This is a genomic window from Amycolatopsis taiwanensis DSM 45107, from assembly GCF_000519205.1.
Taxonomy (GTDB): domain Bacteria; phylum Actinomycetota; class Actinomycetes; order Mycobacteriales; family Pseudonocardiaceae; genus Amycolatopsis_E; species Amycolatopsis_E taiwanensis.
The window spans coordinates 1-198,609 of the sequence record NZ_JAFB01000023.1; the positions used below are offsets into that span (position 1 = coordinate 1).

A 198,609-nucleotide genomic window follows, 5' to 3' on the forward strand; every position below is an offset into this window, starting at 1 on the left:
CGGACATAGCGTTGCGAGACCTGGGCCAGATCAGCGATGTCGGGCACCGGCCAGCCCTGGGCGGAGGCCAGCACGACCATCGCCCGCCGCAGACGCACCCGGTCTTTCGCGGTCCGGTTGACCCGCTGCAACCGCTGTCCCTCAGCCATCGACAGCGGCCTCACAAACACTCCCGGTGGTCGAGCCACGATCATCCTTCCCGGTCCCGCCATCACGTTCGGGACCAGGATGGGACACCACTCCGGAAAGATCAATTACGACACCAACCAACATTGACGAGGCACTAGGGTCGAGGACATGCCGACCGTGGAAGCCCCGATCGTCGCCGTCACCGTGTATCCCCAGCAGGCCCGGGTGACCCGCCGGTGCCGGGCGCGCCTCGATGCCGGCCCGCGGCTCACCTTCGCCGGGTTGCCGCTCGCGCTCGACCCGGGTTCGGTGCGTGTGACCGGCACCGGACCGGCGCTGATCACAGGGGTCGACGTCCGCACCGAGCGGCACCCCGAGCCGGCCGACGCGGCGTTGCGCGCGTTGGTCGAGCAGCGACGTGCCGATCAAGCGACGATCGACGCCGTCTCGGACGACGAAGCGGCCGCGGCGATGAAGGTGGAGCTGCTGACGTCGACCGCGAAGCGCAGCGGCGGCAGCTTCGCGAAGGCATTGGCCGCTGGAACCGTTGAGCCGGACCGCGTCTCAACAGTTACCGAAGCGCTGGGCAGCCGGCTTGCCGAGGCGTTGAAGGCCCGTCGCCGGCTCACCGACCAGCTCACCCAGCTGCGCGACGACCTCGCCGCGCTCGACCGCCGGATCGCGGCGCACAGTGCACAGTCCGAAAAGGACAGTACGAGCGTGGTGGTCGAACTCGAAATCACTGAGCCGGAGGGTGAAGCTAAGCTTGAACTGTCCTATGTGGTTCCGAGTGCGAGCTGGGAACCGGGCTACGACATCCGGGTCCACGGCACCGACGTCGCCGTGACCTCCTACGGCCTGGTCAGCCAGCACACCGGTGAGGACTGGCCGGAGTGCGAGCTGGCGCTGTCCACCGCGCGGCCGGCGAACACCGTCGTGGTGCCCGAGCTGCGGCCCTGGTATCTGGACCGGGTGCAGCCGGTCCAGGCCAGGGGGAGGGTCGCGTTCAACGCGGCTGCTCTGGGCGGAGCACCCGACGGCGCTCGCGCGGAGCGGCTGGCCGCCCCCGCACCCGCAATGGCACCGAGGTTCGCCGAGCTGGAGCAGGGCACGACGGCGGTCACCTACCGGCCGTCGCGGCCGGTCGCGGTGCCCTCGGGTGCGCAGGGCCACCGCACGACGCTCGCGCGGCTCGACCTGACCGCCGAACTCGGGTACGTCACCGCCCCGGTGCTGGCGCAGGAGGCTTACCTGCGCGCCAAGGTGGTCAACACCTCCGAGCACGCGCTGCGGCCAGGGCGCGCGTCGGTGTTCCACGACGCGGAGTTCGTCGGCACCACGCGCGTGGAGGCTTGGGCGCCGGGCGAGGATCTCGAACTCGCGCTCGGTGTCGACGACCGGATCCGGGTCGAGCGCGAGCTGGTCCGCCGCACCGCGAGCAAGGCGACGCTGTCCGGGCAAAAACGCCGTGAGGCCGAGTACCGGATCACCGTGACGAACCACAGCCCGCGCGACGCCGTGGTGAGCGTTCTCGACCAGGCCCCGGTCTCCCGCGACGACACGATCACCGTGCGGGATGTACGGACCAGCCCGGAGCCCGCCGAGGCGTCGGAGCTGGGCGAGTTCACCTGGCGGCTGGCGCTGCCGCCCGGCGGGAAAGGGGAGGTGACCCTGTCGTTCCGCGTCGACGTCACGAAGGGCGTAGAACTCAGCGGCTGGCGCGAATGAGTTCGCGGTGTGGCGGCCACGGTCACGGCCGACAGCGACAATGAGCGCACACGCGATCATTGTCGCTGAACTGTCCGCACGGCCAGACGTCGCCGCCGCGCGGGCCGCAGAGGTTGCCGACTGGTTGCTTGACCGCGGGATTATCGAGCCGAACAGGCAGCGAGACACGTTGCGGCGGCCGAGCGAGTACAACGCGGGTCCCTTCGTTTCTCACGTGGCGCCCGGCTTCCAGGCTCGCGGGTACAGAGCCGGCGGTGGCCTGCAACGAGTGCGGCAGCACGAACCTGGCTGGTGACTGGCGTGGTGACTTTGGAGTCCACGTTGCCAACCTGGCGGTGCAGTTCAACAACTGGCCGCCGCTGACCGACCAGTTTGTCGGAGAACTCAGGGAGCGCCTTGGCCCCCGCCCCCGGTTGATCTATCGGCACATCTGAACTACCCCACCTGGACAGTCCCGTATGGACGCGGCGCGAACCCGGAATTCGCCTCGCTGAACCGAGAACTCGGGTGCTGGAAGCCGGAACTCGCTCGCCCCGACCGGGGACACGCGGTCCTCAGCGGAGATCGAGTCGGAAGACGGCTACCTGGTCCACGTGCCGTTCGATCTCGTCGAGCGAGGCGTCGAGTTCGAACGGCAGCAGCGGGTCGCGGTACCCGGCCTGAGGCAGATAGATCGCCAGCGCGGCCGCCGCCTCGCGCCCGTCCACCAGGACCGGCCGGCGCTCGGTGTCGCAGGCGTCCGGCCCGTCGCGCTCCACCCGGCACTGCCCAGCCGCGAGCAGGTTGCGGACCCAGTCCCGCGCTCGGGTCGCCGAACACACATACAGCCGTCCGTCGATCGCGGTGACGTTGACCGGAAACGGCCGGGACGCGCCGCTGCGGCGCCCCACCACGTTGATCACCCTCGCCACCGGCCGACGATCCTGGTACGGCTCGGGGTCGCGCGCGAAGCTGCTCCACCATCGTCCGATTCATCTCGCGCTGGCCTCGCTGGTCCGCTGCGACGGTGGTCGTACGGTCCTGATTCGTCATCCCATACCCCTAAAACGGTCCGCTGGTCCATTTCCGCCGGGTACGATACGGTCCGGCGGACCATTTTGGCAAGGGAGGCACGATGACACAGCGAGCCGACGTGCTCCGCAATCACGCCGCGGTCCTCGCGGCCGCTGAGACGTTGTTGCACCGTGACGACCTCGACCGAATCACCCTCGCCCGCATCGCCGAGGCCGCGGGCGTTGGCAAAGCCACCGTGCTGCGACACTTCGGCGACGTGGGCGGTGTCGTCGAAGCCGTGCTCGCGCCCAAGGTCACTGCCTTGCAGGACGCCGTGTCCGCTGGGGATCCGCCGCTCGGACTGGATGGCTCGCCCCGCGAAGCCCTTCATGCCTTCCTGGACGCCCTGTTCGACTTCGTTCTCGACAACCGCACTCTCATCCGTGCGCTGGAAAACCGTCGCCCGAACGCCTACTACGCCAACCCCGCGAGCCGGTTCTGGATCGGCGAACTAAGCCGTCGCATCCGCCGAGCCGTCCCGTCGGCTGATGCGGACTATCTGGCGCATGTCGTGTTCACCGCGCTGCGGGCCGACATCATCGACTACCTCCGTTCCGAGCAGCAGATGCCTACGGAACGAATTCGTGCTGGTCTGCACACGATCGTGAGTGGACAGTAGGTCGCCTGGTCCAGGTCTGTGGCACTCCGTGCCATCGAGCGAGCCGATCAGTGGCCGTCCGGGTGGCGCCGGAGTGCCGCGCTCACCTGCCGGACCACTTCGTGCAGCGGTGCGGCCGTGGTCATGACCGTGACGACGGTTTCCGGTTCCGGCGCCGGCTTGCCCTGGTCGCGGAAGGCGTCGGTGACGAGTGCGAAAGCCTGGCTGCCGGTGGCGGTGATGTCGTCTTTTCCGCCGCTGTGCAGCCACTTTCGCAGCACGTGGTTGTTGGCCGCGGCGATCGCGGCCGCGGCGACGGCGGCGCGAGCGTCCGCGAGCGGGTCACCGAGGTGTGCGAATCGCTGCTGGAGGTAGCGGGCGAGCACACGCTGGTACCGGTCGACCGTGGCCACCTCCTTGTCGCGCAGTGAGGGGACGGTCCGGGTGAGGGTGAACCGTTTGAGCGAGATTTCGCGGTCGGCGACGTAGTAGTCGAGCACGAGCCGGACCGCGTCGCAGGCCACTTCGACCGGGTCCCGTGCCGGATCGGCCTCCTCGAAGACCGTTTCCATCTGGGCGACGATCTCGTCGTGGTTGGCGAAGATCACGTCCTCTTTCGCGCGGAAGTACCGGAAGAAGGTGCGTCTGCCGACCCCGGCGGCCGCGGCGATCTCGTCGACGGTGGTCGCCTCGTAGCCGTTGGTCAGGAACAGGTCGATGGCCGCGGCGGTGAGCGCGCGCCGGAGTTGACGGCGCCCGGCGGGTGTCGCGCCCACCCGTGTGGCCGGTGTGTTGCCTGGCGAGTCCGTCATACCGGCAACGTAACAGGTTCTCTTGTCAATGGCACGGAGTGCCGTTAGACTCGGCTGCGCTTTGGGTCCGGGGCGAGCAAGGTCGGCAGGCAGGTCAGGCACGGGAGGCGTCGAATGACAACGGTCGAGCAGCAGTTTCATGCCTTCCAGCCCGGCTTGGGCGAATCCGGGCTGCCGTCCATGGACCGGGCCGGAGACGAGCGGCTCGCCTTCTATCGCAGGCTCTTCGGCTGGCCGGTGAAGCCGCATCGGGACGGCTCGGTGGCGCTCGTCCTGGAAAACGGCCTGTGCGCGGTGGTGATTCCCAAGCTCACGTCGGATCGGGTGATCCGCAATCTCGACAAGGCCGAATGCCATGGGCCGGTGCTCGACCTGCCCACTCCGCGGGGAGCCCGGCTGGTCATCCTCGCCGAGGCAGACGGGATCGTGCCGCCGGCCAACCTGCTCCCCAAGGGGGTCGAGCTGCTCCATTCCGGTGCGGTGGTGCCGCTGCCGTCGGCGCAAAACTTCCTGACCGGATGGTTCAGGCCGCCGGATCCGCACCAGCGGTGGCTGCCCAGCCTGGGTGCGGTTCTGGCGATCGTGCAAACCTGCTTCTGGTAACACCCGGCCTCTTCGGTCTCCAATCGCCGGATTTCCGGCCGGCAGCTGCGTAGAGTGCGCAACGTTGTCACACCCGCTGTGCAACTGTCCGCACTTGTCGAAGACGAACAGACCAAGCGGGAACTCGAAGCGTGGCGCGCCGTGCTGCCGAAGCTGCCCTGACTATCGGCGAGAGCACCGTTCAGGACAGCCCGGCGCTTTCGGAAGCGCTGTCGTAGTCGTTACGTGATGGTGCTGCATGATTTCCACCTGGCCGCCGAGTACAAGGCGGAGGTCACCCAGTAGCACTCGCGCCGACGGGGGTGCCTGTCCGAGTCCGCTAACCTGTCGTGCATGCCAGCAGCACGTCGCAAACCCGTCGCGCGGAACCACGCCGAGGGGCCCTGGCTGATGCTGATCTACCGGGTGCCCAGCGAGTCCTCCCGTGCGCGCGTCGCCGTCTGGCGCGAGCTGAAGCGGTTGGGCGGGTTGTATGTGCAGCAGGCCGTCTGCGTGCTGCCGGACCGGGCGGACCTGCGCGCGAGCATCGACAAGGTACGCAAGCGCATCGACGAACTGGGTGGCTCAAGCATCTTCCTCACCCTGCACGACGTCGAACCCGAAACCCGGGACCAGTTCGTCGAGGGTTTCCGCGGACAGTCCGAAAAGGAATACGCGGAGATCATCGAGGAGTGCGAGACGAAGTTCGTCAAGGAGATCGAGTTCGAGCGCTTCCGGAACAACTACACCTTCGAAGAGGCCGAGGAGATCCGGCAGGATTTGGAGAAGCTTCGGCGGTGGCTGGACAAGGTCGAGGCCCGCGACTGGATGAAGGCGCAGGGCCGCGACCTCGCCCACCAGAAGGTCGCCGAATGTGAGCAGTTGCTCGAACAGTTCGAGGCCGACGTCTACGAGCGTGTCGTGAACGAAGCGGACTGAGGGGAACCCGGTTCAGCGCTTGGCTTTCGACCGCACGTCGATCACCAGGCTGATCGAGAACGCGGCGACGACGAGCACACCGCCGAGCACGGCCAGTCCGTTGTCACCGAAGAGCCCGGTGCCGGTCGCGGCCAGCAGTACCGCGAGAGCGAGCACGACCGCGACGGCGATCTTCCAGTCGTCGCCGATGATGAAGTCGTACCAGAACTTGCCGAACGATTTCACGAACTTCATGGCGCGATCTCACCTTCGAGGGTGGCGGGGGTGGTGCGGGATGTGCGCAGCACCGCGACGAAGATCTGGCTGAGCAGGAACCAGGCGACGAGCAGGCCGAGAATGGCGAGGTTCGCACCGGGCCATGCCAGGCTCCGGTGCCCGGCGCGGAAGATGCCGACGCCCTCGACCGCCCAGTAGGTGCCGAAGGACGCGAGCATCAGCCCGACAGCGTATTTGAGCATGTTCTCGTTGATCATCGAGAGTGGCCGCTTGAGCGCCAGTGCCAGGGCCAGCACGATGACCACCGCGGCGACCGCGCCGAGGCTCGCGGCGGGAATGTTGCCGGCGTTGAGGCCGAAGGTGATCACGATGAACACCACTTCCATGCCTTCGAGGAAGACCCCCTTGAACGACACCATGAACGAGAACATGTCGAACCCGTCACTCCGGCGGCCCGCGGCCTTGGCCGCCTCGACCTCTTCGGCGAAGATCGCGTCCTCGTCGTGAATCGACTTGCGCCCGGAGGCACGCAGGATCGCCTTGCGCAGCCACTGCAGGCCGAAGATCAGGAGCAGGCCACCGATCGCGAGCTGGAGCGCGGATTCCGGCAGCCAGGTGGTCAGTGCGTAGCCCGCCGCCGCGGTGGCCACGGCGAGCACGCCGATCGCGGCGGCGGTGCCGGTCAGGGCCGAGCGCCAACTGCGGGTGAATCCCATCGCCATCACGATGGTGGTCGCTTCCACCATCTCCACGAAGCAGGCGACGAACGTCGCGATGACCAAACCCCAGGTGGCTGCGTTCACATGGCCCTCCCATCCGGTAGCCCATGTATCACTTGTTACGGCTGAACGCTAGTTACATCCATCCGGCGTTGTCAACGAGCGGCTCTCACCCGCGTCATGAGTGGCGAGACGTTCGGGCGCCGATCAGCTGACGGGGTGACACCTGCGTAACGGCTCCGGGCTGTGCTTGCCGAAACGGCCATTTGTTCGCGAGAAAGGAGACTGCGAATGCGACTCGCTGCCGTCGTGCGCCCGTCAATATTTCGCCTGGTTTCCTACGCCTCGATCGTGAGCGCCTTCCTGATGGCGTCGTCGTCGGTGACCACATCCGGCGGGCGGGCGAACGCCGCGCCGGATTGCTCGAGGCCGCTCGTCGTCGGCGTTCACGGGGTGGGGGAAGGGCCCGACGAGTACGGTTCGGGAAACCCTTCGGCTCCGTTGAACGACACGATAAAGCGGCTTCGCAAATTGCAGACGGCGCGCAAAAGCCCCGAAGCCGAAGCGCTTTTTCTGCGCTACCCGACGATTAGTGCGCACACGTTGGCTGATCTCGGCTTCTGGGGAAACGGCAGTTTCTTCGCCGCGGTCAAGAACGCCTCCCGTGGTCTGGATCGCGAGGTTTCCCGAGCCCGCAAGGCCTGTCCGGACCGCCGGATCGCGCTGGTCGGGTACTCGCTGGGGGCATGGATCATCGACGACTACCTCGCCGGCCAGGACACCGCGGCCCAGCAGCGCGCGATTTCCGCGGTGGTCCTCTACGGCGACCCGGAATGGCCGATTCCGTCGCCGGGTGGCCTGGCCCGTGAGTTCGGCCACGTGCACATCAGTCCGTACAAACCGCAGTGGCTCCGGGAACGCTTCTTGAGCATGTGCCTTCCGCACGATGTCGTGTGCAACGCCGGCCACGACACGGCGGGGGCTCGCGTGCAGCAGTTGGCGGCCTGCGTCGCCGGACTTCCGGGCTGTGCGCACCGGCGCTACCAACTGGACGGCGTCACTCGTCGCGGCGCTCAAGCCCTGTTCGGCTGGACCGGTGGTGGCGGCCCGCAAAAGTAGGAAGCCGCGCGCATGCCGCCTACCCCGCGCCGAGCCGGCCGCGGTTGCTATAGTCGGCGGCTGGTTGACAGAACTTCCCAAGGGGGCTTTGCGCTCGATGGTGGCTGAGGACGACATCTCCGGGTGATCCCGGTCCCGGCCAGCGGTGTCCGCGTCTTTCGGCGGCACCGCTTCTGGTCGCGTCCTGCTGACCCCGTCGTCCGCCGGGCGGCTGCCGCCGCCCGCCTCACGCACTTGAGAGCTTCCTCATGTCCAAGTCCTATATCGTCTGTTCCGCGCTGTCCTTTTCCTGGCCGGACGGGACCGAAGTCTTCGCGGAGCTGAGCTTCACCGCCGGTGCCGGCCGCACCGGACTCGTCGCGCCCAACGGAGCGGGCAAGAGCACGCTCCTCAAGCTGATCGCGGGCGAACTCCAGCCGCAGCAAGGTTCCGTCACCGTCGACGGCGACCTCGGCTACCTGCCTCAGGCCCTGCCCTTGACCGGCGAGCTCACCGTGGCGGAGGTGCTGGAGATCGAGCCGGTCGTCCGGGCGCTGGCCGCGATCGAGTCCGGCGACGCCAGCGAGGAGCACTTCACGGTCGTCGGTTCGAACTGGGATATCGAAGAGCGGGCCCGTGCCCAGCTGGACCGGCTCGGACTCGGCGACGTCGCACTGGACCGGCCGCTGGCCACGCTCAGCGGCGGCCAGGTGGTCACCCTCGGCCTGGCCGCCCAGCTGCTCACGGAACCCGACGTGCTGCTCCTGGACGAGCCCACCAACAACCTGGACCGTGCCGCGCGGCGGCGCCTGCATTCCGTGCTGGGCGAGTGGAACGGCTGCCTGCTGCTGGTCAGTCACGACCGGGCTTTGCTCGACCGGATGGACCGCATCGCCGAACTCGACCACGGGGAGATCCGCTTCTACGGCGGGAACTTCTCCGACTACGAGGCCGCGAAGGAAGCGGCGCGTGAGGTGGCCGAGAAGAACCTTCGCGGCGCGGAGCAGGATCTCAAGCGCGAGAAACGAGAACTGCAGCAGGCCCGCGAGCGGGCCGCGCGCCGCGCGAGCACCGGCGCCCGCACCAACACCGACATACCCAGGATCATCCGTGGCGGGCTGAAGCGGCGCGCGCAGGAATCCGCGGGGAAGGCCAACGACATGCATTCCCAGCGTGTCGAAAGTGCCAAAGCCCGGCGCGACGAGGCGGACCGGGCGCTGCGCGAAGCCGACACGATCGCACTGTCCCTTCCGGACACCACCGTCCCGGTCGGCCGCACCGTCTTCCACGGCGAGCGGATGCAGGTGCGCTTCGGCGAAAGCGCGCTGTTCGCGGGGGACGGAGTGAGCCTGACGATCCGTGGCCCCGAGCGGATCGCGCTTACCGGCTCCAACGGCGCCGGTAAGTCCACCCTGCTGCGCATCGTCGGCGGCTTGCTCGAACCCAGCACTGGGGTCATGAACCGCGCCGACGGGCGTGTCGCTTACCTGTCGCAGCGGCTGGACCTGCTCGACCTCGACCGCAGCACGGCGGAAAACCTGCGTGCGTTCGCGCCGCGACTGTCGCCTTCGGACACCATGAACCGGTTGGCCCGCTTCCTTTTCCGTGGCGAACGCGCCAACCTGCCGGTCGGGGTGCTCTCCGGTGGCGAGCGGCTGCGGGCGACGCTGCTGTGCGTCCTGTCGGCCGAGCCCGCACCGCACCTGCTGCTTCTCGACGAGCCCAGCAACAACCTCGACCTGGCCAGCCTCCGGCAACTGACCGATGCGCTCAACGCCTACCGTGGCGCGTTCATCGTGGTCAGCCACGACGAAGTGTTCTCGAGCGAGATCGGCGTGAACCGGTGGCTGAGCCTGAGCGAGGGCGAACTGGTCGAGACGGGACCGCCGGACGGACCGCGAACCGGTGGCCGGTTCTCCGGTGGGCCGTCGTGACCACCCGAGATCAACATGTCCCGCGGCGTGGGACGGTCTGCGGCCCGCATGCCGGCCGTGCCATCATCACGGTGAGTTTCCATCGGACGTCCTTCCTCAGGAGCGAGTGTTCATGACCCCGCGCACCCCCACGCCGATCGTGGACGCGCTCCGAGAAACACGTCCGGGAAACGCGCGACCGGCACCGTGCCTGGAAGCGACAGAGGTAGCGAGCGCGGTTCAAGCCCGCCGGCGTGTGAGACTTAGGAAGGATGCTTGATGACGAGCACACCCGCTTCGTGGTCGTTCGAGACCCGCCAGATCCATGCCGGGGCCCAGCCCGACCCGGCCACCGGCGCCCGGGCCACGCCGATCTACCAGACGACGTCCTATGTGTTCCGGGACACCCAGCACGGCGCCGACCTGTTCAGCCTCGCCGAGCCGGGTCACATCTACACGCGGATCAACAACCCGACCCAGGACGTCCTCGAACAGCGGGTCGCCGCGATCGAAGGCGGGGTCGCCGCGGTCGCGTTCGCCTCGGGGCAGGCCGGGGTGACCGCCACGATCCTGAATCTCGCGGGCGCCGGCGACCACCTCGTCTCCAGTGCTTCGCTCTACGGCGGCACGTACAACCTGCTCCGCTACACGCTGCCGAAGCTGGGCATCGAGGTGTCGTTCGTCGACGATCCGGACGACCTTGACCAGTGGCGGGCCGCGGCCCGGCCGAACACCAAGCTGTTCTTCGGCGAATCGCTCGGCAATCCGCGGGCCAACGTGCTCGACATCGCGGCGGTCGCGGACCTGGCGCACGAGGTCGGCGTGCCGCTCGTGGTGGACAACACCGTGCCGTCGCCCTACCTGCTGCGGCCGATCGAGCACGGCGCGGACATCGTCGTGCACTCGGCGACGAAGTACCTCGGCGGGCACGGCACGGCGGTCGCCGGCGTCGTGGTGGACGGTGGCACGTTCGACTTCGGCGCCCACCAGGAGCGGTTCCCGGACTTCTCCGAGCCGGACCCGAGCTACCACGGGCTCCGGTACTGGGAGGCACTCGGCCCGGGCGCGTTCGCGGCGAAGCTGCGGGTGCAACTGCTGCGCGACACCGGCGCCGCCATCGCTCCCTTGACGAGTTTCCTGGTGCTCCAAGGCATCGAGACGCTGTCGCTGCGGATGGAGCGGCACGTGGCCAACGCGCAGGCACTCGCGGAATGGCTGGAATCCCGCGACGAGGTGGAGACGGTCTACTACGCGGGCCTGCCGTCGAGCCGCTGGTACGACGCGGCACGGAAGTACCTTCCGCGTGGTGCCGGCGCCGTGGTGTCGTTCGACCTGCACGGCGGCGTCGAAGCGGGCCGCGCGTTCGTGGACGGCACGGAGCTGTTCAGCCAGTTGGTTAACATCGGCGATGTGCGAAGCCTGATCGTCCACCCGGCCAGTACCACCCATGGGCAGCTCACCGCGGAGGAACAGATCGTCGCCGGGGTCACCCCGGGTCTCGTCCGGCTGTCGGTGGGCCTGGAAGGCATCGAAGATCTCAAGGCCGATCTGGAGGCCGGCTTCCGGGCGGCCAAGGACAAGGTGTGACCTCGCCGGGGGACGCTGTCCCTCCCGCCACCGGCGCCTGGCGGGAGGGGGATCCGCCCGGCCGGCGCCGGTGGTTCACCGCACCGGGCCGGTTCGCGCTGGAGCAGGGCGGGTCGCTGCCCGGCTACCGGCTCGCCTACGAGACCTGGGGGAAACTCGCTCCCGATGGCTCCAACGCGGTGCTGGTCCTGCACGCGCTGACCGGCGACAGCCACGTCGCCGGGCCGGCGATGCCGGGACATCCGACCGCCGGCTGGTGGGACGACCTGGTCGGCCCCGGCCGGGCGCTCGATCCCGCGGAGGCGTTCATCGTGGCGCCGAACGCGCTCGGCGGCTGCCAGGGCAGCACGGGACCGGCTTCGCTCGCCCCGGACGGCGTGCCGTGGGGAAGCCGTTTCCCGACGGTGACGATCCGCGATCAGGTGGTGGCCGAGGCGGCGCTGGCCGACGAACTCGGCGTGCCGTCGTGGGCGCTCGTGCTCGGCGGGTCGATGGGCGGCATGCGGGCCCTGGAGTGGGCGGTGACCTACCCGGCCCGGGTGCGCCGCCTGCTGCTGCTGGCCACGAACGCGGCGGCGAGCGCCGACCAGATCGCGTGGACGTCGGTGCAGATCGCCGCGATCCGCGCAGACGAGGGCTGGCGCGGCGGCGACTACTACGTGGCCGGCCCCGGCAGCGGCCCGCACCGCGGCCTCGGCGTGGCGCGGCGCATCGCGCACGCCACCTACCGCAGCGCGACGGAGTTCGACGCGCGGTTCGGCCGTGCCGCACAACCGGGGGAGGACCCGTACGACGGCGGACGCTTCGCCGTCGAGTCCTACCTCGACCACCACGCCGGCAAGCTCACCCGCCGCTTCGACGCCGGCAGCTACGTCGCGCTGTCCGAGGCGATGAACCTGCACGACGTCGGCCGCGGCCGGGGTGGCGTGGCACGCGCGCTGGCGCGGGTCACCGCGGCCACGATGGTCGCGGGCGTCGACACCGACCGCCTGTTCCCGCTGGAGCAACAGGCGGTGCTCGCGTCCGGAGTGCCCGGTGCCGGTGACGTGAGAGTGATCTCCTCGGCGAGCGGGCACGATGGCTTCCTGATCGAGACCGGGCAGGTCGGCAAGCTGATCACGGAGCTGCTCTCTCCGTGAAACACGGCGCATACCCGGCTTTGCCGCCACCGTGGGGAAAAGGTGGCAGCCGGCCGGCCACGTAGACCTCCTTGATCTGCCGCAGGTAACGCGTGATCTCGGTGACGCGCTTCATATCGCGTTGCCCGTTTCAGCGACTAGCATTCCCGAAGCGTCGCGTGCCGGTGGCGGACGGATCGCCAGGCATGGAGGCGTCGGAGCGAAAGGTGGCATTGCCATCTTGCCAACTCAGGCAACAATTTCAGAACGCATCACGGTTTATCCGGCCGACGGCCGTTTCACCGGTCCCCGGCCATCGATACTCGTCCTCCCCGGCGGCCGTTATCGGGAACTTCCACCGCACGAGGGTGCGGGCTACGCCCGCTGGCTCTCCAGTATCGGGCTGCACGCCTTCGTACTCGAATATCGGCTGCTGCCCGATCGGTTTCCCGCACCGTTGCAGGACGCCCGGGCCGGACTGGACTACATCAACAGCGGTGCCCACGGGCTCGAGACCGGCCGGGTCGGCGTCATCGGTTCCAGCGCCGGCGGGCACCTGGCGGGCCTTCTCATGACCGGTACGGTCCTGTCGATAGAGGACGGCGTTGCCGACCCGCCGCGTCCGGACTTCGCGATCCTGGCCTACGCCCTGGCCGACCTGGATCTGCTTCCACCGGAGGCGGTCGAAGGACTGCTGGGAGAGCTGAGTTCCATCAAGGACGAACTGTCGCCCGCCAAGCACGTGGACTCGACGGTGTGCCCGACGTTCGTGTGGGCGACCGCCCAGGACCCGCCGGGCCGCCCCAACGCCCTGGAATGGGCACGAGTCCTCGCCGAAGCGGAGGTCCCGGTGGAACTCCACATCTACCCGCGCGGCGGGCACGGCATCGGTCTGGCCGACGGCGTCGAGTACGGCGGCCAGAGCCACATCTTCATCGCCCACAATGCTCACACGGCGACCTGGACGGACGCGTGCAAGGCGTGGCTGCACGAGGAAGGCGTCCTCGAACCGCTTTAGCGGGTCCGAACTTCCGTGGGGCGTCAGGTGATTTCGAGGTTGGCCATCATGCCCATGTCTTCGTGTTCGGCGTTGTGACAGTGGAAGAGATAGCGGCCGCGGTAGCCGTCGAAGCGGGTGATGATCTCCGCGGATTCCCCCGGCCGCAACGAGATGGTGTCCTTGAGGCCCGCATCGTGGGGCAGCGGCGGCCGGCCGCCGCGCGCGAGCACTGCGAAGCCGACCAGATGCAGGTGGACCGGATGGTGGACGTCGGCGACCAACCGCCAGACTTCGACATCGCCGAGCCGGACGGTGACATCGGAGCGGGCGGGGTCGAACGGTAGCCCGCCGATCAGCCAACCGTGTTCGCCGTGCATCTGCCCGGCGCGGAAGGAGAATTCGCGCACCCTGACGGCGTCCGACCGGTGCCAGGACGGCAGATCGTTCGAGAGGGTGCGTGGGATACGGCTGTCGTCGGTGGCGTTGCGTACGACCCGGAATGCCATCACGTCGCGGGTACCCCCGGAACCCAGCCGGTTGACGACCCTGACGCGGCTGCCGATCGGGACACCCGAGAAGTCGACGATCACGTCGTAGCGTTCGGCCGGCGCGAGCGGCAGAAGTTGGTGGGTCACCGGCGTCGCGAGCAGTCCCTGGTCGGCGCCGATCTGGACGAGATCCAGCCGGCGTCCGTCGTCGGTGACCGCTTCGAGTTCGTAGTGGCGGGCGTTCGAGGCGTTCAGGATGCGCAACCGGTACCGGGCGGCGTCGACCTCGTGCACTGGCCACGGGGCGCCGTTGACCAGGATCACGTCGCCGAGGACTCCGGCGAGATAGGGTTCGCGGACGCCCGGCCGCTCCCGCAGGGTGGGGTCGACGGAGGGATAGTCGAGGCCGCCGTCGGCGGCGAACGCCCGGTCCGCGATCGCGATGGGCAGTTCGCGCGGTCCCGCGGGCAGGCCGAGCGAGTCCTCGGCATCGTCGCGGATGATGTGCAGCCCGGCCAGGCCGCGCCAGATCGCGGGCGCGGTGAAGTCCATCCGGTGGTCGTGGTACCACAGCATCGTCGGCCGCTGGTCCAGCGGAAACGTGTAGTCCCGCGTCAGCTTGGTCAGCACCGCCCGCGGATCGTGCATGCCGTGCTCAGCGCCGTGGGCGCCGTGGGTGGCGTCCGGCCAGCTCCCGGGCAGGATGAGGTCGGTCGGGTACCCGTCGGAATCCGCCGGGGTCCGGCCGCCGTGCAGGTGCACGGCGGTTGGCACGGGCAGCTCGTTGCGATGCGTCACGGTGATCGGCCGGCCGCGGCGCGACTCGATCGTCGGCCCCGGGAAGGTGCCCTCGTACGTCCACAGGGGCGTCCTGACACCGGGCAGGATCTCCGCACTCGCTTCGCGCTGGGTTATCTCGTAGTGGTCGACACCGCCCTTCGTGCTGACGGGCTTGAGCACGGCGGGAATCGGCAGCGGGACCTGGAAGGGCGGCGGTAGCGGCACGGCGCTGCGCAGTTCGGCGCCGGTGATCGGCGGGCGGCGGGACAGCGCGGCCGAGGCCGACAGCCCGGTGGCCGCCATCAGCCCGAGCGCCCCGCCGATGCCCAGAATCTGGCGCCTGGTCATGGCCCGGGCACGGCCGGATCGGTCGTCATGATCCTCACGCATCGCCGGCCTCCGGTCGGTGCGGGGCCGCCAGGGTCTGCACCTGCTTGCGCTGGGGTTGCGGTCGCCGTTGGAGGGGCCGCCACCACACGTCGATGAACTGCACGACGAGCGCGGCGATGGTGATCACTCCGAGCGGGAGATGTAGCCACAGTGCGCCCTCCAGGCCGGCGAAGTACTGCACCGTCTCGGCCGTCACCACGGCGAACGTGGCGAGGAAGACCCAGACCTGACGCAGCCGGACCCAGACCACGATCGCCGCGATCAGCTGTATGTAGCCGATAGAGGTGACGACGTTGGCGCCGGCCGCATGCCAGCGCAAGCCGTCGTAGTCACCGCTCAGGAACACTCCGGCGAACACCGGCTGACCGAAGATCGCGACCACGTGCGCGCTGATGACGGCCCGCAGTACCCACCCACTGGGCCTCGTCCGATGCGCGGCCTCGGTTCGGGCCGGCATGGCCGCGGTGTCGGCCGCGGTAACCATGAGACTCCCCCTCGCTCTCTGTTCTCAATCCCGGAGCTATCACCCGACGTTATGATTCGCGAGTTATCTTGTCCAAGACGAATATTGCTATGACGTTATGCCTTGGGAGGTATGACGACAGTGCCGCCGCGGTCAAGGGCAGGTACGAAAACGAGGAGAGGGCCATGGACCTGAACACGCTCAAGCAGTTCCTCGTGGTGGCGCGACTGGAACACCTCAGCCGTGCGGCCGACGAACTTCACGTCGCCCAGCCGTCGCTGAGCCGCACCATCGCCCGGTTGGAAAGCGAACTCGGCACACCACTGTTCGATCGGTCCGGCAGGCTCCGGCTCAACGATGCCGGGAAACTCTTCCGCGGTTATGTCGAACGCGCCCTGGGTGAACTCGACGCGGGGCGACGAGCCGTCGCCGAGACCACCAGCGACGGTTTCGGCACCGTGAGACTGGCGTCGGAAACCTTTCTCGGCCTCACCGGACTGCTCGCGGCGTTCAAGCGAGCCCATCCCGCTGTCGAGGTCGAACTTCACCAAATGCCGGCCGAGGACATGGCCCGCCGCCTGCGAGCCCAGGACATCGACCTGTGTGTCGCCGCGCAGCCGATCCCCGCCGAGGGCTTGGCCGCGGTTCAACTGCTCGACGAGGCGGTATGGCTGGCCACGCCGCTCGACCACCCGCTGGCTGGCCGTACTTCGGTGAGCGTCGACGAACTCGCCGACCAGCCCTTCATCACCACCCGCAAGGGAAACTGGCCACGCCGGCTGCTCGATCGGCTCTTCGCCGCAAGAGACCTCACCCCGAAGATCGTGTGCGAAGGCGACGAACCCGCCGCCATCGCCGACCTGATCAGCACAGGACTCGGCGTCAGTCTCCTGCCCGCCATCGCCCGGCGCTTCGCCACGCAGATCCCCGTCGCCTGGATCGCCGTCGACAGCCCCGACTGCCGTCGCACGCTCACCCTGTTCTGGGGCGCCGACAGCCATCTCTCCACCGCCGCTCGCCTGATGCGCACCACGATCACCGGCTGGAACTGGAACAGCGGCGAATCTCGACAGAACGGCGGATGATCAGCCTGCTGTCTGGACCAAAGCCGCTGTGCCCTGACATTTCAGGCGGCTGCGTCGTCGGACTCTTGGGAACCACCCGACCGTCGCCAGGAGAGCCGGTTGCGGTCATAGTTTGAACGGAGGATGCGATGACAACGAACGAGTCCGAAGTCAGGGCGCTCTTGGACGGTCGAGTCGAGGCGTGCCGGACAAAGAACATCGATCGACTCATGTCACATTATTCTGCCGACATCGTTTATTACGATGCCGTCCCCCCTCTCCAGTTCGTGGGAAGCGAAGAAGTCCGCGGCAACTTTTCCCGGTGGTTCGACGGGTATGACGGCCCCATCGGACTGGAAACGCACGACCTGACCATTACGACAAGCGGCGACGTCGCGTTCGCCAACATGCTTCACCTGAACTCCGGAACGCGAAAGAACGGTTCCCACAGTGCGATATGGGTGCGGTCGACCGTGTGCTGCCGGCGGTCCAGCGGCAAGTGGCTGATCATGCACGAACACATCTCGGTGCCGATCAACCCGGAGAACCGGCAAGCCTGGCTTCCGCCGGTTCACCAGGCCGATGGTCGGTCGGGCCCCGCCGAGAAACAGTGACGGACCCGAACGCACCGTCACCATTTCAGTTCAGCAAGGAAATCGGCTTCCATCGGCTGGGACTTCTTGACCGGTCCGCAAGCCCGGCGCTTCACTTGGCGGGATGACCTGATTTGTTCGGGTTTGCTTTGGACGAACCGGGGAGGACCGATGTCCGTTACGGATGAGTTGCTCGCCGCCAACGCCGAGTACGCGGAGACCTTCTCCGGGCCGCTTCCGATGCCACCCGCCCGTCACGTCGCCGTGGTGGCATGTATGGATGCCCGGCTCAACGTGTACGGGGCGCTTGGCCTCCACGAAGGCGAAGTCCACGTCATTCGCAACGCCGGGGGAGTGGTGAGTGAGGACGTCATCCGTTCGCTCGCGATCAGCCAGCGGCTGCTCGGCACGCGGGAGATCGTCCTCATTCACCACACCGACTGCGGCATGCTCACCTTCACCGACGACGAGTTCAGACAGGCGATCCAGGACGACACCGGGATCAAGCCGCCGTGGGCCGCCGAAGCGTTTCCAGACCCCGAGACCGACGTCCGGCAGTCCATCGCCCGCGTCAAGGCCAGCCCGTTCCTCCCGTACAAGGACGCCGTCCGCGGTTTCGTGTTCGACGTGGCGACCGGAAGGCTCGCCGAGGTCTCGTGAATCGCCGCCGATGCTGCCTTCCGCTCAGCTGCCGGCCAGCCCGCGCGCGCGGAGCACGGAGGTCTCGAGCGGACGGAAGATCAGCAGGTCGATGCCGATGCCGACGAACAGGATCAGGAAGATCGCGGCGAGGACGGTAGGCATGTCGTTGAAGCTGCGGCCCTGGTCGAGATAGGCGCCGAGACCGAGGCCGAGCTGCGGGGAGACGGCGATCAGCTCGGCCGCCATCAGCGACCGCCACGAGAACGCCCAGCCCTGCTTGAGCCCGGCGAGGTAACCGGGCAGTGCCGCGGGCAGCAGGATGTGCCGGGCGGTGGCGAGCCGGCCGGCGCCCAGCGCGCGGCCGACCCGAAGCAGGCTCGGCTGGACCTGGTCGATGCCGGCGACCAGCCCGTTGGCGATGGAGGGCACCGACCCGAGCAGCACCACGAAGTAGATCGCGGTGTTGTCGATACCGAACCACAGCACGGCGGCCGGCACCCAGGCCACCGACGGCAGGCTCTGCAACCCGGACAGCAGCGGGCCGATCGCGGACCTGATCACGGTGACCCGGGCGACGAGCAGGCCGAGCGGGGTGCCGATGGCGACCCCGGCGAGGAACCCGAGCACGGCCCGGTGCACCGAGGTCCAGACGGTGCCGAACACCGACCCGTCGGTCACCGTGCCCCAGAACGTGTTCCACACGGCCAGTGGCGCGGGCAGCTTGTACTCGGGCCAGAACGCCGCGGCCCACAGCGCCTGCCAGAGCGCGACGATGAGCACGATCGCGACGGCCGGTGGCAGCACGCCGCGCAGGAGCCGGCGCGAAGTGGTCCGGGCGGGTGCCGGCGTGTCCAGCACGTCCAGTCCGGCCCCCACGGCATCCAGCTCGGCTCCGCTGCTTTCGTCGGGGCGGCCCAGCCCCGGACGGGTGTCGCGTGTGTTCATCGCGTCGTCCTCACTGGCCGCCGAGCCCGGCCGCGTCGATCGCCGGCTTGTGCTGGTCGCTCAACACCTTGTTGAGCAGGTCCAGGTCGAGGAATCCGTTGAGGTTCGCCGCGGTCCTGACGACTCCCGCGGTCACCGAGTCCTGCGCGAGTTGCGGGTAGGCCGCGCTGTCCGGGTCGGGGCCGAGGGTGATCTCGCTGAACGCCCGGTCGAGCACGGCTGGGGAGAGCCGGTCGTGGGTCAGCTCGGCGATGCCGTCGTTGACCGCGGTCCTGGCGTCGGCCGGGTTCGCCGCCGCCCAGTCGGTCGCGGCCAGGACGGCCTTGAGCACGGCCGTCACGGTCGCGGGGTGCTGCTGGAGGAACTCGGTACGCACGACCACGACCGTGGTCGGGAACTTTCCGTCCGGCCACCGGGATTTCTCGTCGAGCAGGACGTTCGCGCCGGCGTCGAGGACGAGTTGCGAGGCCCACGGTTCGGGCAGCCACCCGCCGTCGATGTCGCCGTTGCGGAAGGCGTCGAACGCCTGCGGGTTGTCCAGGTTGGCGACCGTGACCTGGCCCGACAGGCCGGTGGTGGAGAGCCACTTCTTCAGCGCGACGTCCTGAGTGTTGCCTTTGGACGGTGTGGCGAGGGTCTTGCCCTTGAGCTGGGCCGGGGTGGTGATGTCCGGCTTGACGACCAGTTCGGCTCCGCCGGACACGGCGCCGGAGACCACCTGGATCGTGCCACCCGACTTCGTGAAGGCGTTGATCGCCGGGCCCGGGCCGATGAAGCCGATGTCGAGCGACCCGCCCAGCAGGGCGTTCGCCTCGTCCGTGCCCGAGTTGAAAGTCTGCGCGGTCAGCTTGGTGGAGCCCAGTTCCCGGGCGAAGAAGTCCTTGTGCACACCGATGATCGCCGGGGCGTGGGTGACGTTGGGAAAGTAGCCGAGCCGCACTTCGGTCGCCGCCCCCTCATCCTGCGCGTGAGTGGACTGACCCGCCGTGTTGCCGGCACGGGAGCAACCGGCGAAAACGGCGGTCAGGGCGAGCGCGGCCACTGCGACGGAGAGGAGACGGCGGTATCGAGATGACATGGGTGACCCTTTCCAGGGAAGGGAGATGGCGAGAGTTTCGCATTCCCTTTCCACGCGTTCCACCGCATCCGAGTGCTGGGACACCCCTTGACATTCACCGCCTCTGCCCGGTGTGTCCCCGGTCCAGGCGACCATGTTCCCGGTTCAGGCAGGCGAGTTCTGGCTTGGAGCGACAGGACGACGGTTCACCGAGATCGAGGCCGAATCACTCCGCCAACGCAAACCGACGAGCCCGTTTCGCAGCCTGCTCCGAAGAAGCCGGGCGAAGTGCCGCCGCCGAGCACTACGGCACCGGCCGTGGAAAATGATGAACTCGTCGAAGACATGGACGCCGGGCCGGGCGGCGACCGACACCGCGGCGTCACGGACTGCCCTGAGATCCGCCACCGTATCGGGTGGCATCACGATGGTGGCGGGGTGGCCGTCGAACTGGGCGTCACCGGCGACGTGATCGCCGTGAGCGTGTGTGTGGGCGACGACGAGTTCGTATGCGTAACGACGGTTCGAGGCCAGCCACTCGCCGAGCAGCGTGTCGACAGTCGCCCGCAGCGGAAACCGATCCGGGTCGGCGGTTGCCCCGGTGTCGAGCAGCAGGGCGCGCTCGTTTCCGAAGAACAGGTACAGGAAGGGTGCTTCGAAATGGACCGCCTTGTTCTGGCACAGCACGAACGTGTGTGGGTCGTAGGCGTGGACCTGGATCGGCGGGTCGGTGTTACGCCGGGCTGACGGCGAACCATGGATCCACCGGATGCCCAGGTCACCGGGACGAGGCGCGTCGGACATGAAATCGATTTCCATGTTTTCCTTCCGTTGCCGTCGCGCGGTTGACGACGATGTCGCCGGGCGCCGGGCGGGACTGGCTAAGCTGACGCCGTGACGGCAGGCGAGAGGCGGCGAGGGTGACCATCTGGGCCGACGTGATCAACTACGTACGCATCCGGTACGAGGTGCTGGAGGAGCGGGACGACTGGCTGCGCTTCCGGCTGGGTACCGAGGACGGCCGCACGCAGCAGGTCGCGGTGCACCACCTGCCCGACCACGATGGTGCGGAGTGGGCGGAGATCTCGTCGCCGGTCGGCTGGGCCGACAAGATCGACCTGCGGCGGTTGCTCGAGCTCACCGGCGGGGCGAGCGGCGGCGGTGCGGTCGTGGTCGACGGCGTCGCGCTGATCAGGCACACGGTGCAGCTGACCGCTTCGCATGCTCAGGACGGATTCGAACGCGCCCTCGCGTCGACCGCCGCAGCGGCCGACGCGTTCGAGCGGGAACTCGCCGGCACCGACGAGTTCTGAGCAGACACCGCGACGTGATCACGAAGGGGCCGCCGGGGCGTCTTCGGTGAGGTTGCGGACGCTGCGGCTGCACAGCGCGGCGACGGTGGCGGCCACGATGAGTGCCGCGCCGATGTTCAAGGTTGTCGAGACGTCCAGCATCGTGGCGACGGGGCCGATCGCGATCTCCCCGATCGGCATCGCGACCAGGGAACCGATCGCGTCGTACGAGTAGACCTTCGCCAGCTTGTCCTCGGGAATGTGGTGCTGCAGCGACACATCCCACGCGATGGCGAACTGTTCCAGCGCGACGCCCGTGGTGAACATCGCGGCGATCAACACGACCATCGTGGGCGCCTCGGCCATCGCGATCAACGGCAACGCCACGGCGACGGTGAACGCGACACCGAAGCACAGCGCGCGCCGGGGTCGCCAACGCGACGCGAGCACACCGCCGACGGCCGCGCCCACGGTCTGGGCGGCGAGCACCAAACCCCAGGCGGTGCGGCCGAAGGTGCGGTCGGCGATGCTCGGCCCGAGGACCTGGACGCACCCGGTCTCGACCGCGTTGACGACCATGAACTGCAGCACGACGACCCACACCCAGGGGCGGCTGACGAATTCCCGCCAGCCGTCCCGCAGGGCGGTCAGGGTCGGGGTGGACGGCCCGCTGCGTGCCGTCGTGCGGTTTCCCGGCCGGATTCGGTGGTAGCACGCGGTGGCCAGCGCGAAGGCGCCGCTGGTCAACACGATCGCCCAACCGGAGCCCACCAGTGCGCTCAGCAGCCCGCCGAGCGGCGCCCCGGCGACGCTCGCCATGTTCGTGCCCAGCCGGGCCACCGCGTTCGCCGGGCGAAGCAGGCCCGCCGGCACGGTTTGCGGGGTCAGCGCGGACGCGGCGGGCAAGGATGCCGCCGAGACCGCGCCGTTGACGACGTTCATCGCGACGAGCAGCGGGACCGAGGCGAACCCGGCGAGCACGGAAACCGCGATGGCGACCTGGCTGGCCGCCGCGGCCGCGCTCGCGCCCTGCAGGATCACCGGGCGGGGCAGCCGGTCGGCGAGCACACCGCCGAACAACAGCAACACCACCATCGCGGCGGAGCGGGCGCCGACCACGATGCCGAGGTCAACCAGTGAACCGGTGAGATCCAGCACCGCGAACGCGAGCGCGACGGGCGCGACGGCGTTGCCCAGATAGCTTGCCACCCGGCCGGCCGCCAGCCAGCGGAACTCCCGGTGCCGCAGCGGGGCCAGCAGACCGGTTCGTGCCGGTAGCTCGCCGGTGTCCGCGGTCATCGCCGCGAATCCAGCTGAAACAGGGAGATCGTGGCGCTCACCCGGACCGTGCCCGGGGTTCGCGGCGGCTTGGCGCCCTCGTGCAGCAGCTCGCTCACCTGCCGGACGTGGTGCAGGGCGGCCTGCCAGGCTTCGGGGCTCACCCACACCTCGGCGTCCGTCATGGCTCCCGGGGCACCGAGCTGCCGCAGTGCGGTGCGCCTGCGGAGTTCGTCGCCGAGGGCCGCGGCCAGCATGACGTGGTCCTCGCCGTCACCGGTGATGCGTTCACCGCTGTCCGGGTCGTGGCGGTACCGCTTGGCCTGTCCGCCGCGGATCGAGACCTCCTCGGCGATCCGCAACAAGCCCGCCTCGTGGAGCTTGCGCAGGTGGTAGCTGACGTTGGCCTGGGTTTCCCCGAGTTCGCGAGCCGCCTCCGCGGCGCTCATCGCCGCTCCGGTCAACAGCGACAGGATCCGCAGCCGCAGCGGGTGCGCGATGGCCCGCAGGCCGCGTAGCCGCTCATCGTGGTTCGTCACGGCGGCGATTCTGCGGCAAGATCGATCCGACTGTCAAATAGTTCTTTGGGGGTTCTGCTGCTCCACTACCGCCTTCAAAGCCACCGCGCCTGCGTGGTACTCGGCTTCCAGGGCCGTGCGGTGCTCGGCGAGAAGGGTTTGCGCCATCGCTCCGCTGAAGACCTCTTCGTCGACCAGCCGGGTCCCGTCGCCCTCCGGGACGACGGTGAAGCTGTGGCGGCCGAAGAAGATCCCGGGGTCACCCCCTTCCCAGGCCAGCGTCAGCGGCTCGGTCACTTCGGTGACGGTGACGTCGAACTCCCGCTCGGTGGGTGTGCCCTGGTTGGTTCGCCAGCGGAGGACGGCACCCGGTGCCAGGTGGCCAGCGGGTGGACCGTCGAGCAATTCCAGCGTGGGGTGCCACCGGCGGTAGCGGGGCACATCGATCAACACGCGCCAGACCTGTTCAGGAGTCGCGGCGATGGCGGCTGCGACGCGTATCCGCAAGCTGTTTTCCTGCATGGTCGTTCAGGATAATGGCGCGCGGCCGGGGAACGCGCCCGAATAAACTGGCTCCATCGCTGGGATCAAGGGACAAGTGCAGAAGCGCGGCGAGCAGCGCCGGCGCTTGATCATCGATGCGGCCATCGACCTGTTCGGCCGGCAGGGCTACCGGGGCACCGGCCTGGCGGCGATCGCCCAGCGGGCAGGTATCACGCCGTCCGCGGTCATTCACCACTTCGGCAGCAAGGAAGGGCTCCTGCGCGCGGTCCTGGACGAGCACGATGCCCGCTCCGCCGAACGGCTGTCGCAGTACGTCGGCAAGGGTGTCCGCGGGCTGATCGACGCCTTGCTGGACAACGCCGAACACATGCGGCGCCATATCCATCTCGCCACGCTGCACGCGACCTTGCAGGCGGAGCACCTCGCGGCCGACCCCGGCAACGAAGTTCGTGACCGCTTCCTCCAGCGCAGCCGGCAGCTCCGTCGCGCCATGGCGAACATCCTGCGCACCGCCATCCGCACCGGCGAACTCGCCAACTGCCCCGACCCGGAGGCCGTGGCCGCCGAGATCCTCGCCTTCCAGGAGGGTGCGCTGATCCTGTGGCGCCTGGACCCCGGCGACATCGATCTGCGTGCCCTCTATCAAACCCATCTCGGCCGGCTGATCATCGATGCCCGCAACTGAGTTCGAAAATTGTTGGCATCTTCGATTGGCCGGCCGGGCGCCGGTGACATTCCGGTCACGATAAACAATGCGGTGGACGGACCTACTGTCGATGTTGGACGGTCGATACGAAGGATGTCCGCGCGGGTGCGGAAGGTTTCGGGTTCGCGGGAAATCGGTGAACCCGGGAGTGCTGCGGGATCTTCGTAACCGTGGAATCATGAAGGAAAGGCCCACCGAGGGCTGATTGGTGACGATAAATTGTGGACTGATTACGCTGTGCTGCGGTTCACTATTCGTCCGGAGTAAAGATATCGGTCCGGGAGGTGGAAATCGGATGACGACCGCGAAGGAGCGTCCCGACACGCTGCACGAGTTCGGCTTGGACGTCCAGAACAAGGGGTCGCTCGGGCGGGTGCTCGCGACCGGCAACATCCGGCAGGCCGAGGAGGTCGACGGGCGCATGCGGGCCGAAGTCCGGATCCCGCCCGACGAACTCGCCTGGGATCCGTCGATTCTCGTGATGCCCCGCGGCGGTGACCTCGAACTGACGCTCGTCAATGACGACACGAACACGCACTGCGCGCACTTGCCGAGCAACGGTGACAACAAGTGGATGTGGCTGCCGGTCTATTCGCGAGGAACGGTCACCCTCAATCTCGACGGTCCGGGCTACTACTGGTTCAGCTCCAACATCGGCAACGACGAGGGCCGCGGCCTGATCGGCGCCATCGTCGTGCGCGGCGACGCGCCCAGCCAGGCGCGCCTCGACCGGCCGGACCAGCCGCGCCCGTAGCCGGACCGGCACCGCATCTCAGCCGGCCAGGCATTGAGCGCGGTTCAAGCCCGCCGGCGTGTGAGGCAACAGAGACGCGCGACCGGCACCGCATCTCAGGCGGCCAGAGGCATTGAGCGCGGTTCAAGCCCGCCGGCGTGTGAGGCAAGAGAGAGGAGCAGCGGCAGATGACGGAATATGTACAGGCGCGCCCCATCAACTTCTCGGAGCTGAGCGCCGCGGTGGGAAGCGCGCCCGCGGTGGCCGAGAGCGTCACGTATGACCGCATCCTGCGGGCTCGCGCGGAGCCGCACAACTGGCTCACTTACTACGGCGCCTACGACGGGCAGCGGTACAGCACGCTCGATCAGATCAACACGGAGAACGCCAAGCGTCTCGTACCGGCCTGGGTGTTCCAGTTCGGCGCCTCGGGCCTGCACGCGGGGCCCTCGACGTACGCGTTCGAGGCCGCCCCGGTCGCGGTGGACGGCGTCATGTACGTCTCGGGCTGGGACGGCTGGGTCTGGGCCATCGACGCCAGGACCGGGCAGAACCTGTGGATCTACAAGCACGCGATCCCGTTCGACACGTCGCTGTGCTGCGGCAACGTGAACCGTGGGGTCGCGGTCGCGCAGGGCAAGGTCTTCGTCGTCACCTTGAACGCCCACGTGCTCGCGCTCGACGCCACGACGGGACGGGCCGTCTGGGACACCACCTATGGTGACGTGCGCGCCGGCGAGAGCGCCACGGTCGCGCCCCTGATCGTCAAGGACATGGTCATCGTCGGCAGCTCCGGCGGGGAGTTCGGGGTGCGCGGGCACCTCGACGCGTTCAAGCTCGAAACCGGCGAGCGCGTCTGGCGCACCTACATGGTGCCGAAGCCGGGCGAGCCGGGCTCGGAGACTTGGCCCTCCGACGGCGAGGCATGGGCGCGGGGTGGCGGCAACTGCTGGATCACGAGCACGTTCGACCCGGAGACGAACCTGCTGTACTGCGGTACCGGGAACCCGGGGCCCGACTTCGACGGCGAGGTGCGCCCTGGCGACAACCTCTACACGGACAGCGTGGTCGCCATCGACGTCGACACCGGCGAAATGCGGTGGCACTACCAGTGCACGCCCCACGACCTGTGGGACTACGACTCCACCATGGAGTGCATCCTGTTCGATCAGGGTGACCAGAAGCTGTTGGCCCACTTCGACAAGAACGGGTACTGCTTCATCCTTGACCGGACGAACGGTGCGTTGGTCCGCGTGTTCCCGTTCGGCGAACGCATCACGTGGGGCGAGATCACCCCGGACGGCAAGGTCACGCCGAAGGTCTACCCCGACAAGGAAGGCGAGCCGGTCCACTTCTGGCCGGGGCCCGCCGGGGCGAAGGAATGGTGCCACGCGGCCTACAACCCGCGGACGGAGCTGTTCTACGTACCGGTGCAGGACGTCGGGGCAGAGGTCACGCGGCGGCGCCGGCAGTTCAAGGAGAGCATCCCCTACTGGGGCGCCAGCGTGAACGTGGACGTCGAGGACGTGCGCGGATTCCTGAAGGCGTTCGACGTCACCGGCAAGGAGGCGTGGCGCTGGGAAAGCAACTGGCCGATCTCGTCGTCGGTGCTGACTACGGCTGGTGACCTCACCTTCGTGGGTGAGCCCTCCGGCGAGTTCAACGCGTTCAACGCGCGAACCGGCGAGCTGTTGTGGCAGTTCCAGACGGGAAGCGGGAACCACAGCAACCCGACGACCTACACCGTCGACGGGCGGCAGTACATCGCCGTACCGGTCGGATGGGGCTCGTGGGTCGAAGGGTTCGCGCCCGGCATGCTGGGCGGCCAGCACGGCGACGCGCTGTTCGCCTTCGCCCTTCCGGAGTAGCTCCGACCACGGGGACCGGCAGAGAGGAGGTGACAGTCGTGGACGATGTCGCCGTTCGGTCTCTTCCTGCTGAATGGGAGCGCCCCGAGTTCGAGGAAATCGAGTGCGCGCCCGAGGTGACGATGTACGTTGCCCGGCTCGAGGACTAGTGCCTTCTCTCCGGCGCCGAGCGGGGGCGCGCGCTCCTCTCGGCGCCGGTGCAAGCGGCCGTGGAGCTGGGAAGCGGATGGCTGGGAGATACGGGTACAGAACCGCGGCGACGCTGCTCGGTACCGACGCGTTCGTCGCCGCCCTGCGAGCCCGGTCGCGGCGTTATCACGACCGGCATCCGTTTCATGTCCGTATGAACAACGGACAGCTCAGCCGTCGCCAGATCCGGGGCTGGGTGGCCAACCGCTTCTACTATCAGGAAAACCTCCCGCGCAAGGACGCGGCCGTCCTGGCCAACTGTCCCGACCGCGAGGTACGCCGGCGGTGGATCGGCCGCATCCTCGACCACGACGGCACCACCGGCGCCGAGGGCGGGATCGAAGCCTGGTTGCGCCTGGGCGAGGCGGTGGGGTTGACGCGTGCGGAAGTTCTCGACGAACGGCATGTCGTCCCGGGCGTGCGGTTCGCCGTCGATGCGTACGTGATGTTCGCCCGCACCCGGCCGTGGGTGGAGGCCGTCGCGTCCTCGTTGACGGAACTGTTCGCGCCGGAGGCGATGTCCGAACGCATCGCCGCGTTCGAGCGTTTCTACCCATGGGTCGACGCCGAAGCCCTGTCGTACTTCCGGTCGCGATTGGACCAGGCTCCGCGGGACGCCGAATACGCCCTGGAGGTGGTGACGGGGCAATGCCGGTCGATGGAGGAGCAGGAGCGCGCCGTCGCGGCCTTGTCGTTCAAGTGTGACGTGCTCTGGAGCATGCTGGACGCCATCGACCGCGCCTATCCGGAATGAGCGCCGTGTCCGCGGATGAAGTGAGTTTGGACCAAGCGGTGCCCTGGTCGGGGCATCCCGGCCTCGCGTCGCATGTCCGGTTGAGATTCGATCGGGCCCGGGCGCGTCACATCCTGCTGGGGCCGGAGTCGGTCGTGGTGCTGAACCGGACCGGCGCGGACGTGCTGGGCCTGTGCGACGGCCGGCGGACGGTCGGCGACATCGTGGCGGAATTGCGGGAACGATACAATCGGGTGGTCGACGACGAGGTGCGGCAGTTTCTCGCCGGCCTCGCCGGCAAGCGGTACGTGGAGATCAGCCATGGATAAACCCTTCGGGTTGCTGGCGGAACTCACCTACGGTTGCCCACTGTCCTGTGTGTACTGTTCCAACCCGCTCAACCTCGCCGGCTACCGGGACGAACTGTCCACAGCGGACTGGGAGCGGGTCCTGGGCGAGGCGCACGAACTGGGTGTGTGGCAGCTTCACCTGTCGGGCGGTGAACCGCTCCTGCGCCGCGACCTGGTGACGATTGTGCGTCGTGCCAACGAACTCGGCATGTACTCCAATCTCGTCACCAGCGCGCTGGGCCTTTCCCGGCGCCGGGCCGAGCAGCTGAAGGCCGCCGGTCTCGACCATGTCCAGATCAGCATCCAGTCCGACGAGCCGACGGTCTCCGACCGGATCGCGGGCACCCGGTCCTTCGCGCGCAAGATCGAGGCGGCTCGGCTGGTGAAGGAACTGGACTGGACGTTCACCCTCAACGTCGTCCTGCACCGGTACAACATCGACCGGGTGGCGGAAATACTGGGGCTCGCCGAAGACCTGCAGGCCGACCGCGTGGAACTGGCCAACACCCAGTACTACGGCTGGGCGTGGCTCAACCGCGACGCGCTGTTGCCCGGCAAGGACCAGCTCGACCGGGCGGAGTCCGTCGTGCGCGCGGCCCGCGCCCGTCTGTCGGACCGGATGGAGATCGTCTACATTCTCCCGGACTATTACGGCAAGTATCCCAAGCCTTGCATGGGCGGCTGGGGGAGGCGACAGCTCACCGTGACGCCCACCGGCGACGTTCTGCCTTGTCCCGCGGCGCACACCCTTCCGCTGCCGCGGGCGAACGTGCGCACGGAATCCTTGGCCCGGATCTGGACGGAATCGGCGATCTTCCAGCGGTTCCGCGGCACGGACTGGATGCCAGAGCCCTGCCGGAGTTGCCCGCGCCGCGAAATCGACTTCGGCGGGTGCCGCTGCCAGGCGTTCCACCTGACCGGCGACGCCGCCCGAACCGATCCGGTGTGTCACCTTTCGCCCGACCACGACCTGGTGGCCGAGGTGGTTCGGGCGGCCAACGAGGCGGGCAGTCCGCGCGAACGACAGCTCGTTCCCCGGCCTCACCGGTGAAGATCGTGATCTTTGTTACAATTCTTGTATAATCCGCGTAAACTACGCTCTGGTATTTCTGGTCTTACCCAGTGTAGGTGTTGGTTGTGGCCATGTCGGGCCCTCTGCTGGTGAATTTTTCTCGATGTCGCCAAACACTTGAGTGCACATCACGAAAGAATTAAGCTCGGCCGGAGCCGACGGGTTGATTAGGCCAAACGGACTACTGGAATAGTCCAGTAGGGCGTTTGGTGTTCGTCGCGCGAAATTGTCTTCCAGGAAGAGAGAGGAAGTCTCGTCATGTGGGTGCCGCGCGGTTGGAGTCCCTGCTCAGGGCGGGGAGCGCGCTGAGCGGTGGACACGGCACGCCTCAAGCGGAGCTGGAACCACGTGCTCAGATACGGTGGTCAGGTCCCGCTGTTCTTCTATTCCACCCTGTTTCTGACCCACCCGCCACTACGCGAAATGTTTCCGGCCGGCATGTCGGCCCAGCGGGACAAGCTCGTCGGCGCGCTCGGCCAGGTCGTGGCGAAGGTCGACGATTTGGAGCAGGCAATTCCGTTCCTGCGGCAACTCGGCCGGGACCACCGGAAATTCGCGGTGACCCCGGAGCATTATCCGGCGGTGGGTCAGGCGCTGATCGCCACGTTGTCGCATTTCCTCGGCGACGAATGGACGCCGGAACTGGAGGCCGATTGGACGGCGGCCTACGGCCTGGTGTCCGACGTGATGATCAAGGCGGCGCAGGAGAGCACACAGTCCACGCCCCCGTGGTGGAACGCCGAGGTCGTCCGGCACGAGCGGCGGACCGCGGAGGTCGCGGTGCTCACCCTGCGCACCGACCGGCCGATCAGCTACCTGCCAGGGCAGAGCGTGTCCGTGGAAACCCACCTGCGGCCACGGATGTGGCGCTACTACTCGCCCGCGAACACCGCCCGCGACGACGGGATCGTCGAACTGCACGTCCGGATGATCGACGGCGGGGCGGTCAGCTCCGCGCTGGTCCAGGCCGTCGCGGTCGGTGACGTGCTCCGCCTCGGCGCGCCGGTCGGCGACCAGTTGACCCTGAACCACAAGCAGGACATCGTGCTCATCGCCGGCGGTACCGGTCTGGCCCCGCTGAAGGCGTTGCTGGGCCAGGTGGCGGAGGAAGGCGTGAACCGGTACGTCCACCTGTTCGTCGGCGCGCGCGGCGCCAACGAGTTGTACGACATGCCCTCCCTCCACGCCTTCGCGCGGGCGCTCCCCCGGCTGCGCGTGATCCCGGCGGTTTCCGAGGATCACCGCTTCACCGGTCCGCGCGGTCCCGTCGGCGAAGTCGCGCTGAACCACGGGCCATGGCCCGACCAGGAGATCTACGTCTGTGGTTCACCGGTGATGGTGGCGGACACCCGGGAAATGTTGGCTGCGGCCGGCATCGGCGCCGATCGCGTCCATTTCGAGGAGTTCTCCGGCTACGGAGGCTTGAGGGAGAACGTGGTCAGCGTTCTGAAGAGGGGATAAGGACTACCCAGCATGACACTGCAGGCCAACGACCAACGGACGCCCGGGTTCCGGCGGGTCCTCACTCCGGAACAGGTCCGCAGCATCACCTTCAGCAAGTCACCGCTCGGCCGGCGCGGTGTCGACCCCAGCGAGGTCGAACTGTTCCAGCGCCGGCTCGCCGAGGAGATCGCGGCCGGGGAGGCCGAGAACGCGCGGCTGCGCGCCGAGGTCGAGCGGCTGCGCGACTGGTACCGCCAGCGTGGCGAGAACGTCGACCAGGCGGCCCCGAAGCGGCAGCACGTGGACGTCACCGCGGTGAACATGCTGTCCGAAGCGCAGGTGCAGGCCGAGGCCTACATCGCACAGGCCGAGGCGCATTGCCGTCGCCTCACCGGCGACGCCCGCCGCCAGGCCGGCGCCCTGCTGGAGGAGGCGCGGCAACGAGCCGAAGCGGCGGCGCAGGAGGCGGTGCAGACCTACCGCGCTGAGGCCGGTACCGACCACGCCGCGAGCGTCGAGGAGTTCGAGCGGCGCATGGCCTGGCTGCGTGCGTTCTGTCACGCGGTGCAGGTTCAGCTTCACGCCGCCTCGGACGCCTTCGCGCAGGAGGTCGACAAGCTCGCGCGCATGCCCGAAGAGTTCAACCAACAATGGAAAGGCGGATATGACCAGCATCTATGAGGAGATCGGCGGTCAGGAGGCCCTGGTTACGGTCGTCGACGACTTCTACGACCGCGTGTTGGCCGACCCCGGCCTGGCGGGTTACTTCACCGGTTCGAACATGAGCAGACTCAAGGGCAGGCAGGTGGAGTTCTTCGCCGCCGCGCTCGGTGGCCCCGACCATTACGGTGGCCAGAGCATGAAGGACGTCCACCGTGGCATGGGCATCGACCAGCCGGCCTTCGACCGGGTCGCCGAACTGCTGTCCGACTCGCTGCTCGACGCGGGCGTTACGGACCAGACGGTGAAGGAGATCATCGGAGCCATCGCCCCGTTGTCGAAGGACATCGTCGCCCTCGGCGGCTGAAACCTCCTCCCGTGCCCGGCATGGCGTGCGCGCCGTGCCGGGCTTTGTGTTGCCCGGCGAACGGCCCCCTGCCCCGGGCGAGGCCTGGGCTGCTTCTCGAGATCGGTTCAGAGATCGGTTCCGAGATCAGATCGATTCGCTGAATTCTGTTGGTAGGTACAGGATTGAGACGGGTACAAGTTCGGGGTGTGTACGGGAAGCCCGGGAGACGGACGAGGTGGAGACTCTCCTATGGCGACCCAGCAAGCCAAGCCGCGTCCCACCACACCACGGGACCGGTTCACCGGGAAGGGAGCAGGGCGTGAACTCGAACACTGCACAGGTGTCGGAGCCGATCGGTGATGCGTCGGAAACGGACAGACCAATTCCAGCGCAACGCCTGGACTCACCCAGTGGTGTGATTTCCGGTTCGGTTGTCGAGGACGTCGATGACGGCGTCGTGATCCTGGGCTACAACTGAGTCTTCCGGTCCGGCCAGCAGGTCGCTCGCGACTCGGTGGATCTTCGCCAGCGCACGGAGAAGCTGCTGGCGTCCGGTTCGGGGTCCGCCGTGACGTTCTCCTCCAGCTCACGCCGTTCCGTCTCGATCGGCTCCTGCAACGCCCGGCCGGCATCGGTGGAGCCAGAGACGGACCGGGCGGCTGTCCTGCTCGTCACGGGCGTGGGTCAGCGAAACGGGTCACTCATGCACGATCCCCGGGTCGGTGTGGTTCGGTGTCAGCGGTGGACGACGGGTTCGGCGGCCTGGGGCGCGGGGATGGTGGGCTCGTCGGTCTTCGGGCCGGGGATCGTGTCGATGCCCTCCATGCCCTTGGTGAAGTCGACCGGCTGGTCGTCCATGAACGCCCGCGGGTCGAAGGTTTCGTCGACCATGACGCCGTGCACGCGACGTCGCTGCATACCGAAGTTGCCGGCGTCGTAGAGCGGCAGCAACGCGGACTCGCGCAGCAAGCGATCGAACCTGTTCTTCCGGTCGACCGAGTTGACGCCGACCACCTGCATGCACTTGTACACGCAGTCGAGCATCATCTCCGTGCAGTGCACCTTGCACATCGCCCCGAGCATCTCGCCGTGGTATCCGTGCTGGTCCAGGTAGTGCGCCGCCTTCCAGCAGAAGTATCGCGCGGCCTCGATCTTCGCGGCGACGTCGCCGAGGACGTAGCCCGGGTACTGGTAGTTGATGATCGGCGACGGCCCGCCCGCGGTGTAGGTCTTGGCCCACCGCAGGGCCTCCTCGTAGGCGGTCCTGGCGACCGCCACCGCCCCGATGCCGGCCACCGGTCCCGACCATGCGAAGTTGCGGTTGATCACCAGGTCGCCGTTGCCCCTGGTGCCCTCGATGAGGTTGCTCGCCGGGACGCGTGCGTTGTCGAAGACGATCTCGCAGTTGGGTGCGCTGCGCTGGGCCGAGGTGCTGATCGACTGGTAGGTGATCCCGGGCGTGCCGCGCTCGATCATGATCGCGGACAGGCCCGCGGTCCCGCCGATGCCGGTGTCGGTGCGCACGATCACCAGGTTCAGGTTGGCGCCCTGGTTGTCCCAGCCGCCGACGTTGCACGGCCAGTACTTACGGCCATTGATCACGTATTCCTCACCATCGAGCCGCGCGGTGACGCGCATTCCGGCGCCGTTGATCGCGGGCGCGTCGAAATTCGCGGTGCCACCCGGTGTGCCCGGCGGCTCACTCGCCGCGTACCCGACGATGAATTCGCCGCTGGTGTCCGCGGTGGCGGTGCCGATGAATCGTTTCTTCTGCTCCTCGGTCCCGTAGTACCAGACCGGCAACAACCCGAGTCCGTTCACCAGCACGGTGGTGCCGAACCCGGGGTCCACGGCCTGGATCTCCTCGGCGGCGAGCACGAAGTCCACGTTCGACAGTCCGCCGCCGCCGTATTCGGTGGGCAGCATGGAGAACGCGATCCCCTGGCGACACGCCTCGCGGTAGGCGTCCTTGGTGAGCTGGAACCCCTTCAGCGGGTCCGGCTCGGCGTCGATCCGGTCCGTGAGCGGGGCGAGGTGCTGCTCGGCGAAAGCGCGCGCCGACAACTGAATCTCGCGCTGTTTCTCGGTCAGCGTGAAGTCGATAGCCATTTCGTAACACCAACTCGATCCGGCGCCGCCGCGAATGAAGATTTTAATTCGGCGGGCACGCCGGGTAGGGGAGAGTCTCTCTGAGAACCACACCCTACCTCCGTGGGCGGCGGCCCGCCAGGTGGCCCGAAATCGCTGTACGAATACGCGGACGGCCGGTCATGAAAAAGATTCGGCAATTGCCTGGCGCAATCGAAATCGCCACCCGGCCTCACCCCTGGGTGCCATCGGGCGGATCGTCCGGCTGACCGGCCCGATGCCGGCCCCGCCGCCCGAGCTTGAGGCCACGCTGGAAGTTGCTCAGCCTGCCCCGGACACCGGCCGCGTCCCGCGCCGGGCGGTCGCGCCCCGCGTCCGGCGCGGGGAAGATCGTGCTGGTCGCCGGCGCGATCGCGCCGGGCATGAGCTGCTCTCCCTGGCGACGGCGCGGCAGGCCGGCTTCGGTGAAGCTTGTCGGTCCGCTCCGCGACACGGCCTCGACCACGCGCCAGCCCGCGTCGGCCGCGGAGTCCCAGGCGCCGGTCGCACTCGCTGCCGGCTGGCCGGCCCCGGCTGGTGAATCGGATGCCGCCGATGGGCTGCGAAACCACGCGGAGACCATCTCGTCGAAGATCGGCGTGGACTCCAGCGTCACGTCGGAGGGCGGCTCGCCGTGCCACCACTCGGTGAGCTTGTCGGTGTTGGTCGACTCGAAAAGATGGCCGGCCTCGGGTTCGGCGAGTGGCTCGGACTCGGCCGGGGAAGCGAGTGCCTCCGACTCGACCGCGGGTGCAAGTGGTTCGGATCCGGCCGGGGACGCAAGTGGTTCGGATTCGGCCGGGGAGGCGAGCGGTTCCGGCCACAGCGAACCGGAGTGAGGGTCCTGACGCCAGTCACCGAGAACACCGGGATCGCCGGCGGGCTCGGCGGGACCTGCGGTTTCCTCCGGCAGGGGCGGTATTGCCGCGGGAGCGGGGGTGAGGAGCGGGATGGGCACGGTCTCGCGCAGGTCCGTGACGAGGTCGGCGGGAACGGTTACGGCGACCCCGACGCCCACGCCGTCTCGGCCGTGGTGGACGGTGACGCCCACGCCGTGCCGCCCTGCCAGACGCCCGGCGACGAGCAGGCCCACCGGCGACGAGGGCGCCGTGCCAGGAGCGGACCGCCCGGCCAGCCGGGCGGTCGCCAGGGCGATCTGGGCATCGGTCATGCCGACGCCCAGATCCTCGATGCCGACCAGCAGTCCACCGCCTTCGGTGACGCTGGTTTCGAGTGCCACCTGGGTTTCCGCGCCCGAGAAGGTGACCGCGTTGTCCAGCAGTTCCGCGAGCAGGCGGGTCAGGTCTCCGGCCGCGCGCCCGGCGATGCGGGCCGACGGCGGCGTCTGGACGGCGACGCGCTCGTGCTGCCCGATCTCGGACACCGCGGCGAGCAGCACTTCACCGAAGGCCACCGGATCGACCTGGCTTTCCGCCTCGCTGCGGGAAAGTGCGACGAGGTTGTCGTTGTTGCGTCGCATCTTGCCGGCGAGCCGTTCGAACTGGAACAGCGTCGTCACCCGCCCGGTGCTCGCCAGCTCGTTGTTCAGCTGTTGGACGAGTTCGAGCTGGAGTCGCGCCAAGCGCTGGTTCCGCCGGGCCAGTGCAACGACCAGTTCGCGGTAGGACACACGGTCTTCGCCGCCGTCTTCGTGGGGTTCCTGCGGCGCGAACTCATGGGGTGGCTCGGCGTCGGGAACGTACACGCACTCCTCCAATTCGACCGCATGAGTTCCCCCGAACCGTACCCAGCACCGTAAGCGATGCCCGGGTCTCTCGTGCGCACGGGTAGTCGCTGTGGGCCGTGTTCCCAGTTCAGGCAGGCGTGTGCCCGCTTCGGGTCACCGGGTCATGGTCAAGGCCCACTTGACGGTCGACATTGCGGGCAGCCACCGGTTCGCCGGGCGGGGCGGAACGAGCCATGTGAGCCGGCCGCGCGGTGTTTCCGAGGGCGGCAGCGGAATCGCCGACGGCGTCTGCAACAGCACCCCACCGAGCCGTGAGACCGTTGCGGTGTCCAGCACCTCGTCCGCGTCGGCGAGGAAGATGTGGCTCGGTTGCGGCCAGGGCATCGCGATCACCGGGCCTTCCACCCCCACGTCACGCAGGGTGAGCAGCATCCGCTCGCCGGCCTCGCCGGGCACCTTGAGGCCGCAGAAACCCGACGTGGTGGACAAAAAGATCGTCCGGCGGTCGGCGTACACCGGCCAGCCCAGGGACAGCAGCATGGCCAGGGCCGCCCGGGGGGTGCTCAGTTCCACGCCGGCCACCCTCATGCCACCGCTGGTGTCCACAAAGGATGGACGGGTCCGGGCATGGCAGTACCTCCAGGGCGGGCCACCGTAGCGGTTGTGCGGAACGATCGAGCTACGATGCGTGGCGGTTGTGGGAGTCGACCTCGGCAACGGTTTCGGAGGACTATACGGGCGAGTTGCCGGTACTGAAAGCACGAGTTTTTCGCGTGGTGGTCCTCTTACAAGCCCGGCTGTTCGACGTATCTCCGCGCGGGTCACTCGCGGTGAGGCCGGGCCTCATCCGGCCATGGCCGGGCGTGGGAGGTCAGGCCGATCATGCCGGAAACCAGCCGCAGTTGCTCGACCGTGCGGATGTCGGCGTCGGCCAGCCGCGGCGAGCAGACCACGACGGCGATCGCCTGAGCCCGGGAGAGCGCGACGTTCAGCCGGTTGCGGGAGAGCAGGAAGTCGAGCCCGCGCGGCAGGTCGACCGCCGACGACGAGGTCATGGTCACGATCACCACCGCCGCTTCCTGCCCCTGGAACCTGTCGACCGTGCCGACCCGCACCCCGCCGAACCCGGCTCGCGACAACGCCCCGGCCACCACGCGGGCCTGCAGGTTGTAGGGCGCCACGACCAGGATGTCGCCGTCACCGAGCGGGCGCGTGCGGTGCTCGTCCGTCCACAAGCGACCGTGGAGGTCCGCCACGATCCGGGTCACGGCCTCGGCCTCCTCGACCGAGCGCGTGGTGTTGCCGTGGTGGTCGACCTCGGCGCGGTACAGGCCCGCGGGAACACCGTCGACCCCGCGCCGGCCGGCGGACGGATGCGCGTGCAGGCGCCCGGCGTAGGACAGCCGCGACACCGGTTCGCACACCGCGGGGTGCATCCGCCGGGTCTGGTCGAGGAAGTAGCCCAGCCCCGGGTCGATGATGTCGGCATCGCCGATCAGATGGCCCAATGCGGACGCCGCCGAGCCCGCCGGGTGAGTGCCCTGCACGACCTGGGGAAGCTGCTGCGGATCGCCCAGCAGCACCACGTTCCGCGCGCACAGTGACACGGCGAGGGCGTCGGCCAGCGCGAACTGGCCGGCCTCGTCGATGATCAGCACGTCGAACGGGTCGGCGCGCATGGCGGCGCCCGAGAACGTCCACGCCGTCCCGCCGACCAGGTGCCCGGTGTCGTGCTCTTCGCGCCACTTCACCAGCGCGGGGTTGGTTTTCGGTTGCTCCCACGGGAACTTCTCGTCCGGCGTGTTCCGGGCCCGCTTGGCGCACGGCAGGTCCGGGGCGCCCTTCATGGCGGACGCCAGCACGTTCTCGATCGCCTTGTGGCTGGTGGAGGTCACCGCGACCGTCTTGCCCGCGCGCACGAGGTGAGCGATCAGCTTCCCGGCGAGGTAGGTCTTGCCCGCACCGGGTGGTCCCTGGACCGCCAGCGTCGACCCGTCAAGCGCGTCGACCGTCTCGATCACGGTGCGCACCAGGTCGTCACCGGGCTCGGGCAGCGCACGCCCACCGCGCAACCGGGGCGCCGACCGGCGGAGCAGGTCGACGCCGGGGTGGCCGGGAAGCACCGGGAGCGAGCCGGCGACGAGCCCGGCCAACTCGGCGACGGCCTCGTCTTTCGGCGACGGCCGGACGGGACTGCCGGGCAGCACGGCGTCGGGCCGGTCGTTGCTCTCCTCACCAGGACGGCAACTCTCTTCGAGGACCAGTTCGACGGCGGACGCGCTGAGCACCTTCGCGTCGCGCGCACTGTCGCCATAGCGGAGGCGCACGTTGTCGCCGGGAGCGAACGGGTGCGGCCGTTCGGGGTCGCAGGTGATGACCAGTTTCCGTTTCGCCGTGCGGACTCGGCCGGCCGGCGGCACCCAGGCCTCCGGCCGCGCGGACACGGGCACGGCGCAGGCCGTGTCCACCTCGAGGTCGCCCAGCGGGGCGGCGAGTTGCCGGAAATACTCCCACCACGCCGGATTCGTCTCCCGGCGGTGGTAGCCGACCGACGCCGCGAGCAGCGCGCGGGCGCTCTCGTCCGCGGTGAAGTCGCCGGAATCTTCGGGCAACCCGTCCAGCAGCGCGTCCACGAGTTCGGCCAGCCGCGCGGCGCGTTCGGCCCGGCGTTCGCTCGCGAGGTCCTCCTCAGTGGTGCGCAGCAGCGCGTCCACCGGGGATTCCGCGCCGGGCAGGGCCGGTTCGATCCCCGTGTCGGCCCGGACCTTGTGCAGGAACTCGAACAACCGCAGCGTCGAGACACAGTCGTACTCGTTGTAGTCGCTGATGCCGCGCAGTACTTCCGCCGCGCGCTCGGACTCGCCGTCACGGGAAAGCGCGAGGTATTCCTCGTACGCCTCGATGCTCGACACCGCGGTCTTGACGTCACCTTCGCGAGCGTCCGGCATGTACAGCGGCTCAAGGTACTTGATGGAGTAGGACCGCTGCGAAATCCGCAATGCCTTACGCACCACGGCATACAGGTCCACCAGCGCGCCGGTGCGGAGCAACTGGTCGACGGCTTCCTCCCGGGTCGCGTGAACGGCCGCGAGCCGCTTGATCGCCGTGGCCTCGTACGGTGCGTAGTGGTAGATGTGCGACCCGGGGTGCTCGGCGATGCGGGCGCACACGAAGTCGACGAAGCCTTCGAACGCCCGCTTCTCCTCGGCCCGGTTGTGCGCCCAGAAGGCGGTGAAGCGCTGCGACCCGTCCGCGGTGACCGCGCCGAACAGGTACTCCAGCCCGGTGTCGGACGGAGCCGCTGCAGAGAAGGGGGTCAGGGGGCTTGCCCCCGATCGGGGGTGTGAGGGCGGAGCCCCCACAAAGAACGGATCGCCTTCCATGTCGAAGAACACGTCGCCGGGCGCGGGTGGCGGCAGCGTGGCCAGCGCCGCCGGATCGATGACCTCGTAGGCGATTCGGCCGGTGGTGTCCTGGCGGACCTGGATGGCCGCCTGCGCGCGCAAGGTGGTGAAGGAGGTCGCCGACAGCCCGGCCGGCCGGTCCTCCGGCCGCGCGGCGGCCAGCGCGTCGATGGTGGGCAGCCCCGCCTCGATCAGCTTGCGGCGCTGGTCTCCGCGCATGCCGGCGACGAGGGAGAGGTCGCGTGCGGCTTCCCGCTCGTCGGCGCAGTGCCGGGCGAACCGGCAGCTGGTGCAGGCCGGGCGCTCGTCGGCCCAGGACCGGGCGGGCAGCCGGGCCGGCCGGTCGCGCAACCGGTCGCGCAAGCGGTCCAGTACCGGCAGGAAGTCGTCGACCCGAAGCGTGCTCGTGCTGCCGTCACCGAGCAACAGGTGCATGTGCGGCCCGGCCGGCCAGCCCCCGCGGCGCAACGCATCGGCGTACGCGGCCAGTTGCACGACAGCGGAAGGCTTCGGGTGCCGGGCCAGCTTCGTGTCGTACACCTCGTAACGGCCTTCGCTGTCCCGTATGAGGAAATCGGCGCGACCGGAGAACTCCTCGTCGTGGAACACCGCCTGGTAGATCACCGGCGCGCCGGAGGCCAGCGCCTCCTTGGTCTCCTTCGCCGCGATGGCCGGGTCCCGCTCGCCGATCTCGACGACCCGGCGGGTCTCGCTGCGGAAGCGGGCAAGCGTCGTTTCCTCGTGTTTGCGGCCGTGCGTGGCGGCGAGCTGGTCGGCGCTCGCAGCCACGCACGGTGTCCCCGGCAGGCCCGCGGCCATGGCTTGGTTGAGGATGCTGCGGTGCTCACACTCGAGGAGGTCGGCGAGGTCGGACGGGGTGTACACCGCGGCGAGTCTGGCACGGACCCCGCGCCCGGCCCTGGAAACACGCCGGTCTCAGGAGGATCTGACCGCGGTCCGATCCTCCTGAGACCGCCGGCCGCGCCGGGTCGCGCGCGCGATCGGGCGGATGAGCAGCGCGGCCGCGGCGGCCGCGGCGACCCCCTCGGCGATCGCGGCGATGCTTTTCTCCGGAAACCAGATCGGCTCGTACATGTCCGGCAGGGGACCGATCGGGCCGAGTTCCACGTAGACGTTGACGATCACGGCCGCGACCGCGGTCGCGGCGACCAGGAACGCGGCCGCGGCGACGATGCGGTGCGACGTGGCCAGGACGCCGAACGCCACCAGCAGGGCAACGGTCGATTCGATCCGGAAGACCGTGCCCTCGGTCAGCACGCCGCTGATGCGGTCGTAGTCCCGGGCGAGTACAAAGTGGACGATCGCGTCGGTGACCAGGCCGGCGGCGCACAGGAACCGCAGAGCGAGGTTGAGCTGCCGGAGAGTCCGGTGGACGGAGGGGTTGCGCGAGACCGTTGGGTCAGTCATTTCGTGATACCCGCCAGCAGGTTGTCGGTCGTGTCGAATATTTCCAGCCGCACTATCTCGGCGAGTGGCACCGAGGTGCTGGTCGTGATGTCGGCGTCGGTGTAGTAGCCGGTGGTCCACCAGCCGGTGGTCTGCTGGGTCCCGTCGCGGGTGAACACGACGAGACGGCACTGCTTGCTCGACGGCGGGGCGCCCAGGTGCAGCCGGACCTGCGTGCCCCACGGCTGCTCGGTCAGGTCCGCGGTGACGGTGAACCCTGGCATCGCACCGAAGGTGTGGGACCAGTTCGCCGTGGCCACGGCGGGAGGCGCGGCCACGGCGGGCGGGCCGGCCGCGACGGGGGGTGTGGACCTGCTCTGCCCGGTTACGTAACCGGCCGCGCCACTGGCGGCGAGCAAGGCCAGCATGCCGCCCACGGCGGCGAACCGTAGCCGGCGGCCCCGGCGCGCCGGGGCCGGGATACCAGCCGTGTCCGGTGGCTGCCCGGCGTGCGACTCCCGGACTCCGTCCGGGGGCAGGCCCGCGGCTCCCGGTGGTGATTCCCGGTTCCCGTCCGGGGGCTCGCCCCCGGACGCCTTGGCCGGCTCGTGGTCCTCGTCCGGGGGCGAGCCACCAGCCCGGTGCAGCAGGCCGGGCAGGGGAGCGAGCAGGATCACCTCGTCGCGGCAGTCTGCGCAGGTCCGGTAGTGCCGCTCGAGCTCCAGCGCGTCGGCAGGGTCCAGCGCGCCGAGCAGGTGGGCCGCGATGGAGGTGGTATGCCGGCATTTCATTGGCTTGTCACTCCTCGCTGTTCCAATGCCTGACGCAACGCCTTGAGCGCGTAAAAGCTACGTGACTTGACCGTGCCCACCGGGATGCCCAGCAGGCCTGCGGTTTCCGCGACGCTCCGGCGGCGGTAGAAGAGCTCGAAGATCACCACTCGGTGTTCCTCGCGCAGTTCCTGCAGCGCGTCGGCGATCTGCCACGTCTGCAGGACACGGTCGATGTCGTCGTTGAGGTTGGGGAAATCCTGCTCGACGATCGGGACCTCGGCGGGCCTGGCCTCGCGCCGCCGATGCCCCGATACGATCAGGTTGTGCGCGACGGTGTAGAGCCACGGTCCCGCCCGGTCCGGGTCCAGTACCCCGCGCTGTCGCCACGCTCGTAGCAGGGTTTCCTGCACGATGTCTTCTGCCGCCTGGTAATCGCCGGCGACGGCGTGGAGCACGTAACTCATCAACGGTGCCCGATATCGCCGGTAAAGGGCACGTATGACTTCGTCGTCATGCTCGCCCACGAGTTCCACACCGTTATTACGCCGCCCAGCCCCGTGAGGTTCATTCGCACCGGCGCGGATCCGGCGGTGAACCGAAGGCGGGGCAGCCGCGTAATACCAGGCGCCAAGCTGAGGAACAGGGGCATTGAAGGGAAGTCAATCATGGGGAACCCACTTCAAGTCCAACCGGGACAGCCGCGCCGGAGGCTGCTGCGCGCGCCGGTGGCGATGGCCGCGTTGGCTTTGCCGGTCGCCGCCGCGGTGCTCGCGGCCTGTAGCGGATCAGGCGGTTCGGGCGGCTACGGTTCTCCGGCGCAGCCGCAGTCCGGCGGTGGCGCGTCTTCCGGCGCGGTGACCGTGCACGACGTGAGCGGGCTGGGGCAGACGCTGGTGGACGGGTCGGGAAAGACCTTGTACTACGCGGATTTGGAAGAAACCGGCACGCTGCACTGCACGGGCGACTGCCTCGGCTTCTGGTTCCCGGTGACCACGCAGGACGCGTCGGCGCTGTCCGGGACACCGGGGCTCGCGACGATGCAACGTTCCGACAACGGGCAGCAACAGGTTACGTACCAAGGAAAGCCGCTCTACACCTTCCGTCTCGACAAGGGCCCTGGCGACGCGATGGGCAACAACTTCGGTGACGACTTCTCCGGGCAGCATTTCACCTGGCACGCGGCGACCGTGGGCGCTGCCGCGCAGCAGCCGGCACCGACGTCGCAAAGCAGCAGCGGCGGCGGTGACGGCGGCTACGGCTACTGATCATCTATCGTCCACAGTGGATGGTGTGGACGCCGCGGTGACTGACGCGCACCCTCCCGGTCGACCCCGCGCACAGAGCTTGCCGGGCGCGGCCGGGAGGCCGCGGATGCCGATCCTCCTCCCGGGCTGGACGGTGTTGACGAACTGCCCTCCGCTTGGGGGCTACCCGGGGCCGCCGGGGGATGCCCATAATGGCCAGGGTGAAGTCCGACCTGACCGGCGCCCGGGTGCTCACCGGTACGATCGTGGATCCGGCCGGGGTGATCAGGGCCAAACAGGTGCCGATCGAGCATGCGGGCGTCTTTCGAAACCAGGGCCTGGGTGCGTCACCGAGCTGGAACGTGTTCTGCATCGACAACACCGTGGCGTTCACGCCCCGGTTCGGGGTGGTGGGCGACCTGCGGCTGCGCGTGGACCCCGGCCCCGCACGCTCGCTGGGTGACGGTCTGTCCTGGGCGCCGGCCGGGTTCTTCACCCAGGACGGAGAACCGGCCCCGGTCTGCGCGCGCGGCCGGCTGCGCCAGACGGTGGAGGCGCTCGCCGGGCACGGGCTGAGCGCGCTGGTCGGTGGCGAACTGGAGTTCGTGCTCACGCGTGGTGACGGTGCGCGGTGGGAGTCGCGATGCTGGAACGCCTACGGGCTGGCCGCGACGCTGGACGCCGAGCCGTTCCTGCTGGATCTGGTGTCCGCAGCCGCGAAGATCGGGCTGCCGGTGGAACAGGTGCACGCCGAGTATGGCGATGGGCAGTTCGAGCTGTCCCTGTCGCCGGCCGACCCGGTGACGGCGGCGGACCACATCGTCCTGGCCCGGGTCCTGGCCGGCCGGGTGGCGCGCCGGCACGGCCTCGCGGTGTCGTTCTCGCCCCTGCCGTTCGCGGACGGCGCGGGAAACGGGGCGCACCTGCACGTTTCGCTGTCCCGGCGCGGCCTTCCCGTGCTCTCCGGCGGCGACGGCCCGCACGGGCTGACCGGCGACGGCGCGGCGATGATCGGCGGGATCGTGGCCGGGTTGCCCGATGTCGTGGGCGTGCTTGCCGGCTCCGTGCTGTCCGCGGCACGCCTGCGACCGCGGCGGTGGTCGGGTGCCTTCGCCTGCTGGGGGCTGGAGAACCGGGAGGCGGCGGTGCGGCTCTGCGCGGCGACCCGAGGCGCGGTGCACGGCGCCAGCGTCGAGGTCAAGTGCGTCGACCCGTCCGCGAATCCGTACCTCGCCACGTCGGTACTGCTCGGCTTGGCACTGGACGGCATTGTCCGTGGCGCCGACCTGCCACCCGAGGTCACCGTCGACCCGGCCGACCTCCCGGACGCCGTCCGCCTGCCGGCGGGTCAGGCCGCGGCGCTGGCCGCGCTGGAGTGTTCCCCGCTGGCCCGCGCTCTGCTGGGCGAGGAACTCCTGGAGGCGACCGGCGCTGTCCGGCACCACGAGGTGGACACCTACGGCAAGGTGGATCTTGCGGTGCTGGCGGAACGGTTCCGGTTCACGTGGTAGCGAGTAGTTCGCTGACCGAGTTCCTCGCGGCGGCTTCGCTGGTGGACCATCATGTGCACGGCGCGTTCACCACGGAGCTGAGCCGGGCCGAGTTCGAAGTGGCGTTGAACGAGGGTTCGCCGGATCCCGTTCCGGCCTGGATGACGCAGTTCGATTCACAGCTCGGGTTCGCGATCCGCCGCTGGTGCGCGCCGCTGCTGGACCTCCCCGCGCACGCCTCGGCCGCCGAGTACTGGCGCCGCCGGACGGAACTGGGCACGGCGGAGGTGACCGCCCGGTTCCTGCGCGCGGCCGGAGTCTCGGATTGGGTGCTGGATACCGGATACGCCGCCGGCACCGTGCTGGACGCGAGCGGCTTGGCGGCGGCGTCGGGCGGGCACGTGCACCCGGTCGTCCGGTTGGAGTCGCTCGCCGAAGGGCTGGCGGCGGAAGGGGTGCGCGACTACGTCGACGAGTTCGCCTCCCGTCTGTCCGGCAGGTTCGTCGCGGCCAAGAGCATCCTGGCCTACCGGTGCGGTTTCGACCTCGATCTCGGCCGGCCCGCCGACTCCGAGGTGGCCGAGGCGGCGCGCCGGTGGACCGGCGAAGCCGGCGACCGCCCGCGGTTGACCGACCCGGTGCTCATCCGCCACGGGCTGCACGCCGCGGCCGAGGCGGGCCTGCCGCTCCAGATCCACACCGGGTTCGGTGACCGGGACCTCGACCTGCACCGGTCGAACCCGTTGCTGCTGCTGGACTTCCTGCGCGACCCGCGGGTGTCGCGGGTGCCGGTCCTGCTGCTGCACTGCTACCCGTACCACCGCGAGGCGGGCTACCTGGCGCAGGCTTTCCCCAATGTGCATTTCGACGTGGGGCTCGCGGTGAACCATCTCGGGGTGCGCAGCGCCGAGCTCATCGCCGAATCGTTCGAATTGGCCCCGTTCGCCAAACAGCTCTACTCGTCGGACGCGTGGGGCCCGCCGGAGCTGCATTTCCTCGGGGCCACGCTGTGGCGCCGCGCGATCGGGCTGATCTTCGGCCGCTGGGTGGCCGATGGCGACTGGTCCCCGGCCGACGCGATCCGGGTGGCCGGCATGCTCGGCAGCGGGAACGCCCGGCGCGTCTATCGCCTTCCCACCGGTTGAACGGTGCTGCTCAGGCTCCGCACAGCTCCGCGAAGCGCGCCGCGCCGATGTTGCCCCCGGAGATGATCACGCCGACCCGGGGTGGAACCGGCCCTGCCCGACCGGCCAGCAGGGCGCCGATGCCGGTGGCACCGCTCGGCTCGACGACGATCTTCATCCGCTCGAAGGCCAGCCGCATCGCCGCACGGATCTCGTCGTCGGCGACCACGACGATCTCGTCGACCAGCCGCTGGTTGATCGAGAACGTCAACTCACCGGGGGTGTCCGCGGCCAGGCCGTCGGCGATCGTGCGCGGAATGGCGATGGACACGCGGTGTCCCGCCGCCAGCGACCGCCGCGTGTCATCGCCGGCCTCCGGCTCGACGCCGACCACGCGGACCGAGGGCCGCAGCCCCTTGGCCGCGGTGGCGCTGCCCGAGATCAAGCCGCCGCCCCCGACCGGGACGACCAGCGCGTCGAGCTCGCCGACCTCCTCGATCAGCTCCAGGGCCGCGGTGCCCTGCCCGGCGATGACGTGCGTATGCTCGTACGGCGGGATAAGGGCCAGACCGCGGTCGGCGGCCATGGCCTCGCCGATGGCCACCCGGTCGCCGGTGTACCGGTCGTAGGTGACGATTTCCGCGCCGTAGGCGGCGGTGGCGTCGCGTTTGGACACCGGGGTGTCCTCGGGCATGAGGATCACCGCCGTCGTCCCCAACTCCCGCGCGGCGAGTGCGACGGCCTGCGCGTGGTTACCCGAGGAGTACGCCGCGATTCCCTTGGCCAGCTGTTCGGGCGCGAGCCGGGAGATCGCGTTGTAGGCGCCCCGGAACTTGAACGCGCCCACGCGCTGGAAGTTCTCGCACTTGAGAAAGACTTCCGCGCCCACCAGTTCGTCCAGCGTGCGCGAGCGCAGCACCGGTGTGCGGTGGGCGACGCCGCTGAGCCGTGCGGCGGCGTCGCGGACATCGTCGAAGGTGACGGGCGGCGTGTCTGGCATGGTGGAACTCCTTCCCACCGGGAACGATAACGGACCACTTGGCCCAGGCTGGTCAACGGGCGGAACAGCCGCCGCCGACCTGAGCACGGTGCCGGTGGTGTCGCCTGCGGCGAACGGGAATCCTGACTGTCCGAAAAGGACGCTTACGGCACGCCGAGAGCGTCGGCGAGGGCGGGGAAGCTGGTCACCGAAATGTCGGCGGCCACGTCGGTGGCCCGGTCGGCCGCCCGGTCGGGGCCCTTCTCCCGGGGCCGCTCGACGAACGCGGTGCGCAGCCCGGCCGCGGCGGCGCCGTCGAGATCCCACTTGTGCGCGGCCACCATCAGCACCTGTTCCGGCGCGACGTCCAGGAGACCGGCGGCGGTGCGGTAGACCTGCGCGTCCGGCTTGTAGGTGCGGGCCAGCTCGGCCGACAGGATGCAGTCGAAGGGCAGCTTCGCGTCCTTCGCCAGGTGCGTAAGCAGAGCGAACCCGCCGTTGGACAGGGCCGCGACGACGTAGCGCCCCGCGAGCCTGGTCAACCCAGCCACGGAGTCGTCCCAGGCCGGCAACCGGTGCCAGGCACGCACGAGCCGGGCGCGGGCGGCCTCGTCCACCGCCTCCGCGACACCGTGCTGGCGCAGCAGGTCGTCGAGCGACTCCCGGTGCAGCGTGTCGAGGTAGGCCCAGTCCCGCTCGTGGTTCTGGACCCGGGCCATCGACGGGAGGTACCGGTCGCGCCACTCGCCGGCGAAGGCGCCGCCGTCGAGACCGAGGCCGAGTTCGGTGAAGATCTCCGCCGCCTGCCGGGCGACGCCGGTGTACCAGTCGACGGTGGTGCCGAAGATGTCGAAGGCCAGGACCCTGATCGAGGCCGGGTCGAATTCCTGTCCGCTCATGGGCACCTCATTCACTCGCTCGCCAGCGATGATCTTAGGCCCCGTAACGACGTCGCGCCGGGGGAGGATCAGATGAGCTCGTGCCGGAGGGCGTAGGCGACGGCGTGTGTCCGGTTCCGCAGCCCGAGCCGGGTCAGCAGGCCGTGCACGATGTTCTTGACCGTCCGCTCCGAGTAGGTCAGTCGCGTTGCGATCTCGGCGGTGTCGAGCCCATCAGCGAGTAGGCGGAGCACGTCCGTCTCGCGGCGGGACAGGCCGCTGAGGGTGAGGTCCCGCGGCGCCAGCGTTTCCGCGTGCAGGCGGGTCAGCCCGCGAAGCAGCGACCCGAGCTGGTCGGCTGGCAGGTCGCCGCGGCCGTGGTGCGCGTCGGCGATCGCGCGCAGCAGCCGGGCAGTGGTCACCTCGCCGCGCGGCACGAGCACGGCCAGGCCGTGCTCGATGGCCGGCCACAGGTGGGCCGGGCGGGGCCGGTCCGCGATCAGCACGAGCCGGGCCCGCCCGCCCGGCAGGCTGTCCAGGTCCGGCCCGGCGACCGCGACCACCACGTCGGCGTCTTCGGCGTCGTCGAGCAGTTCGATGCCCGGTCCGCCCTGGAGTTCGCGGATCAGCCCCGCACGGGTGAGTGGGTCGTCCGCCCGCACCGCGACCCGGACCACGGGGCGGCGCGTGCGCGCGGCACCGTCCAGCCGGGTGACATCGGGCAACATACTTCGCAGGAAACCGGATCTGGCCAGGAAAAACGAGGCGGAACCACGGGCAGGTTTTCACCGACCGAACTCCTGCCGGTTGAATAGGGCGCGGTGGACGAGGCATCGGCGTTCGGGAACCTTCTGCTCACCCATCGGCGGGCAGCGGGCATGACACAGGCGGATTTGGCGGAGATATCGGGGGTCAGCGTGCGCGCGCTACGCGACCTGGAGCGCGGTCGCGCCCGGGCCGCGCAGCGAAGATCGGCGGAGGCGCTGGCCGACGCGATGGGCCTGTCCGGTGGCGACCGCGAGTTCTTCCTGGTCACCGCCAAGGAAGGGCGCCGCCGCACCCCTCGCACCGAGCAGGCCACGGTGGTGTGCGCGCTGCCTCCGGCGGTGGCGCGCCTCCTCGGTCGGGAGCGCGAACTGCGCACACTCGCCGACGAGGTGGCCACGGGTGGCGTGATCTCCATCGTCGGGCACCCGGGCGTCGGCAAGACCGCGCTGGCCGTGGCGGCCGCGCACCAGTTGCGCCGCGACTTTCCGGACGGCTGTTTCGCGGTGGACCTGCGCGGGATGGACGACCAGCCGGTCACCCCGAGGGCGGCGCTGGAGCAGCTGCTGCGTGCCCTCGGCGTGCCGGCGCACCAGATCCCGGCCGGCGAGGCCGAGCAGTCCGCCCTGTTCCGGTCGCGGGTGACCGGCCGCCGGGTGCTGATCCTGCTGGACAACGCCGCCGACGAGGCGCAGGTCCGGCCGCTGCTGGCGAGCGGCCCGGAAGCGATGACGCTGATCACCTGCCGGCGCGCGCTCGCCGGGCTCGAGGCCGCGCGCTGGGTGTGGCTGGACCCACTGGCCGGCCAGGCCGCCGTCGACCTGCTGGCCAGCATCGTCGGCGCGGACCGGGTGGCGGCCGAGCCCGATGCCGCCGCGGAACTGGCTTCGCTCTGCGGAAACCTGCCCCTGGCGGTGCGGATCGCCGGGAACCGGCTGGCCACCCGGCCACACTGGTCGATCGCCTACCTGGCGGCCCAGCTGCGCAACGAGCGCACCCGGCTCTCCGCGCTGTCCGCCGGGGATCTGCAGGTGCGTTCGGCCTTCGAGATGTCCTACCGGCGGCTGTCCCCGGCGGCGCGGCTGGTGTTCCGGCGCCTGGCCGCGGTGCCCGGCCGCGACCTCGGCGCGGGCCTGGCCGCGGTGGCCACCACCATGACCGAGCCGGATGTGCTCATTTACCTGAACGAACTGGTCGACGTCAGCCTGCTCCAGACCGCGGTCGTCCCCGGACGCTTCCAGTTCCACGACCTGATCCGGCTCTTCGCCAGGGAACGCTGGGAGGCGGAGGAGAAACCGGACGAGCGGGCCCGGCTGTCCACCGCGGTGCAGGACCACCTGATCGGCACCGCGACCGCCGCCGGCCTGCTGTTCTATCCGGAAACGCTGGAGACCCGGCGGTTCGGCTCGCGGGACGAGGCCGCCGAATGGCTGGCCAGTGAAGGGGACAACTGGCTGGCCGCGCAGCGCGAGGCGGCCCGGCTCGGCCGGCACCGCGAGGTGCTCGATCTCGCCAAAGCGATGCACTGGTATTCCGACGGCCGCACCCAGGAACGTCCCTGGGATGAGGTCTTCGCGCACGGCGTCGCGGCGGCACGCGCGTTGGGGAGTCGAGCGGACGAGGCAAAGCTCCTCAACTTCCTCGCCTGGGCGCAGTATATCTGCCTCGGCGACCTTGAGGGCGGCCTCGCCACCCTGCGGCAGGCCCTGGCCGTGGCGATCGAGGCGGGGGACCGGGCCGAACAGGCGTGGGCAAACGGCTATCTCGGCGCCGTGCTGATGCGCCTGGGCCGGCCGGAAGAGGCCCTGGAGCGGGCACGGCGGTCGTTCGCGTTGTCGGTGGAGATCAGCTTCTGGATGGGCCAGGCCTCCATCCGCAACCTGCTGGGTATCATCCTGGGCCGGCTCGGCCGCCACGAGGAAGCGCTTTCCGTCCATCTGGCCGTCTTGTCGGACGCCGAGGCCCACCGGGACCGGGCCAACGCCGAGGCGCGACGGCTTCTGGCCTCCTACACCCAGCTTCAGATCGGCCGCGCCCGGTCGGGATTGGGGGAGTGGCGGCAGGCGGCGAATGCTTTCCGGGACGCCCGAATCTGGTTCCACGAGGCCGGTTTCGGGCTGGAAGAGGCCGACGCCGCGGTGCACGAAGGTATCGCGTGGCGTGAGGCCGGCACGTACGGCGAAGCGCGCGATTGCTTCCGCCTCGCCCTCGCGATCTATACCCGCCTGACGGCTCAACCTCAACGAGAGCGCGTGCTCGACGAGCTCGCGCTGGTGCCGGATGACTGATCGGGCAGTCCTGGGTGGCCGATCGGGCAACGGAGTGGCAACCGCGCCCACGGAACAGTTTGAATACCGCACACACTGTGACGATCATCGGGGGAAGTAAGTGACCCAGCCCGCTAAGCCGGCGGACGTCAGTGTCGATCCGTCGGCCGGGAAAAAACTCCAGACCATGCTCGCTGCCGAGATGCAGCAGGTCGAATCCTGGCTCGCCAAGGCGGGCGAGCTGTCCCAGCGCGCGCCACTGGGCCGAAACCCGGTGGGTGAGGCGATGGCGGCGAAGTTCGCCGACCGTGCGGGCGACGGCGGCAGCGCGCTCGCCGGTGTCCTCAAGCCGTACAAGCAGGTCCTGCAACAGGCGCATGACGCGGTCGTCGCAGCCATGGACATGTACCAGTCCACCGAGCACCATGCGGTCTCCTCCTTGAAGGCAGCGGCGGGAACCGAGGTATGACGGATCGGGCGTTGACCCAGAACCCGAACTGGGCCTCCTACAGTCACCAAGAGCTCTACGACGCGGTGCACGCCGACAACGACCCGGTACGGGCGGGCGCGATCGCCGGTGCCTGGACCGGACTGTCCGGCGAGATCACCGAACATGCCCAGCGCGTCTCGGACGCGATCAAAGCGACGGTGTCGTCGTGGCAGGGGCCCGCCGGGGAGGCGGCCCGCAATGCGCTCGGGGTCCTGCGCCAGTGGAGCGACCAGGCCGCGGAGACGGCAGGCGCGCTGGGCCAGCAGGTGGCCGACCAGAGCCAGATCATGGCGGACGCGCGGGCGGCGATGCCCGCCCCGGTCGTGTTCGACTGGAAGGCTGAGCTGGAACAGGGCTTCGCCAGCGGCGGCCTCTTGGGCTTCGCCGTCGCGGCAAGGGACGTGCGCGCCAAGAACGAGCAGGCCAACGCCGCGCACGAGCAGGCCATCGCGGTCATGTCGGCGATGGAGACCCAGTCCCGTCAGCTGGACGGCACCACCCCACAGTTCTCATTGCCGCCCAACCCGATTGGCACGGCGCAGGCGCGGACGCAGTCGCTGCTGCGCGGCCGGGTGAAGGAACACGACCAGGCCGCGCAGGAGCGTCGGCTGGCGTCCCCGGCGGAGCCCGGTATGCCGGCCGACACGGGCGGAGCCGTGCCGCAGCCGGCCGCGTTCGGCCCGGGAGCGCCGGGTGAGCCGGGCGTTCCAGCGTTCGACCAGGGCGGACCGGGTGTTCCGGGAGCGCCGGGTGCCCCGGCGGGCGGCCCGGGAGTTCCCGGCGGCATGCCCAACCTGGACGCCTATGCACCTGCCGCGGCCGGCCCCGGGGTAGGCGGTGTGCCCGGCGGTCCCGGCGGGGGTGTCCCGGGCTTTCCGGGCGGGCCGGGTGTCGGCGGCGAGATGCCGGACCTGCAGCCCTTCAAGCCTTCGACGGGCGAACTGCCGCTGGGCCCGCTGTCCGTGCCCGGGCCTTCGGACCACACCACGGCACAGGGCTTCCCCTCGCTGCCGCCCCTGCCCGACGGCACGCACCCCGGAGGCGCTCCACCCGACATCTTCCGGACGCCGCCTTCGGCACCTGGTCCGTCGAGTCCCCCCTTCGGGCCGGGACCGTTCACCGGCCCTGGCCCGGGCAGCGGCAATCCGTTCGTCCCACCGCCGTTCACCAATCCTGGGGGCGGTCCCAACCCGGGGCAGGCGGGCGGTCCGCGGACCGGGCCGGGTGCCGCGGGACTGCGCGGCGGCGCCGGCGGGTTCGGCGCGTCGGGTGAGTCGCTCGCGCGTGGTGCGGCCACCGGTTCGGCGGCGCCCGGCGGTGGAACGCAGGAAGGTTCGCCGGGCAACCGTGCGGGCGCGGCGGGAGCGGCCGGCCGCGCCGGCACGCCGGGCATGGCCGGCCCGGGGGCCGGCGCGCACGGCAAGCGCGAGGAGGACAAGGAACGCAAGTCTTCGCCGTACGTGCAGGGTGAGGACATCTTCCGCGCGCCGGGCGACGACCTGCCGCCGCCGGTGATCGGGGCCGGCCGGAAGAAGAAGACGGACAAGTCGTCGTGACCGGTCCCGACTTCGCACTGTCCACTGAGGAATTCGACATCCTCTGGGGCCAGCTGGGGTTCGACCGCATGCCCTATCCACTCGACGTGCCGCGCACCGGCCGGACGATGGAGGAGCGCGCCGAGCTGACCACCGAGGTCTATCGGGGCCTGAGGGAGCGTGGTCTGGCCACCGGTAACCGGATCGACCCCGACCTCGAGGCGTTGCTGCGCCTGCTGGCCTCCTACCACGTCGCGATCGACGCCGTCGGCCACCTCGGTCACCCGTTTCGAGCGCTGGTCGCGGCCGACCGGACAACCGGGGTGCTCGCGGTGCTGACCGGCGGCGAGCTGTGGCTGACCCAGATCCGGCGGACCGCGCTGGCCATGGCGATCGTCGGGGTGCTGCCCGAAGCCGCGGCCGGGCCCGGCCGCTCGATTTCGGTGCCGTACCAGGCGATCGCCGAGGCGGCCGACCCGCCGATGGACGCCTACGGCGATCCGATGGACGAGCACGAGGTGCTGACCGAGGCCGGGCTTTCCCCCAGCGATGCCGATTTACTGGTGGAACTGGCGGATCAGCGCCGGGCCGGTGGACAGTTCGGGGTGTCGGCGGGACCGCGGGAACGGATGTCGACGCTGGTCACCTGGTTCGACACCGACCGCGGCCGGTACCTGATGGTGAACGAGGACTCGTGGGTGAGCATCGGGCCCGCGGACAACGCGCGTATCGAACAGCGCGTCGCCTCCGTACTGTCCGAAGTGGATTAGAACGTATTCGAAAGCGTAAGGGGAGATTGGCGTGACCTCATTCGAGGTGGTGCCCGACGAGCTCACCACGCATGCGGGCCGGCTGGACGCACTGACCGACCGGCTGAGCACGACGCTGTCGGCGGCGAACACGGTCAGCATGGACACCCAGGCCTACGGCCTGCTGTGCGCGTTCCTGCCGCCGATCGTGAACCCGGTGGAACAGAAGGGAATGGACGCTATCCGTGCCGCCTCGGAAGGGGTGAGCACCACGGCCGACAACGTGCGCGCGGCGGCGGACGCCTACCGGGAGACCGAGCAGAGCAATACCGAGCCGCTGAACCAGCAGCATGACGACCTGACCTCCTTTTCGGTGCCGACGATAGCGAGTTCCTGATATGTCTGAACCATTTTCGGCCGGGTTGAGCGGGCTGAACGCCGACCCGGACGAGGTCGAGCGGCGGATCGGGCAGTGGGCGGCCGGATTCGCGGCCAAGGCCGAGCGTTACGAGGCGGCGCAGGCGCGCGTCGAGCAGCTGCGCAGCAGCGCGACCAGTCCGGACGGCGCGGTGCGGGTGACCGTGCGGTCGGACGGCAGCCTCACCGACGTGCAGTTCACCGAACGGATCCGGGCCCTTCCGCTGGCGGAGCTGTCCGCGGCGATCCTCACCACGATGCGCAGCGCGCAGGCGAAGGTCGTCGAGCAGGTCGGCGAGACGATGTCGGAGGAACTGGGCGACGAGGACGCGCAGACCCGTGCGGTGATGATGGACCAGTTGCGAGCCCGTTTCCCGGAACCAGACGGGGATGCGGGGGAGGAGCCGGTCTCTGACAAGTGGGACTACGACCGCCAGGAACCGCCGCCGCGGCCCCCGGCGCCCCCGGCGGCCCAGCCCCCGGCACCTCCGGTACCGCCGGCGCCTCCGTTCCAGCCCCCAGCACCGCCGTCGCCTCCGGCCCAGCCCCCGGCGCCGCCGCGGCGCCGGCCCCGGCCGGGCTCCGGCCACGATTCCGACGACGGTTTCGATGACGACTTCGACCCGCTGCGGGACTGACGTCCACTCCGGACACCCGGCATCAGGTCCCGAGATTTCCCATACGCAGTAAGGAAAACGGATGAGTAACCCGTTGGTCGCCCCGGTGCAGAGCTCGACCCAGACCTTCACCGGCGCGGGCCTGCTGGAGGACGTCGCCGGCACCGCCCAGGCGATCCAGTCCGGGGACTGGGCCGCCGGTGTGATGGGCGTGGTCGGCACCGCGATGGACGCGGTGGGTGCGGCGATGGACCCGTTCGGGGCGATCTTCTCCGCCGGGGTCGGCTGGCTGATGGAACATGTCGGGCCGTTGAAGGAGGCCCTGGACACCCTGGCCGGCAACCCGGACGAGATCGAGGCGCACGCGCAAACCTGGAAGAACATCAGTGAAGAGCTGGGTCAGATCAGCCAGGATCTGGCCCAGGCGGTCACCACCGACACCGCGGCGTGGAGCGGCCCGGGCGGTGACGCGTACCGTTCGCGCGGCGCGGACGTCGCCAATCTGATCGCCAGCGCGCAGAGCGCGGCCGACGGCGCTTCCAGTGGGGTGAGTACGGCGGGCGAGGTGGTTTCGGCCGTGCGCAGCACGGTGCGCGACATCATCGCCGAACTCGTCGGGCACCTGGTGAGCTGGGCCCTGCAGGTACTGGCCACCCTGGGGATCGGCCTGATCTGGGTGGTGCCGCAGGTGATCCGGGCGGTGGCCTCGACCGCGACGAAGATCGCCGGACTCACCCAGAAACTGGTGCAGGCGCTGAAAAAGCTCATCCCGCTGCTGTCGAAGCTGGGCCATTCCTTCGACAGTGCGGCCTCGGCGCTGAAGAACATCAAACCGTCGAAACTGGACACGCCGCGAGGCATCAAGGACAAGGGCGGTTCGTCTGGCGGCCCGGCGACCAGGGGCGGCCCGCCGGGCGGCAAACCCAAGGGCGGCAAGAACGAGGACACCGACGGCGACCCGGGCAGCCCCACGACGACGTCGAGCGCCGGCGGAAATCCGCCGCACTCTGGCGGTGGCACCCCGAACCCGCCCGGTGGCACGACGCCGTCGGGCGGCACGACGCCGTCGGGTGGCAACAGCAACATCCTGCACGGCCACACCCAGACGGTCGGGGCCGACGGCAAACCGGTGTACACCCCGACCACGTTCAAGCCGGACCAGGTTCAGGTCGTTCCGTTGAAGGACTCGAACGGCAACGTGATCGGAATCTCCTACCCGAGCAAGGCCGACGACCCGACCAAGGTGCCCAAATGGTCCGGCAAACCGAACCGCCACAGCGACAACACCTACATGCCCGACTACAAGCCCGGTACCAAAGTCGATTCGGCCAATTCCAAGCCGTCCCCGTGGGCGGGACAGGGCAACCCGTTCTACGCCCACGCGCATGCGGGCGCCAATTCGTTCTGGGTCAACGTGGACCGGCCCGGGGGTGGCACGGACAAGGTCAAGATCGACGGCGCGACCCACGGCCAGCTGGTGTCCGGTAACTCCCATTTCCAGCAGGCCTCCGGTGCCGACCCCAACCGGCCGCTGGTGTACATGTCCTGCAACTCGGCGCACCCGATGGGCAGTGCCGCCAACAACTCGGCGGCCGCGGTCCACGCGGGCGGGCACGACGGGACCGTCTACGCACCGACCGGAACCGGGACCCGCAAGACGCATGGCGACAACTCCTACTATGGGGTTCAGCCACCCCAGGACGGCAAGGGCAACGTCATCGGGACGGGAGAGTTCAAGCCGTTCCCGAAGCCGAGTAAATCCGGCACCCCCTGACGCGACGAGTAAGGAGTCTTCCCGGTGGGAGATCGCGACAACTGGGCCGTGCTGCTGGATCCGGCATGGCAGCCGCGCTTCGAGGGCGAGCAGCCGCCCACCCAGGCCCTGGTCGGCGGCTGGCCGCTGGACGAGCAGGGCAACCCCGGGCGGTTCGAGCCGAACCCGGAGTACGTGCCTTCTACTGCCTCGTCGCCCTCGGACCCGGCCGATGCGGTGATGCGGCTGATGATCGAGGGCAAGGCGCCGGCCGACGCGCTGGTGCCGACCGTGCGGGACGCCATGCTGGAGTTGGCGGTCAGCGAGGACGGCTACCCCTTGGTCGGCCCTGCCCCCGACGGCGCGCCATGCGTCGCGGTGGTGACCGCGCCGACGCACCGCGCACGCGTGGAAGCCGACAACTGGGCGCAGGTCACGGCCGAGCAGTTGCTGGACGCCTTGCCTCCGGACACCGACATCCTGCTCAACCCCGGCGGCCCGGCGTCGACCCGCCTGCTGGCCAGCGCGCTGCGCGACACCGAGCCTGCCTGAGCGTTCCCGGACGGCACATTCCGTCTCCACGAAGCCGACACGGATTTCGCTGGCCTGAGCGTGCTGGGCGCTTTTCGCAATATGCGGTCCTTCCGGAATGGTCGTGCTTGTTCCGCCGCGGGTCTGCGCGCCGGAAAGAGAAGGCGCGCTCTGTGGTGACCTTGGTTGCCGCGTCTTGACAGAAGGGGGTCGTGCGTACCCATTCCGGGAGGACATTCCGTTCGATATCGCGGCACCGGTCAGTTGTGGCGTGTCGATCGGCTGGGGTACCGCGGTGTCCGTGCGGAGGAGACCGGGGAACCGGATTGAGGCCGGGTCGAAGTCCTGCCCGCTCGCGGACCCTCCTTGCGCGCCATCGTCGCGGACGATCCTAAGACGGCGACGATCTTGAGACGCCGCGATCACCGCTGCATGTATAACGACCTATACAGCTCCGCATGCGCTGCCTGCTGTTCACGCGCTTCACCGGCTTCGAAACGAACGTGGCGCGGCGTGTGTTCGAGCCCGTCAAGCTGATCAGTGCCGTGCTCGTCGGTGCTTGTCTTCGGGTTAACCGGCGCCGCGATCGTGACGGCCGTCTGCCTGGTCTATCTCGTGCGGCCGAGCGCGCCCGGCCGCCGCGACCGCAGCGGAATCGCCGGTTTCACGTTTCTCGGCGCGTAGGCCGTGGGGGTGCTTGTGCTGCAGCTGCTGCGTCTTCAGTCCGGCTGAGTCCGCGTGAACTTCCCTTCCACGAGACGAAAGCGACCTGCACTCCCCGGCGCCGGATGGCGACGCTGGAGGCCAACCAGAGCATGGCCGCGGACACGTCGCAACGAAGCGGGAGAACATGAACTCGAAGACCCGGATCAGCCAGATTCTCGCCCTTTTCTCGGTGGCGTTCGTGGTCGCCGCGTGTGGGGGGAGCGGGCAAGCCGGCTCGTCGGACACGCCGGCCGGTCCGCCACAGCGGGGCGGCACCCTCACCGTGCTGGAGCTGGGCTCCTACAGCGGGGCGTGGCCGAGCGGTCTCGACCCGGCGACCAACACCACCGGTGGCGCGAACCTCAGCCAGATGAACGCGATCTTCGGCGGCTTGTTCGCGCTGGTCGCCGACGACGACGGCGGCAACGCGCGCGTGGAGCCGTCGCTGGCCAGCGGATATGAGCTCTCGCCGGATGGCAAGACGTTGCGGATCATCATCCGGGACGGGGTGAAGTTCAGCGACGGTACCCCGTTCGACGCCGAGGCCGTGGCCTTCAACTTCAGGCGGAACATCAAGTCCACCTGCACCTGCGCGCCGAAGTGGCCGCTGGTCGAGACGGACCCGATCACCACCGAAGGCAACACGGTGGTCGTGAAGTTCACCCGCCCGTACGCCGCGGTGATCAATGCGTTCGTGGTCTCGAACGTCAACTGGATCGCCTCACCCACGGCGCTGGAGAAGATGGGCGAGGAACAGTTCAAGATCTCGCCGGTGGGCGCCGGGCCGTTCACAGTGGAACGCGACGTGCTCAGCTCCGAGCTCGCCCTTTCGCGCAACCCCAACTACTTCAAGCAGGGACAGCCCTACCTGGACAAGCTGATCTTCAAGGCATCCGGCGGTGACCAGCCCGCGTACCAGGCGTTGCAGGCCGGGCAGGCGCAGGCGCAGGCGTACGAGGGGATGTCCACCGTCCCGCTGATCGACCAGGCACAGTCCAACAAGAACCTCACGGTGACCCTCCAACCGCCGACGTCGCCGTACGTCATCCAGCTCAACACCAAGACGGCCCCGTTCAACGATCAGCGGGCACGTGAGGCGATCTACTACGCGACCAACGCCGACGCGATCGCCAAGGGCCTGTTCAAGGACAGGTATCCGAACGCGCAGACGTTCATCGGACCCGGCGGCCTGTTCTACCAGCCCACGGTTCCCGGCTACCGCACCTACGACCTGGAGAAGGCCAAGGCCCTGGTGCAGGAGCTCGGCGGGCTCACCGTGGACCTCGGCACGCTGAAGAGCTACGTCGCCGACCAGGTGAACACGGCGCTGCAGAGCCAATGGGAAGCCGCGGGCATCAAGGTGAACATGCACTCCGACGAACTCAACGCCTTGATCGGGAACTTCAACTCCGGGAAATGGCAGGCGATGCTGCAGACCGCCGGCGCGTGGGATCCCGCGGCCGGGGTCGGGGTGAGCTTCAGGTTCTCCTCGACGGCCGCGTTCAGCGGCGTCGCCGATCCCCAGCTGGACGACCTGCTCAACCAGGCGGCGGCCTCACTCGACCCGGCGCAGCGGCAGTCGTTGTACGACCAGGCCGGAAAGCTCATCAGCGACAAGGCGTACGCGCCCTTCATGCTGGCCTTCGCGCCCGCGAACCTCGCGGTCAAGGGCGTGCACGGGCCCGGACTGACCACGAGGATTCCCCCGGTGCTGGTCAACACCGGCGTGCAGTGGGACTCGGTATGGATGAGCCAATGACCTTGAGCCAGGCGCCGGAGCGGACCAGCGTCTGGCTCAACCTCCTCCGCTCGCCGAGCCTGCGGCTGATCGGCAAGCGGTTGCTGATGGCGATTCCGATCGTGCTCGGGGTCAGCATCCTCACCTTTCTGGTGCTGAGCCTGATCCCGGGCAACGCGGCCCAGCTGCTGCTCGGGCCGGAGGCCACCCCGGACCAGATCGCCGCGCTCAACCACCAGATGGGCATGGACCAGCCGGCCGTGGTGCGGTACCTGAACTGGCTCGGCGGCGCCATCCACGGCGACCTGGGCAAGTCGCTGGTGAGCCAGCAGCCGGTGGCCGACGACCTGAGCTCACGGCTGGGGGTGAGCGGCGAACTGGTGGGCCTGGCGTTCGTGCTGTCGCTCGGCGCGGCGATCCCGGTCGCGCTGCTGGCCGCACGCCGCCCCAACCGGTGGGTGGACCGGGTCAGCATGGTGATCAGCATCAGCGGCCTGTCGGTGGCGAACTACGTGTTCGCGCTGCTGCTGATTCTGGTGTTCGCGGTCGAGGTTTCGGTGTTCCCGGCAATGGGGTTCGTCCCGATGTCGCAGGATGTGGGGGAGAACCTGCATTCGCTGTTCCTCCCAGGGGTGGCGATGGCGTTCCCGTTGTTCTGCCTCTACACCCGGTTCCTCCGCGGTGACCTGGTCGATCAGCTCCAGAGCGAGGACTACATCACCACCGCGCGGGCGAAGGGCATCGGGCCCTGGCAGGTGCTGCTGCGCCACGCCTTCCGCAACTCCTCGTTCGGCCTGCTCACGCTGGTCGGGCTCAACCTGGGCACGCTGATCGGCGGGACCGTGATCATCGAGCAGATCTTCGCGCTGCCCGGGGTCGGGCAGCTGCTGTTGCAGGCCATCAACACCCGCGACTACATCGTGGTCCAGGACTGCGTCGTGGTCTTCGCGATCGTCGCGGTGCTGGCCAACCTGCTGACCGACCTGCTTTACGCCGTGCTCGACCCGAGGATTCGCTATGGCAATGGTTGATGCCTCCGCGGTGTTGCTCACCGAGGAAGTGCCGCGTTCGGCGCGGAGCTGGTGGCGCCATCTCGAACTGGCGGTCCCGGTCACGTTGCTGGTGCTGACGGTTGGCGCGTGCTTTCTCTGGCCGGTGATCGCCTCGGTGCCGGCGCCGGTCGGGGGCGACGTGCTGAGCTCGGACCTGCCCCCGTTCTCGCCGGGGCACCTGCTGGGCACCGACCCGAACGGCAACGACGTGTGGTCGCGGATCCTCTACGGCGGCCGGAACTCGTTGGTCGTCGGTGTTTCGGTGAACCTGATCGGCCTGCTGATCGGCGGCACGCTCGGCGCGGTCAGCGCCTACGCGGGCGGCATCGTCGACACGATCGTCATGCGCGTGTTCGACGTGCTGATCGCGTTCCCGTCGCTGGTGCTGGTGCTGGCGGTGGCGCAGAGCCTCGGGCCGAGCCGGCTCAACACGATTCTCGCGCTGGCGTTCTTCTCGATCCCTTCCACCGCACGGATTTCCCGTTCGGCCACGCTGCGGTTGCGCGAGCAGCCGTTCATGGCGGCGGCGAAACTGTGCGGCACCAGCACGTGGCGCACGCTGTTCCGCCACATCGCACCGAACATCGCGCCCCAGCTGATCACGTTCTCCATGCTGGGCATGGGCATCGTCATCGTGATCGAGGGCGCGCTCAGCTTCCTCGGCCTCGGCATTCCGCCGCCCGCGCCGAGCTGGGGCAACATGATCGCGCAGGGGCAGCAGAGCCTGTCGGCGACGCCGCTGCTGGTGGTCTGGCCGTGCGTGGCGCTTTTCCTGACCGTGCTGGGCTTCAACCTGCTGGGGGAGACCTTGCGCAGTCGCTGGAGCGGCAGATGACGAGCCTGGTGCCGTTGCTGGAGGTGACCGAGCTGCGGGTGCGGTTCGACACCCACGGCCGGCGTGTGCAGGCGGTGAACGGCCTGAGTTACCGCCTGGACGCGGGCCGGACCCTGGCGATCATCGGTGAGTCCGGCTCGGGCAAGAGCGTCAGTTCGCGGGCGCTGATGGGCTTGCTGCCACCGGCCGCGCAGGTCAGCGGGTCGGCCCGGTTCTCCGGCGTTGAACTGCTCGGACTGTCCGAGCGGCAGATGCGACGGCATCGGGGCGCGGACATCGCGATGGTGTTCCAGGACCCGGCCCGGTCGCTGAACCCGACCATGCGGATCGGCACCCAGATCACCGAGGCGGTGCGCGCGCACACCGAGGTCACCAGGCAGGAGGCGCACAACCGGGCGGTGGAGCTGCTGCAGCTGGTCCGGCTGCCCGCGGCCGAGGCGCGGTTCCACGAGTACCCGCACCAGCTTTCCGGTGGGATGCGGCAGCGCGTGATGATCGCGATCGCGCTGGCCGCGAACCCGAAGCTGCTCATCGCCGATGAGGCGACCACGGCGCTGGACGTGACGACCCAGGCGCAGATCATGGAGCTGCTGGCCGAACTCCAGCAGCGCCTGGGCACCGCGATCATCCTGATCAGCCACGACCTTGGGCTCGCGGCGACCTACGCGCACGACGTGATCGTGATGTACGCGGGCCGCGCGGTGGAGTACGCGCCCGCGAGCAGGCTGTTCAGGCAGGTCCGGATGCCGTACACGCGGGCGTTGCTTGGTGCGATCCCGCGCCTGGACCGCCCCTCGCACGTCGAGTTGCCGGTCACCCCGGGCCAGCCGCCGGACCTGACCAGGCTGCCGCCCGGATGCCCGTTCGCGCCGCGCTGTGCCCACGCCACGGACACCTGCCGGGAGCAGGCGCCGCCGTTCGACGAGCACGAGGCCGGGCACTGGTGGGCATGCTGGCATCCCTGCGCCGGTGAAGCCCCGTCGATCGAGACAGCCGGAGCCGTACTCGCGGAGGACCAGTGACCGAGACCCTGCTCAGCGCGCGCAACATCGTGCAGGAGTTCACCGCCCGCGGCCGTGGCGGCGTCAAGGGTGGTGTCGTGCACGCCGTGTCCAATGTGTCCTTTGATATCCGCGCCGGGGAAACCCTTGGCGTGGTGGGTGAAACCGGCTCGGGAAAGTCCACTTTGGCGCGTTCGGTGATCCAGGCGCCGCCGCCGAAGTCCGGGGAGGTGCACTTCCAGGGCCGGGACCTGATGCGGTTGAAGCGGGGGCGGCTGAACGAGGCGCGGCGGCACATGCAGATGGTGTTCCAGGACCCGTTCGGCTCGCTCAACCCGCGCTGGCGCGTCTCGGAACTCGTGGCCGAGCCACTGGTCGGTTATGGCGTCGGAAACCGCGAGGCGCGGGTGAAGCAGCTGTTGGACCTGGTCGGGCTGAACCCGGACAGCTACGGCCGCCGCCGTCCGCACGAGCTATCCGGCGGGCAGTGCCAGCGGGTGGCGATCGCGCGGGCGATCGCGCTGGACCCGGCACTGGTGGTGTGCGACGAGGCGGTGTCCTCGCTCGACGTACTGATCCAGGCGCAGGTGCTGAACCTGTTCGAACGCCTGCGCCGCGAGCTCGGACTGTCCTATTTGTTCATTTCGCACGACCTGGCGCTGGTCAAGCAGGTCAGTGACCGGGTGGCGGTGATGCACCTCGGGCAGCTGTGCGAGATCGGGCCCGCCGATTCGCTCTACCGCGCGCCGCTGCACCCGTACACGGTCGCGCTGCTGGCATCGATCCCCGAACTCGAGCCGGGCGCGGCTCGCCGCCCGGTCACGATCAGGGGTGAGCCGCCCTCGCCCATCTCGCCGCCGAGCGGATGCCGCTTCCGTACGCGCTGCCCGCGGGCGCGGGACATCTGCGCCAGCGAGCGCCCGGCCATGCGGGAGCTCGCGCCCGACCACAGCGTTGCCTGCCATTTTCCGGAGGAACAGCCATGAGTGACGAGGAGTTGCTTGCCTACGCCCGCAAGGCGATCGAGCACGCCTACGACCAGGGATGGACCGACGGCCTGCCGATCGTGCCGGTGACCGCGCCGATGGTGCAGGAGTTCCTGGCCACCACGCCCCGGGCGGCCGGCGAGGTGGTGGCCTCGATCTCGCACCTGGACCGGGAATGCACGGTGGAGCAGGCCGCGGTCAACGCCGCGATGGCCGGGTGCCGGCCGGAGTACTTCCCGGTCGTGCTCGCCGCGTGGGACGCGCTCGCCCGGCAGCCGGTCTTCGCGCCCGCGTGGCAGAGCACGAGCGGTCCCGCTCCACTGATCGTCGTCAACGGCCCCGTCCGGCAGGAACTGGGCATCAACAGCAAGGGCGGGGTGCTCGGTCCCGGCTTCCGGGCCAACGCCACCATCGGCCGGGCCATCGGCCTGGCCGTGCGCAACGTGTTCGGGGTGCGCCCGCATGAGCTGGAGCAGGCCACGCAGGGCATCCCCGGCCGCTGGTCGCTGGTCATCGGGGAGAACGAGGAGGAAAGCCCGTGGGAGCCGCTGTCGGTGGAGCTGGGCCTGCCGCCCGGCACGGACGCGGTTTCCGCGCTGCTGCTGCGTACCTGCGAATTCGTCGACAACCGGCATACCAAGGACGCCGAGGAGGTGTTGTGGGACATCGCCGACACGATTTCCCGCACCGGCGCGGCGATCGGCCGCCATTCCTCGGCCGGGCTGGTGCTCAGCGTCGAGCACGCGCAGCAGTTCGCCGAAGCGGGCTTTGGCAAGACCGATGTGCAGCAATGGCTTTACGACCATTGCGTGCGCAGCCACGCCGACCTCGAACGCGCCGGCAAGGGGCTGGACGGACAGGAGGGGCCGGGCATCGACTCCTACGGGCTGCACATGGTGTCCTCACCCGAGCAGCTGCCGATCGTGGTCGCGGGCGCACGTAACGCCGCGATGTCCATGGTGGTGCGCCCGTTCGGCTTCGGTGGCTGGTCCCGCACCACGCATCCGATTCACCGGGAGGTTGGTGTTGGTGGAGATATCGCTTGAGGGCAAGGTCGCCGTCGTCACCGGCGCCGGCCCGAACATCGGCAGCGGCATCGCCCTGGCGCTGGCGCGCTACGGGGCCAAGGTGGCGTGCAACGACATCAATGCCGACGCCGCGCAGGCCGCCGTCGCCCGGATCGAGCGCAACGGCGGCACCGCCATCGCCATTCCCGGTGACGTCACCGACGAGGAGCAGGTCAAGGCATACCTGCGGAAGGTGATCGACACCTTCGGCCGGATCGACATCCTGATCAACAACGCGGCCCTGCTGGGCGGCAAGGGGGTGCTCGACGAGAGCACCGAGTTCTTCGCGAAGGCGGTCGGAGTCGCGGCCATGGGCAACTTTCTGAACACGAAGTACGTCGGGCGGTACATGGCCGAAAACGGCATCAGGGGCTCGATCGTCTCGATCTCGTCGTCCAACGGCTGGTCCGGGACGGCCGGGGTGATCGCCTACGCCTTCCACAAGGGCGGGGTCAACAACTTCGTGCGCGCGGCCGCGATGGATCTCGCGCCGTACGGGATCCGGGTCAACGGCTTCACGCCGACCGCACCGACCCCGGACAATCCGGATCTGATCGCCGAGCGTGGCCCGGGCGGGGTGCTGGACCGTCCGCGCGCCAACGGTTTGGGCGGCCCGACCGGTGACGAGTCGTGGCGGCGGCCGTCCCGGTGGGCGGGGTCCCGCGCGCCGATGGTGCCGATGGGCACCACGGGTACCCCGACCGACATCGGTCACTGCGTGGCCTGGCTGTGCTCGGACTATGCCCGCCTGATCACCGGGTGCGACCTGGTGGTGGACGGCGGCGCACGGGCGAAGAACTTCGCCTACGCCCCGGCCGCGCGCGAGGACCTGGCCGGCCCGCTGCCGCTGATCCCGCTGGACGTGACCGGAGAGCTGGACCGGGAAACCTTGTGACCCAACCCGGATTTCGCCCTCCCCAACCCAGATTTCACGCCCCCAACCGGGATTTCGCCCGCCTCAACCGGGATTTCACGCGCCCGGACCGGGGACACGCCGACGCCGGGCGTGTCCCCGGTTCAGGCCGGCGAGTTCCCGGTTCCGGCGGCTGAGTTCCTGCTTCAGTCGCGCGAGTTCTGGGTTCGGGCGGGCGAGTGGCGGGTTCGAGTCGGTGAGGTAGCTGTATAACGACCTATACGGTCCGGGTTTCAGAGCGCGGGCGGCCGGTGCTGGCGCCTGGTGACGAAGACTGCCGCCTCGGTACGCCGAGAGAAACCGAGCTTGTGCAGCAGTGAGGAAACGTAGTTCTTCACCGTCTTCTCGGCGAGGTCGAGCTCCTCGGCGATCTGGCGGTTCGTGCGACCGGTCGCGACGAGTTCGAGCACCCGCCGTTCCTGCGGGCTGAGCGAGGTGTAGCCGGGGTCGTGGAACCGGTTGAGCACGGTCTTCTTCAGCGCCGGGTCCATCAGGGACTTTCCGGCGGCGGCCGCGCGCACGGCATCGACGAGATTCGTTCCCGACACCTCCTTGAGCACGTATCCGGCGGCGCCGGCCAGAATCGCGTCGTAAAGCGCCTCGTCGTTGGTGTACGAGGCGAGCATCAGGCAGGCGGGTGGCGGGTCGAGCGCGGCGCGTACCTGTCGGCAGACGGTCAAGCCCTCGCCGTCGGGCAGGCGGACGTCGAGCATGGCGACGTCCGGGCGGATCGCGGGAATCCGGGTCAACGCCTCGGCCGCGGAACCGGCCTCGCCCACCACCGCGAGGTCGTGTTGCGCCTCCAGCAGCGTCTTGAGCCCGTGGCGGACGATTTCGTGGTCGTCGAGCAGGAACACGGAGACCGTCATCTGCTGCTCTCCCGGTACCAGGTGTCGCGACGCCAGAATACGCGCCCGCCGTCGTTTCGGGCCTCCGGAAACGGGAACGACACAGCGATGGGCCACCCCCGGGCCCCGAAATAGGCGCATGATGGAGGAAAGGAACTCGGGTAAGGGAGCCACCACATGCCGCCCTACCACGAAATGCAGCCGCTGCTGTGGCCGATCATCACGTTGCTGTGGCTGGCCGTGTCGATGTACTCGCGCGCGGCCCTGCGACGTCGGTGGCGCGCCCAGCCCGACCGGACTCGCCCATCCGTACGGCTCCCGCCCGATGCCCAGGACCGCCCGTCGCCGGAGAAGATTCTGCGGGCGCGGTGGGCAAAAGCCCGTGAGCGTTATGGACGGGTCGCGGCCGAATACGGCGCGTACGAATCGGATGCGTTGCAGGTGCTGCGCATGCCCGCGCTGGCCGATCCGGAGGTCCCGTCGACCGGCCGGTTCATCGACGCCTTCCACGAGGCCATGGCGCTGCACACCGAGACGTTCCCGCCGGAGCCGATGGCCAAGCAGTTCATCGCCGCGACCGAAACCGCCGTCCAGGCCTGGGACGCCGCTTGCGAGGCGGCGGAAAAGCTGCGGGCCTCCCGGTTCACGGCGGAGGAGCGAGCCCTGATCACCCAGGGCATCAAGCTGCTGGAGCTCGCTCAGGGCGGTGCCACCGCGGCCGAGCAGGAGGCCGCCTTCGGCGCGGCCCGGCAGGTGCTGACCCGGCTGGAACGCAGCGTCGGCACGCGGCTGGAGTGGCGGGTGCCGCGGCCCGCGCGCAAGCAGATCGACCACCGCGGAAGGCCGCTCCTGCCCTGACCGTCAGCTCGCCGAAGCAGCCCCACCGCCGCGGGTTGAGCCCGAGATCACTTCTCCACCTGGCGGTCCGGGATGATAGGAATGCGAAGGTGAGCGAGATCGAGAGCGCAGCCGACGAAGCCGTCGTCCTGACCAGCGAGCTGATCCGGATCGACACCACCAACACCGGGGATCCCGAGACACTGGTCGGCGAGCGTGCCGCCGCGGAGTACGTGGCCGAGAAGCTCACCGAGGTCGGGTACGAGATCAGCTACGTGGAGTCGGGCGGGCCGAACCGGCACAACGTCATCGCCCGCCTGCCCGGCGCCGACCCGACCCGGGGTGCGCTGCTCGTGCACGGCCACCTCGACGCGGTGCCGGCCGACCCCTCGGAATGGTCGGTGCACCCGTTCTCCGGCGCGGTCCAGGACGGCTACGTCTGGGGCCGGGGCGCGGTGGACATGAAGGACATGGTCGGGATGATGCTGGCGATCGCCCGGCACTACAAGCGCCACGGCATCGTCCCACCGCGGGACGTGATCTTCGCGTTCCTGGCCGACGAGGAGGCCGGCGGCCAGTTCGGCGCGCAGTGGCTGGTGCAGCACCGGCCCGAGCTGTTCGAGGGCGCTACCGAGGCCATCAGCGAGGTCGGCGGTTTTTCCGTGACGTTCAAAGACGGCGTCCGCGCGTACCTCATCGAGACCGCCGAAAAGGGCATCCGCTGGATGACGCTGCGGGTGCGCGGGCGAGCCGGCCACGGCTCGATGATCCACCGCGACAACGCGGTAACGAAGCTAGCGGACGCGGTCAGCCGGCTGGGCAACCACCGGTTCCCGCTGGTGCTCACGGATTCGGTGCGCGAGTTCCTGGCCGGCGTCACCGAGCTCACCGGGTGGGACTTCCCGGAGGACGACCTCGACGGCGCGGTCGCCAAGCTGGGCAACATCTCGCGGATGATCGGCGCGACCCTGCGGGACACCGCCAACCCCACGATGCTGACCGCGGGCTACAAGTCGAACGTGATCCCGTCGGTCGCCGAGGCCACTGTGGACTGCCGGATCCTGCCGGGCCGCCAGGAGGCCTTCGACCGGGAGCTCGACAAGATCCTCGGCCCGGACGTGGAACGGGAGTCGTTGGACCTGCCGCCGGTGGAAACGACCTTCGACGGCGCGCTCGTCGAGGCGATGACGGCGGCGGTCGTCGCGGAAGATCCGAGTGCGCGGACCCTGCCCTACATGATGTCCGGCGGGACCGACGCGAAGGCGTTCCAGTCACTGGGCATCCGCAACTTCGGGTTCGCGCCGCTGAAGCTGCCCGCGGACCTGGATTTCTCGGCGCTGTTCCACGGCGTCGACGAGCGCGTGCCGGTGGACGCGCTGCGCTTCGGGGTCCGGGTGCTCGACCGGTTCCTCAGGAATTCCTGAGGAACCTCGAGATCCTGAGGAACCGGTCGAGAGCCTGAGGAACCCTCGAGACCGGTTCCTTTCCGGCGTTGCCCGGTCCGCGATCTGGTCATGCCGGCGTGATGTGCCGAGCGGGAACAGGGCTCGAGTACACCACGCTGGTCGTGATGCCGCCGAGGGTGGCGAGGCGACCCGTGATCCGTTCGAGATCGTGCATCGAGCGCGCCAGGACCTTGAGGATGAAGCAGTCGGCGCCGGTTACATGGTGAGCCTCGACGATCTCGGGTGTCGTGCCGACGAGGTCGTGGAACGGCTTGTAGTTGCCGGATGGGTACGCGAGGCGGACGAATGCGGTGACGGAATAGCCGAGTGCTTCAGGATCGACAGTGATCGAGTAGCCCGTGATCACACCACCATCGGTCAACCGGCGCACACGCTCCGCGGTCGCGCTTGCCGAGAGATGGACCTGCCGCGCGAGCTGCGCGACGCTTGTCCGTCCGTCTCGCTGCAGGTGCTCGATGATCGCATGATCGGTGAGGTCAAGCTCCAGGCGCTGATTCGACGGCATACCCGGCAAGATACCGGGCGTTTGCCGGCACCTGGTCGCCAAGACCGTCGCTTGTGTGTTCCGCCCGCAAGGGCCTCGGTGATCAGATTGATAGGTGCAGATGACATTGACAGCGGCCGACTTTTTCGCCGCCAAGCTGGCTTTCCAGACCGACCCGTCCGACCTTGTCGCCGACCGGGCCAACGGCTCGGCACCGTTGGTGATCGACGTTCGATCCGGCGCGTCCTGGAGCCAGGGCAGAATCCCCGGGGCGGTGCATGTGCCCAACGCCGACCTCGCGGCGCGAGCCGAGGAGGTCGCGCCCGACAAGCACGCCCCGATCGTCGTCTACTGCTGGGGTCCGGGCTGCAACGGCAGCACACGAGGGGCGTTGACCCTGGCCCGCCTTGGCTATACGCAGGTGCGTGAGCTCATCGGAGGCTTCGAATACTGGGTGCGAGAAGGACTCGCCGTCGTCAGTGACAATGGTCGCTCACGGCAAGCTCCCGACCCGCTCACCGCACCGGTGGACACGAGCTCGTGAGCGGGCCGGTTCGCGGCTACCTTGGGGCGCAACGGGTCAGGAGGTCGCGTCGGCGCATGCCTGACGGGCGTTGGTCACCGCCGCGGCGTATTCGGGTCCATCCGCGCTGAATCTCGCCGACACGATGTCGATCGGCTTTCGGAGCGCCTCGGACAGCGGCTTCAGCGAGGGATCCGCCTCCGCTGCGGCGGCCGCCAGCTCGGCCGCCGCACCCCAGCGGCGCAAATCCGCGTAGTGGGCCGCGGGGTCGAGACTGTTGTCCGTGCGGGCGATGGCCGCACACGACGCCGCGACGTCGGCGTCGGTACCGGTGGGGGTGCCGGACGTGAGCGCCCAGGGGATCCCCACCGCGGCGGCTCCGAACACGAGCCCGGCCACCAGACCGGTGACGACCAGTGGCCAGCGAGAACTCATGCGCACACCCTTCCAACCGCGTTCTGGAGAATCGGACGGCCCCGGCGGATGTGCGGTTCCTTCCAACGTGGAGCTTACGAGGCCAGGTAGGTGACGGCGGCGGCGGGCTGGCGCCGGCGCCGCAACCAGATCCGGCGGGTGCCGTCGGAGTACAGGCGCACCGTCGACAGCTCCCAGCCGGCGAACTCGGCGTGGATCGACAGCTGGGTGGCGGCCGAGCGCCGGGATACGCCGGGCGGCAGCTGCAGCCGGCGGTACTCCCAGTCTTCGTCGACCACCGCCTCCGGGTGTTTCATGGCTGGATCACCTGAATCCCTTCTCCCGTTGCCGAGCCGACGAACACCCTCGAGGTCTGCTCGTCGACCGCGATCGAGTTGGGTTGGCGCACGGTGGGGAAGCGGTACTTCTCGACCGGTTCTCCGCCGCGGACGTCGAAGCCCACGACCTCGTTCCGTTCGGTGAGGGTCACCCAGGCCAGGCCGCGTTGGTTGTCGTAAGCGATGGCGTAGATCCCGCCGGGGACGGGGTAAAGCTGGCGGAGCAGCAGGGGAGCGGTGGAGAAGGCGAGCAGCGCGCCGCCGCGCGTGTCGGTCACCAGCACTCTCCCGTAGGAGTCGGCTACCGCGTTGGTCGCGCCGTCGCCCGCGCGCAGCCCTTCGCCGACCTTGCCGTCCGGCACGTCGACGGCGAACACGGCGGTACGCAAGCGGTCGAGCACCACGGTCTGGTTTCCGGACTGCACGATCTGGTCGGCGCTGTAGAGCTCGCCGGTGATCGTCTTGACCACGTTGCCGCCGGCGAGGACGTCGATCGCCTTACGGTCCCGCACCGCCACCAGCATGTCGGGGCCGTCGCCGGCCGCGTCCACCGGCTGGCCCGCCACGCTCAGGGCGTTGGCCTGGCCACCGGGCAGGTCGATCCACACGACCTCACCCCGGGTGGGGATGCTGGCGAGCAGCCCGCTGCCCAGGTCCCGTTCCGCCTGGCTGACGGTCAGCCGTTCCACCGGGCCGTCCACCGGAACCCGGACCGGGGTGGCGCCGAGATCATCCAGCCGGTACAGGGAGACCGCGTTATCGGCGGCCACGGCCAGTACCCGGTTTGCCGGGTCGCTCGCCATCGCCGTCACGTTCCCCGGTACCAGGACGGTGCCTGCCGGGCTCGCCTCGGGCACGGGCGACACCGGCGCGGTCGCCGCCACCGGGTTGTCGACGACCTGCAACTCGTCGCCCCCGCCGCCCTGGCCCGACGAGCAGGCCGCCACCAGCAGGACACAGCCGAGCATGACCCCACTCCCGGCGAACCTGCGCACACGACCTCCCGTCAGGATTCGTCTCCTCAGCATGCTCCACATTGCCCGCCACGTCACGTGCCTGTCACCTGCTTGTCATTTGGGCCACCGTTCGGGGTAGCCGAAGGTCGGGGCGCTGACGTCGTCCAGCGCCGATTTGATCGCCGTGGGCAGCGTGATCTCCTCCGCCGCCAGCGACCCGGCGAGCTGCGCGGCATCGCGCGCGCCGACCACCGGTGCCGCGACGCCGGGCCGGTCGCGTACCCAGGCGAGCGCGACGGCCAGGGGAGAGGTGCCAAGGCCGTCGGCGGCCGTGGCCACCGCCTCCACGATGCGGGCCGCGCGCTCGGTCCGGTGCTGCTCCACGTATCCCGCATAGGCGCGGGACGCGCCGCGCGAGTCCGCCGGGGTTCCGGTCCGGTACTTGCCGGTGAGCACGCCGCGGCCGAGCGGTGCCCACGGCAGCAGCCCGATCCCGTGGTGCGCGGCCGCCGGCACCACCTCGCGCTCGACGCCGCGTTCCACCAGCGAGTACTCGACCTGGGTGGACACCAGCGAACAGCTCCCGGCCGCGGTCGCCAGCTGCCAGCCGGCGTAGTTCGACACCCCGACATAGCGGACCTTGCCCGAGGTTACCGCGTAGTCGAGGGCGGAAAGCGTTTCTTCCAGCGGCACGCTTTCATCCCAGGCGTGCAGCTGCCACAGGTCGACGTGGTCGACGCCCAGGCGGCGCAGCGAGCCGTCGAGCGCGGTCAGCAGCGCGCCCCTGGACGCGCCGCCGCCGAACGGCCCGTCGCTGCGCCGGGCCACCGCCTTGGTGGCGAGCACGATCTCCTCGCGCGGCACCAGGTCCGGCAGCAGGGACCCGAGGATCCGTTCGGCCTCACCCTCGGCGTAGATGTCGGCGGTGTCCACCAACGTTCCGCCGGCGTCGACGAACGCGACGAGCTGGCTGGCGGCCTCGTCGGCGTCGGTGACCTCGCCCCAGGTCATGGTGCCGAGAGCCATCCGGGAGACTCGGAGTCCCGACCGGCCCAGGCGTCGCTTTTCCATGGACAGAGAGTAACCGCGCGGTGTTTTGTGAGGCCCGAGGGTGGCGCGAGGGGGCGCCGGCTCACCACCACCCTCGATCCGGACGCTGCGTGTCGCGGTTACCCTCCAGGCGTGGCAACCGTGATTCTCCTCCGGCACGGCCGGTCGACCGCGAACGGCTCGGGCGTGCTGGCCGGCCGCACACCGAAAGTGGGTCTGGATGAGACCGGCCGTGACCAGGCCGGGGCGCTGTGCCGGCGGCTGGCCGGCGTGCCGCTGGCCGAGGTGGTCTCCTCGCCGCTGCTGCGCTGCAAGCAGACCGTCGCGCCGCTGCTGGCCGAGCGTGGGCTGACCCGCACCGTGGACCCCCGGCTGTCCGAAGTGGACTATGGCGAGTGGACGGGCCGGGAGTTGAAGACCCTGGTCAAGGAGCCGCTGTGGCGGGTGGTCCAGGCTCATCCGTCGGCGGCGGTGTTCCCCGGCGGCGAGGGGCTGGCGGGGATGCAGGCGCGTGCGGTCACCGCGATCCGTGAACACGACGCGCGGATCACCGCGGAGTACGGCGAGGAGGCGGTGTGGCTGATCTGCAGTCACGGCGACGTGCTCAAGGCGATCCTCGCCGACGCGCTCGGCCAGCATCTGGACTCGTTTCAGCGGATCGTCGTCGACCCGGCGTCGGTCTCGGTCGTGCGGTACACCGAGACGCGCCCGTTCGTGGTGCGCATGAACGACCACGGTGGCGATTTCGCCGGGATAGTGCCCGAGAAGCCGAAGCGCGGTAGGAAGAAAGGGTCCTCCGACGCCGAGATCGGGGGCTCCACCGGACAAAGGGACCGTGTTTGATGACGCCGGACAATCCGTTCGCCACCGCAAGTGACCTGCCCTTCGGGCTGCCGCCGTTCGACCGCATCACCGACGAGCATTTCGCGCCGGCCTTCGAAGCGGGTCTGACCGAGCACGCGGCCGAGATCGAGGCGATCGCGGGCAACCCCGAGCCGGCCACGTTCGAGAACACGATCGTGGCGCTGGAGCGGTCCGGGCGGCTGCTGCACCGGGTGTCCATCGTGTTCTTCAACCTGACCTCTTCGGACACCAACCCGGTGCTGCAGCGGTTGCAGGCCGATATCGCGCCGCGCCTGGCCGTCCACTCCGACGCGATCCACCTGAATCCGGACCTGTTCGCCCGCGTGCGCGAGTTGTACGAGCGGCGCGAGTCGCTCGCCCTGGACCCGGAGTCGGCGTGGCTGCTGGAACGGGTGCACACCGACTTCCGGCGGGCGGGTGCCGGGCTGGCGGAACCCGACCAGCAGCGGCTGCGCCTGCTCAACGAGGAGTTGTCCGCCCTGAGCACCGAGTTCCAGGAGAACTTGTTGCGGGACACCAATGATCTCGCGGTTTTCGTGGACGACGCCGCCGAGTTGGCGGGGCTGTCGGCCGACGCGATCGCGGCCGCGGGTGAGGCCGCGAACGCGCGCGGCGAGCACGGCAAATATCTGCTGAACCTCAGCCTGCCCACTTCGCAGCCGCTGCTGGCATCGCTGGAGAACCGCGCGCTTCGCGAGCGGGTGTTCACCGCGTCTTCGGTGCGCGGCAACCGGGGCAACGACAGCGACAACAACGCGGTGCTGGCGCGGATCGCGGCGCTGCGGGCCGAGCGTGCGGCGTTACTGGGCTACCCACACCACGCGGCGTATGTGATCGCCGACCAGACAGCCGGTACTTCGGAGGCGGCCGTCGGGCTGCTGGAGCGACTCGCCCCGGCAGCCGTGGCCAACGCGCGGCGCGAAGCCGAGGAACTCCAGAGCCTTCTCGAACGGGACGTGCCCGGCGCGCGTCTGGAGCCCTGGGACTGGGCGTTCTACGCGGAGCGGGTGCGCAAGGCCCGCTACGACCTCGACGACGCCACGCTGCGGCCGTATTTCGAGCTGGACCGGGTCATCCGCGACGGCGTTTTCTACGCCGCGAACCGGCTTTACGGCCTGAGCTTCACCGAGCGCCACGACCTGCCGGTTTACCACCCGGACGTGCGGGTGTTCGAGGTGTCCGACGCCGACGGCAGTCCGCTCGGGCTGTTCCTGGGCGACTACTACACCCGTGACTCCAAGCGCGGCGGCGCGTGGATGAACACCTTCGTCGACGAGTCGGGCCTGCTCGGTGAGCGTCCCGTGGTGGTCAACAACCTCAACATCGCCAAGCCGCCGTCCGGCGAGCCGACGCTGCTGACGCTCGACGAGGTGACCACGGCGTTCCACGAGTTCGGCCATGCGCTGCACGGGCTGTTGTCGGCGGTGCGGTACCCGACGTTCTCCGGCACCAGCGTGCCGCGCGACTTCGTCGAGTATCCGTCGCAGGTCAACGAGATGTGGATGCTGTGGCCCGAGGTCCTGACGAACTACGCGCGCCACTACCGCACCGGCGAGCCGTTGCCGTCGCACCTGGTCGACCGGTTGCAGGAGGCGGCCCGGTACGGCGAGGGCTTCTCCACCACCGAGTACCTGGCCGCCGCGCTGCTGGACCAGGCCTGGCACGGGCTGTCCGCCGATGATCGCGTGGAAAATGTCGGCCGGTTCGAGGCGGCGGCGCTGGAGAAGGCCGGCGTTGCGTTGCCCACGGTGCCGCCGCGTTACCGCAGCACGTATTTCGCGCACGTGTTCAGCGGTGGTTACTCGGCGGGTTACTACTCCTACATCTGGAGTGAGGTGCTCGACGCCGACACCGTGGAATGGTTCAAGGAGAACGGCGGTCTCAAACGGGAGAACGGCGACCATTTCCGCCGTGAGCTGCTCAGCCGCGGCGGCAGCCTGGACTCGATGGCCGCGTACCGCTCCTTCCGCGGCCGCGACCCGGAGATCCAGCCGCTGCTGACCCGCCGCGGGCTCACGGTGGAGGAGCCGGCGTAGTACTCGGCCAAAAGCCGGGCGTCGCGGAGCCGGGAGCACAAGGTGTGGCCGGCTCCGCGACATCCGCTACCCGCACTGCCACGTAACCACTTCGAAAAGTTTCTAGTGGCAATGGTGGGGCCGGCTCGGTGGCCCGGTGCGGGTGGTGCCGAGGTCGTCGGAGTGCCCGGCTTCGAGCCGTGGCCACTGGCCGATCGGGCGTCCCGCCGGCCACCGGGACACCGGTGGCCAATCGGGCGAGCCGCCGTCGGTCCGCGTGTTCGAGCACCGTTGTGGCCGCCCGGGCGGCGAGTCCTCCCACGGCTCCTGGCGTCCGTACACGGTGAGGTCCATGAGCGCGTAGCTGTAGTCCAGTGCCTCCACACCGCGCCGGGTCGTCCAATAGGTTTCGAAGACGCGGTCACCCTCGCGTACGTAGCACACCAGGTGGAACAAGCCGATCTGGCGCCCGACCAGGAGCGCGTCGAGGGACGGTTGCGCCGAGTACCAGGGCATGTGCCAGCCCATGAAGTCGCGGTAGCGGACGCTCTCGTCGTACGAGAGTTCGGAATCCGCCGGGCCGACCGCCGTGTTGCGACCCTGGCAGAAGACCGCGTAGGTGATGTCGCGGGAGTGCAGGTAGGACAGTTCGGCGACCTGGCTGGTGTAGAACGTGCAGCCTTCACACTGCTCGGCCGCCGGACGGCCGGGGTTCCACATGAAGTAGTAGGCGATGAGCTGCCTACGCCCCTCGAACGCGTCGAGCAAGGTGAGCGGCCCGTTTGGCCCGATCAGCTCGAGGTCGGCGTCTACCTCGACCATGGGCAGGCGCCGCCGGGCCGCGGCGATCGCGTCGCCTTCCCGGGTGTGCGCCTTCTCCCGTGAACGCAGCTTGTCGAGTTCAGCCTGAAAGCTGGCGCGGTCGACAACGCGAGGCTGGGCACGTGCGGCCGAACTGTGAGAAGCGGAGGCGTCGAATCGGTTGTTCATGGTGACCACTTCAACTCGTTTGGGAAAATCGCAACGACAGATACGGCATTTCCGTGGCGTGAAAGGCGAAAAGTGGATTGCTGGACGGATTACCGCAGGTCCCGCTCGGCCGCCTCGGCAGCACGCTTGATCTTGGCCAGGCGGCGGTCCCAGTCGGCCGCGAGCGTGGCCATCCAGCGGGCCGTCATGTTCAGCGCCTCGGTACGCACCGTGTACCGGACCTCGCGCCCCACCTTGATGCCGTCGACCAGCCCTGCTGAGTCGAGGACGGCGAGGTGTTTGACCACCGCCTGGCGGGAGACCGGCAGCCGGTCGGCGAGTGTCGTCGCGGTGGCCTGGCCGTGTGCGGCGAGCAGGTCCAGCAGTTGACGGCGGGTCGGCTCGGCCAGGGCGGTGAGGACGCTGTCGACATCTGCCGGGTCGCGACGTTGGTCCATGACGTTGGGTTACTCAGCGCGGGCGGCGAGAGCCGCGATGCACTGCTCCCATCCGGTGACGTGGTCGCTGATCACGTTGCGGCGGTTGTCGTCGGAGGTCGGCAGGGTTGCGAACCCGCTCTCCACGACGCGTAACCGGGTGCCGTCGCCCTCGGGCGTCAGGGTGAACTCCACGAGGGTGGAGTTGTCCTCGCGTAGTTCTTCGCCGGGGAACGCACTTACCCACCGATACGCCAGGTAATTCGGCGGGTCGGCCTTCTCCACCCGCATCGGGAAGTCACCGTGCTCTGAGTGCCGGGCCACCAGGGTCTGACCTTCCGTGACCGTGGTGCCGCGAACGCGCTCGTCGTCGGTAACCCAGAACCCGGGCTCGGCCACCAGTGACCAGACCCGTTCCGGCGCTGCCGCGATCAGAATCTCGCGCTCGATGCGGTCGTCGGTCATGAGAGTCTCCTTCGCTTCCGCTCCAACTAAGTGCAACCCTAGGGTTGCATATATGTGGCGGCACGTGCAACCTATGGGTTGCACTTTTTGGTCGGAAGCTGCTCTTGGAGGGCTCAACGGGCTTGGCGGCGCTGCAGGGCGGTGACGGCGGCAAGCCATGCGGTGGCGACCGCGGCGAGCCCGAGCATCGCGAGCAGCAGGCTCGACGGTGACCGGTGCAGGTGATTCTCGGCCAGCGCAAGTAGAAACGGCAGCGCGAAGCCGAGGTAGCTCACCACCTGATACGTCGCGGTCGCCGTGCCCAGTGACCGGGGGTCGGCGATGTGCTGTACCTCTGCCAGCCCGGCGAACTGGGTGACGCCGTAGGCGACGCCCAGCACGAGTGACGCCAGCACGACCATCAGGGGTGACCGGGCGTGCGCCGCCCACGCCGCGCATCCGATGCCCAGCAACACCAGGGCCATCGAGGCGGGCAACAGCCGGACTCCGCGCGGGCGGCGGAGGAACGCTCTGGCCAATGGCTGGGCGGCGATGCCGGCGATGGCGGGCACGCCGGTCACGAACGCGCTGAACATCAGCGCTTGACCACCGACGCGGTCCACGACCAGCGCCGGCAGGTAGGCGAGCCCGATCGCCGCGGTCCCGAACACCCACGGCGCGAACGGCAGCACGACCAGCAGGAAATGCCGGCGGAGCCCGCGCGCTCCGGGGGCGGCGGCGACCGGTTTCGCGCTGGTGCGAGCGGGGTCCGGCGTTCGCCAGACCGCGGCGGTGGCGGTGGTCAGGACGACCAGGTGCCCAACGTAGGCAGTCACGGTGGGGGAGGGCAGCCATTGCGCGCACAGGCCCGCGACCAGTGGCCCGCCGGCGAACCCGGTGGTCATGGCGATCGTCGACCGGCGCGGGCCGGCCGAGGCGTCCCCGGACTCGGCCGACAGCTCCTTCAACCAGGCCGCCCCGGTGCCGAAGGCGAGGCCACTGGCGACTCCGGCCAAAAACCGCCCGGTGAACAGCAACTCAGGGTGCCGGCCGCCGGCCATGAGCAGGCAGGTGGCCACCAGCGAGGCCAGCAGCGCGGGCAGGACGACGCGTCGCCGCCCGATCCGGTCGGACAGGCGGCCGCCGGCCAGCAGCGCGGGCACCAGCCCGACCGCGTACAGGCCGAACATCGCGTCGAGGGCGGCCGGCGAGAGACCGAGCTGGGTGGAGTACAGCACGATGAGCGGGGCGAACTGGTTCGCGCCCCAGCCGACGGCCGCCAGTGCCGCTCCCGCGCCGAGCCAGGCTCGAACGGGAGCCGATGTTTGCGTAACGATCACGCCTGCCAGGGTGCGCTCGCCGCAAACCGCACGACAGTGTCTGATCTGACTACAAGCGTATAGTTTCGGACATGGCTGTGGTCGCTCTGGCGTTGTCCGACGGGGTGCCGCTGTACGAGCTGGCGGCGCCATGTGCTGTCTTCGGCACCAACCGCACCGGGATCACCGGCACGGACTGGTACGACTTCCGGGTCTGCGGGCCGGCCGGTGCGCGGGTGGACCGGTGGTTTCGCAGTGCGACGGAACACACCTACGCCGACCTGGTCACCGCCGACACCGTGGTCGTTCCCGCCTGCCACGACGGCGCCCTGTGCCCGCCGCCGGATCTGGTCGGCGCGGTCCGCGCGGCCTACGACCGCGGCGCCCGCGTGATGTCGATCTGCACCGGTGCGTTCGTGCTGGCCCAAGCCGGCTTGCTCGACGGCCGGCGGGCGGTGACCCACTGGCAGCATGCGGCCACCCTCGCCGAGCGATACCCCGCGGTCACCGTCGACCCCGATGTGCTCTACGTGGACGAAGGCCGGGTGCTCACCTCGGCGGGCAAGTCCGCCGGGACCGACCTGTGCCTGCACGTGGTGCGCCGCGACTACGGTGCCGCGGTCGCCAACGAGATCGCCCGCCGCCTGGTCACGCCGCCACACCGCGACGGCGGCCAGGCCCAGTACATAACGACGAAGGTGGCGAAGTCGTCGTCCGACAGTCTGGCCCCGGCGATGGACTGGGCGCTGAGCCATCTCGACGAGCCAATCACCGTCGACGACCTGGCGGCCCGGGCGCACCTGACCCCGCGCACGCTCAACCGCCACTTCCACGCGCGGATCGGCACCAACCCGTTGGCGTGGCTGCACGAGCAGCGCCTGCGCCGGGCGCAGGAACTGCTGGAACAGACTGACCACAGCGTCGAGTTCGTCGCCCGGCGATCCGGCTTCGCCACCGCCGCCACGCTGCGACGGCACTTCCGCCAAAGCGTGGGGGTCACGCCGGACGCCTACCGGAAAACCTTCACCCGCCAAGCCGCTGCCGGAACCCAGGCGTCCACAAAGGACGGATAACACAGGAAGGCCGGGTCCGCGGACCCGGCCCCCTTGACGGACGATTCGGTCAGGTCAGACCAGGCCGAGCTTGGTGACGGCGTCGCGCTCCTCGACGAGTTCGGCGACGGAGGCGTCGATCCGGGCACGGGAGAAATCGTCGATCTGAAGCCCCTGCACGATCTGGTAGGCGCCGTCGCGAGTGGTGACCGGGAACGAGGAGATCAGGCCCTCGGGCACGCCGTAGGAGCCGTCGGAGGGCACGGCCATGGAGGTCCAGTCGCCTTCCGGGGTGCCGTTGACCCAGGTGTGGATGTGGTCGATCGCCGCCGAGGCGGCGGAGGCCGCCGAGGACGCGCCGCGCGCCTCGATGATCGCCGCACCGCGCTTGGCCACGGTCGGGATGAACTCGTTCGCCAGCCACGCCTCGTCGTTGACCGCCTCGGCCGCGATGCGGCCACCGACCTCGGCGTGGAACAGATCCGGGTACTGGGTGGCGGAGTGGTTGCCCCAGATGGTCATCTTCCGGATCTCCGACACCGCCACGCCCAGCTTCCTGGCCAGCTGCGCGATGGCGCGGTTGTGGTCGAGGCGGGTCATCGCGGTGAACCGCTCGGCCGGCACGTCGGGCGCGTGCGACCGTGCGATGAGCGCGTTGGTGTTGGCCGGGTTGCCGACCACGAGAACCTTGATGTCGTCGGCGGCACCGGCGTTGATCGCCTCGCCCTGCGGCTTGAAGATCCCGCCGTTGGCCTCCAGCAGGTCACCGCGCTCCATGCCCTTGGTGCGCGGCCGGGCGCCGACCAGGAGGGCGACGTTGGCGCCCTCGAACGCCTGCTTCGGGTCGTCGAAGATGTCCGTGCCCGCCAGCAGCGGGAACGCCCCGTCCTCCAGCTCCATCGCGGTGCCCTCGGCCGCCTTGACCGCCTGCGGGATCTCCAGCAGCCGCAGCTTCACCGGGGTGTCCGGGCCGAGCAGCTGACCGGACGCGATGCGGAACAGCAGCGCGTAGCCGATCTGGCCGGCGGCGCCGGTGACGGTGACGTTGACGGGGGCTTGAGTCATCACGTACTCCTGCGGACGGTGTCTTTCGCTTGTGCCCGTGATGCTATCCGTCCTCAAGCGCCGTGGCCCGGTGCCTCTGCTCACTGTGACAGCGCCGACTCCCAGCGCGACTTCGATGGTGATGTGGAAGCAGCTAGCGGCCCGGCCGGGCGATGCTGATCATGGCCACGGCGGGCGGCGGCTCGGGTTGGCGCCGCCCGCCGTCGCCGTTGGCGGTCTCGATGCCGAGCGCCCTGCCCAGCGCGACGATCCACTCGTCGAGCCGGTCGAGGCTGGTCAGCACGGCGCGGATCTCCGAATCGTCCGACTTGCGGATGGCGGGGGCGCCGGGGTCGTGGTCCAGCCGGTTGCGGGCCGTGCCGGTCTCGATGGCTTCGGCGATGACGTCGATGTTGCCGGTGATCCGGTCGACGAACTCGGTGAGCCGGTCGTCGGCGGCGAGCAGGCCCGGTTCGGCGCGCGCGGCGAGGTTGCGGGCGCGGAAGGCTATCCCGTTCAGCGCGCTCAACACGTACGACGTGTAGTAGCGGCGGCTGACCACGTTCATCGGGTGGGTGAGCGGCTCGAGTGTGGTGCGCACCGTCTCCACCGCCCGGTCCAGCTCCCGCGAGAGTTCGATCACGTTGATGTTCTCCCGCCCGCTCATCAGGTCTTCGGCCCCGGTGACCAGGTCGCGTAGCGCTTCGAGCACCTCCTCCAGGTTGGTGCGCAACACGGTCCGCATGCGCACCGGCAGCACGGCCACGGCGGCGAGCAACCCGGCCGCCGCGCCGATGGCGGTTTCGGCCACCCGCACCCACAGCACCTCGAGGCTGAACGTGCCGAGCAGGCTGTAGAGCAGTCCGAGCAGACAGGTGATGAAGAACGACCCCACCACCTGCGACACCCGGATCGTGTAGACCATGCCGAACACGCACAGCATGAGTAGCACGACGATGGCCGTGGTGTGGCCGGCGGCGAGCAGTGCGAGCAGCATGCCGCCGAAGATCCCGACCATCGTGCCGGCCACCCGCCGGAATCCCTTGACCACGGTCGCGCCCGCGGTGGAGGTGTTGAGGAACACCACGAACACCGTGAGCACCGCCCAGTACCAGCGCTGGTGCGAGACGAGTTCGCCGCCGAGCACGGCGAGTCCAGCGGCGATCATGGCCTGCACCGCGCTGCGGGTCCGGTTGTCGAAGGTGAAGGCGGGCTCGGGTTCCGGTGCCGGCGGTTCCGGCAGCTCGGCCTCGGCCGAGTAGTCGTTTTCCGCGATCCGCTGCGCGTTGACGTCGGCGAGCGCGAGCTCGGCGATCGCCCGGCGGAGGTCGTCGCCCGGCGCGGGTTCGCCGAGCCGGCTTCCGGCCACCAGCATCCGGCTGAACTCCTCGGTCTCACTGATCACCGGCAGCGCCCGCGGATCGCTTTCGATCATCGCGTCGAACCGCAGCAGGCTCTCGACGAGCTCCTCGCGTACGCGCTCGGGCAGCTCCTCGAAGTTCGTGCGCCGGGTGGCGATGGACAGCCATTGCGCCGCCAGCTCCACCTCGATCGCGCGGCGCCGCAGCAGCTCGGCCGCCGGTGGGTCGAGCACGTCGGAGATCGCGTCCTCGATCATGAGGACCGCTTCGTGCAGACGGGAATCGGCGCGCCGCAACGCGGCCCGCCGCCGGTCTGTGCCGCCGCCGGCCAGGTAGGCGGCCGCCGCCCGGGCCACCGCGCCCAGCCGGGCGCGGAAAGCGCGGCGCACCCGAAGCAACTCGGCCGAGGGACGGCGGGGGAGGAACACGAACCGCACCAAGGCGTGCGACGCGACACCGATGGCCAGCGCCTCCAGTACCAGCGGCAGCTGGGCGGGCCTGACCTGCAGGAACATCGCGAGGAAGAACATGAAGAACGGCAGCGCGCCCAGCGCGCTCCCACGCGGCGCGAACCGTTGCGCATACACCGCGAGGAAGATCAGCACGATGAACAGGAAGTAGTTCAGTGGCGGCACGAGTGAGCCGAAGGCGGCGGCGGTGAGCGAGACCGCGCCCGCGGAGGTGGCCAGCACCAGGGTCACGGCCTGAGCGCCGCGGGTCCGGTCGTTGACCGTGAACGCCGACTGCATCGCCGCGACCCCGGCGACGGGGATCACCTGCAGCGGCCGGTGGAGCAGGTTGAGCACCACGGCTGACAGCGCGATGCTCAGCACCGCCCACACGGCCAGCCGCAGGCGCACCAGCCCGGGATCGGCGGCCACCAGCCGTTCGCGCGCCACTCTCAGCGTCTCGAGGTTCACCGGCACAGCAACTCCCACTGTGCCAGGGAAAGCCGGCCGCCGCCCGAGGACCGGATACAGAGCCGGTAGTGCCGGTAGGCCGCCGGCCGGGCGAGCGCGAACGGCCGGGTCTGGCGCGGCCAGCGGAAGGACTGGCCGTCGCGCTCGTCGAGGACGGTCCAGTCGTGGCCGTCGGGGGAGCCGTCGAGGGTCCACGCGGTGGGCCGGCCACGAGTGCCCGAGGTGAGCGTGTAGAGCTCCACCGGCCGGTCCGGTCCGTCCACTGTGTACTCGATGGCCGGGGTGCGCGAGCGGAAGGTGACCTGGGTGAGGCTGGTGTCGTCGAACAGTGCGGCCACGTCGGAGCCGTCGTCGGACCGGGCGTGCCCGCGCAGGTCGGTCAGTGGGTGCGGTCGCTGACCGGGCGCGGTCAGCGACGGCGGGGGAGTGCCCCAGTCCGACGGGGTCTCGGACAGGTCGAAGTCGAGGACCGCACCGGAGGTCAGCTCGTCGTGGGAGATCCACGCCCGGGTGTGCGGCCGGCCGTTGACCCGCAGCCCGCGCACGTAGGGCGCGTCCCGGGAGGCGGTGATCACCAGGTCATTACCGTTCTCCAGCCGGATCTTCGCGCGCCGGAACAGTGGCGCCCCGAGTACATACACCGGGCTGCCCACGGCCAGTGGATACAGGCCGAGCGCGGCGAAGAGGTACCAGGCCGACATCTCGCCGTTGTCCTCGTCTCCCGGGTAACCCTGGCCGATCTCGCTGCCGGTGTAGCCGCGGGTCAGCACCTCGCGCACCACGGCCTGCGCCTTCGCCGGCGCTTCGGCGTGCAGGTACATGAACGGGATGTGATGGGAGGGCTGGTTCGAGTGCGCGTACTGGCCCATCCGCAGGTCCCGGGCTTCGGTCATCTCGTGGATGATCCCACGGTAGGAACCGGTGTTCCGCCCGGTCTCCGCGGTCGCGAAGAATTTGTCCATTGTGGACTCCAGCGCGGCCGGCCCGCCGTGCAGGTCCGCCAGGCCCGCGCCGTCGTGAGGGACGGAGAAGGCGGTGTTCCACCCGTTGGTCTCGGTGTAGTCGAAACCCCATCTCGCCGGATCGTAGCGGTCCGGTTCCCACCGCCAGCCGCCGTCGCGGTGCCGCCCCTGGAAGAAGCCGATGCGGGCATCGAAATGATTCACGTAGTGCAGCGCCCTTTGCCGGAAGTAGCGGGCGTCGTCGGTGCGCCCGAGTTCTTCGGCGAGATTGGCGATACCGAAGTCGTTGATGCAGCCTTCCAAAGCCCACGACAGCCCTTCGTGCGTGGTCAACGGCGTGTAGCCGAGAAAGATCGACTCGTGCAGGCCCTTGCGGCCGACCGCGCGACTGCGCGGAGCGACGGTGGCGTTGCGCAGCGCGGCGTCGTAGGCGGCGTCGACGTCGAACCCGCGCACACCTTTGAGGTAGGCGTCGGCGAAGGCGACGTCGGAACTGGTGCCGGTCATCAGGTCGGCATAGCCGGGGGAGGACCACCGTGCGATCCACCCGCCTTCCCGGTACTGCTGGAGGAATCCCTCGATGAGCTCGCCGCAGCGTCGGGGTGCCAGCAGCGCGTACATCGGCCACGCGGTGCGGTAGGTGTCCCAGAACCCGTTGTTCACCGACATCGGGCCGGGCACGACCCTCGCTCCGGTGTGGGTGCGCGTGCTCGGCCACCACCGGCGGATCACCGGGCTGGCGTGGCGGCGACCGGACGGGGTCTCCTCGTGGCCGGAGTTCGGGTAGAGGAACAGGCGGTAGAGGCCGGAGTAGAAGGTGGTGAGCTGATCGTCGGTCGCGCCGTCCAACTCCACCCGGCCGAGCAGGTCCTGCCAGCGCGCGCGTGCCCGCTCCCGCACCTGCTCGAAGGTGGTGCCGGCGGGAATCTCCTGCCCGAGGTTGCGCCGCGCCTGGTCCAGGCTGATCAGTGAGGTGGCGATCCGCAGCACGACCGTCTCCGTGTCGAACGCGAGATGCCGGCGACCACGCTTCGCCGGCTGGTCGAAGGTCCCGTAAACGAACATCCGGCGCGCGCCCTTCGACAGCCCGCTGCGTACCGAGGTGTAGGCGGTGAAGGTGCCGCGGGCCGCGTTGATACGCAAGCCTTTTCCGCTGCGGATCCGTACCCAGCCGCCCGGGCCGGGGAAGGTGAACCGGAACAGCGCAGCGTGGTCGGTGGGTGCGAGATCGGTGGCGATGCCGTTGTCGAAGCGGACACCGTAGTGGTAGGGCCGGTCGATTTCGTTCTCATGGCCGAAGGCCAGCGCGCGGTCGGTCGGCGGGCCGATGCCGGGCCGTAGGTGGAAGGTGTGGCGGTCACCCATCCACGGGCTCGGCTGGTGGCTCAACGCGAAGGCCTCCAACGCCGGCCGGTTCCCTTCGTCGTTGCGGCGGTGGTACTCGTACAGCCAGGAGAGGCTGGACGCGTCGGTCACCGGGGTCCAGAAGTTGAAGCCGTTCGGTACCGCGGTCGCGGGAAACGTGTTCCCGCGAGAGAACTCTCCGCTGGAGTGGGTGCCGCGGGTCGTCCGTACCCAGTCCACCGCGTCACGTTGCTCGACGGTTCGCTCGGCGATCCGCACGTCGTCGATCCAGCCGGTCACCTCGCCGGGCCCGGGTGGCGGCGCGATGCTGAGCACGATCGCGGTGATGCGTCGGCCGGCGGCCGAGCCGAGCGGGCGCCGCACCAGGTTCCACTGGTCCGGGTAGAGCGTCTTCGACTCCGGCCATTCGCCCAGCGTCCCGCCGTCGTCGAACTCGGCATCGAGCGCGGCACAGGTGCTGCGGTAGCCGCCGTCCCACTCGGGAAAGATCACATAGGACAGTTCGGTGTGCGGGGTGACCGGGATGTCCACTTCGAACACCACACGGCGGAGCGTCGTGGTGGCCGCGTAGCGGAGGGCCTTCAACCCGGTGAACCCGGCGCCAGTCTTCGCCGTGGGGGAGCGCGCCGGACCGGCGCCCACCTGGGCGCCGGTCACCGGTGTCGGATCGCCCTCTTCGAACGAGGAGAAGAACCGGCTCACGATCACGGCACCACAGTAGTCGCTCTGGCGGACCAGAAACTGATAGTGTATAACAACCTATACGGAGTGCCGTATGTCAGGTGCGGGGTGTCCGAGTATCAGCTGCGCTGTTCTTACGGCTGATACGCGGTGGTGAGGAAGTCCAGGACGAGGGGGCTGGCCTGGGTACGGAACTCCTCGAAGTAGGCGTGCCGGGCTCCGTGGATCAGATGGAGTCGGGCGTTGGGGATGCGTTCGGTGAGCAGGTGTGCGTTGGCGGTGGGGTTGAGCTGGTCGTCGCTTCCGTGGACGACCAGGGTGGGTGCGCTGATGTCCGGCAGGATGTCCCAGGCGTCGTGCCGGTTGCTGGCCGCGAGGTGGTGGCGCCGGGCGTGGGCAGGCATACCGGGGTCGCCGAGGGTGTGGTGCGAGCCGAGATGCGAGGCGAGCCATTGGGGGTGTACATCAGCTCCAGCAGGGCCTGTCGCGCGGCTCCGGGCTGAGGTTGCGCCAGGGCTTGGCGGACGTCGTTTCCCCGTTCGACGCTGTGCGGGCCGCCGGGTGAGGTGCAGCCGAGAACCAGGGCCCCCACCCGGTGGGGGTGGCGGGCCGCGAGCTGCTGGGCCACCCGTCCGCCCATGGACGCGCCGTAGACGTCGGCCCGGTCGATGCCGAGTTCGTCGAGGACGGCGATGACGTCCTGGGCGAACAGTTCGGTGCTGTAGGGGGTGTCGGGCTTGTCGCTGTCGCCGGTGCCGCGGTAGTCGAGCGTGAGGGTGCTGCGAGCGGGATGGAAGTCGGCGCGAATCGCGTCCCACCAGTGGTGGTTGTTGGCCTGCCCCGCCAGCAGGACCAGCGGTGTCCCCTGGCCCTGGAGCTGGTAGGCGATGCGGGTTCCGTCCGGTGTCATCGCGTGCGGCATCGGTTTCCTCGCTCCCATGTGGGATCTATCCAGGCCTGAGTGGGCGGTGAAGCCGGGGCGGCCCTGCCTTCAGCAGTCGGTGAGGAAGCGGCGCAGGACGGCGGTGCCGAACCGCAAGCCCTCGACCGGGACCCGTTCGTCGACACCGTGCGCGAGTTCCCGGTACGGAAAGCCCTCCGGAAGCCAGAGCGGCGCGAAGCCGTAGCAGTCGATGCCCAGCCGGCTGAACGCCTTCGCGTCGGTGCCGCCGCCCATGCAGTAGGGCACCACGACGGCCTCGGGATCCTCGGCGCGCAGCGCGTCGGCCATGGCCGTGAACCACGGGGAGTCCACCGGTGCCTGCACGGGCGGCTGGTGGGCGACGAACTCCCGTTCCACGCCGGGGCCGAGCAGCGCGTCGATCTGCGCGAGCAACTCGTCCTCGGCGCCGGGCAGCACGCGCGTGTCGACCTGTGCTCGCGCGGTGCTCGGGATCACGTTCACCTTGTACCCGGCGTCGAGCATGGTCGGTGTGGTGCTGTTGCGTACCGTGTTCTCCGCCAGCGCGGCCGCCGGCCCCAGCCGCGCGAGCGTACCGTCCACATCGGACAGATCGACCGGGACGCGGAGGGCCGCGCCGGTCCGCACGAGGAAGGCCTCGACGGTCGGGGTCAGGTGTACCGGCCAGCGGTGGGTGGCGATCCGGTGCACCGCACCGACCAGTCGCACGACGGCGTTTTCGTCGTTGCGGCGGGAACCGTGCCCGGCCCGGCCCCGCGCGGTGAGCCGCAGGTGCGCCGTGCCGCGTTCCGCGGTGGCGATGGGGTAGAGGCGCACGGCCCGCCCGCCGGCCGCGGGTAAACCGCGCCCGCCGGCGCCAGAGGCTTTAACCCAGTAGCTGTAGCCGCCGGACTCGCTGATCGCCGCGGCGCAGCCGGCGAACTCCACGGCGTGCTCGGTGGCCAGCCAGTGCGCGCCGTACTCGCCGCGATCCTCTTCGTCGGCGACGAAAGCGAGCACGACGTCGCGCCGTGGCCGTAACCCGCCTGCGACGACGGCCAGGACCATCGCCACGAAATCCTTCATGTCGACCGCGCCGCGGCCCCACACGTATCCATCGCGGATCTCGCCGGAGAATGGTGATACAGACCACTCCGTGGCGTCGGCCGGCACCACATCGAGGTGGCCCTGCACCAGCAGCGCCGGCAGCGAGGGGTCGCGGCCGGGGATCCGGGCGAGCACGTTCGCACGGCGTGGCGCCGATTCGAGGATCTTCGCCTCGACCCCGGCCTCGGCCAGCACTCCGGCGACGAACTCGGCCGCTTCCCGCTCACCGGCGGACTCGCCGTTGCCCCGGTTCGTGGTGTCGAAGCGGATCAGTTCGGCGCACAAGCCGGCCGCGTCGGTGTGGTCCGCTGGTCGCTCAGCCATACTTCCCCTGTACCGCGCCCGCGGCGATCGCCGTGACCACCTTGAACGCCTTCATCGCCTCGGTCATATTTCCGGCGTCGAACCCGACACGGCGAACGCCGAGTTGCTCGACGGTGGGTACCACGGCCGCGGCCTCCGCGAGATGGCTCGCGTCGAACTCGACCTCGATCCGGTGCGGCCCCGGCTCCGGGTGCCCGCGTCCCGCGCGGTCCATGGCCGCTACCGCCGCCTCGGTGAGCGCCACCGCGGTGCGTTGCGGCGGCAAGCAGATCGCCGCATACCGGCTGACGCATTCCTTCACCGCGACCAGTTTGGCATCGGGCGCGTAGCCGGCGGCGTCTTGGCAGGTCTTGTCGTCGCCGGTCACCATCAGCACCGGTACGCCGTGCTCAGCGGCGAGCGCCGCGTTGAGCCGCCCTTCGCTCGCCGGAACGCCGTCCAGCCACACGCCGGTGATCTGGTTCTCCAGGTACGTGTGGGCCAACACGCCTTCGGCACCGGCACCGGCGTGGTAGCCGACGAACACCACGCCGTCCACCCCTGAGTCGATGCCCTGCATCATCGACAGCGGCTTGTGCCGGCCGGTGAGCATCCGCGCCCGGGTGTCCAGGTCTTCAAGGAGCAGGTTGCGCTGGGACGAGTGCGCTTCGTTGACCAGGATGTCGTCGGCGCCGCCCTGGCACAGGCCGGCGATCGTGGCGTTTACGTCCGTCGTGAACAGCCGGCGGAAACGCTGCCACTGCTCGGTTCCAGGCACGACGTCGTCGGTCCACGTGACGCCGGTGGCGCCCTCCATGTCGGCCGAGATGAGGATGCGCATGGGTCTGGACCTTACGGCACGAGCGCCATTGCAAGTGTATAACATCCTATACGCTTCGCGTTTTCAGGGCGAACTCACCCAGCTGTAAGTAAGCCAATATCACCACCTCTGAGCTTGGGAAGGGCGAACCTCTCGGTCCGAGTCGTGAGTCTCGTCGGGAATTCTGTGTCATACATCACCGTCCCGTGGAGACGGGTTTCGTGCCTGCGGCAGGTCTTGATCCGGACCGAACCCGACTCCACTTGGGAGTGTCCGATGTCCGTTCCCTTTCCTACCGCCGTTGTCACCGGCGCCAGCCGTGGTTTCGGGCGCGCGATCGCTGCAGCGCTCGTCGCCACGGGCACCAACGTCGTTGGCATCGCCCGTGGCGAGCAAGACTTGCGTGCCGTCCACGACGAACTCGGCGACGGTTTCACGCCGATTGCCGCCGACGCTACCGACGAAGCGTTCGCGGAAGACACGATCCGCGAACGCCGTCCCAGCCTGCTCGTCCTCAACGCCGGGGCGACGCCGCACATGGCGCCCGTGCACCAGCACACTTGGGAGACCTTCAGTCGCAGCTGGCAGGTCGACACCCGGCACGCCTTCGTTTGGACGCGTGCGGCGCTTCGGGAGCCGCTGGCGCCGGGGAGCGTGGTCGTCGCGATTTCCAGCGGAGCCGCCCTTTCCGTGGGGGCATCTCCGCTGAGCGGCGGATACGCCGGCGCCAACAGCACCATCCGGTTTATCCGCGCATACGCGGCCGACGAGTCGAAGCGGGCCGGCCTTGGTATCCGGTTTGTCACGTTGCTTCCCCAGTTGACGCCGGCCGCCGGGGTCGGCGCGGTCGGGGTCACCGGCTACGCCGCGCGCCAGGGCGTCGACCGGGACACCTTCATCGAAGGCATACAGCCGATTCTCATCCCGGAACAGGTCGGCAAGGCCGTCGTGGAAGTAGCGACAGATCCCGGCAGTGGTCCGGAGTACCGGATCAGCGGCGCCGGACTGGGTCCCGTCAGCTGATCCGTCATCTACCGTGAACGTCACCGCACCCTCTGGAGAAGCCGCGATGCCATCGAACGCCGAGTTTGTCGCCCGGACTGAGCGGTACCGGCCGGAGTTGCTTGCGCACTGCTACCGAATCCTCGGCTCGATCCACGATGCCGAGGATCTGGTGCAGGAAACCTATCTGCGGGCATGGCGCGCGTTCGACGGGTTCGAGGGTCGCTCGTCGGTGCGGCGGTGGCTGTACAAGATCGCCACCATGGCCTGCCTGACAGCGTTGGACACGCGCTCCCGGCGGCCACTTCCGTCGGGATTGGGTGCGCCTTCGGAAGATCACCGGGTGGCCGTCGCTCCCGAGCCATCGGTGCCGTGGCTCCAGCCGGCACCCGACGCGCTGTTGGGTGCCGGTGATCCCGCGACGATCGTGACCGGGAAGACCGGGGTACGGCTTGCCTTCATCGCCGCGCTCCAACTTCTTCCCGCGCGGCAGCGCGCCGTGCTGACGTTGCGGGACGTGCTGGGATTCCGGGCGGCTGAGGTCGCCGAGATACTGGACACGACAACCGTGGCCGTCGACAGCGCGCTGCGCCGTGCCCGGGCCCGCCTGGCCGCCGCCGCACCGGTCGAGGACGATCTGGCCGAGCCGGACGAGGAAACCCAGCGGGCTCTCCTCGACGGCTATGTCGATGCGTTCACGCAAGCCGATCCGGACGCGTTGGTACGCGTGCTGCGGGCCGACGTCGAACTGGAGATGCCGCCGATCCCGACCTGGTTCACCGGCCGGCGTGCGGTCGTCGGGTTCCTGGCCCGTCGGGTGCTGCGCCCGAACCTGTGGCGGATGGTGCCTACCCGTGCCAACGGCCAGCCCGCCGCCGTCCTCTACGAGCGCGCGGGCGACCGCCGCTACGAGGCACACGGCGTCCAGGTCCTGACTTTGATCGGCTCCCGGATCGCCCGCATCACGTCGTTCAACGACCCCGGTCTCGTATCGACGTTCGGCCTCGCGCCCACTGCTGGAAGCTGTGCGGTGGTTTCCCGGTGTCCGAGGTGACAGCACCCGTCAGCCGAAGTTTCCCGTGGCCCCGGTTACCGGGGTAATTGCCTCGTCCCCTCCGGAGTTTTCAGTTCTCGGCGATGTTGAGGCTTGGTGGGCCAGTTGGCGACTCGGAAGCGGGTATACGGCGCTGGCAATCCACATAGGATGGTGGGGTGAGCCATGGATTTCCTTGCAGTATAAGGATTTCCCGGTCGCTGTGATGGATCAGGAAACGTGCAACCTTTGTCTTGCTGGGTAAATGCGCGTTGGATACTGCGTGGAACGAAGTTCGCTCTTGCTACCAGCGAGACCCATGTTCGGGTGCAATGACACTTTCCGCCAACACATTCGCCACCACGCCTCGATCCGCGCACCCGACGGCGGCACGGTCTCATGGCTCTCCAGGTTCAACTTGCCGGGGCGTCCGTGCACAGCTCTGTAGAGGCGGCACGAGCGGGCACAGCCGAGGCCTGTTGGTTACTAAAAGTAGTCATCGACGACACACTGTGACTGACGACAACAATTGAGTACTTGCCCCATATGGCGGATATTGCGCAACTGGTCGATCTTGTGGTTAGTGTTTCGCCTCGAGTGATCGGAGAGGCGGACAACTGTGGGGCTCAGAATTCCGAAGCGGTGGCGTACCGCCGCCGCGTTCCTGGCCGCGGCGCTGGTTGCCGGGCCGTTTGCACCGGTGGCGCGGGCTCAGGATGCCGGCAAGGTGCTGCGGGTGGCGCTGGTCCAGGAGATCGACCATCTCAACCCGTTCCTGGCGTCCTTCGCCTCCAGCGTGATGGTCGGGCGGATGACCTGGGAATACCTGACCCCGCCATCGGCCGAGGACAACACTCCGAGCCAGACCCTGGCGACCGGCTGGACCACCTCGGACGACAAGCTGACCTGGACGTTCACCATCCGCCAGGGCATCAAGTGGTCCGACGGGCAGCCGATGACCGCGCGCGACATCGCCTACACCTACAACCGGATCATGACCGACAAGGCCGCGCAGGAGGCCAACGGCAGCTACGTCGAGAACTTCGAGAGCGTCACCGCGCCCAACGACACGACCTTGGTGATCAAGACCAAGGAGCCGCAGGCGAGCATGACCGCGATCGACATCCCGATCGTTCCGGAGCACATCTGGAGCAAGATCACCAGCATGGACGACCCGGCGACCGACTCGGTGGCGGTGGTCGGTGTCGGTGACGGCCCGTTCCTCATCAGCGAGTACTGGCCCTTCCAGCTGATCCGGCTCAAGGCGAACCCGGACTACTGGCGCGGGCGGCCGAAGGTCGACGAGCTGCAGTTCATCAGCTACACCAATGCGGACGCGGCGGTGAACGCGCTGCGCAACGGCGAGGTCGACGTGGTCAACCGGCTCACCGCGACGCAGTTCGACGCGCTGCAGAACCAGCCGGGCATCACGACCAACAAGGCGATCGGCCGCCGGTACCGGGAGATGCTGATCAACCCGGGCGCGCAGAACCTCGACCGGCAGCCGATCGGGGACGGCAACCCGGCGCTGCAGGATGTCCGGGTACGGCAGGCGATCGCGCGGGCGGTGGACCCGCAGACCCTGATCGACAAGGTCCTCGGCGGCTACGGCCAGCTCGGCGGCGGCCTCGTTCCCGCCGCGTTCCCGGCCTATCACTGGGAGCCCGCGCCGGACAAGCGCTTCGCCTACGACGCGGCGGCCGCCAACACCCAACTCGACCAGGCCGGCTACCCGCGGGGCGCGGACGGCGTCCGGGTCGGCAAGGACGGCAAGCCGCTGAACCTGCGCCTGGTGGGCAAGTCCAGTGAAGACTTCTCGCAGCGGGCCGCGGACTACGTGGTGAGCTGGCTCGACGCCGTCGGCATCAAGGTGACCAAGGAACTGGTCTCCGACAACGAGGTCGACCAGCGGACCAGCAACGGCAACTACGATCTGGCGTTCTCCGGGTGGGGCACGAGTCCCGACCCCGACTACATCCTGGCGAAGCAGACCTGTGCCACGTTGCCCGCGGTAGCCGGCGCCAACACCAGTGCCTCGTTCCTGTGCGATCCGCAGTTCGACAGCCTCTACCAGCAAGAGAGCACCGAGTTGGACCCGGCCAAGCGGGCGGATCTGGTGAAGCAGGCGCAGGCGCGCTACTACGAGTTGTCCACTAGCGTCGTGCTCGACTACGACAACCCGCTGGAGGCCTACCGCTCCGACCGGTTCGCGTCGTTCCCCAAGCAGCCCGCCAACACCGGGACGATCATGGAGCAGAGCGGCTACTGGGCCTTCTACGGCGCCACCCCGGCGTCCGAGGCGAGCGGCGGCTCCAGCGGCCTGTCGACCGGCGCGTGGATCGGGATCGGTGCGGGCGTGGTGGTCGTGGTGGCGGTGGCCGCGACGATGTTCGCGCGGCGGAAGACCACCGCGGAGGACCGGGAGTGACGCAGGCGCTCTCCGGCGCTGAACTGACCGACCCCGACGAGCGGCGTGGCGGGAGAAGCACGGGTCGCTTCCTGCTCAGCCGGCTCGGCGGGGCGGTCGGCAGCCTGTTCCTGGTGGTCGTCCTGGGGTTCCTGCTGTTCCGCATGATCCCGGGCGACCCGGTCGCGACCATGACGCGGGAGAAGCCGTTCGATCCCGCGCAGCTGGCCCGGTTGCGTGAGCGGCTGGGCGTGGACAAGCCGTTGTACCAACAGTTCCTGGATTACTTCTTCGGGATCTTCCGTGGTGACCTCGGCACGTCGTATGCCTACAACCGGCCGGTGTCCGACCTGATCGCCGAGCGGTTCTGGCCGACGGTGCTGCTGGTCGGCACGGCCACCGTGCTGGCCATCGCGCTCGGGCTGTGGCTGGGTGTGCGGGCGGCCTGGCGGCGGGGCAGTGCCTTCGACCGCACGCATACCGGGATCGCGCTCACGTTGTGGTCGGTTCCGCAGTTCTGGCTCGGCCTGCTGTTGCTGATCGTCACGCGCGGCCTGTTCCCCAGTGGCGGGATGCGCTCGCCCGACACCCCGCCCGGGTTCCTGCCCCAGACGCTGGACGTGTTGCGGCACCTGGCGCTGCCGTGCCTGACCCTGCTGGCGGTGATCTACGCGCAGTACATGCTGGTGATGCGATCGTCGCTGCTGGGCGAGATGAACGCCGACTACCTCACCACGGCCCGGGCCAAGGGGCTGCGCGACGACGTGGTGCGCCGCCGCCACGCCGTGCCGAACGCGTTGCTGCCCACGGTCACGCTGATCTTCCTGCAGTTCGGTCTGGTGGTGTCGGGCACGGTCACGGTGGAGGCGGTGTTCTCCTGGCCAGGGCTGGGTTACCTGACCTACCAGGCACTACGGGTGCCGGATCTGCCGTTGTTGCAGGGGGTTTTCGTGGTGCTCGCGGGTTCGGTCATCGTGATGAATCTCGTCGCCGAGGTGCTCTACCGTGTGCTCGACCCGCGGGTGCGTGCGCAGTGACCGCCGCGATCGTCTGGCAGCGGCGGCGCGCGGCCGCCGCGGGTGTGTGGCGGGAGTTCGCGGCCAACCGGGGCGGGCTGGCGGGCCTGGCGGTGCTGGCGCTGATCGTGGTGCTGGCCGTGCTGGCGCCGGTGATCACCGACTCGGCGGGGTTGGACGTCACCCACGCGCCGGGAAGGCCGTTGCAGCCGCCCAGCGCGCAGTTCCCGCTGGGTACGGACGTCGACGGCAGGTCGGTTCTGCTGCTGACGTTGTGGGGCGCGAGAATCTCGCTGCTGGTCGGGTTTTCCGCGACCGTGCTGTCGGTGTTCATCGGCACCGTCGCCGGGATCGCGGCCGCGCATTTCGGCGGCTGGACCTCGGCGATCCTGTTGCGGGTCACCGACTTCTTCCTGGTGCTGCCGTCGCTGGTGCTGGCCATCGCGCTCTCCAGCGTGCTGCCGCAGGGCGTTGCGACGATCATTCTCGCGGTCGGCGTGACGTCGTGGCCGACCACCGCCCGGCTGGTGCGGGCGCAGACGCTGACCATTGAAAGCCGCCCCTACATCGAGCGGGCCAGGGCACTGGGCGGCGGGCACCTGCACGTCGTCGGGCGGCATGTCCTGCCGGGTGTGCTGCCGCTGGTGTTCGCGAACACCACGCTGGTGGTGGGTAATTCGATCATCGCCGAGTCCACGCTGTCCTTCCTCGGCCTCGGTGACCCGAGCGCGGCATCCTGGGGTTCGATGTTGCAGCGGGCGCTCGGTTCGGGCGCGGTCACCGGCGGGGCGTGGTGGTACCTGTTGCCGCCGGGGCTGGCGATCGTGGTCGTGGTGCTGTGCTTCACCCTGGTCGGCCGGGCGCTGGAGACGGTGCTCGATCCGCGGTTGCGCGGGGAACGGGAACGACCGTGAGGAATCCAGTGTCAAGCCGCGGCAATCAAGGCGACCAGCACGCGCGCCCCGAAGGCCCGCTATCGGGGCGGCGGGGCGCCCTCGTCGAGAACGTGACTCCATCCCCGATGGAGCGCCTCGTCGACACGATCGCGGTCGCGCGCAAACTCGCGGAGGACTCAGCGTGAATTCCTTGCTGGAGTTGAAGAACCTCGGCGTCACCTACCGCACCGGTGGCGGGGACGTGGCGGCGGTCAAGGACGTGAACCTGTGTCTGGCACCCGGCGAGACGCTCGGGATCGCGGGGGAGTCGGGGTCGGGCAAGTCGACGGTGGCCATGAGCGTGCTGCGGTTGCTGCCGAAATCGGCGCGGGTGACCGGCGAGATCCTGCTGGACGGTGAGGACGTCACCGCGATGCGGTGGGGGCGGTTGCGGGCGGTGCGCTGGGCCGGGGCGTCGGTGGTGTTCCAGGGCGCGATGCACTCGCTCAACCCGGTACAGCGGGTGGGTGTCCAGATCGCCGAGCCGATCCGGCTGCACTCGGCCCGGCCGCCCGGTGACGCCGATCTCGAGGCGCGGGTGGCCGAGTTGCTCACGCAGGTCGACCTGCCGGTCTCGCGCGCCGGTGCCTATCCGCACGAGTTGTCCGGTGGGCAGCGGCAACGGGTGATGATCGCGATGGCGCTGGCCTGCCGGCCCCGGTTGATCATCGCCGACGAGCCGACCACCGCGCTCGACGTGATCGTGCAGGCCCAGGTGCTGGGGTTGCTGACCCGGCTGGTCGCCGAGCGCGGCCTCGGGCTGGTCATGATCAGCCACGACCTGTCGGTGCTGGCGGCGACCTGTGCCCGGATCGCGGTGATGTATCGAGGCGAGGTGGTCGAGCAGGGCCCGTCGGCGCGGATCATGTCCGAGCCCGAACACAGCCATACCCGGGCGCTGGCCGCCGCGTTCCCCACGGTCGGTGATCCGGCGTCGCGGTTCGCCCCGGCCACCAGCGTCCCGCTGCCTCCGGAGCCCGAGCGCGCCCCGGAGAAGGACGTCCTGCTGGAAGCCAGGGACCTGCGAGTGGTCTATTCCGGACGCAAGCGCGGCCGGATCGACGCGGTCGCGGGAGTGGACCTGCAGGTGTGCCGTAACGAGATCGTCGCACTGGTCGGGCAGTCGGGTTCCGGCAAGACGACGCTCGCGCGGACGCTGCTGGCCCTGCAGAAGCCGACCGCGGGAACGGTGAGCTACGCCGGTGCCCCGGTGCCGACCTCGGGCGCGGCGCTGAAGGCGTACCGGCGTCAGGTCCAACTCGTCCTCCAGGACCCGACGAGCGCACTGAACCCGCGTCACACCGTGTACGAGGCCGTCGCGGAAGGCCCGCGGATACACCGGCTTCCCGGTGACGAGCGGGAGATCGTGACAGCCGCACTCGAAGCGGCCGAACTGCGTCCCGCGGAGGAGTTCTTCACCCGCCTGCCGCACGAGCTGTCCGGCGGGCAGCGGCAACGGGTGGTGATCGCCGGTGCGCTGGCGCTGCAGCCCGGCGTGCTCGTCGCCGACGAGCCGGTGGCGTCGCTGGACGCGTCGGTGCGCGGCGAGATCCTGGGCCTGCTGTTGCGGCTGCGGCGTCAACTCGGGCTCGCCGGCCTGGTGATCACACACGACCTCGGGCTGGCCTGGAACATCGCCGACCGGGTGGCGGTGATGTATCGCGGCCGACTGGTCGAGGTCGGCAGGGTCGAGGAGGTCCTGCTCGCGCCCCGGCACGACTACACCAAGGAGCTCCTGGCGGCCCTGCCGGGCGGGGTCCGCGCGCAAATACAGTCTTGACAGCCGAAATGTCAAGGTGCCGCAACTTCGGCCGCCCGCCCTGTGTAATCTCCATGAACGACATGGCGACCACTATTGATCCCGCGCCGGATGTTCCGGCGGCCGGGGCGCCCGTGGAGGCGCACCCGGTGGAGGCGCACGACCCTCCGTTCCCTGTTCGCACCACGCTCATGGGGACCATCGGCAGCGTGCTGCTGCTGCTCGGCGCGCTGGGCGCCGGCGGCATCCTGATCCGCGACCCGATCATCGGCACCGGCCCGCTGTCCTGGGTCCGGTATGGACACGGGCACATCCTGGCCAACGGCGTGCTTTACGCCGGTTTCGGGCTGGTGGTGTGGGCCTGGGTCCGGCTGGGCCGGTACATGCTGGCCGGGCGGATCGGCAGCCGGGCGATCCTCATCGCGTCGGGCTGCTGGATGGCGCCGTTGCTGATCGCGCCACCGCTGTTCACCCGGGACGTATTCTCCTACCTCGGGCAGGGCGCGCAGCTGCTGCACGGGCTCAACCCGTACACGCACGGCCCGGCCGAGCTGGAGATCCTGCCGAACGTCGTGCAGAACGTGCACCCGGTGTGGCAGACCACGCCCGCTCCGTACGGGCCGCTGTTCCTGTTGGTGGCCAAGGGTGTTGTGGCGCTCACCGGGGACAACGTGATCGCCGGGGTGATCGTGACCCGGCTGGTGTTGCTGCTCGGGCTGGGCGCCATGGTGTGGGCGCTGCCGCGGCTGGTCCGCCACCTCGGCGGCAAGCTGCCGATCACGCTGTGGCTGGCGGTGGCCAGCCCGATGACGGTGATCCACCTGTTCGGTGGCCCGCACAACGACGCGATGATGCTGGGCTTCCTGTGCACCGGGGTGCTCGCCGTGCTCGAGCGCAAGCACGTGCTGTCGATCGTGCTGGTGACGGTCGCGATGCTGATCAAGCCGACGGCGGCGATCGCGCTGCCGTTCCTGGTCTGGATCTGGTGCAACCACCTGCCCGGCGACAACCGGGTCCGCAACTTCCTCAAGGCCGGCCTGGCGTCGAGCGCGATCTTCGGCGTGGTGTTCGTGCTCGGTACCTGGGTGTCGCTCGGCTCGTTCAACCTCGGCTGGGTCACCGGGCTGAAGGCGCCGCAACTGGTGACGAACTGGCTGAACCCGGCCACCGGGGTCGGCCAGGTGATCTACACGCTGGTGCACTTCGTGATCAACGTGCCGGAGTCGCCGTTCGTCACGGTCGCGCGGCTGCTGTCCTGGCTGGCGCTCGCGGTGTTCTTCGTGCGGCAGTGGTGGAAGTCCCGCTACGGCGGCAACGAGGCCATCTTCCGGCTGGCGATGACGCTGCTGGCGGCCGCGATCCTGGCGCCGCCCACCCTGCCCTGGTACCTGACCTGGGGCTTCGTCATCGCGTCGGCGTTCCCGTGGCGGCGCCGGCACCTCGCCATCGTGGTCGGCGTGTCGATCCTCTTGGTCATGGCCTACTACCCGACCGGTGAGCAGGCGCTTTACGACTGGTGGTTCGTCGTGCTCACGCTGGTGCTGGGGGTTTACGCGGCCGCGTCGCTGCTGCGGCCCGACCCGCTCGGCCTGATCGCCGCGTGGCGCAAACAGGCCGTGCCCGACTTCGTCAGCTCGCCGCCCACCCCCGCCAAGCGGTGACGGTCACGCGGACCACCGGGCCTGCCGGCGGGTGGTCCGCGTACTGCGGATACTTGGCACACAACCAGTCGACGGGCCCGACCCGCTCGGCCGGATCGGTGGTCACGGTGGCGAACCCGTCGGCCCGCACCCACCACAGCCGCGCCCAGTCGTCGTCATAGTGGTCGGCCAGGAAGGCGACCGATGGGTTGACCGCGATGTTGCGCAGTCGTCGCAGGTCCGTCGTGGTCTTGGGCTTGTGGTCGACGGCGAAGACGATCACGTCGTCATGCACGGCGAAGGTCACCGGAACCAGGTGCGGCACGCCGTGGGCGTCCGCCGTGGCCAGCCGCGCGACCTGCGCCGCCGTGAACCGTTCCCGCGCCACCTCGCTGGACAGCCGCACAGGCCCACCCTAGAAGGGCCACGGGAACACGCGCGACCCATGAGCCCTCTCGGTGATCGTCCGGGTGGACTCATGGGTCGCAGCTTTCTAACGGGCCCGCGCGGATGAGCGCTGGCTCAGGTTCGGCAGGTTCTCGGTCAGGGCGATCGCCGAGGGCTCAGACGTTGTCCGGGGCGGTCCATTCGACGAACTGGACGATCACTCCGTTGGGGTCGGTGACCTGGAACAGGCGTTCGCCCCAGGGCTCCTCGCGCACTGCTGGAGCCCGCCCTGTCCGGCTACGCCTCCGCCTGACGGCAGCATCTTCGCCGACCGAGCCCCAAGACGCCGGCCGGGTCGTTCTGGCATCTTGGAGCTGATGATCTTGAATGACGAAGAGCTCGAACGTGCGCTCGCCGAGCTGAGGAACCCGACCGGGACGGACGCCTTCCTGCGCGCGTTCAGCACCCTGCTGCACAGCGACAACACGGCCGCCGTAGGCATGGCCCTGGACTACTACCGGCACGCTGAGGCGCTCACCCGGTTCGGCGGCAGGAACCCGCTCGAATCGTTCGCCAACGAGGTGCTCATCGTCGCGCGAGATCTGCTCCGCCGCCCCCCGGCGCCTGGAGACGAGGACACCAAGCCGGGCGCCGACCACGCGAGTGCCCTGAACGTGATGACGAACCCCGCCGAGGCCGAGGCCGAGGACGCGGACCTGATCGCCGACGCCATCGAAGGCGCCACGGACGTGAATGTGCGATCGGCGGGTTTCCGCGCTGCCGCCGCCGCGCTGACGGCTGGATCCGGGCCGAACCCTCGACTGCTGGCGGTGATCAGCGCCATGGTCTTCGACGAGACCCTCGATGTGGCCGAGCGGAGAGAGGCGCTGTCTGCTGTGGACATGATCGACACCCCGGAGGTCGACGACCTGCTCGTTCGCGCGAGCGAGTCGAGCGAACTCGATCTTCAGATCGGCGCCGCGCTCCAACTCTCGATGCCAATCCGGCTCCGGACCCACCGCGAGCAGGTCGAGCGTCTCGCAGCGTCCTGGCCAACGGACATGGGAGGTTACGCGAGCATCGTGCGCGAGCAGCTTGCGGGCTTCCACAGCATCTACTGGACCGGCGTCGAGCCGGACGACCCAAAACTGCGGAAAGCTCATTGGGAACTGATGTTCCCAACCAGCGATGAGACGTGCCTCCAAGCCTTCCTCACGCTTCTGCGCAGCGATGACATGGTCGCGGTGGGGGTCGCGCTCGATCATTACGAACACTGGGAAGGGCTTCGCCGGGTCCTCGACGACGAGACGTCTGCCGAGCGCTACCTCCCCGAGGTGTTGGACCGCGCCCGCGAGGTGCTACGGCAACCACCCTCTCCCCCCGAGCTGAGCCCGAATCGGGGAGCGGGCGCCAACCATCTGAGCGCGCTGAACATGATCGGAGCGCGCCACGCCGAGCCGTCCGACGCGGACCTGGTGCTGGACGTCCTCGAACAAGCGGCCACGGATGAGGTCCGCCACGAGGCGGTCTCACTGGCGTACGGGGTGCTCGACGAGGCGGAGGTGAAGGACCAACGGGTCGTCGACGCGTTGAGCGACCTGCTGTTCGACCCGTCCATCCGTTTCAACTTGGCGAAGGAAAAGGCGATCCGCGTCCTGGCCGATGCGCTCGGGCCGGAAGCGGACGGACTGCTGCTACGGCTGGTGCGCGGCGACGATGCGAAAGCCCAGGCGCATGCGGCCTGGTACCTGGTCAGATCGGGACGCCTCGACAAGTATCGCGACCTCCTTGTGGAGGTGGCCGAGAGCTGGGGAGACTGCCCGCCCGCGCACCCTCATGGCCATGAGGTCATCGAGCGGCTCCTCGGCAAGCTGCACAGCTGGTACTGGCAAGGGCGCCGTCTCGCGGACCCAGACCTCTACCGCGCCCACCGGGAACTGCGGGCCCCCACCTCGGACGAGGCGTACCACCGTGCGCTTCGCGCATTGCTCGACAGCGGGGACCAGGTGGCCGTGGGGATCGCACTGGACCACTGGTGGCACCCGGAAGGGCTCGAGAAGCAACTCGGTGTCCAGGCCCGGGACGCTGAGGCGTCACTCGTCCTCAACCGCGTCCTTGAGACGCTGCGGGACCCTCCGACACCGGCCGAACTCAGTCCCGAAACCGGAGTTGGCGCCAACCATCTGAGCGCGTTGCAGGCCCTGTGTGTTTCGGGGGCGGACGAGGCGCCGCCTCTTGCGGATGTCCTGGAAAGTGCCGCGAACGACAGCATTCGCTGTTGCGCTCTGGACGCGGTGAAATCGGTGTTCGACAACTCCGAGGAAGCCGACCCGCGGCTTGTCGAGGCGCTCGGGACCGTCGCACGCGACACCGCCGTTCCGCTCAGTGACCGGCTTACCGCCATCGACGCCTTGGACAGATCTCCGGGCTTCAACTCGGTCGGCGCGTTGGTGCGCGCGACGGGCTGTCCCGAGGTGGAGATCCAGGCCGCGGCGGCCTGGGGCCTGATGTACGAAGAGGTGATCGACGAACATCGCGGCCAGATCGAGCGGCTGAACGCGAACTGGCCCGTGGACGACGTCCCATGGGAGGTCCGGCGGGTTCGTGACCTGCTCGAGGCCACTACGGAGTGACGCGGGCGGCTCAGGCGGGCTGCAGGAAGCGGGCGATGGACGCCTTTTCCATGGCAATTCCCGGCTCGATCCGAGGTGGAACAGGCTCGAAGGCATCCACCTGGATAGAGCGCCTGCCGGAGCCACGGCGCCAGGTGGCGATGGCCATGCCGTCGGCGACGACGGTTGGTCGGATGACGCCGCCTCCCGGCCAGACGCGGGCCTCGTGGGGAGCGGGAACGGACAGCTCGCGGGTGCGGTAGCCGACCAGGTAGTTGTCGTAGGCGGGCAGCATGCGAACGTCTGGGGCCTCCGATGTGTCCGCGAGTTTCTCCGTCTGCCCAGCGAGCAGAGTCAGCGCGCCGTACTCGGTGATCACGCCGGATTCGCCGAGCATTTTCCAGGCCCGGCGAGCCCAGGTGACCGGCAGCCCGGACCACGCGGCGAAATCTTCCAGGGCGGCGGGGGCGTGCGCGGCCAGATAGCGGCGGGCCAGCTCGGCGAGGGCGGCGTCTCCCGCACAGCGGGCGTCGTCGGCCGACGGCAGCCAGTCGTCGAGCAGCACATAGGTGGCCTCACCGCGGCGTTGCGGGCCGAAACAGAGGATGCCGGTGAGTGCGGCGTGCCGGATCAGGTGGAAAGGCGCCTGTCCCTCGGGCGGGACATCGAGGGTGGCGAGGTGCTCGGTCAGCTCGGGCCGGGTGAGTGGGCCGTGCGTAGTGAGGACGTGTCGCAGGAGGTGGTCAGCCCGCTGGCGCAGCTCGTCGGTCAGGCCCAACTGCTGGTAGCGGCGGCTGGTCGTGGCGAGGGTCCTGGGGGCGAGCAGCCGCAGGACCCAGCGGGCGTCGTCGCTGGGGACGGTATGCAGGGTCCCGCGCAGGTACCAGCCGCGGACGATGCTCCGCTCTTTCTCGTATGCCATGCGGATGTCAGGCGTGGTGATGTCCCGCCCGCGAACCCGGATGCCCAGGTCAGCGGCCGTGGCGTCCTGGGCCTGGATGGCGAAGACCCGTCGGACGACCGCTTCGGCGGAGGACTCCCGCACTCCGCCCACCAGGGCCTGAGCGTGGGCCCGCAGCCTGCGGACGCTCTCGTGAGCAAGCACCGGGATATGCCTTTCGTCCAAAGTGGTCTGGAGGCGGCCGCATCGACGATCAGGTCGTCTTCAGGGTGCCTGCCCGGGTGTCGAGGACCGCCTCGGCCCCGAGGGGAACGGTCAGCGCGGCCGGGCAGTGGCCGAAGGAGAGACCGCCCAGGATCGGCACGCCCAGCGGCGCGAGCCGGTCGAGCATGACCGCGCGTACGTCCGCCGGGTCGCCGCAGCTGGTGAACGAGCCCAGCGCGATTCCGCGCACCCCGTCGAACCAGCCCGAACGCAGCAACTGCGTCAGCATCCGATCCAGCCGGTAGGGGGCTTCGCCGATGTCTTCCAGGATCGCGATCGCCGCCCGCGGCGGCTGGTGCTCGGGCGTGCCGATCCCGGCGGCGAGCAGGGCGATGTTGCCGCCGGTGAGGACGCCGCGCGCGGTGCCCGGGACGAGGGGATCGCCGCCGGGCAGCACGGCTTCCGGGGTGAACAGCGCGCGCCGCAGTTGTTCGGCCGCCGCGTCGTCGAAGAACGTGCCGGCCGGCATCGGGGAGAACAACGTCGGCAGCCCGAGATGTGCCGCGATCGCCTGGTGCATCGCGGTCAGGTCACTGGACCCCGCGAAGATTTTCGGGCCGGCGGCACGCAGCGCGGGGAAGTCGAGCAAGTCGAGCATCCGCTGGGTGCCGTAGCCGCCGCGGGCCGCGATCACCGCGGTGACCGACGGGTCGGTCCACGCGAGCTGGAACAGCTCGGCACGCCGGGCGTCGGTGTTGGCCAGGTACTCCCGGACCGGCCGTACGCTGTCGAAGCGCTTGACGGTCAGGCCCCAGCCGGCAAGGGTCGCCGCCGCCTTGTCCAGCGCCGATGGCGACGCCGGCCCGGCCGGCGCGACCAGGGCCACCGTGTCGCCGGGCCGGACCTGCGGCATCCGCTCTCGTTCCATGTTTCAGTGACGCAGTTCCAGCCGCGGTACGCCCGGTGTGTCGAAACCGAAAACCTGGCCGTAGAAGGACAATTCGGCTTCCATCGCGGCAACGATCGTCTCGGCCTTGCGGAATCCGTGCTGTTCGCCGTCGAAGGTCAGGTAGGCGTGCGGGATTCCTTTGCCCCGCAAGGCCGCGACGAACCGGTCGGCCTGGTCGGGCGGGCAGACCTGGTCGTCGAGGCCCTGCAGCAACAGCACCGGGCCGGCCAGCCGGTCGGCGTGGGCGAGCGGCGACCGGTCGACGTAGCGCTGTTTCTCCTGGGGCAGCGGGCCGATCAAGCCCTCCAGGTAACGGGATTCGAAGTCGTGAGTCTCGCCCCCGCCGCCGGTCCACGCGGCCAGGTCCAGGATCGGGTACTTGATGGTGGCCGCGGCGAAGACCCGCTCAGTGGTCATGACCGCGCCGGAGGTGAACCCGCCCGCGCTGCCACCGCGAATCGCCAGCCGCGCCGGGTCGGCGAGCCCCTCGGCGGCCAGGGCACGGGCGACCGCCACGCAGTCGCGCACGTCGACCACGCCCCATTCCTCCCGCAGCCGCTCCCGGTACCGCCTGCCATAGCCGGTCGATCCGCCGTAGTTGACCGCCACCACACCGATCCCGCGGCTGGTGAAGAACGCGAAATCCCGGTCCGGTACGGGATATGCCCGGCCGGTCGGGCCGCCGTGGACGTGCACCAGATACGGCGGAAGCTCACCTTCCGGTGCCACGTAACGCGGGTTGGCCGGGGGGTAGAGGTAGGCGTGGATCTCTTCACCGTCCGGGCCGGTGAAGACCCGCTTCTCCGGCACGGACAGGTACTCGGCGGGCAGGGGAGCATGCTCGTCCGCCGCGTCGAGCCGGGAAACCGTGCCGTCGCCGAGGTCCACGCGTACCACCGCGTGCTCGGTGTCCGGCCCGGCGGCAATGCCGACCACGTCGTTGCCGGCCACCGCGAACGCCGGCGACCATGCCGTCCACTCCGTCGGCACGTCGGTGACTGTCGCCGTCTCTTCGTCCAGGACCGCGAGACGATCGGAGTTCAGCACCGCGTAACGCCCTTCGCCCAGCGGCGCGAACCAGCGCGAACCGATCTTCCACAGCGCGCCACCGAGTTCGGCGTCGACCGGGGCGAGGTTGGTCGCCTTACCGTCGAGCGTGATCCGGTGCAGGTTCCACCAGCCGCCGGGATCGAGCAAGGCGAGCAGCGAGCCGGGGGAGTCCCATTCGAGCTGGCAGACCGAGACGCCGGAACCGCCGGCGAGTACCCGGTGCGGGCCGAAGGTGCCATCGTCGGCGACGGCGGCCACGCACAGTTCCGTTTCGTCCCAAGGCATCGCCGGATGGTTCCAGCCCAGCCACGCGGCGTGCCGGCCATCGGGGGAAAGCTGTGGCGCGGTCAGGAAATGGTGAGTCGCCGCGAGCGAACGCGGTGCACCGCCCGCGCCGGCACCCGTGGTGATCGCGACGAGATCGCGGCGGATATCGGTTCGCCGCGGGCCGGTGCTCGTTTCACGGACGGCCCAGATCTCGCCGGCGGGACCCGGCCGCAGATCGGCGAACCGGACGCCCTGCGGTGTGGACGGTTCCGGCGTGATGGCGAAAACGTCGCCCCCGGCCAGTTTCCGGGTATATATGCGCTGATCGTTCCAGTGCGTGAAGAACAGCGAGCCGTCGCGCACCAGCCAGGGGCGGCCGCCGTATTCGTGGACGCGGTTTCGCGCGTTCCACGGCGCGGGCAGCATTTCCTCCGGCTGCCCGCCATTCCGCCGCCGTATCAGGGTGAGCCGGCCGCCTTCCTCCGGCCTGGCCTCCGCCCACCAGAGCTCGTCGCCGACGGCGTCCAGCCATTGCGCGCCGCCGCTCGCGTCCGCGACATCGGCGGCGCCCACCGGCGAATTCCAGGTTCCATAAGGTGCGGTTTCGGCCACCACGCCACCATATCGAGGGCCGGCCCTCCGGTGGGGAAATCACCGTCATGCGGGTGCTCTGCGTCGTGGACCGGCTTCGGCCTGTGCTCAACTACACTCAATCACAGGGCGGCGGATGCCGATCATGGAAGGGTGGCTTAGGGTCGGTGGTGCCATGGCTCGCGTAATCCACGTCTTCCGTCAGCCCGACCGGTTCATCGCGGGGACCGTCGGGGAACCCGGCGACCGCACTTTCTACCTGCAGGCCTCCGAGAATGTCCGCACGATCAGCGTGACCATCGAAAAACAGCAGGTGGCGGTGCTCGCCGAGCGTCTGGGCTCGCTGTTGGAAGAGGTCGCCAACCGGTTCGGCGCCGACATCCCGGAGGAGGCGCCGGAGGAACTCGTCGACGTCGACCCGCTGAAGGTGCCGGTCGAGGAGGAGTTCCGGGTGGGCACCATGGGACTGGGCTGGGACGCCGAAAGCAAGGCGGTGGTCATCGAACTCCTCGCGATAACCGAAGGGGAAGTAGACGAGACCGTCGTGCTCGACGACACCGAGGAAGGCCCCGACGCCGTCCGCGTGTTCCTCACCCCCGCGGCCGCCCGCGCCTTCGCCGAACGCGCCGACCGCGTGGTCAACGCCGGCCGCAAGCCCTGCCCGCTGTGCGGAGAGCCGCTCGACCCGGCCGGTCACATCTGTCCACGCCAGAACGGTTACCGCCGTGAACTGGACGTCAGCGAAGGCTAGGCGGAGGTGACCAGCCCGACCGACCCGGCGGCCAAAGAACTCATCACGCACGGCAGGCTCGAAGTCGAAGGCCGTCTGGTGGACGCCTCCAATGTCACGCTCTACTGCGCTGTCGAACTGGACGGCATGGCCGGGCACGTGGTGTACAAACCGGTTTCGGGAGAGCGCCCGTTGTGGGACTTCCCCGACGGCACCCTGGCCGGCCGCGAGGTGGCGACCGCGATGTTGGCGGAGGCCTCGGGAATCGGGTGCATCCCGCCGACCGTCCTGCGTGACGGGCCGTACGGCACCGGCATGGTGCAACTGTGGATCGACACCGCGGACGAGGACCTCGTCGACGTCTGCCCGCCCACCCAGGTACCGGAGGGCTGGCGGGTCGTGCTGCGCGCACAGGACCGGCTCGGCGACCCCGCGGTCCTCACCCACGCCGACCACCCGGGCATCCGGGACCTGGCGATCCTGGACATCATCGCCAACAACACCGACCGCAAGGGCGGCCACGTGCTGCCCGGCACCGACGGCCGCGTCTACGGCGTCGACCACGGAGTGTGCCTGCACGCCGAACCGAAGCTGCGCACCGTGCTGTGGGGGTGGGTCGGCGAACCCCTACCGGGCGAGGCGCTGGAGAAGTTGCGTGCCCTGCCGGAAAGGCTCTACGGCAGCCTGGGCGACGAACTGTCCGACCATCTCACCGCGGTGGAGATAGTCGCCGTCGCCGAGCGCGCCGAAAAGCTGGTGTCCACCGGCGTTTTCCCCGAACCCGGCAGCGACTGGCGCGCGATTCCCTGGCCGCTGTTCTAGCACCGGCGCGCGCCGAACCAGGTGGTCAGCGCGTCGCGAAGAGATGCGGTGTCCGGTTCATCCTCGGCTGCCCAGACGAGGTAGCCGTCGGGACGGATCAGACACGCGGCCGGCACCGCGATCTCGCCGACCATCGGCACGTTCATTGCTCGTCAGGGCAGCGAGCGGCAACGACGTCGACGCGGTCGTCCCAGCCGGTCAGCGCGGCGGCCGACTCGGGATGGTCGCCGAGGTGGAGCAGGACCGGGCGGCCGCCGTGCAGCAGCGAGTACAGGCGGACCTCGCCCGCCGAGGTTTTCAGGTCGAGATCGGGCATGCGGCGGCCGAGCAGTGGGTGGCCGTCAGCGACCGGGTACCGGATGTCCAGGGCACTGATCATGCCGCCCAGATACCCGTTGACCTCGTCGAAGTCGATTAGTTCCCGGACGAGGTCACGCAGCGCCTCGGTATGCGCACCGGGGTGGCCGAGGACGGTTTGCGCCCTGGTGTTGTGCAGGACCCGCTCCGCGACGGGGTACCGCTCGGCGTGATAGCTGTCCAGCAGGCTTTCCGGTGCGTGGCCGCCGGCCACCATGGCCAGCTTCCAACCGAGGTTCATGGCGTCCTGCACGCCCAGGTTCAGGCCCTGCCCACCGGCGGGAAAGTGGATGTGGGCCGCGTCGCCGGCCAGCAGGACGCGGCCGTGGCGGTACCGCTCGGCCTGGCGTGCCGCGTCGCTGTACCGGGAAACCCAGCGAGGGCTGTGCATCCCGTAGTCGGTGCCGGCGATGCGGATGAGCGCCCGCCGCAGGTCCTCCACATCGACCGGGGCATCGCGGTCGGCGACGTGGTCGTACTCGTTGGTCATCACCCGATACCAGCAGGGTTCGAAATCGAGCACGGAGAAGTCGCCGTGTTCACGGCGCTTCTGGAACACCGGTTCGGCGGGTGGCTCGGCCAGTTCGACGTCACCGAGCAGCGCCGTCATCGTCGCCGGAGTGCCCGGGAAGCCGATACCCGCCAGTTTGCGCACCGAGCTACGCCCACCGTCGCACCCGACCAGGTAGTCCGCGGCGAGCCGTTCGGTGCCATCCGGCGTCCGCACGGTCACCACGACGCCACCGGCGTCCTGGTGCACGTCGGTCACCTCGGTCGACCACCGCACCCGCACCCCCAGTTCGGCGGCGCGCTCTTCCAGCAACCGCTCGACGGCGGCCTGCATTATGGCCAGTGTGTAGGGATAGCGAGTGGCGAACCCGCTGAAGTCCAGGAACAGACCCGAGAAATGCCCGGCCTGGATCGGCCTGCCCGCCGCCAGGAACTCCGCCATCAGGCCGCGCTGATCCAGCACCTCCATCGTGCGCGGGTGGATGCCGCCCGCACGGGACTCCCCGGCCCGGCCGGCAAGCCGGTCCACCAACACCACTTCGATCCCGGCCAGGCGCAACTCACCGGCGAGCATCAAACCGACCGGTCCGGCACCCGCGATCGCCACCGTCGCCATCGTCACCATCTCCTTAATGACGTTCAATATTATCGAACGTTGTTAAGGATTGATCGAATGCTGTTAGGCTGTCAAGCGTGCCGAAGCCGAACAGCGGCGTGACTCCCGCCACGGAGAAGACCACGGAGAAGATCACCGCCGACACGATCGCCAGCGCCGCGTTGGACCTGCTCAACGAGACGGGTCTCGACGGGCTGACCATGCGACGGGTCGGGGAACGTCTCGGTGTGCGAGCCGCAGCGCTCTACTGGCACATCAAGAACAAGCAGCAACTTCTCGACGCCATGGCCCAGATCATGTTCACCGAAGCCGTCGACGGCCTCGAAGCACCCCGACGCGGCGTCACGTGGCAGGACTGGGCAAGCCACTGGGCAGGGCAACTCCGCCGAACGATGCTGCGGTACCGCGACGGCGCCAGGGTTTTCGCCGGCACCGACATAACCAGCCCGGTGATGTACCGGATCATCGAGTTGACCCTGCGCACCCTGCAAGACGCCGGATTCACCCTTCGCGACGCCGCCCGCGGCTTTCCCGCCCTCCTGCACTACACCGTCGGCTTCACCATCGAAGAACAAGCCCGCGCCGGTCTCGCCTACGGCGACGACAGTCCCTACCAACCCGATCCCATGGCCGAAACCATCGACGCCGCCCGGTTCCCCCTCACCGCCGAAGCCCGCGGCGACCTCTTCGACCTCGACACCGACGCCAACTTCGAACACGGCCTGCGGGTCATCCTCGCGGGCCTGGAACACACCCACCTCAACCCGCACAGCTGACGGTGGCGCCCTCGGCGTCCCGGCGTGGCGGCATGCCCGGCCGCGGCCGGGCCGCTACCGTCGGCGATCATGCGTTCCCATTCGTATGACGACGTGCTCGCCGGCCGGCCCAAGCGGAAGGTTTCCGAGGTTCCCGCGGAAGCCGGACTCGTCGTGGAGGAGCCCGGCAGCGGGTTCTGCGGGGCAGTCGTCCGGCTCGAGCACGGCACCGTCGTGCTGGAGGACCGGCACGGCCGGCATCGCGTGTTCCCGCTGGTACCGGCGGGGTTCCTGCTGGAGGGAAAGCCGGTCACACTCGTTGGGCCGAAGGCCGCAGGGCACCCCCAGCGGGTGATTTCGGCGTCGGGCTCGGTCAAGGTCGCGAGCCTGCGGGCGCGCACCGCCCGTGACTCACGCATCTGGGTCGAGGGCCGTCACGACGCCGAACTCGTCGAGCGCGTCTGGGGACACGACCTCCGCGTGGAAGGGGTCGTCGTCGAACCGCTCGACGGCGTGGACGTGCTCGCCGAGCGGATCGACGAGTTCGGCACCGGTCCCGGGCGACGGCTCGGGGTGCTGGTCGACCACCTCGTCACCGGGAGTAAGGAATCCCGGCTCGTCGAGCGGATCGACGACCCGAACGTGCTGGTCACGGGCCATCCCTACATCGACATCTGGCAGGCGGTGAAGCCCGCCGCGCTGGGCATCGGCGCCTGGCCGGAGATCCCGCGCGGCGTCGACTGGAAGGAGGGCGTCTGCGCCGAACTCGGCTGGGGCGAGCCCTACGAGGGGTGGCAGCGGGTGCTCGGCGCGGTCCGCGGCTTCCGCGATCTGGAGTCTCCGCTGCTCGGCGCGGTCGAACGGTTGATCGACTTCGTCACCGGGACGTGAGTCACGTGCCTATCACGTCGCTGACTACGGTCGCCGCGCGAGGTGCTCGTCTGGGACGATGTTCGTATGACACCGGCGCTCGTCTGGTTGATCGCGGCGATCGTGCTGATCGCCGCGGAGGTCCTGTCCGGCGATTTCGTCCTGGTCATGCTGGGCCTGGGGGCGCTCGTGGGCGCGGGCTCGGCGGCGATCACCGGGAACGCGGTGGTCGACGTGCTCGTCTTCGCGGTCGCCTCGGCCGGGCTGATCTGGATCGCCCGCCCGGCGCTCAAGCGCCGGTTCCTGCACGGACCCGGCGTGAAGACCGGCGTCGAAGCGCTGGTCGGCGCACACGCGGTGGTGCTGTCCACGGTGGACGGGCACACCGGGCGGGTCAAGATCGGCGGCGACGTCTGGTCGGCGAGAAGTCTCGTCGAAGGTCAGCAAATCGAGCCCGGCACCCGGGTAACCGTGATAGAGATATCTGGCGCGACCGCGGTGGTGTCGCCCGAACCCTGACGAAACGACCTGCACAAGGGGAGTGATCTTGACGACAACCGCAGCAATCATAGTTGTGGCGGTAATCGCCCTGTTCGTGATCATCACGATCGCGAAGGCGATCATGGTGGTCCCGCAGGCACAGTCGGCGGTTATCGAGCGGCTGGGCCGGTTCCGCACCGTGGCCTCGCCGGGCCTGAACTTCCTGGTGCCCTTCCTGGACAAGGTGCGGGCCCGCATCGACCTGCGCGAGCAGGTTGTTTCGTTCCCGCCGCAACCGGTGATCACCGAGGACAACCTTACCGTCTCCATCGACACCGTCGTGTACTTCCAGGTCACCGACTCCCGGGCGGCGGTCTACGAAATCTCCAACTACATCGTCGGTGTCGAGCAGTTGACCACCACGACCCTGCGAAACGTGGTCGGTGGCATGACCCTGGAGCAGGCCCTCACCTCGCGCGACCAGATCAACAGCCAGCTGCGCGGCGTGCTGGACGAGGCGACCGGCCGCTGGGGCATCCGAGTGGCCCGGGTCGAGCTCAAGGCGATCGACCCGCCACCGTCCATTCAGGACTCGATGGAAAAGCAGATGCGCGCCGACCGGGAGAAGCGCGCGATGATCCTGAACGCCGAGGGTCAGCGGGAGGCTTCGATCAAGACGGCGGAAGGCCAGAAGCAGTCGCAGATCCTGGCCGCCGAAGGCCAGAAGCAGGCCACCATCATGCAGGCCGAAGCCGACCGGCAGTCCCGCATTCTGCGGGCCCAGGGTGAGCGGGCCGCCCGCTACCTGCAGGCACAGGGCCAGGCGAAGGCGATCGAGAAGGTCTTCGGCGCCGTCAAGGCGGGCCGGCCCACCCCGGAGGTGCTGGCCTACCAGTACCTGCAAACGCTCCCGCAGATGGCGCAGGGCGACGCGAACAAGGTGTGGATGGTGCCCAGCGACTTCGGCAAGGCGCTGGAGAACTTCGCCCGCGCCTTCGCCAAGCAGGGCGAGGACGGCGTCTTCCGGTACGAGCCGCCCAAGGAGGAGATCGCCGCGCCTTCGGTGGTCGACGACGACGAGGTGGCCGCCTGGTTCGACACCTCGACCGACCCGCGGATCGCCGAAGCCGTGCGCGCGGCGGAAGCCGTCGCGCGCAAGGAGGTGCCGGCGCCGGGCGTCTCGACGACCCCGCCACCGGTGCCGCCGGCCGCCGACGTGCTGCGCGGCCGGCCCACGCCCGCCGAGCCCCCGGCCACCCCGCCGGAGCCTCCCGCACCCGAGCAGGCCCTGCAGGAGCCGCCGTCCACGGAGCGGCTCGACCCGCCGCAGGCGCAGCACCAACCGCAGCACCCCGCGCCGCCGCAGCAGCCGCCGGCGCCTCCCCAGCAGCACCTGCCGCACCGCCAGCCCGGCTCGCACTACGGAACTCCGCCGGCGACCCCGCCGATGAGCCCGTACCCGAGCCAGCAGCCACCGCAGGGGCCGCCCCAGGGACCGCCGAGCGGACCGCAGCCGCCGCAGCGTTAAGGGTCCCCAGCGGGGCAGCGCCGGGACAAGAAAAAACGGGTGGGTCGCCTCTCTTGCGGAGAAGCGACCCACCCGTTTTTCGGTTACGCGGTCCGGGCGTAGGTGGCCTCGGCCGAGATGTCGCTGCGGGAACGGTCCTTGATGAGCCAACCACAGATCACGGTCACCACCGCCGACAGCACGATGTAGCCGGCGATCGAGAACGGCGTGCCCGTCACCGCCAACAGCCACGTCGCCAGCAACGGGGCCGGCCCGCCCGCGAACACCGACGCCAGTTGGTATCCCAGGCCCGCGCCGCCGTAACGCAGATGGGTCGGGAAGTTCTCGCTGATCAACGCCGCCTGCGGGCCGTACTGCATCGCATGCGGGATCATCGAGACCACCACGGCGATGAAGATCGCCACGTAGCCGCCGTCCTTCAGCACGGCGAAATACGGGAACGCCAGAACCCCCGTCAACACCGCGCCGGTGAGGTAGACCCGTTTACGGCCGAGGCGGTCCGACAGGTGCGAGAACCACGGAATTGTGAACAGCTCCAGCACGGCCGCGATCAGCACCGCGTTGAGCACGAACGTCTTCGAATAGTGGTGTTGCGCCACCACGTACACCAGGACGTAGCTCGTGAAAAGGTAGAAGGGCATCTGCTCGCTGAACCGCAGTCCGGCCGAAAGCAGGATCTCCCGCCAGTGGTGGCGCACCGCTTCCATGACCGGTGCGCGCGAGATGCGGTTTTCGGCCACCACGGCCGCGAACATCGGGGTCTCCAGGATTTGCAGCCGGATGATCAGGCCGACCACCACCAGGATCAGGCTGGCCAGGAACGGCACCCGCCAACCCCAGGAGTTGAACGCGTCGGGCGAGAGCAGCGCCGACAGCAGGGTCATGCCGCCCGTGCCCAGGACCAGTCCCACCGGCACGCCGATCTGCGCGAAACTGCCCAGCAGCCCGCGTTTGCGCTGGTTGCCCCATTCCATGGTGAGCAACACCGAGCCGCTCCATTCCCCACCGATCGCGATCCCCTGGACGAGCCGGAGCAGGACCAGGATCAGGGGCGCGGCGATGCCGATCGTGCTCGCGCCGGGTAGCACACCGACCAGCGCGGAGGCCAGGCCCATGGCCAACAGCGTGACGATCAGAGTGGCCTTGCGGCCGATCCGGTCACCCCAGTAGCCGAAGATCGCCGCACCGACCGGTCGCGCCGCGAAACCGACCGCATACGTGGCGAAAGATTCGATCGCGCCCGCGTAGGCGCTCGACTCCGGGAAGAACAGGTGCGGGAAGGTCAGCGCCGCCGCCGTGTTGTAGAGGAAGAAGTCGTACCACTCGATGGTGGTGCCGATCGCGCTGGCGAACGCCGCTTTACGTACCTGGGTCGATTGCTGACCTTCTTGGGATTGCTGAGCGCCGAGTGTCCGGTCCGCTTCGTTGCGCCCGTTGACCATGCTCACCTACCTCCTGTGACCGAATTCACCGCCAGGTATAGCCACCCAAACTTCCCGACGCGGGCGAAAAAGTCCAGGCTGGACGGACGGTTTTTCGGCGAATAAATTGAGTTGTCACCTCGGCCGCCGCCTACGATCACGCTTGTGACAGAACCGAAACCTCTTCGAGCCGACGCCCGGCGCAATCGGGCCCGGGTGCTCAGTGCTGCCGAAGACGTCTTCGCCGCCCAGGGCACCGGCGCGTCGACCGAAGAGGTGGCCAGGGCGGCCGGGGTCGGCATCGGCACGGTGTTCCGGCATTTCCCGACCAAGGAGGCGTTGCTGGAGGCCGTGCTCCTGGAGCGGCTGCACAGGTTCGTGGCAGAGGTCGCCCGGTGGGCCGAGGCCGAGGATCCGGGAAACGCCTTCTACTCGTTCCTCGGCCAGTGGGTGGACATGGGGACCGCGAAGAACGCCTACATCGACGCGCTCGCCGCGGCGGGCGCGGCCGCGCCACGTCTCGGCGGGGAGGCCCAGCAGCGGGTTCTCGACGCGCTGGGTACCCTCCTGACCCGCGCGCAACGAGCCGGAACCGTGCGCGAGGACGTGGAAGTGCCCGAGTTGATCGCGCTGCTGGTCGGTGCTTCCCGCGCGCTCGAGTACCTCGGCGAGGACACCCCGTCCCGCCGGCGCACCGTGCAGATCATCTTCGACGGGCTGCGGCCGTCACACCGGCGCTAGGCCGGGGCGTTTGGCTTCGAGCGCGTCACCGGAGGACTCGCCACGCAGGCGCCGCTTGATCCACGGCAGCACGTGCTCCCGGCCCCACCGCAGGTCTTCCGCCCGTCGCAGGCGCGGGTGAACCACCGGCTGTGGCCCGAGCGCGGCGGGCACCAGGCCGTGGGCGACGCCGAGCGCGTCGAGCACCGCGATGGCGACCTCGGTGTGCCCCAAGGAGTTCAGGTGCAGCCGGTCCGCCGACCACATCCGCCTGTCCCGCAACTGCCGCATGCCCCACATGTCCACGACGATCGCGCCGTGGCGGGCGGCGATCACACGCACGTGCTCGTTGTAGATGGCCGTCCGCCCGCGAAGCCGGCGGAACACCGGATCGTCCACGCCGTCGACTCCGGTGAACAGCACTACCGTCGCCCCACATCCGGCCAACCGTGCAACGGCTTCGTCGTATCGGTGGGCCAACGCGTCGATGTCGACCCGCGGTCGTAACAGGTCGTTGCCGCCCGCATACAGCGAGACCAGATCGGGTTCGAGCGACAGTGCCGGTTCGAGTTGTTCGGCCAGCACCCGGTCGAGCAGCCGGCCCCGGATCGCCAGATTTGCGTACCGGAACTCGGATTCGCCAGCCGCGAGTTCTTCCGCGACACGGTCGGCCCAGCCCCGCACGCCGTTCGGCCGGGACGGGTCGTCGTCGCCGACGCCTTCGGTGAAAGAGTCTCCCAGAGCTACGAAGCGAGCGGTCATGGTCGAAGACTAATCGGCGGCGTCGAGGTCGTTGAGCGCCCATGCTGCCCATCGGCGTTGCGCCTCGTACCGCTCTATGACCCAGGCCACATGCAGTTCCTGTCAGCAATCGGGGCGCCGTTCCGCTCAGATCACCGAGAGCAAGCGAACCGACAGGAGCAGCACATGAAGCACCGCATCGTCGTCCTCGGCGCCGGCTATGCCGGGTCCTATGTGGCCGGGACCCTGGCCCGCCGGCTGTCCCCAGCGGACACCGAGATCACCGTGGTCAACGCCGAGCCGGATTTTGTCCAGCGGCTGCGTCTGCACCAACTCGCGGCCGGCCAGGAGATCGAGGCTCCACAGCTCGCCGACGTCTTCGTGGGCACGGGGATACGGCTGCGCCTGGCCCGGGTCACGGCCGTCGACCCCGAGCGCCAGGTCGTCGCCGTGGCCGACGCCGATGGCGGCGGCGAGCTCGGCTACGACACGCTTCTCTACGCGCTCGGTAGCCACGGCGCCGACCGCGGCGTTCCGGGCGTGGCCGAGCATGCCTTCGACATCGCCAGTCGGCCCTCGGCGCTGCGCCTGCGCGAGCGGCTGGACAGTCTGGGCAGGCGGGGTAAGGGCGGGAGTGTGGTGGTCGTGGGCGATGGGTTGACCGGCATCGAGACCGCCACCGAGATCGCCGAATCCCGGCCCGGCCTGTCGGTGACGCTGGTCGCCCGCGGCGAGCTGGGCGCCCGGCTCTCCGCCGGAGCCCGCGGCCACCTGCGCCAGGCCTGCGACCGGCTGGGCATCACCGTCCTGGAGCACGCCGAGGTCGAAGCCGTCGAAGCGGCGCGGGTGCGGTGCGCCGACGGTACCGCCCTGGCGTCCGACGCGACCGTGTGGACGGCCGGGTTCGCGGTCAGCCCCATCGCCGCCGCCGGCGGGCTGGAGGTCACCGAGGACGGTCGGATCGTCGTCGATCGCATCATGCGGTCGGTCTCGCACCCGAACGTCTACGCCGTCGGCGACAGCGCCTACGCCATCGGCGACAACGGCCGGCCGCTGCCGATGTCCTGCGCTTCGGCCGGCTACACCGGAATGCAGGCCACGGCCGCGATCATGGGACGCCTGACCGGCCGAAAGATCGCGAACACCAAGCTGGAGTACCTGGGCAACCACATCAGCCTCGGGCGGCGGGACGGGATCCTGCAGATGGTCGATGACGAAGGGCAGGCAAAGCCGAAGTATGTGGGCGGTTGGAAGGCCGCGCGGATCAAGGCGGGCATCCTCAAGATGTCGCTGTGGACCAACTCGCACCCGACCTTCGGCCTGCCCAAGCGCAAGCGCCGCCTGGCCGCCGCGCCTGATGTGTCCGCCGAGAAGGCGGTCGCGTAGCCGCCTAGGTTGATCCGCGTGGACAGCATGGCCACTGATCGCTTCGACACCAGCCGGTTCGAGGCCAGCCGGAACCGGCTGGCCTCCCTGGCGTACCGGCTGCTGGGCTCCGCCGCCGACGCCGAAGACGCCGTGCAGGACGCGTTCCTGCGCTGGCAGGCCGCCGACCGGCAGCGGATCAAGGTGCCGGAAGCATGGCTGACCAAGGTCCTCACCAATCTGTGCCTCGACCGGATCCGCTCGGCACAAGCCCGCCGCGAACGCACCGTCGGCGCCTGGCTGCCCGAACCGCTCCTCGACGGCGACCCGATGCTCGGCCCGGCCGACACTTTCGAGCAGCGCGAATCGGTCTCCCTGGCCGTGCTGACTCTCCTGGAGCGTCTGTCACCCCTCGAGCGGGCCGTCTACGTCCTGCGTGAGGCGTTCTCCTACGGCCACGCCGACATCGCCGAGATCCTCGACATCACCGAGTCCGCGAGCCAGCAGCATTTCCACCGGGCCCGGCGCCGCATCACCGCCGCGCGCCGCGGCGGCGAAGTCGACCCGGCATCCGCCCGCAGGATCGTCGAGGAATTCCTCGCCGCTGCCTCCTCGGGCCGCACCGAACGGCTGGTGGCGCTGCTCACCGACGACGCGACCGCGATCTCCGACTCCAACGGCGCCGGCCCGGCCAAGACGCTGCTGCGGTACGACACTCCGCAGCGCATCGCCGCTGTCGCACGGGCCGGCTTCAAACCCACACCCGCGAAACGGCGACTTGCCGGCGGTACGCCCGGCATCCACTACGCGCTGGTCAACGGCGGCCCCGCCATCCTCTTCGTGCTCGGTGACCAGGTCATCGGCGCCGTGGCGTTCGACCTCTCAGGCGGCAAGATCGCAACCGTGCGCGGTATCGCCGCCCCCACCCGCCTCGCCCGCCTCACCGAAGCCTGGCGGCAGCACGAACGGGACACGCCACTCATTACCCAGTGGTGACCTGACGCCGACCGCGGCCAGAGACCGTGTCGATCGCCTGGGCCGCGTTCGGCGCAGTGCCGCGCCGAGTCGTCGGTGTCCACACTGGACACCGAGACCCGGCCCGGTGGCCGCGGCTAGCCGACGACCAGGTGGATCGCGCCGATGGTGCGGCGTTGTTCCAGGTCCTCGTGGGCCTGCGCGGCCTTCTCCAGCAGATAGGCGGCGTGGATGCGCGGGATCAGTTGTCCCGCGCTCGCGGCGCTGAGTGCGTGTTCGACGTCGGCACGTTGCGCTGCCTGGGTTTTCGTCATGATCATACCCATGGGGCCGGCCACGGTCAGGCCGCGCCGGAGCAGTTGCGGCATGTCGACGGCGGTCCAGGTGCCGGAGGTGAACCCGTAGACACCCAGGCGCCCCCGCCCGTCGGCCAACGCATCGAACGCCTGCGCGCCGATGTCGCCGCCGATCGCGTCCAGGACGAGGTCCGCGCCGCCCCCGGTCAGTTCCCGCACCTGGCCGGCCCAGTCGGCCGTCCGGTAGTCGACGACGGCGTCGGCGCCGGATTCCCGTGCCGCGGCAAGCTTTTCGGGCCCGCCCGCCGCGCCGATCACGGTCGCTCCCGCCGCCTTGGCCAGTTGCACCAGCAGCAGCCCGATACGCCCGGCCGCCGCGGTGACCACCACGGTCTCGCCCCGGCTCACCGGCATCGCCCCGAGAAGGCCGACCGCGACCGCGCCCGCGCTGAACACCGCGACGGCGTGTTCCAGCGCAAGCCCATCGGGAACCGGATGGACGTTCACGGCCTCGGCCAACGCCTGCTCGGCGTATCCACCGGACATGCCCACGGTCGTGGCCACCACTCGCCGCCCCAGCAGGGACGAGTCCACCTCCGGCCCCACGGCGGTGACGGTCCCGGCGACTTCGTGCCCCGGGACAAAGGGGAGGGGGAATGGGAAGCGGCCAGACCGGACGATCGTGTCGGCGTAGATGACACCCGCCCGCTCCACGGCCACCACGACCTGGCCCACGCCGGGGGCGAGTTCGGCGGCCTCCTCGATCTTGAGTACCTGGGGCGGGCCTACCTCACGGACTCGAATTACGCGCATTCCTGGTTCCTTGTGCTTGGTTGACAGATACTCTCTATCGAGACAACCTGTCGCACTCGTGTCATGGTGCCAAGTGTCAATCCGGCGATGCCGACCCGAACTGGACAAGGAGCGGGTTTTGTCTCAGCAGGCTGAGAACGTGCGGGTCCGCCGCACCCGCAAGCTGCTCCGGGAAGCCCTGGTCGATCTGGTCGAGGAGCATGGCTTCGACCGGGTCACCGTCGGGCAGATCACTGAGCGTGCCCTGGTCAGCCGGGCCGCGTTCTACCGCAACTACCGGGACAAGTACCACCTGGTGGAGCAGATCTTCGACGAGGCGATAGCCGCACTGGTCGGGACCGTCCCCGATGCCCGGCTGCCCCAGGAGCGCTTGGCGGGCTTCTTCGAGCACATAGCCGACTACGACCGGCTTTACCGTGCGCTGCTCGGCAAGAAGGGCAGCCCGTGGTTCGCCGCCCGCATGCGGGCTTCCCTGTCCGAGTTGAGCACCCAACACCTGGACGTCCCCGCGGACGATCTGGTGCCCACCGTGCTCGGCGCGATGCTCGTCGAGACGATCACCTGGTGGCTCGATCACGGCCGTCCGGTCCCGCCCCGGGAGATCGCCGTCCAGGCCAGCCGCCTCGCCGTCGCCGCCGTCACCGAAGCGTCCAGTTGGACGCGGTAGTCGCCGACTTGACCTTGACGCACCGTCAAGGTGTGAGCTGGGTGCGGGAGGTGGTTACCAATGCGGATCGGTGAAGTAGCAGCGCTGGCTGGAGTGTCGACTCGCACGGTGCGGCACTATCACCACATCGGGCTGCTACCTGAACCTCGGCGGCGGGGCAACGGTTATCGCAGCTACGACCTACGTGACCTGGTGCTGCTGTTGCGAGCTCGTCGGCTGACCGAGCTCGGGCTCGGCCTCGATGAGGTCCGGGACGCGCTCGCCGACGACAGCGGCGTCGAGTTGGCCGAGATCCTCGCTGAACTCGACGCCGACCTCGCCGCCCAGCAGCACCGGCTACAGGTGCAACGTGATCGCATCGCCGCAGTGCTGGCCGCCGGCGGCGAAACCAGATCGCCGGAGTTGGTCGCGGCGCTCAAGGAACTGACCGCGGTGCTGGGCCCGGATCACCCGGGCCTGGAGCGGGAGAAGCTGATCGCGGAACACGTCGACGCCACGACCCCGGACCACGCGCCGTACGTCTGGGCGGTCTACCGGAAGATGCTGGCCGATTCGGAGCTACGCGAGCGGATCGTCGAGGTGAACCGTCGATTCGAACAACTGGCCGATCTGGCTTCGACCGATCCGGCTGTGGACGACCTTGCCCGGGACGCCGGTTCCTACGGCCAGGCGATCAAGTCATTCTTGCCTCCCGAGCTGGGCGAAGAGGCAGGAGACCCGGCCGCGGCACGGCGGTTGCTGGCAACGGTCACGGCAGGCATGGCGCCGGCCCAGGCGCGCTGCCTGACGCTGATGTTCGAATACTGGCAGGCCGGCGCATGACCCGCCGGCACCGGTTCCATCTCGGCGCCTGGATCACCCCTGCACTGCTGGCCGTTGAACTCGTGCTGGTCTGGTCAGGCCTTTTCAGCATTGGTCGCGCGATCCTGCTTGCGATTGTCGTCGAGGTCGCCCTCGCGATCACCGCGCTCGGTCGAGGCATCATCGCGATGCGTCGCTTCCGGGCAGGCCGGGCCGCCGGGCAAAGCGGCTGGGCCGCGGCCGAGGATGGGCTGGCCCAGATGCTGCCCCGGCCGGTAGCCCGGGCATTGCTCATCGAAGTCCGCCTGTGGGTATGCCTGCTGCGGTGGATCACCAGGCGGCACGATGGCCGCTCCACCAACGCCTACACCTATGGGCGGAACCTGCGGCTCATGCTGTTCGCGTTGCTGAGCCTCAGCGTGTTGGAAGGCGCCGTCGTCGAGGTGGTCCTCGGCGTGTTGTTACCAGGCACTCCCTGGCCGTGGGTGGTGCTCGGTCTGCACGCCTACGCCCTGGTGTGGATCGCCGGGCTGACCGCGTCGCTGCGCACCCGGCCGCACCTACTGGAAGACGGACAACTCCGCTTACGTGACAGCGTTTTCGCCGAGATCACCATCCCGGTATCCGCCATCATCGGTGCCCGCCCGGTTCGGCGCCCCGGCCCCTTGCGTTCCGGGTTGCGTAGCGACCCGTCCGATGGCACGGGCACCCTCGCCTACGGCGAGACCACCATCGCCCTTGCCCTCGACCCCGATCAGCCCCTCTACACGGAAGGCAGGCCCGCCATCACCGGGTTGACCGTCCTGCACATCACCGCCGACGACCCCGGCCGCCTGCTCGACGACCTCCGTGAGGCCCAAGCCGAATTGGGATGTACCCCAGGTACACGTCTCTGAAAATGCAGATGTTCGTCTCCGGGGGAGCGCGGCGCGATATCGATGCCGGACGCGTCACGGCGACGGATGAATCGCCCAGAGCGGGACGTGACCGGCCTGCCCGGATGCGCGGTGACGCGTTGGGTAATCCTTCGGCAGTTACCACAGGAGGCGCCATGAGAAGGCAGATCCTGAGCGCCGCGGCAGCGGGTGTCACTGCGGTTCTCGTAACACTCGGCGGGTGTACCCATAACCCGGCTCCCGCGCCGGCACCCCCCAACCAGCCTCCATCACCAACAGCGACAAGGCCCGCGCCGTCGGAGCCGATACCCAGGTACCCGGGCGCAACGGTGACCAGCCAGGCGGGCGGGTCCACGCAACTGCATTCCAACGACCCGGCGACCAAGGTCGGCGCGTTCTATCTGGACGCTCTGGCCGAACAGGGTTGGACGACGACTTCCAAGTATCAAGGTCAGCACAGCACCAACGTTGTCGCCAAGCGGGGCCGCGAAGGCGTAACCGTCCAGGTCAGCCCGAGCGGATCGGGCAGCTCGATCTCCGTTACGACGTATCCGGTGCCCTGAGTTGGCCTTGGGGTTCATGACACTGCCGCGCTCGGCGGGAAGTCCTTGCGCTTGATCTTGGCCCGGCGTCTGTCCGGGTGGCGGAAGACGATGCCCTCAGCGAGGTGCCCCGGTGAGAAACTTGCTGTCCCACGTGGGGTCCCCACTCCAGTGCCGGCTCGGATCTGATTGGATCGGCGCCGCCTCGGCGTTGCCGAGGGAATCTGTTGTCAAGATTGCTTGGTGAACATGCCGCAGCACCAGAACGCCCTTTCCGTACGTCCTATCACCGACGCCGATATCCCTACCGCGGTCGACACCCTTGCCCGAGCCTTCGCCGACTATCCCTTCACCCGGCACGTGATCGCTGCGGACGGTCACGAGGACCGGATCCGGCGTTCCAGGAGCTGTGCCTGACCCGCATCGGAATGGTGTACGGCCGAGTGTGGGTCGCCGACGGGGGCCGCGCGGTGGCTGTCTGGGCCACCCCCGACCAGGACCCCTCGCCCGCCTTTGCCGAGCTCGGTCCGATACTCGGCGAACTCAGCGGTGATCGGGCGGCTGCCTCTGCAGCCGCAGAGCAGGCCGTCGCGCCCTATCGGCCGCAGGAGCCGGGATGGTTCCTGGAGACGGTGGGAACCGCCCCCGAGGGCCAGGGGCAGGGCCTTGGCAGCGCGGTGCTGCTTCCCGGTCTCGAAGAGGCCGAACGTGCTGGGTACCCGGCGTTCCTGGAGACCTCCAGCGAGCGGAACGTAGCTTTCTACGAGCGACTCGGTTTCCAGGTCACAGCCGACGTCCAGCTCCCTGACGACGGCCCCCGCACCTGGTGTATGCGCAAGGACCCCCACTGAGATCCTGATGAATCCCGTCAGGTGGCGGGGCTGGGGAGCCAACCGCGATGAAGCGACGCCGACAACTCGTGCGCGCCGGAGTTGCGGATGTTGTCCTCGTCGTGCAGGTACCCCTCGGTGGTGGACAGCGCGGCGTGCCCGAGGTCCCGCTGGACCTGACGGGGTGGCACGCCCCGTTCGACGGCATGCGTGGCGTAGGAGTGGCGGGCCGAGTGCGGATGGATGGTGTCCCGCAACGGTTCCAGGTGGGTGGCGATGAACGCCGCCTGGGACGTGGCGAGCAGATCCCGCAGCCAGCGCGCGCGCGGCGGCGCCGCGTCCGGGCCGGGCGCGAAGGTCGCACACAATCGGCGCAGGAGGGCCGTGACGTGGGAGACGTGCACGCGGCGCTCGGCGCTGGTGACGAACAACGGTTCCGCCGGGGCGCGCCCGAGAAGGCCACGTACCGCCGGAACGGCGGCGGGGCGCCGCTGGACCAGGTAGGCGTCGAGCGCGTCGGCCACCGGGGCGGTGAGCGCGACCTCGCGGTCCTTGGCGCCCTTGCCGTGCACCCGCAGGATTCCGAGGTCACCGGGCGCGACGCGGCGATAGTCGGCGAGGGTGGTGCTGACCAGTTCTTCCGCGCGCACCCCGGTGCCGATCAGGATCTCCACCATGGCCCGGTCGCGGAGGCCGTTACGGGTGCGGTCGGCGAGCAGGTGGGCGGCCAGCAACAGGGCACGGCAGGTCTCGAACGACCAGCGCGCGGTGGCCGACGGGGTCCCGCCCGGCCGGTTGAGGTGCTGGGTCTTGCGGTCGACCAGGGCCGCCGGGTTGTGCCCGGCCAGACCTTCCCGGATGAGGTACTTCTGGTAGAAGGCGGATACCGCCGACAGCATCCGGCCTCGGGTGGCGTCGCTGTAGCCGGCTTGGGCCAGCTCGTCCAGCCAGCGCTCGACGTGCTCCACCCGCACGTCGGCGAACGAGCCGAAACCGTTGCGCAGACACCAGGGCAGCCACGCCAGCCCGGTCGGCTGCGCGCGTTGCCGGCCCCGGCGGCGCCCCGGATCGGGCGCTACGTAGCCGGGCACCCAGTCCAGCGGAATGCCCAGATCGGTGGCGTAGGCGAGGCGGGTGTTGACCGAGGCGTAGATGCGCAGGAACTCCGCGAAGCGCTCCTGCCCGGTCTTGTCGTCGCGATCCTCCGGCGACACCAAGGCCAGGGTCACGCCCGCACCCCCTTCGTTCACATCGTGCGTTGCCCCGTTATACCTGGTGGCCAAGACTTGGCGGGGCAGGAGCCGGGTCACTCCCCGTCAGGCCCCGGTGGTTCGCGTCGCGGTGACCGCGACCGTGGTGTAGGGCATCGTGAAACCCGCAGTCGCGTCGATCGCGTCCCCGATGCCCGCCAGTATCTCGGCCACCTTTTCCGCTGGCAGCCGGGTGAGGACACCGGTCGTGGGCAGCAGTTCCAGCAACTGGTCCCGGGTGTAGGACCGCTCCCAGTCGAACCGCCACTGCTCCGGGTCGCCGAACCCGCCCACCTGCCGGATCTCGTCCATGGTCTTGGTGAACCCCGACTCGTATGCTTTCCTGCCTTGTTTCATGGCCTGGACGTTGAACGGCGAGTCGGGCACCACCCGCTGATAGACCGTGGCGAAGGCGTCGAGCAATTCGGCCGGAAACTCGAACATGTGCCAGAACAACGCCAGTCGACCGCCAGGCCGGAGCGACTGGGCGGCCTTGGCCCCTCCCGCGACCGGGTCCACCCAGTGCCATACCTGGCCGGCGATGACCGCGTCGAACTGCCGGCCGGCCGGGTCCCACGCTTCGAACGTCGCCACCTCGACCTCGAGACCGCGCTCTCGCGCGAAGTCGGCCATCCGCGCGTCGGGCTCGACGCCCAGCACCGTGCAGCCGGCCGCCTGGAACTGCCGGGCCGCTATGCCGGTGCCACAGCCGACATCGAGGACATCGGGCCCGGGGCTGGCGGCGACGATCCGGTCCACCATCGCGTCGGGATAGCGAGGGCGGGCCCGGTCGTAGCGTTCGGCGTCCACGCCGAAGGACTCGGCCATTTGCCGCTGTTGATGGGCCTCGGGTTTGGGTTGGTGTGCTTGCTCCTGCGGTAAAGTGGGCATGCGCCCACCATAGTGGGCATGCGCCCATTCGTCGGCCGGATAGTGTTTCGCGGTAAGCGAAAGAAGGAGGCGCGGTGCCGACCGGGGTGCATATCCGAGATGTGCGCGGGCAGTTGTTCGCTGCCGCCGAGCGCGTCCTGGTCCGGGACGGGCCCCACGCCCTGACCAGCCGGGCGGTCACCACCGAGGCGGGCTGCGCCAAGGGCGTGCTGCACCGGCATTTCGCCGACTTCGACGCCTTCCTCGCTGAACTCGTGCTCGACCGCATCGCGGCGATGGACATTCAATCCGCCGCGCTACGCGAGTCCGCCGGAACCGGCGCTGTCGCCGACAACCTCACCGACGCGCTGATCACCGTGTTTCAGTCGGTCGCGGTGGCGATCGTCGCCCTCATCACCTTCCGGGACGACCTGCGCGCCCGGCTGCGCCAGGTCAGGCCGGCCGTCGGCGTCCCGGTCCTGACCGAAGCCGTGGCCATGATCGCCGCCTACCTCACCGCCGAGCGCGACCTGGGGCGCATTGCGGCCGATGATGCCGACGTCGAGACGCTCGCGCGCACCTTGATCGGAGCCGGGCATCTACTGTTCGCCGACCGCAACGGCCCCACGCCGAATGCGGAAGCCGTTCGCAACATGGTGACCACGGTCCTCGCCGGGGCTTGGTGACGGCCGCCTACGCGTTCGAGGCCCGCCTGGGTGATAGCCGGAATGCGGCTTGACCTGGAGCGCGCTCCACGTCCTAGCTAGTACCTCGTCAGGCAACGTTGATCATGTAATCGGGTTCTCGGATGGGTGAGTTGATCGCGAAATGTGTCTTCGGTCGGGCTCGGGTGTTGCGCCAGCGGAGGTAGCCGGCGATGGCGGCATTCTGCTCGGTGTGGCTGCGGTGGTCGGTGCCGTTGAGGGCGAAATAGCGCAGTGCGGTGAACTCACACTCGATCCAGTTCAGCCACGAGGCGTTCGTCGGCAGGAACACCAACTCGATGTCGTTGGTGGCGCACCAGGCCAGCACCTCAGGCCGTTTGTGCGGCCCGTAGTTGTCTATCACCAGGAACAATCGCTCGCCGGGCCAGCGGCGACGCAGCACTTTGAGGAAGTCCAGGAACTGCGGCCAGCGCTTGCGGGTACGGATGCGGTAGGTCAGCCGGCCGGTGGACAGGTCCAGGGCGGCAAGCATGTGCCGCACACCCTGGGTGCGGGTGTAGGTCGCCCGTTGCCGCGCCGGCCGGCCCACCTGCCGCCATGCCTTGCCTTTGCGGGGCATCAAGTTCAGCGGCCCGAACTCGTCCACGCAGAGCACCCGACCATCTGGCGGCGGGGTGTCGTAGAGGTCCAGGACCCGGCGCATCTTGGGCAGGAACTCCGGGTCGTTGCTGGCTTTCCAGGTCTTGGTGGTCTGCCAGGAGACGCCGCCGTCGTGCAGAATTGTGCGCACTGTCTCCCGGCTGATCGCCGCGACGATGCCCTGCTCGATGAGGTAGTCACACAGTTTGGCCAGCGACCAGGTAGAGAACGGCCGGCCCAGGGCTCGGGGGTCACACCCCGCGATCGCGCAGATCCTTGTCCGCGTGGTGTCATCGATCGTCTTGGGGGCGCCCCCGCTCCATTTTGGGTCCAGCGCGTCAAAGCCCGTCTCATTGAAGTCGTGGATGACCTGGCGGACGTATCGCTGCGAGACCTGGGCCAGATCAGCGATGTCAGGCACCGACCAGCCCTGCGCCGAGGCCAGCACGATCATCGCCCGCCGCAGCCGCACCCGGTCTTTCGCGGTGCGATTGATCCGCTGCAACCGTTGTCCCTCGGCCATCGACAACGGCCTCACGAACACTTCCGGTGGTCGAGCCACAGGCATCCTTCCCGGTCTCCTCATCACGTTCGAGACCAGGATCGGACACCGCCACAGAAAGATCAATTACGACACCAACCAACCTTGACGAGGCACTAGTTTCGTGGCCGGTTACGAGAAACCGTCACTGCCGATCGCCGGCGGTGCCCACCGATTGGACGGGAATGCCCGTACTCAGCCGACGCCGCCGCCTCCTGGTGCTCACCATCTGCTGCGCCAGCATGATCGTTGTGGTGATGGACATCTCCATCGTCAACGTCGCGCTGCCGGCGATTCGCCGCGACCTGCGCGCGTCGGGGTCCGACCTGCAGTGGACCATCGACGCATACACCCTGGTCCTGTCCAGCTTCCTGGTTCTAGCCGGGTCCACCGCCGACCGGGTCGGCCGCCGGCGCATCTTCCAACTCGGCCTGGCCGCCTTCGGGCTGGGTTCGCTGCTGTGCGGCCTGGCGCCGAGCATCGGTTGGCTGATCGCGGCGCGTGCACTGCAGGCCGTCGGTGGCACGATGCTCAACCCGGTGGCGATGGCGATCGTCGCCACCACGTTCCCCGACTCGGCCGAGCGGGCCAGGGCCATCGGCGTGTTCGGTGCGACGTCCGGCCTGGCGCTGGCGCTGGGGCCGATCCTCGGCGGCGCACTGGTCGACGGTTTCGGCTGGCCCGCCATCTTCTGGATCAACGTGCCGATCGTGGCCGCCGCGATCGTGTGCACCGCGCTGTTCGTGCCCGAGTCCCGTGCCGTCCGGGCGCGCCGGTTCGACCCGGTGGGTCAGATCCTGATGATCCTGGTGCTGGGCAGCGTCGTGTACGTGATCATCGAGTCCACCCGGCTCGGCTGGACCTCACCGGTCATCATCGGCCTGCTCGCCCTCGCCGTGCTCGGCATCCTCGGCTACGAATCGCGTCGCGCCGACCCGCTGCTGGAGTTGCGCCTGTTCCGCAGTGTTCCGTTTTCTTCGGCGATCCTGATGGCGATCTTCGCCTTGTGCGCGTTCGGTGCCTTCCTGTTCGTGACCACGCAGTACCTGCAGGACGTGCGCGGCATGTCGGCGCTCACGGCAGGGCTGTGCCTGCTCCCGGTCGGGGCGCTGGTCGTGATGGTCTCCCCGCGCACCGGCCGGCTGGTCGGCGCGCGGGGTCCCAGACTGCCGCTGGTGGTCGCCGGGTCCGCACTGACCCTGGGCGGCGGCGCGTCGCTCTGGCTCGGACCGGCCACCCCACTGCCGGTCATGTTCGCGATCTTTGTGCTGTTCGGCATCTTCCTGGGCACCGTCAACCCGCCGATCACCAACACGGCGGTCGCCGGAATGCCCCGCTCGATGGCCGGGGTGGCCACCTCGCTGGCCTCCGCAGGCCGGCAGACCGGCACCACCCTGGGCGTCGCGATCGCGGGCACGGTCCTGGGATCGGCCGTGGGGCGCGGGACGGCGTTCGCCGGTGCGGAGCACGGCGTGTGGTGGCTGGTGCTCGGGCTCGGCGCCGGCATCCTGGTCCTGGGCGTGCTGAGCACCGGCCGCTGGGCGCGCGGCACCGCCACGCGCGCGGCGGCACTGTTCGAAGAAGTGGAGACCGGCACCGCGGCGATGGCGGCCTGACGGCCTCGTGGCGATCAGGACCACCAGCGTGTGGTTGGCTGTGGCGAGGATGTCAAGGCAGAGGAGGGGCGTCGATGCTGCCGACGGCGGAGTTGCACATTCACATCGAGGGCACGCTGGAGCCCGAGATGCTCGTCCGCCTCGCGGCGCGCAACGGGGTGAAGCTGCCGACCACGGACATCGACGAACTGCGTGCCCGGTACCGGTTCACCGACCTGCAGGCGTTCCTGGACCTGTACTACGCGAACCTGCCGGTGTTGCGCACCGAGCAGGACTTCTATGACCTCACCAGTGCGTATTTGGCTCGTGCGGCGACGGCCGGGGTGCGCCGCGCCGAGATCTTCTTCGACCCACAGGCCCACCTGCGCAACGGTGTGCCGCTGGAGGCGGTGTTCGCGGGTCTTTCCGGCGCGCTCGATGACGCCGACGACATCTCGGCCGACCTGATCCTGTGTTTCCTGCGGGATCTCGGCGCGGAGGCCGCGGAGGAGACGTTCCGGGCGGCGTTGCCGTTCCGCGACCGGTTCATCGGCGTCGGCCTGGACTCCGCCGAGGTCGGCAACCCGCCGGGGATATTCCGCGACGTGTACCGGATGGCGGAGGCCGAGGGGCTGCGCCGGGTCGCGCATGCCGGCGAGGAGGGCGGACCCGACTACGTGTGGGAGGCGCTCGACCTGCTCGGCGTGGAGCGCGTCGACCACGGCATCCGTGCGATGGAAGACGCGGAGCTGGTGGCGCGGCTACGCGACGACCGGGTGGCACTGACCGTCTGCCCACTGTCCAATGTGGCCCTCCGAGTGGTGGACAAGCTGGCCGACCATGTGCTGCCCGCGATGCTCGACGAGGGCTTACTCGTCTGCGTCAACAGCGACGACCCCGCCTATTTCGGCGGCTACGTCGACGACAATTTCGCGGCGCTGCGCGGCAAACTCGGCTTGGACGAGCAACAGCTGGCGACCCTGGCCTGGAATTCGTTCGACGCGTGCTTCGCTTCGGCCGAGCAGAAGGCGCGCTGGCAGGCGGAAGTGACCGCCAGCGCGGAGCACGGCGCGTGGCTTGTGTAAAGCCAAGATCGCGCTAACATCGCCATGTGGCGATGACAGCTCCTGATATCGAGGTCCAGCGGGTCGAACTGGCGCCGGCGGCGGCACTGTTCCGGTCGCTGGGCGACCCGGCCCGGCTGGCGATCCTGCGCCGGCTGGCCAGTGGCCCGGCGCGGGTGGTGGACCTGGTGTCTGCACTCGGGTTGGCACAGTCCACGGTGTCCAAACATCTGGCCTGCCTGCGGGACTGTGGCCTGGTGGCCTCCGAGCCGGTCGGAAGGGCATCGATGTTCCGTCTGGCCCAGCCGGGTGTGGTCGACGTCCTGGGCGCCGCCGAGGCCGTGCTGGCCGCGACGGGCAATGCGGTCGCGTTGTGCCCGGTCTATGGCGTGGACACCTGCGGTGAGGAGAACCAGGCGTGAGCAGCGTCGAGCACCCGAACGACTCAGCCACCCTCACCGGGGGGCACCTGGAGGACGGCTGCGCCTGCGCCACCACCGGCGAGCCGGTGCAGCGTGACGCGGGGTGGCACCGGGCGGCCCGGCAAGCCCGGCTGCTGTCCTGGCTGTCACTGGCCTACATGGCCGCCGAGGGCACGGTGGCCATCGTCGCCGCGCTCCTCGCCGGCTCCGTCGCACTGCTGGGGTTCGGCCTGGACTCGGCGATCGAGGGCCTGGCCAGCGTGATCATCGTGTGGCGGTTCACCGGCAGCCGCACCCTCTCCGAGACCGCCGAGGCCCGCGCGCAGAAGGCCGTCGCGGTGACGTTCTTCCTGCTCGCGCCCTACATCGCCTACGACGCGATCACCACCCTCGTCGCCGGTGACCACGTGCAGACGAGCTGGCTGGGCATCGGCCTGTCGATCGCCAGCCTGATCGTGATGCCGCTGCTCGGCGTGGCCAAGAAGCGCCTGGGAGCCCGCCTGGATTCGGGCGCGACCAGCGGCGAAGGCACCCAGAACCTGCTGTGTGCCTACCTCGCCGCGGCGGTGCTGGCCGGGCTGCTGGCCAACACCGCGTTCGGCTGGTGGTGGCTGGATCCGGTCGTCGGGCTCGGCATCGCGGGACTCGCGGTGCGGGAGGGCCGCACAGCCTGGCGCGGTGAAGACTGCGGCTGCTGAGCGATCCCCTCGGACGTCCGGGCTCAGGGAGGCAGTAGTTGCCGCACCCGCGCGGCCTCTCCAGTGAGGTGGTCGCGCTCCGGCACGCTGGTAGCGGTGCGAGCGGCCTCGGCATACAGCTCGGCCGCGCGGTCGAGGTCACCGGCCCGTTCGTGCAGGTATGCCGTCGCCGCGGCGTAACGGGGCAGGTCGGGGCTCAGGTCGGCCAGCGCCGCCAAGCCGGCCTGCGGTCCGTCGGCCTCGCCGACCGCCACCGCGCGGTTGAGCCGGACCACCGGGCTGTCGGTGATGAGCAGCAGTTCGTCGTACCACTCCACGATCTGCACCCAGTCCGTCTCGGAGGTGCTCCGGGCATCCGCATGCAGGGCGGCGATAGCAGCCTGTGCCTGGTATTCGCCCAGCCGGTCGCGGGCCAGCGCCGCCTGCAGAATCGCCACCCCCTCGGTGATCAGACCGGTGTCCCAGCGCGATCGGTCCTGCTTCATGAGCGGCACCAGGCGGCCTCCCGGGCCAGTGCGAGACGCGCGGCGCGCATGGTGCAGCAGCATGAGCGCGAGCAGCCCCGCGACCTCGGGCTCGTCGGCCAGGGCGACGAGCTGGCGGGTGAGTCGGATCGCTTCGGCCGCCAGGTCGACGTCTCCGCTGTACCCCTCGTTGAACACGAGGTAGAGCACCCGCAGCACGGTCCCGAGATTGCCGGGCTGGTCGAGCGGCAGCCCCGCGATGCGCCGCTTGGCCCGGCTGATCCGCTGCGCCATGGTCGCCTCGGGGACGAGGTACGCCGTCGCGATCTGCCGCGTGGTCAGGCCACCGACGGCCCGCAGCGTCAAGGCGACGGCCGAGGCCGGTGGCAGGGTGGGGTGCGCACACAGGAAGTAGAGCCGCAGTGTGTCGTCCGTGGCGGGCACCGGACCGGCGGGAGGCTCGACCTCCACGGCGAGTTCGCGCCCCCGCCGCGACGTCTCGGCACGGGCGGCGTCGAGGAACTTCCGCCACGCGACCGCGACGAGCCATGCCTTCGGATCGCGCGGTGGATCGTCCGGCCAGGTTTCCAGCGCCCGGATCAGGGCCTCCTGCACGGCATCCTCGGCCGACGCGAAGTTGGCTCCGCGCCGGACGAGGACACTGATCACCGCGGGCACGAGCTCCCGCAGCAGCGAGTCGGTGTCGTCTGGGGGTCCAACCCCCAGGCCCCGCCTCGGAGCAGGCCCCCAGACCCCCTTCACTCGGTCACCGTGGGCGACTCGGTGAGAAACGGCCGGACCTCGAGCCACTCGTGGATCGGCTGACCACCGGCCCCGGGAGCGGCGGACAGCTCGCCGGCCAACTGGACCGCGCGATCCCAGGACTCCACGTCGATGATGTACCAGCCGGCGATGAGGTCCTTGGTCTCGGCGAACGGACCATCGGTCACGGGTGGGCGCCCCTCGCCGTCATACCGCACGAACGCGCCCTCGGGCGCCAGTGCTTGCCCGTCGACGAACTCACCCGACTTCTCCAAGCGGGCTGCGAAGTCGCTCATGTACTGGATGTGCGCGTGGACCTCCTCCGGCGTCCACCGGTCCATCGGCACGTCGTTGGCCGGAGCCGGGGCGCCTCGGTAGTGCTTCAGCAGCAGGTACTTCATGGTGGTTCTCCTTCTTCGTCACGCGGCTCGTCGCCACTGGTGTCCCTGGGACGGAGCCACCGCCACATTCTCGACACCCAGACGCGTGCTGTTTTCCCGGACTTGCTTGTGGGGGGTCAACGCGACGGGTCCGTCCATCCCGTGCGCTGTGCCCAGTCCTCGGCGGCGATCATGAGTACCTCGGTGGCGGGCTGCTTGATCTGGCCGTAGTCGTAGAGGTCGGTTGCGGTGCGCGCGAGCCGTTGCTTGAACTGGCCCCACGCCGTGCGGGCGCGGGCGTCGGCACGAAGGAAGTCGCGGAACAACAGATTGCGTCGAGCGGTCGCGCTCCCAGCCAGACGGACGTGCACATTGGCGGCACGTTCGCCGGCCGGCGGCGCGAACACCCGTTTCGGCCACGACCGACCGTCACTGGTCTCGGTGTGGTTCCACGGCTCCGGGCGCAACCGAAAGCCGATCGCATCGAATGCGGCGACGAGCGGGGCGTCATCGAGTTCGCCGACGCGCACCTGGACGTCGACGCAGTCCTTGGCGGGAAGATCCGGTACCGAAGTGGAGCCAATGTGATCGATTCCCCGCGCGAGTGACCCGAGCGCCTTTCCCAGGCGGGCGGCGATGATGTCGAACTCGCGCGGCCAGCCCGGGTCGTAGGCGCTGACCCGTAGGCCGGAGGCGAGTTCATCGGGGAACGGCATTACCGAACGCTACGCCACGCGCGGGGGTTGCCCAGGCCTCAGGCGTTGGCAGAGGTGAAGCGCCACAGCGCCTGGCCGTGGAGGTGGCCGGGCGGAAGTTGCCGCCCGTAGGCGACCAGGAGCAGATCCTGAGCGGCTCCGGCCAGGGGAGTGCCGGTGCCGAACGACCACTCGAGATCGTTGGCACGCAGTTGGACGCCGTGGAGATCGGCTCCGAAGAACCTGGTTGTCCTGGCCCCTACCACGACGTGTCGGCGCGAGTCATGGTCGACTCCGCTATAGTAGGAACCGACTATTAGGGATCGGGTAATTTGGGATGACGAAGCGAAAGATCTCCAACACCTTGGCGCTGGCCGTGCTGGGCCTGCTGCAGGAACAGCCGATGCATCCGTATGAGATGGCATCCCTACTGAAGGAGCGGCACAAGGACAGCAGCTTCAAGGTCAACTCCGGGTCGTTGTACGACACGGTCGAGGCGCTGGTCCGGCATGGCTGGATCGAGCCGGTGGAGACGGCACGCGACGGCAGGCGGCCGGAGCGGACCGTGTACGCGCCCACCGAAGTAGGCCAGAGCGAATTCGTTCGCTGGATTGACGAGCTCATCCGCACGCCCGTCACGGAATACCCGAAGTTCATGGCCGCGGTGTCCTATCTCGGCGCGCTCGGGCCGGACGGTGCGGCGGATGCGCTCGCTGAACGAGTGGAACAGCTGGGCCGGCGGATCGAGGAAACCAAGGCAGTGCTGGCCGGCACGGTCGGCTCCGGCCGGGTTCCCCGGCTGTTCATGATCGAAGTCGAGTGCGCGTTGAACGCGTGGGAAGCCGAACTGGCCTGGACACGGCGGACCATCGGCGAGATCCGGGACGGCAGCCTGTACTGGCCCGAGGCCGAACGCACTGACCAGGGATGGACCTGGTCCGCGCCCAAAGATCGGAGAGCCGCGAAATGACCGACGTGCTGATCATCGGAGCCGGCCCGGCGGGGCTCTTCCTCGCCAGTGAGCTCCGGCTCGCCGGCATCGACACGGTCGTGATCGAACGCCATTTCCGGCGGCCGGGCTTCTGTCGTGGCTTCAACCTCAACGCCCGCGCCCTGGACCTGCTGGCGCGGCGCGGGCTCGCCGGCAGGTTCATCGGGGAAGGCTGGCAAGTCCCGCACGCCGCGTTCTCCGGTCTGCCGGTAACCCTCAACCTCGCCGGTACGCACACCGACCACCCGTACTCACTGGGAATTCCGCAAACCCGGGTCGAGGAGATTCTCGAGGCACACGCGCTCGATCTGGGGGCCGACATCCGACGCGGACACGAACTGCTTGCCCTGCAACAGGATTCCGAGTCGGTCACCGCCACCATCACCACGGACGAACGCGAGTACCAAGTCCGGGCCGCGTATCTGGTCGGCTGCGACGGTGGTCGCAGCACCGTCCGAAAACAGGCCGGCATCGACTTTCCGGGCACCGAGGCAACCCGCTTCTCCCTACTCGGCGACGTCGAACTCGCCGATCCGGAGGCGTTGACATTCGGCGTGACCACGGGCCCAGGCGGGGCAGTGTTCGTCGTTCCCCGTCCCGGCTACGTCAGGATCGTTGCCGCCGACCGGGAACCCCCTGCGGACAAGGACACTCCGGTCACTCTGGACCAACTGCAAGCCGCCGTGGACGACGCGCTCGGGCGCCACGTCGAGTTGCGCGCAGCGCGCTGGCTGACCCGCTTCGGCAACGCGGCCCGGCAGGCCGCCGAATACGTTCGGGGCAGGGTCATCCTGGCTGGAGACGCCGCGCATATCCATCCGCCGGCCGGGGCGATCGGCGTGAACATCGCCCTGGACGACGCGTTCAACCTCGGCTGGAAACTCGCTGCGACCGTGCGGGGGATCGCACCCGCGGATCTGCTCGACAGTTACCACACCGAACGCCACACGGCCGACGCACACGTGCTGGCCAATACGCAGGCCCAGGCGCTACTGGGCGATGCCGACGACCGGCTCGGGCCGCTCATCGACCTGTTCACCCGCGTCGCCAGACATCCTTTGGGAAACCGCGCCCTCGCCGAAACCATTACCGGCCTGGACACCTGTTATGACATGCGAACTGACACCGCCCACCCCTGGGTCGGCCGCTTGGCGCCCAACCTCACCCTGAGCACCGAAGCCGGAGTTACCGACCTCGCTACGTTGCTGGCCACCGGCCGCGGACTCCTGCTCGATCTGGCCGGCGGAACCGGCATCGGTGAGTCGGCCGCGGGATGGGCCGGCCGGGTCGCCGTCGTGGCTGCGAAATGCGCCGATCACCCCGAACTCCGTGCCATTCTCGTGCGGCCGGACGGTCACACCGCCTGGCTGTGCACTGCCGATCATGATCACACCGACGGGCTCCACGAGGCGCTACAGCATTGGCACGGCAGTCCCCTGCCGACACCGGATCGCAGCACGGCCTCAATCCGGTGATCGGGGTTCCGGTCAGCGATCCGGGGTCAGGAGGGGCTTGACGTCCAGGATCGGGGTCCCATCGATGGCTTCGAGGTTGCGCACGTGCACGCGCGGGCCGGTTTTGGCCAGGATGTGGACGATGTGCAGGCCGATCGGGTTGGGGCGGTCGGGCGCGCGGGTGGCGAAGACGCCGGTGATGGGGCGAGCGGCGTCGCCACGCGGGTGGACCGTGAGCGTGTCACGGTCGGCCCGGTCGAGCCACGTGAGCAGCAGCATGTCTGCGCCCGGGCTGAGACCGTCCAGCGCGGAGACGTACTGGTCGTCGAAGATGAGCCAGGCGTCGGGGGCTCCCTCGTCAGGCTGTCGGGGCGCCGACGCCCGGTCCTTCAGCGCCGACTCGACTCGCCCGATCGGGCGCAGCATGTATGCGGTCACGTGCGCCAACCTATCCGCTCCCGTGAACGGCGATGTCCATGGCGGTCAGACGAGGGTCCGGCTCGGGGACCGTGCTTCCCGTTTCCTGACCGGTCTGGTCACCTGTTTGGCCACGCAGGAAGGCATTCCCGCCGTCGCGCGCGTGGCGTTGCGCCGGTACACGCTGGGCGGCACACCAACCAGCTCCGCGAAGCGGGTGCTGAAGGTGCCCAGCGACGCGCAGCCGACCGCGAAGCAGACCTCGGTGACGCTGAGATCCCCACGACGCAGTAGCGCCATCGCGCGTTCGATACGCCGCGTCATCAGATACGCATACGGCGACTCGCCATAGGCACGCCGGAACTCCCGACTGAGATGCCCAGCTGACATGTGCGCGTCACGGGCCAGCGCCTCGACATCCAACGGCAGCGCGTACTCCCGGTCGATCCGGTCACGAACACGGCGCAGCCGCGCGAGATCGCTCAGGTTGCCAAGGTTGATCGGGCGCCGCGCCGCGGTGAGTGCGTGCGCCCGCGAGGGGTGACACATGAGGAAACTCCATTCATTCTGCGAACAGTTAGGCCAGATGCCGGGGTAGCTGCTGTGATGCCAGGCCGGGCGCTGCGTCTGACAGCGGCGCGGCTTCCCATGCGAAACCGTCCGGGTCGGTGAACGGTCCAACGTCGCTACCAATCGTGAGTCGGTGCGAGCCGGTGCCGTCGGGGGAGACGCCGGCGTCCTTGGCAAGGGCTCGGCGCCCGTAGAGCCCCAGTTTGATGGGACTCGACCCGGTGTCGAACTCGACGTACTTGCGGGCAAAGCTCTTCGCCACGGTGAGGCCGCGGTCAACGTAGAACCGCTTGCTCGCGGCCACGTCCTCGACTCCCAGCAGGAGCACGATCTTGTCGATCTGCCGGGTGGCCGGGCCGGTGTCCTTCTTGGCCGAGGTTGCGACCTTCCAGATCGCTCCGTCCGGGGCTTGGACGACACCGCCGTAGCCCCAGAGCGACTTCGTAACCGGCTTCAGCGGAGCGGCGCCGGCGTCGAGTGCGGAGTCGACGAGACTCTTGACGGTGGATGGCTGGGAGACCGTGAGCGACAGCGTGAACCCACGGAAGCCGGTTGTCGGTTCTTCCGAGGCCCGCAAGCGTATTTGCGTGTCCAAGCCGAAGGCTTCGGTGTAGAAGCGGTTGGCGGCCGTGGGGTCGGCCACCTCGATGGCGACGGATTCGATGAAGTCATGACGATCAAGTTAGGAGCGGAGCCACGACTTCCGCTTCTCGATTCCTGACCGGTCTGCCACCTGTGGCATCACACACACCGCCGCACCTCGGAAGTCCGTCGACTTTGGACCACTGCGGTCCAGCCGGATGCCGCCGAGCCGGTCTCGCGCGAGGCCAGCTCAGCCGCTGCGGTGTCTGGCCGCCATCGCGTGAAAGAGCTTCTTCGGAGATGCTCGAATTTGGAGCGGCGGTTCGTCGGGCTGGTAGCCCGCGCCAATCGGGTAGTCGTATCCGGGCGTTCTGGTCATTTCGGTGTGGGTGCCCAGGATGTGGGTGACCGGATTGGTCGCACAAAAAGTGAGCAGTCGGTCGATCGTGGCTCGATGGTCCGGCCGGTCCTGGACATAAAGCCTGCCGGGGTAAAGCGTGTCGCCGGTCAGCAGCAGACCGGTATAGCGGTCGTAGAAACCACTGCGAAGCCTCATGACCTCGACCAGGAATCACGTCGATCGCCCGGCCACCCAGATCGAGTGGTCTGCTCGTGGTGAACCAGTCATGGAAACCGTAGAAGGCGACCTCGTCCAGATCTAGCCGGAGAATCCTGGTTTCCGCCCGTTGGGCGAACTGGGCGTCTCCGGCGATGTGGTCGCCGTGGGCGTGGGTGCACGACGAGCAGCGAATACTCCAGCCGAGGATCGCGGGCAAACCATTGCGTGATCAGGCAGTCAACGGTCTGCCGCAAGGGAAGAATTCCTCCTGCGCGGTGGCACCGGGGTCGATCAGCAATACCCGGTCGTTGCCGAACAGGAGGAATTAGGAATGGCGCCTCGTAGTGCACGGATTTGCCCCCATTCCGGTGGAGTTTCTGGCCGATGAGCCGGCGGGGCTGATCGCCAAGCCTCGGAAACGGCTCACCGCGCCGACGGCGGTCTGCGGTTGGGGTGGGCCTTCGCGTAGGCCCTGAACGGTGCGGCCGCATCGGCGACGACAGCCTGGTGGGTGGGAAGGGATCGCTCGCCGGTTGGCTTGGCGTACTCGTCGTAGAAGGTGCCCAGACTCATGTAGCGGGTGCCGTCCTCGTAGTACTCGCCTTCTTGCTGCCGGGTCGCGGCGAAGAACACCTTCTCCGGCTGGGCGTAGTAGAGCGCCCCCAGGCACATCGGACAGGGGTAGGCGGTTACGTACACCTCGCACCCGGCAAGGTCGCTATGCCCACCGGCGGCCACCTGCCGGATCGCCTCGATCTCCGCGTGCGCGGTCGGATCGCCCCGTTGGGTCACTTGGTTTGTCGCTTCTGCCAGCACCTCGCCGGTGCCGGCGTCAACCACGATGCACGCGAACGGCTTGCCGCCCGCGGCGACGTTGTCGACCGCGAGCCGCACAGCCCTCTCGGCCAACGACTCATGCGGCGGATCAGACACGCGCCGACTCCTAACCGACGCTATGCCGAGCAGCACCAACGGCTGGCTCACCTACGATGCCGCGCCCGGCTCTGGCACTCAACCTCCAGGGTAACCATGCTCTACAGCTGTCAATCGCCCGAGCGCACTGGCGGGGCTGGTCGTCACCGCGTCCGAGGTTTTCCGGGGTTGAGATGACGGGCATGCATCCGGACCCGATTGGCCTGGCTCGACGTCTTGTGCAGGGCCGTCTTCCCGATGCGCTCGCCGTGGTCCTGGCTGGATCCACCGCCACGGGGGTGGGCGACCGCCAGCAGTGACCTGGACAGCGCAGCAGGGCTAGCTGCTGTCGGTGTGTGATCCAACCGCCGTGTTGCATCCGATGAAATTGCGGCCACTTGTAGCAGCGGTACAGCGCATTAGCGCTAAGGCGTCGGCGTTGCTGGTCAGGGGTGTGGAACAGTCGGCCGAAGGGGTCGTTCCGGTCGTAGACGACCAGTGCATGCCCGCCCCCACGGCGAGGACCGGCCCGCCGTAGCCTGCGGTCGTGCGATTCGGTGTGCTGGGGCCGCTGGCCGTATGGACCGACCGGGGGGAGCCGGTGACGGTGCCCGGCCGTAAAGTGCGCGCGCTGCTCGCCGCCCTCCTGGTACACGGCGGCCGTGCCGTGTCGGTGGACCGCCTGGTTGAGGACGTATGGGGGTCGGCGGCGCCCTCGGATCCCGGCGCGGCGCTGCACGTGCGAGTCTCCCAGCTACGCCGCGCGCTGGCGGGCGCTGAGCCGGGCGGGCGGGACCTGGTGGTGTCGCAGTCGCCCGGGTACGCGCTGCGCACCGACGCGGTGGACGTGGTGCGCTTCGCCGCGCTCGTCGAGCAGGCAGACAGCGCCGAGCCACGCGCGCGGGCGCGGCTGCTCGCGGAGGCGCTCGGCCTATGGCGCGGGCCGGGCCTCGCCGACTTCGCGGACGAGGAGTTCGCGCTGGCCGCGGTGGCGCGCTGGGAGGAGCAGCGGCTCACCGCTGTCGAGGCGTACGCCGAGGCCCGGCTCGCGCTCGGCGACCACCGCGAACTGGTGGCGGAACTGGGCGAGCACGTCGGGCTGCACCCTTTCCGGGAGCGGCTGCGGGCGGCGCACCTGCGCGCACTGCACCGGTCCGGCCGGACCGGCGAGGCATTGGCCGGGTACCAGGACCTGCGGCGGCGGCTGGCCGACGAACTGGGCCTCGATCCCGGCCCTGAGCTGACCGCCCTGCACCAGGCGCTGCTCGCGGGCGACCCGGCGGAACGCGCACCCGACGTCGCACCGCCCCGGGCAGCGACGAACCTGCCCGCTCCGGTCACCCACATCGTCGGCCGCGACCATGCGGTGGCGACCGTGCGGGACCTGCTTACCGAGAGCAGGCTGGTCACGCTGACCGGCCCAGGTGGCGTCGGCAAGACGAGCGTGGCGCTGGCGGTGGGCCGGGCGCTCGCGGACGCGTACCCGGACGGTGTCTGGCTCATCGACCTGACCACCTGGGACGGCACCACAGACCTGGCGGAACTGGTGCTGACCGCACTGTCCATCCCGGACGCGGCGGGCGGCGCCGCGGCCCAAGACCGGCTCACCACCGCACTCCGCGCGCGCGAGACCTTGCTGCTGCTGGACAACTGTGAGCACGTGATCGAACCGGCGGCGGCAATGGTCGGCGCGCTGCTGCCGGCGGCGCCGGGCGTGCGGGTGCTGGCCACGAGCCGCGAACCCCTGCGGCTGCGCGGCGAGACTCGCTGGGGCCTGGCGCCGCTGGACGTCCCGGACAGCGACGACCCGGCGAGGCTCGCGCAGTCCCCGGCCGTCCGGTTGTTCCTGGCCCGCGCGGGCCTGCCCGCCGACCCCGCGACAATCGCGGAGGTGGCCGAGGTGTGCCGCCGCCTGGACGGCATCCCGCTCGCGCTCGAACTCGCCGCCACCCGGGTGCCCGCGCTGGGCGTCACCGAACTGGGGGCACGGCTGCGCGTCCCGCACGACCGCTTCGGTGTGCTGGGTACCGGCCCGCGTGACGCCCCGGAACGCCAGCGCACGCTGGCCGCGGTGATCGACTGGAGCTGGCAGCTGCTCACCGACGCCGAACGCACCGTGCTGCGGCGGCTGTCGGTCCACTCGGGCGGGTGCACACTCGCGGCGGCGGAGCAGGTGTGCGCGGACGGCGTCCCGAGTGCGGTGCTCGACCTGCTAGCCGGGCTCGTGGACCGGTCGCTGGTAGTGCGGGCCGGCGGGCGGTACCGGCTGCTTGAGTCGATCGCCGCCTACTGCCACGCACGCTTGCGCGACGCCGATGAGGAGTCGGCGCTGCGGCAGCGGCACGCTCGCCACTATCTCGCGCTCGCCGAGGAGGGCGCTCGTCACCTGCGTGGCCCCGGCCAGCGGGATTGGTTGCGGCGTCTGGACGCCGAGGTCGCCAACCTGCGTGCCGCGCTTGAGACGTTCCGCCGCGACGGCGCCGCCGACGACGCGCTGCGGCTGGCGATGGCGCTGGTCTGGTACTGGTTCCTGCGCGGGCGGCTCACCGAAGCGCGCCGGACGCTGGAGTCCGCGCTCGCACTGCCCGGAAAGGTTCGCGGCCGGGCCGTCGCTCGGGCATGGGCGGCCGGGCTCGCCATCCGGCAGGGCCAGGCCGAGCCGGACACCGCGGTCCTGGACGACATCGCCAACCCGCTGGAGAAGGCGCGCGCCGCGTGGTTCCTGGCCGCCACGGTGATCAACTTCGGCGACGTCGCCGCGACCGAGAAGCTGCTCACCGAGGCACTCGCGACGTTCGAGTACGAAGGCGACCGGTGGGGCGAGGCCGCCGTACTCAGCACCCGGGCGATGCTCAGCCACATGGCGCACGACCTGGTTGCGCTGGAACGGGACGCGCGGCGCAGCGCCGAACTGTTCGGCGAACTGGGCGACGACTGGGGCGTGCTGCAGGCGAACGACTGGCTCATCGGTCTCAGCGACCTCACCGGTGAGCGCGCCGGGGCGCTGCGGTTATGCGAGCAGGGACTGCGGATCGCCGAGGAGTTGGAGCTGCAGGCGGAGGTGTCCGGCCTGCACGGGTGGCTTGCGTGGCTGTCGGTGCAGGCAGGCGACTACGTGCGGGCCGAGGAGCACGGCGCGTTGGCCCGCAGGCTCGCGGCGGAGCAGGGGCAGCAGGTCGGCGAGGTATTCGCGACGATCAGCGTCGCGTTCGCGTGCCGCCGGGCCGGGCGCCTCGACGATGCCGACGAGCACCTGCGGTGGCTGGTGCGCACCGCCCGCACGCAGCAGAGCGCGGACAGCAACCCGCCGTACCTTTGGCTGGTGCTCGTCGAGTCCGGCCTGCTGGCGACACAACGTGGTTCGCCCGCGGCGCTCACCTTGGTGTGCAAGGCGTTCGACCTCGCCCGGGCCGCCGGTCAGCAACCGGCGTTCGCCCTCGTTGGTCTGGCGGCGGCGCTGGCAGCGGACCGCCCCGCGGACGCGGCGAGGTTGTTCGGCGCCGCGGAAGCCGCCGCCGGCGGCGGGTTGTCCGACTCGGACCGCGCCGAATACGCCCGTATCCGGGCCACGATCGCCGTGCCGGACTTCGCCGCGCTGGCCGACGAAGGGCGCGGACTCACCCCCGTGGAAGCCCGCGCCCTCGTCTGATCACTTCGGCACGTAGATGTGCACGACGATCCCGGAGTCGAACCGATCGATGTCGGCGAGCTTCAGGTGTGTCGTATCGAACCCGGCGCCCTCGAACAGGTGCTTCCCCGCACCCACGATGACCGGGAAGTACCAAAAGTGGAACTCGTCGACCAGCCCGTGCTCGACCAGCGTGCGGTCCAGCTCGCCAGTGCCCCACTTGAGGATGTTGCCGCCCGGCTGCTCCTTCAGCTTCGCGACCTCCTCGGCCACATCGCCGGTCAGCAGGGTCGCGTTCGGCCCGACCTCGGTCAGCGTGCGGGACGCCACGTACTTCGGCATGTTGTTCATCAAGTCCGCGACCTCGCCTTCCCGCTCACCCCACGCCTCGGCGAACGCCTCGTAGGTGACCCGCCCGGACAGGAAGGCATCGGTGCCCTGCATCAGCTTGCCGGAGTAGCCGGCGTGCTTCTCGTCCCAGTACGGACTGCCCCAGTTCTGCGGTTCGGCCCGCGACGCCGTCGACGGCCGTGTGTCGTCGATGACCCCGTCCAGCGAAACGAACGTCGACTCGATGAGCTTGCGCATGTCGTGCTCCCTACGGTGTTCTCTGCCTCGATGACCACAACCCTGCCGCCCACCCCTTACGGTTTCCTTCAGGTCACCTATCGATCCTCGATAGGCCCGGCCAGGAGAGCCGAGATCGTTGGTACCGCCGGACTCGACCCCGCCGACATCACGGGCTACGTCGTCGTTTTCCCGGATGCAGTGATCAGCGATCGCACGCACGGCACCGTAGTGGCAAAGACAATCGACACTTCGATCGAGAAATGGCCGGCCTCAACGGAGGGCATTGAGGACGAGCACTACCAGGGCCATCGAGGTGAACAGGCCGTACGCGAAGAGTTCACGCCCGCGGTCGCCGGCTCGCAGTTGCCGAAGGAGTATCCAGCCGAAGGCTCCGGTCTCGACCGCCGCGCCGCCCACCCCGGCCAGCGGCACGCCCAGCCCCACCAGCACCCCGATGATGCCGAGGGAATGGAGCACGCCGAGCACGGTGACGACCCACATGTTTCGTCCCTGCAGTACGCCCAGCCGGGTCAGCTTGTCCAGCCGGGTGAGTCCCGCCTGTGCCCGGGTCAGGTTGACCACGGCTGAGGGCACCACCTCGATCAGCAGCAAGATGGTCATGACGAGGGTAGCGACGAACATCGGATCTCCCGTGAGTCGTGATGGCTCAAAGACGGTACGCGACCTGGTACTCGACGACCATCCCCTGACGGCTACGTCGGTTCTGCGACCGGAGGATCTACGCCCGTACGGGCTCTGGTGGGCCACCGCCGGGCCGCCCGAGGCCGCCGGTTTCGCACACCGTTCAACTTCCCCCTGACGCCGGGCTCAAGGAGGTCGCCGTGGTATCGGCCGAAAATCGGGCGGATATGGCGTAGCTGCTGGTCAATGGGTGCGGGAAGCGCCGGGGCCGATGAAACTGGTCAGTTCGCGCATGGCCTGGGGTGAGGGTTTGAAGTAGCGGCGTAGGTCCTCGGCCTTGCGGTGTCGTGACTTGGCCATCAGTTCGAGCAGGCTCGCGCCGGATTCGCCGAGGTGTGTCAGGCCGGAGTGCCGGAGTTCATGCAGGTCCCAGCCGGTGCCGGGCCCGCTGGTGGCGGTCGCGGCGTCGAGCAGATCACGGGACTGGTCGTAGGACAGCCGTGCGAGTCCGGTGTCGGGGCACAAGTCGCGGTCGGCGACGTATTTGCCCGGCCCGGGGCGGCGGTGGGTCACGAAGACCGGACCGTGGGTGCGACCGCGAAGCAGCCGGGGCAGTAGGCGGGCGGTGCCGGCGTCCCAGTACACGGTTTCCAGGACGTGTTCGTGGTGGGTGGCGCCGCGGCGGCGGGTGCGGGGTTTGGCGCCTAGCGCACTGGTGCCTCGGATTCCGGCGGGGTCGATCGCGTGGCCGAAGCCGGGACCTGCGGTGCGTCCCAGCCTTGTTCGCGGCACCAGGACAGCCATTTCGCGACGGCGGCGCGGCGCGCGTTCCAGGTGTTGACCGCAGCCTGGCCCCAGAGAGATTCGAGTGCTGCGCCGATCTCGTCGTCGGTGACAGAGCCCAGGGACCGGCTGGGGCCGGGCAGTCCGTCCGGATCGCGGCCGTCGAGCTGGTCGACGGTCTTGACGACCGCGATGCCGTAGGCCCGGCGGGTGTTGCCGGGCCCGATGGTGTCCAGGAATGCCTCGGCGGATCCGCGCAGGGTGCGGGCGCGGCGGTGTGGATCCGGGTCACGGTCGCCGCCATCGGACCACCTCCTGGCTTGCCCCGGATAACGGGGGCGCTTCACGTCGTCGCCGCGGCGGGATCGCCGCAGGCCGGATCCGACGATGCCCCGGATAACAGACCGTTATCCGGGGCAATGGATTGTTGGCAGATGCTGGCGGGGTTCCGTGTCCCATCACACAGCGAACATGTTCGTCAAGATATCGATCGTAACGAACATGTTCGTTACGATCGTATTCGTGAGTGAGCATCGAGTTGTCCGTAGTCGCCGGGAGCGCCCCAGCAAGCCCGCGTTGGCCCGTGATCGTGTTGTCGCCGCTGCGGTGGCGGTGATGCGGTCGGAGGGTTTGGAGAAAGTGACTCTGCGTCGGCTGGCGACTGAGCTCGATACCGGCCCGGCGTCGCTGTATGTGTATTTCCGCAACGTGGCCGATCTACATGCGGCGGTGCTGGACGAGTTGCTCGCCAGTGTCGATCTCGGTCCGGTCGGCGCACCCGGGGATTGGCGTGAGCGCCTCGAAGCGGTCCTGTCCTCCTATGTCGGTGTCCTGATGCAGTATCCACCGTTGGCCCGGTCGGCCCTGCTGACCCGCCCGTCGGGGCCCTGCTATCTCGACCTGGTGGAGGCGCTGGTGACGCTGCTGCGTGAGGGCGGCGTCGAAGCGGACAGGGCGGCCTGGGCGGTGGATCTGCTGATGCAGGTCGCCACCGCCACGGGCGCTGAACAGGCCACACGCCGAGAGAACCCCCGTGACGGCGACGAATGGGACGTCCTGGTCGCTGCAATCGAGAATGCCGACGTGGGGCGCTACCCGCAGATCCGCGACCTGGGACAGCTGCTGCTGTCCGGGACCGGCACCACCCGCATGCGCTGGGCCCTGTCGGTCCTGCTCAACGGGATCCTGGCCACCGCGCTACCGGTGCCGGCTCCGGCTCCGGCTTCACCATCCGAAATCAACACCAGCGAAGGAGAACGATCATGAACACCGTCAACGAAACCACCACCCCCGACCCGATCCCTGTCCTCATCATCGGCGGCAGCCTGGTCGGTCTGTCCGCAGCGGTGTTCCTGGCTTGGCGGGGCGTGCCCGTCGTGGTCGTCGACAAGCATCGCGGCAGCTCGCCGCATCCGCGGGCGATCGGCTTCACCACCCGCACGGTGGAGCACTTCCGGCAGGTCGGGGTCGAGGTTCCGCCCTCGCTGCAGGGCATGAAGCCACCGCGGCGGGCACGGGTGGAGAGCCTGACCGGCCGGTGGCTCGAGGAGTACCCGTGGACGCCGGGCGGGAAGGGCGCCTACGGCGCGGAGGACTCGCCGGTACACGCGATCGCGATCACCCAGGACCGGCTCGAACCCCTCCTGCGGGAGCGAGCGGTCGAGCTTGGCGCGGACCTGCGACCGGGCACCGAACTGCTCGACTTCGCACAGGACGACGACGGCGTGACCGCCACACTTCGTCACCGCGACGACGGCCACGAATATCACCTGCGCGCCCAGTACATGGTCGCCGCGGACGGCGCGACCAGCGTCGTGCGCCAGACGCTGGGCATCGGCCGCCACGGCGCGGGGCCGCTGTCGGTGCAGCGCAGCATCCTATTCCGTGCGCCCCTGGATGAGTACCTGAAGCACGGCGTGGTCCAGTTCGAGATCGAGCAACCCGACCTGACGGCATTCCTGACCACCTACTCCGACGGGCGGTGGGTGCTGATGCTCAGCGACGACATCGACCGCGACACCGACGAGCAGATCCAGGTGGTGCAGAAGGCGATCGGCCGCACCGACATCCCCATCGAGTTGGTGACCACCGGCCGCTGGGACCTGGCTGGGCTGATCGCCGACCGCTTCTCCGACGGCCGGGTGTTCCTGGCCGGCGACGCCGCCCACCAATTGCCGCCCAACCGTGGCGGTTTCGGCGCCAACACCGGTATCGACGACGTGCACAACCTGGCCTGGAAACTCGCCGCGGTGCTCTCGGGTGAATCCCGCCCGGCGCTGCTGAACACCTACGACGCCGAACGCCGCCCGATCGCTGACCTGCGCCACGATCAGCTCTTCGCCCGCGCCGACTACAAGGCCTACCTGACGGCCCCCACCACCGACGTGCCGGTGCTCGACGACGCCGCCATCGAACTCGGCCAGCTCTACCGCTCCGATGCCGTGATCGGCGCCGGTCCCGAGCTGCCGCGCGCGCAGCGTCCCGACGAATGGGCCGGTCAGCCCGGAACCCGCGCCCCGCACCTGGCCCTCACCGATTCCGACAGCAGCTCGACCCTGGACCTGTTCGGCCATGAATGGGTCGTGGTGTCCGAGGACGCCCGTTGGCGCGCGGCCGCCGCCACCGCCTCCCAGCAGCTCGATGTCGCGGTCGGGTTCGTCGAGATCGGCACCGATGTCAAAACAATGGAATCGGACGTCTTCGACACCGCCTACGGACTCTCCGGCACCGGGGCCTCGCTGGTTCGCCCCGACGGCTACATCGCCTGGCGTGCGGTCACGGTCCCCGAAAACCCTGCCGCGGCGCTGATCCAGGCCCTCGCACAGGTCGACGACACGACCCGCCGACCCTCGGCGGCGACCCTGTCATGAGCACGCTCGACCAGCGCCTGACCCGCCTGGAGGACCTCGCCGAGATTCAGGAGTTGACCGCACGCTACGCCCATGCGATCAACCACGGTTACGCGGGCAAAACCCTCGACACCGAGGCGGTACGCGCGGTCTTCACCGCTTGCGCCCGCTGGCACAGCGATGGCATCGGCACCACCGCCGCGGTCACCGAATTGTGCACGCGATCCTCCGGGGCAGTACCGACAAATCCAGCCGATCTGCACCCAGCCCGCGCAGGAACCCCAGCTTCTCGACCTCGGCTTTCACCGCCTGTGCGGATGCTTCGACCGGACCGGTCGACAACCACCGCAACCGCGATACCCCAAGCGAAGGATCGGTGACCAGCAACGCGTCCAGCTCCGTGCATCGCGCAGGTGTGAACTCATGCGCAAGCCGGTCATAGGTCTCGGTCTGGGCCTGGTCACGCGCATGTGCGACTCGTTCCACCACCGTGACCGGGCCCGGCCGGATCACCCGTGCTGAGATCAGATACTCACAAGCCAACCGGAACAGCAGCGTCGGGGAATCGTGTTCCATCGCGCGCGCCAGCAGGAACTCGTCCAGCTCCTTCGACTCCAGCGGCCCGGCCGGCCGCCGGCCCAGATACTGGGCGGCCAGCCGCGCCTGCCCGGTGCGGGTCTTGGCGCGCTTGCCGTACGAGCCGATCTCCACCGGATCCACCCGAAGCTGTTCCGCGAGGCGGGCCACCGCCACCGGCGGAGCCGTGGTCAACCGGTCCGGCACGAACCCCAGCCAGGGCAGCGTGCACAACGCGACCGATAGGCCTAACCGATCCGCCGGACCCCGGCCACGGCCCGGATCCACGAACGCCAGATCAGCCGGGGTCAGCGTGAAGTACCGGAACAACTCCTCCCGGCTGATCTCCGCGAACCCCCGCAGACGCTCCAACTCCTCGTCCGCGAACACCCGCGTCGCCACGAACGCCAACCTCCGACATGCCGCCGATCAACCCTCACCGGCAGCCAAGCCAAGCACCAACCACCCGCCCCTGCACTTCGAACGCGAAAACCCCGCTCTACCGGCCCGCTACGCCATATCCGCCCGATTTTCGGCGGATACTACGGCGACCCCTCAAAGGTCATTCCGATCGATCCGATCCCGCTCACCCCATGGTCACTGGTCTGGCGAACGGGGGATCGCCATCCGGCGCTGCACAGCTTCCTCCGCACGCTCACTGAAATATCTCGGAACCACGGGTGGCTGACGTATGACCCAGCACGCCAGTGGCTGACCGACGTCGACGCTGCCGATCTGCCCGCAGACCGGGGATGAGGACAGAGCTACTCGACCCTGTCGGCCCGTCGCAGACTGACAGAACCTCCTGGGAATCCTGCCCGGTGCCAGTGGTAAAGAATCGCATTCCCAGGGACAATCCAGGGTTCCTGTCAGGGTGATCACTGATGGGCAGCGGCAGTCGCACAGACCAAGGTTGACGTTGTCAAGCCGTCAACAAGTCCTGTCAGCGCCGTTGGAGAGAAACTCGATGCGCATCCGTCTCGCCGTCACCACCCTCGCCGTGGCGACGGCTCTCACTGCCGTCGCGGCTTTGTCCGTGGCCGCCGCCACGCCTGCTTCCAGTTCCCCGGCGTCCGCGACACCGACCGTCCAGGACATCCTCGATCACCTGCCCGACGACGTCGTTGCGGGCGCGCTGATCAGGCACGACGGAGTGAGCGGCACCGCTGGCCCGGTCACCGCTGACGACTACGTCCGGATCGGCAGTGTCACCAAATTGTTCACCAACACGGTGGTCCTCCAGCTCATCGCCGAGCACCGGATCGGCCTGGACACACCGGCCCGGCAGTACGTCCCCGAGGTGCTGCCCGAGGCGTACGCCTACGTCACCGTGCATCAGCTCCTCGACCACACGAGCGGCCTGCCCAAGCCCGCACCGACTCCGAGTCCTGCCGACGGACCGGGGTGGCAGCTCAAGTCCGTGACGCCCGAAGACTTCTTGCGCGACTCGTTCGCCGCAGCCACCGGTGAGCCGCCCGCAACCCACGCCGAGCAGCGGCCGCAGCAGTACAACGGGCTCAACTCCTTCGTGCTCGGCCTGATCGTCCAGAAGGTCACCGGCCACTCCTTCACCACCGAAGTGGAGCACAGGATCCTTCGGCCGCTGCACCTGAGCCACACCAGCCTGCCCGCCGCCGACGACCCGGCGATTCCCTCGCCCCACACGGAGGTGTACGTGGACGGGCAGAACGTGACCGAGCAGAGCCCGTACCCGTGGGCCGAGGGAGGCATGATCTCCACCGCTGCCGATCTGGACCGCTTCCTCACCGCGCTGTTCCAGGGCCGCCTCCTCCCGCCCGCCCAGCAGAAGCTGGTGTTCGAGGTTCCGAACGTCTCAAACGGCGCCGACAACACCAACTGCGTCGGCGCAGATGCCTGCTACAGCGTTGGCGGGCTCATGCGCTACGCGCTCCCGAACGGCGAGTACGCCTGGGGCAAAACCGGTTCCCGCCCCGGCTGGGACAACGGGGTTTTCGCCACTCGCGACCTCCGACACCGCGTGGTGTACTCCCTGAATCCGACGGGGACCGGCAATGATTTCCCGTACATCCAAACGCTCGTCAAGGCCGCGCTCGCCGACTAACAGCGGGATCATCCATACCGCCGATGCCCGGGCCCCTTCCTGAAAGGCTTGCTGAGCAGCAGAACGATCACGTTGTGATGGGAAGGCTAGGGTGGCGCTTGCCTCGTGTGATGAACATGAGAGAGCCGGAAAGGCGTGATGTGCGATGCAGGCGCTCATCTCGGTCGATATGGAAGGCATCGCGTCAGTAGTTCATCCCGACGATATTCGGCCCGGCCATCGCGAATACGAACGTTACCGCGGACAGTTGACCGCGGAAGCCAACGCCGCCGTGCATCGGCGTCTATGCCTACGACGCCGATGCACAGGTGCTGGTCACCGAGGCCCACGCCGATTTCCGGAATCTTCTGCCCGAAGCGCTGGACCGACGTGCCGAACTGCTGCGCGGCACACCCAAACCTTCGGTCAAATGGCGGGACTGGCCGACGACGCAGACGCGGTGCTGTTCGTCGGCGACGACACCATCGTCACCGAAGCAGCCGAGGTGGCCCCGGGCATGCGCTGCGTAGTGGTCAAAACCGCTTTGGGCGCCCGCTCGGCCGCACTGCTGCATCCCGACGAAGCCCGCGACCGGATCCAACAAGCGGTGCCGGACGCGCTGGCCAACCGGGAATCCGTCCGCTCGCTGCGTTTCGATGCGCGAATTCGAATCGCAGCCGCTATTTGGCACAACGAGCACAACGGGCAACCCGTCATGCGATCGCTGACTGCATACGACCACTGACGGCCTGAATCGATCATCTACGGTTCCGTCATGACGACTATGGAACCCCGCCCCGATCTTCGGCCCCCCAGCCTGAACGCCGACGAGAAGACCACGCTGCTGACCTTCCTGGACTACCTGCGCGAGTCCGTCCTCGCGAAGGCGGCCGGCGTCGCGGAGCCGGCGGTCCGCACGGCCGGCGTCCCTTCCGGGACCAGCCTGCTCCAGCTGCTCAAACACCTGACGGCCGTCGAACTCAACTGGTTTGTCTGGGCCTACACCGGCGCCGACCGCGAGCGCTGGGAGGACGAGGCTGCGGTGTCCGCCGACGACACCGCGTCGGGCTTGGCGGACGCCTATCGCGAGGCGATCGCCCAAGCCAACGAAGTCGCCCTCGCCTGCACCGACCTGGACCGTCCCGGCGCCCGCTCGCTGCGCGAGACTCCGCCGCCGTCGATGCGCTGGGTGCTGGTCCACATGATCGAGGAGACGGCCCGGCACGCCGGTCACGCGGACATCCTGCGCGAGCAGATCGACGGCTCGATCGGGCGGTGAGGCGAGTGCGGTAAATCAGGTGCGATCATACCGACCGGCCAATCACGCGAGCCCCCACCGCCTGTGATCGCCGCCTCTGCTGTAAAGGAATTGGCCTCGCCGGGATCGGCACAGCGTCCGACCGAACGCAGAGTCGACATGTCCAAGCACGAACGTCCGCACCTGCCGCGATGAGGGAGTCTGGCCAATCGGCGGCGTCCTTGCCGAGCATTCACGCTCACGAGCCGGGACTGACGTAGCTCATCATGTCGAGGCAGCTGCGGGACACGGTGCGGCCCGATGTGCCCAACCGGATGTGTTCCATCAGTTCTCCCTGTTTTCCCGCGGTTCTTGGTGGACCGAGACACCCCCGACGATCAGCGCGATGCCAATCAACTCCTGGATGGTGGGGACCTGGGTGAGCACCACGGTCCCGATCACCGTCGCGACCGCGGGCAGGATGCTCAGCATCAGCGCGAAGGTGTTCCGGCGTAACCGGGCCATGGCAAGTTGGTCGGTCACGTACGGGATGACCGACGAGCAGATGCCCACGCTTACCGCGGCCAGCAGCGCTGCCGGGCTGGTGAAGGCCGGGGCTGCGGCGCCGATGCAGAACGGTGTCGCGACCACTGCGGCGATCAGCATCGCGGCGCCGAGTTGGTCGATCCCGGAAAGCCCGGCGCCGGTGTTGGCGATCCGGTGGCTGAGAACCACGTAGAGCATGAACAGTGCGCAGTTGGCGAATGCGAAGACGAACCCGAACGGCTCACCGACGAACTGGATGTCGGTCAACGCGACCACGCCACCCACGGCGAGGACGAGGGCGATCACGTTGCGGCCGTTCTGCAGACCGATCGCGGCGAGAACGATCGTGCCGAGGAACTCGATCGCCCCGACGGTTGCCAGCGGCAGCCGCGCGATGGCCAGGTAGAACGTCGTGTTCATGGCCGCGAGCACCACCCCGAGCCCGAGCAGCACCCGCCGCTGCTCCGGCTCGAGGCGCCGGACCTGCCGCCACGGCCTGCGCCACACCGCGAACACCACCGCGGCGCTGGCGATCCGCAGCCAGACCACGCCGAGCACGTCCACGCGGGCGAACAGCAACACGGCGAAGGCCGGTCCGAGGTAGTGGAAGATCGCGCTGATGCCGAAGTAGGCCGGTGCCGGCACCCTTGGCGTCGGTTGCCGTGGAGTGACCCCGGATGGTGTCGTCATGCGGAGTATCTTCCAAAGCAATGTCCGCAGCCAGAATGGCATTATCCAGGAAGCTGGCTTGAATTGTCTGGAGAATCAAGGCCAAATGGCCGAAATTCCTTCACCGAGCGATCGCGGCTGCTCGACGAGGTGAACGTACGGCTGCTCAACGAGCTGCACAGTGATCCGCGGCTGTCCATGTCCGAACTCGCCCGTCGCGTCGGCATGTCGGCGCCCGCGGTCACCGAGCGGGTGCAGCGCCTGGAACGGATCGGCGTGATCACCGGCTTCCGGATGGAGGTCGACCCGGCCGCCCTCGGCATGCCGGTGACCGCGCTGGTGCGCATCCGGCCCGGACCCGGCCAACTCCCCAAGATCGTGGCAGCGGCACGGGACACGCCGCAGGTGGTCGAGTGCTTCCGGATCACCGGCGAGGATTGCTTCCTGCTCAAGGTGCACGGGCCGTCGATCAGCCAGCTCGAGGAGGTGCTCGACCGGTTTCTCATGTTCGGGCAGACGACCACCTCGATCGTCGTGTCCGAGCCGGTGCCGCGGCGGCCGCTGCCCGTTCCCATGCTGGACAAGCGATAGCGCGCGCTCAGCCAAGCCATGCCCACGCAGCCCAGTCTCCGCCGTCTGGAGCGACCAGAACGGTGAACGCACCGGTGAACAAGTCGAATGTGGACACCTTTGTCCCGGCCCGGTCCAGCCAGACATGCGGTGCGCGCAGCCCCGGGCGCTTTCTGGGCTTGCGGCGATCCAGCGCCTTCAGATAGTGCTTTCTCAACAAGGCAGGGCACCGGCTTGTGATCGCGAGATCTCGTTCATCCTGTCCGGTTCTTCAGCTACGTGATTACTCGAAGGCATCGGCTGTATAACTCTTCAAAATCCTCTTCAATTGAACCGACCGCAACGACCTCGGCATTCGCGCGATCACCCGCTGTGGAACTTCGAAAACCAGGCGATCGCTAACACGAACTTCACGCAGGTGTCTGGTATGCACAAAGGACAAAACGGGAAGACGCGGCCACGGTCGGAGGACACGGATGAGGCGCGTTCTGGGTTTGGTTACGTCCCTGCTTGCGATCGGCTTGGTGCCGGCGGTCCCCGCGTCCGCGGCTCCTGCCCCCAATCAGATATTTCCAACAGACCTGCCGCTCCCGGCAGGCTTCCAGCCCGAGGGAATCGCGATCGGTGCCTGGCCGACGGCTTACCTGGGTTCCCGCGCGGACGGCCGGATCTTCCAGATCGATCTGCGCACCGGCATGGGTCACGTGTTGTCGGACGGCCCGGGCACACCCTCGCTCGGGATCAAGGTGGACACCGCCCATGGCCGGCTGTTCGTCGCGGGCGGCACCGGCGGCAATGCCCGGGTGATCGACATGCGAACCGGTGCGGTACTGGCCAGCTACCAGTTCCGCACCCAGGACACCTTTGTCAACGATGTGGTGTTGACCTCGCAAGCGGTGTGGTTCACCGATTCCGCGCAAGCGGTGCTGTACAAGCTCCCGCTCGGTCTGCACGGCGAACTGCCCGCGCCGAATCAGGTGGTGCACCTCCCGCTGAGCGGCGATCTGCAGGTGGTGCCCGGTGCCACCAACCTCAACGGGATCGTAACCACGCCGGACGGCAGCGCGTTGCTGGCCGGGCAGTCCAACACCGGAAAACTGTTCCGCATCGATCCCGCGACCGGCGTCGCCACGGAGGTCGACCTTGCCGGCGAGTCGTTGCCGAACAACGATGGTCAGCTACGCGAGGGCACGCTTTTGTACGTCGTGCAGAACCGGTCGAACCAAGTCGCCAAGCTCCAACTCACCCGGGACGGCAGCAAGGCGCGAGTGCTGGAGCGGCGCACCGATTCCGGCTTCGACGTACCGGCCACGGTCGCCGAGTTCGGCACTCGCTTCTATCTGACCAACGCGCGGTTCACCACTCCACCGACGCCGACCACGCCGTACAACGCGGTAGCCATCGACAGGTTCTGAGAACGCGGGACCCTGGAATTAGTCACCAGATGACCGCGGCGCGAAGCTCGACGTTCGATCGGCCCCGGATCATCCGAGACTGAGCCGCACTAGGCGCCACGAACTCCACGCTGCTGCCATGATTTCGGCGCGCCCAGCACTTTGCTGGGAATTGCCAAGTCTTCCACTGGCCCCGTGCAAACCACGGACGGAAGTGGTCTTGCCGAGGCTGAGGCCCGATTCAGGCGTTATATGTGGAACGTGCTACCTGAGTGGTTCGTTGGCCGGGTATGCGGCGGGTGACGATCGAGCCGAGGGCACTGGTGGTTGTCGCAGGACTGCCCGGTTCGGGCAAGAGCACGCTGCTGCGGTGCACCGAGGCGGACGTGCCGTTCACGGTGGTGGATTCGGACCAGATGCGAGACCGGATCCGTGCGCTGATGCCGCAGGGCACGCCGTACTCGCGCTACCGACCGCTGGTGCACATCCTGCACCGGCTGTGCGCGACTTGGCGCGTGCTGCGCGAGCCGGGCCCGGTGGTGGTGCACGACCCGGCGACCGGCGCCGCGACCCGGACGTGGCTTCGGGTGGTGGGCCAGATCGCTGGACGGGCGCGGCATTTCGTGTGGGTGGAGTGCTCACCTACGGAGGCCATGGCCGGTCAGCGCGCCCGTGGACGGGTACTGCGGCGGGGTTCGTTCATCCGCCACGTTCGGCGGCTGCCACGGGCGCGCGCCGTCGTGCGCGTGGGCCCGCGCGGCTGGCATACCACCACCATCATCGACCGCGCCGCCGCCACACACGGCCTGCGCCTGCGGGTTGATGAAACGTGATCGCCGGAGCCAGGCTGCGGTAAGTCGTCGTGGTGGTGCCAGGGCTCCGAGTGGGCGTGGTTCCTACCCGGCCCCGGCGTGCCTTTCGCGCTTGCTGCCGATCCCGGCGACGTGGCCATGGCCCCGGTCGCATCGAGATGCCGCCGGGGAAACGACCACCCGAACGGCCCTGCTGGGCGAGGTCCAAGGTGTTGTGGTTGCTGGTCAAACGGGCGGTGAGTTCGCCGGCGTCGGATGTCGAAGTTCCGCAACATCTGCGGCGAGGGAAAAGGGGACGGGATACAACTGGGATTCACCGGCCGGACAGGGCGAGCCGCAGGATGATTTCACCGTCGTCGATCTCGCCGGTCGGCTCGAAACCGAACCGCTGGTAGAACGGCCAAGGCTCGCCCTCTCCGGGCTCGTAACTGGTGAACAGTTCGGTACCACCCTCCGCCCGGATGCGGTCGATGATCTGCGTCAGCACTGCTCGCCCGATCCCGCGCCGCTGGTAGCGTCTGTCGATCAGAAACCGCCACAGGAAGTACCGCCCGATGGCGCCGGGTGTACCGGGCGGCACGTTCCAGCGGAGCATCACGAAACCGACCGGCTCGTCGCCGGAATACACGGCCCGATACCAGGGATTGGATTCAGGCTCCTCGGCCGCGTCGTCGAGCGAGGTGGCCACCGAGGCGACGAAGTCATCCTGCCCTGCTTCGACACGCAGCGCACAGACCGCGTCCCGATTCTCGTCGGTGATCTCCCGTAAATGCACGTCTGGCGACGTCACGACGCACCTCCCTTAGGGTCGGCGGTCGGCCTCCGGCCGGGAAGTCCCGGTCAGACACCATTGTCAAGCGTCAAGGCGCCCACGGCGACCCGGACTGGGGCAAACGCGGCGGCGGTGTGCTCGACGTTGGTGGGTTCTTCAACCGTGCGTCTGCGGAACAGGCATGCCCGCTTGCTCGACGGCCCGCCCGACACACTCGGATTCGGTGCCGTAGCCCGCGACGTTCGGGCACGTCAGTGCAGGTGCGTGCTCATACCCACCAGTCGTGGGCGTCGACGGCTTCGTCCCACAGCCGTCGCGGCCCGAGCTGGCGAACGGTGAACGACGCAGGGCCGGTCACGTCCGCATGAACGCCAGATCGCCGGAGAACCGCCCGGACTCGATGCCGCCGTGGACGAGGTCCAGGGTGAGTTTCTCCGGGCATGAACGGCAGGGTGGCCACGCCGCGCACCGTGACGTTGGGCCGCCGTACGACCTCGCGCGCGATGGCAAGCATGGTCCTGCTAACTGCAGTCGAGGATACGGCCGTCGGTCGTGCCGATGAGCAGCCGGCCGGGTTGGGGCGACGCCAGCGACAGCCCGGTAGTCGGCTGACCATGGACGCTGAGCTCCTGCCGCCATCGCAATTCCCCGGTGTCGACATTCACGCCGAGGAGTGCGCCGGAGTTCAACGCGACGTACAGCATCGAGCCATCGACTTCGAGGGCGGTCACGCGGCGATCGACTTCGAGCCGCCAGACAATCTCGCCGTCCGGCAGCCGACGGCGCATGACGGTGGAGTCAAGGCAGCAGCACACCAACGAGTTGCCGACCTCGACGGCGGGGCCAGCCTCGGCGCCGTCGAACAGTCGCCGCACAGCGAGATCGTCGCCAACCACGACGACCTCGCCAGGTTCCCTCAGGAAGTACAGAGCGGAGGCGTGCCGCACCGGGAAGGAGTACGAGGCTAACTGAAAGCCGCCCAGTGCCACCTGGCCGATCTCGGTGCCGTCGGCGCGGAAGACCGTGGTCGGTTGAGCCTCCCATGCGACCGGTCGTAGCGCGAACACGCCATCCGCCCGTGCGGTGACCACGCCGACAGGGTTGAACCTGTCCATCAGTTCGCCATCACGTAGGGAATGACGGGCGATGTCGATGGTCAGTTCGGGTGTCTGAATGGCGACCAGTGCCGACTCCCGGTCGGCGGCCACGACGAGCTGGCGGCCACTCTCCTCGACGACGGACCAGGCCAGTTCCCCGGTGGGCAGCCAGCATTCCAGCCCAGCACCATCCATTGTGGCCAGGATGCGGCCGTCGTGGAGGTGCTCGACGGCCCAGACCGGGCCGCGATGGGACCACTGGGTGGAAAGGGCTTCGACGGCGGCCCGGGCCTGCTCGGAGGTGACGATATCGCTGTCCCGCAGCGGGCCGTCCAGTTCGTGGTCGGCAATCTCGTTGTCCTGCACGGCGAGCCAGTCGTCGCGGACGACCATCGCGTCGTAGCCGATCCGCATGGCGTCGTTGCCGTACTCCCAATCGTCGGGTGGGGCCAGGGCCAGGTCGAGCACCCTGCCGTGGCGCCAGGTCCGCCACCTGACGCGCCGGACCTCGCGGCTGTCGGCCAGCGGTGAGACCAGTTCGCCGGTGTCGAGGTGCAGGAGCAGCACTTCGCCGTAGAAGTGCCAACCGCCGTCGTAGCCGCCGGTGCCGATGGCGAGCAGCGGCTGCCGAGGGTGGAAGTCGAGCGAGCGGATGGGCCACTCGGTGTGGAGCAGCATGCGGCAGCGCAGGGAGGGGCGGTCGTAGATGCCAAGCACGTGGGGCGCCCAGCCCTCATGGGCGGTGTGTGCGCCCACCCAGGTCAGCGAGCCGAGATGCCCGCCGATGGCGATCAGCCCGCGGTTCTCGTCGACCGCGACGGCTCGAGGTTCGCCGACCTCCGCGAACGGGCGATCGCCCAGCACGCGCTGCACGGCAAGGGGCTGCGGCACATGATCAGGTTACGCGGGCGCCCCGAATCCGTCGTTCCAGGGAAGGATGCCGCTGGATCGAGACCGACCTTCACCGGCTGCGCCGCACCCCCACGCTACGAAACTCATGAACGCTGGGGCTTCCATCGAGAGCGTCCGCCGCAGGCGCCTCGACCGATACCACCTAGCTGAATGCACTGCTAGACAGCAAGATCGCCAAACGCTGAGATCCGCGCCGCCCAACGGTGTCGCAAGCGAGCGGCAGCCTGATCACCGCAAGGCGCGGGCGCCTGCCTCATCGCGCCCGGGCGACCGGAAGGCAGCGTAACGGCACAGTGACCAGTGAATGCGCAGTGTCGCCTCGACGCTGAAAGTATATGAATAATCCTCCTTATTCATAATTTCCTGGACGACCTCAGGCTCGCGAGGGGATCTAGTTATGAAACCAATACTCGGCCTTTTAGTTAGCTAACTTGATCCGATATGGTGCTGATGTGACGGATGAGGTGACTGAGGTCTTCGACGAGCCGGTCAACGAGGAGCGGGCAGTGCCGCCGCCATGGCGGAGCGGCCGTGATGAGCGGCGCGAGGCGACGTTGCGGGCTTTTTCCGCAGGAGTTGACGCCTACTGCGCCTACTGCGGCCATCGGCTTCCGCCCATCCCGGCTCGGGGTGGGCGGCCCAGCCCGTACTGCGCGGCCGACCCCGAGCGTTACGGCCGCTGGGGCGCCAAGGTCATCACGTGCGCGATGCTCGACGAATGCCGCGAGATCTGGGTGCGTACCTACGGTCAGAACCAGCCGATGACCCAGTTCGACGTGCGTGTGCTGGACGAGCGGGCGGCCGGGTTGCTGGCCGCGCTGGACCCGGTCCGCGAAGAAATCGGCGCGCTGCGCACTCGTCTCTCCGAGGAGACCGCGGCGGCACTGGAGGCCAAGGCCGCCGCGGAACAGGCTCGGGCCACGGCCGAGGAGCAGGCGCGCGAAGCGGAGGCTGAGCGAGATCGCGCGCTGGCCGACGCCGAGCAGGCTCGGCAGCAGGCGGAGCGGGACCTGGCCGAGCGCCGTGCCGCCCAAGCGGAAGCGACTCAGGCCGGGAAGGACCGCGACGAGGCTGTTGCCCGGCAAAAGGCGGCCGAGGGCGAGAAGGACCGGGCCGTGGCCGACCGGGAGCGGGCGCTCGATCAGGTCACTGCCGCGCAGGAACGGGTCGCTGAGCTGCAGGCGGTGTTGGTCAGTGAGCGGGCCACGGCGGTGGAACGCCTGGATCAACTGCGCCGCGAGGAAGATCAGGCGCGTCAGGACCTTCGGGCGACTCTGACCCAGGAGTACGAAGGGCGGCTGCGTGCTCGCGCGGACGAGTTCGACGCGCAGACCCGGGCGCTACGCGCCGCCGCCGATGAGCGCGTCGCCGAACTGGGCAGCCAGCTCACCCAGGCCACCCACACCTACGCCGAGACCCTTGGCCCGCTGCACGAACAGCTCAGCCGGCTCCGCCAAGAGCTGGCCGAGAAGACCGCTGATGCCATGGTGTTACGGCGACAGCTGGACGGTTTACGTGCCGAGCTGAGCCAGGTGCTCGATCAAGCCGCGGAGGGTGAACCGCTCCGCGACCTGATCGCAGCCGCCCTCGCGAAGCCTGAGACCACGGCGAACGAACCGGGTTGAAAGCCGCATCACGAGTAATCGGGCTCCATGTCTCCAGGATCGCGCCCTGGCTCCGTGCGGGCCGAAGGGCCCGATTTCTGCGGGCCGCGAGCCGAGTTGCGGGGCGCCGCCCTTTCTTCGGTGCGGGACGGCCTGTCGTTAAGGACGGTGTCACCAGCCGCCACGTCCTATGAAGTAGCTGGTCGGGTCGGCGCAGCGGCGACGGCGCCGGATTCCAGCCGGGTCGTGTAGATCCGGTAGGCCTTGCGCTCGGCCGGTGATGCCCCTCTGGTGTTCAGCTCCGCGGCGGCGGTGAGCAGCGCTTGGTGCACGTGGGGCCATGCGGTGACGTGCAGGCTGTAGCCCTGGCCGCGGCGGATCTCGCGGCCGCGCCGTAGGGCGTGGCGTTCGGCTTCGCCCAGGTTTTCGTACGCGGTGAGGCGGCGGACGATCGTGCCCGGGATCTCGATCCGTACCGGCTGCGGCTCGTCGACGGCTGCGACGATGGCTGGCTGTTCGCGGTGGCCGGGCATCAGGTCGGCCACCGCGGTGCGAATCGCGACCCGGCTGACGTCGTGTTCGCGGGCGAGCGCGGCGATGCTCGCACCGTCGCGGTAGGCCTGCCGGACCTCCTTGACGGCGCCGAGCTGCTCCAACCGCGGCCGACGTCCGGATTTCGCGCCAGCGGCGCGAGCGGCGGCGAGGCCGTCGCGGGTGAGTTCGTTTTGCAGGTCGCGTTGGAACTGCCCGACCGAGACAAGGACGTTGACCAGCATGGTGGTGGTCGCGTCGCCGGCGGCGAGGTCGACGATGCCCGACAGCGGACCGGACAGCACCCGCAGCCGCACCTGGTGGGCGCGGCACCACTCACGGACGGCGAGGATGTCGGCCAGGTCGCGGCAGAGCCGGTACAGCTCCGAGACGGTCAGCCGATCCCCGGGCGCGCGTACCCGGCCAGCTCGCGCACCCCGGCGCGCTCAAGCGCGGGGATCTTCGTCGGGTCGCCGGGTCGGTGAACAGCCGCACCCCGTCGGCGGCGTCGGTCAGCCCGGCCTCGGCGAGCAGGTGGGTCTGGCGCGCGGTGCTCTGCTCGTCTGTGGACACCCTTGTGTAGACCAGCTCCGACACGACCACCCTGCCTTTCCGGCCCCGGGCGCGGCCGCAAACGACCCTACCTGTCGTCAAACCCTGTCGTCATCGCGCAACGGCCTTCATTGGATTTCCCCGGCGCAGCGGCGGCCGTGTCCAGCAGTCCGGTCGATCCGATGCCCGCCCCGTGCGGCCTGTCGTTAAAGGATGGTTTGGCGACAGGCGGGGACAATGTCGAAGCGCTCGACAGAGTACCGCTGAGATTGATCTTGCCGGGGTCCAACTGGTTCGGTTGGCGCGGAAGGCAACCGAATCGCTCGCACACGCCTGCCCGGGGGATTGTCGCTGTGCTCAGCAGTGCTCAGGCTCCACGGCTAGCCACAGCTCGGCGTCGGCCTCGGTCTTCTCCGGCGACAGGCGGGTGCGCAGGATCTCAGGGCCGGTGCGGGTGCGATACGGGTTCGACGGGAACCACTCGGTGAACACGTCCCGCCAAAGTTCCTGGATGGCCTGCGGTGCCGGCCCGGAGGTGGTGAAGACCGCCCAGGTGCCGGCCGGGACCGCCAAGGTGGTCGTGCCCTCAAGAGCGGCCGCGGAGGTGATCACGCCGTGGTGGTAGTCGAGGACAGTGCCCTCGGCGCGGCTGGGGTCCATGCCGTCGCAGACCGCGACGATGCCATGCGGCTCCTGGTCCGACGGCTTCTCCAGGCGCTCCAGGGTCTGCGGATCGATCCCACGGACAAAGTCCATGATCGCCTGGTTTGGCCCCGCATGCACCAGCGGTACCCGGGTCTTGAGCCCGACGACGGTGAAGTCCGCCTTGTCCACAACGCGGTATCGCATACTGCTGCTCCCCTCGATGGTGAGGCGGAAGGCCATCCGGGACTGGGAGGTGAGTGCGGCGCCGGTACGCCGGGCCTCGCCCGGTCCGATGCCGTTCATGGCACGAAACGCCCGCGCGAACGCCTCGCCGGAGCCGTAGCCATAACGCACCGCGATCTCCAGCAGCGTCTCACGTCCCGCGAGTACTTCGGCGCCCGCGAGGGTGAGCCGGCGGCGCCGGACGTACTCCGACAGCGGCATCCCCGCGAGCGCGGAGAACATCCGGCGCAGGTGGTGCTCCGAGGTGGCCGCGATGCATGCCAGTTCCTCCACGTCGAGGTCCTGGTCGAGATGGCCCTCGATGTGCTCCATGGCCTGGTTCAACCGCTCCAGCATGCCCGGCCTCCCTTCTCTTTCCCTTTTCGCGACCACCTTGCCAGCGATGGTCGTGAAGCACGTCTACCCGGCGCTGCAGTCGGTGCCGTCTCCGTCCGGACCGGGGGTGCCCTGTCCAAGACCCCGGCGGATCGCAATCTCCACGGGTGAGTACGCGCCGTCGGCCCGTTCCAGTTCGTACGGTGCGGCCGGCATCAGCGGCGGCTGCGCCATAAAGCGCGGCCGCACCCCATGGTGCGGTTGAGCCGCGTGCACCAGGAACGGATGGCACAGGAAGACGTCGCCCGGGGACCCGGTGGCAAGGGCGAGTGGCCGGTGGTCGGACGCCGCCACCAGATCGGGGGCGAGGGTCAGCCCGCTCGCCCCGTCCTCCCCGTACTTCTCCAGCACCTTTGGCACGTCGAGGTGCGAGCCGACCCGGATCCGGGTCGGGGCGTCCTCCTCGCCGACCTCGCTGAACAGGAACAGCATCAGCAGCGCCCGGCCCTGGGAGCGCAGATTCGTGAAGTACCAGCTCTCGCCTTCCGGCAGATAGCTCCCCTCGATGTGCCAGCCCGCGTCGTCCGGCTCCTCTTCGTGCGGGAAGCGCAGCGGGAACGTGCCCAGCGAGTAGCGCGGCTCCCAGCGTCCCGCGCCGACGAGCAGGTCGTACGCGCGCTGCAGCGACGGGGAGTTGGGTGCGGCGGCGAAGGGCCTCTGTGCCATTCCGGGCACCCAGTGCACGGGCTGCGTCCACGTCGCCGGGTCGTCCGGGTCGCAGCCCGTCTCGCGCCACAGCAGCCGCGCGCAGTCCGCGGCCACGCGCGGCGCGACGGCACCCTCCAACGTCACGAAGCCGTCGCGGAGGAAGCGGGATACCAAGGTCGTGTCATCCATGCCCCCATCGTGCGGCGACACCGGCCCCGATCACCCGACATTCTCCGCACCGCCTTTGTCGGGTGATCACCGGAGCGCGGTCAGGCGGCGCGCGCCGCCTAGTCGACCATGATCAATCTCAGCGGCACTTTCTTGTACCGCAACTACTCACACCCGAACCCGCTGGGGGCTTCTCGCCCGGGTGGCGTCGCGGGTCCACCTTGACCTTGACCCGAGGTCAACGTAGAGGCTGGTCGCATGACTCGTTCGACCACTTCATCCTGGGCCGGCATGGTGCCCGTCGACGACACGGCCCTGTCGGTCACCGACACCCGAGGCCCCGGCCGTCCCCTTGTGTATCTCAACGGCTCCTATGCCAGTCAGCGGTCCTGGCGGCGTGTGATCGCCGAGCTCGGCCCTGAGTGGCGGCATGTCACCTACGACGAGCGGGCTCGCGGCGGGTCGAAGCGATCAGCGGACTATTCCTTCGAGGGGTGCCTGCGTGACGTTGACGCGGTGGTCGAGGCGACCGGGGTGGACCGGCCGCTGCTGGTCGGCTGGTCCTATGGTGCGGCGCTGGCGGTGCACTGGGCCGACCGCAACCCAGACCGGGTCGCCGGTGTGGTGTCGGTCGACGGTGCGGTTCCCTGGGGGCTGACCGGGGAAGAGAACCGGGAACGAATCCGGCGCGCGTTTCGCAAGATGCGGCTAGGGCTGCCGCTCGCGCGCCCGTTCGGCCTGGCCGCCTCGATGACTGCCGCCCAGCACGCCGAGGTCAACATCGAGATCAACGAGGTCTGCGCTGCCCTCGAGCCGGTCCTGGACCGGCTCGCCTGCCCGGTGCGCTACATCCTGGCCTCGGGTGCGAACCTCGGTGGCGGCGCGGAGGAGATGGAGCAGATGCGCGCGTCTCTCGATCCGGTGCTCCGCCGGAACCCGAACCTGCGGGTCAGCACCAAAGTCGAGAGCAACCACACGCAGATCCTGCGCAAGGACTTCCGGGCGATCGCCGCCGCTGTACGGGAGGCCGCTGCCGAGCAGGTCCGGGAGGATCGCTGAGTCTATGACCGACGGGGTGACCATCGGCCAGGCGGCCGCGTTCGCCGACATCACGATCAAAACGGTGCGGCATTACCACAAGCTCGGCCTGGTCGACGAGCCAGCGCGCGACAGCTCGGGTTACCGGCGATACGGCTCGGCCGAGCTGTTGAGGTTGGTGCAGGTCCGGACCCTGGCCGCCGCCGGGGTGCCGTTGGCCGACATCGGCCCGCTTCTCGACTCCGACACCGCGCCGTTCGCCGAGGCACTCGCTGACGTCGAGCGGCGTCTCACCGCGCGGATCGCCGAGCTGACCGCGCAGCGGGACATGCTCCACCGGCTCGCCTCCGGCGACCGCACCTTGTTGCCCGACCGCGCCGTGGCGATGCTGGAGGGAATGCCGACCCTCGGCTTCACACCGCAGGACGTGCGGACCGCCCGAGAATCCTTCGTGCTGGCCAAAGCCCTGGTACCTGAACGCTTCGACGACTACCTCACCGACATCGAACACGCACTGCGCGACCCACGCTTCGTGGAACTGACCAAGCGCAGCGCCGGCGTCATCGGCTGGGAACCCGACGACCCCCGGGTCGCCGAGCTGGCCACCGACATGGCCGAGCATTACCTCGCCAACCCCGACCAACTCACGATCGTGACCGGCCTGCAAGCCCGCACCCAGACCGCGACCCGGTACCGGCTGATCGCCCACCACGGCGAAAAACACGACTCCGCCGCGGCCCGCCTGGCGTCGCTCGTCGAAACGAAGCTGCGTGCCGCCGGGATCGACATCCCCAGACCAGATTGAAGCTGAACGCTCACCGCCATCTCCTTTGCTGCCACGCCGATCGCCTGGTCACCCTGTGTCGCCGTGGTCCGGATGCGCAGACGCCCGGCTGACCAGCGCGCCGAGACCGGCCGACCGTTCGACTGCTACGCACCCGGTAGCGCGGCGGCCGGGCCGAGGGTGAGGCGGGAGTTCATGTTGAGCTTGAACTCGCCGTGCATCGCCACGTGCGCCCACATCAGCGGTGTCAGCCCGCGGTAGTCCACCGGCCCGAGCGCGGCCGCCCATTCGGGCTCGGCCAGGACGTCCTGGATCATTAACGTGTTGATGTAGACCATGGCCGCCTGCACGATGTGCAGGCACAACACGCTCATTTCCTGTTCATCGCGGCGGTTGGAGGCGATGTCGCCGGCTTTGCCGTAGAAGTGGACGCCCGGCTCGATCTCGGGCCGGTCTCCTCGCCCCCAGACCCTGACAGCCATCGCCGCCCGATCGCTCGCAGGGCGCCGATGACGAACTTCCGTGGCTATGCGAGGTCGTCGAGGAGGTCGTCGAGGGCCTTCGTGAGGGCATCGACGTTGGCCGGGTCGAACCAGGTGGTGCGGATGCGTTCGTTGTTGCCTTTCGGCGTCTCGTGGTCGGCCGCGAGTCGGCCCAGGGAGCGGGTCTCATCGCCCAGGGAGCGGCCGACGCCCTGGAAGAGGCCGCGGACGTAGCGGTCGGCGTCGTCGGGGGCGATGCCGTGGTCGGCGGCCCACGAGGCGAGCGTGGCGAGATACGCGTAGTGGGTGGTCAGCGTCCCAGTCAGCGCGGAGAGGACGTTGAAGGCGGCCTCGTCCGCAACGGGGAGCGCTCCGCCCATCCGTGCGAAGAAGGAGTTCACCTCCGGATGCGACGGGTGCACCACCGTGACGGAACGGCGTTCGCGGATGGTCGGCAGCGGGATGGCACGGACCAGCGCGGCGTTGGTGCCGAGAGTCCGGCGCAGGTCGTCGTTGCCGACGCCGGCCATCACGTTGATCACGATCCGGCCTTCGCCCACTCGCACTCCGGCCAGGGCATCGTGCCAGTCCTGGCGGCGCACCGCGAGGATCACCAACTCGGAGCGGTCCATCACCTCCTGGTTGTCGGCGCACACCTCTACGCCCTCGTAGTGCTCGGACAGCTCCGCGGCCGTGCGGGCTCCGCGTGGGGAGAGGAACACCTCCGGTGAAGCGTCGCCCCCATGGCGCAGGCCCGTCACGATGGCCCGGGCGATCTCGCCTACCCCGATGATGCCGATGCGCTTCACTGTGTCTCCTCCATAGTGCGTTGGTGATCGTGACCGTGGTGGTGGTCGGGGTCTGTGTCAGGGCGAGTCCGTGTCGCGCGGACCAGTTGACGGCCGAGTCGACCTGCGTCCGGGCCTACGCGGGACAGCCGGCCTGGATGTGGTCGGCCAGCAGGTGGGCGGTGGCGCGGTCGGCGTACGGGACGATCGTCGCGATGACGGTGAGACCAAGCGTGCACATCGCCGCGATTGCCCCTCGCTCCTGGGTCGTCGTGGTCCCGCGTCACATGGCCAGTGTCGCGCGCAGGAACTCGAGGATCTCCGCGCGGGCGAACTCGGCCTGCGATTCCACGCCTGGCAGGGTGAGGAACGCGTGCCGCGATCCTGGGTACTCGGTGAGCCGCACGGACGTCCCGGCCGCCCGCAGTCGCTCGGCGTAGCGGCGGCCGTGATCGGCGAGCGCGTCCTGGGTCGGCACCACGAGCAGCGCGGGGGCGAGCCCGCTCAGGTCGTCCGCGTACAGCGGCGAGAATGCGCGGGCGTCGGTTCCCGGCGGGACGGCGAGCCGCTGCAACAACCGCAGCAGCGGCATGGCTCGGGTCGGGCTGTATGCGTACTCGGTGATCGAGGGGTGGTCGTACATCGTCTCGGTCACGTCGACTGCGGGGTTGACCAGCACCTGCGCCTTGAGCCGCAGGCCGGCCTCCCGGGCCCGGACGGCCGTCAGGGCGCTGATCAGCGCGCCGAAGCTCTCGCCGAAGACGGCCGTGCGCGTCGGGTCGATGCCCCACTGCGAGGCATGCCGGATCACGTGCTGGAGTACGTCCCAGCCGTCGTCGGCGGCGTACGAGAGCGGGCTGTCCGGAGCGACGAGGCGGTGCTCGACCGAGACGACGAGCGCGGGCAGCCGGGCGGCGAGGCGGCTGTTGGTCCAGTCGCATTGCGCCGCCGTGCCCACGAAACCGCCTCCGTGCACATGGACCACAAGTGGCAGGTCGGTGCGGGCGGCGGCCTCGCCGTCGCCCGTCGACACCGGCCGGTACACCCGGACCGGAAGGTCGCGGCCCGGCAGCGCGACGTCCTGCCACTCGATCGCGGCTCCGGGGTCCGGATCCCCGAGGATCGCCCGCGCCGCGCTGGACGCCCGCCAGCCGTTCTCCGCAGCGCGGTATGCGATCAGTTCCTCGGTCGTTATCGCCGAGAAGTCCGGCTCCGGCGGCCGCTTCACAGTGGTGGTCTCGCTCATGTCTTCATCTCTCATGCTTTTCTTCTCCCAGCGGTGCCTTTCAGCCAGCGTGTGCCCATAATGTTGCACGCAGTGCGTGCAACAGCAAGTGCATAATAGACTGAGTTCGGATGAGAGGGGCGAGATGGCAGGCCGAAGGCGTTGGTCGACAGCGGAGATACTGGACACGGCGGCGGAGCTGCTGCGCACGAGCGACGCCGAGTCGTTCAGTGTGCGTAAGCTCGCCGCGGCGCTCGGGACCGATTCCTCCAGTCTCTACCGGCACTTCCGCAACAAGACCGAGCTGCTGCGCGCGGTCGCCGACCGGATCCTCGCGGCCGCGATGGACGGCTACCACCCTGATGGCGACTGGAAGCAGCGCATCACCGCCACCGCCCTGCGGCTGCGAGAGGCCTTCGGGCAACACCCTCAACTCGCTGCAATCTGGGGGCGCTACGGGTCCGGCGGCACCGGTTCCCGGCTGGTCATGGAGGAGGTGCTACAGGCTTTGTGGGCCACGGGCCTGCCCGATGAGGAGATTCCGCTTCGCTACCACCGGCTCGTGGTCCTCGTCGCCGCGCTGATCGCCTCCGAGGCCGGCATCGGCACCCTCACTCCCGGCGAGTACGAACAGGGCATGGAGCAGTTCCGGGTCGCGGTCCTCGGCGCCGACCCCGACCGCTTCCCTGCTCTGGCCCACTTCGCCCGCGAGATCCGCCCCCTCGGGGCCGAACGCCGCGTCGCATTCGATGAGATCCTCGCCGCCCACCTCGCCCGGATCGAGGCCGCGATTCCCTGACGCGCCCTTCGGCTCATCGTGGCGCCGCCTCAGCGCCAACGGCTGTCCCGCTGTTGCCAAGGCCGGTGAGGGTCCGGGCGTCGGCGACTCGGGTCCACGCCCGCCATGACGGTTAGCCACCGGGGCGGCCGGGTAGGCATGGACGCATGGAGGTCACCCTGCAGGTGGACGGCGAGCCCCACCGGCTGACAATCGATCCCCGGACCACGGTCCTGGACGCCCTGCGCGAGCGGGCCGGGACGATGAGCCCGAAGAAGGGGTGCGACCACGGCCAGTGCGGCGCGTGCACGGTGCTGCTCGATGGCAGGCGGGTGCTGTCCTGTCTCATGCTGGCCATCGCTTACGACGGCGCCGAGATCACCACCGCCGCCGGTGTCGGGCATCCGGTCCGCGAGGCGTTCACCGAGCACGACGCGTTCCAGTGCGGATACTGCACGCCGGGCCAGATCTGCTCGGCCGTGGCGGTCCTCGACGAGATGGCGCGGGGCTGGCCGAGTCACGCCGACAGCGGTGATGGTGGGGCGGATGTCCGGGCCGAGGTGGCGGAGCGGATGAGCGGCAACCTCTGCCGGTGCGGCGCCTACGTCAACATCGTGCGGGCGGTCGTGGAGGCGGGTCAGCTGTGAAGCCGTTCACCTACGACGCCCCCGGTGACGCGGCCACCGCGGTCCGCACGGTCGCCGGCGATCCGTCGGCGATGTTCCTGGCCGGCGGCACGAATCTCGTCGACCATCTCAAGCTCGGCGTCGCCGAACCCGGTCGTTTGGTGGACGTCACCGGACTGCTGTCGGAACAGATCACCGAGTTCGACGGCGGCCTGTCGATCGGCGCCGGGGTCCGCAACAGCGAACTGGCCGCCGACGCGCGGGTGCGGGAACGGTATCCGGTGCTGTCCCAGGCCCTGCTCTCGGGCGCGTCCGGCCAGTTGCGGAACATGGCCACCACCGGGGGAAACCCGCTGCAGCGCACGCGGTGCGTGTACTTCCAGGACGTCACCACGCCGTGCAACAAGCGGCAGCCGGGGTCGGGATGCTCGGCGATCGGCGGCTACACCCGCTACCACGCCATTCTCGGCGCCTCGGAAGAGTGCGTCGCCACGCATCCGTCCGACCTCGCCGTGGCGCTCGCCGCGCTCGACGCCGAGGTCCGGGTGCTCGGCCCGGCTGGGGAACGGGTGCTCCCGTTCGTCGAACTGCACCGCCTGCCCGGCGACGAACCGCACCGCGACACGGTGCTGGAGCGCGGCGAACTGATCACCGCGATCGACTTGCCGGACCTGCCGATCGCCCGCCGGTCGGTCTACCGCAAGGTCCGCGACCGCGCCTCGTATGCGTTCGCGCTCGTTTCGGTGGCGGCCATGCTGGATGTCGCCGACGGCGTGGTGCAGGACGTGCGGATCGCCTTCGGCGGCGTCGCGCACAAGCCGTGGCGAGCCTACTGGGCGGAGGATTTCCTGCGCGGTGCTCCGTCCACAGAGGACTCCTATCGCGCCGCGGCGCAGGCCGAGCTCGCTGACGCGCGGCCGCTGGGCGGGCTCGACGGCGGCAACGGGTTCAAGATCCCGATGCTGGCCCGCACGCTGGTGTCGGTGCTGAAGGGGCTGTCATGACGGCTATCGGATCGGCGCCCGTCCGGCGAGACGCAGCCGGCAAGGTAACCGGAACCGCGCCCTACGCCTACGAGGTCTCCGCGACCGCACCGGCCTACTGCCATCCCGTGCAGGCAAGCGTGGCGCGCGGCCGCATCACCGGTTTCGACACCGCGGCCGCCGAATCCCTCGACGGCGTCATCTCGGTGCTCACCACGGAGCAGGCCGAGCGGCTGGCCGACACCGAGGACGCCGAACTCGCGGTGCTGCAAAGCGACGACGTGTCCTTCCGCGGAGAGATCGTCGGCGCTGTGGTGGCGGAGACCTCCGAGATCGCCAGGGAGGCCGCCGCGCTGGTGCGGGTGGCCTACGACCAGGCGCCGCACGACGCCGAGCTTTCCGCCGAGCGTGACGACCTGTACCGGCCCGAAAAGGTGAACCCCGACTTCCCCGCCGACTCCGCCGAGGGCGACGTCGAGGCGGCGCTGGCGGCCGCGGACGTGACGGTCGAGCAGACCTACACGACCGCGATGTATCACAACAATCCGCTCGAACCGCACGCCACCACGGCGCGGTGGGAAGACGGCTCCCTCACGTTGTGGGATTCCACCCAGGGCGTGCACCCGCTGCGGGCGAGTGTCGCGAAGGTGTTCGGGCTGCCGCACGAACGGGTCCGGGTCATTTGCCCCTACGTAGGCGGCGGATTCGGCTCGAAGGGCACCGCGCACGCGCACGTCGTGCTCGCCGCGCTGGCCGCCCGGGCCGTGCCGGGCCGGCCGGTGAAGCTGGCGCTCACCCGGCAGCAGATGTTCTCGCTGGCCGGATACCGCACGCCGACCATCCAGCGGATGCGGCTGGGCGCCGACCACGACGGGCGGCTTTCGGCGATCTCGCTGGACGTGGTGGAGCAGACCTCCCGGATCAAGGAGTTCGCGGAGCAGACCGGTGTTCCGGCGCGGATGATGTATGCGGCGCCGAACCGGCGGACCACGCACCGGCTGGCCGCACTCGACGTGCCGGTGCCGTCCTGGATGCGCGCACCCGGCGAGTGCCCCGGGATGTTCGGGCCGGAGGTCGCGATGGACGAACTCGCCGAGGCCCTCGACATGGACCCGATCGAGCTGCGGATCCGCAACGAACCCGAAGTCGACCCGGAGACCGGCAACCCGTACTCCACTCGCAACCTCGTCGCCTGCCTGCGGCGCGGTGCGGAGTTGTTCGGCTGGGCTCCTCGCGCCGCGCGCGAGGAGGCCGGCTGGCTCGTGGGCACCGGGGTCGCCGCGTCCACCTATCCCGCGCGCCGGCAGGCGGAGTCGACCGCGATGATCCGGTTCGAGCGCGGCCGCTACTTCGCCGAGATCGGCTCGGCCGACCTGGGCACGGGGGCGTGGACGGTGCTGGCGCAGATCGCCGCCGACGCGCTGGGGGTGCCGTTCGACCAAGTCGAGGCACGCATCGGCGACACGGCTTACCCGATCGCGTCGGTGGCCGGCGGTTCGACGGGCACGAGCACATGGGGCAGCGCGATCGTCGAGGCCGCGCGGGCGTTCCGCGACAAGTTCGGCGACGACCCTTCCGACGGTGACGCGGCTGAAGGGTCGGTACAGCCGAACGCCGACGCGGAACGGTTCGCGATGCACTCCTTCGGCGCCCAGTTCGCCGAGGTGCGGGTGCACGCGGACACGGGCGAGATCCGGGTTCCCCGGCTGCTCGGCGTGTTCGCCGTCGGACGGATCATCAACCCGCGCACCGCCGCCTCGCAGCTGATCGGCGGGATGACCATGGGGCTTTCCATGGCGCTGCACGAGAACAGCGTGTTCGACCCGCGGTTCGGTCACGTGGTGAACCACGATCTGGCCGAGTACCACATCGCTTCCAACGCGGACGTGCGGGACGTGCAGGCACACTGGATCGACGAGTATGACGAGCACGTGAACCCGATGGGCAGCAAGGGCATCGGGGAGATCGGCATCGTCGGCACCGCGGCCACGATCGTCAACGCGGTCCGGCACGCGACCGGGATCCGCGTGCGCGATCTCCCGGTCACGCCCGACAAACTTCTCAACCACCGGTGAAACTCAGCCGAAGCGAGGCTCGACGCAGCCCGCCGCCTTAACCGGGGCAAGACAGACTGGCCAGATCACTCGCGCCAGCCCGCTCGGCGATCAGAAGACGCGATTCCGGCGATCATCGGTCCCGTCGTGGTGCCGAGTACCTGATCTCGGCAGCTCGGACGGGCGCCGGTCGGGCTGCTGCCCATGCTCACCAAACACCGGCCGGCCGACGGCATCGAGATATTCGACCTGTTCCACTCCGTCTCGCTCTGCGCGGTGGCGGTGGGTGACCTGCCGGGGGCGCTGGCCGTCGCCGCCCGCGCCACCGAAGAGGACCCGGTCAACGGCGACTACCCGTTCGTGTCGCTCCTCAAGTACCTGGCGCCGCTCACGCTGTCCGGCCGGTTCGACGAGGCCATCGAACTCGGCGAGCGGGCATTCGCCGAGTGGCGCGCCGCGGGGGCCCCGCGCCTGGCGTAGCTCGCGCAGTCGGTGCAGGTGCTGGAGCTGGCGACCGGTCTGCGCGGCGACCACGGGCTCTGGCGGGCACGCACGCTGGAGTTCACCGGCCACACCGATCCGCGCTCGGGTCGCCTCGCGGCCACGACGGCCTTCGTGGAGGCCAGACTGGCCGTCCACACCGGACACTTGACCTACGCGGATCGCCTGGTGCGCAACGCGTTCCAGGAATTCACACAACCGTGGTACCGGGCGTATGCGAACGCGGCGGGCGCGGAACTGGCGGTGCTCGCCCACCTGCCTGACGCGGAGAAACGGCTGGAACAGGCTGAACACACGGCCGAGGAGAACGACTGGGCGGCCGCGTGCGTGGCACGGGCGCGGGGCAGGTTCACCGGCGACATCGCCGCCTTCCGCCGGTCCCTGGAGATCTGGGACCGCATCGGCGCGCGGTTCGAACTGGAGCGCACGGAGGAGGTGGCGGGATGAATGAAGTCGGCCTCACGGAGTGTGCGACACCCCGTGAGTTCCGCGGTTCCTCGTCTTGCCACAGCTGGCTGGCGGGTTCGCCAACGTTGAGACCACCAGCGCCCGCCGGTAGCCGGTGTCGGTCACCGATGAGTTCACCAGGGGCAGGTGCCGCCGTTCTCGTTGAGGAACACGCCGGTCGTGTTGTGGTCAGGAATGGTTGCCTGGCGGGCGATGTGTGCGCCGCCTTTCTGCGCGGTTAGGTGGCCGGTGTGGTTGTTCAGGTCGGTCGCGCAGTAGCCAGGCGACAGGGCGTTGACCCGGATTCCGCTGTCCCGCAATGTGTTCGCGTAGATCAGCGTGACCGCGTTGAGCGCCGCCTTCGAGGAGTTGTAGGCGAGCAGGTTGGCGAACTGCCACAGCGGTGAGTCACGGTCGGTCAGGAACGCGACCGTGCCCAGCCCGCTGGATACGTTGCCGATGTAGCCAGCCGGCGACCGACGAAGCAGCGGCAGCATCGCGTTGGTCACCGCGACCACCCCGAACACGTTGGTCTCGTACACCTCGCGCAGGTTGTCTACCGGCAAGTCGGTGGGCGAGTAAGGCCGGTCCCGGGAAATGCCCGCGTTGTTGACCAGGATATCCAGCCGGCCGTACTCGGCATCGATCAACTCGGCCGCGGCCGCGATGGTGGCCGGGTCAGTCACGTCGAGGTGCACGAACCGGGTTCCCCTACCCAGTTCGGCCTCGGCCTTGGCGCCACGTTGCGGGTCACGGGCACCGAGCAGCACGGTGTGTCCGGCTCCCGCCAGTTCGCGGGCAGTGGCGAAGCCGATGCCCTTGTTGGCGCCGGTGATCAGCACGATCTTGCGATCTGTCGTTGTCATGCGACCACCTTGACGGGGACCGGCCGAAGCCGGGAGAGACCTGTCGAGGCTGGTATCGGCGATCCTATGGTGACACCACTGCCGACCGGGCACGCTGGCAGCATGGACCAGGTGGACCGGACCGAACTGGCCGCGTTCCTGCGCCGCCGCCGGGCGCGGGTGCAGCCGACCGACGTGGGATTGGCCGGTGGCCAGCGCCGGCGGACGCCCGGCCTGCGCCGGCAGGAGGTGGCTCAACTGGCTGGCATGTCCGTCGACTATTACATCCGGCTGGAACAGGGCAGGGGACCGCGGCCGTCGCGGCAGATGATCGCCGCGATCGGCCGGGCACTGCGGCTGTCCGCCGACGAACTGGCCTACCTGCACCACCTGGTCGGAGAGGTTCCCGGGCCGTTGCCCGGCCCTGTCCGGGAGGTACGTCCCGGCGTTCTGCACCTGCTCGACCGGCTGGACGACACGCCGGCGATGGTGTGTGACGCGATCTACGACGTGCTGGCGTGGAATGCGATGGCGGCAGCGCTGATCACCGACTTCGGCGCGGTGCCGCCAGTGGAACGCAACGTGATCTGGCGGTTCTTCACCGACCCGGTCGCGCGGGACCGCTACGACGCCGATGGCGCCGCCCGGTTCGCCCGGGAGGCCGTCGCCGACCTGCGCGCGGCTGCCGCCCGCTACCCAAACGATCTTAGCGTGCGCCGGCTGGTCGACCGGTTGTCCGGCGCCAGCGCCGACTTCCGTGCCCGCTGGGCCGAACAGGACGTGGACGTGTCGCGCTCCACCAGCAAACGGATCCGGCATCCGGAAGTCGGCTGGCTCGATCTGGACTGCGAGGCGCTGCACGATCCGCTGCGGGATCAGTGGATCATCCTGTACACGGCCGCGCCAGGCACGCCATCGCACGAAGCGCTGCGGCTGCTGAAGGTCGTCGGCACGCAGGACCTGACACCCCGGCCGTGACGGCGTGGTCGGCGCGTCAGGCCCAGTTCTCCGTGACGTTCTCGCTGGTCAGCGCTCTGTGGTGGAGATCGATGTGCCGGATGGCGTGCGCTCCTCGTGTTGATCCATGACGAGTGTTGATCGATCTTCCGGATAGCTGGCTACACCATCTTGAGTTTGCGCCTGGTCGTAGGCTCAGGAGCAGCGAGCCGAGTCAGGGGCCTTTGCTCAGAAATCGTTGCCCGTGTCCTGCGCGGTATCCGGGTCGCGCAGCGGGCGCAGGCCTTGTGCGGGCTGGGTTGACGTGCTTGTCCTTCTGCGGGGACAGCCCGGCCTTGTCGGCGTCGTCGATGACGTGGCCGTCGGCCTCCAGTTGGGCGACCGCGGCGTCCAGATACCGGGTCGTCCACAGCACCACCGCGTTGAGCACCAGCCCGAGGGATGCCGGCTGGTCCTCTTGTTCGGGTGTTTCTTCTACAAATTCGGCGTTGAGTATTCGCTGAGTTTTGACAACCTGGTCATGTTTGCCCAGGTCAAGCCCTGAGAATGGGATTCGCGTCAGGGGCGCTTGCACCGCTGACCGGTCATCACGGGACATTTCGCCAGTGGAAGATGGCGGAAGAGACCTCCGGGAAGGAGCTAACCGGAGGTATCGCCGAGCATGAACGTGCCCTTGTCAGCGTGGGTCGCCACCGTTGTGCCCGCGGCTTGCTGGCTGATCTATCGCATCCTCGTCCTTCGCTATCTCGCCCGCGCACTCGACGCGAGTCCCGAGCATGCGCGGGTCATGGCCAGCGCCATCAGGACCGCACTCTCGCTATCAACCGAACGACGGCGGGGCCGACCAGCATGCCAACAAGAATCCGCAGATGCCTGCTAGCGCCTGCCGACACACCGCATCACGGACCTGCCAACCCTGTGCAGAGGACTTCGGACATCCATGCAGCCCACTCCCGACATCGACATTTGGCGTATGTCGTGGTCGGGGTCTCACGTGTTCAACAAACGAAGGTGGATCTGGCCAGGCTCGCTCGGATTGTTCACCGGACCGGGACTATTCGGGGAGTTTTGCGATAGTCGCACGCCAGCCGGACAGATCGAAAGGGATGAGCATGGAACGCCATATCAGGAAGGTGCCGAGTGGGCTGACACACGGCGCGCGGAGTTTCGCGAGAACCCTCGGCGTTCGCTTGGAGCACATCGCCCTCGACGACAGTCGCGACCGATGGCTTGCCGCGGGGATTCCGGACCAGCAGATCGATCGCGTCGTCGCGTTCGAGCAGAAGTGGGGACTGAAATACAGGGCGATGATCCGGTTATGGCGCAACGCCTGGAACGAGTTCGTGCCGTTCCTTGACTACGACATCGAAATCCGCCGGACGCACCGATCACGGGTAGACCCCCCATCGTCAGCGTTGAAGAACGGCCGTTGCCGGGCGTGGATGGGAGTCACTTGGGTTGTCCGGTAGGCGGGGGTACGGTGCTGGTACGTGCCGCTTGCTGCCGGCGCCGGGACGTGGACGGTTTCGGTGGGGCCTGTGACGTTGCCTGATCTGCTGCACGGGCTGGATCTGGCGGGGGTGTTCGCCAACGCGTTGCTGGGCGGGGCGATGGCTCGCCGCTATGGGTTCGACCCGGTGGGCTTCGGCGCGCTGGCGATCGTGTCTGGGTTGGGCGGCGGAATCATCCGGGACACGCTGCTGCAGCGCGGAACGCCGGTCGCGCTGACCGACTACACCTACCTGGTGACCGCGCTGGTCGGAGCGGGAGTGGCCTTCGTGCTGCCGGTCAGAGGGCGAGCGTGGGAACGGTCCTTCCCGTTCGTGGATGCGCTGGCGCTGGGGTGCTGGGCGGCCACCGGAGCGCAGAAGACCCTGCTGCTCGGCTTGGGGTGGCTACCGGCGGTACTGCTGGGTACGGTCACCGCCGTCGGCGGTGGGGTGGTGCGGGACCTGTGCGTGGCGCAGGTGCCGAGGATCTTCGGCGGGAACACGCTTTATGCCACTTGCGCACTGCTGGCCAGCGGGGTGATGGTAGCCATGCAAGTCGCCGGACTGGCCCACTCCGGGCCACTGGTGGCCACCCTTGTCGGCGCCGCGCTCACGCTACTGGCCCGGTGGCGAGGCTGGATTCTGCCGGAGGGGATCGACGTGCGTCGGCGACGGCGCAAGGATCGCGGAAGTGATGGGCGATGAACTCCTCGATCGCGACGGTGTTGGCCGGCCTGGAGGGGGTACGCGGCTGGCAGGAGAAGGTCTACCGGGATGTGCACCAGCACCCGGAATTGTCACATCAAGAGCAGCGCACCTCGGCGATGGTCGCCCGGCGACTACACGACACCGGGTTCGAGGTGCATGAGGGTGTTGGCGGCACCGGGGTCGTCGGGGTGTTATCCAACGGTCCGGGGCCGACGGTGCTGCTCCGCGCGGACATGGACGCACTGCCGGTGCGCGAGGCGACCGAACTGCCCTACGCAAGTACGGTGACCACCAGCGACGGGGTCCCCGTGATGCACGCGTGCGGGCACGATGTGCACGTCACCTGCCTACTCGGTGCCGCGACCTTGCTGGCTCAGCAGCGGCCAGCGTGGTCAGGCACTGTGGTGGCGCTTTTCCAACCGGCGGAGGAGGCCGGCGACGGAGCCCGCGGCATGGTCGACGACGGGCTGGCCCAGTTGGTCGACGGTGTGGACGTGGCGCTCGCCCAGCACGTGCTGGCGTTCCCGTCCGGGCAGGTCGGGACCCGCCCGGGACCGGCCCTGTCCGCGGCGGACAGCGTGCGGATCACCGTGTACGGCCGCGGCGGGCACGGGTCGATGCCGCAGGCGACCGTGGACCCGGTGGTGCTCGCCGCGATGATCGTGGTACGGCTGCAGACGGTCGTCGCGCGAGAGACCGCGGCGACCGACCCCGCGGTGCTCACCGTGGGCAGCATTCAGGCCGGCAGCAAGAGCAACGTCATCCCCGACCACGCGGTGCTGGAGCTGAACGTGCGCAGCTACACGGAACAGATCCGCGCGGCGATCCTGGACGCCGTCCACCGGATCGTCATCGCCGAATGCCAGGCCTCCGGATCGCCGCGCGAGCCGGAGTTCGAGATGTACGACCGGTTCCCACCCACGATCAATGACGAGCAGGTCACCGCCCGGGTGGCGGCGGCGTTCGGCGAGTTCTTCAACGATCGGCACGTATCGCTGCCACTTCAGACCGCGAGCGAGGACTTCAGCGACATTCCTTCCGCCCTCCGTGTGCCCTACACCTACTGGGGCATCGGCGGCATCGACCCAGGCAGGTATGCGAAGGCAGAACAAGCCGGCCGGATCGGCCAGGACATCCCGGTCAACCACTCCGCCCGCTTCGCCCCAGTCATCCAGCCCACTCTCGACACCGGCACCCAGGCCCTCGCCATCGCCGCTCTCACCTGCCTTTAGCTCGCGGCTGGAGGTGAGCCGCACGTCTTCATCGTTGACGTAACTGGAGCAGGGCGATGGTGGCCTCGGCGACGAGGTCTTCGGCCGATGCCGGGATCGGTGTGTCGTTGCGTAGGTGCCGCGAGACGGCGCTAAGGGGGACGTCGACGGTGGCGAGGATTACCCGGTCGAGGTCATGCGAGCGGCCGAGCCGGGCGGCGAGCGCGGTGACGGCCTCGTGGACGCGACGGTTATCGGCGGCGAACCGGTCGCTCTCGGCGGCGGGCCAGTCGGGTTGCCCGAAGTCGCGTGGTCCGTACCGCAGCAGTCGCGCTTCACGCGGGTGGTTTCGGCTCCAGGCGACCACGTAACGTGCGGCGGCCTCGGCGGCACGTTCGACCGGCTCGCCGGAGATGGCGGCGACGAAACCTTCCTGAAAGCGTTCGAGTGTGCGCAGCCAGAGCGCGGCCAGCAGCGCGGCGGCGCTGGGGAAGCGGTGGTAGACGGAGCCGCTAGGCGCGCCGGCGGCGCGTGCGACGGCCGCGACGGTGACGCCGGCGGGCCCCGCGTCGTAGGCCAGGTCGACGGCCGCGTCGAGCAGTCGATCGCGGTCGTGTCGTGGTGGTCGCCCCATGCGGTGAGGGTACCGGTGGTGGAGTATCCTGGCCGAATATTAGAGAGAACTCTCTAAAAATAGAAGTGAATGCCGCATCTGGCCTGTTGCCGGGCCAGGTCCAGGTCGAGCACCGTCGGTCGAAAGGAAGGCCATGAATGGATTGAACCGGTGGATTCCGAGGTTGATCATCATTACGGCGGTGCTGCATTTCGTGTGGGGGTTCGCCCTGTCCAATGTCTGGGATGCCATCACCCACGATGGGTTCTTCCCGCCCGCCGTCGACACCGACACGCCCGCTTACTGGCACCGCGAGGCCGGCGTGTGGTTCTTGGTGTCGGGGGCTTTGCTCCTGGTTCTGGGCACCATGACGCGGTCGGTGGTGCGGTTGACCGGCCGGGTACCCGAGCAGGTGGGCTGGTTCCTGATGGCGACGGGCGTCCCGCTGTGCCTGCTCACCTTCCCCGTCACCGGAGCCTGGGCCCTGATCGCCATCAGCATCCTTGCGCTCACCGCCACATATCGCGCTCGCACGTCGGGGCAGGCCGAGACCACGAAGACTCTCGCGCGGGCCGCAAAGACCACCTCAGCCTGATTCGGGCCGTACCCCGCTTCGTCCGTTCGCGGGGAAGTACGCGGGTTCGAAGGGCAAACTGGGCGGATCAGCCTCATGACGACTGGTTCGCCCAGTTGGTCACCGCGACCGGCCTACCGCGCTGATCAGGCTCATGGCCTGTGCGGCGAGACCAGCCGGTGCGGCTTGCGGAGAGCCGCTTTCGAAAGGTGGCTGGGGGTCGTACTCGATCGCGAGTTGCACCGCTTGGGCCGTGGCGTCGTCCGTGGCTTGCGCCAGCAGGGTCAGGGCCATGTCGATGCCGGCCGACACCCCCGCCGCAGTCACGATCTGTCCGTCGTGGACGACGCGCTCGCGGACGGGCTCGGCGCCCGTTTCCGCCAGTTTCTCCAGCAGCGCCCAGTGGGTCGTCGCCCTGCGGCCCGTCAGCAGCCCGGCGGCGCCCAGCAGGAACGACCCGGTGCACACCGAGGTCGTCCACCGGGCGTGCTCGTGGGCGCTGGCGAGCCAGCCGGTCAGTGCACGGTCCGTCATCGCGGTGAAGGTGCTGGCACCGCCCGGTACGACGATTACGTCGGGACTGGGCGTATCGGTGTAGGACGCGGTGGCGGCCAGGGTGAGGGTCCCTTGGTCATCGGTTACCGGCCCCGGCTCATTGGCAACGAATGTCACCGTCCAGTCGGGCACGAACGCCAGCACCGTGTAAGGGCCGACGGCGTCGAGAGCGGTGAATCCCGAATAAAGAGGGATGGCGACGTGCAAGATCAAGACCCCCAGGAAGGAAATGGCTGGTTCACGGTTTACGGCCGCGGCCGTTCAGGCCGGTGGCCTCCAGAAAGTCCAGGACGCTGAAGGCAAGGCGTAGTTCGAAGCGTACCTGTGGATCTCGCAGGGAGCGGCCGAGCAGCATGGTGATCCGCGACAAACGGTATTTGACCGTGCTCGGGTGAATCGTGCAGGTCTTCGCGACGGTCGGATGGTGGCCCTCGGATTCGGCGAAGACGCGGGCGGTGGCGAACAACTCGCCGGACCGGCCGCGGCCGTGCTCCAGTAGCGGCCCGAGTTGGTGCTGGACGAATTCGCGCAGTGGCTCCACGTCCTGCACTGTCGACAGGAACCGCATGACGCCCAGTTCGTCTGCCCGCACGATCGGGCGGCTCCCGCCGGAGAGGCGGGCGAAGCGCAGGCAGGCGACCGCCTCCCGGTGCGCGGCGGGCAGGTCTCGCCCGGCCCTGCTGACACCGGCCAGGACCCGGATGCCACGGGCGGCGCCAAGTTCGCTGAGTGCGGTCAGGATCCGATCGAGGAAAGGGCCGGAGAGCGCGGGAAAGGCGATCACCGTCTGGTCCGGACCCAGGGAGGTGATCAAGAACGGAGGCGCCGGTGATTGCGCGCGGGCGGCGGCGGTGACGACCCGCCTCAGTTCACCCGTGTCGAGATGCCCATCGGCGGAGAGAGCGGGGGAGACGCCGGCTCGGCTTCGCGTGCTGACGGCCGCAGGCGGACGCGGCCTACGCCCGCGGCCTGTCCTTCTCCAAGGCGATCGAGACGGTGGACCTCGATGAGTACGCCACCTGGCTCGACGCCGAGCGGATCGTGGTCAACCTCCACCGCCGCTACCGCGAACTCGACCCCACCGCCACACCGGACCTGGACCAGATGACGCTGGTGGCCATGATGGCCCAACGGGAGCTCGCATGAAGTTGCCGAAGGCCGCGTACACAGCCCAACCGTGGCGCATCCACGAACGCACGAGTGACTTCTCGGTCGAGGATGTGTGGTCGTTCCGCACTCCCGGGGCCGGGCCCGAGGACTTTCCCCTGATGCTCGCGGCGATGCGAGCCCACGGAGGACTCGCGAAGCAACCCAGAACTGTTCGGCCGGCTCTACCTGACCGCCATCGCGCCTTTCCGGTACCTCGTCGTCTACCCGGCCTTGACCCGGCGATGGGAACGCGCCTGGCTCGACCGCAACCATGCGGAGGCGGCGTACGACGAAGGGATGTCACGATGAACTCCACGGGAGTCGCCCGACACCGGCAGAGAAATCTTGTGCTGGGCGTGGATGGATTCAGCGCTGGTCGAGTTGGGTGCGCAGGTCGTGAATCGTGTTCTCGGCGTCGGCGAGTTGGTCTTGCAGTCCGATGATGCGGGCGGCGGCGGCGAGGGTGTGGCCCTCGTCGAGTTGCTCGCGCAGCCGGACCACGAGGGTGAGCTGGCGACGGGAGTAGCGGCGGTGCCCGCCGGTCGAGCGGTGCGGGCGCACCAGGTCCGCAGTGTCCAGGCTGCGCAGGAACGCCTCTTGCACGCCCAGCATCTTCGCCGCCTGTCCGGTGGTGAAGGCGGGGTAGTCCTGGTCGTCGAGGTTGCTCAGATCAGCCACGCACACCTCCTTTCGTGAGTCGCCGCGCCATGTGCCAGCTCCTCCAGATTATCTAGCGCGAACAGTTGACACAATCTCCAGTGCGCGCTATAGAAATAAGTGAGCGGTACATGACCTGGTGTCGAAACGACGACGTTGCCGGGGAGTGATCGACGATGCCGGATACCACCCGCCCTGTGGCGGTGAGCAGCGGGTTCGCCGAGTTGGTCTGCGCCGACGCGGCTTGGCTGCGCGCCGAGTTCGACGCGATCATGACCGCCAACTTCGGAGTTCTTCCACCTCGTCCGCCAAGGCCGCGGCCCGGCTCCACGGGCTCGGGGCGACCGGGCCGCCTGCCCCGAGCCGCGGCTACCGGCGGCCGGCTGGCCGACGTGGTGCCGGCGAGACAAGGCGGGCATCGGCAGCGTTCGCCTCCGCGGACCGGCGTGCCCCTGGGGTCAGTGAACACGCAGTGATCTCGAAAGGCAGGTGATGCCGCGCGGTCACCCCTGGAGACCGCCGTCCGGAGCCTTTTCGCCGGGCGGGGGTGCCTGCTTCGACAGACGGCCGATGAAACCCTGACAGCGGTCCCGGCCCTGCGTCTCGAGGTGCCAGTTTCGCGACAGCCTGGTCCGGTGCACGGTAACCAGGGCGGCTGGTCTCCAGGAGTGATTTGGTGCCATACGCGGAGCAGTACGTTTCGGCAACTTCCCTTCGATACGACTCGGTTCCGGCCCCGCCACAACCAAACGTGGCGGGGCCGGAACCTCGACGATCGGACTAATCGCCAGCAGGAAGTCTAAAAAATCTACATTCACGGGAACAGAAATACTGAGTGAGTCGTTCTCAAGGTTGAGAACAGGTTGACCGAGCCGCCCTCCGGCCCACCAGCACGCCGGATGGCGGTGCGCAGGGAAGGAGAAAGGGAGGCGCATGGTCATGTTGATGCGGACCGACCCGTTTCGGGAGCTGGACCGGCTCACCCAGCAGTTCTTCGGCGCCAACGGCACCACGACCCGGCCGGCGGTGATGCCGATGGACGCCTACCGGTCCGGCAACGAGTATGTGGTGCAGTTCGACCTGCCGGGTGTCGCGCCGGACTCGATCGACCTGGACGTGGAGCGCAATGTGCTCACCGTCAAGGCTGAACGTCATCCGGACTACGACGAGCGCGCCGAGGTCCAGGTGTCCGAACGGCCCCGCGGGGTGTTTTCCCGCCAGCTGTTTCTGAGCGACACCCTCGACGCAGACAACATCGCCGCGCGCTATGACGCGGGCGTGCTGACGTTGCGGGTGCCGATCGCCGAGCAGGCCAAGCCCCGCAAGATCGCGATCACCGGCGGCAGCGAGGCCAAGCAGATCAACGCCTGAGTGCCCCGTACCCCGGCTCGGCCGATCCCTGGCCCCGCACCGCGGCATCGACCGCCCACGGGCGGGGCCAGGATTCTTCCGTCCGCGACGACCTGCATCACCTCGTCACCGGCCCGAACGGAGAAACGGCCATGCTCGACGACGCTCCCGCCCACGACGTCGCCGACCAACAGCGCCCGGCCGGCCCCGAGCCGGCCGAGGAGAAGCCGTTTTTTGTCGGCGTCGGGGACCTGCTGGATGTCGATCCTGCCGATGTCGCCGACCAGCGGTGTGACACACCGGTGCTCGACGAGGGCGACCCCCGGCCCTGATCGGGTCCAGCTTCTCGGCCTAGTACGCAGGAAGGGAGCAGAAACGATGGGAACCCGCCGGGGACCGGCCTCGATCGCCGCTACGCTGGCCACGGCGGCCGACGAACTTCGTCTCGCGGTCCGCGCGAGCGACCCTGCCGAGGCGTCGGGCTTGGCGCAGCTGCGCGACACCGGGTGGCAGCTGACCCGGCTGACCGGCGAGCTGACCGACCTGGTCGCCCTGCTGGCCGAGCACACCGGTCACCACATCCAGCATCCGCAGGGCATCATCTGTCCGGCCGACGGCGCGACCACCGAGCACCTGGCCCGCGCCTGCCGGGAACTGGCCGCCCTGCGCCACGCCCTCGACACCGCCCACACCGCGTCGCGGGACTACTACACGGCGATCAGTCTGCTCAGCCCAGCCGGACCTGATTCTCTCCGGCCCTCACCTTGAACACAGCATCCGGACGCAGCGTGACTGCAACGCGGTCAGGTAGACGTTGGTGTCCAGCTTGTAGAGCCAGGACCGAATCGACGCGCGGCCCTCGAAGCCGCCGGGGGACCGCCACGCCTGGCGCTGAAGAATCCGGGCTACACCGGTGTCGAGACGCCAACTCGATGCCGCCGAAGTCGAACTCGGCCGTGAGTCGCTGCACGACGGGCTCAGTTGCAGGTGTTCGTCGGTGCCGTGGCCCAACTGCTCATTGCCCTCTACTCGGCGTGCTGTGCCGCTGGGTCCACGCCGATGAGGAGTTCTCGCTCCGGGGCGAACCGAACCCGGCCGGCCAACTCGTGCTCACCGGTCTGACTCTGAAGCAACAGGCCGCGAGGGCGGCCCGGCCGGCGTCGACCTGCCCCAGGGCCTCAGGCCGGTCGTTGCGTCGTTTCCTGGCGCCGCTCGGCGATGTCCCGCAGCGTTGTCAACTGCTTGCGCATCAATATTGCGGTGTCCGCCCGACACGTCCCGAGTGGACTGTCCGCGGATGACGCCGTCGACGTCGTGTCGCTACGCCAGCTGTCCGGTGAGATGGTGCTGCACAGTGGGCGCGAGTGCCGAGACCAGTGTCTCCGTGTCGAGTGCGACGATCGGCGGCAGCCGCAGGATGTACCGGCACAGCGCGACGCCGAGCAGTTGGCTGGAGACGAGGGCGGCGCGCGTCGGGCCGTCGTCCACGGCGGGGCCGATCACCGCGCTGACCTGGGTGGCGAAGGTGGTGCGCATGCGCTCGGCCGCGGCCTCGTTGGTGACCGCCGACCGCAGCAGGACGGTGAGCACGTTGTTCTGCCGTCCGCTCTCCCAGATTTCCAGGAAGTGTCGTACGAGGGTCTCGCCGCGCTGTTCGGGCGGCAGGTCGTCGAGGGACGGCAGGTGCAGGGCGACGTCGACGGCGGCGGCGAACAGGCCGTCCTTCGAGCCGTAGTAGCGCATCACCATCGACGGGTCGATGCCCGCGTCGGCCGCGATGGCGCGGATCGTGGCGCGTTCGTACCCGTCGTCGGCGAACCGGCGGCGAGCAGCGGCGAGGATCGCGTTCCGCGTCTCCTCGGAGCGTTGCGTGAAGGCCATGCCGACAATTGTAGGCCAACATGTGTTGGCAAACAACTGAGAGGGGAGTAGCTTGATTGCCAACAGACGTTGACCATCAATTGTTGGCCTGTTCGGAGGACGAGATGACCAAGCTTCCCGCCGCAGCCGATGTCGTGATCGTCGGTGCCGGCCCCACCGGTCTCACCCTGGCCGCCTCCCTCACCGCCGGGGGTGCCGACGTGGTCCTGCTCGAAAAGGCGGCGGAGGGTGCGAACACCTCACGCGCAGCCGTCGTGCACGCCCGCACGCTCGAGGTGCTGGACGGGCTGAAGGTGTCCGGCGAGTTGGTGAAACGGGGGGTGATCGTGCCGACCTTCACCGTCCGCGACCGGGATCGCGTGCTGTTGAGCGTGCCCTTCGACGACCTGCCCACCGCCCACCCGTACACGCTGATGGTTCCGCAGAACGTCACCGAGGAGATCCTGCTCGGTCGCCTGCGCGACCTCGGCGGTCAGGTCCACCGGCCGTACGAGGCGGTCGCCGTGGCGCAGGACGAGGCGGGCGCGATCGTCACGACCTCGACTGGGGAAAGCGTCCGGGCCCGTTTCGTCGTCGGCACCGACGGCATGCACAGCGTGGTCCGCGAGCAGGCCGGCGTCGGGTTCACCGGCGACAGCTATGCCCAGTCCTTCGTCCTCGCCGACGTTCGCCTGGACTGGGAACTGTCCGCCGATGAGGTCCAGCTGTTCTTTTCCGCGGCCGGGCTTGTGGTCGTCGCGCCGCTGCCCGGCGGCCGCCACCGGATCGTCGCAACCGTCGACGACGCACCGGAGCACCCGGACGCCGGCGACGTGCAGGCGCTGCTCGACGCTCGCGGACCGCAGAAGACCCCGGCGCGCGTCCGCGAGATCGTGTGGAGTTCCCGCTTCCGGGTGCACCACCGGCTCGCCGACCACTACCGCGCGGGCCGGATCTTCCTCGCCGGGGACGCCGCACACGTGCACAGCCCCGCCGGCGGCCAGGGCATGAACACCGGCATCCAGGACGCGGCCGATCTCGCTCGTCGCATACTCGACGGCACCGAGGACGGCTACGAGGCGGCGCGGCGCCCGGTCGCGGCCGGCGTGGTCGAGATGACCGACCGGATGACCCGCGCCGCCACCGCCGGCAACCCGGCCGTGCGTGCCCTCCGCAACACCGCCCTCGCCGTCGTCGGCCACAACGCCTCGGTGCGGCGGAAGCTGGCGATGCGCCTGTCTGAGCTCACCGTGGGACACTGACCAGCCAGCGCGCCCACCTGATCATCACCTTCGATCAGGTCGCGGCGTAAACATCGTGACGACCAGCCTGGCCGAATGTTCTTCGGCGAGGCTGGTCGTTTCTTTCCGGACCGGCCGAAACAGCGGCAAAGTACGCCGCCGCTGCGCGCGGGTTCACAAGACGTGGATCACATTGCCCGGCTGTCACGTTGGATCGGGGGTGTTCGTCCCATTGGCATCACCGGCACCAAGCCCTGGACCGGTGACCACGACCGCATCGATCTGCTCTTGGGAAAGAATCACTATGACACGTAAGGCTTTGATGACCACGGCCGTCCTGCTGTGCGCGGCGAGCATGCTGGTCTTCGGCTTCTGGGCGTACTTCGCCCCCGAATCGTTCATCGACTTCGTTGACTACTACCCCTACAACGAGCACCTCACCCACGACGCCGGCGCCTTTCAGATCGGCATCGGCGCAACGCTGCTGTTCGGCCTGGTCTGGAAGGACACGACGCTGGTGGTGCTGGCCGGATTCGTCGTCGCCAGCGGCCTGCACACCCTGTCCCACTACCTGGACCGGCACATCGGCGGCCACAGCAGCGACGTGCCCACCCTCGGGGTGTTCGTCCTTGTCGCTCTGATCGCCATCATCGCCCGCATCCGCATGAGGAGGGCGGCATGAAAATCATCCTGGCCGGCGCCACCGGCGCTGTCGGAGCGCCCATCGCCCGCGCCCTGCTCGCCGCCGGACACCAGGTCATCGGGCTCAGCCGAAACCCCAACGGTCTGCCCGAAGGCGTTCAGCCGCTGACGGCCGACGCGCTGGACCGTGACAGCGTGCTGCGGGCGGCGCGCGGGATACGAGCCGACGCGGTCATCCACCAGTTGTCGGCGCTGAAGAAGAATCCGATGCGGCACCAGGACATGGCGCTGACCAACCGGCTGCGCGTCGAGGGCACCGCCAACCTGATCGCGCTGGCACGGGAGGTGGGAGCCACCCGGTTCCTCACCCAGTCCATGATCTTCGGGTACGGCTACGGTGATCTCGGCGACCAGCCACTCACCGAAACGGCACCGTTCGGCCGCGGCGGTCGCGGCAGGTTCGCCGCTCACATCGGAGCCATGCGCTCCACCGAGGAGCAGGCGTTCGCCATCGGCGGCATCGCCCTGCGCTACGGCATCTTCTATGGTGCCGCTGAAGACCCCACCGTCGACATGATCCGGCGCGGTGGGCTGCCCGTCCCCAAGGGTGGCATGATTTCCCGGATCCACCTGGAAGACGCCGCCACCGCGACCGTCGCCGCGCTGGAACACGGCCGCCCCGGCGAGGCCTACAACATCGTCGACGACCTGCCCGCCAGTTGGCGCGACTACTTCTGCACGGTCGCCGAGACGCACGGCGCCCCAGCCCCCAAGGCCATCCCGGCCTGGGTGCTCAAGGCCACGCCGTATCTGCACGCCATCTTCACCGCGAACTGTCGCATCTCCAACGCCAAAGCCAAGAGCGAACTCGGCTGGGCACCTCGCTATCCCACCTACCGCGAAGGCATCGCCGTCACAACCAGCCGATGAACCGGGGCAGGGCCCGGCGCTGATCGCCCGGTAGAACCAGGGAGATCTACGTTGAGCCCCTCTTGTCCTGGCAAGATCGGGTTACCTGGCCGAAGCTGTCGCCCGACGGTTACCGTCGCCGGGGCTGTTCGGGAGGTCCTGGGGTGTTGCACGGGCGCGAATCGGAGTTGGCCGAGATCGACCGGTTGCTCGTGGATGCGCGCCAAGGGCGAGTGGTGCTGCTGGTGGTCCGGGGCGAAGCCGGGATCGGTAAGTCGGCGCTGCTCACCCGTCTCGCCCGCGTGGCGCCCGACCCGGTGCTGGACACGCTGTTCCCGCGCATCTGGGCATCCACGGGAAGTTCGGCGGACGCGCGACCGACCGGGAAGGTGTGCGGGCATGACCGGCGCGTTGCCACTCCACCTCACCGTGGGACGGCAAACCGGCGCAGGCTAGGCCGAACTACGCGAGGTACTGCGGCACCTGGCACCGTTCGCCGGGTACCCCGTCGTGGTGGAGGCGTTCGCCCGACTCGCGGAAATCCAGGGCGCACAAGACCGTCTGATTGCCGGGGAACGCCCGGCAAGCGGGTGAAACGCGCCCTAGCTGCCAGCCAGATGAATCGCCTCGAGCACGGCGATCATGTCCGATTTTCCGTTTCCCAGCGACACGGTCCGGTCGAACAGCGCATAGCAGGCATCCAGCAGGGGAGAAATTGACCCCGGATTCGCGGGCCGCTTCGAAAATCAGGCGGCTGTTCTTCAACACGTCATCGGCGGCCGCCTGGGCCGAATAGTCGCCTGCGACGATTTTGCGAAGTTTTATGCGGGACACGTCGCTGGCCATCGGTCCCGCGTCGTGCACGGCCGTGAAGTGGTCCATGTCCAGGCCGTGTTGCCGGGCGAAATTGACGGCCTCTGCCAGGCCGGTGACCATCGTGATCAGGAACAGGTTGATCGAGAGCTTCATCACCAGCGCATTCGGGGCGCTGCCACAGAAGACGGTGTCCCGGCACATGGGGGCGAGCAGCGGTCGCACTTGGGCGACGGCGGTGGGATCGCCTGCCAGTATCGCCACCAATCGGCCGGCCTCGGCGGGTGCGCGGGATCCCGAAACGGGTGCCTCGACATAACGTCCACCCGCGGCCGCGATATCCGCGCCCAGGTTTTTCGAATAGCTCGGGGAAGTCGTGCCCATCTGCACGATCGTGTGGTCATCGACGGCGACGCCGAATTTTCCGTCGCGCCGGCCGAGAACCGAGTCGATCGCCTGCTCGTCGGCGAGCATGAGAATCACCGTGGAGCTTTGCTGAAACACCTCGGCCGGCTGACGGGCCACCGCGGCTCCGGCCGAACGCAATGGCGCGCACCGGGCCGCGGTCCGATTCCAGACGATCAGCGGTGTTCCGGCCCGCGCCAGGTTCCAGGCCATGGGCTCGCCCATGAGGCCGAGCCCGAGAAAGCCGATCTTTGCCGGTTCAGCGACCATCCGGGTAACTCCAGGGCTACTATGACGACTGTCATGACAGAGCATGGTCTATGACAGTTGTCATAGTCAAGCGCGGCGGTACTCGAGGGAGGGGCAATGGCGCGAACCGAGTGGTCGGCGCGGGACCGGATCGTCTACAGCGCAGCCCAGTTGATCCGTACTCAAGGAGTGAGCGCGACGGGTCTCCGGGAGATCGTCGCGCACGCGAAGGCGCCACGTGGCTCACTTCAGCATTACTTTCCCGGCGGGAAGGAACAGTTGGTGCGCGAGGCACTCAACTGGGCGGGCGAATTCGCGGGCGGCCGGATCGCGCACTTCATGGCCCGGCTCGATCCGCCAACGCCGGCCGGTCTCTTCACCGCGATGGTCGACCAGTGGCGAACAGAGTTCGCGGCCAAGGGGTTCGATCGTGGATGCCCGCTCGTCGCCGCAACCGCCGATACCGCCGCGGCCAGTGAGAGCCTGCGCCAGGTGGCAAGTGCCGCTTTCGCCGACTGGCAGCAGCCGGTGGGCGCTGCTCTCGTGACGATGGGTGTCCCGCAGGCCCGGGCGGATTCCCTTGCCCTGTTGATGATCAGCGCACTGGAGGGCGCCATCGTGCTCGCCCGGGCTCATCGGGACGCGGGGCCACTCGACGCGGTCGTCGCCGAACTCGGGCCGTTGCTGGACGAGGCCGCTCGCCCATTATGACGAGCGTCATACCGAGCTGAATCGATGCCGCGGTGTAGAAACTGACTATGACAGCTGTCATAGAGCCGTCCTGTGCGGTGACTACCGCGGCAGCATCGGGGGAGACGGTCCGCGCACTGGCGCATGCATGCTCGCCGCGCTCGCTCCGGCTACGGTTTTTCCTGCCCCGCGACCCCGATCCCGAGGATGTGCTCGCTCGCTACTGGCGTTTCCTGCTCGGTGCGCCACCATGGGGCCGCTCGGTCGTCGCGCTCATGGGCGGCGTGCCGGTGGGGCTGCTCAACCTGGTCGCGGCAGGTGATGGGCTGGTCGAAGCGGGTCTGCTGGTGGCCGATACCTGGCAGCGGCAAGGGATCGCCACCCACCTGCTCACCACCGAACTGACACGCCGGCGGTGGGCGGGGTGGACGGTGCGGGCGACGGTGCAGCCGGACAATCTCGCCATGCAAGCGTTGTTGCAGCGGCAACGACTCGGCCCGTGTCGTCTGGTGAGCGCGGACCGCGATCAGCTCGACTACGACATCGTCCTACCGGCTCTCGCGTGATGGCCGAGCACAGGACGGCGGACGGGGCGGTCGCCGGCACCACGTTGGGCGGCCCGCTGTGGCAGGCGACCGGGCTGGCCCTGGGCACGCTCGTCGCGCTGGGTATGGGACGTTTCGCCTACGGCCTGCTGTTGCCGTCCATGACCGCCGATCTGGGCTGGTCCTATGCGCAGGCGGGAGCCCTGAACACCGCCAATGCCGTGGGATACCTGCTCGGCGCGGTGGTCGCCGCACGGTTGATGAGCAAGTTCGATTCCCGGCGAGTCTTCCTGTCCGGAATGCTGGTCACGGCCGCGTCCATGCTGGGATGTGCGGGAACAGCGAATGTTGTGCTCCTCGCCGCGTTACGGCTCGTATCGGGGCTGGCGGGGGCCGTCGTGTTCGTCGCCGGTGCCACGTTGGCGGTGCAGGCCGGAGTGCACCTGCCGGGCAGGCGGGCCACCATGCCACTCGGGGTCTACGTCGCCGGGAGCGGCGCTGGGATCGCACTGTCCGGGATCGGGATCCCGCCCTTGCTCGCGGCGTTGAGCCAGGACACCGGCTGGCGGGCCGGGTGGTTGCTGCTGGGGCTGGTGTCGCTCGCCGCCGTCGTGCCGGCAGCCGTGGTCACCCGCGGATCTGGCGTCCGGCCTGCCGGGGGCACCGGCGGGTCGTGGGAACGCCGCCGCCTGATCCCGACCGCCTTGGCCTACCTGCTGTTCGGCGTCGGCTACGCCGGTTACATGACCTTCGTCGTGGCGCTGCTGCGGAACCAGTTGGCACCGGGGCAGATCGCGGTGTTCTGGATCGTCCTGGGTGGCGCCGGCATGGGCGCGAGCTTCTGGTGGGGTTCGTTGCTGGGACGTGCGCGCGGCGGGCGGGCGCTGGGGGGCCTGCTGGTGATCGTCGCTGCCGGAGCGGGCATACCACTGATCGCGACGGGTCCGGCGGCGGCGCTGGGTTCGGCCGTGCTGTTCGGCAGCGCGTTCCTGTCCACCGCCACGGCCGTCACCGCCGTCGCGCGGCGCACCTGCCCGCCGGAGAGTTGGGGCCCGGCCATTGGCGGGCTGACCACCGTCTTCGCGGTCGGGCAGTGCGCCGGCCCGCTGTTTTCGGGAGTCCTGGCCGATCAGGGTGGCCTGCGCGCCGGCCTGCTGCTTTCGGCCATGATGCTCGCGGCCGGCGCGATCGTCTCGCTTGCCCAGCGCGACCACTTTGATCGCGGGTCACAACTCTCGATCTAGCGCCGGAAGGCTGTTCTCCGCCATGAAGATAAGGGGGCGGTGCTTGTCCCCTACGTGGCCGCGTCGGCGGGGCATCAGCGGCCACGGGCGTCAGCTCCCGTACTGCCTGGTGTCCGGGTGCTCGATGAGCAGCGTGTGGGCGGTTCGCTCGGCAACGGGTCGGTGACGCATCCCCCTGGGGACGACGAACTGCGGCAATGGCCTCGGGCACCGATACCGCAGCACGATGCCGCAGGTCCTCATGTCGTGTGGTCATGCCACGGATCCTTGACGTCGTCGTGGCCGGATGACAGAGCCGATGCGCCACAATTGGTCCTCCGGACGAATCAATCACCTTGACCGGACCCGATCGAAAGAACTCGATCATGTCGATTGCCCCAGCTGAGCTGGCGGACCGCCTGGGCCGGTGGTCGGTCGGCCGTGGGCCGCTGTATCTCCTGCTCGCCGCGCAACTGCGGCGCCTTGTCGACGAGGGCGAGCTGCCGCCCGGCACTGCACTGCCACCCGACCGAGCCTTCGCGTACGCGCTCGCGGTAGGACGCGGGACCGTCGTGGCCGCGTATGAACAGCTGCGTATGGAATGCCGGATCGTTCGGCGTCAGGGACGCGGTACCCGAGTGGCTGGGCCGGCGCGTCCCGAGCCTGGGCGGACCACAGGCGCGCCGGTTTTCTTCCACCTGCTTCAGCCCCGAGACGATGACACGATTCTCCTGGCGTGCGCCGCACCCGCCTCGCCTCCGCCGATTCTGTGTCGGCCTACGAGCAGGCCTTGTCCCAACTGGCCACGATCACGAGCGACATCGGCTACCACCCATCGGGCCACTGGCGACTGCGCCGGCGAGCTCGACGGTGAGGCTTTTGATCTGCGAGGGATTCATCGGCGAGGGATGGCGCTGGGGCTGGAAGCCCTCGTGAAGCTCATGTCCATCCAGTGCCGCCAGTTTGAGCCGTTGTCAGTGCGCTCCCATTCGGCCGTCATGGAGTCGCCGTCTTCGGCGATCACCAGCGTCGCCCGCTCCGTCTCGCCGGCGAACGTCCAGACACCCTCGTCGTCGACGCTTGCCCGCATGGTGACGAAGTTGCCGTGATTGTCGAAGGAGCGCATGGGGTAGGTCCGGCTCGCTGGATCGTAGGGCCCGATCATCTCGATGACCTCGACGTGCTCCTCATTCATGCGCACGTCCACACGGTGAATGAGGAAGTGCTCGCCCGCCAGCCACTCGTAGGTGTCCGACCCGGCGATGCGGATCTCCGGGTCGATCGCGGTGGCCGCTATACGCCCCTGCGAACGCCAACGGCCAACCAGCGCATTCAGGCACTGGTTCTCCGATCGCGGGGCATGGGTGTTGTCGTCTCCTGACATGGCGGATCCTCGTCATCGATAGAGTGTAAGATATTGCTTAAATACTTACATGCTGTCCCGGCAGTGCGCAAACGAAGGCGGTGGCCCATGGACGACGCGCTTCGCGCTGTGGCGGACCCGACCCGCCGCGCCATCCTCGTCCTGGTGCGGGATCGCGAGGTATCGGCAGGCGAGATCGCCGAGCGCTTTCCCGAAATCAGCCGCCCTGCGGTATCCCAGCATCTGCAAACGCTGACAGCAGCCCGCCTCGTCGACGTCCGCCGCGCAGGCAATCGCCGCTTCTATCGGCTACGTCCGGAGGGGCTGGCCGAGGCGGTGACGTTCCTGGAGACAATGTGGTCCACCTCGCTCAGCCGCCTCCAGCACGAAGCCGAGCGCGAAGAACGCGCGCACACTGGTGACCAGGACGTGAAGGGATCGTTGTGAGCAGGACGATTGAGCAGACGTTGCACATCCGTGCGCGTCCCGAGACGGTCTGGCGGTTCTTCACCGATCCGGCATGCCTGGCGCAATGGTGGGGAACGGCCGAGCTGGACGCCCGCCCCGGCGGCACCTTGCAGGTTGCGATGCACGAGGGCCCACGCCCGGTGATGCGCGGACGGTTCGTGGAGCTCGTGCCGTACGAACGTCTCGTCTTCACCTTCGGCTGGGAGGCCACACCGGGAGCGCCCGACATGGCACCAGAGGCATCCCGAGTCGAAGTCACCCTGACCCCGGACGGTGATGGCACCGAGCTCACCCTGCGCCACAGTGGCCTGCCGGCCGTACTCGATGAGGAGACCAGCGATGGCTGGGCGCATCTGCTCCATCGTCTGGGCGAAACGGCAGAACGCCAGGAACTCCGCTGAACCTGGTCGAACATACGCGTACGTCGCACCCCTGCTGCCGCCTCACGAACCCTGGCCGCCGTCAAAGCCACCTCACCGCCACCGGCTAACCGTCCTCGGGCTGTGCACGTTTACGTGTACTCGCCTCCGCAGCGGGAGGTGTACGCCGACAACACCCACACAGCGTCACGATAGCCATGCCCCAGACCCACGGGCATGGCTCTCTTTTCACTAACACTCCAAGGCAGTGGTTACTTACTGCTGGCGGATGATCTCCGGAAAAGTGCGCCGCCTGTGTTCGGCCGCTCTGGTCATGTCCTCGGCAAGGAGTTGGAAGAATTGACCGGTGTTGCGTAGCCGGGCGCCTGCGGGGGTTGCGGGGCCGAGGATGTCCGCGCCGTGCTTGGCGGTGTCGGCCCACATCGTGATGGACTTCGTGCTGGCCGACCACGCTCGGTACCAGACGTCGTCGTCGATGAGGTACCGCTCGCGGCGGCCTCGGGTGTCTCGCTCGCGCCTGACCAGTTCCAGTTGCTCCAGGTAGGCGATCGCCTTGGAGATCGAGGCGGGGCTGACTCGTAGCCGTTGGACGAGTGCGGCTGCCGTGAAGGCGCCGCCGTCGCTGGTGAACAGGCAGGCGAGCACTCTGGACGGCATGGGCGGTAAGCCGGTCCGAACCATGAGCGCGGTGAACCGTTCGGTGAACTCGCCTACGGTGGCTGCGTCGCGCCCGTACTCGTCGGCATCTTGGGGCGCGGCCGGGCCCGGCGCCGGCGCACGACGCCGCGCTCGGCGCAGGGTCGCCTTGTTTGCTTGGTCAGCTCGGTAATCGTCCGGGCCGCCGTTGCGCGCCACCTCGCGGTTGATCGTCGACCGCGGCCGCCCCAGCCGCCGCGCGATCTCGGCACAGCGAATCCCTTCGCGGAGCCAGGCCGCGATGCGCTGCCGGTCTTCCAACGTCAACCGACCACCTGGCATTGGTCCTCCTGGTGCCTCGTGGCTTTCGCTCGCATGTCATTGCTACAGACTCGCGGCACAAGTTGCAACATCGACATAGTGGTTGCAACATATACCGGTGATTGCCGTACAAGAGCAAGGAAAATTGTCGTCACAAGTTGATTCTTCATGAAACGCAACAGTAGCTTTCCTTATAGATAAACGATCTTCGACGGAGGATGGAGGCGACGTGAGCGTGGACAGCGTGCCCGCCCCTGCCGGTCGGCGAGCGCGGATCATCGACGGGATGACCTCACGCCACGGGTATCACCTCCTGCTGGTGCGCTGCCGCGGAACGTTCGGCTCCGGCGGCACCTGGCAGCCCTGGCGTCACGAGATCGACGACGGCGCCGACACCGTCGCCTGGCTACGCACGCAACCGTGGTTCGACGGGCAACTGGCCAGAGCCGGGAACTCGTACCTCGGCTGGACGCAGTGGGCGCTGCTGATGGAGCCGCCACCAGAGCTGGTGGCCGCGGTGATCCAGACCGCGCCACACGATTTCAGCCAAAGCGCGTACTTCGGTGGCGCCTTCGACCTCAGTGACTGGCTCGACTGGAGCGAGCAGCCCTGGTGTTCTACCGCGAAGGCCGCGTCTACTCCGTCGACACGGTCCAGATCACAGACGGTCTGATCACCGCGTGCCGCAGGGTCATCAATCCCGACAAACTTCTGTGCGTCTGAGCTGTCACACCCGCAGGGGCTGACTCGTCTCCCTGAGGAGAACGCAGATGGGCGAGGCCCAGCTCGTCGGCGAGGGTGGCGCGGGCGTGACGGAGCGCGGCCAGGGCGTCGGCCTGGCGGCCGCTGCTCCACAACGCAAGGGCGTGCAGGCGCCAGCCTTCCTCGCGCAGGGGATCGTCACGGGTGAGGCCCTCCGCCTCCGGTACCACCGCCGCGGGGTCGCCGAGCCGCAGTCCCGCCGCGACGTGCAGTTCACGGGCAACCAGGCGCAGCTCGTTCAGCCGGGCGGTCTCCGGCTTCGCCCACGGCTCGTCGGCGACCTCGGCGAACGCGGGTCCCTGCCACAGCGCCAGCGCCTCGGCCAGCCGGGCCCGGACGGCACGGGGCTCGGCGAGTGTGCGGGCCTCGTCGAGCAGCTCCTCGAAGCGCCACGCGTCCACTGCCTTGGGCGGCAGCCGTAGTGCGTAGCCGGGCGACGCGCTTACCAGCAGACGGGCCGGGGTCCGCGGCGGACGGCCGGGTTCCAGCAGACGGCGCAGGTTGGACACGTACGCCTGCAACGACGCCAGGGCACGCGACGGCGGTTCGCCGCGCCACAGGTCCTCGACCAGCCGGTCGACCGGCACGACCTGCCCGCGCGCCGCCACCAGCAGGGCCAGCACGCCACGTTGCCGCGGTCCGCCGAGGGGAACGGGTTCGCCGCCGGCCTCGGCCGCGAACGAACCCAACACCCGGATCAAGACCATGACCTGGCTCATCGTACGGGCGGCCGCTTCCAAGTCGACGCCAAGCGCCTTCCAAACCCCAGAAACCAGTCTTGAGCACATCGAACGAAGGGCAGGAACAAATGAGCATCGACACCCAGGACATGGAGATCGTCCACCGCGCTTTGCGCCGCGAGTCGCGGCTGCTGCTGGAACTCGTCGCGGCGGTCGCCCCAGGCGACACCGCGCGCGCCAAGGTGATCGCCGACCACTTCGGCGACTATCGGCTGGGTCTGAAGAACCACCACGAGGGCGAGGACGAACTGCTGTGGCCGCCGCTGCTGTCCCGGGTCGATCTGGAGGCGGAGATCGTCCTGCGCATGGAGGCCCAGCACGAGCGCATCGCGGCCACGATGAGCACGCTGGAGGCCGCGGTCCCGGCCTGGGCGGCCACCGCCGGGGCCGACGAGCGCGACACCCTCGTCGCGATCCTCGCCGATCACCGGGCGGTCCTGCTCGAACACCTCGATGACGAGGAGGCCGAGCTTCTTCCGCTCGCGGCCGAGCACCTCACCCAACAGGAATGGGCCTCCTTGGGCGACCACCTGGTGGCCAACACGCCCAAGCTCACGCTGCTCACGCTCTTCGGCCTTGTCCTCGAGGACGCGAACCCGGCCGAGCGCGCATCGCTCCTCGCCGGCCTCCCCGCACCGGTACGCGGCATCTGGCACGTCCTCGGCCGCCCCCGCTACGCCCGCCACATCCGCCGCGTCCGCGCCGCCTGACCCCTTTCTGCTATCTCACAAGGAGACGAAAATGTCGTGTAAGACCGTCAACACCGCCCTGACCACTGCAGGCATCCTCTTCATCTTCTACATCGGGGTGTCCTACGTCCTGACCCCCGAGACCATCGCGCCGGGCTTCGGCCTGCCCCACTGGCCGTTGGGCGACGGCGACGGTTTCCTGATTCTGAAAGGCATCCGCGATATCGTCTCCGGGTTGGTTCTGACCGTCCTGCTGCTGATCGGTCAGCGCCGCGCCCTGGGCTGGGTCCTGCTGGTCGAGGCCCTCACCCCAATCGGCGACATGACGAACGTGCTCGCCCACCACGGCTCCGCGACCGTCGCGTTCAGCGTCCACGGCCTGACCGCGGCGCTGATCGTCATCACCGGCCTGCTGACCCTGCGCGAGACCCGCAAGGTCACCGCCGCCCCGATCCCCGCCATGCGTTGAAATCGGTGACCGGCGAAGCGTTCCGCGCTTCGCCGGTCACGACGGCCGTCCGTACCGGAACGTGACCGCCGGCGATTGGGTGCGGTCAGGTCCTGTTGGTGAACAGTCGGTTGAGGTGCTGGTCGACGGCGGCTAGGGCCTCTTGGGGCTCGATCACGTTCAGTTCGATGAGCGGGGTCAAGCCGGTGAGTGTCAGGAGCAGGTTGGTCTCTGTCGCCGGGTCGCGGCCGGGGCTGATGTGGCCATCGGTGATTGCCTGGCGGACGATCTGCTCGATGAGATCGCGGCCCTGAGCCAACCCGTCGCGTGCGCGTGCATGGATGTTCGCGTTGTGCAGTGCCTCCAGGACGTAGGCAGCGCTCATCCGGCTCGTCGCGCGTGCGTCGGGATGTAGAGGGAGCATCTCCGCAAGCAACACTCGGAGCACGTCACGGGGGTGTGGCGAGTTGCCGAGTTCTCTGACGCCCTCGGCGACGCGTAGTGATGTCTGTTCGGACGCGAAGTCCATGGCGAAGACCAACATCTCTTCCCGGGTGGCGAAGTAGTGCTGCACCGCACCGTGGGAGATGCCCGCTTCCTGGGCGACTTCGCGGACGCTCGCGTGTGCGATGCCGCGTTGTTCCACGACGCGCCACAGTGCGCGGGCGATCGTCTCGCGCCGTTCGCGGTGATCCACCTGCTTGGGCATCGTCCGGCCTCCCCGTTTTCAATACGGTTGACATATTACAGATGACCGGTAAAAACTGGGAGTCCATTCGTGGAGGAAGGGTGTGGTATGTCCGAACAGCCAAAGGTACGGACCACGGAAGGCGTGGTGCAGGGGCGCTGGCGGGGAGAGCATGTGGTGTTCCGTGGCATCCCCTATGCCCAGCCGCCGGTCGGGCCGCTGCGCTTCCAGGCGCCTGCCCCGGTCGAGGGGTGGGACGGGACGAGGCAGGCGGTCGAGTTCGGCCCCGTGGTGCCGCTGTCCCTGCCGATCGACGTGCCCCCGCAGGGCACCGACTGGCTGACGCTCAACGTCGGCACTCCGGATCCCGGCGCGGCGGGACTGCCGGTGCTGGTGTGGATCCCCGTGGGCGGCTACCTCTCGGCGGCGTCGAGCGACCCGATGTATGACCCGGCAGCGCTGGCCGAGGCGGGAGTCGTCGTGGTGACCATCAACTGCCGCGTGGGCGCGGAGGGATTCGCGTTCCTCGACGATGTGCCGCCCAACCGCGGATTTCTCGACCAGATCGCGGCGCTGGAGTGGGTGCAGCGCAACATCGCCGCCTTCGGAGGCGACCCCGGCCGGGTCACCGTGGGCGGGGTGTCCGCCGGGGCGGGCTCGGTCGCCGCCCTGCTGACGATGAAGTCCGCGCGCGGCCTGTTCCGGCGGGCCATCGCCCATTCGGTGCCGGGGCTGCACAGCACCCCCGCGCTGGCACGGCAGGTCACCGCCGCGTTCGCGGACCGGCTCGGCGCGACGGCCCCCACCGCCGAGGCCCTGCGCGACATCGACCCATGGCACCTGGCCGCCGAGCTCACCTCGTTCAACGCCGGCCTCCACGCGCACCGGGAGAGCTGGGGACGCCTCACGGAGACCGGCACCGCGCTGTGCCCCGTCGTCGACGGCGAGGTCCTCCCGGAAACGCCCTGGCCCGCGCTGACCGGCGCGCGCGCGAGCGGGACCGAACTGCTCGTCGGCCACACCCGGGACGAATTCCGGTACTTCAGCGTCATGAGCGGACGGTACGGCACCTTCACCGAGGAGGACGCCCACGCAGCCCTGGAACTGCACGCCCCGCAGCCGGACGGCGCGCGGGCCTACCGTGCCGCGTTCCCGCAGGCAGGCCCGGAGGAGCTGGTGGAGACGGTGTACTCCGACGCCCTCTTCCGCATGCCGTCACAGAAGCTGGCCGAGGCGAACGCGGCAGCCGGCGGCACCTCGTACCTGTTCGAACTGGGCTGGGTTGCCCCGGCCCTCGGCGGCATCCTGGGCGCCTGCCACAGCCTCGACGTGCCCCTGGCGTTCGGCACGCTGGACAGCCCCGTCGGCACTCAGCTCATCGGCGAGGAGCCCACTCCCGAGGCCGTCGCGCTCTCCCGCGAACTCCAGGAGGCATGGGTCCGCTTCGTCACCACCGGCGACGCGGGCTGGTCCGCCCACCGGCCCGGCGGGCACCTCACCCGCGTCCTGGACACCGAGTCGAAGACCTTGCCATACCCGGAAGAGGCATCCCGCCAGATCTGGGAGCGACACGACCCGGCCCCCTTTGATGTCACGTAGAAGAGGATCCTGTCTCTCTGGGTGTTCCCGGCCAGCGGGGCATTACGTACTCACCGCGGCGGCCATCTGCTCGTCGTGTTCGCGGAGCATCGGGGTTTGGGACTGGTGAGGTCGCGTATTCAACTGTCGCGAGTTCTTGGTGATGATGGCTGTGAGTAGCCGGAGGTTGACCATCTGATCAGTTGTCACGGCGACCCGGCGTCTGGACTGGACATTCTCACCCTGACGACGCCCCGGCCTCACGCGAAGTGGAGATATTTCGATTGCGGCCGTTAGCGGGGCTGAACGAGCATGGGTCGGTGACGCTGCGGGAGATTCATTTCGTCGAGTTGGATGGCGCGGCGATGTCCGCGCTCTCCAAGGGCGACCTCGCCGAGGCCGGACGCTTGGTCGGGGTCTGTCTGACCGAGTACTTCCTGACCGATCAGGCGCGGTGGTTGTGGCGGTATCGGTTGGACCAGATCGCCGCGGATCCGCACAACGCGCGGTGGATGGCGAGACAGGCGATCGTTGGCGACGATGGCGTGGTTGTCGGGCATGCCGGGTTTCACGGCCCACCCGACGAATCCGGCATGGTCGAGATCGGTTACTCGGTGGATCCCGCTTTCCGCCGCCGCGGTTATGCCAGGGCCGCATTGGTCGAACTGCTGCGCAGGGCCGCCGCGGAACTCGACGTCCGCACGGTCCGCGCGACGATCAGCCCGGGCAACGTAGCCTCGCTGGCCACGATTGCAGGCTTCGGGTTCGTGCAGGTTGGTGAGCAGTGGGACGCCGAAGATGGCCTTGGGCTCGTCTTCGAGAAAACAATGTCTGCCTCCGGACACGCATGAGGAATTGTCAACTGTCCTCCCGGGGTGACTGCTTTGTGTGGTCGCCGAAGGGCGCGGGGACTGGTGAGGGCGGCTCGCCGAGGCTCAGCAGCACCTGGTCGCCATCGCGGATGATGTCGTCGACGGTGAGCCGGACGATCCTGGTGAGACGCTGTGCATAGAGCAGGACGATCACTCCGGCGACCCGGGACCGTAACGGGAGATCCCGGTCGGTGAGCAGGCGTCGCAGCAGGGCCAGTCGCTCTTTCTGCGGCAGCGGGGCATTCCGCTTGACCGAGGGGCCGGGCAACCGCAGTGATCGAGTGAGCTTGCTGGTCATGGCCCAGATCAGGAAGCCGTGGACGCAGTTGCGCTCGTGCTCGCTGTGCTCGGCGTGCCAGCTGTCGATGTCGGCCTGACGGCAGGTCTCGAGAGTGCGCTGCTACTCGGTGAGCCAAGTGTCGATCAACGCGTGCCCTGCCGTCGTGGCATACGTCAGATACACCGCGACCTGCGAGTTCTCGATCCGGCCAGCGGTTCCGGTGTANTGGCGCTGCACGCCGACGGTGTGGGTGCCTTTCTTCAGGTCCCCGGTCTCGTCCACGATCAGGACCGCGTTGTGCTTCCCGAGGTGATCGCAGACATAGTCCCGCAGGTCATCACGCACCGCCTCGGCATCCCACACCGCACGGGCCAGCAGGTGCTGCAACCCATCCGGTGTCGCGTCCCCGACATGTTCGGCGATGGTCCAGCAGTTCTTCCGTGGCAGCTGCGACACCAGTCCTAGC

General features: G+C 69.0%; 211 protein-coding genes and 6 pseudogenes. 127 read left to right on the forward strand and 90 right to left on the reverse strand.

All coding sequences use genetic code 11. The features are described from left to right. Positions 1-297 precede the first annotated feature (297 nt). Positions 298-1,857 (forward strand): DUF4139 domain-containing protein, encoded by a 1,560-nt coding sequence (locus A3CU_RS0117940; RefSeq protein WP_027943487.1) that lies wholly within the window; start codon positions 298-300, stop codon positions 1,855-1,857. A gap of 254 nt (positions 1,858-2,111) precedes the next feature. Beyond that, positions 2,112-2,291: a hypothetical protein gene (locus tag A3CU_RS0117945; protein ID WP_027943488.1), complete on the forward strand. Its 180-nt coding sequence runs from the start codon at positions 2,112-2,114 to the stop codon at positions 2,289-2,291. 120 nt (positions 2,292-2,411) lie between these two features. On the opposite strand, the gene A3CU_RS45265 is transcribed toward A3CU_RS0117945, so the two are convergent. Further along, on the reverse strand, positions 2,412-2,768 hold the full coding sequence (locus A3CU_RS45265) for a PNPOx family protein (RefSeq protein WP_052371828.1): 357 nt from the start codon (positions 2,766-2,768) through the stop codon (positions 2,412-2,414). 203 nt (positions 2,769-2,971) lie between these two features. Between A3CU_RS45265 and A3CU_RS0117955 the strand changes: the two genes are divergently transcribed. Further along, on the forward strand, positions 2,972-3,529 hold the full coding sequence (locus tag A3CU_RS0117955; RefSeq protein WP_027943489.1) for a TetR/AcrR family transcriptional regulator: 558 nt from the start codon (positions 2,972-2,974) through the stop codon (positions 3,527-3,529). A 47-nt stretch (positions 3,530-3,576) separates the two neighbouring features. Here the strand turns inward: A3CU_RS0117955 and A3CU_RS0117960 are convergent, their stop codons facing one another. After that, entirely contained in the window at positions 3,577-4,320 is a 744-nt protein-coding gene (locus A3CU_RS0117960; protein ID WP_027943490.1) for a TetR family transcriptional regulator, read from the reverse strand. Between the two features lie 114 nt (positions 4,321-4,434). On the opposite strand from A3CU_RS0117960, the gene A3CU_RS0117965 reads away from it, so the two are divergent. Together A3CU_RS0117965 and A3CU_RS0117975 are read left to right on the forward strand one after the other, a co-directional pair. Next, on the forward strand, positions 4,435-4,923 hold the full coding sequence (locus A3CU_RS0117965; RefSeq protein WP_245617154.1) for a hypothetical protein: 489 nt from the start codon (positions 4,435-4,437) through the stop codon (positions 4,921-4,923). Between the two features lie 333 nt (positions 4,924-5,256). Further along, on the forward strand, positions 5,257-5,841 hold the full coding sequence (locus A3CU_RS0117975) for a Chromate resistance protein ChrB (RefSeq protein ID WP_052371829.1): 585 nt from the start codon (positions 5,257-5,259) through the stop codon (positions 5,839-5,841). A gap of 12 nt (positions 5,842-5,853) precedes the next feature. Here A3CU_RS0117975 and A3CU_RS0117980 read toward each other — a convergent pair whose 3' ends face one another. Beyond that, positions 5,854-6,075 (reverse strand): hypothetical protein, encoded by a 222-nt coding sequence (locus tag A3CU_RS0117980; RefSeq protein ID WP_027943493.1) that lies wholly within the window; start codon positions 6,073-6,075, stop codon positions 5,854-5,856. After that, on the reverse strand, positions 6,072-6,860 hold the full coding sequence (locus A3CU_RS0117985; protein WP_027943494.1) for a COG4280 domain-containing protein: 789 nt from the start codon (positions 6,858-6,860) through the stop codon (positions 6,072-6,074). The genes A3CU_RS0117980 and A3CU_RS0117985 overlap by 4 nt, the downstream gene beginning before the upstream one ends. A 207-nt stretch (positions 6,861-7,067) precedes the next feature. On the opposite strand from A3CU_RS0117985, the gene A3CU_RS0117990 reads away from it, so the two are divergent. From A3CU_RS0117990 to A3CU_RS45275, 5 genes are all read left to right on the forward strand, one after another. Further along, complete coding sequence (locus A3CU_RS0117990) at positions 7,068-7,895, forward strand: cutinase family protein (RefSeq protein ID WP_027943495.1); 828 nt, start codon at positions 7,068-7,070, stop codon at positions 7,893-7,895. Between the two features lie 248 nt (positions 7,896-8,143). Further along, positions 8,144-9,808 (forward strand): ABC-F family ATP-binding cassette domain-containing protein, encoded by a 1,665-nt coding sequence (locus tag A3CU_RS45270; RefSeq protein WP_052371830.1) that lies wholly within the window; start codon positions 8,144-8,146, stop codon positions 9,806-9,808. A gap of 258 nt (positions 9,809-10,066) precedes the next feature. Beyond that, positions 10,067-11,374: a bifunctional o-acetylhomoserine/o-acetylserine sulfhydrylase gene (locus A3CU_RS0118000; RefSeq protein ID WP_027943496.1), complete on the forward strand. Its 1,308-nt coding sequence runs from the start codon at positions 10,067-10,069 to the stop codon at positions 11,372-11,374. Continuing rightward, a complete protein-coding gene (metX, locus tag A3CU_RS0118005) occupies positions 11,371-12,513 on the forward strand; it encodes a homoserine O-acetyltransferase MetX (RefSeq protein WP_027943497.1) in 1,143 nt (380 codons plus the stop codon). The genes A3CU_RS0118000 and metX overlap by 4 nt, the downstream gene beginning before the upstream one ends. 220 nt (positions 12,514-12,733) lie before the next feature. After that, entirely contained in the window at positions 12,734-13,510 is a 777-nt protein-coding gene (locus tag A3CU_RS45275) for an alpha/beta hydrolase (RefSeq protein ID WP_211246448.1), read from the forward strand. A gap of 23 nt (positions 13,511-13,533) precedes the next feature. Here the strand turns inward: A3CU_RS45275 and A3CU_RS0118015 are convergent, their stop codons facing one another. Both A3CU_RS0118015 and A3CU_RS45280 read right to left on the reverse strand, forming a co-directional pair. Further along, positions 13,534-15,150, reverse strand: coding sequence for a multicopper oxidase family protein (locus tag A3CU_RS0118015; RefSeq protein WP_052371831.1), 1,617 nt, complete (start codon positions 15,148-15,150; stop codon positions 13,534-13,536). After that, on the reverse strand, positions 15,143-15,634 hold the full coding sequence (locus A3CU_RS45280) for a hypothetical protein (protein WP_063628847.1): 492 nt from the start codon (positions 15,632-15,634) through the stop codon (positions 15,143-15,145). Before A3CU_RS45280 ends, A3CU_RS0118015 begins: the two co-directional genes overlap by 8 nt. A gap of 164 nt (positions 15,635-15,798) precedes the next feature. Between A3CU_RS45280 and A3CU_RS0118025 the strand changes: the two genes are divergently transcribed. The 3 genes from A3CU_RS0118025 to A3CU_RS0118035 all read left to right on the forward strand — a co-directional run bounded on the left by A3CU_RS0118025 (position 15,799) and on the right by A3CU_RS0118035 (position 17,930). Continuing rightward, a complete protein-coding gene (locus tag A3CU_RS0118025; protein WP_027943499.1) occupies positions 15,799-16,698 on the forward strand; it encodes a LysR family transcriptional regulator in 900 nt (299 codons plus the stop codon). 128 nt (positions 16,699-16,826) lie between these two features. After that, positions 16,827-17,291 carry a YybH family protein gene (locus tag A3CU_RS45285; RefSeq protein WP_052371832.1) on the forward strand — a complete coding sequence of 155 codons (465 nt, stop codon included), beginning with the start codon at positions 16,827-16,829 and terminating at the stop codon, positions 17,289-17,291. 150 nt (positions 17,292-17,441) lie between these two features. Next, the gene (locus A3CU_RS0118035) at positions 17,442-17,930 is read left to right on the forward strand and encodes a beta-class carbonic anhydrase (RefSeq protein WP_027943500.1); all 489 of its coding nucleotides are present in this window, start codon (positions 17,442-17,444) and stop codon (positions 17,928-17,930) included. Positions 17,931-17,954: 24 nt separating this feature from the next. Here A3CU_RS0118035 and A3CU_RS0118040 read toward each other — a convergent pair whose 3' ends face one another. From A3CU_RS0118040 to A3CU_RS49850, 3 genes are all read right to left on the reverse strand, one after another. Further along, the gene (locus A3CU_RS0118040; RefSeq protein WP_052371833.1) at positions 17,955-18,857 is read right to left on the reverse strand and encodes an ABC transporter permease; all 903 of its coding nucleotides are present in this window, start codon (positions 18,855-18,857) and stop codon (positions 17,955-17,957) included. A 10-nt stretch (positions 18,858-18,867) separates the two neighbouring features. Further along, positions 18,868-19,935, reverse strand: coding sequence for an ABC transporter substrate-binding protein (locus tag A3CU_RS0118045; protein ID WP_027943502.1), 1,068 nt, complete (start codon positions 19,933-19,935; stop codon positions 18,868-18,870). A 144-nt stretch (positions 19,936-20,079) separates the two neighbouring features. Continuing rightward, a complete protein-coding gene (locus A3CU_RS49850; protein WP_052371834.1) occupies positions 20,080-20,733 on the reverse strand; it encodes an MBL fold metallo-hydrolase in 654 nt (217 codons plus the stop codon). 101 nt (positions 20,734-20,834) lie between these two features. Between A3CU_RS49850 and A3CU_RS0118055 the strand changes: the two genes are divergently transcribed. Then, a complete protein-coding gene (locus A3CU_RS0118055; RefSeq protein WP_027943503.1) occupies positions 20,835-21,227 on the forward strand; it encodes a hypothetical protein in 393 nt (130 codons plus the stop codon). An 18-nt stretch (positions 21,228-21,245) separates the two neighbouring features. On the opposite strand, the gene A3CU_RS0118060 is transcribed toward A3CU_RS0118055, so the two are convergent. The 3 genes from A3CU_RS0118060 to A3CU_RS49855 are packed head-to-tail and all read right to left on the reverse strand — an operon-like array spanning position 21,246 to position 23,524. Beyond that, positions 21,246-22,505 (reverse strand): MFS transporter, encoded by a 1,260-nt coding sequence (locus A3CU_RS0118060; RefSeq protein WP_027943504.1) that lies wholly within the window; start codon positions 22,503-22,505, stop codon positions 21,246-21,248. Then, entirely contained in the window at positions 22,502-23,023 is a 522-nt protein-coding gene (locus A3CU_RS0118065) for an ArsR/SmtB family transcription factor (protein WP_027943505.1), read from the reverse strand. Before A3CU_RS0118065 ends, A3CU_RS0118060 begins: the two co-directional genes overlap by 4 nt. A 33-nt stretch (positions 23,024-23,056) precedes the next feature. Then, the gene (locus tag A3CU_RS49855) at positions 23,057-23,524 is read right to left on the reverse strand and encodes an SRPBCC domain-containing protein (RefSeq protein ID WP_052371835.1); all 468 of its coding nucleotides are present in this window, start codon (positions 23,522-23,524) and stop codon (positions 23,057-23,059) included. 76 nt (positions 23,525-23,600) lie between these two features. On the opposite strand from A3CU_RS49855, the gene A3CU_RS0118075 reads away from it, so the two are divergent. The 11 genes from A3CU_RS0118075 to A3CU_RS52475 all read left to right on the forward strand — a co-directional run bounded on the left by A3CU_RS0118075 (position 23,601) and on the right by A3CU_RS52475 (position 32,087). After that, positions 23,601-24,191: a TetR/AcrR family transcriptional regulator gene (locus A3CU_RS0118075; protein WP_211246449.1), complete on the forward strand. Its 591-nt coding sequence runs from the start codon at positions 23,601-23,603 to the stop codon at positions 24,189-24,191. Positions 24,192-24,507: 316 nt separating this feature from the next. Then, positions 24,508-24,966, forward strand: coding sequence for an MSMEG_3727 family PQQ-associated protein (locus A3CU_RS0118080; protein WP_027943507.1), 459 nt, complete (start codon positions 24,508-24,510; stop codon positions 24,964-24,966). 167 nt (positions 24,967-25,133) lie between these two features. Next, entirely contained in the window at positions 25,134-26,813 is a 1,680-nt protein-coding gene (locus tag A3CU_RS0118085; protein WP_027943508.1) for a PQQ-dependent dehydrogenase, methanol/ethanol family, read from the forward strand. A gap of 38 nt (positions 26,814-26,851) precedes the next feature. Next, on the forward strand, positions 26,852-26,962 hold the full coding sequence (gene pqqA / locus A3CU_RS54505; RefSeq protein WP_027943509.1) for a pyrroloquinoline quinone precursor peptide PqqA: 111 nt from the start codon (positions 26,852-26,854) through the stop codon (positions 26,960-26,962). Positions 26,963-27,039: 77 nt separating this feature from the next. Then, positions 27,040-27,756, forward strand: coding sequence for a pyrroloquinoline-quinone synthase PqqC (pqqC, locus tag A3CU_RS0118095; RefSeq protein ID WP_052371836.1), 717 nt, complete (start codon positions 27,040-27,042; stop codon positions 27,754-27,756). 80 nt (positions 27,757-27,836) lie between these two features. Then, on the forward strand, positions 27,837-28,064 hold the full coding sequence (gene pqqD, locus A3CU_RS0118100) for a pyrroloquinoline quinone biosynthesis peptide chaperone PqqD (protein WP_245617167.1): 228 nt from the start codon (positions 27,837-27,839) through the stop codon (positions 28,062-28,064). Then, entirely contained in the window at positions 28,057-29,136 is a 1,080-nt protein-coding gene (gene pqqE, locus A3CU_RS0118105; protein WP_027943512.1) for a pyrroloquinoline quinone biosynthesis protein PqqE, read from the forward strand. Before pqqD ends, pqqE begins: the two co-directional genes overlap by 8 nt. A 333-nt stretch (positions 29,137-29,469) precedes the next feature. Next, positions 29,470-30,618, forward strand: coding sequence for a globin domain-containing protein (locus A3CU_RS0118110; protein WP_027943513.1), 1,149 nt, complete (start codon positions 29,470-29,472; stop codon positions 30,616-30,618). A gap of 12 nt (positions 30,619-30,630) precedes the next feature. After that, on the forward strand, positions 30,631-31,281 hold the full coding sequence (locus A3CU_RS45300) for a DivIVA domain-containing protein (RefSeq protein WP_052371838.1): 651 nt from the start codon (positions 30,631-30,633) through the stop codon (positions 31,279-31,281). After that, complete coding sequence (locus A3CU_RS0118120) at positions 31,265-31,627, forward strand: group I truncated hemoglobin (protein ID WP_027943514.1); 363 nt, start codon at positions 31,265-31,267, stop codon at positions 31,625-31,627. The genes A3CU_RS45300 and A3CU_RS0118120 overlap by 17 nt, the downstream gene beginning before the upstream one ends. 322 nt (positions 31,628-31,949) lie before the next feature. Beyond that, entirely contained in the window at positions 31,950-32,087 is a 138-nt protein-coding gene (locus A3CU_RS52475) for a hypothetical protein (protein WP_156960410.1), read from the forward strand. Here the strand turns inward: A3CU_RS52475 and A3CU_RS0118130 are convergent. The 8 genes from A3CU_RS0118130 to A3CU_RS0118165 form a co-directional block, all read right to left on the reverse strand. After that, positions 32,078-32,284, reverse strand: a complete 207-nt coding sequence (locus tag A3CU_RS0118130) for a hypothetical protein (protein ID WP_027943515.1) — start codon at positions 32,282-32,284, stop codon at positions 32,078-32,080. The two genes, A3CU_RS52475 and A3CU_RS0118130, sit on opposite strands and share 10 nt — an antisense overlap. Before the next feature lie 60 nt (positions 32,285-32,344). Continuing rightward, entirely contained in the window at positions 32,345-33,718 is a 1,374-nt protein-coding gene (locus tag A3CU_RS0118135) for an acyl-CoA dehydrogenase family protein (protein WP_084143346.1), read from the reverse strand. A 211-nt stretch (positions 33,719-33,929) separates the two neighbouring features. Next, the gene (locus tag A3CU_RS0118140; protein ID WP_027943517.1) at positions 33,930-35,441 is read right to left on the reverse strand and encodes an ATP-binding protein; all 1,512 of its coding nucleotides are present in this window, start codon (positions 35,439-35,441) and stop codon (positions 33,930-33,932) included. 135 nt (positions 35,442-35,576) lie between these two features. Beyond that, positions 35,577-35,996: a hypothetical protein gene (locus A3CU_RS49860; RefSeq protein ID WP_156960411.1), complete on the reverse strand. Its 420-nt coding sequence runs from the start codon at positions 35,994-35,996 to the stop codon at positions 35,577-35,579. Between the two features lie 248 nt (positions 35,997-36,244). Next, positions 36,245-39,712, reverse strand: coding sequence for a TM0106 family RecB-like putative nuclease (locus A3CU_RS0118150; RefSeq protein ID WP_027943518.1), 3,468 nt, complete (start codon positions 39,710-39,712; stop codon positions 36,245-36,247). A 51-nt stretch (positions 39,713-39,763) separates the two neighbouring features. Continuing rightward, positions 39,764-40,255, reverse strand: coding sequence for a hypothetical protein (locus A3CU_RS52480; protein ID WP_052371840.1), 492 nt, complete (start codon positions 40,253-40,255; stop codon positions 39,764-39,766). Beyond that, the gene (locus A3CU_RS0118160) at positions 40,252-41,025 is read right to left on the reverse strand and encodes an anti-sigma factor family protein (RefSeq protein WP_027943520.1); all 774 of its coding nucleotides are present in this window, start codon (positions 41,023-41,025) and stop codon (positions 40,252-40,254) included. Before A3CU_RS0118160 ends, A3CU_RS52480 begins: the two co-directional genes overlap by 4 nt. Next, positions 41,022-41,531: a sigma-70 family RNA polymerase sigma factor gene (locus A3CU_RS0118165; protein WP_052371860.1), complete on the reverse strand. Its 510-nt coding sequence runs from the start codon at positions 41,529-41,531 to the stop codon at positions 41,022-41,024. The genes A3CU_RS0118160 and A3CU_RS0118165 overlap by 4 nt, the downstream gene beginning before the upstream one ends. A 141-nt stretch (positions 41,532-41,672) precedes the next feature. Between A3CU_RS0118165 and A3CU_RS45310 the strand changes: the two genes are divergently transcribed. The 3 genes from A3CU_RS45310 to A3CU_RS0118180 all read left to right on the forward strand — a co-directional run bounded on the left by A3CU_RS45310 (position 41,673) and on the right by A3CU_RS0118180 (position 44,886). Beyond that, on the forward strand, positions 41,673-42,272 hold the full coding sequence (locus A3CU_RS45310; protein ID WP_169739653.1) for a COG4315 family predicted lipoprotein: 600 nt from the start codon (positions 41,673-41,675) through the stop codon (positions 42,270-42,272). 200 nt (positions 42,273-42,472) lie between these two features. Then, positions 42,473-43,762 (forward strand): type I glutamate--ammonia ligase, encoded by a 1,290-nt coding sequence (locus tag A3CU_RS0118175; protein ID WP_245617169.1) that lies wholly within the window; start codon positions 42,473-42,475, stop codon positions 43,760-43,762. Then, positions 43,756-44,886, forward strand: a complete 1,131-nt coding sequence (locus A3CU_RS0118180) for an amidohydrolase family protein (protein WP_052371842.1) — start codon at positions 43,756-43,758, stop codon at positions 44,884-44,886. The genes A3CU_RS0118175 and A3CU_RS0118180 overlap by 7 nt, the downstream gene beginning before the upstream one ends. 10 nt (positions 44,887-44,896) lie before the next feature. On the opposite strand, the gene A3CU_RS0118185 is transcribed toward A3CU_RS0118180, so the two are convergent. The 3 genes from A3CU_RS0118185 to A3CU_RS0118195 form a co-directional block, all read right to left on the reverse strand. Further along, complete coding sequence (locus tag A3CU_RS0118185; protein WP_027943524.1) at positions 44,897-45,865, reverse strand: pyridoxal-phosphate dependent enzyme; 969 nt, start codon at positions 45,863-45,865, stop codon at positions 44,897-44,899. A gap of 143 nt (positions 45,866-46,008) precedes the next feature. Beyond that, the gene (locus tag A3CU_RS0118190) at positions 46,009-46,743 is read right to left on the reverse strand and encodes a haloacid dehalogenase type II (protein WP_027943525.1); all 735 of its coding nucleotides are present in this window, start codon (positions 46,741-46,743) and stop codon (positions 46,009-46,011) included. Between the two features lie 68 nt (positions 46,744-46,811). Then, positions 46,812-47,450 (reverse strand): helix-turn-helix transcriptional regulator, encoded by a 639-nt coding sequence (locus tag A3CU_RS0118195; RefSeq protein WP_156960412.1) that lies wholly within the window; start codon positions 47,448-47,450, stop codon positions 46,812-46,814. Between the two features lie 93 nt (positions 47,451-47,543). On the opposite strand from A3CU_RS0118195, the gene A3CU_RS0118200 reads away from it, so the two are divergent. The 16 genes from A3CU_RS0118200 to A3CU_RS0118275 all read left to right on the forward strand — a co-directional run bounded on the left by A3CU_RS0118200 (position 47,544) and on the right by A3CU_RS0118275 (position 64,125). Beyond that, positions 47,544-49,775, forward strand: coding sequence for an ATP-binding protein (locus A3CU_RS0118200; protein WP_027943527.1), 2,232 nt, complete (start codon positions 47,544-47,546; stop codon positions 49,773-49,775). Between the two features lie 100 nt (positions 49,776-49,875). Continuing rightward, positions 49,876-50,223: a hypothetical protein gene (locus A3CU_RS45315; protein ID WP_043841545.1), complete on the forward strand. Its 348-nt coding sequence runs from the start codon at positions 49,876-49,878 to the stop codon at positions 50,221-50,223. Then, positions 50,220-51,800: a PPE domain-containing protein gene (locus tag A3CU_RS55150; protein ID WP_027943528.1), complete on the forward strand. Its 1,581-nt coding sequence runs from the start codon at positions 50,220-50,222 to the stop codon at positions 51,798-51,800. The genes A3CU_RS45315 and A3CU_RS55150 overlap by 4 nt, the downstream gene beginning before the upstream one ends. Further along, complete coding sequence (locus A3CU_RS0118215) at positions 51,797-52,549, forward strand: ESX secretion-associated protein EspG (RefSeq protein WP_027943529.1); 753 nt, start codon at positions 51,797-51,799, stop codon at positions 52,547-52,549. The genes A3CU_RS55150 and A3CU_RS0118215 overlap by 4 nt, the downstream gene beginning before the upstream one ends. 31 nt (positions 52,550-52,580) lie before the next feature. Then, positions 52,581-52,925, forward strand: coding sequence for a type VII secretion target (locus A3CU_RS45320; protein WP_043841547.1), 345 nt, complete (start codon positions 52,581-52,583; stop codon positions 52,923-52,925). A 1-nt stretch (position 52,926) separates the two neighbouring features. Further along, positions 52,927-53,583, forward strand: coding sequence for a YbaB/EbfC family nucleoid-associated protein (locus tag A3CU_RS45325; RefSeq protein WP_043841549.1), 657 nt, complete (start codon positions 52,927-52,929; stop codon positions 53,581-53,583). A 61-nt stretch (positions 53,584-53,644) separates the two neighbouring features. Further along, complete coding sequence (locus tag A3CU_RS55425) at positions 53,645-55,336, forward strand: WXG100-like domain-containing protein (RefSeq protein WP_027943530.1); 1,692 nt, start codon at positions 53,645-53,647, stop codon at positions 55,334-55,336. A gap of 24 nt (positions 55,337-55,360) precedes the next feature. Next, complete coding sequence (locus A3CU_RS0118235) at positions 55,361-55,867, forward strand: type VII secretion system-associated protein (protein WP_027943531.1); 507 nt, start codon at positions 55,361-55,363, stop codon at positions 55,865-55,867. Positions 55,868-56,401: 534 nt separating this feature from the next. Continuing rightward, positions 56,402-56,530 (forward strand): hypothetical protein, encoded by a 129-nt coding sequence (locus A3CU_RS55155; RefSeq protein WP_281174125.1) that lies wholly within the window; start codon positions 56,402-56,404, stop codon positions 56,528-56,530. A gap of 166 nt (positions 56,531-56,696) precedes the next feature. Beyond that, complete coding sequence (locus A3CU_RS0118245) at positions 56,697-58,310, forward strand: ABC transporter substrate-binding protein (protein ID WP_043841551.1); 1,614 nt, start codon at positions 56,697-56,699, stop codon at positions 58,308-58,310. Then, complete coding sequence (locus A3CU_RS0118250) at positions 58,307-59,320, forward strand: ABC transporter permease (RefSeq protein WP_052371843.1); 1,014 nt, start codon at positions 58,307-58,309, stop codon at positions 59,318-59,320. The genes A3CU_RS0118245 and A3CU_RS0118250 overlap by 4 nt, the downstream gene beginning before the upstream one ends. Further along, a complete protein-coding gene (locus tag A3CU_RS0118255) occupies positions 59,307-60,176 on the forward strand; it encodes an ABC transporter permease (protein WP_027943534.1) in 870 nt (289 codons plus the stop codon). Before A3CU_RS0118250 ends, A3CU_RS0118255 begins: the two co-directional genes overlap by 14 nt. Next, positions 60,173-61,198, forward strand: coding sequence for an ABC transporter ATP-binding protein (locus tag A3CU_RS45330; protein WP_052371844.1), 1,026 nt, complete (start codon positions 60,173-60,175; stop codon positions 61,196-61,198). Before A3CU_RS0118255 ends, A3CU_RS45330 begins: the two co-directional genes overlap by 4 nt. After that, complete coding sequence (locus tag A3CU_RS0118265) at positions 61,195-62,163, forward strand: ABC transporter ATP-binding protein (RefSeq protein WP_027943535.1); 969 nt, start codon at positions 61,195-61,197, stop codon at positions 62,161-62,163. The genes A3CU_RS45330 and A3CU_RS0118265 overlap by 4 nt, the downstream gene beginning before the upstream one ends. Beyond that, a complete protein-coding gene (locus A3CU_RS45335; protein WP_043841554.1) occupies positions 62,160-63,209 on the forward strand; it encodes a hypothetical protein in 1,050 nt (349 codons plus the stop codon). Before A3CU_RS0118265 ends, A3CU_RS45335 begins: the two co-directional genes overlap by 4 nt. Continuing rightward, positions 63,193-64,125 carry an SDR family NAD(P)-dependent oxidoreductase gene (locus tag A3CU_RS0118275; RefSeq protein WP_027943536.1) on the forward strand — a complete coding sequence of 311 codons (933 nt, stop codon included), beginning with the start codon at positions 63,193-63,195 and terminating at the stop codon, positions 64,123-64,125. Before A3CU_RS45335 ends, A3CU_RS0118275 begins: the two co-directional genes overlap by 17 nt. Before the next feature lie 251 nt (positions 64,126-64,376). Here the strand turns inward: A3CU_RS0118275 and A3CU_RS0118280 are convergent, their stop codons facing one another. Then, positions 64,377-65,012 carry a response regulator gene (locus A3CU_RS0118280; RefSeq protein WP_027943537.1) on the reverse strand — a complete coding sequence of 212 codons (636 nt, stop codon included), beginning with the start codon at positions 65,010-65,012 and terminating at the stop codon, positions 64,377-64,379. A gap of 156 nt (positions 65,013-65,168) precedes the next feature. On the opposite strand from A3CU_RS0118280, the gene A3CU_RS0118285 reads away from it, so the two are divergent. Next, entirely contained in the window at positions 65,169-65,849 is a 681-nt protein-coding gene (locus A3CU_RS0118285; RefSeq protein ID WP_027943538.1) for a hypothetical protein, read from the forward strand. Positions 65,850-65,938: 89 nt separating this feature from the next. After that, positions 65,939-67,252, forward strand: a complete 1,314-nt coding sequence (locus A3CU_RS0118290) for a M20/M25/M40 family metallo-hydrolase (protein WP_027943539.1) — start codon at positions 65,939-65,941, stop codon at positions 67,250-67,252. An 88-nt stretch (positions 67,253-67,340) separates the two neighbouring features. Here the strand turns inward: A3CU_RS0118290 and A3CU_RS0118295 are convergent, their stop codons facing one another. Continuing rightward, positions 67,341-67,799, reverse strand: a complete 459-nt coding sequence (locus A3CU_RS0118295; RefSeq protein ID WP_027943540.1) for an Lrp/AsnC family transcriptional regulator — start codon at positions 67,797-67,799, stop codon at positions 67,341-67,343. 100 nt (positions 67,800-67,899) lie between these two features. On the opposite strand from A3CU_RS0118295, the gene A3CU_RS0118300 reads away from it, so the two are divergent. Then, positions 67,900-68,322, forward strand: a complete 423-nt coding sequence (locus A3CU_RS0118300) for a rhodanese-like domain-containing protein (RefSeq protein ID WP_027943541.1) — start codon at positions 67,900-67,902, stop codon at positions 68,320-68,322. A gap of 36 nt (positions 68,323-68,358) precedes the next feature. Here the strand turns inward: A3CU_RS0118300 and A3CU_RS45340 are convergent, their stop codons facing one another. From A3CU_RS45340 to A3CU_RS0118320, 4 genes are all read right to left on the reverse strand, one after another. After that, a complete protein-coding gene (locus A3CU_RS45340) occupies positions 68,359-68,736 on the reverse strand; it encodes a hypothetical protein (RefSeq protein ID WP_043841556.1) in 378 nt (125 codons plus the stop codon). Positions 68,737-68,810: 74 nt separating this feature from the next. Beyond that, complete coding sequence (locus A3CU_RS0118310) at positions 68,811-69,032, reverse strand: DUF5703 family protein (RefSeq protein ID WP_027943542.1); 222 nt, start codon at positions 69,030-69,032, stop codon at positions 68,811-68,813. After that, positions 69,029-70,048: a YncE family protein gene (locus tag A3CU_RS0118315; protein ID WP_027943543.1), complete on the reverse strand. Its 1,020-nt coding sequence runs from the start codon at positions 70,046-70,048 to the stop codon at positions 69,029-69,031. The genes A3CU_RS0118310 and A3CU_RS0118315 overlap by 4 nt, the downstream gene beginning before the upstream one ends. A gap of 75 nt (positions 70,049-70,123) precedes the next feature. After that, positions 70,124-71,080, reverse strand: a complete 957-nt coding sequence (locus A3CU_RS0118320; protein ID WP_027943544.1) for an aldo/keto reductase — start codon at positions 71,078-71,080, stop codon at positions 70,124-70,126. 111 nt (positions 71,081-71,191) lie between these two features. Here A3CU_RS0118320 and A3CU_RS0118325 point away from each other — a divergent pair, with 111 nt between their 5' ends. Continuing rightward, the gene (locus A3CU_RS0118325) at positions 71,192-71,902 is read left to right on the forward strand and encodes a histidine phosphatase family protein (RefSeq protein WP_027943545.1); all 711 of its coding nucleotides are present in this window, start codon (positions 71,192-71,194) and stop codon (positions 71,900-71,902) included. Next, complete coding sequence (locus tag A3CU_RS45345; protein WP_084143350.1) at positions 71,899-73,959, forward strand: M3 family metallopeptidase; 2,061 nt, start codon at positions 71,899-71,901, stop codon at positions 73,957-73,959. The genes A3CU_RS0118325 and A3CU_RS45345 overlap by 4 nt, the downstream gene beginning before the upstream one ends. A gap of 102 nt (positions 73,960-74,061) precedes the next feature. On the opposite strand, the gene A3CU_RS45350 is transcribed toward A3CU_RS45345, so the two are convergent. The 4 genes from A3CU_RS45350 to A3CU_RS0118350 all read right to left on the reverse strand — a co-directional run bounded on the left by A3CU_RS45350 (position 74,062) and on the right by A3CU_RS0118350 (position 77,128). After that, positions 74,062-74,928, reverse strand: coding sequence for a DUF899 family protein (locus A3CU_RS45350; protein ID WP_052371861.1), 867 nt, complete (start codon positions 74,926-74,928; stop codon positions 74,062-74,064). An 89-nt stretch (positions 74,929-75,017) separates the two neighbouring features. Next, positions 75,018-75,365: an ArsR/SmtB family transcription factor gene (locus tag A3CU_RS0118340; RefSeq protein WP_027943546.1), complete on the reverse strand. Its 348-nt coding sequence runs from the start codon at positions 75,363-75,365 to the stop codon at positions 75,018-75,020. 9 nt (positions 75,366-75,374) lie between these two features. Then, entirely contained in the window at positions 75,375-75,809 is a 435-nt protein-coding gene (locus tag A3CU_RS0118345) for an SRPBCC domain-containing protein (protein ID WP_027943547.1), read from the reverse strand. Between the two features lie 113 nt (positions 75,810-75,922). Further along, positions 75,923-77,128, reverse strand: a complete 1,206-nt coding sequence (locus tag A3CU_RS0118350; protein ID WP_043841562.1) for an MFS transporter — start codon at positions 77,126-77,128, stop codon at positions 75,923-75,925. A 71-nt stretch (positions 77,129-77,199) separates the two neighbouring features. Here A3CU_RS0118350 and A3CU_RS0118355 point away from each other — a divergent pair, with 71 nt between their 5' ends. Next, on the forward strand, positions 77,200-78,180 hold the full coding sequence (locus tag A3CU_RS0118355) for a GlxA family transcriptional regulator (RefSeq protein ID WP_027943549.1): 981 nt from the start codon (positions 77,200-77,202) through the stop codon (positions 78,178-78,180). 54 nt (positions 78,181-78,234) lie between these two features. Here A3CU_RS0118355 and A3CU_RS0118360 read toward each other — a convergent pair whose 3' ends face one another. The 7 genes and pseudogenes from A3CU_RS0118360 to A3CU_RS0118390 all read right to left on the reverse strand — a co-directional run bounded on the left by A3CU_RS0118360 (position 78,235) and on the right by A3CU_RS0118390 (position 87,644). Then, complete coding sequence (locus A3CU_RS0118360) at positions 78,235-79,224, reverse strand: malate dehydrogenase (RefSeq protein ID WP_027943550.1); 990 nt, start codon at positions 79,222-79,224, stop codon at positions 78,235-78,237. A 133-nt stretch (positions 79,225-79,357) separates the two neighbouring features. Continuing rightward, positions 79,358-81,490 (reverse strand): FUSC family protein, encoded by a 2,133-nt coding sequence (locus A3CU_RS45355; protein WP_063628848.1) that lies wholly within the window; start codon positions 81,488-81,490, stop codon positions 79,358-79,360. Then, on the reverse strand, positions 81,481-84,519 hold the full coding sequence (locus A3CU_RS0118370) for a GH92 family glycosyl hydrolase (protein WP_027943551.1): 3,039 nt from the start codon (positions 84,517-84,519) through the stop codon (positions 81,481-81,483). The genes A3CU_RS45355 and A3CU_RS0118370 overlap by 10 nt, the downstream gene beginning before the upstream one ends. Positions 84,520-84,626: 107 nt before the next feature. Next, a complete protein-coding gene (locus A3CU_RS55430; RefSeq protein ID WP_027943552.1) occupies positions 84,627-84,896 on the reverse strand; it encodes a serine aminopeptidase domain-containing protein in 270 nt (89 codons plus the stop codon). Next, positions 84,860-85,432 (reverse strand): annotated as a pseudogene (locus A3CU_RS55435) (alpha/beta fold hydrolase); the annotation flags it as partial. The pseudogene A3CU_RS55435 and the gene A3CU_RS55430, both read right to left, overlap by 37 nt. Before the next feature lie 51 nt (positions 85,433-85,483). Then, complete coding sequence (locus A3CU_RS0118385) at positions 85,484-86,824, reverse strand: M20/M25/M40 family metallo-hydrolase (protein ID WP_027943554.1); 1,341 nt, start codon at positions 86,822-86,824, stop codon at positions 85,484-85,486. Further along, positions 86,817-87,644 (reverse strand): M55 family metallopeptidase, encoded by an 828-nt coding sequence (locus tag A3CU_RS0118390; protein WP_027943555.1) that lies wholly within the window; start codon positions 87,642-87,644, stop codon positions 86,817-86,819. Before A3CU_RS0118390 ends, A3CU_RS0118385 begins: the two co-directional genes overlap by 8 nt. Positions 87,645-87,899: 255 nt before the next feature. Here A3CU_RS0118390 and A3CU_RS0118395 point away from each other — a divergent pair, with 255 nt between their 5' ends. The 7 genes from A3CU_RS0118395 to mptB all read left to right on the forward strand — a co-directional run bounded on the left by A3CU_RS0118395 (position 87,900) and on the right by mptB (position 97,436). Further along, the gene (locus A3CU_RS0118395; protein ID WP_027943556.1) at positions 87,900-88,646 is read left to right on the forward strand and encodes an SDR family oxidoreductase; all 747 of its coding nucleotides are present in this window, start codon (positions 87,900-87,902) and stop codon (positions 88,644-88,646) included. A 13-nt stretch (positions 88,647-88,659) separates the two neighbouring features. Beyond that, positions 88,660-89,679 (forward strand): sigma-70 family RNA polymerase sigma factor, encoded by a 1,020-nt coding sequence (locus A3CU_RS45365; RefSeq protein WP_281174126.1) that lies wholly within the window; start codon positions 88,660-88,662, stop codon positions 89,677-89,679. A gap of 598 nt (positions 89,680-90,277) precedes the next feature. After that, complete coding sequence (locus A3CU_RS0118405) at positions 90,278-92,086, forward strand: ABC transporter substrate-binding protein (protein WP_245617171.1); 1,809 nt, start codon at positions 90,278-90,280, stop codon at positions 92,084-92,086. Then, entirely contained in the window at positions 92,083-93,102 is a 1,020-nt protein-coding gene (locus A3CU_RS0118410; RefSeq protein WP_027943558.1) for an ABC transporter permease, read from the forward strand. The genes A3CU_RS0118405 and A3CU_RS0118410 overlap by 4 nt, the downstream gene beginning before the upstream one ends. Next, a complete protein-coding gene (locus tag A3CU_RS0118415) occupies positions 93,099-93,995 on the forward strand; it encodes an ABC transporter permease (RefSeq protein ID WP_027943559.1) in 897 nt (298 codons plus the stop codon). Before A3CU_RS0118410 ends, A3CU_RS0118415 begins: the two co-directional genes overlap by 4 nt. 163 nt (positions 93,996-94,158) lie before the next feature. Beyond that, complete coding sequence (locus A3CU_RS0118425) at positions 94,159-95,796, forward strand: dipeptide ABC transporter ATP-binding protein (RefSeq protein WP_027943560.1); 1,638 nt, start codon at positions 94,159-94,161, stop codon at positions 95,794-95,796. Positions 95,797-95,858: 62 nt separating this feature from the next. Then, positions 95,859-97,436, forward strand: a complete 1,578-nt coding sequence (gene mptB, locus A3CU_RS0118430) for a polyprenol phosphomannose-dependent alpha 1,6 mannosyltransferase MptB (protein ID WP_027943561.1) — start codon at positions 95,859-95,861, stop codon at positions 97,434-97,436. Here mptB and A3CU_RS0118435 read toward each other — a convergent pair. Then, positions 97,405-97,815 (reverse strand): TIGR03668 family PPOX class F420-dependent oxidoreductase, encoded by a 411-nt coding sequence (locus tag A3CU_RS0118435; protein ID WP_084143368.1) that lies wholly within the window; start codon positions 97,813-97,815, stop codon positions 97,405-97,407. The genes mptB and A3CU_RS0118435 overlap by 32 nt on opposite strands. Before the next feature lie 364 nt (positions 97,816-98,179). Here A3CU_RS0118435 and A3CU_RS0118445 point away from each other — a divergent pair, with 364 nt between their 5' ends. After that, positions 98,180-100,435 carry a hypothetical protein gene (locus tag A3CU_RS0118445; protein ID WP_027943563.1) on the forward strand — a complete coding sequence of 752 codons (2,256 nt, stop codon included), beginning with the start codon at positions 98,180-98,182 and terminating at the stop codon, positions 100,433-100,435. Positions 100,436-100,445: 10 nt separating this feature from the next. Here A3CU_RS0118445 and A3CU_RS0118450 read toward each other — a convergent pair whose 3' ends face one another. Genes A3CU_RS0118450 through A3CU_RS0118460 form a run of 3 tightly spaced genes read right to left on the reverse strand, consistent with a single transcriptional unit; the run spans position 100,446 to position 104,397 of the window. Then, positions 100,446-101,519, reverse strand: coding sequence for a winged helix DNA-binding domain-containing protein (locus A3CU_RS0118450; RefSeq protein ID WP_156960414.1), 1,074 nt, complete (start codon positions 101,517-101,519; stop codon positions 100,446-100,448). Between the two features lie 49 nt (positions 101,520-101,568). After that, entirely contained in the window at positions 101,569-102,432 is an 864-nt protein-coding gene (locus A3CU_RS0118455) for a S66 peptidase family protein (RefSeq protein WP_245617173.1), read from the reverse strand. Positions 102,433-102,450: 18 nt separating this feature from the next. Continuing rightward, a complete protein-coding gene (locus A3CU_RS0118460) occupies positions 102,451-104,397 on the reverse strand; it encodes an alpha/beta hydrolase family protein (protein WP_027943566.1) in 1,947 nt (648 codons plus the stop codon). A gap of 154 nt (positions 104,398-104,551) precedes the next feature. Between A3CU_RS0118460 and A3CU_RS0118465 the strand changes: the two genes are divergently transcribed. Continuing rightward, positions 104,552-105,127 (forward strand): DUF3090 domain-containing protein, encoded by a 576-nt coding sequence (locus tag A3CU_RS0118465; protein ID WP_027943567.1) that lies wholly within the window; start codon positions 104,552-104,554, stop codon positions 105,125-105,127. A gap of 6 nt (positions 105,128-105,133) precedes the next feature. Continuing rightward, complete coding sequence (locus tag A3CU_RS0118470; protein ID WP_027943568.1) at positions 105,134-105,928, forward strand: SCO1664 family protein; 795 nt, start codon at positions 105,134-105,136, stop codon at positions 105,926-105,928. On the opposite strand, the gene A3CU_RS54525 is transcribed toward A3CU_RS0118470, so the two are convergent. Next, positions 105,925-106,074: an aromatic-ring hydroxylase C-terminal domain-containing protein gene (locus tag A3CU_RS54525; RefSeq protein WP_245617175.1), complete on the reverse strand. Its 150-nt coding sequence runs from the start codon at positions 106,072-106,074 to the stop codon at positions 105,925-105,927. The two genes, A3CU_RS0118470 and A3CU_RS54525, sit on opposite strands and share 4 nt — an antisense overlap. Further along, the gene (locus A3CU_RS45375; protein WP_425388261.1) at positions 106,071-107,420 is read right to left on the reverse strand and encodes an FAD-dependent monooxygenase; all 1,350 of its coding nucleotides are present in this window, start codon (positions 107,418-107,420) and stop codon (positions 106,071-106,073) included. The genes A3CU_RS54525 and A3CU_RS45375 overlap by 4 nt, the downstream gene beginning before the upstream one ends. A 68-nt stretch (positions 107,421-107,488) precedes the next feature. On the opposite strand from A3CU_RS45375, the gene A3CU_RS0118480 reads away from it, so the two are divergent. The 4 genes from A3CU_RS0118480 (at position 107,489) to A3CU_RS45380 (ending at position 111,044) form a co-directional block, all read left to right on the forward strand. Beyond that, the gene (locus tag A3CU_RS0118480) at positions 107,489-108,187 is read left to right on the forward strand and encodes a TetR/AcrR family transcriptional regulator C-terminal domain-containing protein (RefSeq protein ID WP_245617179.1); all 699 of its coding nucleotides are present in this window, start codon (positions 107,489-107,491) and stop codon (positions 108,185-108,187) included. Between the two features lie 69 nt (positions 108,188-108,256). Further along, positions 108,257-109,057, forward strand: coding sequence for a DUF3097 domain-containing protein (locus A3CU_RS0118485; RefSeq protein ID WP_027943570.1), 801 nt, complete (start codon positions 108,257-108,259; stop codon positions 109,055-109,057). A 66-nt stretch (positions 109,058-109,123) separates the two neighbouring features. Then, positions 109,124-109,555, forward strand: a complete 432-nt coding sequence (locus A3CU_RS0118490; RefSeq protein ID WP_027943571.1) for an NfeD family protein — start codon at positions 109,124-109,126, stop codon at positions 109,553-109,555. 103 nt (positions 109,556-109,658) lie between these two features. Further along, positions 109,659-111,044 (forward strand): SPFH domain-containing protein, encoded by a 1,386-nt coding sequence (locus A3CU_RS45380; RefSeq protein ID WP_084143370.1) that lies wholly within the window; start codon positions 109,659-109,661, stop codon positions 111,042-111,044. Between the two features lie 83 nt (positions 111,045-111,127). Here A3CU_RS45380 and A3CU_RS0118500 read toward each other — a convergent pair whose 3' ends face one another. Further along, on the reverse strand, positions 111,128-112,486 hold the full coding sequence (locus A3CU_RS0118500; protein WP_027943572.1) for an MFS transporter: 1,359 nt from the start codon (positions 112,484-112,486) through the stop codon (positions 111,128-111,130). A 144-nt stretch (positions 112,487-112,630) separates the two neighbouring features. Here A3CU_RS0118500 and A3CU_RS0118505 point away from each other — a divergent pair, with 144 nt between their 5' ends. Then, positions 112,631-113,206, forward strand: a complete 576-nt coding sequence (locus A3CU_RS0118505) for a TetR/AcrR family transcriptional regulator (protein ID WP_027943573.1) — start codon at positions 112,631-112,633, stop codon at positions 113,204-113,206. Here the strand turns inward: A3CU_RS0118505 and A3CU_RS0118510 are convergent. Next, positions 113,192-113,947, reverse strand: coding sequence for an SGNH/GDSL hydrolase family protein (locus A3CU_RS0118510; RefSeq protein ID WP_027943574.1), 756 nt, complete (start codon positions 113,945-113,947; stop codon positions 113,192-113,194). The genes A3CU_RS0118505 and A3CU_RS0118510 overlap by 15 nt on opposite strands. A 165-nt stretch (positions 113,948-114,112) precedes the next feature. Here A3CU_RS0118510 and A3CU_RS0118515 point away from each other — a divergent pair, with 165 nt between their 5' ends. Next, a complete protein-coding gene (locus tag A3CU_RS0118515; RefSeq protein WP_027943575.1) occupies positions 114,113-115,312 on the forward strand; it encodes an NAD(P)/FAD-dependent oxidoreductase in 1,200 nt (399 codons plus the stop codon). Positions 115,313-115,339: 27 nt separating this feature from the next. After that, positions 115,340-116,287, forward strand: coding sequence for a sigma-70 family RNA polymerase sigma factor (locus A3CU_RS0118520; protein ID WP_211246451.1), 948 nt, complete (start codon positions 115,340-115,342; stop codon positions 116,285-116,287). Between the two features lie 116 nt (positions 116,288-116,403). Here the strand turns inward: A3CU_RS0118520 and A3CU_RS0118525 are convergent, their stop codons facing one another. Continuing rightward, on the reverse strand, positions 116,404-117,375 hold the full coding sequence (locus A3CU_RS0118525) for a zinc-binding dehydrogenase (protein ID WP_027943577.1): 972 nt from the start codon (positions 117,373-117,375) through the stop codon (positions 116,404-116,406). A 118-nt stretch (positions 117,376-117,493) separates the two neighbouring features. Between A3CU_RS0118525 and A3CU_RS0118530 the strand changes: the two genes are divergently transcribed. The 6 genes from A3CU_RS0118530 (at position 117,494) to A3CU_RS45395 (ending at position 121,132) form a co-directional block, all read left to right on the forward strand. Continuing rightward, on the forward strand, positions 117,494-118,042 hold the full coding sequence (locus A3CU_RS0118530) for a TetR/AcrR family transcriptional regulator (protein WP_027943578.1): 549 nt from the start codon (positions 117,494-117,496) through the stop codon (positions 118,040-118,042). Between the two features lie 60 nt (positions 118,043-118,102). Further along, positions 118,103-118,864, forward strand: a complete 762-nt coding sequence (locus A3CU_RS50585) for a MerR family transcriptional regulator (protein ID WP_027943579.1) — start codon at positions 118,103-118,105, stop codon at positions 118,862-118,864. Beyond that, positions 118,861-119,739 carry a hypothetical protein gene (locus tag A3CU_RS49870; protein WP_027943580.1) on the forward strand — a complete coding sequence of 293 codons (879 nt, stop codon included), beginning with the start codon at positions 118,861-118,863 and terminating at the stop codon, positions 119,737-119,739. The genes A3CU_RS50585 and A3CU_RS49870 overlap by 4 nt, the downstream gene beginning before the upstream one ends. A 329-nt stretch (positions 119,740-120,068) precedes the next feature. Continuing rightward, positions 120,069-120,302 (forward strand): hypothetical protein, encoded by a 234-nt coding sequence (locus A3CU_RS45390; protein WP_052371847.1) that lies wholly within the window; start codon positions 120,069-120,071, stop codon positions 120,300-120,302. A 222-nt stretch (positions 120,303-120,524) separates the two neighbouring features. After that, on the forward strand, positions 120,525-120,698 hold the full coding sequence (locus A3CU_RS54530) for a hypothetical protein (RefSeq protein ID WP_245617181.1): 174 nt from the start codon (positions 120,525-120,527) through the stop codon (positions 120,696-120,698). 11 nt (positions 120,699-120,709) lie between these two features. Further along, a complete protein-coding gene (locus A3CU_RS45395; protein WP_245617183.1) occupies positions 120,710-121,132 on the forward strand; it encodes a GNAT family N-acetyltransferase in 423 nt (140 codons plus the stop codon). Positions 121,133-121,149: 17 nt separating this feature from the next. Here A3CU_RS45395 and A3CU_RS0118555 read toward each other — a convergent pair whose 3' ends face one another. Together A3CU_RS0118555 and A3CU_RS0118560 are read right to left on the reverse strand one after the other, a co-directional pair. Then, complete coding sequence (locus tag A3CU_RS0118555) at positions 121,150-122,340, reverse strand: tyrosine-type recombinase/integrase (protein ID WP_027943581.1); 1,191 nt, start codon at positions 122,338-122,340, stop codon at positions 121,150-121,152. Positions 122,341-122,427: 87 nt separating this feature from the next. Beyond that, the gene (locus tag A3CU_RS0118560; RefSeq protein WP_027943582.1) at positions 122,428-123,189 is read right to left on the reverse strand and encodes a class I SAM-dependent methyltransferase; all 762 of its coding nucleotides are present in this window, start codon (positions 123,187-123,189) and stop codon (positions 122,428-122,430) included. Positions 123,190-123,326: 137 nt separating this feature from the next. Here A3CU_RS0118560 and A3CU_RS0118565 point away from each other — a divergent pair, with 137 nt between their 5' ends. Then, positions 123,327-123,917 (forward strand): TetR family transcriptional regulator, encoded by a 591-nt coding sequence (locus A3CU_RS0118565; RefSeq protein WP_027943583.1) that lies wholly within the window; start codon positions 123,327-123,329, stop codon positions 123,915-123,917. 88 nt (positions 123,918-124,005) lie between these two features. Here the strand turns inward: A3CU_RS0118565 and A3CU_RS0118570 are convergent, their stop codons facing one another. Continuing rightward, complete coding sequence (locus A3CU_RS0118570) at positions 124,006-125,103, reverse strand: IS630 family transposase (protein WP_245617185.1); 1,098 nt, start codon at positions 125,101-125,103, stop codon at positions 124,006-124,008. A 158-nt stretch (positions 125,104-125,261) separates the two neighbouring features. Between A3CU_RS0118570 and A3CU_RS0118575 the strand changes: the two genes are divergently transcribed. The 4 genes from A3CU_RS0118575 to A3CU_RS0118590 all read left to right on the forward strand — a co-directional run bounded on the left by A3CU_RS0118575 (position 125,262) and on the right by A3CU_RS0118590 (position 128,855). Then, the gene (locus tag A3CU_RS0118575) at positions 125,262-126,692 is read left to right on the forward strand and encodes an MFS transporter (RefSeq protein WP_027943585.1); all 1,431 of its coding nucleotides are present in this window, start codon (positions 125,262-125,264) and stop codon (positions 126,690-126,692) included. 74 nt (positions 126,693-126,766) lie between these two features. Beyond that, positions 126,767-127,756 carry an adenosine deaminase gene (locus tag A3CU_RS0118580; protein ID WP_027943586.1) on the forward strand — a complete coding sequence of 330 codons (990 nt, stop codon included), beginning with the start codon at positions 126,767-126,769 and terminating at the stop codon, positions 127,754-127,756. 32 nt (positions 127,757-127,788) lie between these two features. Then, on the forward strand, positions 127,789-128,157 hold the full coding sequence (locus A3CU_RS0118585) for an ArsR/SmtB family transcription factor (protein WP_027943587.1): 369 nt from the start codon (positions 127,789-127,791) through the stop codon (positions 128,155-128,157). Continuing rightward, positions 128,154-128,855 (forward strand): cation efflux transmembrane domain-containing protein, encoded by a 702-nt coding sequence (locus A3CU_RS0118590; protein WP_027943588.1) that lies wholly within the window; start codon positions 128,154-128,156, stop codon positions 128,853-128,855. The genes A3CU_RS0118585 and A3CU_RS0118590 overlap by 4 nt, the downstream gene beginning before the upstream one ends. A 23-nt stretch (positions 128,856-128,878) precedes the next feature. On the opposite strand, the gene A3CU_RS0118595 is transcribed toward A3CU_RS0118590, so the two are convergent. The 4 genes from A3CU_RS0118595 to A3CU_RS0118610 all read right to left on the reverse strand — a co-directional run bounded on the left by A3CU_RS0118595 (position 128,879) and on the right by A3CU_RS0118610 (position 131,422). Beyond that, entirely contained in the window at positions 128,879-130,045 is a 1,167-nt protein-coding gene (locus A3CU_RS0118595; protein ID WP_043841646.1) for an RNA polymerase sigma factor, read from the reverse strand. 32 nt (positions 130,046-130,077) lie between these two features. Then, a complete protein-coding gene (locus A3CU_RS0118600) occupies positions 130,078-130,482 on the reverse strand; it encodes a YciI family protein (RefSeq protein ID WP_027943590.1) in 405 nt (134 codons plus the stop codon). 116 nt (positions 130,483-130,598) lie between these two features. Continuing rightward, entirely contained in the window at positions 130,599-131,177 is a 579-nt protein-coding gene (locus tag A3CU_RS0118605; protein WP_027943591.1) for a GrpB family protein, read from the reverse strand. A gap of 38 nt (positions 131,178-131,215) precedes the next feature. Next, positions 131,216-131,422: a hypothetical protein gene (locus tag A3CU_RS0118610; protein WP_027943592.1), complete on the reverse strand. Its 207-nt coding sequence runs from the start codon at positions 131,420-131,422 to the stop codon at positions 131,216-131,218. Positions 131,423-131,493: 71 nt separating this feature from the next. Between A3CU_RS0118610 and A3CU_RS0118615 the strand changes: the two genes are divergently transcribed. Both A3CU_RS0118615 and A3CU_RS0118620 read left to right on the forward strand, forming a co-directional pair. Next, a complete protein-coding gene (locus A3CU_RS0118615) occupies positions 131,494-132,126 on the forward strand; it encodes a PadR family transcriptional regulator (RefSeq protein WP_027943593.1) in 633 nt (210 codons plus the stop codon). Continuing rightward, positions 132,123-133,622, forward strand: a complete 1,500-nt coding sequence (locus A3CU_RS0118620; protein WP_027943594.1) for an FAD-dependent monooxygenase — start codon at positions 132,123-132,125, stop codon at positions 133,620-133,622. Before A3CU_RS0118615 ends, A3CU_RS0118620 begins: the two co-directional genes overlap by 4 nt. A gap of 12 nt (positions 133,623-133,634) precedes the next feature. Here the strand turns inward: A3CU_RS0118620 and tsaA are convergent, their stop codons facing one another. The 5 genes from tsaA to A3CU_RS0118645 all read right to left on the reverse strand — a co-directional run bounded on the left by tsaA (position 133,635) and on the right by A3CU_RS0118645 (position 136,662). After that, positions 133,635-134,039 (reverse strand): tRNA (N6-threonylcarbamoyladenosine(37)-N6)-methyltransferase TrmO, encoded by a 405-nt coding sequence (gene tsaA, locus A3CU_RS0118625; RefSeq protein ID WP_027943595.1) that lies wholly within the window; start codon positions 134,037-134,039, stop codon positions 133,635-133,637. Between the two features lie 45 nt (positions 134,040-134,084). Then, positions 134,085-134,567 carry a helix-turn-helix transcriptional regulator gene (locus tag A3CU_RS0118630; protein WP_052371849.1) on the reverse strand — a complete coding sequence of 161 codons (483 nt, stop codon included), beginning with the start codon at positions 134,565-134,567 and terminating at the stop codon, positions 134,085-134,087. Positions 134,568-134,595: 28 nt separating this feature from the next. Continuing rightward, positions 134,596-135,237 carry a glyoxalase gene (locus A3CU_RS45400; RefSeq protein WP_425388264.1) on the reverse strand — a complete coding sequence of 214 codons (642 nt, stop codon included), beginning with the start codon at positions 135,235-135,237 and terminating at the stop codon, positions 134,596-134,598. A 183-nt stretch (positions 135,238-135,420) separates the two neighbouring features. Next, positions 135,421-135,726 (reverse strand): MBL fold metallo-hydrolase, encoded by a 306-nt coding sequence (locus A3CU_RS49875; protein WP_027943597.1) that lies wholly within the window; start codon positions 135,724-135,726, stop codon positions 135,421-135,423. A gap of 426 nt (positions 135,727-136,152) precedes the next feature. Continuing rightward, entirely contained in the window at positions 136,153-136,662 is a 510-nt protein-coding gene (locus A3CU_RS0118645) for a nucleoside deaminase (protein ID WP_169739654.1), read from the reverse strand. A gap of 526 nt (positions 136,663-137,188) precedes the next feature. Between A3CU_RS0118645 and A3CU_RS0118650 the strand changes: the two genes are divergently transcribed. Beyond that, on the forward strand, positions 137,189-140,290 hold the full coding sequence (locus A3CU_RS0118650) for an ATP-binding protein (RefSeq protein WP_027943599.1): 3,102 nt from the start codon (positions 137,189-137,191) through the stop codon (positions 140,288-140,290). On the opposite strand, the gene A3CU_RS0118655 is transcribed toward A3CU_RS0118650, so the two are convergent. The 4 genes from A3CU_RS0118655 to A3CU_RS53960 form a co-directional block, all read right to left on the reverse strand. Further along, positions 140,291-140,857 (reverse strand): dihydrofolate reductase family protein, encoded by a 567-nt coding sequence (locus A3CU_RS0118655; protein ID WP_027943600.1) that lies wholly within the window; start codon positions 140,855-140,857, stop codon positions 140,291-140,293. A 252-nt stretch (positions 140,858-141,109) separates the two neighbouring features. Further along, entirely contained in the window at positions 141,110-141,481 is a 372-nt protein-coding gene (locus A3CU_RS0118660; RefSeq protein ID WP_027943601.1) for a hypothetical protein, read from the reverse strand. A 243-nt stretch (positions 141,482-141,724) separates the two neighbouring features. Further along, the gene (locus A3CU_RS53955) at positions 141,725-142,126 is read right to left on the reverse strand and encodes a site-specific integrase (protein ID WP_211246454.1); all 402 of its coding nucleotides are present in this window, start codon (positions 142,124-142,126) and stop codon (positions 141,725-141,727) included. Positions 142,127-142,185: 59 nt separating this feature from the next. Then, on the reverse strand, positions 142,186-142,611 hold the full coding sequence (locus tag A3CU_RS53960; RefSeq protein WP_211246455.1) for a hypothetical protein: 426 nt from the start codon (positions 142,609-142,611) through the stop codon (positions 142,186-142,188). A 175-nt stretch (positions 142,612-142,786) separates the two neighbouring features. On the opposite strand from A3CU_RS53960, the gene A3CU_RS45415 reads away from it, so the two are divergent. Together A3CU_RS45415 and A3CU_RS45420 are read left to right on the forward strand one after the other, a co-directional pair. Continuing rightward, complete coding sequence (locus tag A3CU_RS45415; RefSeq protein ID WP_245617188.1) at positions 142,787-143,530, forward strand: TetR/AcrR family transcriptional regulator; 744 nt, start codon at positions 142,787-142,789, stop codon at positions 143,528-143,530. Continuing rightward, positions 143,527-145,134, forward strand: coding sequence for an FAD-dependent monooxygenase (locus A3CU_RS45420; RefSeq protein WP_043841575.1), 1,608 nt, complete (start codon positions 143,527-143,529; stop codon positions 145,132-145,134). The genes A3CU_RS45415 and A3CU_RS45420 overlap by 4 nt, the downstream gene beginning before the upstream one ends. Before the next feature lie 183 nt (positions 145,135-145,317). Here A3CU_RS45420 and A3CU_RS0118685 read toward each other — a convergent pair whose 3' ends face one another. Continuing rightward, positions 145,318-146,091 carry a DUF4158 domain-containing protein gene (locus A3CU_RS0118685; RefSeq protein ID WP_027943602.1) on the reverse strand — a complete coding sequence of 258 codons (774 nt, stop codon included), beginning with the start codon at positions 146,089-146,091 and terminating at the stop codon, positions 145,318-145,320. Positions 146,092-146,656: 565 nt separating this feature from the next. On the opposite strand from A3CU_RS0118685, the gene A3CU_RS0118690 reads away from it, so the two are divergent. From A3CU_RS0118690 to A3CU_RS0118700, 5 genes and pseudogenes are all read left to right on the forward strand, one after another. After that, entirely contained in the window at positions 146,657-147,772 is a 1,116-nt protein-coding gene (locus A3CU_RS0118690; RefSeq protein ID WP_027943603.1) for a serine hydrolase domain-containing protein, read from the forward strand. Positions 147,773-147,917: 145 nt separating this feature from the next. Further along, positions 147,918-148,037 (forward strand): annotated as a pseudogene (locus A3CU_RS55660) (M55 family metallopeptidase); the annotation flags it as partial. Between the two features lie 10 nt (positions 148,038-148,047). Next, positions 148,048-148,281: a M55 family metallopeptidase gene (locus A3CU_RS55665; protein WP_425388265.1), complete on the forward strand. Its 234-nt coding sequence runs from the start codon at positions 148,048-148,050 to the stop codon at positions 148,279-148,281. Beyond that, positions 148,182-148,496: a M55 family metallopeptidase gene (locus A3CU_RS54535; RefSeq protein ID WP_027943604.1), complete on the forward strand. Its 315-nt coding sequence runs from the start codon at positions 148,182-148,184 to the stop codon at positions 148,494-148,496. Before A3CU_RS55665 ends, A3CU_RS54535 begins: the two co-directional genes overlap by 100 nt. Positions 148,497-148,535: 39 nt before the next feature. Next, positions 148,536-149,030 carry a DinB family protein gene (locus tag A3CU_RS0118700; protein ID WP_052371851.1) on the forward strand — a complete coding sequence of 165 codons (495 nt, stop codon included), beginning with the start codon at positions 148,536-148,538 and terminating at the stop codon, positions 149,028-149,030. A 303-nt stretch (positions 149,031-149,333) separates the two neighbouring features. Here the strand turns inward: A3CU_RS0118700 and A3CU_RS0118710 are convergent, their stop codons facing one another. After that, on the reverse strand, positions 149,334-150,224 hold the full coding sequence (locus A3CU_RS0118710; RefSeq protein ID WP_027943606.1) for an EamA family transporter: 891 nt from the start codon (positions 150,222-150,224) through the stop codon (positions 149,334-149,336). Between A3CU_RS0118710 and A3CU_RS0118715 the strand changes: the two genes are divergently transcribed. Then, positions 150,138-150,794, forward strand: coding sequence for an Lrp/AsnC family transcriptional regulator (locus A3CU_RS0118715; RefSeq protein WP_483756957.1), 657 nt, complete (start codon positions 150,138-150,140; stop codon positions 150,792-150,794). The two genes, A3CU_RS0118710 and A3CU_RS0118715, sit on opposite strands and share 87 nt — an antisense overlap. A gap of 7 nt (positions 150,795-150,801) precedes the next feature. Here the strand turns inward: A3CU_RS0118715 and A3CU_RS51140 are convergent, their stop codons facing one another. Further along, entirely contained in the window at positions 150,802-150,990 is a 189-nt protein-coding gene (locus tag A3CU_RS51140; protein WP_084143356.1) for an aromatic-ring hydroxylase C-terminal domain-containing protein, read from the reverse strand. Positions 150,991-151,249: 259 nt separating this feature from the next. Between A3CU_RS51140 and A3CU_RS0118720 the strand changes: the two genes are divergently transcribed. Then, positions 151,250-152,188, forward strand: a complete 939-nt coding sequence (locus A3CU_RS0118720) for an NHL repeat-containing protein (protein ID WP_027943608.1) — start codon at positions 151,250-151,252, stop codon at positions 152,186-152,188. A 269-nt stretch (positions 152,189-152,457) separates the two neighbouring features. Next, positions 152,458-153,000 (forward strand): P-loop nucleotide/nucleoside kinase family protein, encoded by a 543-nt coding sequence (locus tag A3CU_RS0118725; protein WP_043841578.1) that lies wholly within the window; start codon positions 152,458-152,460, stop codon positions 152,998-153,000. Positions 153,001-153,292: 292 nt separating this feature from the next. Here the strand turns inward: A3CU_RS0118725 and A3CU_RS0118730 are convergent, their stop codons facing one another. Both A3CU_RS0118730 and A3CU_RS0118735 read right to left on the reverse strand, forming a co-directional pair. After that, positions 153,293-153,769 (reverse strand): GNAT family N-acetyltransferase, encoded by a 477-nt coding sequence (locus A3CU_RS0118730; RefSeq protein ID WP_211246456.1) that lies wholly within the window; start codon positions 153,767-153,769, stop codon positions 153,293-153,295. A 503-nt stretch (positions 153,770-154,272) separates the two neighbouring features. Continuing rightward, the gene (locus A3CU_RS0118735; RefSeq protein WP_027943611.1) at positions 154,273-155,739 is read right to left on the reverse strand and encodes an outer membrane protein assembly factor BamB family protein; all 1,467 of its coding nucleotides are present in this window, start codon (positions 155,737-155,739) and stop codon (positions 154,273-154,275) included. A 473-nt stretch (positions 155,740-156,212) separates the two neighbouring features. Here A3CU_RS0118735 and A3CU_RS45425 point away from each other — a divergent pair, with 473 nt between their 5' ends. Next, positions 156,213-157,385 carry a coiled-coil domain-containing protein gene (locus A3CU_RS45425; protein WP_052371852.1) on the forward strand — a complete coding sequence of 391 codons (1,173 nt, stop codon included), beginning with the start codon at positions 156,213-156,215 and terminating at the stop codon, positions 157,383-157,385. Between the two features lie 167 nt (positions 157,386-157,552). On the opposite strand, the pseudogene A3CU_RS50590 reads toward A3CU_RS45425, so the two are convergent. From A3CU_RS50590 to A3CU_RS0118755, 3 genes and pseudogenes are all read right to left on the reverse strand, one after another. Then, positions 157,553-158,299: pseudogene (locus A3CU_RS50590) on the reverse strand (recombinase family protein); the annotation flags it as partial. Between the two features lie 505 nt (positions 158,300-158,804). Beyond that, complete coding sequence (locus tag A3CU_RS0118750) at positions 158,805-159,671, reverse strand: AraC family transcriptional regulator (protein ID WP_027943612.1); 867 nt, start codon at positions 159,669-159,671, stop codon at positions 158,805-158,807. A gap of 63 nt (positions 159,672-159,734) precedes the next feature. Next, positions 159,735-160,547 (reverse strand): phytanoyl-CoA dioxygenase family protein, encoded by an 813-nt coding sequence (locus A3CU_RS0118755; protein ID WP_027943613.1) that lies wholly within the window; start codon positions 160,545-160,547, stop codon positions 159,735-159,737. A 237-nt stretch (positions 160,548-160,784) separates the two neighbouring features. Here A3CU_RS0118755 and A3CU_RS0118760 point away from each other — a divergent pair, with 237 nt between their 5' ends. After that, positions 160,785-161,585 carry an alpha/beta fold hydrolase gene (locus tag A3CU_RS0118760; RefSeq protein WP_027943614.1) on the forward strand — a complete coding sequence of 267 codons (801 nt, stop codon included), beginning with the start codon at positions 160,785-160,787 and terminating at the stop codon, positions 161,583-161,585. 4 nt (positions 161,586-161,589) lie between these two features. Continuing rightward, positions 161,590-162,369, forward strand: coding sequence for a MerR family transcriptional regulator (locus A3CU_RS0118765; protein WP_027943615.1), 780 nt, complete (start codon positions 161,590-161,592; stop codon positions 162,367-162,369). Between the two features lie 125 nt (positions 162,370-162,494). Here A3CU_RS0118765 and A3CU_RS0118770 read toward each other — a convergent pair whose 3' ends face one another. The 3 genes from A3CU_RS0118770 to A3CU_RS0118785 all read right to left on the reverse strand — a co-directional run bounded on the left by A3CU_RS0118770 (position 162,495) and on the right by A3CU_RS0118785 (position 164,879). Beyond that, the gene (locus tag A3CU_RS0118770) at positions 162,495-162,830 is read right to left on the reverse strand and encodes a Tn3 family transposase (protein ID WP_027943616.1); all 336 of its coding nucleotides are present in this window, start codon (positions 162,828-162,830) and stop codon (positions 162,495-162,497) included. Positions 162,831-162,874: 44 nt separating this feature from the next. After that, positions 162,875-163,639 carry an NAD(P)-binding domain-containing protein gene (locus A3CU_RS0118775; protein WP_027943617.1) on the reverse strand — a complete coding sequence of 255 codons (765 nt, stop codon included), beginning with the start codon at positions 163,637-163,639 and terminating at the stop codon, positions 162,875-162,877. Positions 163,640-163,901: 262 nt separating this feature from the next. Beyond that, a complete protein-coding gene (locus A3CU_RS0118785; protein ID WP_245617190.1) occupies positions 163,902-164,879 on the reverse strand; it encodes an alpha/beta hydrolase in 978 nt (325 codons plus the stop codon). 109 nt (positions 164,880-164,988) lie between these two features. Here A3CU_RS0118785 and A3CU_RS0118790 point away from each other — a divergent pair, with 109 nt between their 5' ends. The 6 genes from A3CU_RS0118790 (at position 164,989) to A3CU_RS0118815 (ending at position 170,232) form a co-directional block, all read left to right on the forward strand. After that, positions 164,989-165,642 (forward strand): TetR/AcrR family transcriptional regulator, encoded by a 654-nt coding sequence (locus tag A3CU_RS0118790; RefSeq protein ID WP_027943619.1) that lies wholly within the window; start codon positions 164,989-164,991, stop codon positions 165,640-165,642. A gap of 146 nt (positions 165,643-165,788) precedes the next feature. Continuing rightward, complete coding sequence (locus A3CU_RS0118795) at positions 165,789-166,268, forward strand: (2Fe-2S)-binding protein (RefSeq protein WP_027943620.1); 480 nt, start codon at positions 165,789-165,791, stop codon at positions 166,266-166,268. Beyond that, positions 166,265-167,251: an FAD binding domain-containing protein gene (locus tag A3CU_RS0118800; protein WP_027943621.1), complete on the forward strand. Its 987-nt coding sequence runs from the start codon at positions 166,265-166,267 to the stop codon at positions 167,249-167,251. Before A3CU_RS0118795 ends, A3CU_RS0118800 begins: the two co-directional genes overlap by 4 nt. Further along, the gene (locus tag A3CU_RS0118805) at positions 167,248-169,305 is read left to right on the forward strand and encodes a xanthine dehydrogenase family protein molybdopterin-binding subunit (protein ID WP_027943622.1); all 2,058 of its coding nucleotides are present in this window, start codon (positions 167,248-167,250) and stop codon (positions 169,303-169,305) included. Before A3CU_RS0118800 ends, A3CU_RS0118805 begins: the two co-directional genes overlap by 4 nt. A gap of 183 nt (positions 169,306-169,488) precedes the next feature. Then, positions 169,489-169,764 carry a hypothetical protein gene (locus A3CU_RS0118810; protein WP_027943623.1) on the forward strand — a complete coding sequence of 92 codons (276 nt, stop codon included), beginning with the start codon at positions 169,489-169,491 and terminating at the stop codon, positions 169,762-169,764. An 18-nt stretch (positions 169,765-169,782) separates the two neighbouring features. Next, positions 169,783-170,232 (forward strand): hypothetical protein, encoded by a 450-nt coding sequence (locus A3CU_RS0118815; protein WP_027943624.1) that lies wholly within the window; start codon positions 169,783-169,785, stop codon positions 170,230-170,232. Between the two features lie 134 nt (positions 170,233-170,366). Here the strand turns inward: A3CU_RS0118815 and A3CU_RS0118820 are convergent, their stop codons facing one another. Beyond that, complete coding sequence (locus A3CU_RS0118820; protein WP_027943625.1) at positions 170,367-171,098, reverse strand: SDR family oxidoreductase; 732 nt, start codon at positions 171,096-171,098, stop codon at positions 170,367-170,369. A 102-nt stretch (positions 171,099-171,200) separates the two neighbouring features. Between A3CU_RS0118820 and A3CU_RS0118825 the strand changes: the two genes are divergently transcribed. Continuing rightward, complete coding sequence (locus tag A3CU_RS0118825) at positions 171,201-172,055, forward strand: helix-turn-helix transcriptional regulator (RefSeq protein ID WP_027943626.1); 855 nt, start codon at positions 171,201-171,203, stop codon at positions 172,053-172,055. 193 nt (positions 172,056-172,248) lie between these two features. Here the strand turns inward: A3CU_RS0118825 and A3CU_RS55670 are convergent, their stop codons facing one another. Beyond that, on the reverse strand, positions 172,249-172,632 hold the full coding sequence (locus A3CU_RS55670) for a Tn3 family transposase (protein ID WP_425388262.1): 384 nt from the start codon (positions 172,630-172,632) through the stop codon (positions 172,249-172,251). 592 nt (positions 172,633-173,224) lie between these two features. On the opposite strand from A3CU_RS55670, the gene A3CU_RS55160 reads away from it, so the two are divergent. From A3CU_RS55160 to A3CU_RS0118845, 3 genes are all read left to right on the forward strand, one after another. Next, positions 173,225-173,503, forward strand: a complete 279-nt coding sequence (locus A3CU_RS55160) for a transposase (RefSeq protein ID WP_169739652.1) — start codon at positions 173,225-173,227, stop codon at positions 173,501-173,503. A 69-nt stretch (positions 173,504-173,572) separates the two neighbouring features. Further along, on the forward strand, positions 173,573-174,229 hold the full coding sequence (locus A3CU_RS45435; RefSeq protein WP_043841584.1) for a trimeric intracellular cation channel family protein: 657 nt from the start codon (positions 173,573-173,575) through the stop codon (positions 174,227-174,229). Continuing rightward, positions 174,226-175,464, forward strand: a complete 1,239-nt coding sequence (locus A3CU_RS0118845) for an amidohydrolase (RefSeq protein ID WP_084143358.1) — start codon at positions 174,226-174,228, stop codon at positions 175,462-175,464. Before A3CU_RS45435 ends, A3CU_RS0118845 begins: the two co-directional genes overlap by 4 nt. A gap of 28 nt (positions 175,465-175,492) precedes the next feature. Here A3CU_RS0118845 and A3CU_RS0118850 read toward each other — a convergent pair whose 3' ends face one another. Next, positions 175,493-176,077 carry a TetR family transcriptional regulator gene (locus tag A3CU_RS0118850; RefSeq protein WP_027943630.1) on the reverse strand — a complete coding sequence of 195 codons (585 nt, stop codon included), beginning with the start codon at positions 176,075-176,077 and terminating at the stop codon, positions 175,493-175,495. A gap of 133 nt (positions 176,078-176,210) precedes the next feature. Between A3CU_RS0118850 and A3CU_RS45440 the strand changes: the two genes are divergently transcribed. Continuing rightward, positions 176,211-176,651 carry a DUF6463 family protein gene (locus A3CU_RS45440; RefSeq protein ID WP_052371854.1) on the forward strand — a complete coding sequence of 147 codons (441 nt, stop codon included), beginning with the start codon at positions 176,211-176,213 and terminating at the stop codon, positions 176,649-176,651. Positions 176,652-176,750: 99 nt separating this feature from the next. On the opposite strand, the gene A3CU_RS0118860 is transcribed toward A3CU_RS45440, so the two are convergent. Then, positions 176,751-177,398 (reverse strand): DJ-1/PfpI family protein, encoded by a 648-nt coding sequence (locus A3CU_RS0118860; RefSeq protein ID WP_342668914.1) that lies wholly within the window; start codon positions 177,396-177,398, stop codon positions 176,751-176,753. Between the two features lie 25 nt (positions 177,399-177,423). Then, a complete protein-coding gene (locus tag A3CU_RS0118865) occupies positions 177,424-177,999 on the reverse strand; it encodes a PucR family transcriptional regulator (RefSeq protein WP_156960416.1) in 576 nt (191 codons plus the stop codon). A gap of 182 nt (positions 178,000-178,181) precedes the next feature. Between A3CU_RS0118865 and A3CU_RS52490 the strand changes: the two genes are divergently transcribed. Beyond that, positions 178,182-178,331, forward strand: a complete 150-nt coding sequence (locus tag A3CU_RS52490) for a hypothetical protein (protein ID WP_156960417.1) — start codon at positions 178,182-178,184, stop codon at positions 178,329-178,331. Between the two features lie 369 nt (positions 178,332-178,700). On the opposite strand, the gene A3CU_RS0118875 is transcribed toward A3CU_RS52490, so the two are convergent. Beyond that, positions 178,701-179,012: a helix-turn-helix domain-containing protein gene (locus tag A3CU_RS0118875; protein WP_027943633.1), complete on the reverse strand. Its 312-nt coding sequence runs from the start codon at positions 179,010-179,012 to the stop codon at positions 178,701-178,703. 155 nt (positions 179,013-179,167) lie between these two features. On the opposite strand from A3CU_RS0118875, the gene A3CU_RS52495 reads away from it, so the two are divergent. From A3CU_RS52495 to A3CU_RS0118890, 4 genes are all read left to right on the forward strand, one after another. Next, positions 179,168-179,467, forward strand: a complete 300-nt coding sequence (locus A3CU_RS52495) for a hypothetical protein (protein WP_156960418.1) — start codon at positions 179,168-179,170, stop codon at positions 179,465-179,467. 463 nt (positions 179,468-179,930) lie between these two features. Continuing rightward, positions 179,931-180,362 carry an Hsp20/alpha crystallin family protein gene (locus A3CU_RS0118880; RefSeq protein WP_027943634.1) on the forward strand — a complete coding sequence of 144 codons (432 nt, stop codon included), beginning with the start codon at positions 179,931-179,933 and terminating at the stop codon, positions 180,360-180,362. Positions 180,363-180,493: 131 nt separating this feature from the next. Further along, positions 180,494-180,673: a hypothetical protein gene (locus tag A3CU_RS45445; RefSeq protein WP_043841586.1), complete on the forward strand. Its 180-nt coding sequence runs from the start codon at positions 180,494-180,496 to the stop codon at positions 180,671-180,673. 46 nt (positions 180,674-180,719) lie between these two features. Next, positions 180,720-181,109: a hypothetical protein gene (locus tag A3CU_RS0118890; RefSeq protein ID WP_027943635.1), complete on the forward strand. Its 390-nt coding sequence runs from the start codon at positions 180,720-180,722 to the stop codon at positions 181,107-181,109. A gap of 552 nt (positions 181,110-181,661) precedes the next feature. Here A3CU_RS0118890 and A3CU_RS0118900 read toward each other — a convergent pair. Then, the gene (locus A3CU_RS0118900; protein ID WP_027943637.1) at positions 181,662-182,222 is read right to left on the reverse strand and encodes a TetR/AcrR family transcriptional regulator; all 561 of its coding nucleotides are present in this window, start codon (positions 182,220-182,222) and stop codon (positions 181,662-181,664) included. A 104-nt stretch (positions 182,223-182,326) separates the two neighbouring features. Between A3CU_RS0118900 and A3CU_RS0118905 the strand changes: the two genes are divergently transcribed. The 5 genes and pseudogenes from A3CU_RS0118905 to A3CU_RS55675 all read left to right on the forward strand — a co-directional run. Next, a complete protein-coding gene (locus tag A3CU_RS0118905; protein ID WP_043841588.1) occupies positions 182,327-183,463 on the forward strand; it encodes an FAD-dependent oxidoreductase in 1,137 nt (378 codons plus the stop codon). A 75-nt stretch (positions 183,464-183,538) separates the two neighbouring features. Continuing rightward, positions 183,539-183,757, forward strand: coding sequence for a hypothetical protein (locus A3CU_RS0118910; RefSeq protein WP_027943639.1), 219 nt, complete (start codon positions 183,539-183,541; stop codon positions 183,755-183,757). Beyond that, positions 183,747-184,124, forward strand: a complete 378-nt coding sequence (locus tag A3CU_RS45450; RefSeq protein WP_043841590.1) for a hypothetical protein — start codon at positions 183,747-183,749, stop codon at positions 184,122-184,124. The genes A3CU_RS0118910 and A3CU_RS45450 overlap by 11 nt, the downstream gene beginning before the upstream one ends. Continuing rightward, the gene (locus A3CU_RS0118920) at positions 184,121-185,014 is read left to right on the forward strand and encodes an NAD-dependent epimerase/dehydratase family protein (protein ID WP_027943640.1); all 894 of its coding nucleotides are present in this window, start codon (positions 184,121-184,123) and stop codon (positions 185,012-185,014) included. Before A3CU_RS45450 ends, A3CU_RS0118920 begins: the two co-directional genes overlap by 4 nt. A 143-nt stretch (positions 185,015-185,157) precedes the next feature. Next, positions 185,158-185,310: pseudogene (locus A3CU_RS55675) on the forward strand (ATP-binding protein); the annotation flags it as partial. A gap of 145 nt (positions 185,311-185,455) precedes the next feature. On the opposite strand, the gene A3CU_RS45455 reads toward A3CU_RS55675, so the two are convergent. Next, a complete protein-coding gene (locus tag A3CU_RS45455; protein WP_342668915.1) occupies positions 185,456-186,481 on the reverse strand; it encodes an NAD(P)-dependent oxidoreductase in 1,026 nt (341 codons plus the stop codon). A 96-nt stretch (positions 186,482-186,577) separates the two neighbouring features. Here A3CU_RS45455 and A3CU_RS0118930 point away from each other — a divergent pair, with 96 nt between their 5' ends. The 5 genes and pseudogenes from A3CU_RS0118930 to A3CU_RS53970 all read left to right on the forward strand — a co-directional run bounded on the left by A3CU_RS0118930 (position 186,578) and on the right by A3CU_RS53970 (position 189,792). Next, positions 186,578-187,171, forward strand: coding sequence for a TetR/AcrR family transcriptional regulator (locus A3CU_RS0118930; RefSeq protein ID WP_027943641.1), 594 nt, complete (start codon positions 186,578-186,580; stop codon positions 187,169-187,171). Positions 187,172-187,218: 47 nt separating this feature from the next. Beyond that, positions 187,219-187,716 (forward strand): GNAT family N-acetyltransferase, encoded by a 498-nt coding sequence (locus tag A3CU_RS45460; RefSeq protein ID WP_084143362.1) that lies wholly within the window; start codon positions 187,219-187,221, stop codon positions 187,714-187,716. Further along, the gene (locus A3CU_RS45465; RefSeq protein ID WP_052371856.1) at positions 187,716-188,939 is read left to right on the forward strand and encodes a YbfB/YjiJ family MFS transporter; all 1,224 of its coding nucleotides are present in this window, start codon (positions 187,716-187,718) and stop codon (positions 188,937-188,939) included. Before A3CU_RS45460 ends, A3CU_RS45465 begins: the two co-directional genes overlap by 1 nt. Positions 188,940-189,304: 365 nt before the next feature. Then, a pseudogene (locus A3CU_RS55680) lies at positions 189,305-189,499 on the forward strand (GntR family transcriptional regulator); the annotation flags it as partial. A 155-nt stretch (positions 189,500-189,654) separates the two neighbouring features. After that, entirely contained in the window at positions 189,655-189,792 is a 138-nt protein-coding gene (locus A3CU_RS53970) for a hypothetical protein (RefSeq protein ID WP_211246458.1), read from the forward strand. Positions 189,793-189,813: 21 nt separating this feature from the next. Here the strand turns inward: A3CU_RS53970 and A3CU_RS45470 are convergent, their stop codons facing one another. Continuing rightward, positions 189,814-190,302, reverse strand: coding sequence for a DUF1579 family protein (locus A3CU_RS45470; RefSeq protein ID WP_052371857.1), 489 nt, complete (start codon positions 190,300-190,302; stop codon positions 189,814-189,816). Positions 190,303-190,389: 87 nt separating this feature from the next. Here A3CU_RS45470 and A3CU_RS0118960 point away from each other — a divergent pair, with 87 nt between their 5' ends. Then, the gene (locus A3CU_RS0118960) at positions 190,390-190,728 is read left to right on the forward strand and encodes an ArsR/SmtB family transcription factor (protein WP_027943643.1); all 339 of its coding nucleotides are present in this window, start codon (positions 190,390-190,392) and stop codon (positions 190,726-190,728) included. After that, complete coding sequence (locus tag A3CU_RS0118965) at positions 190,725-191,150, forward strand: SRPBCC family protein (RefSeq protein ID WP_027943644.1); 426 nt, start codon at positions 190,725-190,727, stop codon at positions 191,148-191,150. Before A3CU_RS0118960 ends, A3CU_RS0118965 begins: the two co-directional genes overlap by 4 nt. Before the next feature lie 234 nt (positions 191,151-191,384). Here A3CU_RS0118965 and A3CU_RS55685 read toward each other — a convergent pair whose 3' ends face one another. Further along, positions 191,385-192,092 carry a GbsR/MarR family transcriptional regulator gene (locus A3CU_RS55685; RefSeq protein ID WP_425388263.1) on the reverse strand — a complete coding sequence of 236 codons (708 nt, stop codon included), beginning with the start codon at positions 192,090-192,092 and terminating at the stop codon, positions 191,385-191,387. Between the two features lie 223 nt (positions 192,093-192,315). On the opposite strand from A3CU_RS55685, the gene A3CU_RS0118975 reads away from it, so the two are divergent. Beyond that, on the forward strand, positions 192,316-192,759 hold the full coding sequence (locus A3CU_RS0118975; protein WP_027943646.1) for a CocE/NonD family hydrolase: 444 nt from the start codon (positions 192,316-192,318) through the stop codon (positions 192,757-192,759). On the opposite strand, the gene A3CU_RS45475 is transcribed toward A3CU_RS0118975, so the two are convergent. Next, positions 192,722-193,555, reverse strand: a complete 834-nt coding sequence (locus A3CU_RS45475; protein ID WP_043841592.1) for an AfsR/SARP family transcriptional regulator — start codon at positions 193,553-193,555, stop codon at positions 192,722-192,724. The genes A3CU_RS0118975 and A3CU_RS45475 overlap by 38 nt on opposite strands. 101 nt (positions 193,556-193,656) lie before the next feature. Between A3CU_RS45475 and A3CU_RS0118985 the strand changes: the two genes are divergently transcribed. After that, positions 193,657-194,298: a hemerythrin domain-containing protein gene (locus tag A3CU_RS0118985; protein ID WP_027943647.1), complete on the forward strand. Its 642-nt coding sequence runs from the start codon at positions 193,657-193,659 to the stop codon at positions 194,296-194,298. 31 nt (positions 194,299-194,329) lie between these two features. Further along, complete coding sequence (locus tag A3CU_RS0118990) at positions 194,330-194,746, forward strand: DUF4267 domain-containing protein (protein WP_027943648.1); 417 nt, start codon at positions 194,330-194,332, stop codon at positions 194,744-194,746. Positions 194,747-194,831: 85 nt separating this feature from the next. Here A3CU_RS0118990 and A3CU_RS0118995 read toward each other — a convergent pair whose 3' ends face one another. After that, positions 194,832-195,434 carry a TetR/AcrR family transcriptional regulator gene (locus A3CU_RS0118995; protein ID WP_027943649.1) on the reverse strand — a complete coding sequence of 201 codons (603 nt, stop codon included), beginning with the start codon at positions 195,432-195,434 and terminating at the stop codon, positions 194,832-194,834. Between the two features lie 87 nt (positions 195,435-195,521). Here A3CU_RS0118995 and A3CU_RS0119000 point away from each other — a divergent pair, with 87 nt between their 5' ends. Both A3CU_RS0119000 and A3CU_RS0119010 read left to right on the forward strand, forming a co-directional pair. Continuing rightward, the gene (locus A3CU_RS0119000; RefSeq protein WP_027943650.1) at positions 195,522-197,012 is read left to right on the forward strand and encodes a carboxylesterase/lipase family protein; all 1,491 of its coding nucleotides are present in this window, start codon (positions 195,522-195,524) and stop codon (positions 197,010-197,012) included. Between the two features lie 299 nt (positions 197,013-197,311). After that, on the forward strand, positions 197,312-197,842 hold the full coding sequence (locus A3CU_RS0119010; protein WP_027943651.1) for a GNAT family N-acetyltransferase: 531 nt from the start codon (positions 197,312-197,314) through the stop codon (positions 197,840-197,842). 7 nt (positions 197,843-197,849) lie between these two features. On the opposite strand, the gene A3CU_RS45480 is transcribed toward A3CU_RS0119010, so the two are convergent. After that, the gene (locus A3CU_RS45480) at positions 197,850-198,161 is read right to left on the reverse strand and encodes a hypothetical protein (protein WP_052371858.1); all 312 of its coding nucleotides are present in this window, start codon (positions 198,159-198,161) and stop codon (positions 197,850-197,852) included. 120 nt (positions 198,162-198,281) lie between these two features. Continuing rightward, a pseudogene (locus tag A3CU_RS45485) lies at positions 198,282-198,609 on the reverse strand (IS701 family transposase); the annotation flags it as partial.

Bases quoted from the DNA above. Each gene is read 5' to 3' on its own strand.
- A3CU_RS0118785 (WP_245617190.1), bottom strand. From the start codon at position 164,879: ATGAGAGATGAAGACATGAGCGAGACCACCACTGTGAAGCGGCCGCCG.
- A3CU_RS0118080 (WP_027943507.1), top strand. From the start codon at position 24,508: ATGACGACCGCGAAGGAGCGTCCCGACACGCTGCACGAGTTCGGCTTG.
- A3CU_RS52480 (WP_052371840.1), bottom strand. From the start codon at position 40,255: ATGACTGACCCAACGGTCTCGCGCAACCCCTCCGTCCACCGGACTCTC.
- A3CU_RS49875 (WP_027943597.1), bottom strand. From the start codon at position 135,726: ATGAGGCTTCGCAGTGGTTTCTACGACCGCTATACCGGTCTGCTGCTG.
- A3CU_RS0118120 (WP_027943514.1), top strand. From the start codon at position 31,265: ATGACCAGCATCTATGAGGAGATCGGCGGTCAGGAGGCCCTGGTTACG.
- A3CU_RS0118655 (WP_027943600.1), bottom strand. From the start codon at position 140,857: ATGCGCAAGCTCATCGAGTCGACGTTCGTTTCGCTGGACGGGGTCATC.
- A3CU_RS0118910 (WP_027943639.1), top strand. From the start codon at position 183,539: ATGTTCTTCGGCGAGGCTGGTCGTTTCTTTCCGGACCGGCCGAAACAG.
- A3CU_RS0118015 (WP_052371831.1), bottom strand. From the start codon at position 15,150: ATGCGTGAGGATCATGACGACCGATCCGGCCGTGCCCGGGCCATGACC.
- A3CU_RS45350 (WP_052371861.1), bottom strand. From the start codon at position 74,928: ATGAACAACCGATTCGACGCCTCCGCTTCTCACAGTTCGGCCGCACGT.
- A3CU_RS54535 (WP_027943604.1), top strand. From the start codon at position 148,182: ATGGCGGGACTGGCCGACGACGCAGACGCGGTGCTGTTCGTCGGCGAC.
- A3CU_RS0118605 (WP_027943591.1), bottom strand. From the start codon at position 131,177: ATGCCGTTCCCCGATGAACTCGCCTCCGGCCTACGGGTCAGCGCCTAC.
- A3CU_RS0118185 (WP_027943524.1), bottom strand. From the start codon at position 45,865: ATGCCAGACACGCCGCCCGTCACCTTCGACGATGTCCGCGACGCCGCC.
- A3CU_RS49870 (WP_027943580.1), top strand. From the start codon at position 118,861: ATGACCCGCCGGCACCGGTTCCATCTCGGCGCCTGGATCACCCCTGCA.
- A3CU_RS50585 (WP_027943579.1), top strand. From the start codon at position 118,103: ATGCGGATCGGTGAAGTAGCAGCGCTGGCTGGAGTGTCGACTCGCACG.
- A3CU_RS0118880 (WP_027943634.1), top strand. From the start codon at position 179,931: ATGTTGATGCGGACCGACCCGTTTCGGGAGCTGGACCGGCTCACCCAG.
- A3CU_RS0118900 (WP_027943637.1), bottom strand. From the start codon at position 182,222: ATGGCCTTCACGCAACGCTCCGAGGAGACGCGGAACGCGATCCTCGCC.
- A3CU_RS49855 (WP_052371835.1), bottom strand. From the start codon at position 23,524: ATGCAGGAAAACAGCTTGCGGATACGCGTCGCAGCCGCCATCGCCGCG.
- A3CU_RS45445 (WP_043841586.1), top strand. From the start codon at position 180,494: ATGCTCGACGACGCTCCCGCCCACGACGTCGCCGACCAACAGCGCCCG.
- A3CU_RS0118300 (WP_027943541.1), top strand. From the start codon at position 67,900: ATGACATTGACAGCGGCCGACTTTTTCGCCGCCAAGCTGGCTTTCCAG.
- A3CU_RS0118525 (WP_027943577.1), bottom strand. From the start codon at position 117,375: ATGCGCGTAATTCGAGTCCGTGAGGTAGGCCCGCCCCAGGTACTCAAG.
- A3CU_RS45375 (WP_425388261.1), bottom strand. From the start codon at position 107,420: ATGGTGACGATGGCGACGGTGGCGATCGCGGGTGCCGGACCGGTCGGT.
- A3CU_RS0118630 (WP_052371849.1), bottom strand. From the start codon at position 134,567: ATGTGTCACCCCTCGCGGGCGCACGCACTCACCGCGGCGCGGCGCCCG.
- A3CU_RS0118990 (WP_027943648.1), top strand. From the start codon at position 194,330: ATGTCGTGTAAGACCGTCAACACCGCCCTGACCACTGCAGGCATCCTC.
- A3CU_RS0118760 (WP_027943614.1), top strand. From the start codon at position 160,785: ATGACTCGTTCGACCACTTCATCCTGGGCCGGCATGGTGCCCGTCGAC.
- A3CU_RS0118810 (WP_027943623.1), top strand. From the start codon at position 169,489: ATGCTCACCAAACACCGGCCGGCCGACGGCATCGAGATATTCGACCTG.
- A3CU_RS0118585 (WP_027943587.1), top strand. From the start codon at position 127,789: ATGACAGCTCCTGATATCGAGGTCCAGCGGGTCGAACTGGCGCCGGCG.
- A3CU_RS0118570 (WP_245617185.1), bottom strand. From the start codon at position 125,103: ATGCCTGTGGCTCGACCACCGGAAGTGTTCGTGAGGCCGTTGTCGATG.
- A3CU_RS49850 (WP_052371834.1), bottom strand. From the start codon at position 20,733: ATGGAAATCGATTTCATGTCCGACGCGCCTCGTCCCGGTGACCTGGGC.
- A3CU_RS0118820 (WP_027943625.1), bottom strand. From the start codon at position 171,098: ATGACAACGACAGATCGCAAGATCGTGCTGATCACCGGCGCCAACAAG.
- pqqC (WP_052371836.1), top strand. From the start codon at position 27,040: ATGGCTGGGAGATACGGGTACAGAACCGCGGCGACGCTGCTCGGTACC.
- pqqE (WP_027943512.1), top strand. From the start codon at position 28,057: ATGGATAAACCCTTCGGGTTGCTGGCGGAACTCACCTACGGTTGCCCA.
- A3CU_RS0118790 (WP_027943619.1), top strand. From the start codon at position 164,989: ATGGCAGGCCGAAGGCGTTGGTCGACAGCGGAGATACTGGACACGGCG.
- A3CU_RS0118355 (WP_027943549.1), top strand. From the start codon at position 77,200: ATGGCTGTGGTCGCTCTGGCGTTGTCCGACGGGGTGCCGCTGTACGAG.
- A3CU_RS0118710 (WP_027943606.1), bottom strand. From the start codon at position 150,224: ATGACGACACCATCCGGGGTCACTCCACGGCAACCGACGCCAAGGGTG.
- A3CU_RS0118845 (WP_084143358.1), top strand. From the start codon at position 174,226: ATGAACTCCTCGATCGCGACGGTGTTGGCCGGCCTGGAGGGGGTACGC.
- A3CU_RS0118725 (WP_043841578.1), top strand. From the start codon at position 152,458: ATGCGGCGGGTGACGATCGAGCCGAGGGCACTGGTGGTTGTCGCAGGA.
- A3CU_RS0118345 (WP_027943547.1), bottom strand. From the start codon at position 75,809: ATGACCGACGACCGCATCGAGCGCGAGATTCTGATCGCGGCAGCGCCG.
- A3CU_RS0118025 (WP_027943499.1), top strand. From the start codon at position 15,799: ATGGACCTGAACACGCTCAAGCAGTTCCTCGTGGTGGCGCGACTGGAA.
- mptB (WP_027943561.1), top strand. From the start codon at position 95,859: ATGGCGACCACTATTGATCCCGCGCCGGATGTTCCGGCGGCCGGGGCG.
- A3CU_RS45325 (WP_043841549.1), top strand. From the start codon at position 52,927: ATGTCTGAACCATTTTCGGCCGGGTTGAGCGGGCTGAACGCCGACCCG.
- A3CU_RS55425 (WP_027943530.1), top strand. From the start codon at position 53,645: ATGAGTAACCCGTTGGTCGCCCCGGTGCAGAGCTCGACCCAGACCTTC.
- A3CU_RS45455 (WP_342668915.1), bottom strand. From the start codon at position 186,481: ATGGTCGCTGAACCGGCAAAGATCGGCTTTCTCGGGCTCGGCCTCATG.
- A3CU_RS0117980 (WP_027943493.1), bottom strand. From the start codon at position 6,075: ATGAAGTTCGTGAAATCGTTCGGCAAGTTCTGGTACGACTTCATCATC.
- A3CU_RS45465 (WP_052371856.1), top strand. From the start codon at position 187,716: ATGGCCGAGCACAGGACGGCGGACGGGGCGGTCGCCGGCACCACGTTG.
- A3CU_RS45440 (WP_052371854.1), top strand. From the start codon at position 176,211: ATGAATGGATTGAACCGGTGGATTCCGAGGTTGATCATCATTACGGCG.
- A3CU_RS0118445 (WP_027943563.1), top strand. From the start codon at position 98,180: ATGATCTTGAATGACGAAGAGCTCGAACGTGCGCTCGCCGAGCTGAGG.
- A3CU_RS0118995 (WP_027943649.1), bottom strand. From the start codon at position 195,434: ATGCCCAAGCAGGTGGATCACCGCGAACGGCGCGAGACGATCGCCCGC.
- A3CU_RS0118920 (WP_027943640.1), top strand. From the start codon at position 184,121: ATGAAAATCATCCTGGCCGGCGCCACCGGCGCTGTCGGAGCGCCCATC.
- A3CU_RS55430 (WP_027943552.1), bottom strand. From the start codon at position 84,896: ATGCCTGCCCACGCCCGGCGCCACCACCTCGCGGCCAGCAACCGGCAC.
- A3CU_RS0118985 (WP_027943647.1), top strand. From the start codon at position 193,657: ATGAGCATCGACACCCAGGACATGGAGATCGTCCACCGCGCTTTGCGC.
- A3CU_RS0118795 (WP_027943620.1), top strand. From the start codon at position 165,789: ATGGAGGTCACCCTGCAGGTGGACGGCGAGCCCCACCGGCTGACAATC.
- A3CU_RS0118575 (WP_027943585.1), top strand. From the start codon at position 125,262: ATGCCCGTACTCAGCCGACGCCGCCGCCTCCTGGTGCTCACCATCTGC.
- A3CU_RS45335 (WP_043841554.1), top strand. From the start codon at position 62,160: ATGAGTGACGAGGAGTTGCTTGCCTACGCCCGCAAGGCGATCGAGCAC.
- A3CU_RS0118250 (WP_052371843.1), top strand. From the start codon at position 58,307: ATGACCTTGAGCCAGGCGCCGGAGCGGACCAGCGTCTGGCTCAACCTC.
- A3CU_RS0118245 (WP_043841551.1), top strand. From the start codon at position 56,697: ATGAACTCGAAGACCCGGATCAGCCAGATTCTCGCCCTTTTCTCGGTG.
- A3CU_RS0118615 (WP_027943593.1), top strand. From the start codon at position 131,494: ATGACGAAGCGAAAGATCTCCAACACCTTGGCGCTGGCCGTGCTGGGC.
- A3CU_RS55150 (WP_027943528.1), top strand. From the start codon at position 50,220: ATGACGGATCGGGCGTTGACCCAGAACCCGAACTGGGCCTCCTACAGT.
- A3CU_RS0118060 (WP_027943504.1), bottom strand. From the start codon at position 22,505: ATGACCGCGGACACCGGCGAGCTACCGGCACGAACCGGTCTGCTGGCC.
- A3CU_RS0118085 (WP_027943508.1), top strand. From the start codon at position 25,134: ATGACGGAATATGTACAGGCGCGCCCCATCAACTTCTCGGAGCTGAGC.
- A3CU_RS0118395 (WP_027943556.1), top strand. From the start codon at position 87,900: ATGTCCGTTCCCTTTCCTACCGCCGTTGTCACCGGCGCCAGCCGTGGT.
- A3CU_RS0118620 (WP_027943594.1), top strand. From the start codon at position 132,123: ATGACCGACGTGCTGATCATCGGAGCCGGCCCGGCGGGGCTCTTCCTC.
- A3CU_RS0117955 (WP_027943489.1), top strand. From the start codon at position 2,972: ATGACACAGCGAGCCGACGTGCTCCGCAATCACGCCGCGGTCCTCGCG.
- A3CU_RS0117965 (WP_245617154.1), top strand. From the start codon at position 4,435: ATGACAACGGTCGAGCAGCAGTTTCATGCCTTCCAGCCCGGCTTGGGC.
- A3CU_RS0118190 (WP_027943525.1), bottom strand. From the start codon at position 46,743: ATGAGCGGACAGGAATTCGACCCGGCCTCGATCAGGGTCCTGGCCTTC.
- A3CU_RS0117975 (WP_052371829.1), top strand. From the start codon at position 5,257: ATGCCAGCAGCACGTCGCAAACCCGTCGCGCGGAACCACGCCGAGGGG.
- A3CU_RS0118805 (WP_027943622.1), top strand. From the start codon at position 167,248: ATGACGGCTATCGGATCGGCGCCCGTCCGGCGAGACGCAGCCGGCAAG.
- A3CU_RS0118890 (WP_027943635.1), top strand. From the start codon at position 180,720: ATGGGAACCCGCCGGGGACCGGCCTCGATCGCCGCTACGCTGGCCACG.
- A3CU_RS45470 (WP_052371857.1), bottom strand. From the start codon at position 190,302: ATGTCAGGAGACGACAACACCCATGCCCCGCGATCGGAGAACCAGTGC.
- A3CU_RS0118510 (WP_027943574.1), bottom strand. From the start codon at position 113,947: ATGACCGCTCGCTTCGTAGCTCTGGGAGACTCTTTCACCGAAGGCGTC.
- A3CU_RS0118035 (WP_027943500.1), top strand. From the start codon at position 17,442: ATGTCCGTTACGGATGAGTTGCTCGCCGCCAACGCCGAGTACGCGGAG.
- A3CU_RS45475 (WP_043841592.1), bottom strand. From the start codon at position 193,555: ATGGTCTTGATCCGGGTGTTGGGTTCGTTCGCGGCCGAGGCCGGCGGC.
- A3CU_RS0118255 (WP_027943534.1), top strand. From the start codon at position 59,307: ATGGCAATGGTTGATGCCTCCGCGGTGTTGCTCACCGAGGAAGTGCCG.
- A3CU_RS45380 (WP_084143370.1), top strand. From the start codon at position 109,659: ATGGTGGTCCCGCAGGCACAGTCGGCGGTTATCGAGCGGCTGGGCCGG.
- A3CU_RS0118930 (WP_027943641.1), top strand. From the start codon at position 186,578: ATGGCGCGAACCGAGTGGTCGGCGCGGGACCGGATCGTCTACAGCGCA.
- A3CU_RS0118465 (WP_027943567.1), top strand. From the start codon at position 104,552: ATGGCTCGCGTAATCCACGTCTTCCGTCAGCCCGACCGGTTCATCGCG.
- A3CU_RS0118160 (WP_027943520.1), bottom strand. From the start codon at position 41,025: ATGAAATGCCGGCATACCACCTCCATCGCGGCCCACCTGCTCGGCGCG.
- A3CU_RS0118360 (WP_027943550.1), bottom strand. From the start codon at position 79,224: ATGACTCAAGCCCCCGTCAACGTCACCGTCACCGGCGCCGCCGGCCAG.
- A3CU_RS0118280 (WP_027943537.1), bottom strand. From the start codon at position 65,012: ATGACGGTCTCCGTGTTCCTGCTCGACGACCACGAAATCGTCCGCCAC.
- A3CU_RS0118560 (WP_027943582.1), bottom strand. From the start codon at position 123,189: ATGGCCGAGTCCTTCGGCGTGGACGCCGAACGCTACGACCGGGCCCGC.
- A3CU_RS0118905 (WP_043841588.1), top strand. From the start codon at position 182,327: ATGACCAAGCTTCCCGCCGCAGCCGATGTCGTGATCGTCGGTGCCGGC.
- A3CU_RS0118490 (WP_027943571.1), top strand. From the start codon at position 109,124: ATGACACCGGCGCTCGTCTGGTTGATCGCGGCGATCGTGCTGATCGCC.
- A3CU_RS0118690 (WP_027943603.1), top strand. From the start codon at position 146,657: ATGCGCATCCGTCTCGCCGTCACCACCCTCGCCGTGGCGACGGCTCTC.
- A3CU_RS0118135 (WP_084143346.1), bottom strand. From the start codon at position 33,718: ATGGCTATCGACTTCACGCTGACCGAGAAACAGCGCGAGATTCAGTTG.
- A3CU_RS0118755 (WP_027943613.1), bottom strand. From the start codon at position 160,547: ATGGATGACACGACCTTGGTATCCCGCTTCCTCCGCGACGGCTTCGTG.
- A3CU_RS45460 (WP_084143362.1), top strand. From the start codon at position 187,219: ATGACAGCTGTCATAGAGCCGTCCTGTGCGGTGACTACCGCGGCAGCA.
- A3CU_RS0118455 (WP_245617173.1), bottom strand. From the start codon at position 102,432: ATGCCGCAGGTCCGGCCCGGCGACACGGTGGCCCTGGTCGCGCCGGCC.
- A3CU_RS45450 (WP_043841590.1), top strand. From the start codon at position 183,747: ATGACACGTAAGGCTTTGATGACCACGGCCGTCCTGCTGTGCGCGGCG.
- A3CU_RS0118765 (WP_027943615.1), top strand. From the start codon at position 161,590: ATGACCGACGGGGTGACCATCGGCCAGGCGGCCGCGTTCGCCGACATC.
- A3CU_RS0118340 (WP_027943546.1), bottom strand. From the start codon at position 75,365: ATGGACCAACGTCGCGACCCGGCAGATGTCGACAGCGTCCTCACCGCC.
- A3CU_RS0118960 (WP_027943643.1), top strand. From the start codon at position 190,390: ATGGACGACGCGCTTCGCGCTGTGGCGGACCCGACCCGCCGCGCCATC.
- A3CU_RS0118825 (WP_027943626.1), top strand. From the start codon at position 171,201: ATGGACCAGGTGGACCGGACCGAACTGGCCGCGTTCCTGCGCCGCCGC.
- A3CU_RS0117960 (WP_027943490.1), bottom strand. From the start codon at position 4,320: ATGACGGACTCGCCAGGCAACACACCGGCCACACGGGTGGGCGCGACA.
- A3CU_RS0118700 (WP_052371851.1), top strand. From the start codon at position 148,536: ATGGAACCCCGCCCCGATCTTCGGCCCCCCAGCCTGAACGCCGACGAG.
- A3CU_RS0118000 (WP_027943496.1), top strand. From the start codon at position 10,067: ATGACGAGCACACCCGCTTCGTGGTCGTTCGAGACCCGCCAGATCCAT.
- A3CU_RS0118720 (WP_027943608.1), top strand. From the start codon at position 151,250: ATGAGGCGCGTTCTGGGTTTGGTTACGTCCCTGCTTGCGATCGGCTTG.
- A3CU_RS0118500 (WP_027943572.1), bottom strand. From the start codon at position 112,486: ATGGTCAACGGGCGCAACGAAGCGGACCGGACACTCGGCGCTCAGCAA.
- A3CU_RS45395 (WP_245617183.1), top strand. From the start codon at position 120,710: ATGGTGTACGGCCGAGTGTGGGTCGCCGACGGGGGCCGCGCGGTGGCT.
- A3CU_RS0118660 (WP_027943601.1), bottom strand. From the start codon at position 141,481: ATGTTCGTCGCTACCCTCGTCATGACCATCTTGCTGCTGATCGAGGTG.
- A3CU_RS0118040 (WP_052371833.1), bottom strand. From the start codon at position 18,857: ATGAACACACGCGACACCCGTCCGGGGCTGGGCCGCCCCGACGAAAGC.
- A3CU_RS0118390 (WP_027943555.1), bottom strand. From the start codon at position 87,644: ATGCGCATCCTCATCTCGGCCGACATGGAGGGCGCCACCGGCGTCACG.
- A3CU_RS0118045 (WP_027943502.1), bottom strand. From the start codon at position 19,935: ATGTCATCTCGATACCGCCGTCTCCTCTCCGTCGCAGTGGCCGCGCTC.
- A3CU_RS0118520 (WP_211246451.1), top strand. From the start codon at position 115,340: ATGGCCACTGATCGCTTCGACACCAGCCGGTTCGAGGCCAGCCGGAAC.
- A3CU_RS45280 (WP_063628847.1), bottom strand. From the start codon at position 15,634: ATGGTTACCGCGGCCGACACCGCGGCCATGCCGGCCCGAACCGAGGCC.
- A3CU_RS45480 (WP_052371858.1), bottom strand. From the start codon at position 198,161: ATGACCAGCAAGCTCACTCGATCACTGCGGTTGCCCGGCCCCTCGGTC.
- A3CU_RS45340 (WP_043841556.1), bottom strand. From the start codon at position 68,736: ATGAGTTCTCGCTGGCCACTGGTCGTCACCGGTCTGGTGGCCGGGCTC.
- A3CU_RS45285 (WP_052371832.1), top strand. From the start codon at position 16,827: ATGACAACGAACGAGTCCGAAGTCAGGGCGCTCTTGGACGGTCGAGTC.
- A3CU_RS45310 (WP_169739653.1), top strand. From the start codon at position 41,673: ATGGGGAACCCACTTCAAGTCCAACCGGGACAGCCGCGCCGGAGGCTG.
- A3CU_RS0118850 (WP_027943630.1), bottom strand. From the start codon at position 176,077: ATGGGGCGACCACCACGACACGACCGCGATCGACTGCTCGACGCGGCC.
- A3CU_RS52495 (WP_156960418.1), top strand. From the start codon at position 179,168: ATGCCGGATACCACCCGCCCTGTGGCGGTGAGCAGCGGGTTCGCCGAG.
- A3CU_RS54525 (WP_245617175.1), bottom strand. From the start codon at position 106,074: ATGAACGTGCCGATGGTCGGCGAGATCGCGGTGCCGGCCGCGTGTCTG.
- A3CU_RS45270 (WP_052371830.1), top strand. From the start codon at position 8,144: ATGTCCAAGTCCTATATCGTCTGTTCCGCGCTGTCCTTTTCCTGGCCG.
- A3CU_RS0118770 (WP_027943616.1), bottom strand. From the start codon at position 162,830: ATGGCTGTCAGGGTCTGGGGGCGAGGAGACCGGCCCGAGATCGAGCCG.
- A3CU_RS55670 (WP_425388262.1), bottom strand. From the start codon at position 172,632: ATGTCCCGTGATGACCGGTCAGCGGTGCAAGCGCCCCTGACGCGAATC.
- A3CU_RS0118385 (WP_027943554.1), bottom strand. From the start codon at position 86,824: ATGGCTGAGCGACCAGCGGACCACACCGACGCGGCCGGCTTGTGCGCC.
- A3CU_RS0119000 (WP_027943650.1), top strand. From the start codon at position 195,522: ATGTCCGAACAGCCAAAGGTACGGACCACGGAAGGCGTGGTGCAGGGG.
- A3CU_RS0118195 (WP_156960412.1), bottom strand. From the start codon at position 47,450: ATGTTGCCCGATGTCACCCGGCTGGACGGTGCCGCGCGCACGCGCCGC.
- A3CU_RS45330 (WP_052371844.1), top strand. From the start codon at position 60,173: ATGACGAGCCTGGTGCCGTTGCTGGAGGTGACCGAGCTGCGGGTGCGG.
- A3CU_RS0118515 (WP_027943575.1), top strand. From the start codon at position 114,113: ATGAAGCACCGCATCGTCGTCCTCGGCGCCGGCTATGCCGGGTCCTAT.
- A3CU_RS0117990 (WP_027943495.1), top strand. From the start codon at position 7,068: ATGCGACTCGCTGCCGTCGTGCGCCCGTCAATATTTCGCCTGGTTTCC.
- A3CU_RS0118580 (WP_027943586.1), top strand. From the start codon at position 126,767: ATGCTGCCGACGGCGGAGTTGCACATTCACATCGAGGGCACGCTGGAG.
- A3CU_RS0118600 (WP_027943590.1), bottom strand. From the start codon at position 130,482: ATGAAGTACCTGCTGCTGAAGCACTACCGAGGCGCCCCGGCTCCGGCC.
- A3CU_RS45420 (WP_043841575.1), top strand. From the start codon at position 143,527: ATGAACACCGTCAACGAAACCACCACCCCCGACCCGATCCCTGTCCTC.
- A3CU_RS0117940 (WP_027943487.1), top strand. From the start codon at position 298: ATGCCGACCGTGGAAGCCCCGATCGTCGCCGTCACCGTGTATCCCCAG.
- A3CU_RS0118285 (WP_027943538.1), top strand. From the start codon at position 65,169: ATGCCGCCCTACCACGAAATGCAGCCGCTGCTGTGGCCGATCATCACG.
- A3CU_RS45300 (WP_052371838.1), top strand. From the start codon at position 30,631: ATGACACTGCAGGCCAACGACCAACGGACGCCCGGGTTCCGGCGGGTC.
- A3CU_RS0118485 (WP_027943570.1), top strand. From the start codon at position 108,257: ATGCGTTCCCATTCGTATGACGACGTGCTCGCCGGCCGGCCCAAGCGG.
- A3CU_RS0118750 (WP_027943612.1), bottom strand. From the start codon at position 159,671: ATGCTGGAGCGGTTGAACCAGGCCATGGAGCACATCGAGGGCCATCTC.
- A3CU_RS0118320 (WP_027943544.1), bottom strand. From the start codon at position 71,080: ATGGAAAAGCGACGCCTGGGCCGGTCGGGACTCCGAGTCTCCCGGATG.
- A3CU_RS0118310 (WP_027943542.1), bottom strand. From the start codon at position 69,032: ATGAAACACCCGGAGGCGGTGGTCGACGAAGACTGGGAGTACCGCCGG.
- A3CU_RS0118295 (WP_027943540.1), bottom strand. From the start codon at position 67,799: ATGCCGTCGAATCAGCGCCTGGAGCTTGACCTCACCGATCATGCGATC.